The organism is Streptomyces sp. NPDC050997 (assembly GCF_040660135.1).
Lineage (GTDB): Bacteria > Actinomycetota > Actinomycetes > Streptomycetales > Streptomycetaceae > Streptomyces.
Window position 1 is genome coordinate 1 of the sequence record NZ_JBFAGK010000003.1, and the last position, 226,575, is coordinate 226,575.

Consider the following 226,575-nt stretch of genomic DNA (forward strand, 5'->3'; position numbering starts at 1 on the left):
CGCGCGGTCTGCTCCGCAGACACGACGCGCCGCCGCTACGCGGCGGGAAAGCAGGATGCTCCGCATCCTGTCGGCCACTCCGTGGCCGGTGTGCTCCACTCCGTGGAGCATGAGGTGGGTACGGTGCATGGGAACCCGATCACTCCGCGATCAGCTTCCCATGCACCTTGCCTGCTGACTTTCCTTCAGCTGGTTGCGTGGTGAAGGAAGTTGGGAAGGCGCCCCGCTCCGCGGTGCGCCTTCGGGCTGGCTGCGTAGCGGGGTTCTTCCGGGCTAAGGAGGGTGGGACGGTCGAGCTTTCTCTTCGTCTAAGGAAGCAGAAAACTCCCCATATTTTTGAAACATGGGGCTCCCCCTGTTCGGGCCAGCTTCCCACCGCGATTCGTTCTCGCGACGCCGGGTGGTTGGCGAAAGACTGCGACTTGGAGCAGAGATCGGTCGCGTCGTTCACCCTCTGGATCAGCGCTACTTGATCGCCTCTCAGAACTACTGCTGCGAGGCTGTGTTCGGTGCCGGGGTGAGCTGGTGGCTGGCTACGGCAGCTTCTGTAGGGGCTTTTGACTACCGCTCACCGGCGATGCGTGGGGCGTTTCTGGATGTACGCGCAAGGGTCCAGTGCAGGTCTCCGGAGTACGGGGATGCCTGCCATGTCTCGAGCAGTGCTGTGGCTGTCGGTGGATCGAGGGTGCGGGCCAGCTCTGCAGGCCTGATATCGCAGGAGCGTGCCATCTGGTCGAGTTCTTCCAGGCCGTTGCCGGTTTCAGGGTCGGTGTGTGCCGCGAGGTACACGCTCGCCAGTTGGGCTTGTGGTCCGAGTGTCCGCGCTTCAGGGGCGGTGCTGGCGAGCAGCGCCCGATGCGCGGCGTGCATTCGGTCGGGGCGGGCTGGGGCCCGTCCGAGCAGGGTGGGATCGCCCTCGGGCAGAAGGAGACGCTCGATCGGGCTGCTGTGCGGGCCGAGGAACGTGCGCTCCACCAGGCGGTACTGACACACGCGGTTGGAGCCGTAGGGCAGCTCCGGAACGAACACGGCGTCCGGGTCCGCGGGCGGCTCCTTCGTCGCGTCGTCGAGGATCACGTCCGCGAGGTTCTCCTCGGCCGGGATCGCTTCAACGGGCGAGACGTAGCCCGGATCGAGCGGGACTTCCGGCGCTTCCGGAGCTGGCCGGGGGCTCCAGCGGCGCGGCGTTGAACAACGAGCGGGGCGGACCGTAAAGTCCGCCCCGCTCTTACGTCGCCTGCCCGTCAGAACCGTCCTCGCCGCCCTCGTTCTCCACCACATGCCGCGCGAACTCAGCGAACCGCTGCCGTTCCTCAGTCGACCCATACAGCGCCAGCAGGCCCCGCGCGTAATCCAGCTTCGGACCGATCTCCTGACCGCGCGGATGCGCGTGCGACCACAACTCGAGGTTCCCCGAACGCAGTCGGCCCCGCTCATCCAGGATGAGCGGGCCGTCGGTGCTGTTGTCATGGCGTATGCCGTTGACGTGGTGCACCGTCTCCGTCGGCAACAGCGGGCGGCCGAGCGCCTCCTCAACAGCTACACGGTGCTCGAACACGCTGCGCCGCACGCCATCGACGGTCACTGACAAGACCCTGTAGCCGTTCTTGTTGGTATGTCCGCTTCCTGCCGGGGCGAAGGACAACTTAGGGACCAGCTCTTGACCCTCGCGCCATTGCCGGTAGTGGGCCGAGCAGTACCCCTTAGCGCGAACCGGCGAGTCGCACTCCGGCCCCTGGCACTTGTCGGGGCGAGGAGTCTTCTCCTGAAAGTCCAGGCCCCCAGGATCTCCCTTGTGCTGCATCCGGCTGTAGTGCAGATCGCAGTACCCGCGGGCAACGTGCGTTCTGCTGCAGCCGTCCAGGGTGCAAGTCTTCTTCGTCTGAGTACTGATGGGGGTTGCGAGCGCATCCTTCTCCCCACGGAACAGTCGCACGTAGTGGGCCTGGCAGCACCCTTTGCGCTGAGCCGGACGGTCGCACCCCTCCGCCCGGCAGGTACCGGTCTGTGCCGTGTATTCACGCACCCTTGCATCGGGGGTGCCGTACTTCCTCGCCCTGGCGTAGTGCATCCCGCACCAGCCGCTCGCCTTGTACCTCTGCGGCTTCTCGCAGCCTTCTATGGAGCACTTAGGCTCTGCCATTGGTGACTCGCTCCCATCGAGTTCGCCAGAGAAGACGGCCCGGCAAGGTGCGGTAACACCTTGCCGGGCCGCCCATCTCGCAACCAAGATCGTATCAGGGCTGGCGAGATCCAAAGCGGGTTGAACCTCATGGAGTCAACTCGATCCATTTACCGATAACAAACCTTTCGGGTCGGGGAATCTCGAGCGCTACGCGCACGGAGACGGACTCGCGGTCGTGGAGTTGGGCGCCCATGCCGAACGAGCCGAGCATGAAGTCGGTGTCCGCCATGGCCGCTGGAGCGTCGATCGGCAGGATCAGCGTGAGCTCGGGCTCGTGGACGACGAAGTTCGCCGGAGCCGCCGATCGTCTTGCCCGTTGGTACTGGGACGGCGGCGCCCTCGTCGAGGACGGCTTCTTCGACATACAGGACCAGCAGATGAGGCACTCCGCGTACGACGAATCGCCCGCCTTCGAGGTCGGCTTCAGCTTCGGCGTCACCGAGGGGCCAGAACAGTGACCGCGTAGCCTTTCGAGCCTGGTGCGTTACTCCGGTACTGGGGCGGTCCAGGCTTCCTGGAGGATCCGGGCCATCAAGTCATCCTGCTCTTTTGCGAGTTGACCAGCGTCGCGTCTGGTTCGGGCTTTGCACAGCCATGGGCCGATCATGATGCGTTCTCCGTCGATCTCGATCCATTCCCGTGCACCGGGCGGGCGGTTCCAGTGCTCGACGAAGAGCTGGAGGATCTGCGCGTTCTGCTCGAAGGAACGACGTCGCCGCTTCGCTGTGGGCGGGCTCGCCGGCCTGGCAGGGGTCAGGGGGTTTGCGGGGGTCAGCTGCAGGCGGGTGAGGAGAGCTTGCTGGGCGGGGGCGAGGCGGTCCCAGGTGGAGAGCTGGCGGTGCAGCCAGCTTCCCGCCTTCACCTCGTCGATCACTGTGTCGCGGTACAGGGCAGCCGGGCTGTTGCCGGCCTCGATGTGGCGGCGCAGGAGGTGGTACTTGCGATGCCAGTCGGGGCCGTGCGGGAGGGTCCAGTCGGGGTCGAGGGCGGCGAGCTGGGCGTGGCGGTCGGGGTCGAGGCGGTTGTCGCGGGCGAGGGTGCGCTGGATGCCGAGGAAGCGGCCGCCGGGCTGGTGGTCGGGGATGGCGAGGTGGCCATACTCGGTGTGGAAGGCGGTGACGGTGGTGAGGTTGCCCTGCCAGGCGGCTTCGTGGTCGTCCCAGATCATGGCGAGTGCGTCGAGTTCGGCGATCCAGTCCTCGGTGAGGATGCCTTGTCTGCGGGCGGTGCGCTGGCTGGTGATGAAGGCGCCGAGCCGGTAGCCGTAGGCGTCTTCGTAGTCGGAGGGCACGCGCAGGTGGCGGTGTTCGGCGTGGAAGCGGGTCGCGGCCGCCAAGCCTGCCCGGCGGGGGGCGGAAAGGGCGGCGGCGTCGGCGGGCCAGGCGATCAGGTCCATGGCACGGGCGATGCTGTCGGGGTCGAGGGTGAAGTCGAAGCGGAAGCGGCGGGCCAGGAGCGTGCGGGTGCCCTGTTCCAGGCGGCGTTTTGCGGTGGTGCGGGGGGCGCGGGCGGCGATGGTCTGGTCGTGGTGGCGCAGGGCTGCTGTGACGAGCCAGAGGGCTTCGTAGGGGGTGCCGAGGAGGTCGGTGGGGTCGGCGCCGTGAGGGATGTAGGCGGGAACGACGAGGCTGGCGGTCTTTGCGGTCTGGGTGGGGGGTTTGCGCAGGGCGCGGCCGAGGGCCTGGACGATGCGGCGGACGCTGGCGGTGCGGTCAGCGAAGACGACGGCGTCGACGGCCGGCAGGTCGACGCCCTCCCCCAGTACTTGGGCGTTGGTCAGCACGGCGCGGTCGGCGGTAGCGAAGTCGGTGAGGATGTCGTGGCGCTGGCCGGGACTGTGGGTGCCGTTGATCGACTGGACTACCAGGTCGCTGGTCCAGGCGGGACGTTGGTCGTCGGTGAGGGTGCGCAGGGTGTGGGGGAACTGGCAGGCGAAGTCGGTGGCGTCGGCGACCTGCTGGAAGTACACGATCACGTGGTGGAGGTCGTGTTCGGTCATCGCTTTGAGGACTGCCAGGTGCAGGGCGGTGGTGCGGCGTGCGGTCGGGCCGAAGCCGGAGTAGGTGTCGGGGGTGGTGAGGACGGTGCGCAGGTGGGTGTCGGTGATCGTGGGGACGACCAGTTGGTAGTCGGCGAGGACTCCATCGTCGATGGCATCGGCGTGGCTGTAGGTGTGCAGGCGGGGGCCGAAGGTCTTGGGGTCCGCCATGGAGGCGACGAGGGCGGGGGTGTCCCAGGCGGGGGCGGTGGCTGCGGTGCGTTTGGGCTGGGGGCGGGTGGTGGGTGCTTCGGTCAGGCGGGGTGGGTCCCATTCGTAGGGGGTGGCGGTCAGGTAGAGGCGGCGGTCGGCTCGGATGCGGGTGTGGTCGTGCAGGACGGTCCAGTCCTTGTCCCAGCTTCCCGCGGTGCGGTGTGCCTCGTCGACGATCAGGAGGTCGAAGGTCGGCACGGGGGCACGGGTGTGCTGGGTCTGTTCGATTCTCGGGAGGGAGTCAAGCGTGACGAAGACGGTGGCGTGCTCGTGCCGGGCTAGCCACGTTGCCAGGAACTCTGGGGTGTTGGTGCTGTGGACGGCTGCTCCGGCCAGGACCGGGTGCTTGGCTGCGGCCAGGGATGAGACGGCCATCATCGGTTCTGGGCGTCCGTCGTTGCGGGCTGTGCTGGCCCACTGCGAGATGAGGTCCAGGCTCGGCACGGCGATCAGCAGGTGTCGGGCGTCGAGGGCTTCGGCGGTCCGCAGCGCGGTGAGCGTTTTGCCTGTGCCGCAGGCCGAGACCATGTGTCCGCGGGTGTGTTCGCGTGCCAGGTGACGTGCCGCGCTGTCGACCGCCCGCTGCTGGTCCGGGCGTAGTGAGAGCCTGGCGGGGCGGGTGCGGGAGGCGGTGACGGCGGAGATCTCGGCGATGGGCTCCTCAGAGGGCATTGAAACAAGATCCTCAGTGCGCGATGGAGCGGTGGCCGGCGGGATCCATCGTGTCGGGTGTCCTTCGCTGAGTGGTGTTGTGAGAGGAGCGGGCCGGGTCGGTGGGTGCGGGTTGTGTCTGTGCAACGTTAGGGGATGGCGTGGGGCTGGTCTGCGGTTAGGCGAACAGGGCTTCTACCAGGACTGCTTGGAGCCTTCCTTCTTTTAGGGCGGTCGTGATTTCGGCTGCGGAGGGGTCTCCGGTGAGGCCGGTGCACAGGACCGCGCAGGGCGGCTCGTTCTGGGTCATCTTCCACATCGCGTCGGACAGAACGGTGGCCGGGACGCGGAAGGTCTGCGTCTCTTCAAGGGTGGGGCCCTCGTAGTAGATGCCCCTGAAGGTGCGGTCCTGGGTAGCAAAGACGGCCTTCCACTTCTGGTGGGCCTCGGGGATGGTCTCTCCCTGCCAGGTCGGCCAGATGAAGCGGCTTGGATCGACGTCGGTCTCGGCCAGGTGGGTGGCGGGGCTCACCACGATCACGATCACGTCGGTGCCCAGAGTGACTTCGTTGATGAGTTCGGTCAGGCGGTTGACCTGTACCTGTGAGGTGGGGAGTGTGACGTGGGTGAGGCCGATGCTGAAGGCAGGCAGCCGGCCGGGCGAGTGGGGCGGTGTCGTCATGATGCCGTGCTCCTGGTTGAGGTCGTTCGGTTCTTTCGTGCTTTTGGGCTGCGGTACGTCTGGTGATGTCTGCCGGGCTCGGGTTCCGGGTCTGTTGGGCGGGTGCGGCGGGCGCTGCCGGGAGGATCCGGTGCAGCTGTTCGTTCGGGGGGCGGAGCGCAGGGGCGCGCCCGTGGTCTGCCGGTTGGTCGGCGGTTCAGGGTGTGCGGTGCCGGTGGCGTGAGATCCAGCGCATGTCGAGGGCTTCCAGGGCGTCCAGTTGTTCTCGCGAGAGGGCCTGCGGAAAACGCCGCTTCTCGGCGAGCCACCTTCCCAAGGCGAAGCCGTCTTCGCAGGTGTAGTTGTAGGGAACGTCCAGGTGTTGGTGGCGGCAGCGGTAGGCGTAGGCGGCCTTCAATCCTCGGGCGAAGGCCCGTTGGGAAGAGCCTCGCGGGCGGCGCAGCAGGAGGGCCAAGGGGTGCTCGATGGGGAGATCGCCCATGAGGTGGCGCTGGTAGTCCTCGAGCCCGGCGAGGTTGTCGATCTGCTCGGCCAGCCATTGGGTCAGCACAGGGGCGGCGCCGGTGAGTTGGTGCGGGCCGGGGAAGATCAGGGTCTTGTCGCGTGCGGCGGCGTGGGCGCGGGCGTAGGTGCGTTTCCATTCGGCTCTGCCTTTGGTGTTCCACCAGGGGTAGATCTCGTTCAGGGCCCGCTGGTAGCAGTGGGGCAGGCGGCGGGTGTTGGCTTCCTTTCGGCTGTCGGCGAGCCAGCGGCCCAGGTGCAGGCCTTGGTGGTGTTCGACCCACCGGGGGGCGAGGTGTCCGTGGCGGGTGACGTAGTCGCGGGCGATGAGGAGTTTGCGCTCGATGCTGTGCGGGGGGTGCTCCCAGATCATGCCGAGGGTGTCCAGTGCTGCGATGCGTTCGGGTAGGAGCAGGCCGTTCTTGCGCATGGAGCGCTGTGCGCCGATCCACCAGCCGAGGTAGAAGCGGCCGTCGTGGAGGTAGCGGCTGGGGACGTCGAGGTGGCCGTTTTGGAGGTAGAAGTCTGTGGCGGCCTCGAAGGCGGCCTCCCATACGCGGTTGGGGGCCATGACATCGTTCAGGTCGAGAACGGGGATGATCTCGTCGGCGCGTTCCGGGCGCGGGGCGATCTGGGGGGTGGCGGTGGGGTCGCTCGGGTACCGGAAGTGGTCGACGAGGTGGAAGGTGTGCTCGTCGTAGACGTCGAGGTCGATGAGAACCCGGTAGATCAGGTGGAAGGCGGTTTTCTTGACGGCCTCCTCGAGGGTTTCGCCGGGTGCCATGTAGATGGGGATGACGATGGTGGAGATCTTGTTGTCGCCTGGGGTCTGGCGCAGTGCGCGTCCGATGGACTGGATGATGTCGATGCTGCTGGTCTTGGGGTGGGCGAAGAGCAGGGAGTCGATGGCGGGGATGTCGACGCCTTCGGCGCAGCAGCGGCAGTTGGTGAGGACGGCCCGGCGGGGCGGCTGCTGTGAGGCGGGGGTGTTGAGGGGCGCGGAGGCGAAGTCGGTGTAATTCTTGTGGCGTTCGAAGGGACTCTGCCGGGAGCTGACGGTGCCGACCTGCAGGGGCGCGTGGTAGGCCGGGGGCATCAGGGCCGCGGTCTCGTGGAGTGTTTCGGCGAAGACGTCCGCCGCGGCGATGCAGGGGTGGAAGGTCAGCGTGCGGCGCAGGTCATAGCGGTGCTGCGCGACCAGCAGGGCCACTTGAGCGGCTGCGGCACGCAAGGCTTCGCCGGTCCAGGTGTTCGCGGGAAGCCGGTTCAGGAGGCCCCGCAGGTCTTCGTCTCTGATCACGACGCCGGCGATGCGGTAGTCGGCGAGGAGCCCCTCATCGATCGCCTCTCTCAGGGAGATGCGGTAGACGACGGGCCCGTAGATGCTCACGTCGTCCATGGAGGCGATGACAGTGTCCGCGTTGATGCCCTTTTCGCGGGCTTTCTTCTCGTCGAAGACACGGGGCGTCGCGGTCATGTAGAGACGGTGGCGGGCGGGCAGCTTGTCGTCGTGGTGGATGCGGGCCCAGGGCTTGTCGTAGTCACCGGCGGTGCGGTGGGCTTCGTCGGCGACCACGATGTCCCAGCGGGGCAGATGGAAGTCGCGGTGGGCTTCGACGACCTTGTCCAGGGAGTCGTAGGTGCAGAACACGTTGAGCGGTCCTGGGGTGTCGGCTGCCTGCCAGGCCAGGTCATCGGCGGTGCCCACCATGGTGAGGATGTCGGCCAGGTACGGGTCTGCCGGGTGGCTTGAGGAACAGACACCGAGGTAGCGGCCGGGACGTCCTTCGCTGTGCCATTTCGCGGCGGTCTGCTCAAGCAGTCGCAGGGAGGGGACTGCCACCAGGGAGGCGCCTTCGGGTGCGGTTTCCTGGACGACGTGCAGGGCCACCAGGGTCTTTCCGGTGCCGGTGGCCATGTAGACGCTGACACGGCGGTAGCCCTCGATGAAGCTGCTCGCGGAGGTGTCGACGGCGATTTGCTGGCCTCCGCGCAGGCGGGTCTTCAGGCGCGAGGCAGTCGCGGGGGCGGGGACGGTCGTGTCCGGGCGGATGCGTGTCGTCGTGGCCATGGTCCTCCCGGGTGACGGTGTGCACAGGCACCTGGTTCACAGGGTGGAAGGAGTGTGCGAGGCCGTGCCTGGGCGTTCGCCTGGGTTCACCTGAACGAGTGTCGGTGCTCTTGACCGCCTGCTGGCGGGCCGGTCACGGTGACCCGTGGTGACGGCTTCGGCGGGAAGGGCAGCGGTGCTGGACGATCCCGGTCTGTACGGGCCTCGCCGGCCGCTGCCGCTGCGTGTGCGGCCGGTGCTGGGTGAGTCGACGGGGTCGTTCGTGAACCGGCTCGCGCACGCCAACGGCCTGAGCCTGGCGGCGTTCCTCGACCGCGTCGGACAGGGCGAGGCATCCGCGTACACCGAACGGGTGGAGAAGTACCCGCAGTCCACCGAGATGTACATGAACGAGGCGGGGCTGCGCTATCTGGCTGTCCTTGCTGACCGTGCGGCTGGTCTTCTGCAGCAGGATCTGCCCAGCCTGGGCGCGGAGCACCTGCTGCCAGGCGAAGAGGCGGCGCAGTGGTGGTGGCGCTGGGAGCCCGTGGCGGGGCACCTCGTGCGGTACTGCCCGCTGTGTGCCGATGCCCTGGGTGTCGGCCAGACGGTGTGGCTGATGTCGCCGGACAGCTGGCAGGTCTGTCTGCGGCACGGTTACTGGTCGGACGACTCCCGCGGCCGCGGTCCGGACTTCGTGCAGCTGGCCGAGCTGCCCGAGACGGTGACCGCGCAGCGCGTACGGCAGCAGCTGGCCGAACGGTGGGGGCCGGTCGGCGAGGAGTTGTTCGCCGATGCCTTCCAGGTGGCGGTGTACTGGTGGACGCGGATGCCGGACACCGTATGTTGGGTGCGGCGGGCCTGGACGGCTGGGTTGGACGCGCGGGAGATGCGGGCGGCCCCACTGGTGATCTACTCGGAGGCCGCGGAACTTGCGCACGCCATGGTGGACTTCGAACGGGCGGGGCGGCGGGATACGGCGGACCGGTCCCGATGGCTTGCGGGCGTGGAGCAGTTGATGGCCGGGTGGGGGGTGGACGTGACTGAAGGGCGTCAGGCGCTGCTGATGTGGCTGGGGCGCCACCGTAGGGGGGTGCCCGCGCCGTCCGGTCCGGCGGGCCGAAGCGGGCTGGTGCTCGGGGCGGGGCACAGCCGGATCGCGTCCCGGACCGGTCCGGTGAGCCAACGCTCTTGCCTGACCTGGCAGTTGGGCATGGCAGCCGCCGACATGTAGGCCACATCCGAGCGGGGGGCTCCGAACCGTATGGTTCTGAGATTATCCGGGCAGGTTGATGTCCATGCGCACCGCCGCAGCAATGGGGGCACCTCGCTGACTGAAGACGCGTCGCAGTCCCTCATTGTCCGTTGCGTCGTCGACTACGTAGCCATCGAGACAAGATAGCACTCTGCCAACCACGAATTCGGGAAGGCCATAGCCCACTTGTCCGTGCCCATCTCGCAGCTCCCCATAAGAAGGGGCATAATTCCGTGAAAATTCACGAGTAAGTAGCCGAAGGGCCTCTCCTGAGAGTACGCGCGCCCCCACATCTGGCGGAGCAATTGGACGCTCCAGCGGGATAGCTACCGGGATAGATGCTTGCGTCGGTATCGAGTGAGGGTGATACAGCAGATAATGAACGGGGAGATTGTACTCTTTTTCATAGTGTGAAATCGCTTGCCACTGGGTGTCGCCCACCTGAAGGGCTTTGTATCGGCAAGCCTCGTCAAACCGAAACGTACGTGACCCCAGAGAGGCGGGGAGCGAGGGGCGCATCAGCGATCCGAAACCGCCAGGGCGAGTGATCCCTTCATCCTCGATAAATTCAGATTCCCTGGGATAGAGGCGCTTGCTCTGCAGTAGCACCACCTTGGTACGTAGGAGAGTGTTATCGAGTCGGAAAGTGACGATGAAGCCGATATCGGCAACTTCCCACCGATCCCAATGTCGGCCACCGCCAACAAAGTGAACATCAATATCGACGAGGGTGCCGGATGGCAACAGATGAGGGCCCTGCGCTTCGGCGACTGCGTCTACGAATGCGAAGTCGAGGGTCTCCTCATGCACGGTCGGCATACGGTCGAGCCTCGCCGTTACGCGTTCGTTCACGTCGAAAAAGACACCCCGTACGTATTCGATGACGTCGGGCGATAGCGGAATGGGTGTTGCCGTTGGCATGGCCCTCCAGAAGCGGCGAGCGCCGAGGTGGCCTCGGCCGGTCCTGGAACCAAGGGTAGATCCAGAAGCGGCCGCAAGCAGCGCTTCTCGCTGCTTCGAGCGGTAGTTCGGAGAAGATCTCTGGGCTATGAGCCCGGCGAGCTACCGAGTTGCTCCACCCCGCGCCAGTGAGCACCACCGGACGTCAGGGCGGCGGGCGCTGGAGACCCCTTTTCTTGCCGGGCGCAGGCTGCTACGCGGCGAAGCCGATGTTTTTGACGTACTCGTACTGGCCCCACTGGGAGCCCAGGTCGGGCAGGACATCGGCGGTCCAGGCGTCGTCCAGGCCCTGATGGTCGCCGGCCGCCCAGGACGCGACGATCTTGTCCCAGCGGCGCACGTTCATCGTCCGATGTGCCACGACCCGCTGGAGCTGGCGCGCCACGCCGGACTGGTCGAGGGGGTGGATCTCCACGCGAGTGCCGCGGCCCTCGCGGTTGAGGCGGGCGGTGAGGTGGCGGGCGACGTTGCGGCGTCGCACCGCCCGGTAGGCGGCGTCGATGCGTTCCAGGTTGGCCTTCGAGGGACGGCGGGTGCCCTCCAGCCATGCCTTCAGCGTCCGGTCGCTCACGGTCAGTCCGGCGTCCTTGGCCGCCTGCCAGGCCCTGTCCGATGTCGTCAGGTAGTGCAGGCGTGCCATCAGGCCACGCCTGGCGGTCACCGGGGTGGCGATGTGAGCGGCGAGCCAGTCGAGCTGGCGGGCGACGGCTTCGCTGCCCTTGATCCCGCTCGCACCGAACTTCCCGAAGTCGATGTTCTTCTCCGGCATCTACTGCTTCTCCCCCGTGCTGGCTTCGGCATCGGTTCCGGCGGTGTACGTGTCCTTGACCTTGACCTCGGTAACACCGCGGCCTTCAGGGAAGACACGGCGCCAGTCTCCGATGACGTGGAGTTCGTCGGTGCCCATCGCCCGTACGACCGTCAGTGACGCGTCGTGAGCCTTGAGCGCCTTCATCCAGAGGTTGGCGAAGGCCTGGGAGCGGATGATGTGCATCCAGTCCGGACGGTAGAGCTCCCGGTTGTAGTTCGACTCCCCCATCGTGGACACGAACTTGGAGTACATCGCCTTCACGTACTCAAACGTCAGCCCGTCGCCGTCCGCGATCGCGGTGTCACGGGCGTCCTTGAGGGCGATCCGGAACTTCTCCAGGAGGTTCTCGGTGGCTCCCGAGGTGTACGACTCGTGGACCTCGGGCGGCTCGCACAGGCGGTGCTTCGGGCCGGACAGGCGCAGCAGCAGGCGCAGGGTCGGTTCGGTGACCCACAGGGGGCCTGGTTCGTCGCGCTGGCCGACCGGGTTGGGCAGCACCGCGTCGTGCTCCCAGGCGGGCGGGGTGATCAGGTGGACTCCGGCGCGGCGCCGGTCGTGGGCAAAGCCCGTGGAGTGTTCCAGCTGGCCGAGCGGGAGGTGGGTCTTGAGTGCCGAAAGGTAGGCGCCGTTGATGTCGAGCGCGGTCACCTCGTGCCGACCGGGCGGGAGGGCGGTGCGGGTCCATTTGGGGCGCGCCTCCCAGATCTGGTCGGCGCCCTTGGAGGTCTGCTTCTTGAGGATGTCGGGGATCCAGGGGTGGGCGATCACGTCGTAGCGGGCGCCCTTGCGGGTCTCGTCCAGCAGGCGCATCGCGTCCGGAATGGCCCGCTTCAGCAGTACGGCGCTCGCGGCCTCGACGTTGCCCTGGTGCTCGGCGAGCATGGCGTGCACCGCTTCGTGGATCAAGTCGGTCGGCCCGGACGGCTCCTGGAACGCCCGCCCGCGCCGGACCGTGTCTTTACCGTCGGCCGGACGGGGCGGGCGGGCCGTACGCGGCACTTGGGCGCGGGCAGATGGCGCGGTGGGCGAGGGCTTCGGGGTTTGTGCAGGGGCTGCCTGGCAGCCGGAGGGATCCAGATGCTGAGCGAACCCCGCCACACGCTGCTGGGCCGGACGCCCGCACAGCACACACGGCTCGGGCACGGCGAGCGACTCCACCTCGTCCTCGTCCTGGCCGGGTTCCGTCGACGGCGTAGAGGCGACGGCCGCCGCAGCAGTGCCTGATGCCGCGGACCGCTCCTCAGCCGGCTCCGCCATGGTGGTTTCGGTCTCGGTGGTGAGCTTGGCGTTCAGCCCGTCCAGCAGATACGCGTACTTGGTGCGGACCTCACCGGCCGGGTCCCGGCCGTTCTCCCATCCGCTGAGGGTGGACGGGCTCACCCCGAGCGCACGGGCCACCTGCGCCTTGGACAGCCGGGCTCGCTCCCGCAGCTCGCGGCGTACCTGGCAGGGCGGGAGTTCGGCCTGCGGGCCGACGGCGTCGAGGAGCGAGTCGATCGCGTCGAAGTCACTCACCGGCTCGCCCCCTTCGTCTCGGCCCGGACGGAACGGCGCCGGTCGGCGGGCAGCGCCTCGCATGCTCTGGTCGGACCCGCAAGCAAGTCCAGGGCGCCGATGCCGTAATGCTCGGCCAGGACATCCACGTCGCGCAGACTCCACGAAACGGCACCCGACTGCCGGCGCGACACCTGCGTCTGCGTCAGCCCCAGCACTGCCGCAACCGACCGCTGCGAGTCACCCGTCACCTGCATCAACGCGGCCACCGTCAGCCGCAACGACTCTTCCAAGGTCAATCCCACACCCCCATTGTATCCGAGTCGATGCAAATTACGCATGAATATCAGCAAATTGCTTTCAGTTATGCACAGAAGCTTCACCACCCTGCTCGCGCGGGCCCTTGCTACGGGTCTCTCCTCAGGCCCTGCAGGTCAGCGATGGGGACGGTCTTGTTCACCCGGAATCCGGCGGCCCGCGCGCCGGGCGTCCCGCTTCGCCTGGCGTGCCTCTTCGACCGCCCGGTCGGACAGACACCGCGGGCACACGAGGTCCAGGACACGGCGGCGCAGGGCCCGCTGCAGCCGGGGCCCGGGAGGCAGCGACCACCCGCGGCAGTGACGGTGCACCGTGCGCGCGCGGGTGCCCAAGAGCGCGGCGACCACGGAGGCGTTGCGGGTGTAGGCGGCCAGGAGGAATGCCATCTGCGCCTGGTGGCCGGCCGGGAACCGCGCGGCCAACTCGGCCTGCTCCTCCGGATGGAGGAAGGCATCGTGACGCTCGCAGCGCGGCGCCTTCCTGCTGTTCCGGGCGGGGCCCGGCGAGCTGGTGTCATGGCTCCAAGAGCCTGCCCGGGTCCGTCTGTGGACAGCGGGCGGCCTGGATGCCTTGGCCGTTCTCGGCAGACCGCGCCACGCAAGCCCACACCCTCCCGTCGGCCGTCGTCCTGCGCGGGCAGCGCGTCGGGCCTGTCCGCCGTACCGCTTGAGGCGGCGCCCCGGTTGCGGAGGACGCCGCGTAGGCCAGGCTCTGCCGCGTTCCGCCAACGGGTGGGAAGGAAAGCGGCTTCCAGGGGGATGTCAGCCCACGTACCAGCTGAGGTCCTGCCGCGCCCGTGCTTCGGTTCGCCCGCGCCGACGGTTGCCGTTGTGCCGCAGGGCGGTCAGCGTGCCGGCGGGTTTCCGTCGGGGTGCTCGTGGATCCAGGAGAGGCCGCCGAGGTCGAGGCGCCGGCGGGTGCGGGTGACGGCGACATAGGCGAGACGGGCTTCGCTGTCGCTGATCGGTCCGGGGACGGGGCGGCCGGTGTCGTCGTGCTTGTCGGTGTCCTTCGGCGGGGTGAAGTCGTCGGCGATCTTCACGCAGGGCCATTCACGGCCTTTGGCCTTGTGGGCCGTTGACACGGTCACCTCGGCCTGTTGCTCCGGAGTGAGGTGAGCGAGGGCGGCCAGGATGGCGTCGGTGCCGTGGGTGTCGACGAGGTCGACCAGCGGCTGCAGGTCACGTCCGGCCGGGTCGTGGGCTGCGTAGTCCTGCAGTTCGCCCCAGGAGGGGAACAGCACCAGCTCGGGGTGGGAGGTGCGGCGGCCCTCCTTGAGGTCACGGGCGGCCAGGGCCAGGGCGCGCAGGCTGTCCCCTCCCCCGGCCAGTCCCACGCGGTATCCGGCTGCCAGCAGGTCCATGACGTGGGCCATGGCGCCGACGTTGGTGCGGCACAGCACGGCGTCGGGCCGGACGAGGTGCCCGAGTTCGGTAGGCACGGCGGGGGTGCCGGTCAGGCGAATCGGTGCCTCCGCGATGGAAAGCCAGCGGTTGGCCTCCTGGGCCAGATGGGGGCCGAAGCGGAAGGACTGCGACAGGACGAGCTGAGTGCCCTCGAAGCCTGTCATGACGTCTTTGGCGCCGCGCCACTGGTAGATGGCCTGGGCGGAGTCGCCGACCATCACCAGCTGAGCGTGGCCGCGCTGATCGAGAAAGATCTGTTCGACGACGGGGTTGGTGTCCTGGGCCTCGTCCAGCAGCAGGAAGTCGGCGTCGATCTTCGGCTGGCTGAGAGCCCAGATCTTCAGGTAGTGGTCGTGGTCGAAGCGCACGGCCCCGTCGTCGGGGTGCTGCAGGTCGGCCCAGGCTTTGCGGGCGAACGGCACGATGTGGGCGGCGAGTTGGGTGTGCAGGTCCTTGTCTTCCAGGCCGCGCAGGCGGGGGACGTGATGGCGGGTGATCGTCTCGTCGGCGGTGTGGCAGAAGCCGGCCACGGTGCGCAGCGTGGCGTTGGAGAGGGTCTTTTGTGAGATGTCGCGGTCGCCGATGCGGATCGGCTTGGTGATGCCGAGGGCCTGTCCGGTCTGCCAGGCCGGGCGGCGGGGGGCGTTCAGGCGGCGGGTGTAGCGGTGGCCGACGGCGGCGTAGGCCAGGGCGTGGGCGGTCTTGCACTGCACGGTGTCGGGGAAGCGGGTGCGTGCGTCCTGGGCGATGGCCCGGTTGTAGGCGAGGTAGCGGCCGCGGCGTTTGGTGGTGCGGGCGAGCAGGGTCAGGGTGGTGGTCTTGCCGGTACCCGCGCCGGCCTGCAGGGCGAGGTGGTGGTCGGCGTGGAAGGCGTCGGCTGCGGCCGTCTGTTCGTCGGTCGGGTTCATGCGGGGGCTGCTCCGGGGGTGCGGGTCAGGGCGTGGCCGACGGCTGCCAGGAGGTGTGCGGCCGTGGTGCCGGCGAGCAGGTGCTGCACGGCCCGGTCGAGCCGGTCGGCCTCGTCGCTGGCGTGCTGGGCCAGTGCGCGGTGCAGGGCCAGCTTCACGAAGAGTTCCGGGCTCTGCCCCGTTTCATGGGCTGCGTGGCGGATCGTGGCGTGGACGGTGGGCGGGAAGGCGAGGTTGAGCAGGACCTGCCCTGCGGCGTCCGGGTAGTGGGTGGTGATCACGTCCACGGGGAGCCGAGTGGCGAGGTGCTGGCGCAGCCGGTGTGCGGCGCGGCCGGGGGTTTTGGCGCGTACGAGGGTCATGAGGCGGGTGGTGTCGTGGTTGGTCGCGAGCGGCAGCACGCGGGCGGCGTCACGGAGCTCCGCCGGGACCAGCGGGCGCGTCAGGAGGATTTCCAGGGCGTGGTGCGGCATTGTCACCTCTCTTTGCTGCCGGGTGCCGGTGGGTATGGCAGACCGGTACGCAGGTGCTGGGCGTGCAGGAGGGGATCGAAGACCTGCCATCCGGCCAGGGCCAGGTCGGCGGCGCCGTGGGTGGTGGCGTGCGCGGGGCAGCGCTGGATACGCCATCGCCGTTGTTCGGCATGGGGCAGCTGGCTGAGGTCGTAGACGGCCGTCACCTGTTCGGACAGGGCGAGTTGGCCGCGTTGGGTGCCGACAGGCAGCAGTCTCCAGGATCCGGGCGGGGCGTCCGGGGCCAGGACGGGACGGGGGCAGCGGGTTCGGTGGCTCGTCTGGGATACGCAGCGGATGGCCTCCACGGGGCCGTCGGCGAGGTAGTAGCCCAGCAGCATCCGTACGAGAGGGCGGTCGGGGCCGTCAGGCGCTGCGCTGGTGGGGGCAGCCGTGGGGATGAAGACACCGGTGTCGATCAGGCGACGGGTTCGTACGGCGAGTTGGCGGCGCACCGACGTGAGGGACGGGCTGATCCGGCAGATGGGAGTGCGCTGCGGGCAGAGCACGGCGTGCGGAACGCGGCACCATGCGCTGCCGTCGCCGTGCGGGTGGGCGATGCCGGAGCTCAGGTGCCAGTGGCAGGAGGCGGGGACGTGGGTGGTGGCCAGTTCGGCGGGATGCAGGGCGATGGGACGCCCGTCGGCACGCGGGTAGAGGTCGATGCGGTTGCCGCACCGGGGGCAGCGGCCGCACTGGCCGGCGCGCAGCAGGCGGCTGGGGCTGGTGGCGGCCACCCGCAGCGGACGGCGCGCCGGGATGGTGCGGGGGCTGCTGTCCCGGTGGCAGCCGGGGGTGGAGTGGGGGCGCATGGCGAGGACCGTGCCAGGTGACACGCCCCGAGGGCGGAGCCGGCGGGCGGGCAGTCCCCCAGGCGGCCCAGCCCTGTCGAACGGCAATGCGAGTCGGCGGGTGTGCGTTCTATGCATGCTCGCCGGTTCGGGTGATTTGCGCGGCGCGCCAGGCCTGACGCGGCCGGAGTCAGGCGCCCTTGGATCCGGGCGGGGTGTGGTCGCCGCAGAGCGAGCCGAGCAGCTGCTCGATGGGGACATCGAAGGCGTGCGCGAGGGCATGCCAGGTGGTGACGGTGCCTGCGGCCCGGCCGTGTTCGAGGTCGATCAGCGTGCGCCGGGCCAGGCCGCTGCGGCCGGCGAGTTCGTCGAAGGTCCACTCGCGCGCGTTCCTCAGCCGCGCCAGCGTCACACGCAGGGCGTCGCGGTCCGGGTCGGGCGGCAAGATCGTCACCCCACCATCCGACGGTGCAGACACCTGCCCTGTCAGTGCGGATTTCTGCACTATCAGTGCAGGTGGGCGCGCCGGATGCCCACTCTGCGCAAGTGCAGGAATCTGCACTACGGTGCGGGCGGCTCCCGCGCACGTCCGGGAGCCACCGCGCGAGGCCGATGCGGACCGGAACGGAGGAACAACGAGCTGATGCGGCTTGCCAGCACACACGCCACGGTGCAGCGCATCTGGACGGTGCACCTGCGCCCGCAGACGGGCGGGCCGGCCCTGACCTGTCCCCGCTGCGCACACAGCCCCGTCCTGCCGGCCGCCTCCGCCCGCTCGGCCGCCCTTACTCATCTGGCCCGCCATGCCCGCGCCGACGCGCTGCCCGGGCATCTGCGCACCTGCCAGTGCCGGACGAGAGGCTGCCACTGGCACCCCCGCCACCGCGGCTGCGCGGGACCCGTCCTGCTCGCCCTGACCTGCGACCGCAGCGGGCGCGCATGGCGGCTGGCCGATGCCTGCGCCGCCTGCGCGGCGGCGATGAGCCACACCGCCGTCGTGCCGCCCACGCTGCTCGCCGGCGGCCGCGCCCAGTCGGCCGCCGGCAGGGCGCGCCCTGCGCGCACTGCGCCTGTGTTCGGCCCGGCAGAGCAGCAGCGCGTACGCGAAATGCTCACCTACCTCGCCACAGCGCTGCCCCGCTTCTCCTCTCCCGCCGCCCGGCTGCTCGCCCTGCAGTGCGCACTGCGCGCCGACCGCCACGGGCAGATCCGCCTGCCCCACGGCTTCCTGCGCGGCATGCGGCTGCACGGCCACGCTGAGCTGTGGCTCGAACTGGAGCGCGCCGGCTGGCTGCACCGCCCCAGCCGCAGATGCTCCCCCGTCCAGGCACAGCTGCTCGACGCCGCCGTCCTCCACCAGGCCCCCGGACGCACGGGGCGCGTCCGCGCCGCCCAATGGGCCCTGCACCCCACCCCGCTGGCCCTTCCGCCCGCCCTGCCCTCCGCTCTGCGGCTGACCGCGCTCGCCCTGGCCGCCCACAGCGCTTCCGGGGCGGGCGGGGGCGAGCTCGACGTCCTCACCCGCCAGTGCGGACAGCCGCCCCAGCAACTGGAGGACCTCCTCGACCAACTGGTCCGCGCCCGCCTCGTGACCGCCTGGCACCACCACGACAGCGGCGAGGTCCGGTGGGAGCTGCCGGCGCACTCTCCGGCCGGCGAAGACTCCGCACGATCCGAAGCCTTCTCACGGCAGCCGAGAAGCAGTCCGTGACGGCCCCGGGCCGCTGCTGGGGCAGTGCGCCCCAGCAGCGGCCCGGCCGGCCCTCTCCTCCCGCCCCAGGGCGGGAGTGCTCAGCGGCGGGGAAGAGCCAGGAGGTTGTTGGTCAACCGGCCGTCGGCGCGGGTCTGCAGGTACTTCTCGCCGCGCGGCGGGGTCACCACGACGACCTCCGCCCGGTGCCCGCCCGCGTCGCTCGTGTAGGCCTGGCCCTTCTTGTCTTCGATCCAGGTGACGATCTGCGCCCGGGTGTTGTCGCCGGTCTTGCCGTCCGCCGGGTCGGTCCACCACAGGTGGGTGATGTGCTCGTGCAGGGTGCCGCCGGACAGGCGTACCGCGGTGATCTGGATGGCCATGGTTCTCTTCTGCCGGCCTTGCCCGACGGAGTTCCGGAGCCGGCGCCGGGACCCGTCACCCCGGTGCGGGGTGCTTCGCCTGGGACGGACGACGTAACTCGCGGGTAGCGCAACGGGAGTGTCTTGGAGGGGCTGGCGGGGTGTCAGGAGCAGTCAAGGCAGCGGTCGCTGCCGTCGGCGAACATCGCGGGCGGATGCTTGATGAAGCATCCCGGGCACAGGCGTTCGTTCACGCGCGGTGTGCATGCGCAGCGGCCGCACTCGGGGCAGTGGGGGACGCGGCAGGCGGAGCAGGCGGGATCGAAGGAGCGGTACTCCTCGTCGCAGTGTGCGCAGAGGTAGTCGCCTGCCTGGGGTCCGGTGTCCTTGGTGGGGGGCGTGAAGCGGCGCCAGGGGGCGGAGTCGGTGACGAGGACGGCGACCAGGTAGCCGCCCATCGGCGCGGTCTGCGCGTGCAGTTCCCGTCCCAGGATGCCGTCGCGGTAGCGGACTTGGGTGCGCCCTTGCGCGCGTCCGCGGCCGGAGGCGCGGGCCCGGTCGATGACCGGGATGTCGCCCTGGAAGCTTCCTCGGCGCAGGGGCGGCAGGCCGTGGGAGGCGGCGAAGGCTATTCGGCCGCCGTCATCGAGCAGGAGGATGTGCCCGGGGGCGGGCAGATGCTGGACGGCGCGCACGCATACGGCCATGCGGGAGGCGGCTCCCGCCCGCCACAGGTCGGCGACCGTGTCAGCGGTGGGGCCGGCGGCATCCAGGTGGTGGTCGACGAGCGGGGTGGGCAGCAGGATCTCGGCGGCGAAGGCGTCGCAGGCCGCGTCCTCCAGCTGCAGGCCGCCGTCGGACTGGCTCTCGAAGGCCGTCATCAGGTCGAAGCTGTTCTTCTGGAGGTGGTGGCCCAGCTCGTGCAGGGCGGTGAAGTCCCGGCGGGCGGGACTGGCCGCCTCGGCGACGGAGATCCGCGCAGGCGGTCCGACGTCGTAGGCGCCTGCCACACTGCAGCGGGAACCGGCCTGGCTTTCGGGGACGAGGTCGACGGTCAGCTCCGGCCAGGTCTGCAGTTCGGTGAAGGCCGAGCGCGCCAGGCGCTGCGCTGCGCCCGGGGTGTGCGTCTCCAGTTCCGCCAGCATCGCGGTGGCCTGCTGACGTGCAGTGGCTGCGAGTAAGTAGTTGACCACAGCTGACCTCGCTAGTGCAGATGGAGTTCGAAGTAGCGGTCCGTTCTCGCACTCCAGTCGGTGGTGCTGCCTTCCTGGCGTGCCGCCAGGGCGTAGATGCCGAAGGCGGCACGGCGGCGGGCGTCGGGTTCGCTCGTCGCGGTGCGGGTGGCGAGGGCGCGTACCTGGGGGCGGCGCGAGGGACGGCTGAGCTCGTGGATCACGGGGGCGGGCAGGGCCGGATTGGCCGCCAGGACTTCGTCGGCGCCGAGGCCGAGCGCTGTGGCGAGGTCTTCTGCCTGCTCGGGTGTGAGGGGCGCCTGTCCCCGCCACACCTCCAGGGCGTGGGGGGGCTGCAGATTCAGTTGTGAGGCCAGCTGTTTGATGGTGATGCCCCGCCGCTGCAGCAGTTCGGGCAGGGCTCCCGATCCCTGTGGCACCCATTGCGCACCGCTCAGTTCGGCGAGGCTGTCGGCCAGGACGCCCCGGTACTCCGCCGCCGCGGCCGTGGGGTGCGGCGCGGTGCTCCCCCATGTCGCGCCCGGCGGCACTTCGTGCGGGAGTGCCGGGCCCGTGGAGGCGGGCAGCGGCACGGTCAACTGGCTGACCTGACGGTCCAGCACGTACCAGGGCAGGGACAGTTGCAGTCCCCACCACAGGGCCAGCGGCTGCTCCAGTGTGGAGGCACCGGCGGGCAGCAGCAGCGTGTCCGTGTCGGCGTAGCGTTCGAAGGAGACCGGAACAGCCTGCACCGCGTCGTCTGCGACCGCTGTGATCACCAGCAGCTGGATGGTGTCCTCCCAGACCGCTCTCCAGATCTGGCTGGGCTCAGGATCTCGAGGCGGCGCAGTGGCGACCTCCCGGACGGCGTCGGGCACTTTCAGTGCCGCCGCAGCAGCTAGCAGCCGCTCGTAGGCGCTGCTCTGGGCAGGGTTCATCCTGTCTCCCCCTCTCCTCGACTGCGGTCCATCTGCGCATTCTCTTCTCACTGGATACGGACGACGTCACAGGGGCGGCTCAGGAAGTGGATCCTCACAGCGTCGTAGCAGCGCTCGCATGACTGCTTCCCGGTCACTGTCCTCGGACAGGGCAAGCCGGAGCTTTGCCTTCAGCCCTGCCAGAACAGCCCCGGCCTGGGCCTGTCCAATCTCCAGCAGCTGGGCTGCATGATGGGCGTCTTCGTCCAGGTAGGGCAGCAGCAGGCGCTCGTTGGCCGTCAGCCGCTGCCAGATGTCTTCGGCGTCGCCGCTGGCGCCCATGGAGTCGGCAGGGGCCGCCGCCGTGCCGGTTTCGGCCGGATCGACGAGCGTCCCGTCGTCGGCGAAGAGCGTGGTGAAGCGGGCCGGGGCCAACAACTCGAACCGTGACTCGAGGACCTTGGCGAGGTCTTCCTCCCGCACCGCCCCTTGGGCGTGCTCAAGGACCCGCGTGAGAACGGTCATAAGGGCCTGGACCATTTTACGGGGTGTGGGCCCGGAATGATTCCAGCGGGTGATCCCGACCCCGTCCACGCGCGAGGCCTCGGCGATGAGATCGTCGAGGTCGCCCTGCCACACCGCGTCCTCGGGCAGGCCGCTCAGTGCCCACCGCGGCGGGGAGCCGGGCCTGCGGCGGAAGGACGTGTCCTCGCTCATCAGCCGGGCGATGCGGCGGCGCAGTTTGCCCCGCGGGGTCTTCTTCGCCTCGTCGATGAGGAAGTTCTTGATCGACGCGAGGAACAGCCGCTCCAGCGTGGCATCGCTGATGGCCAGCGCGAAGCAGGCGGTGACGAACTTCTGGCCTGCGCCCTGGCGGGTCAGCATGGCCGTGATCACGTCGTAGGCCGCGTCGTCGCTCCACTGCGTGTATCCCTCGGGCGGGGGAAACCCCGACGCACGGCGCACCTGGTGGACCATGCGCAGCAGCAGTTCCAGCGTCTTCGGCCCGGGCTCGCCCGTCTGCGACAGCTCTTCGTACGCTCCACCCGTCACCGGTTCACCCCCCGACCCGCCTGGACCGCGTGAACCAGGCTGCCTGCCTGCATACACCTGCCTTCTCAGTCACACCAGGCAACACGCCCTGGACCGGAACCACAGGTGCGTTCGTTCGTAGCTTCTTCGCTCTTTCCCCCGGAGCGATCGGCGCAGGAGACCTCCTGGAGAGCGAAGCCGGCTTCCTGGCAAGCGAGTTCAACGGCCAGACCGGCACGCAGGACGCGGGCGGCCAGTACCCGACGTCCTGCCTTATCGCCAGCTTGTTCACCCTTTCAGGTGGATCCGGCGGGCGGTGAAGTTCTCGTAGCGCGGAAGCAGCACAGCATGGGATGCCGGGCTGCTGCGGCAGCGGTCATCGCCCGGAAGGGGCCAGGGGACGGGTGAACAGGTGGCGGAAGACTGGCGATCCGGCTCTTGTCGGCCGCTGCCGGTACGGAGGCCGACGGCGGCAGGCGGATTCGGGTGCCGGCTGGCGCACAGTCAGGGACTGGAACTGGCGGCCGGGCAGGTGTGCGAGACCGTGCTGCGGCGCGACAAGAGGTGCCCGGGGTGAGAACGGTGCGCGCCCCCGGCGACCTGCCGGACAGCGAGGCGGTACCAGGAACCGGGCAGGGTGTCGTGGCTCTGTACCGCGAGCCGTACGGGCCGGTGCACTCGTGCGACGCGTCCGGGCTTCGGGGAGTGGCCCTGGAGGAGTTCGGGCCGGTGAGCGAGCCGGTGCCCTACCGGGGCCGCAAGGGCATCATCACCTACTGGCCGGTGGCGACCCGGGAGCAGACCGTGGTGTGCGGAAGTCTGCGGCAGTGGCGGCTGGCGGTGGAGCTGGACTTCGAGCCTGCCTGGGCGGCGTTCAGTGCCGGACCGGTGGAACTGCGGTGGCGGGCGGGGGGCCGTCTTCGCCGGTGGCGCCCGGATTTCCTCGCCCGCACGACCGGTGGCGTGCGCGAGGTGCTGGTGCTGAAGCCGTCCGGCCGAGAGAGCCTGCCCTCAGTGAGGCTTCAGGTGATCGAGGAGGTGGCCCGGGCGGCCGGGTGGCGGGTGCGGCAGGTGCGTGAGCCGGCGGGAGTGCGCGGACGCAATCTGGGATGGCTGGCCGGCTACCGGTTCCCCGAAGGCGACGAGGACGGCCAGGGGCGGGCGTTGCTGGAGGCGTTCAGGGAGCCGATGGGGCTGCGGGCGGGGGTGGCGGCAAGCGGGCTGGACGAGCTGACGGGTCTGGACCTCGCCTACCGGATGCTGTGGCAGCGGCGGCTGCTGTTCGATATCGCGCGGCCGCTGCTGCCCGACGCTGTGGCCTGGACGGCCTGAAGGACCGGAAGGGGGGCGCATGGCGGGATCGGGTGGGGGCCGGCTTGCGGGGTCGCTGTCCATCGGGGCGGGGGTGCGCTGGCAGGGGCGCGAGTGGGAGGTGGTGGCGTGGCAGGGGGCGCAGGTCACGCTGGTGCCGCAGGACGGCGGGCAGGAGGTGCCCCGGGCGGTGTCGTACCGGTGGCTGGTGGGCGCGGAGGACTTCGCCGTCGTCAGCGGCGGTGGGGCACCGGCCGCGGACGGTGCGGCCCTTGGCGGGTGGGGGCGGCAGGAGGGCCGGGAGGAGGAGGCCGCGCTGTGGCAGGCGCGCATGGTGGAGATCGACACTGGTCTGGCGCCGGGCAGGAATGAGCATGCGCGGGGATTCGGGCCGGGCACGACGCTGGCCCAGCGGTGCGCCGCGATGTCGGCGCGGCTGGCCGCCGACGGCGTCCGCTGCTCCGCCCACACCCTCGCCGACAAGCGGCGCAAGTGGAAGGCGGCCGGGGAGAACCCGGTCGTCCTGCTGCCCGGGCCGCGGGACAAACGCCCGGGGGGCTTCACCGACCCGCGGTGTCTGACCGCCATGCAGGAGGTGGTGGCCCGGCGCGCACACGCGTCGGACGTGACCATCGACGTGATCCGCGAGGAAGTCGAGGACCTGCTGCACTCGCGGTACGCCAAGGAACTCGGCTCGGCTGCCGTGGCGGCTCTGCTGCCCTCCCGTTCCACCTTCTACCTGCGGATGAAGGAGTCCGGCCTGGCCGATGCCCTGGGCCAGCCGACACGGGCCCGGGCCGCTCTGGCCTCCACGCCGCCGCTGCCCCATGGCGGGCGCGAAGTCGTGCTGCGGCCGGGACAGGTGACCCAGGCAGACACCACGCCGCTGCGGATTCTGGCCCGCGGCGACGACGGCCGGCCCACCGCCACGGAGCTGACCACGCTCATCGATGTGGCCAACCACAGCGCGTGCGCGCTGATGATCACGCCCAGCCGTCCCCGGGACGCCGAGAGCGGGCAGGCGGGCCAGGCGACCCGGGCGATCGACTTGACCCTGATGCTGGCCCAGGCTCTCGCGCCCTGGCCAGTGATGCCCGGCTGGGACCCGCTGAGTGCGGCCGCCGCCTCCAGTCTGCCGTTCGGGGCGCTTAGGGCGGCGGACGAGCGGTTCACCGAGGCCACCGCCGCCCGCCCGGTCATCCGCCCCGAGCTGATCATCTACGACCAGGGCAGCCCCTATGTGAGCGAGCACTTCACTGAGGTCTGCGACCGGCTGCGCATCGCCCGCCGTCCGGCGCGCAAGAAGACCCCGACCGACAAGCCGCTCCCCGAGCACTTCTTCGTCACCCTCGCGCACCGCTTCAGTCAGCACGTCACGCACGGCTGGCAGGGCCGCAGCCACAAGAAACGCGGCCGCGGCATCGACCGAATGCCGCTGTACACGATCGCCGAGCTCCAGCAGATGGCCCAGGAGTGGGTGGCACTGGAGTACCAGCAGACCCCCGACGCGGGGCTGCGCGACCCGTTCCGGCCAGGCGTCGTGCTGTCGCCCAACGAGATGTACGCGGTCCAGGTGGCCCGCAGCGGCTACCGGGCGGTGCCGCTCTCCCCCGCCCAGAACCGCTTCTTCCTGCTGCGGCAGTGGGTCATCCCCGGCAAGGGCGGCTTCATGATCGACTATCGGACCTATCAGCCCACCGCGCAGGACGCCGGCCACTACCGGGAGATCCTCCTGCGCGGCGGCTCGAAGCTGCCCGGCCGGGAGAAGCAGTGGGAATGCCGCTTCAACCCCTACCGTCCCGAGCGGGTGTGGCTGTACGACCACACCGCCGGCACCTGGGTGACCTGCGACTTCCGGCTCCGGCACCTGCTGCACGATCCGTGGACCGCGGACATGTGGCAGGAGCACGCCGAGCGGCACCAGGCGGCCGGCGGCAGCAAGCAGGACGAGGAGGCGATCGCCCTGTCCCTGGCGCAGCGCGACCGGCGACGGCGCAGTCGCAGGCCGCCACCCAAGCGAACCGGGGCCGAACCGCCCTTCCAGGGGCTTGAGTTGGAGACCGAACAACCGGCCCAGGACCCATACGCGGATCTGGAGGAGTTCGACCTGTCGACCCTGCGGCCCTACCCGGCGCTGCCCATCTCCCCCATGGCACCCCCCTCTGCACCCGCCACGTCGTCGCTGCCCGCGGGCAGCGACGACGTGGGGCCGACTTCGGACAGCGGGCGGGCTCCGCATCCGCTCGCAGCACTCTTCCCCGACGACGGCGACGGCAGCGGGCCGCAGGCCCTCACGGCCGGAGCACCGGCATCTGTAGACGAGGTCGTCGACGCAGAGCTCCTCGACGACTCCGATCCGGACGATGACGAGGCCGAGAACGACGTATGGGATGTGTAGGCGCCCTGGGGCAGGGGCCGTGAACGACGCAGCCGCAGTCCGGCCCCCGTGCGGGCGGACGCGTCCTCCGGCCCGGTGCCGGTCTGCCGGCGTCGAGGCAGGAACCGTGACGAGGGAGAAGCGTGATGAAGGCATCCGTCGAACTGCGTGATAAGCGTGAAGCCCGCCTGCGCCAGCAGCTGAGGGACACCCCGATGCGGCCTCTGCCGCTGTTCCAGCTCACCGGCTGGACCCACTTCGTCGACGAGGAGGTGAACCCGCCCGTCCTGGCGCCAGGCGACAGTCCCGCCGAGGACAGGAAGACGGACGAACAGGCCATCGCCTACCACCGGCACCTGCGGATGGTCCCCACCGACGCGATGACGCACATGCAGAAGACGGTCGTCGAGGCGGTCCACCGCAACAGCGGGAGCCGTGAGGGCCTGATGGACCATGTCATCGACGGGCCCGCGGGCACCGGCAAGACCTGCCTGCTGCGAGCGATCGGACGCACCGCCCAGCAGGAGATCGAAGTCGCCACGAACGGCCGGCAGCCCAACACGATCCCGGTGGTGCACATCACCACCCCCGCGGACCCGGAGCTGAAGGTGAACTGGATCTGGGAGATCGGCTCCTACCTGGGTCTCAACCCCGAGCCGAAGAGCCTCACGGAAGTCCTGGAGATGCGCAGGCACCAGGACGTGACCCTGTCGGTCAACTACGTCCTGGAGACGGCGCAGACCCGTCTGCTGCTCGTCGACGACATCGACCGGGCCTCGCCGCAGCAACTGGCCAACGTGCTGCCCTACTTCGACTACCTGCGCGACAAGCTGGGCATCTCGCTCATCTTCTGCGGCACCGGCGCCAGCCACCTCCTGCACCAGGCCCGCATCCTGGCCCAGGACCTGACCCGGGTCAGCGCGGAGAACCGGGTACGGCTCGAACAGGCGGGCCGCCCCGCGGATCCCGCCTCGCCCTCCCCCACCGCGCTGCTGCCCGTGACCTGGCTGCACCCCCTGCCCCTGGGCCCCAAGGCCGAGGAACAGGAGATGTTCCGGCGCGTACTGGCTAGCTTCGAGGCCGACTTGAGGCTGTACCGGCTCGAGGAAAACGCCCTCAGTAAGCACGCCGCCCAACTGCACCAGCTCACCGGCGGCTACTTCAAAGCCCTCACCTACGTCATCTCCACCGCCGCCGTCATCGCGATCCACAGCGGCAGCGAGAACATCACCGAGAAAGAGCTCAAAGCAGCGACAGCCCAGCTCGGCCCCTGGCAACCAGCCGCAAACCAGCCGTGAAGCCGTGCCGGCCTCCACCGCCGCCACCGTCACCGCGATCCGAAAGCGCTGCAGCTGCTTACGGATCGCGCTGGAGGAGAGGGAGGCCGCAACGTCCCCGCTCGCCCCTGAAACATGGCGGGCAGCGGGCCGTTCGCCTCGTGTCATGAACTACCCGGTGGATCCGGTTTCGCCGTCGCCCGCACGAGCGCCGTCTGTCGGCACGTTGGCGTAATCGACCCCGGGAAAGAGCCGGATGCGGCTCTCATCAACGCGGACCCTGGCCGGCCGCGGAGCGTCGTCCGAGAGGCGGCACAGCACGTCCGCTTCACGGCGGCCGTCCCTGGTGGTGTGCCAGGATCGCAACTGGCCGAAGCGACGTTTCCCGTCGGCGGCCTCTACGAACACGGGCGGGTCCGGGGCGCGTCCCGGCCCCTCGGTGACCTGGGCGAAGAAGCCTTTCTGGCGCAGCCGTGTGCACAGGTCCACCAGTGAGGATGCCTGGGTGCTTCCCAGTTCCATGCCGATCTCGAAGTGCTCTTGAAGACCGAGGGAGGACAGGTTCGCGCTGCCGAAGTAGCCGGTGGCGCGGTCGGCGACCACGAACTTGGCGTGCATGATGCCGGGGTTGGCCCCGGTCCACCAGTACAAGGACGTTCTTCCGTAGTCGGCGCAGTCTTTGACGAGGTCGTTCAGGGGTTGGGCCCGGCTGCTCGGGTCGTGGGCGTAGAAGTGGACAGCGACTTGGCGCTCGGCGACGGCGGGCAGCAGGACCTCGCGCAGTAGGTCGCAGCCGTGGCGGTTCCAGAAGGGGCCGCCGATGTGGAGTTCGCTGTTGGCTCCGGCGATGACGTCCTGGACTAGGAGGTCCAGGCGTCGGACGGGGGGCGCTACGAGGTGGGCGGCGGCTCGGGGGGTGGTGAACACCAGGGGGCGCTCGGATGGTGGTGCTGCGGGCGGTGGGTCAAGGCCGTCCAGGATGTCCAGGAGGACCTGGAGCTGGGAGAGGCGGGCGGGGACGAGCCCTGAGTGTCGGCCTGAGCCCAGTAGGCCGCACTCGGCGGCGAGCTGGCGTACGGCGGTAGCGTGATCGTCTGCGACCCCGTGGACGCGGAGGGCGTCAAGGGTGTCGGCTCTGGCGATCTGCCGTGTCCATTCGGCGGCTGCCGCGTAGCTGCCCGCGAGGCGCTCCAGTAGCTGGGCGAGCGGGACCAGCGGTCGCAGGTCGTCGGTCATGTGTGGCTCGAGGCGGCGGTGTGGCGGAGGAATTCAGCGGCGAGGCCCCGGTCGAGGTCGTCGTTGAACAGCTGGCAGCCGAACGTGAGGTAGACGCAGCGTTCGCAGCATCGTGGTGAGGACTGATGGCACAGCGGGTCGTTCTCGCAGCTGAGCACGGAGTCGGCGGTGCTCTCCAGCCAGCTGAGCACGCGGTTGCTGAGCAGGGTCCACAGTGATCCGAGAGTGAACTCGCGGACGTTGTCGGCGTAGATGGCGACGGTGAGTGCCTTCGTGACGACCCATTCGGCGAGCGTGTTCTCGGCCAGTCCTACTTGGCCGTCGTCCAGGGACCGAAGCAGGAGGTGGCCGAGGGTGTGGATGACCGTGTGCACGGTTGCTGCCGCGCGGGCGGCTTCCGGGTCGTCCTGGTGTGTGAACAGTTGCAGCAGCTGCTGGCGGGCCGCCGATTCGTCTTCGGCCGTCCCGTCGGTGAGTCCTTTGGCGTTCAGGAACGATAGGACGGCACGTGCGGAGAAGGTGACCAGGAGGGCTTCGGTGTCCGATGCTGCGACGTAGACCGGGTACTTTCCGTCGTGGTGGTACTTGTTGTGGAAGCCGGTCAGGACGCCTCGCTCGGGCTCGTGCTCTTCTCTGGTGTAGCCGAAGGCGACTCGGGCTACGGGGAACTCCCAGGTGACGGCGATCTCTGCGATCCCCAGGGTGCGGGCCTGCTCGCGGGCGCGTTCCGTGGTCTGCTGGGCGAGGCGGTCCTGGAGCTCGGCGAAGCGTGCACACTGGTCGTCGAGGGTGATGCGCTGGATCTGGGCGGGGTCGAAGACGGCTGCGCGTTCCACGAAGGGGCGGTCCGCGCCGAGCAGTTCCCACCGCGCGTTGTCGGCGTCCGTACTGGGCAGAGCAGCCAGGCCGCTCTCCTCTGGGCCCATCATTCTGCGGAACTGCTCGATCGCCTCCTCCCCCATGTGGATCTGGCGCAGTTGCTGTTCCCTCTGCTGCCATTCCTGTGGGGACAGGCGCGGCACCGTGGCGCTCTGGGAGGCGTCGCCGAGGCCCTGGGCCAGGGAGTCGATCAGGTTCAGGTAGTGGGCGGCCGCGATCCGGCCGCGCTGGGGGTGGCGCTGGTACTGCCGGAACTCGGAGTTGTCGATGTTGACGAGCTGGAGGGCGTGGACCTGGTAGGCGCGGGTGTCGTTGAACGTCCTTGCCCGCATCATGGCGCGGCCGGCTGCGTCCTTCCATTCGCAGCCGCAGGGGGATTGCGAGGTGCCCTGGAGCTTCGCGCCGCCGCAGCCTGGGCCGACGCAGCGCCAGAGGGCAGTGACGAAGCTTCCCGTGTTCTCGAACACGATGTGGTCGTAGCCGTGCGCGGGGACGCGGCAACTGGGCACGTACATGGGGCGGATGCGTCCGCAGTTGTGCGCGCTGAAGTACGGGAGTTGCCGCAGTGTTGCACGGCAGGCGCGGCACCGGGGGTCGGCCGCGAGTTGCTGGGGCTTCACGTATGTGCGCACGCGACGGCAGGAGCGGCGGACGCATTCGAGGACGAGCGGGAACACCTCGAAGCGGACGAGGTCGGGGCTGACCAGGACGAAGTTCTGCCGCAGCCGGCCCTGTGGCACGGGCAGGGCGGCTCTGGCGTCTTCGCTCCAGCGCTCCAGGTAGCGGGAGATCTCGTCGTAGATGACGTCTTCGTTGAGTTTTTTGACCACGTCCCCGTCGACTGCCTGGACTCTGCCTCGCAGCCGCTGTTCGTGGCGGAAGACGGCACCGGGCAGGAAGGCGGTCATGGCCTGGCTACGGCTGCGGTTCATCCTCGCCCCCCTTGCTGTCGGCGGTGTTGGTGGCGAGCGCTTTGAAGGCGTCCTGGCTGCTGGTCAGTGACTGGAACGATGTGCTCTTGTCGATGTCGCGGAAGCTGGTGAGCGGCTGTTGGAGGAACAGGTAGGCGGTGCGCCTTTCCTCTGCGCCCTTGTTGAGGTTGGGCCGTTCCTCCTGCCGCCAGGTGTCCATGATTCGTTCCACGAGGTCGTTCTCCAGTCCGCGCCCGTTGACGCCCTCCACGCGCTCGCGGTAGCAGGCTGGGATGCGTCGTTCCAGCCAGGGGTCGAGGAGTGGTCGTTGAGCGCTCCACCAGCGCTTGAAGTCTTTGGAGTAGTCGGCTCCTTCCGGTGGTGGCTTCAGCGCGGCGTCGCGGGCGGCGTCGTGGAGCAGCGCCAGCACGATGCCGGGCAGGGTGCGTCGGGCTGCGAAGTAGGCGTACTTGTTGACGGGCACGGGGGTGACCATGCGGTCGAGCAGGCGGTGGTAGCTCAGGAAGTTGGAGAACATGGAGCGTTCGCGGCGCGAGATGGGGTCGTAGACGGTGACGACGAGGCCTGCGTGGGTTCGCCCGGCCCTGGCGGTGACCTGGATGTAGTCGGCGGCGGTCGGCGGCATGCCGGCCAGGACCAGGAGGTTGAGGCGCTCGAGGTCCACCCCGTGGCTGAGCACGCTGGTGCCGACCAGGGCGCGCAGCCGCTCTCCTCGCGGGGTGTCCAGGTGCTCGCGTTGGACGCGGGCGATGGCCGCGGCGAGGTCGGGGACCGGGACTTCGCCGGTGAGCACCGCGTGCTCGACGCGGTCGAGTCCGGCGTGCTGCAGGTCGTCGGAGAGCTGGCCGAGTTCCTCGTCGAGCTGGGTGCCGTGCTGCTTGCTGTTCACATAGGCCAAAGAGACCTCGTAGGGGAAGAGGAGCCGTGGGAGGTCCGAGTCGGGCAGCCCGTGCAGGGCGAGGCGCTCGCGCAGGGCCTTGGGCTCCTCCTGGAGCCGGGCGATCTCGGTGAGGAGCTCGCCCTGGACGATCGCGGCGACGTCGGCTTTGCGGCGCTTGTGCGGGAGTACTCCGATGTGAACGCGCCGGAAGTCGGGCCGGGTCGTGGTGTAGAAGCTCTCGCCGAGTGTCCATCCCGGTGCGGGGAAGGCGCGGGGACGGCGGCCGTAGAGCTGGCGAAGCTGGTCCTGGTACTGCTCGATGGTGGCGGAGGCGCCCAGTACTTTGCTGGGCAGGCCGCTGCCTGCTCCTGACTGGAGTTCGGCGATCAGGCCTTCGTAGTGCGCGTTGAACGCGCCGAGCTCCTCCTTGAGGAGGTGCATCTCGTCCTGCACCGTCAGCGCCGGTACCGGGTCCTTGATCGGGCGGGCCGCCGGGTAGCCGCCCTTCGGCGCGGTGCAGTGGTCCGGCCCGGCGGAGCACACTCCGAAACGCGGGAAGGAGAAGTAGCCGTGCTCGGCGCAGTGGTGCCTCGGCCCGTGCTGGAAGGCGGTGAACTCGGGGAACCAGCTGTGCCCGGTGAGCTTGTCGACGGTGGAGATGACGATCGCCGGCAGGGTGCGGTAGACCTCGACGTCGCTCACGTGCAGGGGCAGGATCCGCTGGCAGGCGGTGCACTCGTGATGCAGGCGGACCGCGTCGGTGTCCAGGCGCAGCCGTACGCTGTCGCGCTCGCAGTAGGGGCAGGTGATCACGAGCCGGTCGCGCAGGTGGTCTTCGGCGAAGGTCCCCGCCCGGGTGGCGGCGGCTTCGGTCTCCCAGCCGCGCCACCAGCCCCCATCCCAGTGGAGGTCGTTGGGGCTGCCCGTCCCGCCGGCGAGGTAGCCGAGCGCGAACGGGTCGTCGTGGGGGGATCCGATCCGGCGTTCGACGCGGAGTTCCTCGGCGGCGATCAGCATGCGCAGGGTGCGGTCGAGTTGTTGCACGCTGAGCATGCGCAGCGGGAAGCGCAGCCAGGCGGTGACCCCTGCGTGCTTGCCTCGCAGCCGGTCGTAGAACAGGGCCGTGAGGATCAGTCCCAGATACGCCTCGGTCTTCCCCCCACCCGCGGGGAACCACAGCACGTCGGTGTGGTCGAGTTCAGCGCGCAGGTCCGCCCGCTGCGGGTGTTCGCGCACGGCGAGAGCCGGCAAGTGGGAGACGATGTAGACCAGTTGGAAGAGCCGCCAACTGTCGTATGGACGACCGTCGTTGACGCGGGCGAAGACCTCGTTGGCGAGCCGGAAGGCGTGCTTGAGGTCCGGGTCCAGGTCCAGGCACTCGCGGCCTAGGCCGAACCGCCTGGCCTCGTCGTCGAACTGGGCGCGGTCGGCTTCGATGGCCCTGTAGTGCGGCAGCTGCTGGGCGGCACGGCAGGCGGCGGCGAACTCCCGGGCGTAGCGGGCCATCGCGACCTCGACGGAGTCCAGGATCGGGGTCGGGTCGTCGGCCAGCTCACGCCACCGCGGGTGTCGCACCCCGGCTTGGCGGGGCACGACGGTGCGTTGGACATGGATGGGCAGGGTCTCGGTCCGCAGGCCGCTGCCGTGGGGAACGGCTGCGCAGCCGGTGCCGCGACCGATCACCTCCGCCAGCTCCTCCAGCCGGTAGTCGCGGGGGGCGAGGTGGAAGCGCTGGGGCACGATGCTGATGCCGTCCCCGGGCAGGACCGCGACGCGGCAGTCGTAAACGGAGAGGTCCTGCCAGTCGCTCTGCGCCGTGTCGCTTTGGTTGTGCAGGGAGACGCGTATGAGGTGGTCGCCGCCGTCCAGGGCCTGGGCGTGCGCGGACAGCACCAGCTGGGGTGCGCAAGGAGCCGCGTCGCGGTCCAGCAGTGCCGCGACGTGGTGGTGGAATGCCTCCTCGTCGGCCATGGCCTCCGCGGGGAGCACATTGCGCCTGCGCCGCCCCTGGCGGCTCTGCGGCCCCGCGGTGAGCGGTCGACGGGCCTCGGGGCGGGCGAAGTGCGCGTCCACCGCGCGGCGGACCGCCCGGTCCAGCACCTGCTGGGCCTCGCTGAGCGCGTGCGGATCGAGGTCGCCTTCCCCGAGCGGCACTTCGATGACCAGGTCGGGCACGTGGACGTCGTGGCGGCGCCAGACACCCAGCAGCTCTCCCGGCCGGGCCTGTGTGCCGGAGGGGTCTTCGTCGCCGCGCAGGTACTCCATGTGCTCGGCGTAGCTGGCGATGTCCTCCAGGTACAGGGCGAATCGGCAGTGGACGGCGAGCTGTGCGGTCCTGCGGCCGGGGGCGGTGCGCACCCGGAAGTCGAGTGCCAGGACCGGGGGCGCCTGCGTGCCGCGCAGGGATTCGACGGGCCGGCGGCCCGGGTCGGCCGTCGCCTCGTCTGGTGCCGGGGGTTGCTGCGGCGGTACCGCGACGGCGGGCAGCACGCCGACGACGACGTGGTCGCGTGGTGTCCACGGGGGTTTGTGCGGGGCGCCGCTGCGGTCGGCGAGCCTGTCGGCGAGGACCTGCGTCAGGTGGTCGATCAGCACCGTCTCCCGCTGGTTGTCCGCAGCGCTGTCGGGGTGCGGCGCCAGCGGGTTGTTGCGGGCATCGTTCACGGCGCCTCCTGTGGTGAGCTGCTTGCGCTGCGGGGGCCTGGCACGCGGCCCAGGACGGTTGTGGACACGCTCTTCTGGCCGCCGACCCTGCGGACGACGACCAGGTCGAACTCCTCGAGGACCTCCGAGACGTCGATCCCGGAGCACAGTGTCTTCAGCTGGCGCAGCGCGGGGCCTTCCGTGCCCCGTGCGGCCTCGGTCATCGCCGCCGCCGCGGTGTGGCCCAGCGCCCGGTGTAAGCGGCGTAGTTCTTCCGCCATGCGGGCCAGGCGCTGCCAGGTGCCTCCTGCGGTCAGGCGGGTGTCTCGGGCCAGCAGGGCAACCCGGTGGATGTCTTGCGGGTCTTCCGGGGCGATGACGCTGCCGTCGGCCCATTTGCTCACCGCCTGCCATGACGAGACCTCGCTCCCGAGGTTCTTCAGGGCGGTGAGCACGTTTGGCCACGACCCTCGTTGCTCGTGCACGGTGGTGATGGCCTGGCGGAAGAAGCCGATCATCGTGTCCATGGCGGTCACTTCGGCGCTGTCGTGCATCACCATGACGAGCCGGTCGTGGAGTCTGGACTGCCCGTCGCCGCGTGCGCGCAGGAGCCGGCTGCCGGGGGTGAGTGCGGTCACGGGCACCCTGGCGTAGCGCTGGCCGATGAGGACGTCGACCTGCTCGTCGCTGCGCAGCCAGAGCACTGCCCCTTCGGGTTCGGTGAGCACGGCCGTGGCCGGCACTGGGTCGTCCGCGGCCGCCACCGCTGTGGCACCGCGGCCGGGGTCCGCCGGGGTGCCGATGGCCCTGGCCAGGGCGTCGTAGTCCTCGAAGAGCGCCGAGAGGTCGAGGGCGAGCCGGCTGTCGTGCTGGGGCGGCTCTTCTGGTGCGGTGGACGGTCTGGAGAGGTCGACGGGGCCGTACGCGACGGGCAGCGGGGGCGTCGCCGGCTCTGGTACCTCGCCCAGCCTCAGCACCGCGGCGGTCTGGCGTATCTGCTCGTGCCAGCCGTGCAGCGCGCGGTCGGCTGAACGCTCCAGCCAGGTGCACTCGCTCTGCTCTACAACGGCGAGGTGTTCATCGGCAGCACCGGAGAACAGCACGCCGGTGCGTGAGGCCGCGGGGACACCGAGGTGCAGCTCGAGCCTCGGCGAGGCATCCCAGGGCAGGCGTTCCGTATAGGGCATCACATGCAGCGTTCCGGCTCCCCTGCTGGCGGCGGACCCGGGCCGGGGAGCGAGCAGCAGGGAGTCGGCGTCACCGCCGAGCGTGTCGGCCAGCTCCTCGGCGACAGCGGCGGCGGCAGAGCGGGAGCGGGTGCGGACGAGAACGGGGACGCCTGCCCGGTCGGCCCGTGCCCAGGCGATCAGCGCAAGCAGCAGGTCCCGGCGGGGGTTGTCGTCGTAGAGCAGTTCATACAGGTCCAACACGCTGCGCCGGAGGTCGGGCCATTGGGTTTCGCGGAACAGCCCCCACGGCCCGGCCCGGCCCTCCAATGTCCCGCGGGACACCGACCGGGCCAGCGCCCGTGCGCCGCTGCCGCGCCCCATCAGCACCTGCCAGGCGTCTTGCTTTCCGATCGAACCCCAGCTGCACCACAGTAGGTTGAGCAGGCGCACGGCGTCGGCGATCGGCTGCGGCCAGGGCTCAGACGTGTGGATACGCCGTGCTGCAACCACACCCGCCACGACGGTCCGGTACAGCTCGGCGAGCTGCTCGTGGCGGTATACCGCCACGCTTGGTGCGGCTGCCGGGCGATGGGCGAGGAGGGCGTTGCTGGTCAGGGGGCCGTATGCGGGGCGGTGTCCGAGGGTGTGCCGCACGTCGGTGCGCAGCGCGGGAGTCCACGGCCATTGGGTCCAGGCCCGGCTGCTGCCCGGCTGGGTGCCCAGGTCGCCGACGCCTACGACGCGAGCGGCGTCGTGCTCGCTCGCCCAGGCCAACGCGCGCTCCCAGGACTGGTCGTTGGCCATGCTGGTGCGGTCGATGACGACGGTGCCGACGCTGCTCCCCAGCGAGGGCCTGCCGAGCGCGGTGTTGAGGTAAAACAGTCCCGAGGGCGAGTCGACAGCCTTGGTGATCCTTCCTTGGAGGTCAACAACCCGCCCGTCACCGCGGATTCTCTGCATGCGCAGGGCTCGCGAGAGGTTCTGTCGGCCGATCGCGAGCTGTGCCAGCCGTACGGTGACGTTGGTGCGCAATCCGACGACAACCACCGGCCCGTCAGGGACCGGACAGGGTGATCCGCCGGTCAGCTCTGCACCGCGCCGTATGAGCTGGAGGTAGATCCCGATCAGCACGGCCAGGTCGTGCCGCCCGCGCGGGAGTCCCAGGTACACGCTGTGTTGGTCGCTCGATAATGCGCGGGACAGCAGGGTCAGGGTGGCGCGGTCCAGTGGACCGAGATCGACGGTGCGGCCGCGGTCCGTCATGCGAAGAGCCTGCACGCGCTCGAAGAAGTCGGCCGGGTCTGCGTCGGGAGGGACGAGACAGTCCAGATACGTCACGCGTGCCATCACCCACCTGGTATCCCCCCACTACCTGCCGTTACAGTAACGCACGTTGACAGGCCGTCACCTGCTCCTGCCCAATCCGAGGGCGGTGGATCCGGGTTCGGACCACCGGGGGCGTACACATGAACGAGAAGCCAGGGGCGGGCCTCCCCCCGGTCTCACTCCTTGAGGCCGGGCCGGCGCCAGTGGAGTGGAGCCGGATCGCCGAGCACGAGTCGTGGCGCAAGGAGGTGCACCGGCCCGCGACCTACGTGCACAAGTGGTGGGCGAGGCGCCTGGGCAGCGTCGCACGCCACTTACTGTTGGCTGCCGTATCCGGACCGGACGACTCCGTTGCGGACGCCGCGGCCAGGCTGCGAGGGCTCGTCGTCTATGACCCCTTCGCCGGATCGGGCACCACCCTTGTCGAGGCGGCCAAACTCGGGGCCGCCGTCGTCGGCCGCGACATCAACCCCGTCGCGACGCTCACCCAGCGGCAGGCGCTGCAACCATGGGATTTAGAGGTGCTCGCGGACCTCTTCGGGCAGGTCGTCAGGAAGTGCGCCCGTCCCGTCCAGGAACTGCACCGCACCGCCTCCAACGAGCCGGTCCTGCACTACTTCTGGGTCGCCCTCGCGTACTGCCCGGAGTGCGGCGAGGACGTGGAGCTCTTCACCACCCGGGTCTTCGCCCGCCATGCGTACCCGCGCCGATTCCCACGCGCCCAGGCCGTATGCCCGGGCTGCCGGGGCATCTGCGTCACCGACCTGAGCAAGGACGAGAGGGGGCACTGCCCCGCCTGCGGCATGACCTTCCCCTTCCAAGGGGCCGCCCGCGGAAGGTTCATGACATGTCGTCACGGGCACCGCACCCCTGTCATTGCTGCGCTGAACGGCGCCGTCCCGGAGCGGCGCATGTACGCGAAGCTGGTGCTGCGCGCCGACGGCCAGCGTGAGTACCGGGCGATCGACGACTTCGACCTCTGTCTGTACGACAAGGCGGCGAAGTCTCTCGCCGACACATCGCCCGATGAGCTCGTCCGCCCGCTCGGCGCGCTGGAGGAAGGCGTCAGCACCATCCAGGCGCTGCGCTGGGGGTACGACTCCTGGGAGCGGTTCTTCAACGAGCGCCAGCGTTACAGCCTCGGACTGATCGGCGCGGCGCTGCGCGATCTGCCCGGGGCTTCCGCGGAACGCGAGGCGCTCATCGCATCGTTCGGCAGAACCGTCGAACACCATAACCTGTTCTGCTCCTACAAGGGGGAGGGTACCGGTCCGGTCCGCTCGGTCTTCCACAACCACGTACTGCGACCGGAGAGGTGCAGCGTCGAAGGAGACCCCTGGGGCGCCCAGGGAGGATCGGCCGGATTCTCCGGGGTGCTCACCCGGCTGCACAAAGCGGCCCAGTACAAGAGCACCCCGCTGGACTTCAAGGCCGAGGCCGACCGGATCCTCGCCGTCGACCAGTCCTCGCTGCCCGTCGCCCGCCCCCTGAGCACGACGTGGCAGCAGTTCGTGCGGAATCCCGCAACGGCATACACCACCACTGGTGACGCCTCGCGAACGGATCTCCCCGACAACAGCGTGGACCTCATCGTCACCGACCCCCCCTACGTCGACAACGTCCACTACTCGGAACTGGCCGACTTCTTCCACGCCTGGCTCAGCGCCATGCGCCCCTACCAGGGCTACCCGAACGTGCCCAGCACCCGGGCCGTCCAAGAAGTACAGAACGCCGCCCCTGATGGATTCCAAGCCACCGCAGCCCGCGTATGGCGCGAGTGCCGACGCGTCCTCAAGCCCGGCGGCTGCCTCCTGTTCAGCTTCCACCAGTCGCAGACCACGGGCTGGTGCGCTCTGATGCGGTCGCTGTCCGACGCCGGCTTCACCGTTACCACCACCCGCGCCGTGATCGCCGAAGTGGCGACCAGTCTCTCCAAGACCGCAGCGGCGGAGCCCAACCGCATCGACGTCATCGTGCTGTGCCGAGACGCTGCCGGCACGTCTGCCGGGGCAGCCCCCGACCTCGACCAGGCCGCCGCGCAGGCGCTGTCGGAAATCCAAAGCCTCAGGGGAGCCGGACTGCGGGTGGGCCCCGGCGATGTCCGCACCGCCGTACGCGCCGCGGTCCTCGCGGCAGGAACACGCCAGGCAGCCGCCGACTGGCAGACCCTGCAAGCAGAGGCAGACCAGCGAGCCACGGCGGCGGTAGCGGAATTCCACACCACCTGACTCCCCTGGTGCCGGTGCCTGCCACATCCCGGCCTGGCCCGGGCCAGCGAGGAGGACCGAGTACGGCCCCAGTACGCGGACCGCCCGCCGGCGACTGCCCTCGCACTGCTGCCAGTCGCCTACCGAGGAACAGCGGGCCGCGTCGCACTGCTCACGACCGGCACTGTGGTCCGGCTCAGAGCCCGAGGCGGTCCTGCGGCGGCGTCGCGCGGAAGAAGGCACGCAGGGGTTCGTCGATGGCGCGTTCGCGGCCGGTGCCGGCAGCAGCAGCGTCCAGGAGGGGTGCGAGGTCTTCAGTATCGCAGGGGGTGAGGACGAGCCAGCGCAGAACAACCTGCCGCACGATCAGCCTGAGGTCACGCAGGGCGGCCAGTTTCTCGCTCTCCTCCTGGTCCTTGAGGACGTCCCCGTGCACGTACTTGGAGCGCGCGCTGTACGCCTCCTGCACAATGGTCTCGACCTGCTGGCGCAGGGACGGGGTAAGGAACAGGGCGGCTGCACGGGACCGGATCCTTTCGCTGACGCCCTCGTGCTTGTCGTCGGGGCTAGCCATCAGGGCTTCCAGCGTGATGACGTAGTCCAGGTGCAGCTCGTCAGCCTCCTGCTCCCACACGCCGTAGTCGCTGTGGGTGCGCTGGTGGGCCTGCAGCAGGTGCCGGGCCGCGCGCTCCAGGCGCAGGGCGCGCCTCCTGGGCAGCCTTCGGCTGCTGGTGGCGCCGTCCATGACGGCGTCGATCTTTGCGGTCACGGCGGAGCAGAAGGCTTGCAGACGCGGGAGTTGCGCCTGGGTGACGTGGAAGGTGCCAGTCTCGCGGACCTCGACTTCCTCCTGCCTGCCGTCATGGTCCTCGTAGATCTGGAGGGTGGTGGGCACGTGGTTTGGGTGCAGCCCGAACTCGCGACCGCGCTCGACGTCGAACACCGCGTCGACATGCAGGAGTTCGGGGCTCCACAGGATCAGCGGCAGCAGCGCCCTCCAGTGCCGGGCCTCCGGCCGCGGGCCGGTGAAATCGAACCAGGGCGCGCCACTGCGGTCCGAGGCACGGTCCGGATCGGGGGCGTGGACGAACGGCGCACCAGCCAGGAGACGGAGGTCGAGACCGCCCGGCTGAAGGCCGTAAAGGGCGGGCATCGGGCCCATCTGTCTCAGTTCGTCGGCGGTGAAGGTCTGCAGGGTGTACCGGCCCAGCGGGATCCGTGCCCCCTCGGGGAGGTCGCCAGTCAGCAACAGCCAGTCCTCCACTGCTGGCGCGGGCGCCGTGCAGAAAGCGACGAAGCTGTCCGCAACCTCTTCCACCGGCACCGTCGCCCCCTGGGCAACCAGACGGGTTGCGTCCCCCAGCCCTGATCCGCTCAAGAGCGTGGACCATCGGGGCGCCCAGTCGTCCTCGGCCTTGCCGTACAGGTCGCGGTGTTCGGATTTCGGCGCGGCGCCCGCCACCGCGTTGATCACGGCATCGAACTCTGGCTGCGTCGACAGTGCTACATCGGTGATTGCCTGGGGTATCGAGGGCAGGTCCCGTGCCTGTTCGAGCCAGGCGAGGACGGCCTGACGCAGTGGGGAGGTGTCTTCCATGCGGTACGAAAATAGCGCACCCTCGCCGCCCGCCAGACCCAACACCAGGCCACAGCTCCCGGCCTGAGCGGCCGTTCCCACGTTGTTCTGCAACTCGGACCGCTGCGCTGATCGGTGGCTGGCCCGCTGCGATCAGTTGATCTTCTCGAATGGGTGACCTGCGGAGAACGGGTCTGGCACCGGGCGGGGCCGGCACCCGCTCGACCTTCCAACGGCATCGAGCTCCGGGGCACCCGTCCGCCAGTGGCACTACCCGCAGTACGCCCTCACTCAGCAGTCGTAGCTCTTGAGCGTCTTCGAGGCACCGGTGGCCGACTTCAGGTAGTCGTTCTCCGACTTCAGGCTCTCGTTCTCCGCCGTCGACTCCGCCAACTGCACGACCAGTCCCGCAGCCATGGACAAGAGCCCCTGGTGCTTCGTCTGGAGCTCCTCGTGCTCTTCTTGAAGCCCCTTGTACTTCCAGGTGAGGACCCCGATGGTGGTGGCGGCCAGAACGCTGGCGCCGACCTTAACCGCGACCCTGGCTTTGCCGGACTTACCTCCCGCTGGCCCGGCACTGTCCTTGCCGATGCAAAGGTGGCCCGTCTGGTGCGAGTGCTGTTGAGCCTCGCCGAGATGGTCGCTCTGATACGAGCACGATCCGCATTGGTAACGGGTCATCAGTCGTTCCTCTCCCCCAGGGAGATGAGCTTGCCACAGGTCACGTGCATCAGGCGGCCACTTGGTCATCCTCCGTACACCCCACCGACGCTGAGGGAAGGACGCGCACCTGCACGGGCGGCGCGCCCCTGGTTGTGGGCTATGCCGTCAACAGTCCCAGGAGGGCGCATGGCGCGCCACGGGTAGCTCGTTCAGGTCTCTGGCGAGCGGGATGCGTCGATTCCACAGCGTCGATGCTCCTCGCGGGCCGTCTGTGAAGTCAGAGCTAGGGGGTGTTGCGAAAGTCCCGCACAGCACCCACGGCGCCCGGCACGCACTCTCGCCGCACCGGCCAAAACCCCAAGTACGTCCAGTACGAGGGCTTTCGTCCGGCACGCCGAGAGCACGCACCGGACACCGCGGGCACCGCACAGGACTTTCGAAACACCCCCTAATCTTGTCATTTATGGTCCGGCGTCGAACGCGGCTCGAACTTGGTCGGCTTTTTCGCAGTTCAGCGGACACGTAAGCGGCCTTCGTCTGATCCTGTGCTCCGTCACAGAGTGGATCAGCGCGAAGGCCGTGGTCGTGAGTTTGGTGCATCAGGGCGTCCTGCGGGATGCGTTCGCGGAAGTGTCACACTTCCGGTCGGAGCTGTACGCGTGTCTGACCGCCCGGGGCGACGCGTTGTTCGAGTTATGCGACGCGCTGCTGTGCTCGGACGGGCCGGTGCGGACGCTGGTTGATCTCGCGCTCGCGCCCGAACACCGTCGTGGGCACGGGGCTCTGTACGGCGGACTCAACCAGGGCCGGATCGACGTCGCCCGGCTGCGTCGGGCCCTGGCCGGGGTGCCGTTGCCGAGGGCGGCGGACGGTCGGCTCGTGCTGGCGGTGGATGTCTCGCCGTGGCTGCGGCCGGACGCCAACACGTGTGCTGACCGGGCCTTTTGCCATACGTTCGGCCGGGGCGAGGGCAAGCATCAGATGGTGCCCGGCTGGCCGTACTCGGTGGTGGCCGCGCTGGAGACCGGCCGCACGTCCTGGACGGCGGTGCTGGACGCGGTCCGCCTGGAGCCCGGCGCCGACGTCGCCGCGGTGACCACCGTGCAGATCCGCGAGGTTGTCGAGCGGCTGGTGGCTGCCGGTCAGTGGCGGCCGGGTGACCCGGCGGTCCTGGTCGTGCTGGACGCCGGATACGACGCTCCACGCATCGCCCACCTGCTGGCCGGGTTGCCCGTCGAGATCCTCGGCCGGCTCCGTTCAGACCGGGTGATGCGAAGGCCGACACCCTCCCGCGAAGAGTTCTTCCTGGCCAACCCCAAGGGTGGCCGGCCGCCCAAGCACGGCAGCGAGTTCGTCTTCGGTGACACCGCAACCTGGGGCGCCGAGCAGGCCGTGACGGTCACGGACACCCGGCTCTACGGGAAGGCGACCGCGCAAGCGTGGGATCGGCTGCACCCGCGGCTGACCCAACGGGCTGCATGGCTCGACCATGACGGACCGCTGCCCGTCATCGAAGGCACCGTCATCCGCCTGGTCGTGGAGAAGCTCCCCAGCGGCGGGGTCAACAAGCCAGTATGGCTGTGGTGGTCGGGCACCGGCGCTGCTGAGGCAGACGTCGACCGCTGCTGGCAGTCCTTCCTCCGTCGCTTCGACATCGAGCACACGTTTCGCCTGTTCAAGCAGACCCTCGGCTGGACCAGGCCCCGGCTTCGCAGCTCGGAAGCGGCCGACCGGTGGACCTGGCTGGTGATCGCCGCCTATGCCCAGCTCCGGCTCGCCCGTCCGCTGGCTACCGACCTCCGACGCCCCTGGGAGAGACCGGCTCCGCCGAACAGGCTCACACCCGCCCGCGTCCGCAGAGGGTTCAGAAACCTCTACACAAAGACCGGCTCGCCGACCGGTGCACCGAAACCCTCTCGTCCCGGCCCAGGCCGACCGCTCGGCTCGAAGAACCGCTATCCGGCTATCCGTCATGACGTGGGACGCGTCCTCGCCACCGGCGAGGCATACAGCCGTCCCACCCACCACAAGGTCGGCACCAAACCCCGCAGAACAGGCTGACGAGCGACACAGAGGACCAGCACACTGAGCGCATGCGCTATGAGGAGAGAGCCAAGCTCACGGCCGTGAAAGCCCTGATCCCGCTGGCCATCCTTGTCGCCTCGCCAGTACTGCTGATAGCAGGAGCACCGATCCGCCGCCGCTATCTCCGCTACGTCTACCGCGATGAGGCCCCGCAGATCCTGGACAAGAAGCGAGGTTGGGTCAGCGCCCACTGCTTCGTGGTCACCGACCCACTCCTGCAGTGGCTCTGCTGGCCCACAGAATCACTCGCCCGTCTTATCGAGCGCCGAGGTTAAACGCCAAGCTAATAACAGGTGACGGTACGTCACTGTGCCTGCTTTGGATTAGTGTTGGATTGAACTCACTTTGTCTGTTTGTGGGGCGCAAGAGGCTTTGTGTATGCCTTCCTGACAGAGTGGATCTGCCTGGGTCCAAGGTCCGATGTGTCTCTGGGGAGGGCATGTGAGTGCCGGGGCGGGCGCTATGGCCCTGTTGTTCAGTGAAGCGGAAGGCCGCATCCGGGTATCGCTGGCTGAAGTGCCGGAGGGCACACATGCTCTGTCCGTGCCGGTACGTCGTGAGGGGATGAACCGCGCACCGCGTAATCGCCGGGGCTTGCTGCGCATTCGGGAAGTCGACCTGGTGACTGCGCGGGAGCAGCCAGTTTATGAACCTCCGGAGACTTTGGATAGTCGGCATCTGGTGTGGGCGCTCTCGGCGCAGCGGCGCTCTTGGGCCACGGTGGAGTCCCGTTTCGGAGACAGGGCGTGGGATGTAGCTCTGGCGCTGGTGCGGTGCGGAGGTGTGGTTCTGCGTTGCGCGGTTGATGACGATCTCGAGCTCGCCGGTCCGTTGGCATGGCGCCTGTCTCATTCCTGGGCATTGCAGGCGGATGAGCTGTTGCAGGAGCTGCGCGGATGGCGGGATCCCGATGAGGTACGCAAGGAACTGCTTGCGTTGATGGCGCCGGTACCGGAGTTGGAGCGGGAGCAGGTGCTGCTGGATGCCTGTCCGGCGGGTTCGCCGCTGAGGGTGCCGCAGGACAGTGCGGTCGCGACCGAGGCGTGGACTGCCTATGAGGCGGCGGTGCGCGCGGCGTCTGTGTGGTGGCCGGCGTACCGGGACGGGGAGCGGTTGTCCGCCAAGGAGTTGGCTGGCCTTGCGTTGAGCGGGTCGAAGAAGTGGACCCCTCCACGGCAGGCGGCTTTCGAGAACCTGGTCGGGATGAGCTTTGACCTGGCGCTCAATGAGGCTGACGTCGATATTCGGGTGCGGGGGCCTTTGCGGTGGCGGGTGGGGTCGGTGGCTGCCGACGCTGCGGTGGCCAAGCCGTGGATCGCTCTGCCTGCTGGCGCTCTGCGGCTGGTGGGGGAAGTCGAGCACGGCGGGCGGGGCGTCTTCTTGGTTGAGAACTCCGACACGTTCGAACGCGTGTGCGCGATACCGGAGGTCACGTCGCAGTGGCTGTGCATCTGGGGCAAGGGGTACGTCACCAACAAGCTGGTTGCCCTGCTGGAGTGGATGCGTCCGGAGCGGATGGCCATCTGGGGAGACCTGGATGCCGATGGGATTGCCATCATCGATGATCTGTCCCGGCGCTTGGACCGCAAGGTGCATCCGGTGGGGATGGAAGTGGAGATGTGGCGTGCCGGCCCCTACCGGGACCAGGAGCCGGAGCAGTATCCGAAAGCGCGCGCGCTGGCGGAGAGGATGGCGGCGGAGGGGCCGGTGGAACTGCGGGCCCTGGCGGCGGAGATCGCGGTCTCGGGCGAATCGTGTGAGCAGGAGCCGTTGCACCGGAAGGTGCTGCCTCGCTTGGTTGGGCTGTTGGAGGCGGTGCCGGCCGGTGGGTGAACAGCTCGCGTTCGGGGACGGCGATCGGGAGGATCTGGCGGCGGCTGTTCAGCTGGCCAACTGGCGGGCGTTCATGGCTCCCGTTGCTGAGGATGCTGGTGCTGTGGCGCAGCATCCGGAGGTGGCGCGGGTGGCGCTTGCGATCCTGAAAGTGTTTGCCGAGCATGCCGGGGCGCACGGGCTGTCGAAGGCTGAGGTCGTGCAGGCATTGAAGGGCAATCCTTCGGGGTGGCCGGAGGAGCTGATCGATCGCCGTTTGGCTGTCCTGATCCGGCTGGGGTTCCTTGAGCCCTATCTTCTGAAGTCCCATCAGGACCGGTATGTCGTGCGGCCTGCAGGGCTGGCGGGTGCTCTGGCGGCTGAACGGCTGGCGGAGCACGGGGGTGTTGATGAGTTGATCTTGCTGTTGGATCGGGCGAGGGCGGTGTTCGATCGCAGCAATCCCGACCCCGAGGCGGCTCTGGACTATCTGGTGTCGTGCCGGAACGCGCTGCGGGTTTTCGCTCTGGATTTGCAGCGGCAGATCGCTACCGGCACGACGGCCGAGTTGATGGAGTCCCATCGACAGCATGATCATCAGGGGTTCACGCGCCAGGTGAAGGAATTGAACAAGCTGGTCACGGACCGGTTCAGTGGTGACTGGGCGCTGGAGGAAGCTGGTTCGGCTCTGATCGAGGCGGAGCAGTTCTACCGTCTGCAGGTCATGGCCGCCGCGGACAAAGTGCTTGAGCAGGGCGGCGGCAGTCTGAACTTTGACGTGCTGACCGTGAAGGAGTACGACCACGCCGCGGTCCAGGGTGACGTCGGGCTGCTGTCGCAGGTGGGTACGGCACTGGTCGCCGACGTGCCGGCAGTGTGGATCGAGCCGGCTCAGCTTCTGGAGACAGTGGAGGGGTTCGCCCCGCGCTCGCGGGCACGCGTGCGGCCTCTCGTGGTCGAGGGCGACGACGAGGATGAGGACGATCCTTTGCAGTGGGCCGAGGATGCACACGCGCATCTACGGGAGCGGCGTCGGCTGCGGGCCGATGAGTTGTTGGCGGCAGACGAGGAAGTCGATCTCACTCAGGCGCTGTACGAAGCGGGATGGCCTGCGGCTGCGTCGATCATCACCGATGTGCTGGCGCTGAGTGCCGATCCTGACGAGCCCTATACGGTCGTGGTGGAGGACGGTTTGCTAGCCGATCCGGAGGCCTCCGTCACCTATCTGCATCCCCTGCGTCTTCGGCGTCAGAATGTGGCTCAGAGGTCCGATGGGGGTTTGGGTGGCTTCTGAACAGGACGCCATCCGTGAGGCGGATGAGGACAGAGCGTTTCAAGCAGCGTTGCTTCTGGGGCGGTTGCGGGCCGCTGGAGTGACGTCGGCCGAGACGACCGGTCCCGTGGCGGTTGCCGCTGCGGCCGCGGCCGCCCGAATCGGACGCCGGGTGATCCGCGTGCACGGGGTGGGCCAGCTGGCTGATGTGCTGGTCTTGGGGTGGGACGGTGAGACGGCACCGGCTGCTGGGCTGGCGCCGGCGCTCCGGATTGGTTTGTCGCCGGTGCCGACCCTGGTGTGGGCGGCCTGCCTGCGCGCGGCGTGGCCGCGGCCTGAGCGCGCGCCGTTTCCGGGCGGGCCGTTTAGGCGTGCCGCCATTGTGGCGTTGTGTTCTCAACTGGGCGCGGACCGCGAAGCGGTGGAGCGGGCACTTGAGCGGACCTTGCCAGAGGCCGGCCTGATCTCCATGGACGGGGACGAACTGCGGCTGGGGGCAGCCGTTGCGGCGTTTCCTGCTGTGGTGGTGGAAGGCCTGCGCCGCGGACACCATCTGCTGCCGGATCCCGGGGCGGATGAGCAGGCGAGCGGGGAGCCGGATTCGGCGGTGCCGCCGCATGAGGTCCAGGCCGATGCCGAAACGGCGCTTGAGATGTCCGATGGATATGTGGTGCGATCAGTGATCGCCACACTGGAGACGGCTCGTCGGCCGGTGCCCCGGGGTGAGCTGCCGATGCTGGCTGATCCGGCGATGCGGGCCGCGGTGGATCAGGCATTGCTGCCGTGCGGGCGGCAACTGCTGCAGACAGCGGAGGGCAACTGGGTCACCGGGTTTTGTGACCCGCTCGCCGACGCCCTGGTGGCCGAGGAGGTCGGGACCCTCGCCGCGGTGGACCGGGCCGTGCTGGCCCTGGTCCTGTTGCACACGGTGGCGATTCCGAGAGCTCGGGGGCGGCACCGGCACAACCGTTGGACGGGGGAAGCCCACACCGTCACCCTGGCGGAGCTCGCCTCCAACCGGCGGATCTCCAAGGCCGCGATGAGGACGGCGCTGCGCAGGCTGCGGGCGGCGGGCATGGTCGCGGAGACCACCACGGGCCGTTACCTGCCCGGTCCCGCCCTGGAGCGCATGAGCGAGGCCCGCAGCAACCTGCTCTGGGAGGACCTGATCCTGGTCGGTCGGCCCGGTGGGCAGCTGGCCGCCGCCATCCGTCGGCGGCGTGGCCTCGAAGTCCCCGCGTCTCGCGGCGAGTTATCTGAGATCCCGACAGAGACGGACCGCATGTGAGTCAGCAGATCCCTAGTGCACGTGGCAAGCGGGGAGTGATCGGTACCCGTCAGCTGGTCGCTGTCCAGACGTTCTCCATTGCCCGTTTGACCTCCCACCCGGTGGCGATCGTCCCCGGCACCTTCGTCGCGGTGACCGGGCGGGGGCCGAAGGACTCCAATGAGTCGGGAAAGACCAGCTTCCTGTCTGCCCTGGCCCTCTTGCTGGGAGACCCGGAATGGCGCATGACGGGCGGTGGCTCCGTGCACGCACCCAAGCTGCTGTTCGAGCCCGTCACCGCCGGCGCATCGCCAGAGGTGAACGAGGCCGCCTCGATCGGCTATGTGGTGGGCGTCTTCGCCGAACCCGAGGATCCGCTGGGCAGCGCGCACACCGTGTGGCTGCAGGTATCGGCCAAGTCACCGCACATCGAGGTACGACACAAGGAAGGGGTGCACCTTCTACTCGGCGGAGACGATCGCAGCCAGCACGAGCTGGCTCCAGGGTTCTTCCGCGCGCTCGGTGGTAAAGCCCTGGGGGCCACGGACTACGCGGAGGTCCTCTACGGCCGCGCCCCGCGTCTGCTGGCCTACATCATCAGCCGCGGCGGTATGCGGTCGCGGCCCTCTTTGCTGAAGCTGGATGCGGGCACCTTCACGTCCGTGCAGATCGGGGAGGCGCTGCTCGATCTCACCGGCAAGGCCGGCATGCTCGCCACGGACGTACAGGCCCGCAAGGATCTGGCTAGGACGCAGAAGAACCTGGCCGACAAACTGGCCGACGCCGAGAAGTCCTGGCACGAAGAGGAAATCATCCTTCACTCTGTCGAAACCCGGCAACGGGCCCGGGTGGAGGCCGGCCGGGCTCACCGCTTCTGGCGCCTGGGATCGGCACGCGCCACCCTTGATGCCGTTGTCTACGAGCGCCGGATCGGCAGCAGCCTCGCCCGTGTCGAGGATGATCTGGCAGCTCTGGCTGCGCGGCATGGTGCAGTGCAGGGCCAGCTCACCAAAGCCCGCGACATCGGCCAGCTCCGGCAATCGGCCCGTTCCGCACAGGTGCGCAGCGACGAGCATCAGCGGGAGGTGGAGGAGGCCAACGAGAAGGTGGGACTGCTTCGAGGCGACTTGAAGCGGGCGCAGCAGGATCACCGCCAGGCGCGGCAGCAGGCCGAGGACTACGCCGGCCCCTCCCCCACCGAGCTCGCCCAGCACGTCAGCGACCAGGAGGCACGTCAGCTCGAGGTGAAGGCGGAACTCCTGCTGGCCGAGGAACGTGTCAGGGCGCTGGAGGGAGAGCTCGCCGAGGCCCGGGAGGGGCGCACCGGCCAGGCGGGGGCGGCGTTGCGGGCCCTGGAGGGGGCAACGTCCCACCGGAGGGTGGGGCTGATGGCCACCACTCGCGTCCGTCCTGAGGCGCGGTCTCAGTGGGAGGCCCGCCTGGCGCCGTGGAGGGAGGCGGTGTGTGTCGCCTCCGATGCCCTGGAGGATGCCAGCCGTGCGGTGAGCACTCTGCCCGGGACCATCCTCATCTGCGGGCCGTCGAGCGAACCGGAAGCGGCAGGTTCCGGCGCCCCGGATGGCTTGCCCGAGGGCATCCTGGACGCCGATCCCCTGGCGGTGCCGTTCCTGCATGCCCTGGCCGATGCCACCGAGGTGACGGTTCCTCCGCATGCCTGGCTGTCTGGGCTGGGGGTCCGCATCATCGGAGGCTTCGAGAAGCCGATCGCTGGCCAAGAAGACATCTGCGCCCACCTTGAAGGGCGGCGGGACCAGGCCCGGGCCCAGTGCGCTGCGCTGGAGACCGCAGCCGACCTGCACCGTCGCCGGATCGCCGAACTGCGCCGGGACATCAAACGGGCCGAGGCCCAAGAGCTCGCACAGCGGCTCGTTCCCAAGATCCGCGACCTCGAGGACACCCACGCCCAGTGCGTTGCCGCGCTGCCCGGGCTGCGTACGTTGGCCAAAGAGGCAAGCGAGACAGCGCATGAGGCTCAGACGGCGTTCCTCACCGCGAAGGAGCGCGCTGACAAGCTCGAGGGCGAACTGCGGAAGCTGAAGGACGACAGGGCGCAGGCGACGCGGAGGAAGGAGAAGCTGGAGGAGCTCCGCAGAGGGTCAAGCACCGACCGGGCACGGATGATCTGGACGGGCTCTGAGGAGGAGGCTTTGGAGGAGCTCAACTGGAGCTGCCTGCCCGAGGATGAGCCCGGCGCGGAGCCGGCCGACGGCATCAACTCCTACGCCGTCGTACCGCGGGACACCGAGCGCCCGCCCGAGGTCCGCACCTGTGCGGACCTTCGCAGCGAGAGCCGGTCCCGGCTGACGGCGGCGCTGACGAGGCTCGCCGCAGACACGGCAACCACCGGTGTGGCCACCGTGGAGATCGCCGACGCCCTGCACCATCACGAGGCGCACACCCACGATCCGCACGACACCATCTTCCGTGGCTCGCTGACCGCGCTGAAGACGTGGCTGGATGAGTACGAGGAGCGGGACGCAGGAGCTCGGGAGCAGGTGGAGGTGAAAAGACGGGAGCGGGAGGACGAACAGAGCTACCTCCACGACCTCGTCGAGGAGTCACGCCAGGCCCTCGAAGAAACCCAGGAGTCCATCAAGGAACGCGTGCACAGTTCGCTGGAGCGCATCAGCAACCAGCTCAACCTGCTGCACAAAAAAGAGGGGTACGCAGCCGACCTGCTCTACAACGTAAGCGCGCCGGAGAGCGCCGAGGGCCAGTGGATCTGCCATGTCGTGCCCCGGTGGCAGCGCAACCCCGGCGGCTCCTTGCTGGCCTACGATGCGCCCACCAACACCGCCCAGGAGAAGCTGTTCTCCATCCATCTCGTCCTGGCCGCCTTGCTGGCCGCACCCGACGCGCGGGGCCGCGTCCTCATCCTGGACGAACTCGGTGACTCACTCGGCGCGGAGCACCGTCGCGAAGTGATCGCCGCACTGCGTGACGCCGCGCTAGAACACGGCATCACCGTGTTGGCCACCTGCCAGGACGGCCTGATGGCGGACGTGGGGCCGATGTGTGGCCAGGTACTGCAGTTCCGCTACTACTCGAAATCCGACCCCTTGAACCGGCCCACTGCCATGTACGGCTTCGACGCCAACCGGCGCCGCGTCAAGCTCACCTTGAATGATCTCGTGGTCAGCCGATCCTGAACGACGTGTTGCGCATCCGCCAACGGCCGTTGGCCCGACCTCGGCACCCGCAGCCGGAGCACGGCTCTCCTCGTCGTCTTCATCCTCCCTCCCCTCGTCACCCGTCATCAGTGTCCTCGAAGTCGTACGGCACCTCGGGATGCCCGTGACCGTAGGGCACTGCAACCGGGCTAGATCGACCGGGAGTTCACCGGCCGGGCGCGTGGGCCTCGCTGACGTGTCCACACCTTAGGAGCGCGCACTGACACCCACGGAAACGGTTCGACGGGCACCCGCCAGATCCTCCTCCTGATCACAGATACGCTGAGATCAACCTCCTTGCACCAGGCCAGCCAACCAGCTTGTCACCACCGACCGCGCCCGCAGCCACGCTCTATGACCAAGCGTGCCCGGGCTGTCCACCGCGCTTCCATGGCCGACTACCTCGCCCAGCGCGGTGACCTCGCCACCGAGGCCGGACAGCTGGCCCACCTCTTCTGTGAGCCCACGCTGCAGGAGCAGTTCGACCAGGCCGGACGCAACTACTGCTGGTCCTCGGCATGGAACTGGTCCACCACCCCACCCGCACGCGCTCGGACTCGGTCTGACGGCGGGCCCCGGAAGGGGTGTCCCCGCCCAGGGCCCGCAGCACGGGTCTTCGGTCAGCTCGTGGGCGGCCGGACTGCTCAGTCTGTGCGGTGTGACCGCGGGAGCCGCCAGGAGAGCGGCGGTCTGCCCAGCAAACGACCGACCTCCCCTTCGGCCTGTTCAGCATCGGCGTCGCGCTGTATGGGGAGCACGAGTACCCAGGTGACCTCGGCTTTGCGGGGGTCCCGGCGGTGCTCGTCGACGCGCGCCCGGACGGTGCCGGGACCGCGGCCCGTGGACCCCGTGTAGAGCAGGTCGAACGTTCCCGAACCGAGGAGGTAGACCGCCTTGTACTCGTCGCCTGCGTAGTCGGGTAGTGCCCACAGGGCGATCTTGGCCGGTTGCCGGCGCAGCAGCCGGTCTCCCAGGGCGTCTGCGGCCAGGTCGTAGAACCTACGCAGGAGTGTGCCTGGCAGCAGTGGGGCGATCCCTGGGGGAAGCGTCGTCACAGGGTGTCCCCTTCGCCCCGTTCCTCGGGTCGGCTGAGGTTGGCGTCCGCCTCCTTCTGCTCCCGTTCCTGCAAATTCATCTTCAGGCCCTTCAGTCGGAAGGCCACTGTGTCCGCCTGCTCGTGGAGCGCGGCCATCAGCTCCGCGGAGCATGTGATCTTGGAAAGGCTCGCCTTGTGCAGTGTCTGGACGGACGTCTCGGCGGCCCGCAGATGGCTGGGCAGGACCTCCAGCGCCTCGGCCACCGGGTTCGCCTGCTTGGCACGCTCCTGCAGCCTCTTCTGTTCCCGCTTCTCCGCCTGCCCCTTCTCGATGCTGGCCGCGAAGGTGCGGATGTACGCGCTGTCGGCCTCCAAGTCCTCCAGCGGGCTGTACGGGGCCTGTGGGGAGATCCGACGCGGATTGGCGCGTCGGCGTTCATCGAAGGAGGTCACGAACGCCGTGATGTTCTCTTCCAGCTGGGCGGGGCCCCACGGTGAGGCGTGCATCATCTCCAGGACGACCGACACCGGGGCCGTGGTGAAGGCGGCCGGGATGTCCTGCTCCAGCAGGTCCTCGGTCTGACGGCCGGACCCTGTGTCCGTGCGCAGTGCCCCCGTGAACGTCGTGGCGATGGCACCGACCACGAGGAGGAATGCGATGTGGTTGCCGAGCATCGCGTCGCCGGTCTCGATTCGCTTGTCGTCGTTCACGAGCCCCTGGGGCGCGGCGGCTGCTGCCTTGCTGACGGCCTCCGCGGATTCTTTCAGCTGCTCCTTCGTCACCCGGTAGTCCGGCAGGCGGTCCTTTCGGTTCCATACGTGCTTGGGGATAGCATCGCGGGTCCACGCGCGCTGTCCGATCTCAAGTCGGGACTGCTGGTGCTCGTTTCCCTTCCAGTGCTTGCGGTCGAGGGACTGCAGGGGGCGGCTGATGACGGCTCCGGCCAGCTCGCTGAACTGCTTGGCGTGGCACCGGCTGATCTTCAGTTCGCGGCGCAGGGTCGCGGCGATGTGCGGGCGCCATGTGGGATCGATCAGATCGGCGATGGCCTGGTAGGCCCAGTCGAGGTAGTCCCATCCGCTACGGAGCGGGCCGCGATCCTGCTGGCGCTGGCGCTCGATGAGGGACTGAGGTGCGGCCTGTGTCAAGTCGGACAGCACAGCCTCGTGGATGGTGCGGCGCTTGGAGGTGTGGGAGTGGGCCTGCTGCTGGTGGTGGATCAGGCTGACGACCTCCATCACGAAGCGGTGGACGTCCACATCAGGGGCCGGGCTCCAGAGCTCGACATCGCACTGCAGGGCGCGCCAGCGGGCAGCGGTCTCACCGACGCGCGTGGCGAAGCTGGCCTCGCCCTCACCGCGGGCTCCCTCGGGCTGAGCACGGAGACGGGTCGACTCTTCGCGCAGGTCGCGCAATTCCCCGTTGACTTCACGGGCTTTCTCGCGGATGAGGTCGCCGACACTGTCCTGGGTCATGACCGCGCATACGGCGGGATCCAGGCCCAGGATGGCGAAGGCGGCAGTGGTGCGCGAGATGCCATCCACGGTGAGGAAGCGTCGGGTCTCCTTGCCGTCATGCCGGATCACGAGGGGGACCATGATGATGCGGTCCGAGATGCCCTCGGTGGCGACCATAAAGCGTTTGTCGTTGCGCTCCTGGGTCTGGTCGGTGATGCGGCGGACGGCGACTTCGAGTCTGTCCTGACTGTCGACATTGAGGACGAGCCAGCCGTCCTCACTGCCGAACCTGCCGGCGCTGATGACGAGGTCGTCCAGGTCCGGCAGGGTGTCACCGCTCTGGATCGCCTCGATGAGCTGGTCGTAGAGCGGGTCGGCGGGGGATGCCTCGGCATCGGCCAAGCGCGGCTGCAGAACGAGAGCGCCAGCGAGGGGGCTCGACTGGAACATCCGCAGCTCGGCCCTGTCCCCGCTGGGCAGCGTCTTGGGGAACTTGGCGCGTATGTGCTTGGCCGCCTCGGGGCCGAGGGCGGTGGCGGCGACGAGCTCGCCGAGCGGGTCGCCCTTGAACTGCTTGACGAGCGCGGTACGAGCCTGGCCGGTAGGGGGCTGAATCGGCTGCAGGCGATCCAGGAGCCTGTACGGGTCGTCGGCGGGTGGCGGGCTGAAGGTCTGTGCCATCGAGGTCCTTCCAGCCGGCTCCGCAGCAAAGGCGGCGGGGGCGGCAGCGGGTACGGGAGTACGCGGCTGCGGCCCCAGGCCTGGATGGCAGGCAGGAGTCCGACAGGAACGACACGATGCCGGAGGCGGTCGGTCGTCTGTTCCCGCTCGGAGCACCGCACACCCGTTCCGGATGCCGGTCTGGCAGCGGAAACGGCTTCACACGCCGGCCGTGACCGAGGCGTGGGAGAGCGTGCGGCACTACCCGGGCGGGCAGTCGCATAACTATTGAACCGTCAGAAAGGACCGCCCGAGCCTCCATTCAGGATTTGCCCGGAAAAGTACCGCTGCTGTCTCGTCGCGGCCCCGGGGCCGACCGCGTAAGGGCCGGGACCCTGAGCCGGGTATACGGCGGGGCGCAGCGGCTGTCCGCAGAGGGCACATCGGTCGCGGTCACCGGTGCTGGTCCCTGGGAGCGGGCGGTAACGGGCAGGACAGCGCAGACGCGGGCGCGAGATCCTTGAGCGCATGACGCGGGCACCAGGCAGTCGGGTAAGGGATCGGGACTATGTGGCGCGGGTTCGCAGGCACCGGACCAGTGCCCTGCTGCCGCTGATCGCGGGAGCGTCGGCAGCCTATTCGTTGGGGTCGTCGTGGCTGGAGAGCTCGTACCGCAAGTACACGCCGTGGGCGCTGGCTGATGCCGCGCGGGTGTCGCTGGCGTGCGGGAACGAGTACCGCTAGGACGCGAGCGATGCGGATCTGCTGCAGATCTTGGACATGTACGTGCGGCTGGAGGACCACTTCCTGCGCGACACCGACGAGGATGCTCTGGGCCGGTGGCTGCTGCGCGCCTCCGGGAGCAGATGACCTATCAGGAGTCGGTGTTCCAGGGTCTGGCGCGTGCTCGCCGAGGCTCCGTTGTAAGTCCGGCCTCCGCGGCTGTCTGCCGTCCCCACGCAGCACCCGCCCGGCCCGGCGGTGGCTCACCCCCGAGATCCGTCGCGACGATCTGCGCGCCGTCCTGGAACAGCTCGCCGCTGTCCGTTCGGACCCGCCTGTTCCTGGTGCGGAAGCGACTGGCCGGCACTAAAACTTGGACGATGGCCCTTCCTTCTGCGCCCGTCGAGTGGCCCCGGTCGTTCACTCGCACTGATCACGAGTTCCAAGGTCCGCGTCGGAAGGACCCCTGCCCGTGTGGCAGCGGCAGGCAGACACGTCGCTGCCACTCCGATCGCAGCGACGGCCGGTGGCTGTGGCCAAGCGCCATGCCTCTGCTTGCCGGGGCGCGCACCGGATACATGCACCCCAAGTGTTACGCGGCCGCCAGCAGGGACTGCTCGGAAAAGATCTCACGGGAACACTGGCTGTCGGCGGACGTCCTTCGGGGCATGACGAACGGCAAGACCATCACCGTGCTGGGCATGCCCTGGCAGAAGGGCAGCACTCACCAGCTACCCGTATCTGCTCTGGCCGCGAACATCCTGTGCCAGCGGCACAACAGTGCTCTCTCGCCTCTCGACGTCAGTGCGTCTAGCGCGTTCCGTGTCCTGTGGCACTTTCAGGAAGACCAGCGGCGCGTTCCCGATCCTCATGGTGCCGAGTTCGCCCTCGTCAACGGCGATGAGCTGGAGCGATGGCTCCTCAAACTGCTGTGGGGGGCCGTGGCTGCCGGTGCCCTCAGCCACGAAGGAAATCCGGTGCGAGCGTTGCACAGCAGCGCGAGCAAGGAGGCACTGCTGGACTACCTGTTTCGGGACGGAACCTTGCCGGAAGGGTGGGGCCTGTATATGGCCGGGCGACCGGACCGCTTGTTCTCGGGTGAAGGGCAGGTCGCGATTCGACCGCTGGTACACCGGGGAGAATTGTGGGGTGCGGGAGTCGAGGCCGGAGCGGTCGGTGTGCGTTTCGCGTTCGGCACACCCGACGGCGATCCACGGTATGTCGTACGCCGCCCGCTGCAAATCGAACTCGCTCGCGCCGACGCTCCCGAACGGAAGATTCTCGCGCTGGCTTGGAAGGGCAGCTTCGGCCTGCCCGTGACCCAGACCCGCGTCGGCGACGGCACCACGACCGCCTACCCCACCAACTGACGGGCACCCAGCTGCTCCGCCCGGCTGACGTTCCCCTTCGAGCTGCCCGACTCGGTCCAGATTCGCGACCCCACCCTCGACCCGGCCGTATGCCGGGAGGCCGCCCGGTTACAGCCAGCCTTCGGGCGACTCATCAAGGACCCAGACCTCACACCGAAGGCCCGGCAGACGGGGCCTGAGCCAGAGCGACGAGGCGGCACGATGCCGCCCTCGTCGTCGGTCCCTGCCAGCGGACCGTCATTCGCTGGTCTTGCGCGGGTTGGGACGGGGCCCGGTGGCTCCCGGGGCGGGCCGGTTGCTCCGACGACCGGTGGGCGCTGTGTTCTGGCGGCGCTGCCGGTGATTCCAGCGGGCGCGCCACCAGGCCAGCCGGTGGGCGGAGTCCTGGGGGAAGACCGACTGGATGGCAGTGACGAGCAGGCCGAGGGCGAAGCAGGTGAAGGCCAGGGCGGTCAGCCACCACGGGGCGCCGATCAGGGCCAGGGCGATGCCGCTGATGCCGGTGGCAGCGGACGAGATCAGCGGTCGGTTCGGGTTGTGCATCGAAGGTCTCCCCCTTGAGCGGGCGTACGGGTGCGGTACGCGAGATGTCAGGAATCCGGGCGTTTTTGCTCGGCCTGCATCCAGTTCTACGAGGAGGGTTCTTCGGTGTTGTATCGGTGGGTGTCACACCTGGCGTCGGGCGCTGCGGGCTCTGGGGGCGTAGCGGTCGAACGCGTAGGTCCATGCCTGTTGCATCGACTGCTGTGTGATCAGGGCGCTGCGTGCGTGCGCGACGGTAGCCAGCCACTGCACCAGGTCGGTGGAGGTACCGGCGAGGAACTCGCCGGCCACCGACAGCCCGGGCCACCGCCACGTCGCCTTGTGCACCCGGAACCGTGCACCGGCCGACGGGTCGAGGCGGCTGGCCACGTGCGCGAACTGACGGACATTTCCACGCACTTGTCGTAGGTACTGCAGATCCCCCTCGTCGGAGCCGTCATCAGTGAGGAGGTCGATGACCTCATCCATGCTGTTCAGAGTTGCCGCGCGTGCCTCGGCCATGGCGCGTTGGCGTTCCTCGGCGCTGATGAGGCCGAAGTCGTACGCCGGGCCCACGGGGACGTCCAGGGCCAGGCGGAGGTCGGGGTCGTCGTCGGCGTCGGCGTCGGCGTCGGCGTCGGCGTCGGCGTCGGCGTCGGCGTCGGCGTCGGCGTCGAACTGGTGGTTCCAGTCGACGAGCAGGGCCTCGATGTAGCTGAGGACCTGCTCGGGCTTCAGGCCGGTCGCGGGGGCGAGGAGTGCCTCGGCGCCGGGCACGGGATCGAAGCCCGGCCGGTTGGGTTGGCGCTGGAGTGGCCACACGGCCTGTTTGTCGCGGTAGGGAAAGGCCAGGGCGCGGCCCTCGTCCGTCCATGTCGCGTACGGTTGCGGCAGCCGGCCGGTGTGTGGGGGGTCAGGCGCGACCGCGTGCCAGCCGGGCGGACGGGACAGCACCCAGCCGGGCGGACGGACCACGTAGTCGGCCGTGTCCGTCTGGATGTGGCTGGTGAGCCAGTCCCCGAAGTTGCCCAGACTGACCTGGCGCTCGGCCCGCCATACCGCGCCGCCGCCGCGCCCACTCCAGTCGTAGTTCGTGGTCCCCCGCTGCAGGTAGGCCCGACGGCCCTCGTCGGCGTAGAGGGTGTCCAGGTACAACTCGTTCCAGTCCTCGCCCTCCTCCTGCAGCAGCCGCTCGTTGGCGTCAGCCTGCGGGCCGGTGAGCAGTTCGCGGGCGATATTGGCAGCGACCTGGAAGCGGGCCGGGGAGTGCCAGGCCACGTCCTTCTCGAGGGCCTTCACAACCGCCAGCAGGTGCTGCGCGTCTGTGTCCAGCACGGTTTCGGTTGTCTCGGCTGTCGTTTCGCGCACCACCACGGCCGCCTCCAGGAGAGCGCGCTCCGGACCGGTGCAGAGCCCGGCGGTCGCCAGCCTCCACAGGTTGCGGGCAGCGCGGTGGTGCAGAAGGGGAAGCAGCCCGTCCAGGAACTCGTCCGTGAACCGTTCGGCCACCGCGATGGCCGTCACTACGGCGTCGGTCAGTGCACGGCTCTGGTAGTCGCGGAAGGCGCGCTGGTACTGCCCCGGCAGTACCAGCGATACCGCGCGCGCCCGCTCCAGCAGGTCGGCGCTAGCCCGAAGCCGCAGAGGCCGGTCCTGGCGGGGATCCTTTCGCCAGCGGGGCGGCGGCGGATAGCGCAGCACTGTGGAGATGTGCGTCAGCCTGTCGTCGGGATCCTCCTGCTCCTGCCGCTCGACGTGCTCGGTCATCAACCGGCGCACGGTCGCATCCCGCGAGGTGCCCTGCCTGGTCATGACAGCGGCCAGCGCACCGAAGGCGCAGGGCGGGAGCCGGACGTTGGTCTCTGCGGTCTTCGGGTGGACAGCCACAGCGTGATTATCAGCAGGTCGCCGGCCCCGGCGCGACACACCCGGCCTCTTCACTCCTGCCAGCGGGCCCGAGCCGGGCGCAGGGGAAGCGGTCCGAGGGCTGGGGCCGGGGGGACGCGGTCCGAGAAGGCTTCCTCCGGCGCCGGGATCGGCACCCTGGAGCTACTCGCCCTGGTCGCGCCGGACCTGCAGTTCGTTGACGCGTGTGCCTCCTCCCACGAGGGAGCAGGGCACACGCGTTCCACCAGGCTCCTGCGCATGAGCGGCGGGCACTCGCCTGAAGGCGCAGTGGGTTGGCGTCGTCCGCGGCCGCGACGTCGACGCCGAGGCTCGGCTCGGTACGGCACGGCGCCGGCTCCGGCTCCGGCCGGGGCGTGTGGGCCGGGCCGCCGCTCGGCTGGGCGTTGCGGGTCTGGCGGCAGCCGGTCGCTCCCCCTGGACCGGTCCGGGTCGCGTTCGGGGGCGGGGGCGTTGTGGTCGGTCGCCGTCCGGCCTGGGGTAGAGCTCAGTTACCCGCCACGCGCACAGGAGAGTTCACAGCGCGCGGACCGGACAACTTCTCCGGGTGACCTGCCTGTTGACAGAACAGGAAGGAACGGTCCGCTGTCCGCGCGGCACACGGCGTCGCGGGTGGTTGTCAGTGCCGGGTGGGACCATCGTCTGCGTGGACATCGCGGGGCGGGAGCGGTCGTGGCGGTTGAGTGGGAGCGGATCGGACAACCGGCATTCGACCGGATCGTCGAGGCCGTGGTGCACCGCGTGTACGACGCGGCCTCGCGGGTGGAGGCGGTCAACGGACGTGGCGGGGACGACGGGATCGACATCAAGGTCTCCCATGGTTCCCGAATACGGGTGTTCCAGCTGAAGTACTACCCGGACGGATTCCCGACCACGTCGCACAAGGGGCGGCGAGGGTCGATCAAGGCGTCGTTCACGCGGGCCATGAGGGGTGCGCCGCAGGAGTGGGTGCTGGTGGTGCCCTGTGTGCTGACGCCGACGGAGCAGGCGTTCGTGCGGTCGCTGGCGGACGGGCTGGCGGTCGAGGTGGAGGTGGAGGTGTGGGACCGGGCGACGCTGGATGATCTGCTGGCGGTCCACGCGGACCTGGAGGCGTCGTTCACCCGGGATCAGCTGTTCGAGGCAGCGAAGGTGTACGGGCAGGAGCGGGCGCTGCTCATGGGCGGTGTGGACGATGTGAGCGCCCGGGTGCGGGCGCTGGGCGGTCAGGCCGACGGACTGGACGACCACTGGACCATCGACTCCGCGCGGCAGGGCGACACGGTGGTGCACACGCTGCGGGGCAAGCACCCGCGGGCCCATGAGGTCTCGCCCGTCATGTTCACTCTGACCGGGATCGGCCCCCTGGCGCCGGAGCAGTCCGAGGCGGTGCGGCACAGCCTGGGGTACGGGCTGGACGAGAAGGTGGTGCTGCCGCGCGGGGCGGTGGAGAAGGTGACGGTCACCGGGCCGGAGTTCCTGGGCAGGGAACTGGAGAACGCCGAGGTGCGGTGGGGTCCGGCGAAAGCGGACCAGCCCGCCGGGGTGGAGGCCGACCTGGTGTTCCTGGACGGCGATCAGATCACCGCCTCCTATCCCGGCACGCTGAAGCACCTGGGGCTCGGCAGCGTCGGCCGGTCGGTGCGGATGGAGCTGGCGGGCGGCCGACTTCAGCTGCTGATGCCTGAGAATCCGCAGGCCGCGGCGTCGTTGACGTTCTCGTTCTCGCTGGAGGGGCTGGAGCCGGCGGCCGCCCTGCGGGTGCTGCGCCTGCACCAGCGTATGGCGGCCGGGGGAACCTTCGAGGTGCGTACGGGCGCGGGCGCCGTCGGCGGTGGCGAGATCCCGCCCTCGGCCGAGGCGGTGTACCGCGATTTCGCACAGCTGCAGCTGTTTCTCGAGGATCTGGAGGTGGTGCAGCGCCACAGCGAGCAGTACTTCCCTGTCCCCGACGAACTCACCCGCGAAGAGCGGATCATGGTGCGCGTCGCGCGTCTCCTCGCCGACGGGCACTGTGTGGTCTGCCCCTTCCTGCCGGAAGTGCGTCTCACCCTCAACGGCCGGGACACCCCCACCGCGCGCGCCCTGCTCGGTGGCGAGGTGCAGCCCCTGCATCTGCCGTGCGGGGCGTTCCCCGTGCAAATCGCCGGGCGGCGCCTGGAGCTCGGCCCGGTGTTCGTCTCCCACCCTGAGGTCGCCGTCGCAGCGGACAGCCGCGGGCAGACTCTGGCCGCGCTCACCGCCGGACGCGGTGACGGCGTGGAGGTCGGTGTGCGGCCCGTCGGCGGCGGGCGGTTCCGGCTGGTTCTGCAACGCTCCCCGAGCGGCTCCGGGATGACTCCCGTGCCGCTGGGACTGCCCGGCTTCCGTGAACCACACTGACCCGTACGGCAGACAGGGTGCTGCCTGCGCCCGTCCGCCGCGCTCCAGCCCTCGCCGGGCCGCCCTGCGGACGGCGGCGGGGTTCCTCACTCGGTGAAGGACCTCAGCCCTCCGGCTCGCGCGGGACGGTACGGGAGAAGAACTCGTTCGCGGTCTGGCCGTCGAGTTCCCCGTTCGTGGTTGCGGACCGCCGCAGCGCTTCGCCCGTCACCTGAGCGGGGATGCCGAGCTGCTTGTCTGCCTCGCCCATGATCTCGCCGACGTACCACTGGGCCGAGGTCGGGAAGTGCTGGATAAACCAGCTGAGCATCTTCGCCAGGGGAACCGACAGGATGAGGTCGAAGGCCTTGAGCTGGCCGCCCCGGCGCTCGCTGACGCGCAGCGAGGTGGCGAAGTCCTCCAGGACGGCGTGGCGGATGGTCGGCCCCAGGGCGTCGGTCGGGATGATGCGCCTGAGGCTGTCGGCGACCTCGAAGGCCAGTTGGTCGGCCACCTCCCGCACGCTCGGTTCGTTGCGATGGCGCAGGCCCCACCGCTTGCGGATGTCGGGCCGCTTCCACAGGAAGCTGAAGAAGGTCTCGCTGAAGCGGTCTCGGATCTGGGCCGCTCCCGGGGCGAGTCGGTGCCGGTCGCCGGCCAACATGGCGTCCTTCAGCCCGTCGGAGGAGCGGTGCCGGGCTTCCGCCCAGTCCTCAGCGACCGGGCGTGACCACTGGGCCCGTCCGCCGACGGTCGCCTGGGGAAGCGGCACGTCGTTCTCGCCCCGGGAGATGTAACCCCGCAGTGTGGAGGCCGTGATGCCGCCCAGTGCGGCCATCTCGGGCACGCCGAGCAGCCGGTCCCCGGTGAGTTCGGGACTGGCCAGGTCGACGACGCACTTCTCCAGCGGCAGGGGATCGTCCTGTTTCTGGTGGTGCTGCGCCCACCGGGTCAGGTGATCGAGCCAGTCCTTGGGCGCCGCGGTGGCCGGGTCGAACGTGGCGACCTTGTGCACGGGTGCGCGGTCCGGGTGGGCGCGGCCGTCGAGCATGTCGTTGGCGTGGACGGTGGCCGTGGCGCGTGCCGTGTGGCGTGCGTAGTCCTCGGTGACCGGGTCCCAGATCTGTCCGGGCCGGTACCAGGCGTCGCCGTCCCACCAGTAGCCGCCGGCCCGGAACAGCAGCGGCGCCCCCGACCAGTAGGTGTGCAGGCTGGCAGTGTCCTCGTCGCGCAGCAGGAGCACGGTGCGCCCGTGCTCGGGGTGGTAGCGGACGGCCCAGCCCAGGTGGTGGGCGATCGGGTCGGTGGTGAAGGCCAGCCAGCCCCCCTCGCGGGAGGTGTCGCACCGGCCCCACATGCCTTCGCCCTTGTTCCGGCCGACTGCCTCGATGGCGTCGGGGCCGTCATCGAGCGGCAGATGTGAGTCGTCGACGAACGGCAGACCGGGCACCGGGTGGTCCGTCCGCAGCCCGTTGGCGAGCGGACGAATGTCGTAGACCAAGGACTTCCCCTTCTCCACTTAGTGCTGTAGTCATCTACAACACTTTCGATGCCCATTGGTACACCACTTGCAAACACGTCGGCACAGCGATTTCAAGTCAACGTTGCGCAGAAGGCGTTGGGGCAGCCTCCGAGCCATGCCGGAGGATCAGAGCACTGCCGTGCAGCCGTTGCCCCATGACTCCCTCCCGCCTCCACCTGCTCCGCTCGGGGCGGGCGGGGCAGGCGCGCAGTATGGGTGGCGCCGGCCGGGACCGTGGACGGGGTGCCGGCATGTCAGTGCTTTCTGATGAACTGGCTGCTGTGGGGCCGAGGTCCTGTCTACGGGACGCAGGGGGTAGGTGCGTGGACGTTGAGGCGTTCTTCAGCAGCGGGGACGGTTGGGCCATGCCGTGGGTACTCAATGTCGAGCTGATCGAGTCGCTGCGGTTCGGGCCTGCGGCCAGCCGTACCGACCTGGAAGTCGCCATCGCGCTGACCCGGCTGCTGCACGGCGACTTCGTCTCCCACGGCACTGACGGCAAGGGCAGACACCTGGATGACGAAAACGTCCCCGTCGTGATCAAGGCCCACCGCGCCGTCCTGGAACGCCTCGCCCTGAAGCCGCCCACCTGGCCGTTTCGGACTTTCGACGGGCCGCGCGGCTTCGGCACCTACTGGCGCGACAACGACATGCAAGGGAGCTGGCAGGCCCGCCGGGACTGCATCGAGCAGATCCTCGGCCCGACCCGCAACGCGCTGGAGGACCTGCAAGAGCTGGAGTACGAACGTCGCTTCTCCAAGGGCCCGTCGGGCGCCTTCAAGAACCTGATCTTCGCCGCCGACGGCGCGAAACCTCAGATCGTGCTGCGCGACGCGGTGAACAACGACGTGGAGATCGTCCGCCACGCCGACACCTGCCTGGTGTTCACCGATCCCCTGCCGCCGCACGGTCTCACCTGGCGGCAGATGGTCGCCTGGTGGACGAACAACCACCACCCGGACGCCGACGAGAAGAGTGCCGCCGACGCCCTCTACCGGCGTCTGTACCGGTCACTGGATTCACCGCCCGAACAACTCCTCATGATCACGTACTGTGCTCGCTATGCCGAGGAAGGCGGCTTCGACCTGCCCGCGCTGATCCCCCAGGTCTACCTCCACTACGACCCCTACACACGGCGCAGCGGCAAGCAGTCCGGGGCGCTGTACCGGCAGAGGATGGACTTCCTGCTCCTGGCACCGGACCGCTCGCGCATCGTCATCGAGGTCGACGGGGTTCAACACTACGGCCGCCCCAACCCGCCCGACGAGCAAGGGCGGGTCACCCATACCGCCGCCCCGCAGCTGTATGCGGATATGGCCGCCGAGGACCGCCGGCTGAGGCTGTCCGGATACGAGATCTACCGCTTCGGCGGCTGGGAACTGACCAGCCCGGGCGGTGAACAAGTCCTGACGGACTTCTTCATCGAACTCCTCGCCCGGCATCAGAAGCCGACCCTGTGACCGTCGTCCCGAGACACGAAAGGCCGAGCCAGCGCCCGGCGAGTTCGCCGGGAGGGGTCGGGTGACGAGAGGACCTCGGCCGGAGGCGGCGCGGACTTTCGCTGGGGTGGGCCGGTGGCCGGGGCCGCGGGCAGGAGCTGGCGGGCTGGGCTTGAGCCGTGCAGGGCGCGGTGCCCTCAAGCGGCTCGGGGGGTCAGCCGCTTCCACGAACCGGTGTAGGCAGTGCCGCACCCGGTGCAGTGGGCAAGGTAGAGGGCGGAAGCGGGGGTGTGGGCGGGCGAGGGCACGACCGGGTGAGTGGTGCCCTCGATGACGGTGGCAGGGCGGGCCACGGGGGCAGACAGGTGCAGGTCGGCGGAGCGGTCTCGGGGCGGCCGGTCATGCGGACTCCGGGGCGGCCGGGGGGCGGGAGCGGCAGCCGTCGGGGGCGCGGCCGATCTGGCGGGCGACAGTCTGGATCTCGCTGCTCGCGTAGGCGGTGCGCATGCCGGAGGGGGTCATGCCGTCGGCCTGGGCGAGGAGTTCGAACTTGTAGGGGCGGTCTCCGTGGAACTCCCGTCCGTAGGCAAGAAGGTGGCGCATCTCGCGGTCGGCGGCCTCGCGGGCGGCGCGGGCGTTGCCGAGGGCGGAGGCAGAGGGTCTTCGCGCTGGTCGTCGTGCTGCGCTTCCAGGGCGAAAGCGTAGTCGGCGCGGGCCTGTTCGGCCTCCGCGAGAGCGTCGGGGTAGCACTCCTCCGGCGTGACGTCACCGGGCTGCGGCAGTCGTCATCACTGCCATCGCTGCGGTGACCGTCCTCGAGCGCCCGGTGGCCGCCGCGCTCGCCCTGGCCGCCTGTCTCCTCGTGGTGCCCGGCCGGGCCCCGCGGGCCGGCCCGTCGACCGGGATCCGCGAGCTGGCCGCACTGCGCGGCATGAAGAGCGACAAGACCTTCCCGCGCATCGCCCGCAAGGCGGGCCAGGAGGGACGGCCCGTCCGCGAGCGCACCCTGCGCTGGACGCTGGACGGCCAGCTGCCCACCCTCTACACCTTCCTCGCGTTCGCCCGGGGTGCCAGCGCCGGCGAAGAGGAGGCCGAGCGCATCTGGGCCGCAGCCGAACGCGCCGCCGCCCCCCCGCCCGGCCCCGGCCCGTGCCGGGCCGGATCAGCTCAGGCACGATCCTGCCAGCCCCGTGACCAGCACAAACCCGTCCACCCGAACCACGCACTACAAAGAAAATCCCACGCCGATCACTACATCCCGAGACGATCACTGAACTTGCACCTCAGAAGCCCTGCAGCATTCAAAGCCCTACGGAAGCCCCAGCTCAGAGGCACACCACACCACAGAAAGAAATCCTGAAACGATCACTAGAACCCCAGATCAACACGTCACGGCCTCTAGTGATCATTAACGGATTTGTCACTGTGGTCGCTGATCGAGCCGTTGCTGCCTGAGCCGGGTCCGAAGCTGGTGGAGGGCCGGCCGCGGATACCGGACCGTCAGGCGTTGTGCGGGATCCTGTTCGTCCTGCACACCGGCATCCAGTGGGAGTACCTGCCCCAAGAGCTGGGCTTCGGTTCGGGCATGACGTGCTGGCGGCGGCTGGCCGCGTGGAACGAGGCCGGCGTGTGGGACGAACTGCACCTGGTGCTGCTGAAGAAGCTGCGGGCCGCGAAGAAGCTGGACTGGTCGCGGGCGGTGATCGACTCCTCGCACGTGCGGGCCGCTCGGCGCGGCCCAAAAGCGGGCCCAGCCCGGTCGACCGCGCACGGCCGGGCAGCAAGCACCACATCCTCACCGACGCCCAGGGCATCCCGCTCGCGGTGTCCCTGACCGGCGGCAACCGCAACGACGTCACGCAGTTGCTGCCCCTGCTGGACAAGGTTCCGGCCGTGGCCGGCGTCGTCGGCCGCCCCAGACACCGACCCGACGCACTCCTCGCCGACCGCGGCTACGACCACGACAAATACCGCCGCCTGCTCTGGGCCCGCGGTATCCGCCCGGTCATCGCCGAACGAGGCCAACCGCACGGCTCCGGCCTGGGCATCTTCCGGTACGTCGTCGAGAGAACGATCGCCTGGCTGCACGGCTTCCGCCGCCTGCGCATCCGCTGGGAACGACGCGACGACATCCACGAAGCCTTCCTCGGCCTCGCCACCTGCCTCATCACCCACCGCCACGTCCAACGCCTTTGTTAGGACCTCTTAGTGGCGGGCCCGGTGATGCCGTGAGGCCCGGAACGGCTGCCGCTGCGGTCCAGGTCGTCTTCTTCGGCGGTAGGGCTGCCTCGGGCCCTGTGCTGCCTCTACGGCACCATGCCCCTCATGGACCCCGGCGGCAGCCTCACGAAGAGAACAGACGTCGTCAGCTGCGCCACCTGGATCTAGCACCACCAGCCGGATGCCATGCCGAGCGCGTCGGCGCTTGCGCGGGTACCCAGCCAGGCTCCTGCCCGCTCAGTGTGTCGGGTAGCCCTCGGCCCGGGCCGGGTCACTGCGTTGCAGGCCGGGCTCGTCTGGCAGGGCGTGCACTGCGGGGTGAGGGTGGCTCAGAACCGTTGGTGGTGGATGGGGCAGAAGTTGAGGCCGTGGCAGGTGCGGTATGGGCTCCTCCGGCTGCTGGGCCGGAGGCGCCCATACGCCTGTGTCAGATGGAGTCGATCTCCCAGGCGATCACGCCGGTCGATCCTTGGGTGGCGTCGACGTCGATGTGGATCTGCTTGCCCGCGGTGATCCGCTGCCGGACCACGGACTGATCACAAGGCACCTCAGCCGGTGTACCGGCACCGGTCGGCTTAAAACTCTGCCCTCGGCCGCCATCGCCTGCCCGATCGCCTCGGCCACCGCCCGCACGGACGACGTCCGCACCAGCTGTGCTCCCGCCGGCAACGTCACACCGGTCACCGCACCGCCCTCCCCGACGGCAGGACCGCGGACGCCGCCGCCGGCGCGGGGTGCGGCGGCCGTGCCGCAGCCGCCTTCGCCGCGCCGTCCTCACGCGGCCCGGCCAAGGCGAGGTCAGCCAGCGCCTGCCGTGTCCGCTGCTCCTCCCGCTTCCGCCGCACCGCCGCACGGTCCGGCAGGACTCTTCCGGCCTCCAGATCCCGGCGCACCACCCGATACGGCGACGCCAGCGAGGGCGCCTCGCCCCCGGCATCCTTCAGGTGCCGGTGCAGCACCGCCACGTTGCCGCCCGCCTGCAGCAAGTGCCTCCCACGCCTGCTCGGGCAACTCCGGCCGGGCCCGCGGCCTGCGCTCCACGCGGCCCTCCGTCCGCGCCGCCTCCAGCCAGCGCCACACCGTCCGCGCATTCACCCCACCGACCTGGGCGCCCGCCCGCACATGCGCCGTCGTCAGGGCCCCGCCGGCATCGAGCTCCAGCAGCCGCGCCACCAGTACCGGCCTGGCCACCCTCAACCCCACCGTGACCTCACCCCACCCGCCGGCTCCCCCACCCCCACACCCTTCCACCCGCGGACACCGACACCGACCACCGTGCCGCCGTACAGCCGCCGAAGGATCAGAAGTGCCGTTCCCATGACAGCGGAGCGGAGCGGGGTGTACCGCCCCATGACAGCCGCGACGGCACCAGACACCGCCCTATGGCAGTGACTCCCTCATGCTCAACACCCCAACAGCACCGAGAACACCCGGGCTTGACATGCCGTTACTGACACCAACCCACTGACACCAAAGCGGCACATCGCACCACGCTGAAGAGATCGCGGTCGACGGCGAGACGGAGCCTGTGGTCGTCAAACTGGGCGTATGGATATCGAACACCCGCGCGAGGCGGGACAAGCTCACTCAGGAACAGCTGGACGCGCTGAGGGAGCTCGGCATGGAATGGGCGTGAACAGCCTGTCCGGCATGGTCTTTCTCGCCGTACACACAGGGCCGGCCGCCCTACCCTTCGATGGCTTGATGAGGACATGATGGGAGGGGGTGGTCAGGTGATCGAGACCGTGTTGCGCAGTGAGGACTTACCGGTAGCCGATCGGTTCGCGTGGTGGCGGGAGATGACGTCACAGGCGCTCACGCCCACGGAGATCACCAGCGACCACGCCGGCGACTTCCGCGCCTGCTTCCGGCTGCTGGACCTTGGGGCTGCTCAGGTGTTGGTGCTGTCCTATCCGTCATTGCGCTCGCGTCGCACGTCGGCGCTGGTGCGTCGCTCCGATCCCGAGCTGTACCACCTGGCCCTGACGCTGAGAGGGCGGCAGAGCATTTCCCGTTGCCGGCGTGACACGTCAGTGGGGGTCGGGGATCTGCTGCTGTACGACAGCTCGCACCCGAGCGACGCCTCGGCCTTCCCCGACGACGGCGGTCAGGTCGAGGGGATCGTCGTGAGCGTGCCCCGTACGGCGGTTCCTCTGTCAACGGCGAAGGTGGACCGCCTCCTCGGGGCGCCGTTGCCGGGCGGCAGCGGTATGGGGGCCCTCCTTTCACAGTTCCTGATGCGCCTGGCACCTGAGTCCGGCTCCTGCCGGCCGCAGGACGCCGTACGTCTGGGCGGGCTCACCGTGGACCTGATCACCGCGTTCCTCGCGCACCACACGGACACCGAAGACGGCGTTCCACCCCAGAGCCGCCGGCAGGCGCTGCTGGCCGGTATCCACTCCTTCATCGAACGCAACCTGGGCGACCCCCAGTTGTCGCCCGGCGCAGTCGCGGCCTCCCACCACATCTCCGTGCGGTACCTGCACCGGCTGTTCCAGGCGCAGGGCGTCACCGTCAGCGCGTGGATCCGGCAGCGGCGCCTGGAGGGCTGCCGCCGGGACCTCGCCGATCTGCACCTGTCCGACAAACCCATCGGCTTCCTGGCCGCACGCTGGGGCTTTGTCCACGCTTCCGAATTCACCCGCGCATTCCGCAGGGCCTACGGCATCCCGCCGAGCACGTATCGGCAAGAGGTACTCCACGGCAAACAGTGCACCGCCCGCCGACTCCGGGCATCCAGGGGACCTGGCGATCTGATGCCCAGATAGCAGAAAATACCGCAGCCTGCAGGCCTGTGTGAATTCGACTGTCTGGTCACGCATTTGACAGTCGGTTGATTTGGGGTGATTGGGGCGCCTGCGGGCGTCCCTGAACGGGGCTGCGGAAACTGGGGCCCTCAGCAGAGAGGACTGCCGGGTCAATGATCTGGACGGCGTTTTCGACGGAACACCTGTCGGGAATCGAACGATTCAACCACTGGGAAGCAATGATCTCCCAGGCCCACTTTCGCACCACGATGGCCAGCGATCACCTGGATGACTTCCTCGCCAGCTCCCAGGCACTGAGCCTGGGCGACATCCAGACCTTCGCGCAAAGCTACCCGCCCATGCATGCGCGCCGGACCCCGGCGATGATCCGGCAAGGTGATCCGGAGGTGTTCCAGCTGTGGCTCACCGTCCGTGGGGAGGTCGGGCTCAGCCAATCGGGCCGGCACGTCGACGTCGGCGAGGGCGATCTGGTGCTCTACGACTCCTCCCGGCCCTGCCAGGCCCAAACCGCCGCCCATGACCGCCCCGACGTCTCCTCACTGATCGTGCAGATACCCCGGGACAGACTGCCCCTGCACTCCAACACCCTCGACCGGCTCACCCTGACCCGCATCCAGGGACAGACAGGCATCGGCGCACTGTTCCGCCACTACCTCACCGACCTGATGAACCACGCGCCACAGTACGAAGAATGTGACGCGCCCCGCCTGGCAGGCGTCACCCTGGACCTGCTCAGCGCCATGCTCGCCCAGGCCGCCCGGACCGAGAACCTCCTGCCACCCGAAACACAGCACACCGTCCTGCGCACACGGGTCAACGCTTTCATCCAGCAACACCTGGCCGATCCTGACCTCACACCGGCTGCCATCGCAGCCGCCCACCAGATCTCCGTCCGCTACCTCCACCGGCTCTACCAGGGCGAGGCGACGACGATCGCCGACGGCATACGCCGCAGCAGACTGAACCGCATCCACCGCGATCTGGCCGACCCCCGCCTCGACGCCCGGTCGATCAGCGCGATCGCCGCACGCTGGGGCTTCCCGGAGCCCACATCTTTCAGCCGCGCCTTCAAAACGCTGTACGGCACCACCCCCCGCGACCACCGCCACCAGACCCAGCACCGCAAGGCGCAGGACGTGCGCTGAGTGCCAACAGCCGTGCGCAGAATGCCAACAACACCACGAACACATCCAGCACAATCTCTATTCATACCGCCCCGTTCAATCGCGGGGAGACAGCCACGGATCTGAGAGGGAGGCAGTGACAGTTGCGCCGGCCTCAGTTCCGGCCGATACAGGCCACACCATCTGGCCGTCGGCACGATCGGCGCACTGAAAGCCGTCTGCACACCGTCCGCAACCGCTGACCATCACGCCCTTGCCGCCACGCCTGTGGCCCCTGGGCATCCCGCCCGAAGGGCGAGGACAGCATTGAGGGCTCATGGCCAGCCCGCTCCAGATTCTCACGTCCACGACCAAGGGGAATTCATGCGCAAAACGCTCCGAATTGTGACCGCAACGCTCGGCACTGCTGTCTCGACCGCGAGTTTGATGCTGATGCCGACCGAAGCGGTGGCGGCCCCACCATGCACACATCCGAGCCACACCAACAACAGTTCCTCGTACGGCTACGTGCTCGTCGACGCACTCGCCCGCCGCAGCGGCCCCTCCACATCCTGTGGCGCCTACGGCTACGCGAACAACAACGCGAAGATCTACTTCCACTGCTACGTCGTCGGCGAGTCGATCGACGGCGACCCCAACTGGATATGGGGACGGATCGAGGGCACCCAGCAGGAGGGCTGGTTCAGCATGAAGTACCTCAACAACCGGGGCGTCTTCATCAACCACTGCTAACGGGAACGTCGCCCTTTGCCGTGCACCCTGGGGACGAAACCAACTGCTGGGCGGCTTGGGCACGCTCCATCCATACACGGTGGAGCCCGGCTACGACGCCGCCCCGCTCAAGGCCCGGGTCCGCCGGGAAAAGGGCAGGTTCCGGGACAGGACACGGGAGCAGCAGTCGACGTGGGAGAGGCCGACCAGCCAGGATCCGGGCAGTGCCGGGTCGAAGACCGGGCTGGTCACGTGGTCCGGCTGCCGGGAGAGGCCGACTACGGCGCCGTCGGCGGCCGCGCCGACGGCGAGGCTGACGTCGATGCCGACCAGGTAGCGGTGCATGAACTCGGCATCGGACAGCGGACACCAACACCCACCACGGTGCAGCCGCGCAGCCACCGAAGGATCAGAAGTGCCGTTCCCATGACAGCGGAACAGGGCAGGGTGTACCGCCCCATGACAGCCACGCCCGCCGCACACACCACCCCATGTCAGTGACCCAATCCCCCAAACACGCAAGCCACCAGCACAAACACACCAACCTTACATGCCGTCACTGACGCCCACCCACTGACACCAAACCGGCACATCGCACCCTGCGGGCCGGGGAGCTGGAGCCGCGGCGCAAGGAACTGCTGGACGCCCCCGAGGCCGGAATGGTCTGGGAACCGGGCGAGGAAGCCTCAAAGACCAAGCTGGCAGCGCTTCGGTCGTACCGGCGGGCTACGGGGCACTTGGCCCCGCGTCAGGACACTGTCTGGGGCGAGGGCGAGGGCGAGGCGATGATGCCGGCCGGGCAGCATCTGTCCACTCTCCGGCGGAAGGGCGGTCCCGGGAAGGACGCCGAGCGGGCGGCGGAGCGCGCGGAGCAGCCGGCGGCGGTCGACCCGGACCGGGACTGCCCATGGCCGCCGGACCGGCAGCGCCACTACCGCGTACTCGCCGACCCTCGTCCGACGCCGACGGCATCTTGCCCGGCATCGCACCCGGCGTACTGATGGACGGCGATGACACCGGGCGGTGGCTGGAGCGGCAGAAGCAGCCGGGCACCTGGGCGCAGCTGCCCGCCGAGCAGCAGGAGCGGCTGTCCCAGCCGGGCGTACAGCCGCTTGAGGCGCCGCCTCCCGCCCCGGCGGCCACGCGTACGGCGAAGGGCCCGAGCAAGGCGGAACAGCCGTTCCGGCGGGGCCTGGCGGCTCTCGCGCAGTGGGTCGAACGGGAAGGCGCGGACCGGCCGGTGCCGCGCGGGCGCAGCGAGCAGACCGTGGCCGACGGCGAGGCGGAGCCGGTGGCCGTGAAGCCGGGCGCATGGAATTCAAACACCCGGGCGAGGCGGGACAAGCTCACCTCCGAACAGCAGGCCGCGCTGCGGGAGATGGGCATGCAGTGGGCGAAGGCAGCAGTGCCGGCCCCGCCCAGCCCGGCATCGGGACGTGGACGCCGCCGGAGCCGATGCCGGCCACCCCCGCGTCCGTGCCCGATCTGCGGCCCGGCAGTGCCGCGGAGCCGAAGCGGGACGGCTTCCGGGCGTCACTCTCCGTCCACGCGGGCCGGGTGATGCTGCGCTCGAGGCGCGGCACCGACATGGCGGCCTCATGTCCGGAGGTCGCGGCCGGGGCCGCACAGCTGCCGGACGCGACCGCGCTGGACGGGGTTATGTGACCTGTGGGGGTGTCTCAGCCCCAAGGTGTCTCAGGCGGCGCAGCTCCCGTAGACGAGACGTGACGGGCGTCGCGGCCGCGTGCCGCAGCGGCCGCTCAGAGGTGGCCGTCCAGGAACTTCCGTACCTCGGCGATGGTCATAGGCCCCGTGCCGTGCGCCACCGCCTCTCCCTCCTTCAGCAGGACGCAGGACGGGGCTGCGGTGATCCCGTATCGCACGGTCGCAGCCGGACAACGCGTGATGTCGGCGCGGACGGCCGTCAGACGGCCCGCGTAGTCGTCGGCGACGCCACCCACGACGAGGTCCATCACCCGGCAGGGCTCGATAGCCTTGGGCCACGTCCCGGTGAAGTATGCGAGGACCGGAACTCCGCTCATCCCGACGATAAAACTGAACTCCGCGTCCTCACGGGGCCGGTGAACCCGCTGCGCCATACAAGCTCCTGACCTCACATTCCGTCATTCCACCCCCACCATCCCCCGCACGGTATGCCAGACCGGCCGCCCGGTCGGCCCTCCGATAGACCCGCCGGAAAGGAACCACGGGCCCGCCGCAGAACCACAGTGACCCCCGACGCAAGCGGCCCAGCCCCCCAGCTGACGGCACCAAGAACGAGACACGATCCCTGGACCCCTCGCAGACACAGCCGCGGACGTCTCAGGCCGCGGCCGTCGGGTTCGCCGATTCGGCGGCGCGGCGGTATTCGGCGTTGATGCGCTGGGCTTCTTCGAGCTGGTCTTCGAGGATGATGATGCGGCAGGCGGCCTCGATGGGGGTGCCCTGGTCGACGAGTTCCCGGGCGCGGGCGGCGATGCGCAGCTGGTAGCGGGAGTAGCGGCGGTGGCCGCCCTCGGATCGGAGCGGGGTGATGAGGCGGGCTTCTCCGATGGCACGGAGGAAGCCCTGGGTGGTGCCGAGCATTTCGGCGGCCCGGCCCATCGTGTAGGCGGGGTAGTCGTCGTCGTCAAGACGGCCGAAGGTGTCGTCTGCTGCCACTTGCACCTCTCTGTTCAACGCGAACGTGTTGAGGGGCCCTGGTGCCGTATGGCACCAGGGCCCCGAAGGAACTGTTACACCATCTGCCGGCCCTGGTACTGCGCCGGCCTACTGTGTCCGCGCCAGCTCACGGGGGATGAGGGCGGGTGCGGGGATCGCGGTTGCTTGACCGGAGACCACCTCACTATCGATGTCCTGCGGTACCCGGGCTCAGGCTTCGGCCCGGGCGATCCTGATGGCGTCTGGCTCCTCCGTTCTTCCCTCTGGGATCAATCACTTGCCACGCGGGGACTGCGTCCTGCTGGTGATGCGAACTGCTCGGTGGCCTGTGACAGCGCCACTCTTCGGCAGCCAGCCCCGTCGCCCGTTCTGCGTCTGCTCTGGCTCAGAACCCCACTGCCGAACTTCCCGGTACGCGCGCCCGCAGCCGGCGCCTTCACCGAGGTGCTGCTCACTGACTTCACTGCTGGGTACTGCGAACTGCTCTGACAGGTACTGCCACCGCGTCAGCCGCGGTCCTGCTCGCGGCGGCCCCTGATCACTGCGGGCCACCCGGTCCGGCCGTCAGTCCCGTCGCCGTCCTGCAACAACCCTGGCTTCGCAACTCCACCACCGCACCGTCCTGCGCACTGCAACTACGTGTACTGCCGGCCGGCAGTTCGTCTCTGCCAGACCCCGTTGATCTCCGCTACGAGAGAAACCATAACCACGCCACAGACCGATGTCTACTCCGGCCAGAATAGATTTTCGCGCGTATGGCGGCACGGTAGTCGACCTCGAACGGCGATGGAAAACGAGGCCGTCACCGGCGGGTTAACGGACCGCAAGCGGGGCACAAGCCCCGGGCAGGCAGGACCGGGCATGACGATCCAGAGACCAGGGTGACCTGATGGACACGATGAGCTGCGACGTCGAAGCCGTCCGCTCCGCGACATCCGTCGCCGGTGCACGCGAGAGCGCCCGGGATTTCCTCGAAGGACTCGGGCGGCCGCCGATGACGGCCGAGGCCGCCGACACGGTGGTCCTGGTCGTCTCGGAGCTCGTCACCAACGCCGTGCGCCACGGCGGCGGCACCTGCACCCTGGACCTGACCGCACACCCGGACAGCATCGAGGTGGCCGTACATGACCGCAGTCCGCGGGCTCCGCGCATGCGCACCCCCGACCTGAACGACGGCACCGGAGGATTCGGCTGGCCCATGGTCAACCGCCTCGCGCACACCACATCGGTCACCCGCGAGGCGGCCGGCGGCAAGACCGTCAGCGCCCTCCTCACCCCCTAGCGCCAACACGCGGGCGCCGAACCGGGGCCGGATCCAGTGGACCGCCTGCTGTGACCGGGCCGGCCAGCCGTGTGCGCCTGTGAGGGCGCGGTGACAGTCAGGCCGACACGCGTCGAATGCTGCTTGCGGCGCCCGGTGCGCCCGTCGCATCAAGGGAGTGCCGGCAGGGCCGGAAACCGTGACATCGAACTCGGCCTGACGTGCGTCTCGTGTCATCGAACGGGTGCGGGAAGCGACCCAGTGGTGTGCCGTCACGGCCCCGAATCGGATGGAACGGTCAGAGTCGGGCAGAAGAATCAGATGGCTGATCTTTCACAGTTGCTGCAGCAGGGCATGCGCCGCCGTCACCTGAACGCGCAGGCACTCGCCGCGCGCACCGGTATCCGTGCCCCCCGCATCCGCGTCTTCGCCCAGGACGGCGCCCACGGCCCCGTCCATCCCACGCAAGCGGAGCTGACCGAACTCGCCGCTGCCCTGGACCTGCCCCTGCATGAGGTCCTCGATGCCGCCCATACCCCCCAGGCGGCACAGTCGGCCTGACCCCGTCCGGCGCGGGGCGCGTCAGACGTCGGCGCCGGTCCTGAGCGCCGGCAGCAGCGGTGTGAGCCAGCCCGGGGCGGGAAGCCGCTGGTCATGACAGTGAGGGCAGATCTACGCACCGCGGACCGCTCGCTGACCAGAACGGCGATCTCGTGGGACTCGCCCTGGGCCCGGCGGGTTCTGCCGGCCGTGGAGGAATCTGCCGAGCACACCAAGCTGTGGTGGTCAGCGGCCGTGGTCATGGCCGCCGCCGGGAGATGGCGCGGCCGGACGGCCGCCGCCGCGGGACTGGGCGCGATGGCGGTGGCACAGGTGCTGTCCAACGGGGTCGCCAAACAGCTGTACCAGCGGCGCCGCCCGCCACCGGAATGGGTCCCGGCACAGGACCTCGAGGACCGCCCGGACAGCTCCTCCTTTCCGTCCGGCCACACAGCCGCCGCGTTCGCCTTCACCGGTGCCGTCGCACCCGTGTGGCCGGCCGCAGGCGCCCTGTGCGCGGTGCCCGCGGTGATGGTGGCCGCGGAACGGGTGCACAGCGGTGCCCACTACCCCTCCGACGTGGCCGCCGGCGGCGTGATCGGCTTGGCCGCGGCCGCCCTGGCACGGGCCGCGCCGCGCCTGCTGTGGCGGCATGTAGCGTGACACGACACCGGGATTTCGTGGCGGCGCCACGGAGCCTACGTCGCGAGGATGCGAGGCGGACTTGGCAGCGACGGTCGTGGAAAGCCGGTAGGAGCGCTGGCTGTTACTGGGGGCGGCGTCCGGTGATGTCCCCGCCGGGGTCGTCGGGCAGGGCGATGCGGGCGGTGATGCGTTTGCCCACCGGCTCCCGCTGGACCTCGAAGCCCTGCGCGACAGCCATGACGATCTCCAAACCGTGCTGCCCCACCCTGCCCGCATCGGCGGCCCGGGCCACCGGCAGCACAGGGTCGCTGTCCCACACGACCACTTCCACCACGTCGCCGCAGACGCGCAGCTCCATCAGCACCGGCCCGGGAGCGTACTTGCGGGCGTTGGTGACCAGCTCGCTGACCACCAGCTGAGTCAGGTCAATCGCCCGTGCGGACACCGGCAGGCCGTACTCACGCTGGACGCGGGTGAGGAAGTCCCTCGCACGGTGGCGCGCCTCGGCGATGCAGGATCCGTCTCCGTCCAGAGCGACGGTGTCCTGTATCAGAGGGGCGCCAGGCATCACGCTGTCCTCACCATCGGAGACTGATTCCGCCGGGTCCACCCTGTTTCCCCCGTTCACCCGCCTGCGGTTACCCCGCACGCTTCCTCGCATGCCCCGTGAGCCCGGTTACGTAGAGGGCCGAACAGATGTTCACCGTAATATCGGGGCAGGCTGCCAACGCACGTCGTGCCGGGGCCTGAGTCCCCATCAGCGAGCGCAGTCGAGGAAACGTGACAGACACCCACGGAGCAGCCCGGCCCGGCCTGTCGATCGACCACACCACCGTCGACGACATCCGGGTGGTCATCCTGCGCGGCGAGATCGACCACGCCGTCACACACGAGCTCACCGAGGCCTTGCTGCCCAACTCCAGCGCCACACCGCCGGGAACCGTGGTGGACCTCAGCGGCGTGACCTTCATGGACTCCAGCGGCATCAACGCCCTCATCGCCACCCACCAGGCCATGAGCGACGCGCAGGGATGGCTGCGTATCGCCCGCGCCCAGAACCCGGTACTGCGGGTCCTTCAGCTCGTCGGCCTGGACCAGGTCATCCCCTGCCATCCCACCGTCGAACAGGCCCTGGCCCCCTGACCCACGCCGTGTCCGGTCACGGCGCCCTACGCCGGCCTGAGCACCGCTGCACGGCCGCGTCCAGCTCCCGACCCACCGGCTCGGGCAGCAGCTGCCCCAGCGCCCAGGCGATTACCGTCTCAGCCACGGTGTGCAGTTTGGTGTTGGTGTGCTGGGAGACCTCACGCAGCACCTCGAACCCGGCTGCCGGCGGGAGCTGGTAGATCGCGAGAAGGACACCGATGGCCTGGTCCACCGTCACGTGGGAGTCGACGGCGTGCCGCAGCTGCGCGTTCTCCTGCTCCAGTCGGGCCTTCGTGGCGTCGTCACGTGTGCCCTCGGGCGAAAGCCGCGGCGCGCGGGAGGTCGTCATGCTGGTCTCCATACAGGGGCAAGGCGTTCCGTACGCCTGCCCCCTACCGCGACAGCAAGACCACCCTCATTGCGCCGCGAAGATCACACAGGATGAGAGGCCCTTCGCCGGCCTGGCGACGGCGAAGAGCTCCAAGGGCTGTTTGCCCAACCCCTGTTCTGCCGGGTGGCCACCGCGTCCGCGCTCAGCCACAACGCCAGCAGTCCACACCCCGTCGTGGTGACGATCGACACGATGGTGACAACAACCGTTGCCGAGTCCACGCAGGTCTCCCTCTCCGTCGGGACGTACGCACAGCAGGCCCGTCATGAGCTAAGAGCCCACAGGCGCCTTCAGCGAGAGATTGAGGCAGGTCACCTCGCCCAGGACGACACGGCCCGACCCGGCCGGGCAGCTTGCCTGCCCGGCCGTCGCGCGCGGCCCGCCGTCGCGCGCGAGGAACACCAGCGGCGCCCGATCCCCTCGCCCGCTGCCCGGGGCCTGCCCCACCCACCCACTTCTCTTTTCTTCTTGCTGTGGGGCGTGGACTCGGGGGCGTAGAGGGGATGTCGGCCTCCCGACCACGGCAGGGTCAGCGTGGTGACCTGCGGATTCGCGGGCACGCGCGGCGGAGGGTGTGGCTGGTTGTCGGCGGGGATGTGGGCCTGGTCCACGGAGGCGTTGGCGCTTCGTGACCGTGGTCGGGCCTTCGTGGTCGGGGCTCTGGTCGTGGCCGGCTGCTGCTGTGACCGGTACGCGTGGTACCCGCTGGGTTGATCCACACCTGCGCGCCATTCACTCTGCGGGGCAGTGTGGCGTCGTCGATGGTGTTCCTCGAACCGCCGCATCAGCTGTTGCGGGTCTGCCCTTGCCACCGGTCTGCGACGGCGTCAGCCACTCCCCGACAACAGGATCGGCCGTGGGCTCGTGAACCGCGCTGGTCGAGACGCAGCAGTTCTAGCGCCGCGATGGGCGGCGCCAGAACTGTGAGCGAGTCCCGCGGCAACGGGTGCTGCGCTGTCTCCGGATGACTGGTTTGCCCGCAGTACTTCGGAGAAGAGCCCGCTGCGCCCTGAGACCTTGCAGCTAGGCACGCATAAAGATCAGGCATGTGTGGCTTCCAGGTCAAGAGTGAGACGCCAGTGCGGCAACGGCGAGCTTCGTTTCCGTCTTGACCTGCCGGGATGACTGTTCGGCTGTGTCCGAAAGCGGTAGGGGATCGTGAGACGCCGGCGCGGATTTTTACTCTCTGTCATCAATCGGGGTGATGAAAGGTGGGACACAACTGCGGAAATCAGCCGCCCAGATGGCACCTGAGCAGGGAAAATGCGATAGCCGCGACTGTAAGGGGGCAAGACCCACACAGGGACGAATCTGCGGATTGGTTCGATTCGGGGTTAGTGATGAGGGCCGGGATGCTGCAACATCACTAATCACCCAGGCGGCGGCAACCGCCTGACGCAGTGCAAGTGAGCCCGCAGTACATCCAGTTGAGCCCCCTACTCGTGCGAAAACAGTTAGGTAGAGAGTTGAACAATCTTTCGTGTGGCACGTCGCATCATCTGACCGTGCCGGAGGCCGGTGTCCTCGTCGTGATCATCATCGTCGCCGCCGCTCTGGCCGTTGCAGGTCTGCCGGCCCTCAGTGTGTTCGTTCTGATGGCTGAAGCTGTCTCGCTCGGCATCCGTTTGTTGGTGCGGCTGCGGCGCAGGGTCTCCGGGCACACCCGGGCCGCGGAGGCCTGACCGTCCGATGGCGCGCCGCGAGAACTCGATCCCACCGTGTAGCAGATCATTACTGGCCCTTGTGACCTGGCTGCGTTCCGGTCGGGATGAGGCCGCTCTGACTTACGAGGAGCTCGCCACACGCACCGAGTACAGCGCGGACACTCTCGCGCGCGCCGCCTCCGGACGCAGCGTGCCGCAGAAGCTTGCCGTGGTCCTTGCCTACGCCAAGGCCTGCGGACGGAACGCGAAGGAGGCCGAACGGCTGTGGAAGCAGGCCCGGCGGGATGAGGCCCGCGCCCAGGGCGTGTTCAGCGGCCATCGCAGCGGGGTGCACATCAGCGTTGTCAAGGACTTCGCTGATCTGCACTCCGCCATCGTCGACCTCTATCAGGACGACGGCAGTCCGCCCTTGCGTACTCTGGACGCCCGCCTGGGCGGTTTGGGACGCCTTCCGCACAGCACGGTCGGCCGGGTCCTCAAAGGAAGCTCGACGCCCAGCCGGTCGTTCGTGGCGGCCTTCGCCGAGGCCTGCAACGTCCGCAAGGCCGATTTGCCCGAATGGACAAAGGCATGGGACCGGGCCGACGCTGACCGCCGCAGCAGCCGGATACGGTCCCGCAAGCCCGGCCAGGCCCAGCGACGGCTGACGGTCCACGACCGCATCACACCACGTGACCTGCAGTTGCTGATGAGCGAACTGGAGTCGTCCGCACGCAAGGAGCCAGCGCTCAAGCTCCTGATCCACGTACCCGATCCGGCCAGCGGTGAGGTGCCCGCCTCAGCGCGGATGAGCCGGGAGCTCCTCGTCGACCAGGCGCAGCGCCGCGGAGAGCTCGCCTGTCCGCAGTGCCGCCGGCCATCGTTCGGATATCACGACGCGCGCGGATGGACATCGGAACTGTGCGCCAGCTGCGCGCACCCCTCCCTCGACCAGGGGGCGGCGCTGCGGGGCGCGGTACCGGCTGCCACCGACCGTCTTCCTGAGACGAGGCAGGTACTGCGCGGGCCCGCCATTGCCCCTTCGGACATGTCCGCCAAAGACACACCCACGCTGTCTCTGCGCATGCCCGCTCCGGCAAGGCGGCCTCCCCTGCCGAAACGCACCAGCCGGACGTGGCCTGCGCCCAATTCGCCCTCGTCGGCGCCACCGCTCGGCGCGGACTCCATGACCACCCTGAACGAAGCGCCGACTGCGCGCCCCAGTGCCACGGCTCACCCATCAGCCGCCTCGAGCCGCGCTGATCTCAGCCCGCTTCTGCGGCGGTCGCCGCCGCGCCCCGCCTCCTTTCCGGACGGCGGCCCCTCGGACTGGTTCGCTGGGCGAAAGACCGTTTCGGCCAGGCCCGAGACTGTGCTGACCACCCGTATCCGCATCAACATTCCCGCGGCGCGACCCATTCAGCCTGCTTCCGCGGGTACATCCACCCGGCTCACCACCGACCGGCCCGTCCCGGACACGCAACCCAAGGCCGCACCCACGAATGAAGACGTCCAGAGGGGAACCGAACCCCGCACCGGGGCCCCGGAAGGCAGCTTCTGACACCCCACCAGCTCGTAGGGAGCCGGTCGTGAAGACGTGGACCGCGACGCGGCAGAGCACCCGGGCACCCGGCTGTGCACGCTGTGCGGGCCGCCCAGAAGCTGACACCTCTGCTGCGCGGCTTCGACCACATCACCGACTCCGCCCCCAACAACTCCTGATCCTTGCCGTCGCATTGTTGCCTGGCCCTGGCGCGGCGGCCTCGCCCGACGCGCAACCGGCTGAGCGCGCCCCGATCCCCGGGGCCGCCGCGCCGCCCATCCCGCCCTCCCTCATCCTCAACTCCAACCAGGGCATGGGCGAAGGGGGTCGCAACGGGGATGTCAGCGGCCCGACCACGCCGTACGCCCGTGGTGACCTGGGCGGACTCCGGGGCGCTGTGGAGGCCGGCGCAACGCCTACCGCAACACTCAGCGCAACACGGCGCCTTAAGGGGTGAAGCGGCTGCCGGGCGGGTTGGTCACCGTGTCGCCCTGCGATCGGTGCCCAGGGTCTGGAGCTGGTCGCCGGTCGCGCGCACGACCAGGTCCAGGACGTCGTCCAGGGCGAGCCGCAGTTCGCGTCCGTCCTGCGACGCGGCACGGGTCGGGGAGTCCGGGATCGCGGCGCACCGCGCTGCGACCCGTGCGAGCCGCCCCTGGGAGACCTCGGGCCGGCCGCGCGCAGCCCGACGCGTACTGCGTGGGCGCTTGCTCCGCCTTCCGCGAGTCGTAGTAGTGGGTCATGGCAAAGCCGAGGACCAGGGCCACGGCGAAGCCGATGGCTTCATGATGTCGACAGCGCTGTGGCAGCGGTTGTGCGGTACGGCCGACCGGTGAGAGTCGGCAGGGGCCCCGTTCCTCCGACTCCGGTCAGTCCATGGTGCCTGCGATCCCCTCGCCGGTTCGACCGGATGTTCTGACGGATCGAACCTGCGGTGTCTGTTCGGCTACGTCCGTCACGGCCTGGTGACCGGCGCCGGCATCTGCCGCATAACGCCGGGCTGGGGGCGGATGATCGCGTCTCCGGTTCTACGAGAGGGGCTCTTGAATGCTGGCCAGGTTGAGGGGGCTGTGACGGCAGTCGTCGTCGCAGGGGCGCTGCTGGCACCGGTGGCGTTGGCATCGGAGGCAGCGGCGGCGACATGCGCCCGGCACACGACCGGGGTGTGCAAGGCCAACAGTCCGCATCCGCGCGGCGCGACGGCGAAGTGCAAGGACGGCACCTACTCCTACAGCGCCCACTTCCGCGGCACGTGCTCCGGCCACCGTGGCGTGAAGTACTGGTACCGGTAGGACCGGGGACTTCGCGTCCCGCTCCGGCCGGGGAGCCGGGGCGGGACGCACCTCATCCGGTCCGACGGTTTCCCGGAGCGGCGCCGCCCGGGTCTGCCGACTCACTACGGTCGGTGCATTGGGAAAGCGCCCGGCTAGGGGCGTCCTTCGAGATACGAGCACCTCCGGGCCGTGGAGCGGAACTCTGGCGGCGACAGCCCGTAGCGCGGGTGGCGGGCGCCGCTTCGCCTGTACGGCCAGCGCTCACACAAGAACTGTGGCGTGCAGCACTACGTGACGTTCAGTTCTGCGGTTGCTGAGACGGCCGGCGGCGGTGCCGCAGTAAATGCCGGATTTACTGCGGCAGAGCCCCTACCGTGATCACCGCGACCTGCGGCGGGTCATTCCAGCCGCCGGGGCGAGGTGTGCGCATTTACTGCGGCAGTGCCGGAAGGGCGGGGCGGGCATGGCGGTCGAACCAGTGACCGACATCGGGAGTGGGGGCGCGTTGCGGTTGCCGCACCCCGCTTCGTCCCCCTGTCCGCCCCGCCGGCTACGTACACCGGGGTGCCCTGGGGTGGCAGGCCGGAGTTGAGTGGACGCTGCCGTGGTCGGGCTCTTGGTCGGGGTGCGCCCATCAGGCCGACCACGCCCCGTAAGCAGGGGCCCCGGCGGTGGGACAGCTCAGGCGGCACTCCACTGGTGCGCGCGGCCGCCGCGCCACTCGATCCACCGGTCGTCGTCCAGGATGCTGTCGGGATCCCGGATGCCCGCGCCTTCGAGGAACACCACCAGATCGTGATCGCTGTAGGCGGTGCCGAGGATCTCGTCCCGGCCCTGGGAGTGCACGGTGACTCTCCGGCCGGCCGTGTGGGAGGGCGGGTGTACGACTATCGGCGCGCTGCTCACGCTTCCCAGCGTGCCCCTGGCAGGCCCGCCCGGCGAGGGCGCTGCGGCGGTCAGGGGCTGTCGCCGGAGTAGTAGAAGCGGCACATCACTCCGGGACCGGGCACGCGCGGTTCGCCGGGGCGCGGGTCGTACAGGGCGCGGCCGCCGGGGAACTGCGCGAGCTCGGTGGACAGGGCGGCGCCGTCGTCGACTTCCTCCGGCTGCCAGCCGGTGATGTCGAGCAGCAGTCCGTCCAGCGGCCCGCCTATCAGCGCGGCGTAGGTCTGCCAGGGCAGCGGGCCGGGGTTGGGGGCGTCGTAATCGTGGCCGTACACGCGTCCGCGCAGCAGCTGCTCATCGTCGCTGTTCATGCGCTCCAGCGTTCCAGCCGCCACCGACAACCGGCCCTGGACGGCGGCGTGCCCGGCCGGGGTGGAGGCCGGGCACGCCGTGCTCAGCGTGGCTTGGGCAGTGCGGCCAGCGAGCGGCGGTCCTCGGCTTCGCCGACGATCCTCCACACCGGCCGGTCGGGCCTGCGCCGGGTCAGCTGCGCCAGGGTCGTGGTCGCCACGGTGATCCGCCAGTTCGGGCGGGCGCGGTCGTGGAAGGCGGCCTCCCTTGTTGCCGGTGCCGCGCGGCGCGGGGCTGGAGCGAAGACGAACAGCAGCGGCGGGAAGGGCCGCTCCAGATGCGGTCCGGCGTAGGTCTCCTGCCAGTGGCTGCGCGGCGCCCGGGCAGCGTTCCCGCGTCCGCTCGCGGGTGCGTTGCGGTAGGCGTCGTAGCGCTCCAGCTTGGCGAGCAGGCGGGCGTAGGACATCGTTCGGTCGATCTCCACGAAGGCGTGGGAGCCATCGGCCAGGAGCACCACGCCGTCGGGCACCAGGTTCCCGGCCGGAGTGGGGTGTGCGACTTCCACCTGCCAGTCGGCGTGGTAGGCCGCCTCAGCCTGGTGGAAGGCGACGACGGTGTCGACCAGCGCGAGGCCGTGTTCCCGAAGCCCCGTCTTGCTGGCGGCGACGCGCTTCCCGGTGGTCCGGCCGGCCGTCGGTGCGAGTTCACCGGAGGCTGCGGCTTCGGCGAGGCCCGCAGGGGTGCAGTACCAGTAGCTCTGCTGGGCGCGGTTGGACCGGCCGACCAGGGCCGGGGATTCATCGCGAAGGTTGCGCAGCACGCGCCGGACGTGGTCGGTGTCCTGGTGGTGTGGCAGCAGCAGCGTCTTGAGCTGGCGGGGTGTGGCCAGGCGCAGCTGGGCGAGGGTGAGCAGGACCTCGCCGCGGATCTCCGCGCCGGCCTTCGCCGCCGCCTTCCGGCACCGGGACGCTTCTCCAGGCACATCAGTGCTGGGAGAAGAGGAGTTGCAACCGGCCGGGACGGGGCGACAAGGGGTCTGATCAGCAACAACCGTCAGCCGGCGGCTCGGAGTTGCGGGGCTGGGAGCGTGGCTTGCTACAGGACCCGCCGCGGGGCTCGCTGTCGCAGCGCCGTCCGACCCGGTCGGCGGCGTCGGCGGGACGGGCGGGAGGGGTGCGGTGGTCATCGCGTCCTCGGGATTCTCCGGCCGTACGCGGCCGGATCGGTGACAGGTCCGGCCCGCACGCGCGAGGCGTACGGGTCGGAGCCACCGTGAGAAAGCACCCCTTGTCCGCGACCTGTTGGAACCCACCCACCACTGTCCGGAATGTCGACGCAACACCCCTGGCGGAGTCTTTTGTCCGTGGCCGACGCCACACCGCCGAAGCTTCGGACGGCGGTGGCGGCAAAGCCACAGAGCTCAGGGGCTGCCCGACTGGGTAACGCCCTGCGCGAGTTGGCCGACGACGTCGAGGACGGTCTGGCCGAACCCGGTAGGGGCGATCAGTACGCCGAAGACCAACACGATCACGACGGTCAGCTTCTCGTCGTTCCGGCTCCGGGCGTGCGTACGCCGCCGCAGCCGCACGACGATGATGACCGCCAACAGAACGGCAACATTGATCGACAGAACCACCGGCCAGCCCTCCCCGTCACACGAACGTCCCAGCCCACAAGTAGCTCGAACCACTCCATGCGGTGGGTTGATTACTGATCGTTGGCGGCAAAACGCTTCTGCCCGGCTGGATTTCCGGCCTTGACCGGCCCAGACAGCCGCGCATCGCCCATACGCGGCACGGTGCGTACGGGGCGCACGGCGCGATGTGTTGTGCACAACGCAACGCACTTCCTGGCTTCGTAGGTGGGAGCGGCCACCACATGTCGACGAGTTTGGGCAGCACTTGTCGATCACCGAGCAGTGAAATGTCGATGAGAACTGACACCGCTCGGTGGCGGAGTCGACGTCTCTTCTCTGCTATTTGGTGATGCTGCGGTTGCTGTTCAGGATGTCTTCGGGGTTTGCTGCCCTCGCCGGTCCGCGTCCTGTCGGCGAAGGCCCTCGAGGATGACGTTCATCAGAGGCCGTGCTGTTGCTTCCCATTCATCTCGGTCCAGTCGGCCGAGGTAGGCGATGAGCAGGAGGACCCCGCGGGCGTCCACGTCCGTGCGGATGGAACCGGCTGCTTTCCCGGCGTTCAGCAGGTGGCCGAGGGCGCCTTCGATGGGGTTCTGGCTGTGGGCGACAAGGTCTTGCCACGCTGCCGGCTCGAGCGCTGCCAGGACGCCGTACTTGATCTCGGCGTAGTCGATCACTCGGTCGAGCCAGTGACGCAGGGCTTCCACGGGCTCGTGTGCCGCCAGTAGAGCGGAGGCGGCGGTCACGAGTTCTTCGACGTCGCGCCGGTAGACCTCGGCGAGGAGCGCTTCGCGGTTGGGAAAGTTCCGGTAGAGCGTTCCCTGTCCTACACCGGCGCGCTTGGCGATCTCGTTGAGGTGGACGTGGTGGGACTCGGCGAGGGCTGCGCGGGCAGCCTCAACGATGCGGGTCCGGTTCTGCACCGCATCCGGACGGCGTGCTGGCGCACTCATGGGCCTCTCCTGATGTTCCGCCTCTGACAAGTGGACACGTGTCCGGTAGGCTGGCAACGCAGCGGACACGTGTCCACTTTACTTGGAGGCAGTAGTGCTCTCTCTTCACGGCAAGATCGTCGCTATCACCGGAGCGAGTAGCGGCATCGGCGAAGCCACGGCCCGGCTACTCGCCCAGCGCGGCGCTACGGTCGTCCTCGCAGCGCGCCGCAGCGAGCGCATCGACGCCATAGCGCAGGAGGTCCGGGAGCAGGGCGGCCGTGCCGCCACGTGCGTCGTCGACGTCACCAAGGCCGAGGACCTGCAGCGCCTGGTCGCCACCACCATCGACCAGTACGGCCGTATCGACGTACTGGTAAACAACGCCGGCATCGCCCCGATCAGTCCGTTGGCCGACCTCGACACCGAGAGTTGGTCGGCCATGATCGATGTCAACCTTCGCGGCATGCTCAACGGCGTCGCCGCCGCGCTGCCCGCCTTCCGCGAGCAAGGCTCGGGCCACCTTGTGAGTATCGTCTCCGTGGCCGGCCTGTCCGGCGTGTCCCCCTCGATGGCTGTCTACGCCGCGACCAAGAACGCGGTGCGCACCGTCCACGAGGGACTGCGCAGGGAGTCCACCGACGGGGTGGTGCGCACGACAGCCATCTCGCCGGGATACATCCGCACCGATCTCGCCGACTCCATGGCAGACCCGAACATCCGCGAGCAGACGCGCAAGAACATGGACGCGGTGGGCATCCCTCCGGCGGCGGTCGCCCGCGCGGTGGCCTTCGCCATCGAGCAGCCCAGCGACGTCGAGATCGGCGAGATCAACGTTCGCCCCACCGTCCAGGCGTGACACTTGCCGTCACCGGTCAAGTGAGACGGCCGCCAGCCGCTTGCACAACGCCACTGTCTGGCCGGGCGTCCCGACGAGCAGAACACAACTCCGGACCTGGCTCCCGGTCTCAACGGGAGCGACGCCTCCCACCGCAAGCACCCCAGTGGTGTCAAAACTCAGCGATATCACTCTCCGCCAACACCGGGCGGTGTCGCCGTCGATCGACAACCGGTGTCAGAACTCACTGATAGAGCCACACTTCCCCGCCAGCGGTGCGCACCCGGTGCGGTGCACTCCCAACCAGGTGCGCACGTTGCGGTTCACTCCCGCGCGGCGGTGCGCATCGTCGTGCGGGAGTGCGCACCGCACCCGGCACCCGTTCACGCAGCGTGAAGGACTCAAGAGCGGGTGCGGGAGGGAGAGTTCTCCCCTCGGGCACAGCATCGCGCACGCATAAGGGGACGATGCGGACGGTAGCGAACGTGGTCTAGGAAAAACGTCCGAACCTTCGACCCCGACAAGGGCTGATTCCCAACTCGACAAGGGGTGCGCAGCCGGCGGCACCGGCCCCGCGCACCGTCACTTAGCGTATGCGCACTAGAGAGTGCCGGGAACTCTCGCGGACATCGCGGTGCGCACCGGTACGTCCGGGCGGAGTGCACGACATCGTCGACGCGCGGGCCGGTGCGCGCGGCGCGGCTGGCCATGCGCACCCGATGTGCGCGGCGCGGTGCACGGCGAGCGCACGACGTCGTCGGTGCGCGCACCGGATGCCGGGATGTCCCGCACTCACCGCTGGCGTCGGCGCAGGCGCGCCACCACGGGTTTGGTCGGCCACCGGGGTACTGCCGCGAGCGGCGTCGGACCGGCGGAGGCTCCGGAGACGGATACAGCGCCACGCGCAGCCGGGACGCGTCGGTGAGCTGCTGAAGGTGCTTCAGGCGCTCCGGCGAGAGGTACGGCGGGATCGGGTCAACCATGCGGGCCTCCATGCTTCGGCGAGTGGGTCCCCCGCGCCCTCGCCCGTCCCCGCCGTCTCCGGAGCGTGCGCTCCGGCAGCGTCCCGGCAGTTGGCCCGGCGACTTCGCCGTCCGTTCCGCCGGGCGGGCTCCGGTCTCCCTCAGCGGCCGCGGCCGCCCGCTCCGCTGCCTTGGTCCGGCTGCGCCGGGTGGTGCTGCTGCTGACTGTCCACGTCGGCGGCCGGGGCCTGCTCCGCCTGCCTGCCTGCCTCGTCTGCTCCGCCTGCTCTTCGACCGTACGGCCGCGGGCCTCTGCCGCGTAGGTGATCGCGGCGATACGGGCGAGGTTCTGCGGCGAGGTCATCCACGTCTCGGGGCCGTCGTCCGGCCCTCCAGGTACTCCTGCGGTTCATGTACCACTCCGTCGGCACCCCGGTGTCCGCATAGCGGCGGGCCACTGCCGCTACCTCGTCGACCGGCGTACCCCGACGCAGTACCCCGGCCGGAACCTCGACCCAGTCCACGTGCTCCCCCCCCCGCATGGCTCCTCCTCCGGCCGAACAACATCATGATCGCCTCGGTAGTCGGGACGGACATCGGCCGATGGACCTGTCTCGACAGCGACCTTGGGACCAGGACATCGGGTCACGGAACGGCTGCGCTACGGCATAACGAGCGGTGCACGTTCGCGTGTACCAGGCGGAGCATCTTCATGTGTACGCCGACACGGTGACCCTCGCGTCGATGAGGACACCGCAGACGGCTTCGATGACGTCGGTGATGTTGGCTCGGGTGGTGACGGGCAGGCCCAGGAAGCGGGCGAACTCCACGGCCAGCATGCGGGAGGTCGCGGCGGGCGGGACGGTGACGTAGACCACCGGGATCCGTCCGTCGACTCCGGGGTGCCGGCGTCGGTCGATGGCCTCGATGGTCTTGCCGAACTGGGTGAGTGCGGTGGTCTTGCCGGTGCCGGCCGGGCCGGACAGGATCAGGCCCCGGCGGGCGCTGATCGCATGCCGGTTGAGCAGGGTCAGGCGCCTGCCGGTGTGGACGACGGTGCGCAGGGTGGAGGTCTCGGCCACAGTCAGCCGAGTGTGGTAGTCGATGCGGCCGTCGTCGTAGTCCAGCCGCTCGTCGGCGTCCAGGCCGTCCAGGACGCGGTCGGGCAGAAGGTCGGGCGGGGCCGGATCCCGGACGGCGAACTCCCGCCAGCCTTCCAGGGTGGTGAGGTAGCGGTGCAGTTCCTCCCGGTCCAGAGCCCGTCGCCAGCCGTGCTGCCGACCCGGGTCCGGCTGCCCGCCGGGGGTGGGTCCGGTCGCGGTCACCATCGCTTGTCAGCCTCCTTGAAGGGGTCGAAAACGCCGAGGGGGATGACCTTCGCGACCGGTTCGTCCTGGGCGTCGCCGCCCTCCTCGTCGTCGTGGGGGCGGCGGGCCGTCTGTGCCGGCGGGTGCGGTCTCGGGCTGGGGCGGCCGAGGACCGGGGTTCTCGGCGGCGGCCCGGGTCCGGGCGGCGACCCGCCGGTCGCGACGGGAGGGGCGAGCCTTCCCGTCGCCGCTGGGGCCCTGGCTGGCTCTGGTCAGGAGTTCCGTGACCGCTTGGGCAATCTGTTCCTCGGTCGGGTCGCTCTCGCCCCGTTGGCGCAGGTCAGCCGCGGCGTGGTCCCAGGCCAGGTCGCCGAAGGGCTGCGGGACGGTGCCGAGGTGTTTCCAGGGAACCGGGATCCAGCCGCCCTCCCAGTGGTTGCGGACCCAGATCCAGTTGGCGTCGTAGGGGTCGCGGTGGACCTCCCACAGGTTCTTCTTGCGGGTGACCCCGGAGGGCTGACGCCGCAAGGGGCCCAACTCCCCGCAGTCGTAGATGCGATGGTTGATCTTGACGCCGTAGGAGTTGACGGCCCGCCAGGTCGCGGGCAGCAGCTCGACGTAGTCGTCCCCGGCGAACGCGAGGGGGACGTAGCCGGCGCTTTCGACGAGGCTGGCGTACTTCTCGTTCGGTGTGAAAGTCCGGCCGGGGCTGCCGGGGTCCCGGAGCCCGTCGTGGCGCCTGTTTTGCCACTTGGCGACAAGCCATTCGTCCAGAAATTCCTGGATCTCCAGCATCGACCACAAGGGTTCGTCCTCAACGCGCCGGCCGCGATGCTCGGCCGTGCGGCCCAGGTAACCGGGGAGGAACTGGCAGAACAGCGTGGCCACCGATTCGAGCGTCCGCTCGATATGGGGCTTCTCCGCAGGCGACCGGGGGTGGCAAGGCTGGAAAATGATCTCCAGGGTTCGGCAGGCGGAGCGGAAGTTCTCCGAGATGAACGTCTTGCCCCGGTCACAGACAATGGTCTCGGGGATGATCACCGGCCGGGCCGCTGCGTGCTCCAGGCACTCGTCCAACGACAGCAGTCTGCGGTGCGGCAGCACCGACCGGGACATGCTCAGCGCGTCCGACCAGCCCGGCCGCATCGGCTCCGGGGTCAGAGCGCGGGCCAGCAGCAGCGAGGCGTCAACCGACTTGGTGGTGGGCCGCACGACCGCGGCGGCGATGGTGCGGGTGGCGACATCGACCAGGCCGCAGAGCTCGACCCTGCCGGGAACCCCCTCATCGAGCCGCACCAGCACATCCAGCGGAGTGGAGTCGATCTGCATCAGCTCGCCCGGGGCCGCGACCTGCTCGTAACGGAACGGGCCCTCCGGTTGGTCGGCCAGGGACCGCCGGGTCCGAGCCGACCCGGTCACGTGGACACCGCCAGACAGCTTCCCGAAGAGCCGGTAAAACGTGGCCCGTGACGGCATCTCCACCACGTCCTCGCCGTGCTCGGCGGCCAGAATCCGCCCGGTCCGCCAACGCGCGTACTCGATCGTGCGGGTGGACGCCGGAACACTCTCCGCGATGGCCTGACGCATCGCCGCCACCACGCGAGGATCAGCACGGCCCAGCAGCGAAGCGTGCGGGGCAAGGCGGTGGTCCACCACCGCAGCGACGCCGCCGGCCTCGTAGCGCTGCCGCTTGCGCTTAACGGTCCGCGCGCTGATCTCCTCGCCCAGCGCGGCCAGTTCCGCCGCCTTGGCCCGCTCCCGCTCTGCCAGCGACCGGCAGCCAGGGTCGTATTCCGGCCGGGGCAGGGCACCCGCCGGAGCATCCGGCGACAGGCCGGTGAGGATCTCGATCAGGTGCTGCTGCCACCACAGCGCCCGCTCTGCGGCCTTCTCAGGCAGGTGATCGAGCAGCGCGGCCGAGCCCAGCGCGGCCCGCTCGCCGACGCCGAGGACAGCGAAGTCCTCGGCCGCCTGGAGGTGGACCTAGTCGATGAGCATGCCCGTGCCGTGGACATCGGCCAGGCGAACCCTCATCCCGGTCAGTCCGACGACCGTGTACGTACGTTCCTCGAACCTGACCCGGCCCCCCAGACACAGCCGCCCCGGACGCGCGGACCTCACGACCGCCCCCATGCCGCCAGGCTGACGACCGTCCCGCCACCGAGCGGACCCGAGACCAGGTCCGCCGTCAGCTCGTGCCGCCAGAGCAGGTGATAGAGCACCGGCAGCACCGCCATCCGGTCTCCGACCCGATCGGCCCCCGCGAACAGCAACTGCGGTTCGACAAACACCTCCCGCAACAGCGCTGCCAACGACGCCCGGTGGCAGCGTGGATGGCGGTAACGCGCCAGCCAGCGCAGATTCGCCCGGAACGGCTGACCCAAATAGTCCGGAGTGTGGTCACGATCCCGGTCGCCATCCACCCAGGCCAGGCGGAAGGGCTGAGAGGCCAGAGCGACGACGGCGGGATCGAAATCCAGAGCCATCGCGGCGTCCCGCTCCACCCACGACTCATAACCCACCAGGTCACGCGAGGTCACTGCCCAGTAATCACCCGTGAAGTTCTTCTGCCCCTTGAACGTGATGAACTTCCGGGCCGGGGAGGCAAGTTCGAAGGGCTCTCCCCAGTAGCGGGCCAGCGGACCGTCCCAACGGACACCGTCAAGACCGACAAACCCCACATGGACGTCCGACGCGTACTCCCAGGCAGGTACCGCCTCCGCAGGCTCGCCCACGAACACCTCCCACCGCCCCTGACCCTGCACTGCGAGGGTGGAACACCCCGCGGAGCTTCAAGACGCGGACGAGGAAGGCGTCACCCGAACGAGTGACGTCAGACGGTCGGCGAGGACGTTCCCACACCCTGAAGACACTTGACCTTGACCACAGGTAAAGGACGACAGTGTCAGTGGCGACCAAGCCGGCGAGCTGAACGCACATGGCTCTGACCGAACCCGGACGAGAGGAACTCGCATGCATGACGACGCTCTCCTGACAGAGCAAATGGCCTACTACAAGGCCGGCGCGGCCGAGTACGACCGACCCTACGCAGAGTACGAAGACCTGCGGAAATTACTGGCTGCCGTCGATAACCTCCCGATTACCGGGGACGTGCTGGAGCTGGCCTGCGGAACAGGCCAATGGACCCCGAGGCTCGCCGCGCGGGCGCAGTCCGTGACGGCTGTCGACGCGTCATGCGAAGTACTGGCTCTCGCCCGTGCGCGCACCGCGTCCCCCACTGCCCAGTTCCTTGAGGCCGACCTGTTCGAGTGGCAGCCACCACGACGCTACGACACCGTGTTCTTCGCCTTCTGGCTCTCCCACGTCCCGCCGACACGGTTGCCCGACTTCTGGAACACCGTCGCCACCGCGCTCGCGCCGGGCGGCAAAGCGATCTTCATCGACGACGGCCCCGCCGCAGCCGCCTACGAGGAAGTCCTCGCGAACCAGACGACCCCGACCGCGCTTCGCCGACTCGACGACGGCAGCCAGTACCGCATCGTCAAGGTATTCCACGATGCCCAGACGCTCACGGACGACCTCACAGCTCAGGGGTGGTCGATCCACACTCGGCCCATGGCCGGGAACTTCATCGGCATCGCAGAACCGCCGACCACCGCCGGCTGAGAAGCCGCGCTGCGACACCGGCCTGCACCGCGCGGTCGCGTAGGCGAACCAGGTCACTTGAGACCACGGGCGAATCGGACCAGATCACCTGAGACAGAGGCCAGATCGACAGAGACAGGACAGCGGGAGTGCTCGGCCGTCAGCAGTCTGCTGTCCTGTCTCAACGAAGTTGGTCGTCCACCCCTACGCTGACCTGCGTGGACTGGATTGGGTGAGACGCGGGGACTTGGTTCGTTGAGACAAATCTCGGGGGCCAGGGCCGAACAGCCTCAGGGCTGTCCGGTCTCAGGTCTGGTTGCCGCTGTTCTGGCCCGGCCGTCACGCCCTGGCACTGGCGACTCCCAGGCCGTCCATGTAGTCGCGGACTCGCATGATCAGGCCGTTGTGGACGTGGAGTATCAGGAGACCGGGGACGGTGAACGTGGTGGCCTTGGTCGGCAGCGTCCCCACCACGACATGCTCGGCGATGATCACTTCCGGATCGGCGGTCTCGTGGGCCGAGATCCTCCTGACCTCCTGCACCTGGGCGGGGCTGGCGCCCCAGGCCGCCCGGTATCCGGCGCGCACGGCCTCACGACCCTCGAAGCGTGGGGGGAAGCCGGGTGAGGTGAACGGGAACTCGTGCACCGCATCGATGGTGTAGAGATCGGCGAGATCGTCCGGGGACTTGTCGAGCATGGCCTGGTAGTAGCAGGTCAGCACCTCGTGAGGGGTGCGAACAGCAGGTGTAGCCAGATGGGACACGGGGATTATTCCATTCGCTCAACACTTGTTGACCCACTCACCGTAGGATCGGCCGGAAGTTCGGTCAACGGCTGTAGAGTGAATTGGTGTCCACTCCACGCCAATCCCGCGCCGACCGCCGCCGAACGACCGAGGCACGCATCCTCGACGGCGCCCGGGAACTGTTCGCCAAGAAGGGATTCGAGCGCACCACCATTCGCGCCGTGGCGGCCGCGGCGAGCGTCGACCCAGCTCTGGTCATGCAGTACTTCAGCTCGAAGCGGGAGCTGTTCAACCAAGCCATGCAGGCCTTCCCCGCCCCGCTGACGGCCACTGATACCGACACGCTCGTCGATCAGTTGCTGGCCTCGCTCGGCCTCAAGCTCGGCGGTCTCCCCGAAGGCACGCTGGCGATGATTCGGTCCATGCTCACCGACCAGGCGGCAGCCGATCACGTCCGTGTCGCCCTCGGCCGCCAGATCGACAGCGTCGGTGCCGCCCTGCCCGCAGCCGAGGATCCCGAACTGCGCGCCGCACTGGTTGTCACCACGTTGCTGGGCGTCACCATCGGCCACCAGTTCCTCGGCCTGGCCTCGCTTCGTGAGGCCCCTGTCGATCGCATCGCCACGTTGCTCCGCCCGGCCATCAAAGCCTTGGCAGGAGCGACGGAGTGAACGCGAAGCCGCCGATGCTCGGTGAGTGGAGCGCAGCTTCCGCGATCCGTAAGAGCGGGCAGGTCGTTACTGAGGCTCAGCAGCGGTATTAGGGGAAAACGAGCTCCACGGTGCTTCCGTGTCGGCTTCATCAGACTGGCGCGATGGCGGAATGGTTTCGCGAGGGAAGGACGCGTCGTAGATCCTCCGGCTTCGATGGAAGGCGACGAACTACAACTCGACGCACGGCCCCGCCTGATCCACTGTCGGCGACGGCTGAAAAGTGGACCAGGGGCGGCGCTTGGGTTCTAACGCTTGTCGCAACATTCCTTGATCATTGTGGAGTTTTGATGGCGAGGCGGGGACGCAAGCGCAGACTGGAGCTCGAGGCCGAGTACTGGCGCCTCTTGGCGGCTGGGGTGGGCAGCGTCGAGGCGTGCAGGCAACTCGGCATCGGGCGCAAGACGGGCTACCGTTGGCGGGCGGAGAATGGTGGCCTGCAACCCGACTACCTCCCGGAAGCCTCGCGTTCGGGCCGGTACTTGTCGCTGTTGGAGCGCCGAAGGATCGCCTCGTTGCGTGGCCGCGGCCTGGCCATCCGGGAGATAGCTGGCCTGCTCGGGCGGGCACCGTCGACGGTCAGCCGGGAGTTGCGGCGCAACAGCCGCCCGCACGACTACGGCAGATACGACGCCGACCTGGCCCACCACCGCGGCCGCGAACGAGCCGGACGTCCCAGACGCTCCAAGCTGTCCACGGACCCTGAGCTCAAAGCCGAGGTGCAGTCCAAGCTCGACCTGGAGTGGAGCCCGGAGCAGATCGCCGCCCATCTCAGGACCCGCTGGCCTGACCATCCCGAGCGACACCTCTGCCACGAGACCATCTACCGAGCCCTCTACCAAGGTGCCAAAGGCGGCTTGAGCAGGACCCTGACCAGGAAGCTTCGTACCGGCCGACCGCTGAGAAAGAAGCGTCGCCGCCCTGACCAGCGCATGCCCAGATTCGTTGCGCCGGCCGTCCTCATCGACCGTCGGCCATCGCTCATCGAGCTGCGCGAGCGTCTCGGCGACTGGGAAGGCGACCTCGTCGTGGGCGCCCGCAGCCAGTCCGCCGTCGCCACGCTCGTCGACCGACGAACCCGCTATCTCCTTCTGGTCCCGCTGCCGGAGGGGCACTCGGCCGGCCAGTTGCGTGATGCCCTCATCGCAGCCCTCGGCAAGCTGCCGGAACGGGCACGTCGGAGTCTCACGTGGGATCAGGGCTCCGAGATGTCACGCCATCATGAACTTGCGCCCTACTTCACCGACGGGATCTTCTTCGCGCGCCCCGGCAGTCCCTGGGAGCGAGGGACGAATGAGAACACCAACGGCTTGATCCGGCAGTACCTGCCCAAGCGTACGAACCTGTCCCTGCACACCGCTGACGACCTCCGTGTCATCGAGCAGCGGCTCAACAACCGACCCCGCAAGACACTGAGTTGGCAGACCCCGGCTCAGGCATTCACCGCGGCTCTGGCACTCTCAAGCCTGCAAACGTTGCGACGATCATGCGAATCCGCCCTGTCACCTGATCGGTGGCCAACTCGAAGAAGCTCAGTGGAAGAAGCGATACCACACCAGGGCCGGGGTGGAAGGCAGCATCTCGCAGGCGGTGCGGCGCACCGGCACCCGACGTACTCGCTGTCGCGGCCTCGCCAAGACCGCTTTGGCCCAGGTCCTGACCGCGGCCGCTCTCAACCTCTACCGTCTCGACGCCTGGTGGACCGGAACCCCCTGGGTACGACACGAGTCTCCCACTACGAACAACTTGTCCTCAGCCTCACGGCCTGATCGACAAAACCCACATAACATCGGCCAACAGAGTCCCACAGGGGCGGCAGAGCCTCCAGGAGTCGGCTGGATCGAGTCCCAGAATCAGGGCATTCCTCCGCAGACGCGGATCGGGCCCAGTGGCGCCGCGATGCCGGGATGTACCTGGGTCTGTCCCCGAGAGGACTGTGGTCAGTCCGCCGTCGGGGCCGCTTTCAGAGCTTCGGAGGTCAGTTCGCCGCGTGGGCCGATGGCGTCGGCCACGCTCAGGCAGGTGCTGTCGTGGAAGATACCGAGTTCGTAGTGCACGGAGTCGGTGTCGACGGAGCGGACCGTGAGCCCGATCTCGTAGTCGCCCGGGTAGGTCACCTCGCCGAGATACTGGATCTGGTATGACGAAGGGGGCAGATCTGGCACCGAGCCCGCACCACTTGTCCCAATCGAGTGCGAGGTGAAGGTGGCGACGGCCTCGTCGTACCAAGTGGTCAATGCGATGAAGTTGACGTGCTGGTTGGAGTCGACGTCACCGATCCGGGAACGCAGCGTGGCCCAGTGCGAGTAGTGGGCACGTTGCAGGCGCTCAGGGCGTGGACGGGCAGCTGCCGACGTTCCTGTCTCCGGTAGCTGCATCTCGTCGAGATCGGCGATCAGCTCGTCCGGAAGCTGGAGCGGCCCCGAGTTGTCGGCCAGCACGACGGTGGCGTCGCCCCTGCCCACATGCTTGCCGTCGACCATGATCACCTGTTCGAAGGTGAATGAGGAGCGCCCGATCCGGCAAACGCCGGTGTGCACTTGCACGTGGGTACCGGTCGGGCCGGCCGGAGCAAGCCGATTGACCCGTTGGCCGACGAGCAAGATCTGGTACGGCCCGAAACCACCCTTACCGATGAGGCGTTCGAAGCGGTGCAGCCGCAGCCGGATCCGGGCGTCTTCCAGCCAGCGGGCCATGCCGGTTGTGCTTGCCGAGCCGTTTCGACCAAGATCGGCCTGTCGTACCCGGACATCGATCTGGATACCGAGCCTCTGACCGTCAGGAGTGTTCATACATGATGATCTTAGAGCAGCGTCAACTTCGCCACCAGGTCGGACAGGGCATACCACGCGACCAGGTCCAGTTGCTCCAAGCCGCACCGCGACTGTGCGCAGCACCGACGACCTTGCCTTTGCCGACGCGCCACCAGCTGTTTGGAGGCACGCCAGCCGAGCTTGGCGGAAGTGGCAGCGGCGGGCTGCGGCTTGGTGTCGTCTGCGCCAGAGGGGCCAGTTCAGGGCGTGTGCAACGGGTCCGAGGCGGGGTGTGGGGCGGGGCAGCAGAGCGTCCAGGAGTCGGCGGACTTCTGCCACGGTGAAGTGGATGGTGCTGGTGGGGTCGTTTCTGCAGACCCCCCTTTCAGTGGTCTGGGCTGCGACAGCGGCCAGGAACGCGTGGGCGAGCATGGCCAGGGTGATGTGCCGGTACCAGCCCGGATAGCGGCGGACTTCGTACTCGCAGGGGCCGCTCTTGTTCTTCGCTGCCTGGAAGGCTTCTTCGATGGCCCATCGGGAGCCGGCCACGCGGACCAGTTCGGAGACGTTCGCGTCCGTGGGGGCGAAGGCCAGGTAGTAGGCGATCTCCTCGGGGCGGGCGAGGCTACGGCGGGCCAGCACCCAGCGGTGATGCGTGAGTGCACTGCCGTCCGTGTCGTCGGCGGCAGGGAGCCTGGCTGCGGCCCAGTCGTAGACCCGAGGGCCCTTCGCACCGTCCCCGCACGAGATTCGCTCCCAGGCGTCGTCCGGGGCACCGGCCAGAACGTGGTCGATGCGCCAACTCCCCGCAGTCGACTTGACCTGCTGCGACTTGGGAACCGCCAGGACATAGCCCACACCGGCCTCCTCCAGCATCCGCCGGAAGCCGCGCTCCTGGCCGTAGGCCGCATGCGGTCACCCAGGCGATCGGCAGCGCGGAGTCGAACGCCCTCAACACCATCGCCCGCGCCAGTTCGGGCTTCGTCGCAAAAGACCTATCCGCAGGGATTCTCGCCGTGCGGCACCGATCCGGGCCGTCGGTCCAGGACCTGGGCAGATACAGCTCCCGGTCCACCAGGGCCCGCCCCTTCGCGGAGGCGTAGGCGGCGAACACGCCGATCTGGCAGTTCTCGGTGCGGCCGGCCGTCCCCGAGTATTGGCGCTGCACCCCGGCTGAGACGGTGCCTTTCTTCAGGAAGCCGGTGTCGTCGACGATCAGCACACCGTCAGGCCGCCCGAGCCGCTCGGCCACGTAATCCTGCAGGTCATCACGGATCTCGTCTGGATCCCACTGACACCACGACAGCAGCCGCTGCAGGCCGTAGGGGGTGGCATGGCCGACATGCTCGGCGAGCTGCCAACTGTTCTTCCGGCCCACTGGGCCGAGCAGCCCGCGCACGTAGTCCTGCATCCGACGCCGCGGCTCGATGCGCCCGAACCGCTGGCCTACCCGCAGCAGCAGCGACTCCAACTCGGTGGCCCACAGCCCCGCTTCGATATCCGGCTCCATGACAGGCTCAACGCACCCCGATCGGGTGGGTCACGAACCACCACCGCCCTGATGCAGCGTCAGCTCACCAGACTCGAAGCAGGCACGCTGACCAGGACAAATGGAGAAGCACAACTGGAGTACTAATACTCCAGCAGCACTTTGACGTCTTCCCTGTTCAGGGGCGGTTTGGGCGAGTGTAGTGGGCTGGTTGTCGGACCGTGCTCTCTTTCCCGGGCAGCCTCTCGATCGTGTGCAGCCACCGCTGATAGTGGCAGCGGCCCGGGCAGCCTCCCGGCGTGATCGACGAGCGTGCAGTTGAGATCTGGAACGACGAGCTCGAGGAACTGTTCCTGCGCACCGGCCACCGCTTCAGGCGTGTCGAGCCGCGTCGCAGGATGCGCGACTACATCCGTGGACTACTGGGCCCGGTCGGCCGCAAAAACGGCTGGCAGCTGGCCGAATACGCCGGACACCGCACACCCGACCGCCTCCAGCGGCTCCTCAACGGCGCCCGCTGGAACGCCGATGACCTCCGCGACGACCTCCAGCACTACGTAGCCGAACGGCTCGGCGAGCCCGACGGCATCCTCGTCCTCGACGACACCGGCTTCCTCAAGAAGGGCACCACCTCGGCCGGCGTGCAGCGCCAGTACTCCGGCACCGCCGGCCGCACCGAAATGCTGCCTTCATACTGCCCCTCCTGAAGTGATGAGCGATGGCTTGGGCTTGATCTGCGGTGATGCCGCGATCAGAACTCGGCAGGCGGCCTCGGTCTGCGGGTCCCAGGGGACGCACAGGCGCCCGACGGGGGTGTGGCGGGCGGCGGGTTGGCCCCACCCTGAAAAGTTCAGTACCAGGCGTAGGCCCTCCACGAGTTTCTGTGTCCTGGGGCGGCACAGGACTTCTTCGGGGGCCTCTTCCTCTGCTCTGAGGAGCGTGGCGACCGCTTCGGTGCGCAGGCCGGCCTGCTTCTCGCTGATGGTCCGTGGTGAAGAGGTGGGCGCGGCGCTCGCGTGGGAGGCCGGCGAGGGCGGCGCCGGGGATGCCCTCCGCGACTCATGTCGAAAGCGGACTGCCCTATCGGCGCAGCGTCAGCTCGCCACGCTCGTAGATCCATCCCCACTGAGGAGGGTGCGCAGCCGGCGAGCTACGTCGGTGGTGCTGTGCCCGTCCCACACGGGCGCCGTCTCTACCTCGGGCACGTCACCGAACAACGACCAGTTATTGGCTCGGTAGTGATTGCTGACCTGCCCCGTGGGGAGCTGGGCCATGACTATGAACCAGCCGCCCCCGAAGCATGGTTCACCGTCGTGGTGCCTCCATGAGCGGACGACGGGATACCTGGCGGCCAGCCACGCCCGGACTGCGTGTGCGTGGTAGAGCAGCCTGAATTCGTACAGCTCGTCGAAGGTGTGGAACCCGTCGGAGATGCTGCCGGTGTCGGTCATTACTGGCTCCAGATTGTGTAGAGCCCGCGGCGCGGGCTTCGCCGCTCGGTGCCGGGCACCTCGACAGCCTGGCCGGGCTGAAATGGTCAGCCCGGCAACGTAACTCAGGCCAGACTTCATTGCAAGCGTTGTCTGCCGAGAGCCGCTCGAGTAAGGACCCGGGATAGCGGCGGCAGACTCAGGGACCGCTCGCAGATCGGGTTCTTGTGTACTGCACTCACAGGAGGGACGCCGACATCGTTAGCCCCGGCGCCGACAAAGTGTCCGCAGTGATGACGGAGGGGCAGCCGCTCATCCGAGGGGCCAACAGTCCTCTGGCCCGCCTCAGGAGCCTGTTGCTTCGCGCGCCGCAATCCATGCCGCTGAGCAAGGACAACTGTGCCTGGGCCGAACATGTCGCGCTGCACGTAGAATCGACCTTTTCCGGGTCGAGCAGGAACGTGTCGCCGCTCTCGGCGCGACGCAGGTCCCGATCCGCCGAGCCCGCGTGACGACGGCGAGGCTCGACGAAGCCGCCAACCGCAGCCCCGTCGATCGAGGTGGTGAACTGGCGCAAGACGTAAAGGATGTGTTGGTGATGAACAGCAGCAAGCCTCGTCGGCCGGACGTCACGACGGTCGAGATCATCGGTGGTCCAGAAGCGCTCGAGGTCGGCCTTGGCAGCTATGACGCCCGGTGGGCGGAGGTGTACCTGCATCACCGGCGTCGGATCCTTGACGCGTTGGCGGCAGTGGACGTCGATGTCGAGCACATTGGATCGACTTCGGTTCCAGGCCTTGCCGCCAAACCGATTGTTGACATCGTCGTCGCGGTGGCCGACATCACAGCAGAGGAGGACTACCTCGACGGGCTGTTGGCCGCAGGTTACGAACTGCGGGTTCGCGAGCCAGGACATCGGCTCGTGCGTACGCCGACTCGCGACGTTCACGTGCACGTATATGAACGAGGGGACGCAGCGGTGCACGAGTACCTTCTCTTCCGTGACCACTTGCGCACCAATGCAGACGATCGCGCCCTGTACGAGAGTGTAAAACGAGCTCTGCTCAGCCAGCAGTGGAACGACATGAACGACTACGCCGACGCCAAGAACGACGTCATCCTCGCGATCAAGACTCGAGCCAGGTCAGCTCGCCAATGACGCGGGATGGCGTCACGGGTTTGTGATCTGTGAATCTGTTCGACTGGCGACGCCTACGTCACCGGCGCAGAACAGTCATGAGTCACGAACTGCCACCGTCGCCGGGACCTACTTACTTCACCGGCTTCCAGGTCCCGCACCCTCGCGTGGTTAACTGACCGTCGGTTGGTGCGACCGTCACCGTAATCGTCTGCGCGGACGTTGCGAGTTCGCGTGTAATTGCCTCGATCGCGGCCAGCGCCGTCTCGCCCACTTTGGGCACGGCGAAGGCCAGGTATCTGTCGATGGCCGAGACGATCACGGCCCGGGACTCGTCGGCCGCCCGGTCGGGCTCCAGGGTCTTGCGCAGCCGCGAGACATAGGTGCGCAGCACGGGCACGGCCGCCGTCGGAAGGTCCTTACCCCATACGGCGTGGACGATGACACCGGCCGGCGACTACGCGAGGGCTATTCGACCGATAGTGATCATCTCTTCCGTACGACGACGAAGTCGGCCAGCGCCGTGAACCGCGCCCGGCCGCCCAGGCCATCCTGGTCGGCGACGCCCGCGGGAAGAACAGCACCGGCCGAAGTGCTCCTGGTCGGGTGCCTTCTCGTAGGCGTAGGCGGGCGAGATCATCATCTCGTCGACCTTGAGGTCGTCGTTGAGGAAGTTGAGCACCTCGATGATGGTCTGCGGGGTGTCCGTGTTGAAGAAGGTCGAGTTGGTGGTGACCCTGAAGCCGCGCCGCTTGGCCTCCTTGATCGCCTCCACGGCCTCGTCGAACACACCCTCCTTCGCCACCGACTCGTCGTGCCGCTCCCGCAGCCCGCCGATGTGCACGGCGAAGGCGAAGTAGGGAGAGGGCTTGAACTTGTCCATCTTCTTGCGCAGCAGCATGGCGTTGGTGCAGAGGAAGACGTACTTCTTCTTCGCCATTTCCCTCAGGCGCTCGCGCCTCGCGCTTCCCCGCCGCCGCTTCCCGCAACACCTCCGCAGCCGCTGGACAGAGCATCCGCTAATGGCGGCCGCGGAGAATGCGGCCTCCGGGCTGCGGGGCCTCACGGATGTCCTTACGCCGACCGCCCACCGCCACGGCCCGGACGACGGCTACGTAGCGGCCCGGCCGTGTCCGAGATGCCCGTCCAAGAAGCGCTCCACTGCGTGGTACACGGCGATCAAGTTCTCCGGGTTCTCGATGGAGTGCCCTTCGTCCGCCATGAGTATGTACTCGACGGGGACCCCACGTGCCCGGAGAGCCTGGACCATGTTGTCGGATTCTGCCTGCGCCACCCGGGCGTCGTTGGCGCCCTGGGCGATGAGCAGCGGTGTACGGACCTGGTCCACCCGGCTGATCGGTGAGCGGGCCAGCATGTCGGCCTCCTGCTGCGGATCCGCGGGGTCGCCGACCCAGCGGAACCAGTTGGCGGCAAGGGCCGGCCGGACGAATTCCGGCTGGTTGCGGAGGAAGTTGGCGAGGTCAGAGACCCCGAAGATGTCCACCGCAGCAGCGAAGACATCGGGCGTGAAGGTGACTCCGACCAGTGCCGCATAGCCACCGTAGGAGCCGCCCAAGATCGCCACCCGGCCCGGGTCCGCGTATCCCTGTTGGATGGCCCAGTTCACACCGTCGATCAGGTCGTCGTGCATTTTGCCGGCCAACTCCCCGATGCCGGCCTTCATGAACGACTTGCCGTACCCCGTGGAGCTGCGGAAGTTCACCTGAAGCACCGCGTAGCCCCGGTTGGCCAGCAGTTGGACGAGAGGGTTGAACCCCCAGCTGTCTCGGTCCCAGGGACCGCCGTGCACGAGCAGGACCAGCGGCAGCCGGTGCGGCTCTGTCCCGATTGGCAGTGTCAGGTGGGAGGGGAGCGCGAGACCGTCCCGAGCGGTGATCGTCACCGGTGTCATCGGTGCCAGCTGCTCGGGATCCAGGTGGCCAAGGGGCCGGAACAGTAGGCGACTCTCGCCCGAGGAGTGGTCGTAGAAGTATGTGGCCCCGGGATCGCGGTCGTGGGTGAAGCTGACGACCCACCGCTGCTCGCTCTCGTCGGACGAGATGTGGGCCAGGTCGCCATCGGACAGATTCCTCAGGTTCTCCAAGACCTCGGCGAAGTGCGGGTCCAGGGCGTTGATCACCAGTCGTTCCCCGAGGTAGCGAACTCCGATGAGCTCGCCTGTACGCCGGCTGAAGATGAGCGGCGAGGGCAGTGCGGGAAAGACACGGGCTCGTGTGTCCAGGTCGTACTGCGGGTGGGAGTCGACCTCCGTCTCCTCGCCGGTTTCTGCATCCAGCCGGGCCAGGCGGAGTCTGTCCGAGCCCCGGTTCGAACCGAAGAGAACGCCGGCGTCGGCGGTAACTTCCAGCGGATAGACGCCCAGCGGATAGTCCGCACCGTCGAACTGCGCGATGTGGCGCAACGTCTGCGTGGCCTCGTTCCAGCGCGAGAGGTTGAGGTCGCCCTGTTCGGTGACGTCGCTGGTGAAGGGGTCTCGGCTGCCGCCATAGAAAAGGGTGGTGGCAGCGCCTCCGGGGTTCTCCGCGAGGGTCCGCAGGTCACCGGTGGCGATGTCCAGCTCGAAGAGGTCGAACGCGGCGGGGTTCCGGCTGTTCGAGGAGAACACCGCCTTCCCCGGCCGCGCGGCGGGCAGCTTCAGATCCATGATGCGTGCGCCGGGGAAAGGGGTCAGGTCAGTAGCCCCTGCGTCCGGGTCTTCGAGATCGACGCGGTACAGGTGCCGGTTCTCGTCGCCCCCCTGGTCCCGGGTATAGAGCAGCCACCTCGGATCGTCGGTCCAGTGATAGCTCAGCAGGTTGCGGTCCTCGGAGGTGACCCGCCGCGCGTCCCCGGGCGCGTCGACACTCTCGATCCACAGGTTCAGGTGGTTCCCCCAAGGAGCCAGGTACGCGATCTTGGTGCCGTCCGGCGAGAGGGAGGCCCGCGAACGGACGGGAGGGGCAAAGAGCTCCTCGACGCTGATCGGCTTCGGCAGTGCCATGTGGGTCCTTCCTGTGGCTGTCCCCGGACAGCGAGTGATGAGGCCCTGATGATGGTCGGCAAGGGCTCTGAGTGGGTCCGCAGCCTGGAGCCGGTCACCGTTCAGCGATCGAAGGCTGTCACTTAATGACAGTGTCACTAAGTGACAGCATTGGCAAGTGCGCCGCATGTCCAGCCGCTGTGGGCCGTCGATTGCAGCCTCACCTCCCCTGGGTGACCGCTCGGCCGGTAGTGAACTCGTGACGCAGGTCACATGCGCGAGGGGTGGACAATGCCGTCACTAAGTGCCACTATGGCAGTTAGTGACACGATGGTGGGGTCGCACAAGATGGACTTCGGGAGAGTTGACGGCCATGAAGATCACGAGCTTCCTGCCGTGAGTCGGGTGATCGTGGTGCGGATTCATGGCGCCTTCGAGCGGCTGCAGTCCCGTCGAGTCAGGAAAAGCGCTACGCCGACAGGTCGACGGCCGAGGTCGGCGAACCCAATATGCCGTCAACGGCCCTTGTAGATCGCGCCATGTAGTAGGAACTGGTCCTGTTGCCACGTATTCAAGGAGTTCACATGGATCTCACGCTTCCGCAGCAGATCTACCTGTGTGCCTACACCTTCAAGAAGAACAAGTTTCCGGCTACTCTTCTGCAGTTCCGCGGGCAGCGGCTGCGCGCTGCTGCCCTGACCGAGCTAATCCTTGCGGGACAGGCTGAGACCGACGGGCGCCGGGTTCGCGTACTTGGGGACCAATCACCGACGGATCCGTTTCTTGCCTCTGTGTGGGAAGAGCTGCACGCGAGGCCGAAAAAGTGGATGGCACTGGTGCACAACACCGCGCACAAGGCGGAGAAACCGGTCGAAAACCAGCTGACGGCTGCTGGGATCATCGAAAAGAAGACCGGCCGCACCTTGAGTCTGCTGGGAGGGAGCAAGGTTGTCTTGCGGCGGGAAGAGGAGGCCCGAACTGTGCAGCAAGCGTTGCGCACGCGGGTCACCACCACTGCCGACCCGTCCACTCTGCCCCTGGCGCAAGTGGCACTGCCGGTGATCGCCCTGGAGAGCGACGCGACCATGGGGGTCGTACTGAACCGTTCCGAGCGCCGCAAACACAAGGATACGCTTGAGGAACTCGCCAAGAAATTCGATCGAGAAATACCGGGCCTGCGCAAAGCCCTGTCAAACTCGGTGCTTTCCAGTCGGTCTGTCGGCGGCGGATGGAGCTGAGCAGGACAAACCTAAAAATGCGCACGTCCGCAGAATGCGAGCCGAAGTAAAATCGAGCGACATCAAGGCCGGTGCTGGAGACTCTGGTTGCCGCGTTCGCCGCATGGTGGCTGATGGAGCCAAGTGTCGAGCTCACGTCCATCACTTGGGCTCCGGTTGATCATCGTCGGCGCCACAGTCGTTGTGACGAGTGGCGACGGAGAAAGAATCGCGCCACGGCAAGACAAACACCGCAAGGGAACACCGCCGTACCCGGACCGCGTCCCGTACACCCCACAAATACCGTCCGCGACCGGTGAATTCGCCACCGGAGAGCGGGAACCCATCACGCCGCAGCGAGCTTTCCTGGCCGTCTGGCCGACGTCACCGGAACCGCAACCGTCCATCTCGTACTCCCGGCGGGCCTTGCGCTGCACCCGGGACGGTCGGGGCGCCCTGGGGGCCGTCAAACGGCTTGGCAGTGCACGGCGGGAGCGGCGGTGGAGTGGCCCACTCGGTGTCGTCCAGCTCGGTCACGCGGAGGAATTCGGCGAACTTGCCCGGCGTATCGAGGGTGACGACTGCCCGTGGCAGATGTGGCCTGGTGGTCGGCCGCGCTGTGGTCGGGCATGAGGTCGACCACAGCGGTGCGCACGGCGCCACGGCTGATGCCGTGCTCGCGGGCCTGGGTAGCCGTGGCCGGCCTTCGAGGTGCGCGGCGCACGTCGGCGATGGCCCTGCCCGGACAGCCGATTGTGACCACCGCCGTTGCCCTTGGCCTCGGCGACCCGCAGCCCGTCGTAGGTCGCTTCCCACTGGAGACCGCCCTGCAGTTCGCAGGGGGCGGCGAGTCCCTGCACCATGGACTTCACGTTGGACAGACCCGCGCATCGAGCAGTCCTTGCTCACGGTGTTCAGCCGAGCGACCGGCTGGGGTGCCCCAGCCCCATCCGTTCAGGTGACGGCAGATCACCTACCAACCCTTACCGCCTTCTTGTGGCCCGTGGACTCTCTCGAGTGCGGTCAAGGTCTGCTGCCACGGCCTCAGCGTAGACACTCTGCTGTGACTCAGGTCACTCCACCGAGGATGGCCATAGAAGTCACTAAATGCCAAACTGGCGCTTAGTGCCATTCCGTGGGCGGCGTGTCGATCAAGACATGCTGCAAGCCGCAGAGGCACCACGCACGGATCCCGGGTGCTTTACCTAGGGACAGTGCAGCCAACAGAAGGAGAGCTCATGAAGTCGTGGCGTTCCCGCATTACCGTCGGCCTCGCCGTCGGCGCCGCAGCGATAGCAGTCCCGCTGACCGCCACCAGCGCAGTCGCCGTCCCCCCACCCGGCAGCGGCTGGCACGTGGCTGGCGGTATGACGTATGACTCGAAGAGGCAGTGCGAGGCTGAGGAGCTGCCGAACGCCCAGCACAACGGGTATGACGAGGTGTGGTGCGACGGTCCGGGTGGTCGCGCCGAGTACACCGTCTGGGTGCGCTGACCGCTTCGCAAGGCGCAGAAGAGGCGGCCACCCTGGCGCGCTGCGCAGGGTGGCCGCTCCCCGTTGTCTCACCAACAGCCCGGTCCGTCTGCTGCCGTTCGGGCCGCAGGCTCTGGGTGGGGCCCGTTCGCCCGCTGGCCAGCACGGTCGCAACCGCGTCGGGCGCGGGGTCCCCGACATCCTGCTTCCGGTAGAGCTGCCCAACGGCAAGAAAGCGTCGGTCAGCCTGTCGACGAGCTCGCACTCTCGTACTGGGGTACTCCGGGGAGCTCGGGCCCGAAGGCTGGGAGCGCACCGGTCCGTCCAAGCGCTTCCAGAACTTCATGAGAGGCACCGACCTGTTCGACAAGGGCAGGGCTACGCCTTCGTGATGGTTTATACGCGCGGGTTCGGCCGTTCCACCGGCTGTCCCGACTTCGGCGAACCCGGCGAGCAGGCCGATGTGAAGGCCGCGATCAACTGGAGCGCGAAGCAGTCGTGGTCCCACAGGCGCAGTGGACATGAACGGCAAGTCGTTCGACGCGTACAAACATCTTCGTACCTCCGGCAGTCGCCGGATGGCGACAAGCGCTGCCGGGCCAGGCCGACCAGGAGAAGCGGCACACGGAGTGCCCGGCGCTCACCTCGTGGAACTAGACGAGTAAGTCCGATGTATTCAGTGATCGAATGCGACCAGCGACCGCGTGCTCGGGGCGCCGGTCTTGTGGTTGCGCCAGATGGCGGCGGCCATGGCGAGGATGCGCTGGGCGACACGGACGGCGATGCCCTCGAAGGTCCGTCCGCCGTGCTGCTCCAGGTCCAACTGTCCCTTGAGGGTGTCGTTCACGGACTCGATCAGCTGCCGCACCGACTTGAGCAGGCCCTCGCCCTTGCGCTTCTTCTCCCGCTTGAACGAGGGCCGCAGCAGTTCGGGCCCACGCATGACCAGGTCATTCTCGAACTCCTTGGAGGCGAAGCCCTTGTCCGCGATGATCAGCAGTCCGGGCCGGTCGGCGACCAGGTCTTCATCGACGTCGAGCATGACCTGGAGCACTTCGCGTTCGTCGAGTTTCGGGTTCGCCAGCGCCCACAGGATCGCTCCCGAGCCCACGGAAGCTGACGTCGAGGTCGTCGACGTCCTGTCTGACGACGTCGACCCAGAGGAACGCAGCACTCTGGTCGAGCGAGAGCAGCAGGACTACTCGGCACCTGGGTCGTGCTGGACATCAAGCCCCGCGGCGGCCAGGCCGCATACGTGTCGGGGTTGCACCAGCAGCTGTCAGACATCGTCAACGGCTTCCCGCTAATACTCCCGGCTCGGGGTTAGCACCACCTCTTCCCCCAGGGACTTCCACCCCCAAGCAATCACCCATGCTGGGCGCGCACACGGAAGGGGTTTGACGACGGCCGTCGTCAAACCCCGTGTGCGCGCGGGCGGTCGGCAATTCCGGTCGCGCGGTGGCGTCGATGGGATACCCTGTACGAGATTTCGCGCGGCAGGTTCTCTGCCGCCCCGTTCGGCGCGCTCGGCGTCGACACGCACCGCGTGCCCTGCCCGGAAGGAGGCGAGAGACATGGACCGTGCTGAATGCGTTGCGGCCATAGTTGCCTCCGGCCGTGTGCCCTCCCTCCTCTACGGCGCGCGGTAACTCTTCCCCCTTCTTGTTTCTTGTCTTCGGCATCTTCCTGAGATGCCGCGTCACGAGATGTCCCGGCCTGCGCGGTTCGTCGCCGCGCGGGCCGCGGGGGCGCGCGCCCGAAGACGGGCCCTTCTTTTGCTGGTCACCGTGATCTCGGCCTCTCCGCCTCACGACCGGCAAGAGCGCCGGCGTGAGTGACACGCAACTGGTGAGGCAGGCCCCGGGTGCTGTCCGCGGTTCCCGCTGCCCCACCGCCATGCCGTGTCTCCGTGCTGCGTACACCGGCCCGTCGTCACCACTGCGACCGTCCCTGGCCGGCTGTCTCGACAGCACTTCGACACGAAACGTGCGTGATCGCCATGAGCAAGAAACGTCCCGGAGGGGAATCCCTCCCGTCCACCCCTTCCACGGCCACCGACCGTTCCCCGGACCGCGAGGTTCCCGCCGCGACTCAGGCACCGGAACCGGATCCGAAGCGCTGGTGGGCGCTGGCCGTCATCGCCCTCGCCCAGCTGATGGTGATCCTTGACGGCACCGTCGTGAACATCGCGCTGCCCTCCGCCCAGCGCGCTCTCGGCATGTCGGACGCCGACCGGCAGTGGGTGATCACCGCCTACACGCTGGCCTTCGGCGGGCTGCTGCTGCTCGGCGGCCGGATCGCCGATCTGGTGGGCCGCAAGCGCACCTTCGTCATCGGCCTGGCCGGGTTCGCCGCGGCCTCCGCGCTGGGCGGCGCGGCGGCCGGTCCCGGGACGCTGTTCGCGGCGCGGGCCCTGCAAGGTGCGTTCGCGGCGGTCCTGGCGCCCTCGGCCCTGTCGCTGCTGACGACGACGTTCACCGACCCCAAGGAGCGGGCAAAGGCGTTCGGGGTCTACGGTGCGCTGGCCGGCGGCGGCAGCGCGGTCGGGCTGATCGTGGGCGGTCTGCTGACCGAGTACCTGAACTGGCGCTGGTCCCTGTACGTCAACGTGCCCATCGCGCTGGCCGCCCTGCTCGGCACACCGGCCTTCCTGCGCGACCGCTCCGGCCGCCGGGGCGGGCACCTGGACGTGCCGGGCGCGCTGCTGGGCAGCGGCGGGCTCGTCGCCCTCGTGTACGGCTTCAGCGAGGCCGAACCTCGCGGCTGGACCAGCCCGTCGGTGCTCACGCTGCTCGTGGCCGGCGTGATCTTGCTCGCCGCCTTCGTGTGGTGGCAGAGCCGCGCGGCGAGCCCGCTGCTGCCGCTGCGCATCGTCAAGGACCGTGTCCGGGCCGGATCGCTCGCGACGATGGGCTTGGCCACCATCGGCATGTTCGGCGTCTTCCTGTTCCTGACGTACTACCTGCAGGTCGTCCTCGGCTACCCGCCGGTGCGGACGGGCCTGGCCTTCGTGCCGATTTCGGCCGGTATCGTCATCGGCGCGACCCAGATCGCGGCCCGCCTGCTGCCACGCACGGCGCCGCGCACCTTGATGTCGTCCGGCATGGTGCTGGCCGCCGCCGGCATGGTGCTGCTCAGCAGCCTGACCGTGCGTGCGCAGTACGTCCCGCACGTGCTGCCCGCCCTGCTGCTGCTCGGTCTGGGCATGGGCCTGACCTTCATGCCGGTCTACGCGACGGCCACCGCCGGCGTGCCCGCGCAGGACGCCGGTGTGGCCTCGGCTGTCCTCAACACCGTTCAGCAGATGGGCGCTTCGCTGGGCACCGTACTGCTCAACACCATCGCCACCGGCGCCACCAGCCGTTACGTCCACTCGCACGTGCACGATCCGGGCCACGGCGGCGCGACCCTCGACGAAGGCATGGTGCACGGCTTCTCCGTCGCCTACTGGTGCTCGGCGGGCGTCCTGCTGCTCGCCGCCCTGGTAGCGGGCCTCACCGTACGGCACAAGACGCCGAAGCACGCCGGAAACGACGCACCGGCCTAGCGAGCCGGGGTCGTGTCCCGCCACCGTCCACCTCACCCCTCGAAGGATCTTCCATGAAACCGCTGACCGAGCACGACATCCGTACCTCGTTCGTCAACTGCTCGAAGGGCGAGGCCAAACGCCTCCCCCTGCCCAAGAACCTGGCGGACCTCGACCACTGGGACGACCTGGACTTCCTGGGCTGGTTCGATCTGTCCGCGCCCGATCGCAGGTATCTCGTCGTCGAACGCGCCGATGAACTCGTCGGCCTGTCCCTGCGCTCCCCTTCCGGCAACCGCGGCTTCCTGCGGCGCAGCCTGTGCTCGCTGTGCCTGACCACGCATCCCGGCAGCGGCGTCTCCCTCATGACCGCCCCCAAGGCAGGCCCGGCCGGCCGCGGAGGCAACTCGGTGGGCCTCTACATCTGCGCCGACCTGGACTGCTCGTTGTACGTACGGGGCAGGAAGAAGGCGGCACCGGGCGGGCGCATGGAGGAGTCCCTCACTGTCGAGCAGCAGATCGAGCGCCTGCGCGGCAACCTCGACGCGTTCGTGGAGCGGGTCTTCCACTGAGACCGACAGGGGCTCGACGGCCATCGTCGCCGAGCCCCTGACCACTCCTTGAACCGCCGTCTCCTCGCGGCTCCTCCGGTCTTACGCGCCGGACGCACGACGACCGGGATGCCGATCCTGTGGGCGCTGGCGAACCCGAAACTCGACGAACGCGAAGTGCTCCAGGCCATGCTCGACGTCGATGAAGACCTGGTCGCCGACCGGCCCGGACTGCTGATCATCGCGGACAAGGGCTTCGCCTCCAAGGAGTTCGAGAATGACCTGGTCATGCGTGGGCCCGAACTGCTGCGGCCCTCGTTCAAGCGGGAGAAGAAGCGCAAGGGCGAGGGCCTGCTCAAGTCGGTGCGGCAGCTGATCGAGTCCGTGAACGACACCCTCAAGGGACAGTTGGACCTGGAGCAGCACGGCGGACGGACCTTCGAGGGCATCGCCGTCCGTGTCGCCCAGCGCATCCTCGCCATGGCCGCCGCCATCTGGCGCAACCAAAAGACCGGCGCCCCGAGCACGCGGTCGCTGGTCGCATTCGATCACTGAATACATCGGACTTATTCGTCCAGGGGGTGCCATCTCATGAGGTTGATGGCGTGGTGTCTGGTACCTGTACCTCCCGGCGCACCCGACTCCGGCGCAGCGCACAGCACTTGAGCTTGTCGGGGGTGCACCCGAGGCACCGGAGGAAGAGCCCTTCGCGCAGGGGCCTCTCACCGTGGGAGGGTGGTGGTGACCATGAGCCCGCCGCGTTCCCGGGGGGCCGCGGTCACATCGCCGTCGTGGGAGCGCGCGATGGCTCGTACGATCGCCAGGCCGAGGCCCGAGCCCCGCTCGGAGTCGATGCGGTCCGCTCCCAGGCGGCGGAAAGGCTGGAACAGCGCCTCGATGTCCTGGCGGGCGACCACGGGGCCGGTGTTCTCGACCGTGAGGGTTGCGGTGCCGTGCGGGGTGGTGCGGGTGGTGAGGCGGACCCAGCCGTTCGGTTCGTTGTAGCGGATGGCGTTCTCGAGCAGGTTGTGGATGATGCGCTCCAGCATCACGGCGTTGCCCGAGGTGGTGGCGGGCCTGGTGTCGAGCCGGAGGCCGATACCTGCTTCGGCTGCCTGTGACTGGTGCAACTCGGCGGTGTGACGGGCGAGTTCGGCGAGGTCGACGGGTGTCCGGTTGGCGACCTCTGTCTCGCCCTTGGCCAGCGCGAGGAGGCCGTTGATCAGTCTTTCGTTGCGTTCGTTGACGACGAGTAGTGAGGTGCCGAGGCGTTTGGTGTCTTCGGTTGCGGTCTTGCGGCGCAGGGCCACCTCGATCAGGGTCCGGTTGATGGCGAGGGGCGTGCGCAGTTCGTGGGAGGCGTCCGCGATGAAGCGCTGCTGGTCCTGGAAGGACTTCTCCAGGCGTCCCATCATCGAGTCGAAGGTGTCGGCGAGCTCGGTGACCTCGTCGCGGGGGCCGGTGAAGGCCAGCCGCTCACTGAGGTCGCCGCGGGAGGTGATGCGGCGCGCGGTCTGGGAGATGCGGTTGAGGGGACGCAGCACGCGGCCGGCCATCAGGTAGCCGAACAGCGTGGCGACGACGGTGAGCACGCCCAGGGCGAGGGCGCCTTGGCGGAGCAGGGACTGCAGGGTCGCGGCCCGGTAGCGGTCCTGGAGTTCGCGTAGCTCGGGACTGCCGGCCAGTCCGGCGGCGGGCTCCGACGGGAGGTTGTGGGTGGACGCTTCGGGTACCGGGGCGATCCCGCCCTCCTTGGTGATCTGCAGGGCCACGCCGTCGAACCGGTCGGTCAGTCCCGCGTCGAGCAGCAGATAGGTCACGCCGAGCAGGATCACGCCGCAGGCCATGAACAGGGCGCCGTACAGGAGCGTGAGCCGGACGCGGATGGGGAGACGCGGCAGCCGCGAGGTGATCCTCATGGGATCTGGTACCCCGAGCCCGGGACGGTCTGGATGACCGGCGGCTGCCCGAGTTTCTTGCGCAGTTTCATCACGGTCACGCGGACGACGTTGGTGAACGGATCGATGTGCTCGTCCCAGGCCCGCTCCAGGAGTTCCTCGGCCGAGACGACCGCGCCGTCCGCCCGCAGTAGTTCCAGCAGGACGGCGAATTCCTTGCGTGCGAGGGATACGTAGTGGCCGTCGCGGTAGACCTCGCGGCGGGCCGTCTCCACCCGCAGGCCGGCCCGTTCGTAGGCGGGCGGGCCCGCGGGCTGGGCGCGGCGGGCCAGGGCGTGGACGCGGGCGACGAGCTCCTCGAAGGCGAAGGGTTTGGTGAGGTAGTCGTCGGCTCCGATGGCGAGGCCCTCGATGCGGGAGGGCACATCGGAGGCGGCGGTGACCATGAGGATGCGGGTGCGGCCGCCGGATTCGACGACGGCCCGGCACACCTCGTCGCCGTGTACGACGGGCAGATCGCGGTCCAGGAGGAGCACGTCGTAGTCGTTCACGGAAAGGCGTTCCAGAGCGGAATCCCCGTCGTGCACGACGTCGACGGCGAACGCCTCCTCACGCAGCCCCTCGGCGACGGCGTCGGCCAGCATCCGCTCGTCCTCGGCGATCAGCACTCTCATGATCCCCAGAGTGCCAGAGGCCGGGATAACCAGGACGTAACCGCCTGCGGTTACGGAGGGGATACCGGGCCCCGCCTCTACTGGTCCCCGACGCCGGGAGGGACCCGGCACAGAAGGGACTGCCGAGCGCATGCGTACCATTTCGCGCACCAACTGGGGGCTGCTGGCAGCCATACCGCTGCTGAGCCTGAGCCTGGCCGCCTGCGGGGGCGGCACCGGCGGGAACGACGACGTCGCGTCGGCAGGCGGCGACAAGAAGGGGAGCGGGCAGCAGCTCACGCCCGCGGAGAAGACCAAGAAGTACAACGCCTGCCTGGCCGAGCGGGGCGTGGCGCCGGGGAGCGGGAAGGCCGGCGAGGACGCGCCCGAGCAGACCGCGTCGCCCGAGGAGGTGCAGGCCGCGCTCGCGGCGTGCAAGGAGTTCGCGCCCACCGCGCAGGACATGCAGAACGCACCGAAACCTGACGCAAAGCAGCTCGAGCAGGCGCGCAAATACGTCAAGTGCCTGCGGGCCAACGGCTATGACGCCCCGGATCCCGACCCGGAGACAGGCGGCATGCCGCTCGAGGACGCGAACATGGACAAGCTGCAGGCGGCCGCCGAGAAGTGCAAGGCCGTCAACCCCGCAGCCCAGCGGTGACGGGCGAGACCGACATGACGCACACACCCGAATCCACCGACGACGAGACGACCCGGATGCACCAGTTTCCCTCTCAAACGGACCCGGTAAAGGATCCGTCAGGGACCTCGGCGGGCAGGTCACCAGACGGCCCGCAGTACGCCCCACCGCGTCGCCGCCGTGCCCGCACCACCGCCGCACTGATCGCCCTCGCGGTCGTCCTCAGCGGGGCCGGCGTGGCGGCGTACGGCTTCGGCGGCGGCAACGGCGAGAAGTCCGAAAAGGGCAGCGGCCTGCCGCCGGCGACCGCACTGGTGACCCGCTCCGACCTCGCCCAGCAGGACACCGTCACCGGCAGCCTCGGCTACGGCGACAAGCAGCCCCTGACCAGCGGCGCGTCGGGCACCGTGACCTGGCTGCCGAAGCTCGGTGCCACCATCAAGCAGGGCCAGAACGTGCTCAAGGCCGACGGGCGGCCCATCCCCCTCATCTACGGCGACACACCTCTCTACCGCGAACTGCGCGCCGGCACGAAAGGCCCCGACGTCGCCGAGGCGGAACGGGCCCTGGCGGCCCTCGGCTACACCGGCTTCACCGCCGACGAGGAGTACTCCGACCAGACCGCGGCGGCCGTCAAGCGCTGGCAGAAGCACCTCGGAGTGCCACAGACGGGCACGGTCAAGCCCGCGGACCTGGTCGTTGCCGACGGTGAGATACGCGTCACCGGCCAGGAGGTGAAGAAGGGCCAGAAACTCCAGCCCGGCTCACCCGTGCTGACATACACCGGCACCAGCCAGCTTGTCGCCATCGACCTCGACGCGAAGAAGCAGAAACTCGTCCGCCGTGGCGACAAGGTCACCGTCGTCCTGCCCGACGGTGCACACGCGGCCGGGACAATCACCTCCGTCGGCAAGGTCGCCAGCACTGAAGGCGGGGACGGCGCTCCGGGAGAGGGCGACGGCAAGACCGTCATCAAGGTCACCGTCCAGATCGACAAGAAGGACAGGGGCAAGCTCGGCAGCTACGACGGCGCGCCCGTCGATGTGGAGATCACCTCCGCGGAGAAGAGGAACGTGCTGACCGTGCCCATCTCCGCGCTCCTCGCGCTGTCGGAGGGCGGCTACGGCGTCCAGGTCGTCAAGGGCTCCGTCAGCAGCACGGTCGCGGTGGAGACCGGCATGTTCGCGAACGGCCGGGTCGAGATCACCGGCGCCGGCCTGAAGGCGGGCGACAAGGTCGGGGTGCCGCGATGAACCACAACGTCGTACGCCTCGACCACATCACCCGCTCGTACGCCGGCGGCGTCACCGCCCTCGACGGCGTCTCGCTCGACATCCGCCGCGGCGAGCTGGTCGCCATCGTCGGGCCCTCCGGGTCGGGCAAGTCGACCCTGCTCAACATGATCGGCAGCCTGGACCGGCCCAGCAGCGGCACCGTCACCGTCGACGGCCACGACATCGCCGGCCTGGGCGACCGGGAGCTGTCCGCGCTGCGCGCGCTCAGCATCGGCTTCATCTTCCAGCACTTCCACCTCACCGCGGGCGTACGGGCCCTCGACAACGTCGCCGAGGGCCTGCTGTACGCGGGCATCCCGCTCGCGGAACGCCGCCGCGTGGCCCGCACCGCCCTGGAGCGGGTCGGCCTGGGCCACCGGGTGTACCACCGGCCGCACGAACTGTCCGGCGGGGAGAAGCAGCGCGTCGCGATCGCCCGCGCCCTGGTCGGCGGGCCGAGCCTGCTCCTCGCAGACGAGCCGACCGGCGCCCTGGACTCCCACTCCGGCACCACCGTGATGAACCTGCTGCGCGCCCTGAACGCCGACGGCACCACCGTCGTGATCATCACCCATGACCGGGAGATCGCGGCCTCGCTGCCCCGCCAGGTCCACGTTCGCGACGGGCGCATCGTGCACGACTCCGCCCAGAACGCCCAGGGCGACGTTCAGGCGGTGTCCGCGTGCTGAAGGTCTCCCGCATGAGCACCCGCGACGTCGTACGCGTCGGCGCCTCCGGGCTGCGCGCCCGCCCGCTGCGGGTCTTCCTCTCCGCGCTCGGCATCGCCATCGGCATCGCGGCGATGATCGGCGTGGTGGGCATCTCCACCTCCAGCCACGCCGAACTGCAGCGCACTCTCGACCGCCTGGGCACCAACCTCCTCACCGCGTCCCCCGGCCGGACCTTCACCGGCGGCGAGGCCAAACTCCCCGAGCGTTCCATCGACATGGCGGGCCGGATCGCCCCGGTCGAGTCCGCAACCGGCACCGGCAAGGTGACGGCGTACGTCTATCGCAACGACCACATCCCGGCCGCCGAGACCGGCAGCATCAACGTCAAGGCCGCCCGCCTCGACCTCCTGGACACCGTCGGCGGCTCTCTCGCCCGCGGCAACTGGCTCAACGCCGCCACCGCCAAGTACCCGGCCGTCGTACTCGGCAGCGGCGCCGCCGACCGCCTGGGTATCGGGGAAGTCGGCCCGGACACCCGGGTCTGGCTCGGCGGTCAGTGGTTCAGCGTGGTCGGCATCCTCGACGAGGCGCTCCTGGCACCCGAGCTGAACGACAGCGCGCTCGTCGGCTGGGACGCCGCCAAGCGGTACCTGGGCTTCGACGGACACCCCACGACAATCTACGTCCGCACCGCAGACAGCGCGGTCACGTCCGTACGCGACGTCCTCGCCGCCACCGTCAACCCCGAGGCTCCCACCGAAGTGACCATCAGCCGCCCCTCGGACGCCCTCGCCGCCAAGGGCGCCACCGACAAAGCCTTCACGGGCCTGATGCTCGGCCTCGGCGGCGTTGCGCTCCTTGTCGGCGGGGTCGGCGTGGCCAACACCATGGTCATCTCCGTCCTGGAACGGCGCGCCGAGATCGGCCTGCGCCGCGCCCTCGGCGCACGGCGAGGCGACATCCGCACCCAATTCCTCGCGGAATCCCAGCTGTTGGCAGGACTCGGCGGGATCGCCGGAGTCGTCATCGGGGTGGGCGTCACCACCGCGTACGCCGTCGCGCAGGGCTGGCCGGCAGTCGTCCCGGCCTGGGCGATGGCGGGCGGCCTGCTCGCCACCCTCGCCATCGGGGCCCTGGCCGGCCTGTACCCCGCCGTACGGGCGTCCCGGCTGCCCCCGACGGAGGCGCTGTCCGGGGCCTGATCCCAGGCGGGCACGTCCAAGGTCCGGATGCCCGATCGCGTCCTGCCCGTCCCACTCCGGGGCTGCTCGATGATCCTGCTCGATACGAACGGAGGCCCGCGTTCCGCAGCACGAGCTGCGGCACGCGGTGGGTCTTGACTGTGCACGCGAACGCGCCCCTCACCCCGGAAGGGCGGCTCCGGTTGTGCCTACGCGTCGACGCTGGACGCCCCATCGCGCACATCGCGGCGGAAGCCGGGATCTCGCGTCGCTGCCTGGCGAAGTGGTATGCCCGATGGCGGACACACGGCGAGGACGGCCTGCTCGACCTTCCTCCCGACCGTCTGCCTGCCCTACGCGCACCGGCGAGGGCATCGCCGACCTGGTGGAAGCGCTGCGGCGCCAGACCAGGTACGGGCCTGCCCGGCTCGCCGCAGAACTTGAGCGGCTGCACGTCGTCACCGTGGCGCCGGCCACCGCATCCTCGTGCGTCGCGGCCTAAACGGACTGCGTGACCTCGACCTGCGGGGCGCACCCTTCTCGTCGAGGGCGTCGAGGGCGTCGCGGGCGTCGAGGGCGTCGCGGGAGGCGTGGGGAGCGCGGGAGGCGTGGGGAGCGCGGCAGTCGAGATCGCTGTAGCACAAGGTGCCACCGTGATCGGGACAGCCAGTGAACGCAACCACTCCCCACCTCTCTCGGCGCCGTTCCCACCACCTACGGCCCCGGCCTCGCACAGCGCCTCACCGCTCTCGCTCCGCACTGCGTCGACCTGACACTCGACACTGCGGCTCCGGCTCGCTGGTCGACCTCGTCGCGATCACGGGCGAGCCGACGCGCGTCGCGACGGTCGCCGACCAAGCAGGCGGGTGGCGCCTGGGCACCCTCCACTGCCTCTGGTCGACGCCTCGGCGAGGTCGGCACGGGGAGTGTCGGCGGGGGTCGGGAGGGCGCGGCCGCCGGCGGCGAGGGCGCTCTCCTCGGCGAGTCGCTCCGTGCTGGTGGTCGTCTTGAGCGGCTTCTCTTCGATGAACAGGACGGCGATCAGCGCCAGCAGGGCGAACGGGGTGGCCCAGAAGAAGAGTTCTGCGGTGGCGATGCCGTAGGCGTTCTCCACGAGCGAGCGCAAGGGCGCGGGCAGGGTGATCACGTCGGGGACACCGTGCCCGGCTCCACCTCCCGGCGTGTCACCTCCCGCCGTGCGGCCGGCGGCCAGTTCGGTGGCGACGCGGTGGGCGAGGACCGCCCCGAGGACGCTGGTGCCCACGGTCCCGCCCATGCTGCGCGAGAAGGACAGGACGGAGGTCGCGCTGCCCAGAGTGTCGGCGGGCACGTCGTTCTGCGCGGCGAGGACCAGGTTCTGCGTCAGCATGCCGACGCCGGTCCCCAGGACGGCCATGTAGACGCTCAGCAGAACGAAGGGCGTGTGGGATCCGATGGTGGACAGCAGGGCGAGGCCGGCGGTCATGAGGACGGTGCCTGCCACGAGGTACCGCTTCCACCTGCCGGTCGCGCTGATCCGGTGTCCGGCGAACGTGGAGGCGGCGAGCGATCCCAGGATCAGCGGCAGACTCATCAGACCGGCGGTCGTGGGCGACTTGCCCATGGCCACCTGGAAGAACTGCGAGAGGAAGACGGTGCCGCCGAAGAGGCCGACACCGACCAGCAGGGAGGCCAGGCTGGTCAGCGCCACGGTGCGGTTACGGAAGATGCTCAGCGGGATGATCGGCTCGGCGGCCCGGGACTCGACCCGGACGGCCGCCGCCAGCAGCAGCGTTCCGCCACCGACCAGGGCGGCCGTCTGCCAGGAGAACCAGTCGAACGTGCTGCCCGCCATCGAGACCCAGATGAGCAGCGCGCTGACACCGGCGACGATCAGGAGGGCACCGAGCCAGTCGATCTTCACCTCGCGGCGGACGTGCGGAAGGTGCAGTGTGCGCTGCAGCAGCGCGATGGCAAGGAGTGCGAAGGGCACACCGATGAAGAAGCACCACCGCCAGCCGAGCCAGGAGGTGTCCACCAGGAGGCCGCCGATCAGCGGGCCGGCCACGGTGGCGCCGGAGAAGACGGCGCCGAAGACGCCGGAGTACCTGCCCAGCTTCCGCGGGGGAATGACGGCCGCCATCACGACCTGCGTCAGTGCCGTGAGTCCGCCGGCCCCCACGCCCTGCACCACCCGGCTGAAGATCAGCATGCCGACACCTTGGGAGAACCCGGCCACGAGCGAGCCGACCACGAACAGGCCCAGCGACATCTGGAGGAGCAGCTTTTTGCTGTAGAGGTCGGACAGCTTGCCCCACAACGGAACGGTGGCCGTCATGGCCAGCAGCTCCGCGATGATCACCCAGGTGTACGAGGATTGGCTCGCCCCCAACTCGGCGGTGATCCGGGGCAGCGCGTTGGCCACTACGGTTCCGGCGAGGATGGCGACGAACAAGCCGGCCACCAGCCCGGAAACCGTCTGAAGCACCTGCCGGGGCGGCATCGTCACCGCTTCCGGCTTCGTCGCAGGGGAATAGTCGGTAGTCACGGAGTCTTCCAATCAAGGACAGCAGGTGGCGTACACACTGGGTACCGAGCGCCACCTGACGGGAATGCTTCGAGGGATCGGGAACGGGCGGTATCCGATCCGGCGCCGGTGGATCGACCTGCCACCCGGCCTGTGTCACACACGGCGAACAGCGCGGGCAGCCCGCTCAGGCGCATGCCGAACGGGACACTCAATGCCGGTGTTTGTGCGACCTGACGGGGTCGTCGCGTACGGATCTCAGGTCGTAGCCGCGTCCCCCACGGCGCCTCCCGTGGCACTGCGGATCGCCTGGGCCAGGAGCTGGTGCGCATGTGCGAACTGGCGCACGTCGGCACCGCCGAGCAGGGCATCGCCGATCTCCTCGTTGACGACCCGTAGGGCGCCCGAGGCGGCCGCCGCGTGCACCTGCACCCTGATGTCGTCGGCCGGCAGGTCAAGTCGGCCGGCGATGCTCCCGGCCAGCTCGCGTTCTACCTGGTCACAGGCCATCAGCCAGGCCGTGCGGAGCGCGGGCTCCCTGCTGCTGAGCGCGATCATCTTCATCGCGAGCGCGTCGTCGGCGCGCTCCGCCCTGTCGGCGTCGCGGCCATGCCTGCTCATCTCATCGGCGAGATGGTCATCGAGGGAGAGTTCGGGTTTCCAGCGGCGCAGGGCGGCCATCTCCCACGCGACGCCATGCAAGATGATCGGTTCGGCGCAGCTCTCCTTGCTCCGGAAGTGCCGCCAGATGGTACGCGTCGACAGGCCCACTGCTTCGCCGATCTGGTCGCCGCTGGTCGCGGCAACGCCCTGCTCCCAGAAGAGACGCGACGCCTCCCGAGAGATCTCCAACCGGATCCGGCAGCGCCGCTGCTCGCTCATCCCAGGTCCGACGCGATTGCTCACCTGCATGGGGTCACCTCGTCATTCAGCCGTGGGACAAAGACGTCGTTCGGCTGCGGCTATGCCGGCGAAGGGCCAGGAAGTGCCCGGCCGTGTGCTCGCAGCGGCGGTGCGGAGGTCGGCAACCCCACAAGAGACGACGCCCAGATCGGCCGTGGTCGCTCCGCGGTGCGGACGCGTGTGCCGGACGGGCCGTGGGGGCCCGTCCGGCACGGACGGGGAGCGGGGAGGGCGTCGGTTAGCTGCGCTGGGCGGGCAGCAGGCCGACGGCCTTCAGTCGCTTGTCGGAAGCCCGGGCGGCCCAGGCGACGGCCAGGAAGCCGACGGCGAGGAGCGGGTAGCCCATGGCGATCTTGGCGAAGCCCAGCGAGCCGACCTCGTCGGCCTGGTAGAGGTACTGCTGGACGGCGAACCGGGCGCCGAAGATGGCGGCCAGCACCAGGGTGGCGATGTCGTAGTAGATCCGCGAGCGCTTGTCCGCCCGCCAGACGGTGCCCTTGCCGGTCGCCGAGTTCCAGATCAGGCCGGCCAGGGGCCAGCGCAGCACCACGGAGAGGACGAAGGCGACGGCGCCGGCCAGGCTCAGCCAGATGCCGACGAGGAAGAAGTCCTTGGCGGATCCGGTGTACCAGGAGATGCCGGCGGCGATCGCCACGCCGAACATGCCGCCGAGCGCGGGCTGGATCGACTCCTTGCGCATCAGCCGCTGCACCGCGATGCCCAAGGCGACGAGTAGAGCGGCGAGGATGCCCACCTTGAGTCCACCGGCGTTGTTGGCGACGACGAACACCAGGGCGGGCAGCGCCGAGTAGATGACCCCCTTGGTGCCGCCCGCCTGTTCGAGCGCCGACTTCTTCGTCCGTTGGTCTGCCGCCTGCATGTCGGTCGCCGCCTCGTGGGGACTGGTGGTCTGCATGGTGATCAGCTCTTCCGGGTTCGTCTTGGGGGCGAAATTCTGCGTCACTAAGTGACATCTTGACATCTAGTGACGAACGAAGCCACCTCGCGCGACGTGACCTGAGTCACGCCTCGGCGAAACCCCCGCTCAGCGAGTCGCCCGTCATCACGTGGCGATCAGGGTCCGTACGACGGTGCGGCGATCGCTGTCGCGCGGCTGGCGGAGAAGGGCGCGGGCGGCACCTGTCCCGCGCCCGCTGGCGCGCCGACAGCTCCGCCATCAGCACCTCTGGGTGCTTCAAAAGGGGCCTCGCAAAAATCAGTTCACATGCGCGCGCACATTCGCCTACGCCTATTCCTGGCAGAGGCGGAACGGCAGGCGAAGCTCTCGGCCGCTCCCGCGGCGGACTGACCACGAAGATCTACCTGAGTGCGGACGGTAGATGCCGCCCGCTCTCCCTGGTCGTCGCGCCCGGCCAGCGGGCGGACTGCACGCAGTTCGAGCCCGTCATGGACAAGATCCGCGTTCCCCGGCTCGGCGTGGGCCGGCCACGGTGCCTTCCAGACAGCGTCGGCGCCGACAAGGCATACAGCAACAGCCTCATCCGCTCCTACCTGCGTCGCCGCGGCATCCGACACGTGATCCCCGAGAAGAACGACTCCAAGGCCGCTCGCTGGCACAGGGGTTCAGACGGTGGCCGACCGCCCGGCTTTGACAAGACCCGATACAAAGCCAGGAACACCGTCGAGCGAGCGATCAACAAGATCAAACAGTTCCGAGCCGTCGCCACCCGCTATGACAAGCGCGGATACGTCTTCCTCGGCACCGTGACGGTCGCCGCGCTCCTCATCTGACTCCGCTCATGACCAACAACCGTTACTACACCAGGTCGTTGCGTGTCCGAGCAATCTTGTTGATCAGGCGGCGGGCCTCCTTGACTGGCGCAGCGATGCCCGCCTCACCGTGAGCAGCGGCTTCGCTGCCTGAAGGGAACAGGGGCACCGGCGACACGTACTCGACCACAGTCCTGTACGTGGCGGCGTCGATGCAACCGTCGAGCACCGCCAGCCGCAGGGCGAGTAGTTCCTCACCCTCGTGGCATCCAGCCCAGCCAGCACAAACACGCCGGACAGCACTGTCGGCATCGGCCTGATGGCACTGGAACAGCCCTGCGGGCTGGTCTGGAGTTTCGGCGTCGTAGCGCCGGAGCTTCGCGTATTCCTCACTGACCCAGATCCCTGCGGGTACGTCGCGTCGATAGGGACAGCTCTTGCAGGGGCGCTGCGCAGGGGCCTCCCCCTGCCCCCGGTGCCGCGGGCGTCTTCCGGAGCCCCGGCCCGGCCCGGACGGGGCTCCGGGGGCCGCCGGGCGTCGCGAACCGTCGTCCGGCCTCGGCTCCCCGCACTCGGTCTCCCGCTTCGTCTACTTCGTCACCTTGATCCCCTCGTACGCGGTGGACTTCGGCGCCAGGCAGACGAACCAGTCGTAGGGCGAGTGCTTGGGGCTGTGGATGACCGGAACGGCGGCGTTCGCCTCGGTGGCCGCGGACGCACGGCCGACCTTGGTAGACGTGCCGTCCTTCCAGGTGCAGGTGACCTCCCGGGCGGTCTTGGCGACCTGGCCAATCACCAGGCGCGGGGCCGTGCCGTTCCCGGGGAGCAGCGGGAGCGAGACGGTCCCGGACTCGCCGCCGGACAGGACGTCGCCCTCAGGTAGCGCCATGTCCGCGATCTGAGTGGTCCTCGCCTCTTCACCGGTGACCCGGTGCACGAAGTGCGCGACCTTGCCCACCAGTTCGGAGGCCGTGGAGACGTCCTCCGGGTGCTCGCCGAACTCCGCCATCGCCGCCAGGGTGGCCTGGGCCTCCGCCGTGTCCGCCGGAGCCTTCCACACGTCGATGTACACCCTCCACGGCACTCCCGCGTCGGTGCCGCTCGCCAGGGTCGTCCGCATGTGCGGCTCGGACGCCTCCGTGCTGGCGACCGGCCGGCTCGCCGGCGACACCCCCCGGTCCCCGTCACCGGACAGCCCCGTCAGCGCCAGAGCCCCCGTGGAGCCGGCCACGACCAGGGTGGTGGTCGCCACGACCGCCCAGCGACGGGCCTTGCGGCGGCGGCCGCCGCGAATCAGCGCCTGGGCGGGGGCTATGCCGATCTTCACCTCGTCGGCCGCGTCGGCCAGCAGGAGTGCGATGTCGTGCTGTGTCATGTTGTGGCTCGTCTCCCAGTCCGCGCTTTTCACTTTCGTCCTCCCTGCGTCACTGTCTCCGCCAGTCCCGATATGGCGCGCAGCTTCGCGATCCCCTTGGCTGCGTTGCTCTTCACCGTGCCGACCGAACAGTCCATCGCCTCGGCCGTCTGTGTCTCGGTGAGGTCCTCCCAGTAGCGCAGGACCACTGCTTCCCGCTGCCGTGTCGGCAGTTCGGCCAGCGCCTTCAGCAGCGTGTGGCGGTCGTCGGCCTGGGCGATCCGGTCACCGGTGTCGGCCACCTCGTGTGTCAGGCCCGCGTCCTCGCTCCTGGGCACCAGGAACTCCCGCAGTTTCCTGCGGTATCTGCGGGCATGCGCGTTGATCATCACTCGTCGTACATACGCCTCTGGGTCGTCGGCCGAGGCGACCCTGTGCCAGGCCACATAGACCTGTTCCAGCGTCGACTGGACCAGATCCTCCGCGGCGTGCTGCTCCCCCGTGAGCAGGAATGCCGTGCGCATCAGCCGCGGCCAGCGGCCGACGACGAAGGCCTGGAACTCTCTGTCCCCGGCCTGTTTTCGAACCCCCATGAGCACCTCCTAGATGTTCAAAAGAGGCCATGAGAGGCCGAGACCGTTGCCTCACCGCGGAATCATTTTCCGCGTTCTAGTCGGAGCGGGGGGTGCCTGTTGAGTCGGCACGGAGCGCGGTGCCGGTGTTGCCACCGGTCCGTTCCTCCGTGCCGCTCGCCGAACGCGGCGTACCCGTCTCCGAGTACCGGGCTCTCCACGGACTCTGCCGTTCGCGCGGGGGGTCCAGGGGTTGGAGGTCGTGTTGCCTCTGTAGCGGTAGCGGGTGACCGTCACCGCTTGGAGGTCGAACAGTTCGATCCCGTCTGCCGAGGGCTTTTGCCACCGACCGGTGTGGTCGGTGAACCGTCGGCGGACGTCCTTCCACTTCCAGCGGCGCAGTGCCATCCACCAGCTGATCACCCGATGCCGCGTGAAACTGGCCAGGGAGCTCAGGGCGGCTTTGCAGACCGCGTGCTTGAAGTAGTTGAGTCGGCGGCGGCAATCTCACGCACCGCCGCTCGCAGAACCGTGCGGGAGTCCATCGGCTCACACGGCTCCCATCATCCAGCCATCAGGCTTGAGACCGAACCACCAATGGGCGAAGAGATTCGGGTACCGGCGGGCAGTTCCCGCCAGTAGTTCCCGCGCCTTCTTCTCCCGGCGGTAAATCCGTTACTTCCGGCAGGCCCAACGCACCAGATAGCCGCCTCGCGCGACATGACCTGAGTCACATCGCGGCGAACCCCCCGCCCAGCGAGTCGCTCGTCATCAGGTCACGGTCCGTACGGCGGTTCGGCGATCGCTGTCGACCTGTCCCGCGCCAGCCGTCTCGCTCAGTTCGCCGCCGACTTTCCGTAGAGGTCGCGGCCGTCGAGGTGGCGCGGGTGCGGGTCGTCGGACGCCGATGTCCGAGGACCTGCGCGAGTACGTCGCGGACGACGTGAGGGTCAGACGCCAGGTCGGGGCCGGGAAGGCCAGACCGCGCGAAATGGCGCGCGTCAGCCGCAGCCCACTGACGACGTCAACTTGCATGGCAAGAAGGCGGACGGGCCTACGCCGGCCCGGCAGCCGGACACCCCTTCTGCCTCCGGTCAGCCCGACCGTCACCGCGTGCCCGCCTCCGGTGCTGCGCCCAGAACTCGGCGTGTGGGGTGATCCCGCCATCCATCCATGAGCTTGAGTGTGCCGTCGCGGCACAGTGTTGACTCAGGCCATGGCTGATCAACATCGCTACGCAGTGTCTGACGCGGTCGTGACCGGCCGACCGAGACCTGCGCGAGGTCGTAGCCGGGACGCCGATGGCCGAGGCGTCGTGACGTTGGACATGCCTCGGACCGGGCCCCTTATCGCTCTGATGGGAGCACTCGTATGGGTATCACTTGGGATGAGTACCGGGAGCACGATGCCGTCGGGCTGGCCGAGCTGGTGAAGTCCGGGGCGGTGAGCCCGGTTGAACTGCTCGAGGCGGCGATTGCCCGTGCCGACGCCGTCGAGCCGACGATCAACGCGATCCGCCACCGACTCGACAACGATGCCCGTACCCGCGCTCGCAGTCCACTGGCAGGCCCGTTCGCCGGCGTCCCGTTCCTGATCAAAGACTTGGATCAGCACCTCGCCGGGGTTCCGACCGGCAGTGGGAATCGATCGCTGGCGCGCTTCCCGCGCCCGGAGACGTCCACGGTGGTACAGCGTTGGCTCGACGCCGGTCTGGTCGTGTTCGGCCGGACCGCGACCCCCGAGTTCGGTGCTCGCGCGATAACCGAGCCGGTCGCGGGGGGCCCGACCCGCAACCCCTGGGATCCGTCGCGGACGCCCGGTGGCAGCTCCGGCGGGTCCGCGGCGGCCGTCGCGGCCGGAGTCGTGCCGGTCGCGGGCGGGAACGACGGCGGGGGCTCCATCCGGATTCCGGCTGCGGCCTGCGGGCTGTTCGGGCTCAAGCCGGGGCGGGGCGTCGTCCCGTCCGGGCCGGAGGTCGACGAGGTCTTCCATGGCGCCGCGGTGCAGGGCGTGCTGTCGCGCACGGTCCGTGACTCCGCCGCGATGCTCGACGTGCTGGCCGGCTCCGCACCGGAGGGCCCGTACCGGGCGGCTCCGGCGGAGCGTCCGTACGCCGAGGCCGTCGTCGACGACCCACGCCCGCTGCGGATCGGGCTGAGCACGGTGTCCCCGCTTGGCGGACCGGTTGATCCGCAGGCCGCCGCCTTGGTTCGGGATGCGGGGGAGTTGCTCACCGGACTCGGACACGTCGTGGAGGAGTCCGCCCCGGCCATCGACGGGCAGCGCCTGGCCACCGACTTCCTCACGGCCTGGTTCGCGATGGTCGCCGCCGAGGTCACGGCCGCACGGGAGTTCACCGGCTGTGCCGAGGGCGACTTCGAGATCGAGACCCGGATGATGGCTGCGATCGGCCGGAGCCTTTCGGCGCCGGAGTATCTGGCCACGCAGTCCCGCTGGCACCAGCACACCCGGGCGCTGGCCCGGTTCCACGAGCGCTACGACATGCTGCTCACCCCGACCATGGCCCGGCCGGCGTGGCCGATCGGCGAGTTCGATCTCGCCTTGCCGGTCCGGCTCGCCGCACGGGGGCTGCTGGCTGCCCGGATCGGCGGTGTGCTGGGGCGGATGAACCTCGTCGAGAAACTGGCCGTCGCGAACCTTGAGCCCGCGCCCTTCACCCAGCTGGCGAACGTGACCGGGCGCCCGGCGTCGTCGGTGCCGCTCTACCGGACGTCGAGTGGGCTGCCGCTCGGTATCCAGTTCGTCGGGCGCCCGGGGTCGGAGCCCGAGCTGCTGGCACTGGCCGCGCAATTGGAGCGGGCGCAGCCATGGTCGCATCTCTGGCCGTCGTTGCCCGATTCGCCGTCCGCGCCCTGACGCCTCTGAGGACAATTTCACGTATGACTACTGTATTCTCACGCATTATCGTCGGCGAGCTGCCCGGACGCTTCGTCTGGCAGGATCCGGACATCGTCGCTTTTCTGTCCATCGCTCCGTTGCGGCCTGGTCACACTCTTGTTGTGCCGCGGCGTGAGGTCGACCGGTGGACGGACGCTGACGGGACCCTTCTGACGCGTTGCTTCGAGGTAGCCCAGGCCGTGGGGCAAGGGGTGCAGCGGGCTTGGAACGCTCCGCGTGCCGGCCTCGTCATCGCAGGCTTTGAGGTACCGCATTTGCATATACATGTCGCGCCGGTCTGGGACATGTCCGACTTTGATTTCAGCAAGGCCAAGCAGGAGGAGGATCAGTCAGCTTTGGCTGAAGCAGCAGCAAAGCTCCGTGCCGCCCTGCTGGAACTCGGTTATGAACAGGCACGGGACTTTGACCCCGGAGTGTGAACCGGAACTCGTGCGACCGCGCACTGCCCAGCTGCCGCGAGCCGGAAGCCGAACAGCACCAGCCCGGTCCCGATCGCGATGCCGATCGTGAGCGGCAGAGGCGGGACTTGACTGTGCCGTAGCGGCACCGTGTTGGCTGAGGGCCATGAGTTGGAGTACCCGGGAGATCGCCGAGCTGGCCGGCACCAGTCTGCGGGCGGTACGGCACTACCACGAGGTCGGGCTGCTGGCGGAGCCCGAGCGCCGCGCCAACGGCTACAAGCAGTACGGCGTGCCGCACCTGGTCCGCCTGCTGCGGATCAAGCGTCTGGTCGATCTCGGGTTCTCGCTGAACCAGATCGCGGAGACGGTGGACGAGGGTGAGCACCCCGGGCAGGCACTGCGCACGCTCGACGCGGAGCTGGCCGCGACCATCGAACGGCTGCAGCGGGCCCGGCTCGAACTCGCGGCACTGATCGACCTGCGTGCCCCGGCCGACCTGCCTACGGAACTCACGCCCGGCGAAGCAACGGCCCTGTCCGAGACCGACCGCTCGCTCCTGCTGGTCATGACCCGGTTGATGAACGGGGAGCAGCTGCAAGCCTACGGTGCACTGGTGCGCAATCTGCCTGCTCACCCGATCAACCGGGAGTTCGACGAACTGCCCGCTGACGCAGGCGAGCTCATCCGCCAAGACCTCGTGGAGCGGATGGTGCCCTACCTGCGTCGGCTGCGGCAGGACCACCCGGACCTGCCCGACCTGTACACGGACGCCCCGAGGGGGGAGAAATTCGTTCGAGAGACCATGGAGACGGTCCTGCGTGAGCTGTACAACCCGGCGCAGCTCGACGTTTTGCACCGGACCCACGTGATCGTGGACGAGTCCACCCAGCCTCGACCGAGGCGGAACGCTACCGAACTTCGTTGACCGCGCCGGTTTCCGGCTCCATGCCGTCGCCGTCGACGGCCGCACCCGTAAGCGACACGCAGGAGTGACAATGCAGTCCCATGCCCATGCAGATGCCCGCGACGCAGTCAGCACTGCCTTGCTGGCTGAGCTGCGGTCCAGAATCCCTGCGGGCCGTGTGCTCACCAACGGGCCGGAGTACGCAAAAGCAGTGGCGTTGTTCAACGCAGCGGTCGATGTCCGTCCTGCTGTCGTCGTGCGGTGCGCGACCACCGCTGACGTGCAGGCCGCGATACGCGCGTCTCGCAACCACGGGGTGCCGATCTCGGTACGCGGCGGGGGTCATGACTTCTGGGGACGGGCGTTCCGTCCCGGCGGACTGGTTCTCGATCTGACTGACATGCGGGGAGTTCAGGTCGACATCGGCCGCCGTTTCGCGACGGTAGGTGGCGGGGCACTCTCGTCCGACGTCGTATCCGCTGCCGAGCGGGCGGGCCTGACGGCGGTCACCGGAACGGCGGGCGCCGTCGGCATGGTCGGCCTCACGCTCGGCGGCGGATACGGCCCCCTGATCGGGCAGTTCGGGCTCGCGGCCGACAACCTGCTCGGCGCCGAAGTCGTCCTGGCCGACGGTTCACGAGTGCACACCGACGCCGACCATCATCCGGACCTCTTCTGGGCGCTGCGCGGCGGCGGAGGCAATTTCGGTGTCGTGACCTCGGCGCGGATCCGTCTGCACCCCGTGCCGACAGTCGTGTCGGGCACCATCTTGTACCCGATCATCCAGAGCGCCGACATTCTCGCCGACCTCGGTGGGATCCTTCAGGACTGTCCGGATGAGCTGACGGTGGACGTGGGGTTCCTTCCCGGCCCGGACGGGAAGCCGACGGTGTACGTCGCGCCGACCTGGTCGGGGGACATCGAGGTGGGGAACGCCGAGAACGGGCCGGTGCGTGCCCTGGCCAGACTCGGTACACCCGTGCTGGCCGAGATTGGACCGGTCGCCCGTTCCGCGGCGTTGGCCGCGACGGACACCATGTTCCCACCCGGGCGGATGGGCGCGATTCGCACGCGCACCGTCCAGAGCATCTCCGGCTCCATCGCGACCGTCCTGGACCGGGCTGCCCAGGAGTTCACCTCACCGTTCTCCGCGATCGTGTGGCATCAGTTCCATGGTGCCGCCGCCCGGCTGCCCCTCGGCTCGACGGCTTTCGGCCGACGCGAACCGCACCTGATGGTCGAGCTGATCTCATTGTGGGAGGGCGAAAGCAAGAGCAACGCAGGAGCCGGCGATGGCAGGTCCCCGCACCTTCGCTGGCTGGAAGCGTTGCACGCGGCGCTTGAGCCGTTCTCGTTGCCGGGTGGCTACGTGAACTTCCTGGGGCCGGAGACTCCCGACCAGGTCGCGGAGTCCTACGGGCCGAACACCGAGCGTTTGCTAGCCGTGAAGTCTGCGGTCGACCCGGACTCCGTCTTCGCCGCCACGCCGCTCCCCAGCGGGAGTGCCGACGCCGGTTCCAGGCCCGTGTCAGGCGTGGAGCCGGAGCATCCGAGGGGGCCGGCGGTCCCGCCGGAGAACGGCATCGGGTCGTCGGACACTGGCCACGTTGGCCTCGGGCTTTCACCAAGGGGGCCGTCCGACGGGTGATCAGATAGCCGGGGAGCGCCTCTGAACTGGGACGGTAGGGCTTGTCGAAGGTCCTGTTCGTCGCCCGGGAAGAAGCCCTCCCCGGGTCCAGGGCGCCGGGCAGGGTCAGGCGCCACCGGCCGCTGTATCCGGGATGGAGAGCCGGGGTCTTCGTCGGACTGGCCGAAATAGCGCCCTGGGCCACAGAGTTCATATGGGCGCTACGGCGTTGTCGTGCCCTGGGAGATCCGCGGTTGAGCGGCGTACACAGTACGTGCAGCAGCGGCCGTGTCCCCTCCCGCCTCCGTGGCTGAGCCCATCGGAGTGTGCCGCTCAGGGGGCACCGCTTACTCCTGTCGATCGGCGGCGCCCTCGTCCGGCGCGGCGGGCGCCTCGTCGACCTGGACCGGGTCGCCCACGGCGCCCCCGGTGGCCGTGCGGACAGCGTCCGCAATGAAAGCGAAACTCTCGTCACCGAGCTTCCGCGGATCGGTGCCGTCCAGAAGGCCGGCTCCGACGTACTCATTGATGACTCGCAGGGCGGCCGCGGCGGCCGCGGCGTGCAGACGTACCTGTAGGTCGTCGGGCTTGAGTCCGAGGCGAGTCGCGATGACCGCTGCCAGTTCGTGTTCCACCTGGTCGCAGGCCATCAGCCAGGCCGTGCGCAGGGCCGGTTCGGTCTCGGCCAATCGAATCATCTTGACGCCCAGCCCGGCATCGGCCTGCCCCGAAGGGCTGATCTCGCTGACCAACCGCTTCGCCTCCGTGGCGAAGTGCTCCTCCAAAGAGCGGTTCAGCGGCCAACTGCGCAGAGTGGCCAGTTCCCACTCCACGCTCTGCGCAACGATCGGCTCCGCGCAGCTCTCCTTGCTTCGGAAATGACGCCAGATGGTGCGGGTCGACAGGCCCACCGCCTCGGCGATCTGGTCACCGCTCGTGCCGTCGACGCCCTGCGCCCAGAACAGGCGTGCCGCCTCCCGCGAGATCTCCAGACGTACACGACGGCGGCGCTGCTCACTCATCCCGCCACGGCTGCGTTCGGTCGATACCACGTCGTCGGCCATCTTTTCGCCACCCTTTCACCATCGCGCTCACTCAGTGCCATATTGACATTAAGTGACGCTGCACGCCAGCTAGTGCGCGCGCCTCGATCCGGACTCAAGTGCATCCACTTGCAATATCTGTCACTTAGTGACACTGTCACTAAGTGACAAGGGATCCCGCCGCGCGGTGGCCTTTGCCACTCGCTGTGCAAGGCCGACCTGCGCAGCGAGTGATCCCCTTCCGAGCCCACCCCTACCCGAGCTCCGGAGTACCGCATGAGGAAACGACCAGCCGCCACCGCCGCAGCCCTGCTCACGGCCTGCGCTCTGACCTGCGGCCTCATAGGGGCAGCCGTCGCCGCGCCGGACCAGGCAACCGACGGCGGCCGAACCGGGAGGACGACCGTCGCCACTGCTACCGATTCGGTCACGCACGAGGAGAACGAGCGGGTGCCGGAGGGGGCGCGCTGGACCCAGCACTACTTCCCCTCCTCGGACGGCTCCAAGACCGAGCTGCACGCCGACGTTCTGCTTCCTGAGAAGCTCCCCGAGGGTGCGAAGGTGCCCGTCATCATGTCGGCCGGCGCGTACTTCGGTCACTCGGGGGAGATGGAGGTCGAGGAGGAGCACGCCGGCCCCTCGGAGCGCTTTCAGGACCTCCTGGAGGGGACCGACCTGTTCGACAAGGGGTACGCCTTCGTCATGGTGGACACGCGCGGCTTCGGCGGCTCCACCGGATGTCTCGACCTCGGCGGGCCCGGAGACCAGGCCGACGTCAAGGCCGCGATCGACTGGAGCGCGAAACAGCCCTGGTCCACAGGCGCGGTGGGAATGTACGGAAAATCCTTCGACGCCTACACCGGTCTCCTCGGCAACAACGTCAAACACGACGCACTGAAAGCCGTCGTCGCCCAGGAGCCCATCTGGGATCTGTATCAGCAGCTCCACTCCAACGGCGTGCCCCGCCCGAACAGCGTCCAGTTGCCCACCAGCTACAACCGCATTGCCGGCCTGGCCCAGTTGCCGGACGAGGACAAGCGGTACCGGACCAACGCCGCGTACGAGAAGAAGCACCCCGAGTGCCTGGTGCTCAACTCCTTCGGCCCCTCCATCGGTGACCCGGACGACCCGTACTGGAAGGACCGCAGCCCGGCCAGGAACGCGAAGGACACCCCCACTCCCCTTCTCTTCACCCAAGGCACCGCCGAGACCAACACCCTGCCCGTGGGGATGGAGGAGTTCCTCGACAATCACCGCGGCCCCCAGCGGGCCTGGATCGGCCCCTGGGGCCACGTGCGCGGCAATGAGCGCACACAGGACGGGAAGCTCGCGATGGGCCGCGCGAACTGGTTCAAGGAGACATTGTCCTTCTTCGACGAACACCTCAAGGGCATCGACCCGAAGATCCAGTACCCGAACTACGCCGTCCAGGACAACCTGGGCAACTGGCGCGCGGAGAAGTCCTGGCCCACAGCGAAGCGCTCCGCGAACCTCCGTCTCGGCAACGGCTCGTACGTGGACAGCGGAGCGGGTTCGCAGCCGACGTCCCCAGAAGAGGAATCCGGTCGTGACGCTGGAAGCTTCCTCGTCTGGTCCGGGCCTCTCGAGACGGCCACCCGGGTCACCGGCACGCCCCGAATCACCATGACGGCCAAGGGTGAGGGGAACGTCATGGTCAAGCTGTACGACGTGGACGAGGACGGCAACGCTGTCGCATTCGACGAGCGAGTCTCCCGGCTGGACCGGGACAGGCTGGACATCGGCCTGAAGTCGACCGACTGGACCCTGCGGGCCGGCCACCGCCTCGCCGTGGAGATCGGCTCGGTGCGGACCGGCGATTGGCTCGACACCCCCTCCAAGCAAAAGATCCGGATCAGTAACGCCCGTCTCCAGCTGCCCCTGGACAACCCGGCTGAAGACATCGCGACTGGTGGCGACCGGGCGCCGTGGCTCGACACCTTCACGCAGATCAACGCGGCGCAGCTGAAGCCCGGCCCAGCCACGTTCACGCTGCCCCCGGCCCGTGCGCGGCGCTGAGGAACGCCACACCGCTGGACATCCTCGTCGCGTTGGCTCACGGGGCGGAGCACCGCCACCGACAACCCACCGACCAGCGCGAACGACAGGTCGGAAACAGCTCAGTTCATCGAACCGAGGGGATACCCGTGCCCATCAGCCTTCCGCCTCTCTTTCACGTCGGCATCATCGTGGAAGACTTCGACCGCGCCGTCGCCGATTACGAGAAACGGTGGGGGGCCAACACAGAGCAGATAACGGATCTGAAATTCTCCAAAGCCGAACTTCACGGGGAAAAGGTCTGCCCGTTACGGCTTCATCAGGACGGGATCTTCGGAGATCGAACTGATCCAGCCGCTCGATGGCCGCTCGCCGTACACTCAGTTCCTCGACCTCCACGGTGAAGGCGTCCACCACCTCGCCTACGTGGTGGGAAGCATCGACCAGTGCCTCGAATCGCTGCGAGCGACGGGAGAGGCAGGTCGTGTCACCTTCGAGGCAACCATCGCAGGGCAGACACGCTTCGTGTACCTGGACGGTCTGGCCCATGGGCCGGCCATCGAGCTGATCGAAACCACCGGCGAAGACGCCTGACCGCGACACGGTTCCGGACGGACGCGACACCGCAGCGGGCTCTCACACCTTGCGGTCGCGTTCGCCAATGTTCACGAACAGTCGCCATCTTCCCCGCTCGGGCGCGCGTGCCAACGGTCCGTGCGCCGAGCGGCGACCGGCGACCGGCGACCGGCGACCGGCGGGCATCCGATAAGCCCGCCGTGCTCCGAAGCGCCTTCGCGTCCACATCAAGGAGGACTGCATGACGAGCGGCACGATGCAGCCTCCGACCCAACGTCCGAGTTCGAGCCCAGCCCGCGCCCAGAGCCCCGGTCGTCAGAGGCTGGGTGCGATGCCGGCCCGGAGGATGTCGAGGTAGTTGTCGATCGCGTCCCCCTGCCGCTCCGCCGGGTGCTCGCTGACGGCGTGGATCAGGCCGCACAGGAGCTTGAGCAGGTTTTCGCCGGTGAGGGCAGGGGCAGGGCGGATGCGTGCGAGCAGGTGGGAGGTGACTTCGACCAGCTCTCCCTTGGCCCGGTGCAGAGAGTCCGTCTCGTCGGACCCGGTGATCAGAACGTCGGTGAGGCCCGGTTGCGCCAGGGCCGTCAGGAGCGCCGTGCGGAGGAAGTCAACGAGCGCCTTGGCGGGATCGGGGTGTCCGCCAGCTGCGGCCGCCGCATCGATGAGCTCTCGGACCGCCTCTTCCAGGACGGACTCCAGCATGGCCCGCTGCGTGGGGAAGACCCGGTAGACCGTCCCGACCCCCACGCCCGCCCTGCGCGCAAGCTCGTTGAGGGTAAGCGCTATCTCCCCGCCGATGACGGCGCCGCGGGCCTCATCGAAGATCCTCTGCCTGTTGCGTGCGGCATCCGACCTCATGATCCCTCCTTCGCATACCTATGTGGATAACCTATCAGGTTGGTGCTACGGTTAAGTCGATAACCAATCCACTTCACTTCGTCAGGAGCGGTCATGACCGTTGTGTTCATCCATGGAGTACCGGAGACGCCCTCCGTCTGGAACGACCTCCGGGGGCGGATCGACCGCCCCACCACGGCCCTGCGGCTGCCCGGATTCGGCAGCCCTCGCCCGGCTCACCTGGACGGCAAGGAGGCGTACGCCGACTGGCTGGCGAACGAACTGCGCGCCTTCGGCGAGCCCGTCGACCTCGTGGGCCACGACTGGGGTGCACACCTGGTGATGCGGATCGTCTCCGCCTACGACGTTCCGGTACGCAGCTGGGTGTCCGACGTCGCACACGGCTGGCACCCCGACTATCAGTGGCACGAGGCGGCCACCCTCTTCCAGAAGACCCCGGAGGGCGAGGAGCTGCTCGCGTCGCTGCGCGCCCAGACCCCCGGCAGCCCCAGCTTCGGCGACTTCCTCCGCCCCCGGGGGATGAGCGCCGAACTGGCGGCAGAAGTCGACACCGCCCACGACGAGGAGATGAGCAAGGCCATCCTGACGCTCTACCGCTCGGCCTGGCCCAACTTCCACACCGACTGGGGCAAGGACTTCGACCGCCCCTCTCCCGCGCCGGGACTCGTCCTGATCCCGACCGGCGATCCTATGGCACAGCCCGCGATGGACCTGGACATGGCCACGCGAACCGGAGCACAGGCAGTGGAACTGGACCACCTCACCCACTACTGGATGCTCCAGGACCCTGACCGGGGCGCGGAGGTACTCAACCGATTCTGGGACTCCCTGCCCGCATGACATCCGATCGCCGGTTACCGAAAGTCATATTCGGTGCGGTCCGGCTCCGTCCTGCCAGCGGTAGAGGTCGCGCAGCAGGGAGATCTCGGCGCCGTGATGGATCAGCTCCCTGTTGACGTGCAGGACCCTGTTCTCCATGGGAAACCGCTCGGGACCCACCGTGGGCGGATTGTCCAGGTCAGCGTCCGATAGCTCGCGGACCCCCGCGTTCCATCCCCCATACATCTCATCGAGCTGTTCCAGCGCCTCGTCAGCGGTCCCCGCGTAGGCGAATGTCTGGGAGTCGACGTCCTGGCCGCCGAAGTACCATCCGACCCGATAGCCCAGGCACGAGACGATGATGTGCGCCAGCCGCCAGGCAATCGTGGTCACCGGTGCCGGCACCGGGGCAGGGGACGCGGAGTCCATCGTCCATTCCCCCGAGCCTTCCAACATCGGTGCGGCCGACGTGTCACGTGGGCGGATGCTCCAGCAGCCGCGCACCGGCTCCCAGAAGTACTCCTCGTCAGTAAGACCGTCCAGCCGTGGCCGCAGGTTCTTGCGCCAGTACCAGTCCAACTGCTCCGCGAGCCGCTCGCTTCTTGTCATTGCCGCACACTACAGACCCGTCGAGCAGAGTGATCGTCGCCGTCTGCGGTCATCCTCCACTATCACAAACCCCGCAGACGGTCATCCCTAAATGGCACAGAAGTCAATCGATCGGCCTTCGCTGGCAATCGATTGCAGGACCTTCAGCAGCCCCGGCGCACGTTCGGCGAGCAGGTGGATGACCGCGCTGGCATAGGCGTGGGCGGTGGACTCTCTGATACCGAACCCGGCAGCGATCCTCGCCAGAGTGGTGTGTTCGCGCAGGTACACCAGTGCCACCATCGCACGCTGGGGCGGGCGCAGCTTGCAGCGCCGGTCGTCCTCACGGGTGACGACGAGCATCGTCACCCACTCCACGAGCGCATGCGGCAGGTCGAGTGCGGCAGGATAGATGACCAACGAGGCCCCCGAGCAGCGTGGTTGAGACGTCAGACATCTCGATCACCAGCTCGGGGGCCTCGCTCGTTGCGCTCCGGAACCGTCACCTGATCGGTGGCCGGCTCGCAGAAGCTCAGTGGGCGGTTCATCCGAGTACGCCTCTTCCGGGGCCGCTCAGCCCATGTGCACGGGAACGCTGTCCCCGCCGTTGTGCTGCTTTTTGGCGTTGACGGCGAGGATCGTGACAGCCGCCCCGGCTACGAACATGACGGCTGCGGCGGCGAACGCCACGGTTAGCCGTGGGTGAGAGCCCCGCCTGCCTGGTCGTCCTTCCTGTGCCAGAAGCGAGACCAGACCCGTCGGCTCGCCAGGGTCGCGCCGGTCGACCTCGGCATACCCGGCATCGCGCCGCGTTCAGCGGCCAGGTGATCGGTTGACGACACCCCAGCTGAGCGTCGGCGTGCTCGCGGTGGGCGCGGACGGGTACCAGGCGCTGGTCTCCTACGGCGCGATCGCCCCGGGCTCCGGCAACCGGGCGATCCTGGCCGTCGAGCAGGACGGGGCACCGCTGGCCCGACCCCGGCTGGTCGTGACCGGCGAGGTCACCGGTGGGCGCGACGTCAACGACGTCGTCGAGCTGGACGTCGTGCGCGTCGAGCCCACCGGCTAACCCCGAGCGACCTCAGCGGTGTGCGCGGGGGTGTAGCGCTCGCCCATCACCTGGTCGCTCAGCGGGTCCAGCGCGGCCAGCGCCTCGGCGTCCAGGGTGAGCTCCAGCGCGGCCGCGTTCTGCTCCAGCCGGGCCGGGCTGCGGGTGCCCGGAATGGTCGCCACCGCCACCCCGAGCCGCTCGGCCTGGGCGTACACCCAGGCCAGCGCCACCTGGGCCGGGGTGGCACCCAGCCGGTCGGCCACCTCGCGCACGGTCTGCGCGATCTTCTCGTTGGCCTCGCCCGCCTCGCCGGCGAAGCGGGGGTTGGTGCGCCGGAAGTCCTTCTCGCCCAGCGTGGAGCGGTCCAGGCTGCCGGTCAGGAACCCCCGCCCCAGCGGCGAGTACGGCACCAACCCGACCCCCAGCTCGGCCATCACCGGGGTGACCGCCTCGACGTCGCGGGTCCACAGCGAGTACTCGCTCTGCACCGCGGTGATCGGGTGCACCGCGTGCGCCCGGCGCAGCAACTCGCCGTCGACCTCGGACAGGCCCAGATGGCGGACCTTGCCCGCCTCGACCAGCTAGGCCATCGCCCCGACGGTCTCCTCGATCTCCACGTCCTGGGGCGGGCGGTGGGCGTAGTACAGGTCGATCACCTCGACGCCCAGCCGCAGCAGCGAGGCGTCGCAGGAGCGCAGCACGTAGTCCCGGGCACCGCGGATGCGGCGTGCCCGGTCGCCGGCGCTGCGGTCGATGCCGAACTTGGTGGCTAGCTGCACCTGGTCCCGGCGGCCGTGGATGGCCCGGCCCACCAGCACCTCGTTGTGCCCGGTGCCGTAGGCGTCGGCGGTGTCCAGGAACGTGATGCCCAGCTCCAGGGCCCGGTTGATGGTGGCCAGGCCGCCGTCCCAGTCGGCGGCGCCGTAGCTCTCGCTCATCCCCATGCACCCCAGGCCCATCGCGCTGACGGTGAGACCGGGCGAGCCGAGCGTGGTTCGGGTGATCATGCGCGGATACTCCTCCTGCCCGGCGGACCGGGCGGTACCTCGAGGGCTGGCGAACGCCTCCGACGCTAGGACCTGGAGCGTGCTCGAAGTCAAGCCGGAGGACCGGCCCCCGCCGGCGGGTCAGGCGCGGCGGTGGCGGGGGCGGGTGAAACGGTCCACCGGCAACAGGTCGCCATAGGGCTGTCCTCCGGGGCACTACACATCGCGGTGGACCTCGCGCCGGCCCAGTTCGCCTTTCACGCCACCGCATGCCTCTGGCTCACCGTCACCCCGGCCGATCTCGATGCGACCGGCACCGCACTATCGCTGCATCCCGAGACCACGTTCACGGCCGCTGTCACCGGCGCGGCCAATCTGCTGGTCACTGTCACCTGCAGGGACACCGAGGACCTGTACACCTTCATCACTACCAAGGTCGGCGTGCTCCCCGCCGTGCGCCAAGTCGGCCTCCGACCTGCTGCCTTCGATGGGCTCCATCGGGAACTGCGAGGACAACGCGAAGATGGAGTCCTTCTGGGCACGCGTCCAGGTCGAACTGCTCAACCGCCGGCGCAGACACTCCGCACTGGGCATGCTCAGCCCGGTGGAGTACGAACTCCGCACCCCACCGGTAGCGTGAAACCAAGCAACTCGACTCCACCCAACTCGGTACAGGCCCGAGCCTCCATCAGACCCGGAGCGGTTCATACCGCCACCTCTCGATCAACATCGCGCCTCGTGGCGCACAGCTGGGCCGCGAAAAAAGCCGACGCCGTCCGCAGGACCTCGTTCGCCCGTCACAGTTCCCGCGCCTCGCGCCGCAGCTGAGCCAGCTCGTTCTTCTCTTCGGTGGTGAGCAGGTCGTTCCGTTCGCCGGCGTCGGCCTCGGCCTGGCGGATCCAGTTATGTAGAGCCTCATGGTGCACACCGAGTTCCTCGGCCATGCGGCGGATCACGGGCTTCGGCTCGGCGGCCCGGTACATCCGGACCGCGCACTCACGCAACTCCAGCGGTACTTCCTCGGTGCAGGCATCGTCTGGACTCCTCTCATGAGACCCCTCTGACCCTCTGTCACTACGCCCCGCATGTCGGGGGAACCTCGGCATACCAATGATCACTGAAACTGAACATTGCGCAGCACAGATGACACGACCTGATCATCCAACCAGCCAACTGACAAAGCCGCAGATCAGAACCCCACTCCGGACAACGCCCACAGCCGCACTCCAAACTGATCAGTCCAGGCCAGACCACCATCTACTGATCACAAATACCGCTCATGGACAACGGCGGACCGAAAAACTCCTTCTACTTCTCACATCTTGTGTGTTGGTCTGATGTCCATGGGACCTGGGGAAAAGATGATGACCACGGCCATGGCCGGCGCGCTCGTCGCCGCCGCCCTTGCTGCGGGAGCTCCGTCGGCCGCGGCGCGCGTCGACCCCGGCTGCGCCGAGCTCGACGTCTGCTTCTATAAAACGGCGGACGACTGGGCGCACGGGCAGCCGACCGGTTCGTACCGGGGCGTGACGGGCTTCCCCCAGGAGCTGGGACCGGACGCGTACGGTGCCTACGCCGTCTACAGCGCCCTCAACGAGGAGAGGGCGCTCCTGCACATGACCGCCGCAGGCGACGGCCACGTGTACGGCATCTGCCTGGCACCCTACGAGCAGCGGGTACTTTGGCCGGACACCGTGAGGACGGTCTACATCGACGGCAAGGCGGGCTGCTGAGGGCGGGCTCGGGTGCGTCCGCACGGCGGGCCGGGTTATGTGTGCCCGATAGTGCCCGGTGTCGGACGTGACGCTGCGAAGGCCTGCGTCCGAGGACCTTCGGAACGCGTTACCGGCGGATGTTGGACGCGTTGCGGCACCTGAAGGACCGCCACGCGGCTGGACCTTCGCCCAGCTCGCCCGGAAGACGGGCTACAGCACGGCCTCGTGGCACCGTTGTCTGTCCGGCCGGACGATGCCGCCGTGGGAGGCCGTGGACACCCTCGGACGTCTCGCTTCGCAGGAGGACGGCCGGCTGCGGCCGCTGTGGGAGGCGGCCGCGACCGGCGTCGCCCGGCAGTCGGCGCCGGGAGGGACAGGGCCCCTGGCCCGGGACGGGGAGGCAGCCCCGTACCTGCGGCGTTTGGTGCGACCCTCCGTCCGAGGTACCGGATGACCGTGCTCGGCCCTGCTGGGGACGGCACTGCTGCCGGCCTCATCGCTGGCCCTGCTGAGCCCCGAAGACGCGCGCACCAGCGTGCGGCTGCCCGGCCGTCAGCTCGGTGCCGGCGCCCGCGCATCCTCGGGCGTGGATCAGTGAGCGTCCCGGCAGACGTGCACAGCGGCCGCGTCGGTGCGTAGCGGGACGAAGCGCTCTTCGTCGTACACCGCGTAGACGCCCGCGCTGGTGCGGCGCATTGGCAGGGCGTATCACTCGCCGTCGTAGACCGTCCGGGACGGCCGGGAGATCACTCTGCCGCCCGCGAAGCCGGAGGTCTGGGCTCCCGTGACCCCGTCGGCGACCAGGCCTTGGTTGCCCTGGCAGACGCGGGTGACCGCACGAGTGTGGGCGTCATAGCGGCAGGTGACGAAGACCCGGGGGGAGGAAACCGTCCGCCCACAGCACGCACTGCCACAGGCCGACAAGGTTACTGCGCGGATGCCTGCGGGGCGTCGAGCAGGTTCTCGTCCCCCCAGTCGTCGCTGAGGACGCCGCGGCCGGTGACGTACGACGCCGCCGGCCTGTTGGCGGCGCTCGCCGGTGCGGACGCCAGGACGCCTCGCGGCAGCCAGGACGAGTGCCACGCGGAGCGGATGCAGTCCCCCGGCGCGCCCCCATGTCCCGTCTCTGCCCGGCGGCGGGACATGGCAAGCAGTGCACCTTCCGCGGCAAGGCCGGTGATCTTACAGCCGGTTGGGCGTGTCGTCCGTGGGGACGGGGCCGGGGGAGGCAATGAGGCAGTGGCGGGCGTCACCAAAAGAGCTTTTTAGATGGAAACGAGGTTCTGGCGCAGATCTTGAGGAGTCGTCACAGAACGTTATCTCGATGTTCGATTGCCAGGAGACGAGGTCGCGTGAGACCGCGTACGCCTTGTCGTCCGATCAGAATTGACGTCCCATCACGTGTCTGACGGCCGCTGCTGCGGTTGGTCGTGGACGGTGATGGTGCTGGTCATGCAGACCGATGCACCGTTCTGGGACTCGCTGGTGTTCGACGGGATAGACAACGTGGATGTCGAGGCGGCTACGTCCGCGTTCGGCACGGTCGGAGTGGTGGCGAGAGGCCGCGCTGCCGGGGCTGCATGTCCGGAGTGCGGCCGCTTCTCGGACCAAGTCCAGGCCGTTACCTGCGCAGGCCGGCGCGGGGCGAGTCCTTCTCGTAGGCCGTCCTTGCGGTGCAGGAGGATGACGAGATCGGCGTTGTCCTCCAGGGTTCCTGAGTCCCGGAGTTGAGGGTGGAGACGCCGACGGGGCTTGCGCGGGGCACGGGCCGGTGTCTCTTGTTGACCCGCCGCCAACGTGCGATCGACGAAGGCTGGCGCGGTGAGGTCGAAGGACTCGACCTCACCCTGAGGTTCCCGCGCAGCGAGCGCGACCGAGCCCACCGGGCCGCCTCGACCGGCAGGGTGGACCCGGCCATGCCCACACGGTCCCGGCACCGCCCCGGCCACGGCACGTGACCTCCGCGCTTTCAGTGGCTGCTCCCAGCCCCGGATCTGGAGCCGGTACTCCACGGCAGTGCGATGCGGTAGAGCCGCGTCCAGCCGCCAAGGAACCGAGTGCCGTAGCCGGCCGCTTCGGCGTTCAGTGACACATGTTCAGTCGAGGACCGCCGTGGCTTCGATCTCGACCAGATGCTCGGGGACGTCCAGCGCCGCGACGCCGATCAGTGTGGCCGGCGGCACCGGAGTGACTCCCAGCTTCGCGGCCGCCCGGGAGATTCCCTCCAGGAGCGGGGGCATCTTGTCGGCAGTCCAGTCGACAACGTAGAAGGTCAGTTTCGCTACCTCGCCGAAGGAACCACCGGCCTCCCCCAGTGCGGTGGCGATGTTGAGATAACACTGCTCCACCTGCGCAGCAAGGTCGCCCTCGCCGACCGTGACCCCGTCGGCATCCCAGGCGACCTGCCCGGCGATGAAGACCAGCCTCGAACCGGAGGCGATCGCCACCTGCCGGTAGACATCGATTTTCGGCAGTCCGTCGGGGTTCTTCAGAGTGATGGCCATACTGTCCGCCTCCTTGTCCGGGCTCCTGTAAGCCCGTGTTCGTCAAACCAGACCCTTTACGGTCTCTTGTGGTTACTCAGGAACCGTAGGAGAGTGTGCGTTGACATGGAAGAACGCACTTTTCAGTGACTGGGGAACCTGATGGTGACCAAGCAGCTCAGCAGCTCGGCCGAGGAAGCCGACCTCCGGCGCGCCGACTCCCTGGCGCGGGAGATCTTCTCCGACGTTGCCAACAAGTGGGCACTGTTGATCATCGAAGCCCTGGGCGAGGGCACCCTGCGCTTCAGCGAGCTGCGCAGCCGGGTCGAGGGCATCAGCCACAAGATGCTCACCCAGAACCTGCGCATGTTGGAGCGCAACGGCCTGGCCGAGCGGACCGTCCACCCCACCGTCCCGCCCCGCGTCGAGTACACCCTCACCGAGGCGGGCCACGGACTGCGGGCGACGGTCGACGGAATGTGCGATTGGACCCACCGCTACTTCCGGCACATCGAGTCCGCCCGGCGAAGCTTCGAGGCCTGAGGCCGACGACTGTTACCGGTGGCCATCCGCCCGTGCCGCATCCCCACAGGACGGCAGCCATGATGAGCAGCAACTTCTCCACCGGACGGAGCTCAGGGTCAGCAACGCTCAGTCCACTGCGCCCGGACCGGGATCAGGGATTCCAGGTACGCAGGAAAACGGCGACCCGAGGGGCGGTGCAGCGCGGGCTGTTCAGCTCATGGGCGAGCGCGGTCAGCTGTTCACGAGTGGGGCTGACAGGGATGTTGCCGGCCTCGAGATACATGACGGCGACCGCGCACGCAACGGTCAAGTTGGGCCGCTCCAGCCAGCGGCAGCGGCCCAGAGTGTGCACCAGGGCGGCGGCACGGGCGTAGACCCCGTCGTAGACGGGTGTGTCGAAAAGTACGCCACGGTGGCGGGCGACTGCTGCGATGGGGACGCCGTGCTGGCCGGCCGGGCCGGCACCCGGTTGGCGAGCGTCCTCGATGCCGCTGCCAGCCTCTTCACGCTCCTGCGGCTGATCCGGTCCACCCAGACCCGCCTCAGCGAGCGGGCGTGGACCGCACGGCCCGGGTGGTCCACAGCAGGACGAGCGCGGCGGCCTGGATGCCGGCGACGACGACGATCAGAGCGGGGATGGAGATGTCATACAGGGCCCCGGCCAAGGCGCCGCCGGCCAGCGCGGCCGCTCCCATGATCCCGGCGAAAATGCCGTACGCGGTGGCCCGGCGGCCAGTGGGTACGAAGTCGGCGACGGTGGCACGCAGCGTGGACTCCTGCACCCCGACCGCGGCGCCCCACACCAGCGCACCCGTGACGGCGACCCCGACCGTATCGGTGAAGGCGAGGGCCGGAACGGCGGCGGACAGCAGCGGCAGGACGACCAGGACCTGGGCGCCGAACCGGTCGTACAGCCAGCCCGTGGCCAGCGCCGCCACCGCGTCCGCGGCCATGGCCGCCGCATACAGCACCGGCACCATCGCGGTCGGCATCAAGTGGCGGACGACCATGTGGTAGGAGAGCACACCGAAAGTGGCGAAACCGGTCAGGGTCGCGGCGGTGAAGACCGCATAGGCCCAGAAGGCCCTCGGCAGCTTCCCGTCCCGGGACCCGGCAGGGCGTGGCTCGTCACGCACCGTCGGGTCGGTGGTCACCTCATAGCCGACCGGGTCGGGAACCCTGGCACGCAACCAGACCAGCAGCGCGATGGCGGCCACGCCGGGCAGCGCGAGCACTCCGTAGCAACGGGGCATAGTCGTCGCCCGTGAGGGCGAGGACTCCGGCCACCGTGAGCGGGCCAAGGAGCGCGCCGACCTGGTCCATCGCCTCGTGCACCGCGAAGCCTCGGCCCCGTCCGGTGACGGCGGTGGCGTGCGAGAGCAGCGTGTCCTTGGCCGGGGAGCGCACCGCCTTGCCGACCCGTTCCGCGATCACCAGCGCGCAGGCCGCCCACAGCACACCGGTCAGACCGAGGACCGGGACGCTGGCCGCGGTCAGCACGTATCCGGCGATCGTCCATGCCCAGAAGCGGCGGCTGCGGTCGGCCAGCGGACCCGATGCCAGACGCAGTCCCAGCGCGGCGGCCTCGCCCGCACCCGTGACCACGCCGACCACGGCCGCGGAGGCGCCCAGATGGGCGAGCAGCGGGCCGGTGACGGAACGAGCGCTTTCGTAGACGAAATCCATCAGCAGACTGACGCCCCCGAAAACCAACACGAACCGCCACGCCGAGAGCACCTGGGCAGGTCCGCCCGACGGTGCGGGCGTGGTGGGCGTGAGGCCGGCGGGCTTCACAAGGTCCTCCCCGGTGGTGTCGCGTGCCTGGCCGGGCCGGACACGTTGTCGCTGCCCCTCGGCCAGTAGTGGCCCCTACCGCAAACATGCCGTAGGTGCGACGGCCTCCTGCAACGCCGGACCACTTTCTTGTGACGCTCTCACCTTTATTAGACGAACATGGCGCGCATCCTCCCTCTACATGATGTAGTAGCCAAGCATGGAGAAGGCGGACATGGCCGCCATACCGTCTATACCGAAGTGCGGCAGCCTGACGCGCCTCCGTCCGCCGCCGCCCAGCCCCGGGCCAGCGCCAACGCCGAGGCCCCTCGGCAGTGGCACCGAGGCATGACGTTGATAGCCACGATCAGCCTGTCTCATCGGCGCCTGCTCGGCCTGGACCCAGGCGATGACCACCCATCCGCCCGCCGCCGCGGTCATCTCGGTCTGCTACGCCTGGATCCTCGTGTGCGGTGTGCTCATATCGCTGGCGGTGGTCGAGATGGATGAGATTGAGAACGTCAGGAAGGGCGCGGAGAGGGCCGACGCCCGCCAGGGTGAGGCGGATGAGTTCGGTGCCTTCCCATGCGGCGCGGTCGCCATGGGTGAGAGAAGCGATGCGCCGGGCGGCATCCATCGTGGGCGACTGGCGGGCACCCGCAAAGTAGACCGCGGATGTCGATGCCCGCATCAATGAGCCGTTGCCGGCTGCTCGCTGGTTGACCTGGAAATGAATTGCGGCGGCCAGATCCCACGGCATGCCGTTTGTCAGCACGTCCTCAGGCTGCAGGCCGATGTCTTTGGGGTCAGCTGCGGCCCACCGTTGGAAGCGGGCGAAGATGTCCGGCAAGTCCAGTCCGCTCCGCTGCGGTAGCGACTCCGCGACAAGAACGGCCATCTGCGTGTCATCCGTGGCTTCGCCCGGTTCCAAACCGCCGCCTCCCGCACATCTCGCCACCGCCCCCTGAGTCCGGGAACCGGGCAGAGAACGCACCTGGGGGACCGAACTCGAAAGGGGCTCCCAGCGCGTCACCCACCGCTGAGCCAACGACGGTCGCGATAGCTCGCTCCCTACGTTTCATCCGCGCAGGCTATCGGCGTCACACGGCAGCAGCCCCAGCCATTTCTGTCCCAGCTGCGGGAGAGCGGCCGCTGTCGCCGGAAGGCGACTTGACGGTGCGTTGAATGGCTCGCGGTGTGGTGGTTGCTGCCGCCCCGGCAGCAACCACCAATAGAGCAGGACTGCCTGATCAGGCGTTGGCGCAGATCGCGTACACGCTGATGCCGACGGTGGAGTAGCCGTCCTGTCGGCCGAGTGCGATCCAGCCGGTGCCGTCGGGGGCGGGGAAGCTGCCGACCAGTACCGCGCCGTTGCCCTGGGCCTCGGCGCCGCCGCCGATGACCCTCTTGCCCGCCGGGCAGTGGAGGGTTCGGCGCTGGAAGTTGGGCACGTTGGCGTTGGGGAGCTGGACGATCTGGTAGCCGTCCACGCCCGCGGCCCGTACCGGCGCCTTGGCCACAGCAGCCTGGCTGGCAGCGGTCTCGCTGGTGGTCGCCTGGGCGGCCCAGCCGACTCCGGATACCAGGGCCAGGGCAAGAACGCCCGCGCCGATCGCCTGCTTGCCTCGCATACGTATGTCCTTCCGTCCAGGAGGCTCCAGGGAAGCGGAGTCCTCTCGGTGGCCATCGTTACGGCACCGCTCAGCAAATAGGTAAGAAATCCCCCTAAACGCCACGATGGTGTGGACGCAGGGCATAGAGGGCGCTCACCGTCAGCCGGTGCTCCGGCCAGGCAGCCAGCACGCTCCGCCGGCATCGGTGGGGCGCAGGGTGGGTGCCTCGGCAGCCGGTCAGTCTGTCTGGTCCTTGCCCCCCAATTCCCTCTTCGTGGATCTGCGACGGGGCCTCCGGCCTCGCGGGCCTACTACGACAAGAAATTCGAACCGGCGATTCGTCGTCAATCTCTAGATGATCGATTCCAAGGCGTTTAGTGGTCGTTGGCGGTCACTGCGTGCATGACCGGCTGGCCCCGCATGAGCCTGGCTCCACTGATCAGGCCCCCTTGGAATCGATCTTCTGGGGATTCGGGAGGCGCTCTACCGGCGGACCGCCGAGATCAGTCCGCCGGGCCGCTCCTCCTGCTGCGGCGGGGTGCTGATCGGGCGGCCGTAGGCGGCAGCGCGTTCACGCAGGGTGTGGCTGCCGGCCTCCCAGCCGTGCCCGGCCAGCCAGCCCACCGGGTCGTCGGGCATCTCCGAGACCCACACGGACGCCGCCGAGCCCGGCTCGGCGTCCGCGCCGAAGCGCTCGATCACGCCGCGCGAGCCCAACGTCAGCCCCATCCGACTGCCTGGCGCCGACTGCGCGCTGATCCGGGCCAGCAGCAACTCCACCGCGTCCTCGGGCAGATAGATCAGCAGTCCTTCGGCGATCCACACGGTCGGCACCGCCGGGTCGTGCCCTGCGGCGGCCAGCGCGCCTGGCCAGTCCTCACGCAGATCCACCGCGACGGTGATCCGCTCGCAGCGTGCGACGGCCCGCTCCCGGCGCAGCACCGAAGCCTTGAAGTCCAGTGGCGCGGCGGTGTCGACCTCGAACAGCCGGGTGCCCTCGGGCCAGTCGATCCGGAAGGCCCGGCTGTCCATGCCGGCGCCGAGCAGCACGACCTGCCGGACCCCGGACGCGCAGGCCTGCTGCAACAGGTCGTCGAGGAACTTCGTCCTGATGACGATGGAGAACGACACGGCCAGCCGGCGGCGGCGCGCGGCCTCGTCATCGGGCAGCGGCGGCGAGGTGGGCCACAGGCCGCCGGCGGTGGCGAAGGCCTGTGCCAGTGGGTCGCGGAACAGCGCGTTCTCCCGCTCGGTCTCCAGCGCCCGCACCCTGGCCGCCCCCACCGCCGTGGCCCACACTCCCGACGGCCGCACCCGCTCCTGCTCATCAGTCACCGCGCCAGCCTAGATGATCGATTCCAAGGGGCCTGATGAGTGGAGCCAGGTTCATGCGCGGCCAGCCGGTCATGCGCGCACTGACCGCCTACGACCACTAAACCCCTTGGAATCGATCATCTAGACCCGTCACACCATCGATCATGTCGGCTCAATGAGTCGTCCACCAGCTCGTCACCGGTCCCAGGTCAGAAACAGGTCCTCACCCAGGGTCCACCGCGCTGCTAGCGGCCCCGTCGGCGCGCAACCTGGCAAAGCGCGCCCCGATCCCCGGCTGCGTCCACGCCGCCCATCCTGCCCCTCCCCCACCCTCACTCCAGCCAGGGATATGGGCGAAAGCGGCCTCAACGGGGATGGCAGCGCCCCGACGACGCCGAGATGGCTCTGACGTTGTTCAGCGGCTCCAGCATGTCGGCTTCCAGCGGCTGCAGTTGGTGCGGCGTCAGGCCTCGGGCTTTCACGAGGTGGTCTGTCCGAGGCTTGATCACAAACCCGAGAAGTGCTTTTGACCTGGAACGATAGCGCGTCTCGAGGGAGTCTGGCGCCGTGGAAATTCCGTTGCCGGAACAGCAGCATCTTCGATCGAATGCCTCCATGACTCATGACGGCCCGGCGGACCATGTGGAGCAGAACCGACGCTTTTGGGATGACGAGGCGGCTGCGTGGCACGGTCCCCTCGCCCGTGATCACTGGGCGCAGGTGGAACCGTCCTGGGGATTGTGGGCCACCCCTGAGTCGCAGGTCTCCGTGCTTCCCGACGGAATCGACGGGATGCGCACCATTGAGCTGGGCTGCGGTACTGCCTACGTTTCCGCTTGGCTGGCCAGAGCAGGAGCCCACCCGGTCGGGATCGACCTCTCGGAGAAGCAACTCGCCACTGCTCGCGCGATGCAGGCGGAGTTCGGCATCGACTTCCCCCTTGTCCTGGGCAATGCCGAGAAGGTGCCCTACGAGGACAACACGTTCGACCTGGCGATCAGTGAGTACGGCGCCTCGCTGTGGTGCGACCCCTACCAGTGGATCCCGGAGGCAGCCCAGCTTCTCGTTCCCGGAGGCCGGCTGGTGTTCTCGCGCTACTCACCGCTGTTCGCGCTGTGTGTACCGCCCGAGGGACCGGCATCCACCACGCTGTCCCGCGGCCAATTCGGCCTGACACGGCTGGACTGGGGGAATCACGTGGAGTTCATCCTGCCGCACGGTGAGATGTTCCGTCTGCTGCGGTCCTGCGACTTCGTCGTTGAAGATCTGATTGAGATTCAGGCACCCCAGCCTGCACGGGACTACGAAGAAGTTTCCGCCGACTGGGCCCAGCAATGGCCCAGCGAGGAGATCTGGAAAGCTCGGCTGGCAGGCTGACAGCTCCGCAGGCACCGTGTATCGCCTTACTCATCCCGCGGAGCACCTTGCTGCTCCCCCGCAAGCCTTTACTGGCTGTTCTCTATCCGTACGTGTGGTCGGGGAGAGAGTGGGTGGGGATGTTCGCGCAGGCCGGCTCAGCCGGAAGACGAGCGGCGCGGCAGGGACCAGAGCGGCGACAGCGGTACCCAAGGTGCTGAGCAGCAGGGGCCAGCCAGTCCTGCGTGCCGTACAAGCACGGCTCCGCCCAGCGCGCCCGCCAGCACCGCCAGCACGGAAGCCAGACGACGGCCCAGACGCGGATTGGTGCCGCCGGCCCATGTCGAGTCGGATGCCAGCCCGGTCAGGGTGAGCGTGAGTACCGTCGTGGTCACACATCCGGCACGGCGAGCTTGCGCACCGTCCCGTTGCGCAGGCCCATGGCCAACGCGGTCAGGGCGATCAGAGGGTGGGGTTGGAGTCCACCATCGTTTCCTTGGTCACAGCCCGCACCGGTCGCTGTGTGTGCTCGGGCCTGGCCCGGCCCACCTTTGACGAGGCGTCGCCCGTCTGGAGGCGGGTGCCGGCCCGGGCTCTTCGTCCCGGACCGGCACCGGACCGACACCAGGCCGATGGGTCAGGCTGCGGCGTGGGTACCGGAAAGGGACTGGGCATAGACCAGACCGAGGCCGTAGGCGCCGCCGTGCTCCTTGACGATCTCCGTGACAGGGCCGTACGTCTCCCCGCGCGCCCAGTCACGCTGCAGCTCGAGCAGGACCTGGAGCCAGGTCACCGGCACCGCGCCGGCGCTGATCATGCGCTGGATGGCGTGCTCATGGGCCTGCGGAGTGACACCGGCTGAGGCGTCAGCCACCACGTAGACCTCGTAGCCCTGTCCGAGAGCGGACAGCGGGCACACCCGACCGAGCGGGCGGGTGCGCGTCCAGAACAGTCTGCGTCGAGTCGGCCCCGCAGCCCGGGGGCGGAGGTGTTAGCCCACGACGCCCGAGGCAGTGATGACGATCTTTGCCCGGGTGGCGCCGGAGTGCGAGCCCAGGGACTCGACCTTCGCTACCAGTTCCTGGCCCTCGATGACTTCGCCAAAGACCACATGCTTTCCGTCCAGCCACGGTGTGAGCACCGTGGTGATGAAGAACTGCGAGCCATTGCTGTTGGGGCCGGAGTTTGCCATGGACAGCAGGAACGGCCTGTCGTGCTTGAGCTTGAAGTTCTCGTCGTCGAACTTCTTGCCGTAGATGCTCTTGCCGCCGGTGCCATCGCCGCGGGTGAAGTCGCCGCCCTGGAGCATGAAGTCCGGGATGACGCGGTGGAAGCCGGAGCCCTCGTAGCCGAAGCCGTGCTGGCCGGTGGCCAGCTCACGGAAATTCTGCGCCGTCTTGGGGACGACGTCGTCGTACAGCTTGAAGACGATCCGGCCTGCGGCGTCGCCGTCGATGGTGATGTCGAAGAAAACGTTGGTAGACATAGGGCGATCTTGTCACGGCCCTGGAGCCGTTCCCCCCGAGACCGCTGCCGATGGGCGCTCGATGCTGGTCCTGCTGTACCGCATCGCTGAGGCACCGAACCAGCGCAACCCGGACCCTGAGAGACCACCGATCGAATGTCAGCATCGGCAACTCCTGCTTTGCCGAAATCGACCGCGCTGGACGGAGTTATGTGACCTGTGGGGGTGTCTCAGCCCCAAGGTGTCTCAGGCGTCGCAGCCCCCATAGACGAGACGTGACGGGCGTCGCGGCCACGTGCCGCAGCGGCCGCTCAGAGGTGGCCGTCCAGGAACTTCCGTACCTCGGCGATGGTCATAGGCCCCGTGCCGTGCGCCACCGCCTCTCCCTCCTTCAGCAGGACGCAGGACGGGGCTGCGGTGATCCCGTATCGCACGGTCGCAGCCGGACAACGCGTGATGTCGGCGCGGACGGCCGTCAGACGGCCCGCGTAGTCGTCGGCGACGCCACCCACGACGAGGTCCATCACCCGGCACGGCTCGATAGCCTTGGGCCACGTCCCGGTAAAATACGCGAGGACCGGAACTCCGCTCATCCCGAGAATGAAATTGAACTCCGCGTCCTCACGGGGCCGGTGAACCCGCTGCGCCATACAAGCTCCTGACCTCACATTCCGTCATTCCACCCCCATCATCCCCCGCACGGTATGCCAGACCGGCCGCCCGGTCGGCCCTCCGATAGACCCGCCGGAAAGGAGCCACGGGCCCGCCGCAGAACCACAGTGGCCCCGGGCGGGAGCGGCCCAGCCCCCGCCCCAGCTGACGGCACCGAGAACGAGACACGATCACTGGACCGCTCGCAGACGCAGTCGTGGACGGTCGAAGTACGCGTCAGCTGACCCGAAGACCGACCGCCAGCGTCAGTTCAAGGACCCGGTGTGGCGATGCGAGATCCGGAAACAGCTCCCGCAGCTGCGACATCCGGTACCGGACTGTCTGGGGATGGACGAACAACGCCGCCGCCACCTCGTCCCGTCTGCCCTGGTGCAGCAGCCACTCCCGCAACGTCTCCTCCAGCCGCCGTGCGGTCGCGACAGGCAAGGTCCGCAACGGTGCGAGGGCTCGGGCACGGAGGTCTGCGAACGCGTCCACGTCGGCGCTCAGCACCAGCTCGGGCAGGTGGTCCTCGGTGTCGCGGATATCAGAGGAGAGGGAGCGCGCGCGTAGGGCTCGTGCGTACGAGGCGGACGCACGGGTCCATGGCCGGGCCGGGCCGACCACGGCGGTGCGGTCGGTCAGCTGTCGCAAGAGATGTGATCGGTCGGCATCGGGGACGAGCAGCACACCGGTGGCGTCCGGCAGATCGTCCAGGACGAGGGTGCTCGGGTCGAGCGTGCGGTAGGCAGGCCGGGCCTGGGCGGCGGGCAGCAGGACCGCGGTCAGTGAAACCGGAGGCTGCCACCCGGCCCGTTGAGCGGAGGCCAGCAGCACGTCCGGGCTCGCGCCGGCGAGGAGGTCGCGGGCCAGGTGTTCCAGGTGGCGCTCGTGGTCCCTGCCCCAGGCGGCCAGTTCGTCGGCGTGGCCTGCGGCGCTCGCGGCGGAGAGCTCGTCGATGTAGGCGAAGGTCAGCTCGGCGAACTTGGCGACCTCGGCGGCGGGCAGACCCGCGGGTACGGCACCCGCCGCCAGGCATCGCCAGGCCACGCGGGCGCCGACGCGGTAGGCGCTGAGCAGGGCGTCCATCGAACGGCCGTCGCGCACCTCGCCGCGGCCCAGCTCGTAGGCCGCGTCACCGGCGTCGCCGCCCGTGGCGTTCCCGCTCGCGAGGTCCAGGTAGTGCCCCAGGGCGGTGCGGACGGCTCTGCGGATGGTGGCGCCCATGCGGCCCGAAAGGGCGTTGGCGTAGGGAGGGACCTCGTCGATGATCGCCTGGACGACCTCGTCGGCGGTGCTCTTCAGCGCGGCCCGCAGTGCGGTGACCGTCGTCTCATCCAGGGCCAGTTCGCTGGCCCTTTGGATTGCATGGCTCATTTTTTGTTCCCTGCGAACAATTCAGCCGATCAGATTCACATCCTGCGGTCAGGACTTTACGCCTTGAGGCCAGCAAGCTGGAGTCATGACGAGTGCAGCCCTCCGCAGCAGGGCGTGGAAACTGCTGGAGATGGTCACGACGCCGCTGCTGCCGTCGGACTACCTCGACCTGGTCAGCCCGCTGCGTGCGGGCGCTGACCTGCGTGGGCGCATCGAGGCCGTGCACCCCGAGACGGGTGACGCCGCGACCATCGTGATCAGGCCGGGACGGGGCTGGCGCGGCCACACAGCCGGTCAGTACGTGCGGATCGGGGTCGACGTCGACGGGGTGCGCCTGTGGCGTGCCTACTCCCTCACCTCGCCGACAAACCGCCAGGACGGCCGCGTCACGATCACCGTGAAGGCGATCGAGGACGGCAAGGTCAGCAACCACCTGGTCCACAGGGCGAAACCGGGCACGCTGATCCAGCTCGACCAGGCGACCGGTGACTTCGTACTGCCGCAGGCCAAGCCCGCCAAGGTGCTCTACCTGACGGCCGGCAGCGGCATCACGCCCGTGATGGGCATGCTGCGCGACACCGAGTTCGACGACGTCGTCATGGTCCACTGCGCGCCACAGCCGCAGGACGTGATCTTCCGCAACGAACTGCACGACATGGTCGCGGACAAGAAGCTGCGGCTCACCGAGGTGCACACCGACACAGACGGCATGCTCGACATCGCCCGACTCGACGAACTCGTGCCCGACTGGGCCGAGCGCGAGACCTGGGCCTGCGGGCCCGCGGGCCTGCTCGACGCCGCCGAAAAGCACTGGACCGAACACGCCGTACAAGAGCGCCTGCACACCGAACGCTTCCGCCCCGGCATCGTCGTCGCCGGCGACGGCGGCGAGGTCACGTTCAGCACCACCGGCAAGACCGTCGACGCGGACGGCGCCACGCCGTTGCTGGACATCGGCGAGGAAGCCGGCGTGCTCATGCCCTCCGGGTGCCGCATGGGCATCTGCTTCGGCTGCATCACGCCGCTCAAGGCGGGCGCCGTCCGCGACCTGCGCACCGGCGAGATCACCGAGGCCGAGCCGGGCGTCCTCATCCAGACCTGCGTGTCCGCCGCGGCGGGCCCCTGCGACATCGAACGGTAGGAGCACCTTGACCGCCACCGACCCCACCGCCCACCTGACCGCGGAGCAGATCGAGGAGCTCGGCCGCGAGCTGGACGCGATCCGCGACGAGGTGATCGCCGACCGCGGCGAGAAAGACGCCGCCTACATCCGCAAGGTCATCTCGGCGCAGCGCAAGCTCGAGCTGGTCAGCAGGGGCGTACTGCTGTTCTCGATCTTCCCGCCCGCGTGGCTGCTCGGCACCGCCGGTCTGTCCGTGGCGAAGATCATGGACAACATGGAGATCGGCCACAACATCCTGCACGGCCAGTGGGACTGGATGCGGGACCCGAAGATCCACTCCACCACCTGGGAGTGGGATCACGTCTCGCCGTCCGACCAGTGGAAGCACTCGCACAACGAGCTGCACCACACGTACACCAACGTGATCGGCAAGGACAACGACCTCGGCTACGGCATCATGCGCGTCGACGAGGACCAGAGGTGGCACCCGTTCCACCTCGGCCAGCCGCTGTGGAACTTCATCAACGCCTGCTTCTTCGAGTACGGCATCGCAGCGTACGACCTGGAGCTCGGCAAGAACCTGCACAAACGCCGCCGCAAGAACCCGGAGTTCCGCGCGCGGGCCAAGGCCGTGGGCCGCAAGATCCGCAAGCAGGTGCTCAAGGACTACGTGATCCATCCGCTGCTGTCGGGCCCGTCGTTCCTCACCACGCTCGCCGCCACGTTCACCGCGAACCTGGTCCGCAACATCTGGACCCACTCGGTGATCATGTGCGGGCACTTCCCCGAGGGCGTGCAGGTCTTCGAGCGCCGGTCGATCAGGGGCGAGACGCGCGGCCAGTGGTACCTGCGCCAGATGATGGGCTCGGCGAACATCAGCGGCAGCAAGGCCATGCACTTCATGACCGGCAACCTGTCGCACCAGATCGAGCACCACCTGTTCCCGGACCTGCCGAGCAACCGGTACGCCGAGGTCGCGGTGAAGGTGCGCGCGCTGTTCGAGAAGTACGAGCTGGAGTACGTCACCGGGCCGCTGCCCAAGCAGGTGTTCTCCGCCTGGCGCAAGGTCTTCCGGCTCTCGCTGCCGAACAAAAAGCCCAAGGTCAAAACGCCGGACCGCGAGCAGGAGCTCGTCGCGGCCTGATTCCCGGTATTGGTTCACATCTCTCGGCCGTACCGGCGGCACCGCCGGGTTCGGTGAGATCCGTTGCGGACGGTGGGCGACCGCGACATCAGACCGTACGACACGGGATCCGGGCAGCCCGGTGTCCGGCTGCGCTGCCTGGACGTGCGCCAGGAGCTCAGCACACAGCCCCCGGCGAGGTGTTGTAGTGCGCTGACCTGCCGTGGCCGGGCCGGTAGTCGGGTGCGTACGCGCACTCGGTCTGCCGACGGGCGGGCTGGGTGGAAGGCATGGACTGTGAGTGGACACTGCCGGAACCGATGCTCGCGGCCCCTGTGTCCGACCCTGCACTGCTGCCAGGGTCGGCAGGTGAGCCGAAGTTATGGCGGGGGTTGGCAGTTGTCCGTTTGTCCGCAGTGCCGCGAGCTGGAGTGCAACGTCACCCCAGCGGTCTCGCGTAGACGGCTGTGCCGTTCCTGCCCTTGATGTATCGGTAGCGGATGCTGCCGCTACTCCGCAAAAGATGCCGCAGATCGACTCGCGTGGCTCGTCGGTCAGTCGGGTGTCTCGGATGAGTCGGCCGGCTCGGAGTCGTTGGCCTGCGCGGACCGCTCGATGCCGTCGTCGGTCGCGGCCCAGCTGGCCAGCAGGTTCAGGGCGTCCTGCGAGGGTGAGTGGGGCTCGGCGGTGTAGGTGAGGAGGAACTGGCTGGGGCCGTCGGGGAGCGGGAAGGTTTCGAAGGGCAGATCGAGGTCGCCGACTACCGGGTGGTGGAGGAGCTTCACGCCGGTGGTGTGCATGCGGACGTTGTGGGCGGCCCAGCGGTGACGGAATTCCTCGCTGCGGGTGGACAGTTCGCCGATCAGGTCCGTCAGCCGTCGGTCGTAGAGGTCGCGGCCTGCTTCGGCGCGGAGCATGGCTACCGTGTCGCCTGCGACTTCGTCCCAGTGGCGGAAGAACTCGGTCGCGTGCGGGCTGAGGAAGACGAACCGGGCGTTGTTCGGCGGCCGTACCGGGTCGGCGTAGACGGGGGCAAACAGTGCGCGCCCGAGGTGGTTGGCGGCCAGTATGTCTCCGCGTCCGCTGAGGATGAACGCGGGTGTGCCTCTCATGGAGTCGAGGACGCGCTGCACCGCGGGCCGCACACGCTGCTGAGCGGGCCGACGACGTGGCGGGCGGGTTGTGCCGGCGCCGCGCAGGAGGTCGAGCAGGTGGATGCGTTCGGCCTCGTCGAGCTGCAGTGCTTGCGCGATGCCTTCGATGACGCTTTCAGAGACTCCGGTGGCGTTGCCGCGTTCCAGCCGGGTGTAGTACTCGCTGGAGATGCCCGCGAGGAGGGCGACCTCCTCGCGGCGCAGCCCGGTGACCCGTCGGCGTTCTCCGCCGTATAGGGGCAGTCCGGCCTGTTCGGGGGTGACCCTGGCCCGTCGTGTGCCGAGGAATTCCCGGATCTCCGCACGGAAATCATCACGGATGTCACGGTTTGTTCCATTTGGGTCGTTTCTGCCAGCCATGCGCTTCACTCTACGAGCGCATCCGCCGGATTGGGGGTCCCTGTCAGTGACCCCCTCAAGAGGCACTCCCACCCTCGCGTGACAGCCGGTTTTGTTGGTGGTGCACCGCCCCGCGGTGTGAACGGCCCGGACAGGGCGGCGCTTGCGCCACCGGTCCCAGCCCCCTCTGCGGCGCTGTCCGCGCTGCAGACATCACCCCCGCACACAGCGGGTGCCGGAGCACGGCGCCTGAAAGGAAATCCCCTCATGAGCAAGGTCATTCTCGTCACCGGTGCCGGACGCGGTCTGGGCACGGACATCGCCCGCGAAGCCCTCACCGCCGGCCACCAGGTCGTCGCCACCGGCCGCCGCCCCGAAGAAGTCGAGAAGACCCTCGGCGGGCCGCAGGACAACCTGCTGGTCACCAAGCTGGACGTCACCAGCATCGAGGACGCCGAGGCCGCCGCGCAGGCCGCCGTCGACCGCTTCGGCCGCATCGACGTCCTGATCAACAACGCCGGTAACCTCTTCACCGGCTACTTCGAGGAGATCTCGCCCGCGCAGATGCGCCGGCAGTTCGAGACCAACCTCTTCGGCCCGATGAACGTCACCCGAGCCGTCCTGCCGATCATGCGCAAGCAGCGCGCCGGCCACGTCATCACCATCACCTCGACCGCCGGGCTGGTCGGCATGGAGTTCACCTCCGCCTACGTCGCCTCCAAGTTCGCGGAAGAGGGCTGGATGGAGTCCCTGCGTTACGACGTCGAGCCGTACAACATCCACACCACGATCGTGGAGCCCGGCTACTTCCGCACCGAACTCCTCGCGGACGGCTCCACCAACTGGCCCGAGCTGTCCATCGACGACTACGCCCCGCGCACCACCCCGCGGATCGAGGGCATGAAGAGCATGAACGGCAAGCAGCCCGGCGACCCGGCCAAGCTCGCCCGCGCCCTGCTCACCATCGCCCGGCAGGAGAAGCCCCTACAGCGTTTCGTCGCCGGTGCGGACGCCATAGAGGCCGCCGAGGCCAAGGCGAAAGAACTCCTCGCCCAGGCCGAGGCATCCCGCGAGCTGGGCGCCGGCCTGGCCTACGACGACGCCCACGCCTGAGCACCACGCCCCGCACCCCGGCCGGGACGGAGGACGGCTGCCGGGTGCCTTTTCGACAGCACGGAGAGAGCCAGCATGCCCCTCAAAGGCGAGTACGAGCCGAGCAAGGCGCAGTTTGTACAGGACCAGGTGGAGCTGTACGAAAGCTCCGGAGGTACGCAGGGACGACGCTGAGTGTCCTGGTCACACGGGAGGAAGACGAGAGGCTCCGGGACCTGCCCGTCGTCATCCTGACCACCCTGGGCGCGAAGAGCGGCAAGATCCGCAAGACCCCGGTCATGCGGGTGGAGCACGACGGCTCCTACGCCGTTATCGCCTCCATGGCAGGAGCCCCCAAGCACCCGGTCTGGTATCACAACGCGGTGGCCGACCCCCGAGTCGAGCTTCAGGACGGCCCGGTGCGCCAGGACATGCTGGCACGCGAGGTGACCAGGGACGAGAAGGCCCTGTGGTGGGCCCGAGCCGTCGAGGCGTTCCCCGACTACGCCGAGTACCAGAAGAACACGGACCGTGAGATCCCTGTCCTCGTTCTGGAGCCGGCGGCCCACGAGCACTGACCCGGCGCAGCCGGTTTAGCCCGCGGATCCCCCGCAGCCTGGCCCTGGCAACACCAGCGTCGGACCCCACCTGACAGCGGCCAGCTCGAATCCCCCATGGTCGGCCCGCCCTGCCGCCTGGACGAAGCACATCACCGGCGACCCCGGCATCGATGTCCTCGGCAGCCTGGCCTACGACGACACCCACGCCTGAGCACCATGCCCGGCCGAGGCCGGAGGCCCGGGGTGCACCTACGGCGCTGACCCGCTACCCGGCAACGGCGCCCGCGCCAGCAGCGCGCGGACCACCGAAGCACGGTCCGCCAGCTGGTGCCGCACCCCATTGATCAGACCGGCCTGACGGCCGTCACGAAAAGGAGTACCTGATGAAGCACGTATCACTGGGCGGGCTCGATGTCTCCCGCATCGGCCTGGGAGCCATGACCATGGCCGGCATGTACACCACGGGCGGGGAGCTCGATGACGCCGAGTCGATCCGCACCATCCACCGGGCACTAGACCTCGGGGTCACCCACATCGACACCGCCGAGATCTACGGCCCCTTCCACAGCGAGGAAATCGTCGGCAAGGCGATCAAGGGCCGTCGGGACGACGTCGTGGTGGCGACGAAGTTCGGTCTCGTCTCGCACGCCGGCGACGGACCCGGCGTCATCGACAGCAGCGCCGGCAACGTGAAGGCCGCGGTCGAAGGCTCTCTCCTGCGGCTCGGTACCGACCACATCGACCTGTACTACCAGCACCGCGTCGACCCGAACACGCCCATCGAGGAGACCGTCGGCGCGCTGGCCGAGCTGGTCGCCGAAGGCAAGGTGCGCCACATCGGCCTCTCGGAAGCCGGCCCCGAAACGATCCGCCGGGCGCACGCCGTGCATCCGGTGTCCGCGCTGCAGACCGAATACTCCCTGTGGACCCGCGACGTCGAGGCCGAGATCCTCCCGCTGCTGCGCGAACTCGGCATCGGATTCGTGCCCTACTCGCCGCTCGGCCATGGCCTGCTGACCGGTCAGATCCGTACCGTCGACGACTTCGCCGACGACGACTGGCGCAAGACCAACCCGCGCTTCACCGGCGAGAACTTCCAGCGCAACCTGCGCATCGTCGACGAAGTACAGGCCATCGGCGCCGAGATCGGAGCCACCCCGGCACAGACCGCGCTGGCCTGGCTACTGACCCGCGGCAACGACATCGCCCCCATCCCCGGAACCCGCCGGGTCGCACGCGTCGAAGAGAACACAGCCGCCGACGCCATCGAACTCACCCCCGCTCAGCTCGACCGCCTGAACAACCTCACACCGGCCGCAGGCGAGCGCCACGACGAGGCGAACATGGCCACCATCGACCGGTGATCTGACGCCCCGGCAACATGCTGCCCCGTCGCACCCGACCAACCCGCATCCGTTCACCCATTTCACTGATCACTGAAGAGGCTTTCTCACCATGTCCAAGGTTCTCCTTGTCGTAGGCCACCCCGACCTGTCCCAGTCGAAGGCCAACAAAGCCCTGGTGGACGCCGTCCGCGAGCTGGCCCATGTCACCGTGCACGACCTCTACGCCACCTACCCCGACTTCCAGATCGACGTCGACGCCGAGCAGGCACTGCTTGCCGACCACGACGTGATCGTCTTCCAGCACCCGGTGTTCTGGTACAACACCACCCCTCTGCTCAAGCAGTGGCAGGACAAGGTCTTCACCCTCGGCTGGGCCTTCACCATGGACGGCTCTCCCTCCAAGCTGGTCGGCAAGAAGGCCGTCGTCGCCGTCACCGCCGGCGTCCCCGCCGACCACTACACGCCCGAAGGCGCGAACAAGACCACCCTGGAGACCCTCCTCAGCAACTGGCACGCGACCCTGCGGCTGTGCCAGTTCGACATCCAGCCCATGGTCAAGCTGTACGGCACTGCCTTCGGCCTCTCCGACCAGGACCTGACCACCGCCGCCAAGCAGTACAACGAACTGTTCGCCTCCTTCGCCGCGTGACGCGCTCTCCCGCGGACAGTTCAACAGCGCATAACCGAAATGGGACGGATTTCGGGCTCTCGTCTCCGTCGACGCGGGCGAGGTGGTGCTGCGCTCCAGGCGCGGCACCGAGATGGGGCCGTCGTTTCCGGAGGTCGCGGCCGGGGCCGTGCAGCTGCCGGACGCGACCGCGCTGGACGGCGAGCTGGTCGTATGGCACGCCGCGGGCCGCCTCGCGTTCGAGCGGCTGCAGAACCGGCTTGCCCGGCGTGGTGCCGGGGCGGCCCGGGCGGCACAGCAGTGGCCGGCCCACTTCGTCGCGTTCGATCTGCTGCGGCTGTCCGGGACGGACACAATCGGGTGGCCGTATCGGCGGCGCAGGGCCGCGCTGGAGTCCGTGTTCACCACCCGCCGGCTGTCGGCGCCGTGGGCGCTGGGTCCGTCGACCACCGAGGCCGACGTCGTGCGCGAGTGGCCGTGGGCGTCGGTCGGGATGGAGGGCGTGGTCTTCAAGAGGCTGGACGGCGCCTACCGGCCGTCGGTGAGGGGTTGGCAGAAATACAAGGTCCGCGAGACGAGCGAGGCGATCGTCGGCGCAGTCACCGGTCCTCTGGCCGCGCCCCGCACGCTGCTGCTCGGCAGGTACGACACCGAAGGACGCCTTCAGCACGTCGGCCGCACCACCACCCTCGCCCAAGCGGCAGGCGCGGCGTTCGCCGGTCTGCTCGCTGCAGGGCGGGGCGGTCAATCCATGGACAGGCTGGTCGTCCTCCGCCGCGTGGGGCAGCCAGCAACGGCTGAACGTCACGCTGATGGAACCCGAGCCGGTGGCGGAAGCCGGCGTCGACGTCGTCCGGGACGCTGCTGGCCGGTGGCGGCATCCCGCACGCTGGCATCGTGCGCGCCCCGACCTCTCCCCCGCCGACGTCCCCCGCCTGACGTCACCGCCGCGCTGACGGCGGCCGGGCGCGGAGGCCCCGCCGACGCGCAACCGGCTGAGCGCGCCCAACGGGGATGCCAGCAGCCCGACCACGCCAAAACCGCTTACTGACCTGCACAGATGCGAGAGGGGATCTACAGGTCCCGCAACACCCAGCGCAACCTGACGCGGTTCCGGGCAGCCGAGGTGCGGGTGCCACCGCAGGCGTACGGACAGGAGCAGCAGGCGGCGGCGCAGGGCCTTGGTGTCACGGGGCCGGCGCGGAGAGCGCTTCGTATTCCAGGCGTGCTGCCGTCTTTACGCTGAGTGCTTCTCTGACGACTGCTGGATCTGGTCGATGAGGTGGTGCTGCCGTACGGCGTCCGCGAAGGTGGTCGCTTCGGTGGTGCCGTTGGCCTTGTCCCGTGCGAACGCGGCGTACAGGTGGGCCAGGTCCTGCACGCTCTCGTCGAGAGAGGTGTCCGGGAGGGAACGGTATTCCTGCGGTACGGGCAGCACCGTAAGTGCCGACCTGCCGCTGTCCGCGTTGACGCCGTGGATGGTGTTGTCCTCGGTGTTCTCGAAGGCGCGGTCATTGGTGAGCCGCAGGACGCCCTCGGTGCCGGTGATGTCGATCTGTAGGCCCGTCGGGAACTTCTGGGCGCCCTCCAGCTGGACGGAGAACAGGCCGCCGTTCTCGAGGGTGCCGATGGCCATGACCTCGTCGGGCTTGGCGGAGGGGACGGTCTTGCCGGTCTCCTCGACGGTGAGTTCTGGGAACTGGGTCTCGATGAGTGCGGTGAGGTCCTTGGGGGGTCCGGCGATCTGGAAGAGCACGTCGAGGAAGTGGCCGCCGTAGATGGAGAGCACGTGGGTGAAGGCGTTGACGTCGAAGGTCCAGGCGACCTTCTCCGGCATGACGGGCGGGAACGCGTTCACGCCGACCGAGATGCGGGCGGCCCGCACGTCGCCCACGTAGCCGCGGGCCACGAGGTCCCGTGCGTAGCGGGCGGCGGGCCCCTGGCGGCGCTGGAGGCCGACGACGTGCCGGACGCCCTTGGCTTCGGCCAGGGCCAGCAGTTCCTGGGAGTCCGAGGTGCGGGTGGTGAGCGGCCACTCGCTGTAGACGTCCTTGCCGGCTTCGATGGCGGCCTTCACCAGCGGCACGCGCTGTGAAGTCGGTGTCAGTACCGCCACGAGGTCGACGTCGGGGTCCTTGATCAGTTCGTGGGCGTCATCGTAGGCGCGGGGGATGTCGAACTTCTCGGCCGCGTTCTGCGCCGACTCCTTCCGGCGCGCCGACACGGCGACCACCTCGAACTCGAGGAGGGTCCGCAATGCCGGGATGTGCCCGTAACTGGCCCAGCCGCCGGCCCCGATGATCCCGACCCGGATTGCCTGCTTGCTCATGCTCTGCTCCTTCACGTGTGCGGGCTTGGCTCTCCAGCCCTGTGCTACCTGATGGTCTGTGTGTTCCCGGGCGACGTTCCTGGCGTGGCCCGGTGGCGGCTCACCCGGCCATGCGGTCGCGGCGCCTGGTGGCGTCGGGGAAGCCTTGCTGGCGTGCGGCGACGGCCACGGCGAGAGCGAGGAGGAGGATGACGAGGGCCCCCAGGCCAGGGACGGCGAACCAGTCCCGCTGAGGAGGATGCCGCGCAGCATGGCGCCTGCGGCGATGCCGGTGTTCCATACCGTCACGACCAGGGACTGGAGGCCGTCGACGGCTTCGTCCCGCCCCTGCTGCCTCGGCGGCGGTCTGGCGCAGCGGCCCCGCACCGCCGAAGGCCAGTCCCCAGATCGCGGCGGAGGCGTAGACCAGCCACGGGATCGCGCATCCCGCAGAGCAGCTGGTCCACGGGGTGCCGGGGTGCCTCGGCAGGAGCAGCCCAGCGAGATGGTCACGGAAGCCGGGACGCTGCGGCGGCGTCGAGAAAGGGGCACCGAGCTTGGTCGTCACGACCCCCAGGCGGTGGGCGAAGCGCACACTGTCCGGTTTTTTGCCACCCCGGCCCCGCAGCAAACGCACCACCGGTGGCAGGACTGCCGCACACTCCGCCCGGTCGCCCAGATGCCGGTCATTCGGAGGGAAGGTTGCCAAGGCGCTCGGCCATGTTCAACTCGAACTCCTTGTCCGTGCTGAAGCCTGCGGCGTTCAGCCTCGGCATCATCGCCTGTGCTTCGGGCCAGGTGTCTACCCCGGCGAGCACGTGGTTCGAGACCCAGAGATCCCCTTCCGAGGGGACGCCGGCGCGCGCGTTGACCAGCTTCTTGCCGGTCTCCAGCGCGCGCTTCTCGAAACGGCTCACGCGCTCGGCGAAGGCGTCGACGAACGCGTCGAGTTCACCGTCGGGAACGGATCGGTTGACCCAGCCATAGCGTTCGGCGATGTCCGCGTCGAAGTCGTCCGCGCCCAGGACGACCTCGAGGGTTCGCGATCGTCCTATCAGGGCGGCGAGCCATTCGACGCCGCCGCCGCCCGGGACAGAGGAGCCGGCGACCTCAATCAAGGAGAACACCGCCCGCTCCCTCGATGCGAAGCGCATGTCCATGGCAAGGGCGAATTCGAACCCTTGCGCCCGGGCGCGGCCGCGCATCTTTGCCACGCTGATCACGGAAGACTGTGCGAGTCGGGTCACGAAGGTCGGCCAGTGGTCGAACGACGCACCGCCCGGCTGGTCGGCCGCCCCATGACCGCGCGCAACATCGTGGTGATTGACGAAGAAGTCCTCGTCCCCGCTCTCGAAAACGACGATCTTGAGATCGGAGTCGTGCTCGATCTCGTCCATCAGGACGTTCAGTTCCGCGAACATCTCCGGGTCGAACAGGTTGAACGGGGGATTGTCGATGACGATCCGCCAATAGGCGGGCGACTGGCGGATGACATTGAGACGGCTGGTGACGGCCATGATGTGTACTCCGTTCAGAGGACCATCGCGGCTGGACACCTGTGATGCCGCCGCGAGGTCGTGTCGTACGTGCGTCACCCCAGGGTCAAACATTGACACCAGTGTCAAGGTCAAACGGGAGGCCGCCCATCCCGCAGAGAGGCTGGCCCGGCACCGCGGCGCAGTACCGGTGCCGGTACTGGCGGACTCCCGCCGGGCCAATGCAGGCGTGAGTGAGATGTCCCATGACTCGGCGGTGTGCCGTCGGCTTGGATCTGCGCGGCGCTGGTGGTGCTGCGTTAGGTGGTCGCTTCGTCGACGGCATTCATGTAGCCGTCGATGGCGTCGCGGTTCTGGGTGAGGCAGTGAATGCGGGCCGTCATCCGGTCACGCTCGCGTGCGAGGAGTACCAGCAGTTCCGGGTCGGCATCTTCGACCACGATCTCGCGGGGTTTGTCGAGGCACGGCAGGATCTGCTTGATGATCCGGGTGGGGATTCCGCTGTCGATCAGGCCGCGGATCTGAATGACCCGGTCGACCAGGTAGTCGTCGTAGTCGCGGTATCCGTTGGGCAGCCGCTGCGGGACGATCAGTCCTTGCGCCTCGTAGTACCGCAGTGACCGCGCAGGCGTGTCCGTCAGCTTCTCCAGCTCTCCGATGCGCATATGACCATCCTCACTTCCGGCCTCCGGGTTGACCTTGACACTTATGTCAACCATGCATCGTAGGGCAGGCCCCGCCCCTCAGATCCCCCAGCTGTCGAAGACGTCTTCCCTGAGTCGCCCGGCGGGACGGAGGACGCACCCGTCGACTTTCGAACGATCTTGGCTCGGTCATCCGGCCGATGTCTATCGGAGGAGCAGATGCACAGCGCACGAGCACATCCGTGGCAGGACCGGCGGCTCACCCCGGACGAACGCGCCCATCTCGTCGTCGCGGAGATGACCGAGGACGAGAAGTTCTCCTGGCTGTCCGCGCCGATCGCCCTGCCGGTCCCGGGCCGGCCGGAGATCCCGGACGGGGCGCTGGGGTCGGCGGGCGTACTACCCGGCTATCCCGCGTCTGGGCCTTCCGGGGATCCAGCAGGCTGACGCCAGCCTCGGTGTCGTCAACCCCGCCGGCATCCGGCCGGGCGACGTCGCGACCGCGCTGCCTTCGTCCCTGCTGCTCGGGGCGACCTTTGACGTCGCGACCGCGCGGGAGACCGGCGCGCTCGTCGGCCGTCAGGCCCGGGCCAAGGGGTTCGCCGTTCAGCTTGCCGGCGGCGCCAACCTCGTGCGTGAGGCCACGGGCGGCCGCAACTTCGAGTACATCAGCGAGGACCCGCTGCTCACCGGCCGCCTGGCCGGCGCCTCCGTCGACGCCATCCAGGCCCAAGGCCTGGTGTCCACCGTGAAGCACTTCACCCTCAACGCCCAGGAGACCTGCCGCGTCATGGCCGACTCCCGCATCGAGGAGGCGGCCCACCGCGAATCGGATCTCCTCGCCTTCCAGATCGCCATGGAGGACGGCCGTCCGGGTGCGGTCATGCCCGGCTACAACCTGGTCAACGGCCACTACGCGTCCGAGAACGCCCACCTGCTCACCACCATCCTCAAGGGCGAGTGGGGCTTCGACGGCTGGGTCATGGCCGACTGGGGCGCCAGCCACTCCACCGAGAAGGCAGCCCTCGCCGGCCTCGACGTCCAGTCGGGCGCGAACTTCGACCCCCAGCCCTACTTCGGTACACCACTGCGAGAGGCCGTACGCGAGGGCCGGGTCCCGCAACAGCGGATCGACGACATGGTGCACCGCCAGCTCCGCACGCTGTTCCGTCTCGGCGTGATCGACAACCCGCCCGTACCCGGTGGTGCGGTCGACTACAGCGCCGACGATCTGATCGCGCAGCGGGCCGCGGAGCGCGGACTGGTCCTGCTCAAGAACACCGGCGGCCTGCTGCCCGCGCCGCAGGGCCTTCAGCGCATCCTGGTCATCGGGCGGCACGCGGATGTCGGGGTTCTGTCCGGCGGCGGGTCCTCCACGGTGACGCCGCACGGCAGCACGGTCGAGAAGTCCGGGATCGACCTGGTTTGGGCCGACCGGGTCCACCATCCGTCCTCGCCGCTGCACGCGATCCGCGCCGAAGCGCAAGCTGCCCGCGTCGACTTCCACGACGGCCTCGAAGTCGATGCGGCCGTCGAGGCCGCGCGGGGCGCCGACCTCGTTGTCGTCATCGCCGAACAATGGCGTGCCGAGGGCCTCGACACGCAGGGCCTGGGACTGCCCGACGGGCAGGAACGGCTGATCGAGGCTGTGGCCGAAGCCAATGCGCGCACGGTCGTCGTCGTGCAGTCCGCAGGCGCCGTCAACGTTCCCTGGGCCGCGAAGGTCCCGGCCGTCATCGCCGCGTTCTACCCCGGAGGGCGTGGTGCACAGGCCATCGCAGGAGTCCTGTTCGGCCGCGTGAACCCCTCCGGTCACCTGCCGGTGACCTTCCCGGAGTCGATGGAACAGCTTCCCCGGCCCGAGCAGGGGGACCCGGCCACGACCACGTCGAATCCCAACATGGAGCGCATCGGGGAGATCTTCGAGGTCTCCTACGACATCGAGGGCAGCGACGTCGGCTACCGCTGGTTCGAGCGAGAGCAACTCATGCCCGCCTACCCGTTCGGCTGGGGACTGCCCTACACCACGTTCGCCTTCAGCGGCTTGACCGTCACCGCCCACGGCCCGGACGTCCGCGTTGCGGGCACCGTCACCAACACCGGCGCCCGCGCCGGAGCGTTCCTGGCCCAGGTGTATGTCAGCCGCAGCATGCCCGCCGGCGGCGACACCGACGATTTCGGCCCTCGGCTCGCCGCGTTCGACAAGGTCCATCTGGAACCGGGCGAGAGCCTCCCAGTGGTGCTGCACCTCGAACCACGCCTGCTCGCCCGCTGGGACGCCGATGCCGGGGCATTCGGTATCGCGGGCGGCACCTACCAGGTCCGCATCGGCGCGCACGCCCACGACGAGGACGGACCCGCACAGACCATCCGCCTCCGGCTCAACCTGCTGCGCTGACACACCATCCGTCCGACCAGACCCCACGGCACCAGCCGGTGCCGTCCATCACCAACCACCTTGAGGGATCACACGAGATGACCACCACCGACACCGCCCGCCCCGCAGAGGCTTCGGGCACCTTCCGCCTCGGCGGCGACCTCGAGATCAACCGCCTCGGCTACGGCACGATGCAACTGACCGGCAAGGGCGTCTGGGGCGAGCCCAAGGACCACGACGAAGCCGTCCGCGTGCTCAAGCGGGCCGTCGAGCTCGGCGTGAACTTCTTCGACACCGCCGACAGCTACGGCCCCGACGTCACCGAACCCCTCCTGCGCGAGGCACTGCACCCCTACGGCGACGACATCGTCATCGCGACGAAGGCCGGCCTCACCCGCCAGGGCCCCGACCTCTGGACACCCGTCGGCCGCCCCGCCTACCTCCGCCAGCAGGCCGAGATGAGCCTCCGCCGCCTCGGCGTCGACCGGATCGACCTGTTCCAGCTCCACCGCATCGACCCCGACACCCCATTCGAGGACCAGATCGGCGAACTGAAGAAGCTCCAGGACGAGGGCAAGATCCGCCACATCGGCCTCAGCGAGGTCACCGTCGCGGAGGTCAAGGCGGCGCAGGAAATCGCGCCGATCGTCTCCGTACAGAACCTCTACAACCTCACCAACCGCTCCTCGGAAGACCTGCTCGACTGGTCCACCGAGCAGGGCATCGGCTTCATCCCCTGGTTCCCCCTCGCCACCGGACAGCTCACCGGCGAAGGCAGCCCGCTCACCGAACTCGCCAAGCAGCACAACGCCTCACCGTCGCAACTCGCCCTCGCCTGGCTCCTCAAGCGCTCCCCGGTCATGCTCCCCATCCCGGGGACGTCGAGCGTCGCGCACCTGGAGGACAACCTCGCCGGCGCGAACATCGAGCTCACCGACGACGAGTTCGAGGCACTGGCGAAGGTGACCGCCTGACCCACGCCACCCGCTCCTCGCTCTGTCCCTTGCAGCGGGCGGTCACCCGGAAGGTGGCCGCCCACGCGCGCTGTCACAAGCTGAGGTAGAAGCGCACAGTCGTGCCGTCATCGCCGGTGTGCAGCCGCACCAGGTCGGCCACGTAGTGGACCAGCATCAGGCCCCGGCCGCCCAGCTGGCCGCGATCCGGCGGGCGGCGGCCGGCGAGCGGATCGGTCAGCCGGCCCGCATCGCGGACCTCACACACCAGCTGCCCCTGCTCGGCCCAGATGGCGAGTGTCCCGCGGCCTCCGCCGTGGACCACGCTGTTGGTCGTCAGCTCCGCGACCGCCAGCTCCACATCCATCAACCGTTCCCCGGCCAGGCCCAGCCGCATCGCCCGAGCGAGAGCGAACTGGCGGACCGCCGGAAGGTCCTCACCACCGTAGGAAAGGGCCGCGGCGTCCGGTGCAGGCGCAAGCACCTGGTTGTACCGATCGACGACCGCCTGCCAGTCGTAGGCGTCGCTGACTGACTCACGTCCATCCCCGCTGATGACGGACGGGTGCGTGACCCGCGCATCGGCGATCACCTCCGGGTCCAGCCGCACCTCGTCGTAGGGGCACAGGATCGTCACCGCCCGGCCCTCGAACGCGGCGTTGATCAGCGCCTCGTGCTGCGCGCACGCCGGGTACTCCACCGCGCTGCGCCCCGCCCAGATCGGCTCACCGATGATCCGCACACGCCCCTTCGGGTGGGCGTCGGCGAATCCGCGCAGCACCTTGGGGATGATCCGTCCCGGGTTGCGGCCGGCCTCAGTCATGTCCAGGAACAGGATGCCCTCGGCGTCCCCGCCCAGACCTGCCTTGATCAGTTCCAGGTTGGGGCCGGGCACCGCTACGGCCATCGGCTCGCCGTTGGTCAGGCCTTCGCGCAGGAAGGCCACCGTCTGCTGCGTGTACTCCTGCTCGGTGCGGTAGAAGAGGGCAGGGTGCACGAACGCCTCGTGGGTGGTCACCGTGCTCATCACAGAGCCACCTCGATCCGGTCCAGGCCCGGCCAGAACATCTCCAGAACCCGTGGCAGCTGCGGCGGGGGGTTCTCGACCACAACCCTTCCGTCGGGCAGGTTCATGGCGGTGATGGCCAGCGCGGTTACCCCGGCCACATCGACGAACGCCACATCCGACAGCTCCACGTATGACACGTCCGCGTGCCGCCGGGCCAGCTCGGACAGGGCCTGCTCCCAAGACGGGCGAGTGAGGGCGCTGATCTCACCGCGGGCACGTATCCCGGAACGACCGGGCAACGGGTTCACCTCCAACGCGGCTCTCTCGGGCGCCGGGGCGGGCCCGCCCGCCACATGTGGGGCATCCACGCTCGGACTCCTTCACATCAAGCCGCCTGCCGACCGTCCCGGCATGGGCAGAGGAAAAGCTCCTCCAGCGGGGCAGTGTATCCAGGCTGCAGAACGCCTGATTCTGTAAGTAGGAGCGAGCAACGTGCATCGACGGTTCCGGATGGCGCTCGGAGATCGCGGAGCCCGAAAAGGTCGATGAGGACCAGCAACGTTCCCAGGGGACCGGACGCTGACGTCGGCCGCAACCGGCCCGGGGTGTGAGCGTCACGGGTGAGGGGTCGCGCAGTCGGTCGTTTCCTCAGGCGAGTGCGGGTCGATGCCTTGCTGGTGGGGTGCTGGCAGGCCGGGCACAGTTCGTGGTGGCCCGCGGGGGTGACGACGGTTCCCCACTCATGGCAGTCCTTGCAGTCCTGGGCCAGGGTGAGGTCGGGGCGACGGGCCCGGACTGGAGGAATGGGTGTTGTTTCGTGAGCCATGCGGTGGGTCCTCAGCGTGGTGAGCGACGGACACAGGCTGCCAGCATTTCGGACGATATGTCTGCATGCGTCTCATGTCGGGGCAGGAGTGCCTCTCGCCCAAGACTCGCGCAACACTCAGGCGCAACTTGGCGCGGTTCGGGCTCGAGGGCTGGAAGGCCGCGCGACGGCACGGTCATAGATGCCGTGCCGCCGCGTCGCTCACCCCAGCGCCACCCGTCGCGTGCCCGGCATAGAGCTGATCTACGCGCTCCCAAGGCTCATCGTCTGCGCGGGAATGCCCCGCAAGCAGGTGCTGACTCGTCCCCGGTGGGGTTGGGAAGCGAGCCCTTCGCGGGTGTCCTCCGGAAGCTACTGCCGCGCCCGGGGACTCACGCGTAGTGACGCGCTGGAACGGATGGATGCTGACGGGGAACCGGGGCAGGCGTGTGAGGGTGCCCCTGTCCGCTGTCTTTCCCGGTGATTGCCTTGACCTCATCCGTCCGTCCCCGTCCGCAGTCCACATCGGCGTCGGCCGATGAGCTGGCGGCAGAGCTGGAACGGTGCCGGCGCAAGACGTTACCGAGGCGCTGCCGTCGATCCCACCGCGGTCGCGGTTGACGTCGCGGCTGCGTACCTCGGTCGGGGAAGCGGTCGCCGACCGCGGACGGACGGTGGTGCAGGCCGCGCGCGACTTCGAGGTGTCGTGGCCGGTGGCGAACACCGCGTTCACGGCCGCGGCTGCGCTGCCGAAGGACACGCCGCCGGGTGACGCACCTGGGGATCGACGAGACCCGACGCGGGAAGGTCGAAGTTCCGCCTGGTCGAGGCGCCCGACGGCGGTGAGATCTGGGAAGTCGTCGCCGACCGGTGGCATGTCGGGCTGGTTGACCTGGTCGGCGGTGCCGGGCGGCTGGGGCAGGTCGAGGGCCGCACCGCGGCGAGTGTGTCGGCGTGGATCGGCGCCCAGCCTCGCCAGTGGCGGGCCGGGGGCCAGGTGGTCGCGATCGACATGTGCACCGTGTTCAAAGCCGCGGTGCGCGACTCGCTGCCGCACGTCAGCACGTGGTGGCCGCAGATCCTCGCCGCGATCACGACCGGCGTCACCAACGCCGCCTCCGAAGGGGTCAACAGGGCAATCAAAACCGACGCCGTTCATCTTTACGCGAACGCGTTGTAAGTCAAGTATCGCCGAACCCTGATCGAGATGCATAAAGGATTCATATAAAGTTGCTATGCTTCAGGCATGAGTCGCCGAGACGCCGCGCACGGCGCTTCCGATGCCATCGGGTCAGTCCTCTACGGTCTGGCCACCAGGGCCGTGAGACGCCTTCCCCGCGACATGAGCCTGACGTCCGCCGCCACCTTGGCCACCCTGGACAAGACCGGCCCGCGACGGATCACCGATCTGGCGGTGGCCGAGGGCGTCACCCAGCCCGCGATGACCGTCCTGGTCCGGGTGATGGAGGAATCCGGGCTGGTCGAGCGGAAGGGCGATCCGTCCGACAAGCGGGTCACGCTGGTGTGCCTGACCGAGGCCGGCGCGTCGTACGTCCGGACGCGACGCCAGGCGGGCGTCGACGCGTACGCGCGGTTGATCGACGAACTCACCGGTGACGAGGTCGGGGCCTTGGCAGCAGCCCTTCCGGCGCTGCTGCATCTGGCGGAGCTCGAAAGCCACGCCCGAGAGGAGTCGGACCGGTGACCGCGGCCCAGGCTCATGACCAGCCCATGAGCAATGCCCTGATACGTTCCGAGGCACGTCTGCTGGTCCCCGCCCTGATGTTCATCGCCCTGGTCGTGGCGGCGGTCGCCAGCCTCGGGACGCCGCTCATCACCAGCGTGGCGACCACGTTCCACGTCTCCCTCGACAGCGCGCAGTGGACGCTGACCATCGCCCTGCTCAGCGGCGCCGTCGCCACACCCGTCCTCGGCCGCCTCGGAGCCGGCCCACACCGACGAGCCACGATTCTCGCCACGCTGGCGATCGTCGTCGTCGGCAGCGCGCTCACCGTGCTGCCGCTGCCGTTCGCCTGGCTGCTCGTGGGCAGAGCGGCCCAAGGCGTCGGACTCGGTCTCACGGCGCTGATGATGGGCGTGGCCCGCGACCATCTTCCCGAGGAGCGCAGCGCGGCCACGATCGCCCTGATCTCAGTGGTCTCCATCATCGGAGCCGGCGTCGGCTACCCGCTGGCCGCGCTGCTCGCCGAGTTCGGCGGACTGCGGGCCGCCTACGGCCTCGGCCTGCTCGTCACCGCCATCGCCTTCGTGACCGCGTGGCGCTCCATGCCCGCAGCTCCCGAAGGCCGCTCCGCTCACGTGAACGTGGCCGGTGCGCTCGTCCTGGCGGGTGGACTGCTCCTCGTCCTGTTCCTGGCCGGCGAGAGGAGCCTGTGGAGCCGACACCTCGCCGTGGCGGTGACCCTTGCCGTCGCCGCCGTACTCCTGCTCTGCGTCTGGACCGTTTCCGAACTGCGAACCAAGACGCCCCTGGTCGACGTCCGGGCGGTACGGCACCCGGCGGTCGCCGGGGCGAACATCGCCATGTTCGTCGGTGGGAGCGGCATGTACCTCCTGCTCACGCTCATCACCCGCTACGCGCAGACGCCGCACAGCGCCGGCTACGGCTTCGGACTGACCACCTTCGTGGCGGGGCTGGTCCTCATCCCGTTCTCCGTGCTGGGGTTCGTCGCCGGCAAGCTCACGCCGCGGGTCCGCGAACGGATCGACGGCCCCCTGCTCCTGGCCGGCAGCGCCACCATCGTCGGCGGCGGGTTCGTCCTGTTCGCCACCGCCCGGTCCAACCTGGCCGAACTGCTCGCGGCCATGGGCGTGCTGGGCTTCGGCGTCGGCAGCTTCTCGGCCGCCATGCCCGGCGTCATCCTGGCCGTCACCCCCAAGAGCGAGACGTCGAGCGCCATGAGCTTCAACTACGTCGTCCGCAGCGTCGGGTACTCCCTGGGCAGCGCCATAGGCGGCCTGGTCCTGGCCGCCGGCACCGACACGGGCCGCCTCTTCCCGAACGACGACGCCTACACGACCGCGGCGCTGGTCGGCGTCGCCGCGATGGCGATCACGACGATGGCCAGCCTCACCCTCGCCCGCCGACGCTCACCCGAGACCAATCCGATCACAGCCCCAGTCGGTGTGCCGGGCCTGGGCCGGTCGAGTCGAACCGGAAGCTGAGGATCGAAGCCGTCCGACTTCGACGCCGTCTCCGTCGGCTCGCTGACCCACAGCGCGCCGGCCATGGATCTGAGCATGCTTCTGAGCATCAATTCCGAACACAGGAGGTACCGTGGTCAAGGGCTATTGGGTCAGCGCCTACCGCACAATTGCGGACCCCGAGAAGCTGGCTGCCTACAACAAGCTGGCTGGTCCAGCCGTCGAGGCCGCGGGCGGGCGGCTGCTCGCCCGCGGCAGCCGGGTCGTCGCACACGACGCCGGAATCGCCGAGCGCACCGTCCTGATCGAGTTCGACAGCTTCGAACAGGCGGTCGCCGCACATGCGAGTGCGGCCTACCAGGAGGCGCTGGCCGCACTTGCTGACGGCGTCGAGCGCGACTTCCGCATCATCGAAGGCCTCGACTGACGATCGAGGCTGCGTCGGCGACGAACACGAAGCCGACTGCGGGGATCACCCCGGCTCGTCAGCGCGCCGCACCGTCGCGAACAGCGTCAGGCCAGTGGCATCGGCGGTGATGTCCAGTCCGGCAACGGTTGTATGAGGGCTCGACGTTGGTGACGCCCTCGCGGAGGCGTGCTGCTGGCGGCTTTCCGGCGGCAGCACTATGCGGCCGGTGGTAGTTGTAGTGGATGTTCCACACTGCGATCGCGGCTGACCGGGCGTCCTCGCTGGTGAACTCGCGGGCGTAGAGGACTTCCTCGGCCATGATGCGCTGGTAGCGCTCCACCTTCCCGTTGTGCCGAGGTGTGTATGGTTTGGTTCTCTGATGCCGGGTGCCTTGCCCGACGATGCGGGCGAAGTCGCCGGAGCGGTAGCAAGCGCCATTGTCGGTGACGACCCGGTGGATGTGGTTGATGCCGTGGGCGGCGAACCAGACCTTCGCCCGGGCGAGGAAAAGCAGCAGCCGTCGCGCCCTTCTCATCGCCCAGCGGTTCTGTGTAGGCGAGCCGTGAGACACCATCGACGACGGAGTGCAGGTAGACGTAGCCACGCTTCGCCCCGGCCGACTTCGCCCGACTAGCGACCTTGGCCTGATCGCTGTCCCGGCCGTGGATCCGGCACCCGCTGCCATCAGGGCGTCCTTCGCCGTCCGTGACCACCATGGACTTGACGGCGTTCTGCTTGTTCTTCCCGGAGATGAACTTGTCCCGGTCCTTGCGCCCTTGGGCCGGCCGCCGGACCCGGATCTCGGTGCCGTCGATGATGCCGGTCCTTCCTGTCCCGCCGAGATTGTCGATGACTTCGGCCAGAGTCCGCAGCCGTACGTCGGGGCTGATGGTGCACCCTCGCTCGGCGAGCAGGGGCCGCACCTCGTTGATGGCCCGGGTGATGGTCGAGCGGTCCACGCCAAACCAGCAGGCCAGCACGTCGTGGGTGGCTCCGTGACGGAGATGGACGAGAGTGGCCAGCAGTCGGTCGACGAACACCAGCCGGTGCTTCGCGCCGGCGCCTATGGCCCGCTTCCGCTGCCGGGACGCAAGCCTGGCCTGGTGGCGTTGATGCCACAACGGGCCGATTTCGGCGACGAGTTCAGCGATCACATCGGCCGTCAGGCCCGTGATCCGCCGGTTGCTGATGACCAGTGCACGAGTCGAGTTCCCCACCACGCAACCATGATCAACGATCAAGAGCTCGACGTCTCAGCGCCAACCAGGCACGAGCTCGTAGCCTGGACGCAGCACCGACAGAGGGAGCGCCAGGCCTGATGAACTTCTTGGAGCCGGATCCCTCTCCCGCGTCTGCGACATTTCCCACCGCGCCTGCGACGAATCCCGACGGCGGCTGGGGCGCGCGGCGGACTCCGCTGCCCGCGCCACCGCTCGATCTCGGCCCCGCGCAGCGCGACGGAGGCTTCGGCTACGTCGCACTGCGCACGTTCGTGATGTCCACGCTGCCGCCCGAAGAGCGTCGAGGCCTGCGCGAAGGGCTTGCCCCCGACGAACGGGCCCGCCTCACCGCGGAGACGGCGGGCCCGGAAGGAGAGCGCCTCCTCACAGTCCGCGCGGGGCTGAGGCTGCTCCTCGGACAGCTGCTGGACGCCGACCCAGGGGCCGTCGTCATGGACGACGGCCCCTGTCCGCACTGCGGTCGGCTCCATGACCGCAGTGCGTGCTCCCCGGCCGGCCGTCGACTGCACTTCGCCACTGTCGGGCGAGGGGATCTCGTCGTGTACGCGGTCAGTCGCTTCCCCGTCGGGCTCGGGCTCGCCGTGACCGACGGACCCGACCGCGAAGCATGGCTGCTACGCCGCAAGCCGGCCCGGCTCGCCGCGTACCACGAGGGGGTGGCTCGGGGACGGTGTTGCCGCCCGCGGGACGGTTCGGTGGAGTACATCGTGCGCTACGTCGATACGGCGCCGGAGTACTGCTGCGTCGTATCGCTGGTGTATGAGGTGCCTTTCCACGAGGACGCCCCCATTTCCCTGGACCCGTCGACCGACTAACGACCTCGTGCACGGCCAACCGTGCACGAGGTCGTAAGCGCTGTCCCGCAATCAGATCTACGACGTGTTCATTGACCCTCTGTCTCTTCGTCACCCGGCGAGCGCGCGCGCACGCCCGGCGGTGTCGTCGCCCGCGTCATGGAGCGCATCCTCGCGCTGACCGCAGCGATCTGGCACAACGACCACACCGGACAGCCTGTCTCGCGTTCACTGACCGCCTATGACCACTGACCCCTTGGGGCCGATCATCCTGGCGGTTTAGTTTGGATCTCCAGGTGAACGAACGAGAGACGGCCGTGATGCGCCAGTTCTATGGCTGGCGTGCGGCTTCGGGACGCGTCGGTGGGGATGCCGGCTGTGCCGGGGTGACGGTGTAGCGCCAGAACGGTCGGACAAGCAGTGCGCCGGCGATGACGACGATCATGCAGAGCAGCGAACTGCCTGTCCACGCGACACCGAGACCGGTGGCGGAGGCCATGGCGCCAGCACGTAGGTCTCCGAGGCGCGGACCGCCGGCGACGACGACGGTGAAGACGCCTTGCAGCCGGCCACGCATGGCGTCTGGTGCGTAGGTCTGCAGAATCGTCTCGCGGTAGACCGCGCTGACGAGGTCGGCCGCTCCGGCAGCGGCCAGCAGGGCCGCGGCCGCGAGGAGGTGGTGGACGGTGCCCGCGAGGGCGATGGCCGCCGCCCAGGTGGTGACGGCGATCGCCAGCGCCCGGCCTTGGCGGCGCACTCGTCCGATCCATCCGCTGAACAGCCCCGCTGCGACCGACCCGATGGCGATGGCCGAGTACAACAGTCCCACTCCTCCGCCGAAGCGCAGCTGTGCCGCTTCCGGGAACAGGGCGGTCGGCATGGCCATCGTCATCGCCGCGATGTCGACCGCGAAGGACATCCAGAGCACGGGGGCGGCGGCGATGAACCGCAGCCCGTCGAAGACCGAGCGCAGCCCGCCGGTGCGGGCCCCCGAGCCGGTCGGCAGGATCGGGGGCAGGTTAACGGCCGAGTACAGCAGGACGGAGAACAGCACGGCGTCGGCGCCGTAGGCCCAGCAGTAGCCGTTCGGCAGCGAGATCAGGAGGCCCGCCACAAGGGGCCCGGCGACCTGCCCGACATTGCCGGCGGTGAAGTACAGCGTGTTCGCGGCGGGTACCAACGGGGTGGGAACGATGCGGGGAATGATCGCGCCCCGGGCGGCGGACGACACGGCGAAGGCGCCGGCCTGGACAGCGACGAGGGCGAGGATGAGGGGCACCGAGCGCAGATCGGCGAGCACCTGGAACAGCAGGGCGAGTGTGATCGCCCAGGTGAGGCAGGCCGATGCCAGGTAGAGCGTACGGCGGTCGAACCGGTCGGCGATGGCGCCGCCGTACAGGCCGAAGACCACGAGCGGTACGAGGCCGGCCAACCCCGCCAGCCCCACGATTAGCGACGACCGCGTCAGCTCGTACACCTGTACCGGGATAGTGACGCCGGTGACCATGGTCCCGATGTATGCCGCGCCCTGCCCGATCAGCAGGCGACGGAAGACAGGGTGCGCCAGCGGGCGGGTGTCGAGGGCGATGCCGCGCAGACCGGAGACCAGCCGGGCCTTCAGTGCGGGCGGGGCCGTGGCAGGAAGATCGCGCGGGGTGTGGGATGTCGTGGGCATGGTCACCACGCTGGCAGGACCGCGGGGTGCAGCGCTTCCGTTATTCTGCCGTCGTATGTCGGAAAACAGTCAGGCGGAGGAGGCGGCGGAGCCCAGGGACAGCACGCACGCCCACCTCGCGGGTGACGTCATCGACCGCCACCAGCATGGCTATCACCAGCTTCTCTACGTCAGCGCCGGTGTGGTGGCGGTACGGACGGGCGAGGCATCCTGGGTGGCGTCCAGGGCGCGCGCCGTGTGGATTCCAGCGGGCATCTGGCATCAGCACCGGGTGCACGGGCACAGTTCCGTGCACACGCTCGGCTTCGCCGCCCACGACGTCCTGCTGAGGTCCCGGGCGCCGGTCGTTGTGGCCGTGGACAACCTGGTGCGCGAACTGATCATCGCGTGCAGTGAACCGTCTCTCCCGCAGCAGGAGGCACGCCACCTGCGCGCCGTCCTGCGGGACCGGCTGCGGCGAGCCCTCGTGGAGCCATTGACCCTGCCCACCCCCAACAACTCCCTGCTGCGGCAGGCGTGTGCGCTGGTGGCCGGCGATCTGCGGCAGCCGCGGACTGCCGCCTGGCTCGCGCGGAGCATCGGCGTGAGCGAGCGCACCCTGGCCCGGCTGTTCAGGAGCGAGTTCGGCATGACCTATCCACAATGGAGGACCAACGTCCGGGTGTTTCACGCCATGGTGCTGCTGGCGGAAGGAGCAAGCGTCAGTGAAACGGGACGCCAGTGCGGATGGGCCACGACCAGTGCGTTCATCGACACGTTCAGCCGCACCATGGGCCAGACACCGGGAACCTATCGCATCGCACCCGGTGGGTGAATTCCCAAGCCAGGCTTCGTGAGCCAAAGGCCAACTCGACCTCGAACAGCACCGAGGACGCACCCCCGGCGGTGTCATCGCCCGCGTCATGCAGCGAATCCTCGCAATATCCGCCGTGATCTGGCACAACGATCACACCGGACAGCCTGTCCTGCGCTCACTGACCGCCTATGACCACTGATCCCTTGGAATCGATCATCTAGATGGCGACGGTGGCAAACCACCGGTCAGCGGCGTGCTGGAACCCTGCGTGGTCGGGATCGAGGCCGTCTGCCCAAGCGACGACGCCGTCGGGGCGGATGAGGAGGGCGCCGCAGCCCAGTTCGTTCCTCGCCGAGCCCGACACGTACCGGATCAGGTCCTCGTGGCCGGCTGTCGCACCGGCAAGCCGCCCACCGGTGGTGAAGTCGATGGCGATGCCGTGCCCGTCCCGCATGAGATCGCTCAGGCGCGTTCCGTCCGTGAAGTGGAAATCGGGGGCGTTGCGGCCGACCAGGGGATGTGCGCTGCCGAGGTCGTAGCGGTGGGAGGAGGCCGAGGTCCGGTTGTAGACGTAGGTCGTTCCGTCCCGGGTGCCCAGCACGTCGCGGACCAGGGCTTGGATGGCCTGGGCGTGCGGGTCGGGCTTCATGACCGCGCTCTGGGCGCGCGTCCAGTCGAGGATCTGGGCGCCGACCGGATGGCGCTCCTGCGTGTAGGAGTCGAGCAGGTCGTCGGGGGCGTTTCCATGGACGGTCGCGGCGAGCTTCCATCCCAGGTTGATTGCATCACCGATGCCGGTGTTGAGCCCCTGTGCGCCGAGAGGCGAGTGGATGTGTGCAGCGTCTCCAGCCAGCAGGACGCGCCCTTGGCGGTAGGAGGTGGTCTGCATCGCCCGGTCGGTGAAGGTGGAGACGAGCTGGACGTCGCTGAGCGTGACGTCGGTGCCGGACACGCGGCGCAGCACCGTCTGCAGGTGTTCGAGGGTGGGCTGCTGTGATCGGTCGAAGGCGCCGCCGTCGCAGTCCAGCATGCCGATGTGCCCGGGGGTGGGCATCCGCAGGTACATGCCGGTCGGCGTCAGGGTGAACCCGGGCTGCAGCTTGTCGGGGTCGGCGACGGTGGCGAGCATGGTGTAGCCGGTGAACAGCGGCTCAGTGCCGGTGAACTCGAAGCCCGCGAGGCCGCGCACCGTGCTGCGTCCGCCGTCGCAGCCGACGAGCCAGCGCGCCGCGTACTCGTCCTTCCCGGCTTGTACGAGGACACCCTCCGCGTCCTGTCGCAGTCCCGTGACCCGCGTTCCGCGGCGGATCTCCACCCCGGCCTTGGCTGTCTGCTCGGCCAGCACCGTCTCGACCGCTTCGAGGCTGGTCATCACGCCCTCCAGCACGGGGCTGGGCAGGCGGTACGGCAGGGCGCCGGTGTCGATGTCGGCGGGGTCGAGCATCATGCCGGCGAAGTGGCTCACGCTGCGCGGCGCCGGCGCCACCTGTGCCTCGAGGTCCGCACTGCCATAGCCGTGGGCGCCCGACGCGGTCAGCAGCGGCTGCAGCATCCCGCGGCGGTGGAACACCTCGACCGAGGCGGCGGACAGGCCACGCATTCCGAGCGGAAGCGCCTTCCAGGGGGTGCCTGTCTCCGCCTTCTGCTCCAGGACCAGGACGTCGCAGCCCGCGAGACCGAGCTCGCAGGCCAGAAGCAGTCCGACGGGGCCTGCGCCCGCGATCACTACGTCATGCATAGGGCTTTCCGTTCTTCTCCATGGTCACTGGGTGGGCGGGCGTCACTGGAACAGGGTCAGGTCGATGGAGTCGCCCAGGGCCCGGCAGCCTGCGTCGCTGCCGTGCAGGTGATCGCCCGCATGGAATCCGTCCTGGATACGGGTGGGGTGGGCCGGGTCGCGCCAGACAGCGTCGAAGTCCAGGACCGCGTCGAAGGCGCCGCTGGTGCGGATCCACTCGTTGACCGCCTGGCGTACGCGGTCGCCTTCCGGCGTGAAGATCTCATCGCCCTCATACGGGGTGAGGGTGGCGCCGTAGACGCGCACGCCGCAGGCGCGGGCCCGGGTGATCAGCTGCTCGTAGCCCGCGATGAGGTCATCGGTCGTCACCGGCGCGCCGGTGAACATGGCGAGGAAGTCATCCGCGGGGCCGCTGCCGTCATGGGGTGCGTAGGAGACGCCGATGTCGCCGAGGCCGATGGCGATGACCACGTGGCCGAGACCCGGCGTGGCCAGCACGTCACGGTCGAAGCGGGCCAGCACCGCCTCGCCCAGGCCCTCGTTGAGCATCCGGTTCCCGCTGATGCCCTGGTTGGAGACGCAGACGGTACGTCCGTTCCGCCCGGCCAGACGCTCGGCCAGGCGGTCCGTCCAGCGGCGGTTGGCATCCGGGGTGGTACCGGAGCAGTCGGTGTTGGAGTCGCCGATGACCGCGATGGTGGCGGCCGGGCCGTCGGGGAGCACGTCGATCGCCGAGATGAGGGCCTGCAGCGGCAGGGACGTGGCCTGCGCAGGCAGGGTGAGGGCGTCGACGGCGTTGCCCGGGATGCTCCAGGCGGTCTGGACGCCCATGGCGTGGCAGGTGGCGCTCTTGACCGCCTCGGGCAGGTAGAGGCTGATGGAGAGCTCGGACAGGGCAGGCAGGGGCAGCGCGATCGGGTCGCTGAGCATCGGCGCGCCGACCGGGACGGTGACCCCCGTCTGACCGGCGAAGGTCAGCTCCCGGTCGCTGCCCGGCCGGACACCACCGTCAGGCGCGGCGAGGGCGATCCGGGCTGCGCCGATGGTCAGGGGCTCGGTGCCGTACTCGTTGGTGAGCCTGAGGCGCACCCGGTTCCCGCCCCCGCTGATGCGCACCACCTGGCGCAGGGTCGTGTCGGCGAACGAGGGCAGGGGCCCGAATTCCTCGATCGGTGCGTGCGGGGCAGTTCCCCACGTCCGTACCCAGGCGTCGTTCGTTGTAGGGGCCTTGCCTGCGGTCGTGGTGCTGGTGCTGGTGCTTCCAGTCATCGCGTCTCTCCGTCTTCAGGTGCGAGCAGTCCTGGCGTCAGCTGCGCGAACGTGATGTCCGCCGCAACACCCACACACTCGCCCGGGCCGCTCACACGGGGCGCACACGGCGCTGACACCACGCCTCACGTGGATCGACCTGCGTGTGCACGGCCATGTCAGCGCCGTGCACGCGAACGCTGCCCGGCCTTGTGGCGGCTGTCACGGCTGGGACGGCACGGTGGCGGTGCCCGAATTTGGCCATCCGGCTGCGCTCGCGCAAAGATCGGCCCATGGATGGGGATGCGCGGCTTCGCATCACGTTGCTCGGTACGTTCCAAGCATCTCGTGGTGGCAGTGCCCTGCCTGTGCCCGGGCCCCGCCTCCAGGGGCTGGTCGTACGTCTCGCGCTCGCCGGTGGGCGCGCCGTCACGCAGAGCACCCTCATCGACGCGATCTGGCCGGAGAACCCTCCAGCCAATCCCACACATGCCCTGCAGGCCCTCGTGTCACGACTTCGCCGTGCAATCGGCTCCTCCACCGCCGTCACACAGGCCGCAGGCGGCTACCGGCTGGACGTGTCCGCAGGCGACGTGGATGCGCTGCGCTTCGAGCAGCTCGCCGCAGCCGGCCGGGAGCGTCTGCGCGCCGGCGACGCGCAGCACGCGGCTGCTCTGCTCGGTGAAGCCGTCGCCCTGTGGATCGAGCAGCCCGGCGCTGAGCCTGCCACCGTCGTTGCGGTGGAACCCGCGGCCGCGACCCGCTTGGCCCACTCCTCGGTCGAGGCCACCGCCGACCTCGCCGAAGCCGAGCTGGCCTTGGACAACGCTGGGCAGGCAGCTGTCCGCCTGACCGGCTTGCTGTCCCAGCACCCCGTATTTGAGCGCGCCGTCGCGCTGCTCATGGACGCACTCGCCTCCCAGGGCCGTCAGGCCGAGGCTCTGGCCCGCTACGAAGAGTTCCGCGAGACGCTGGCTGATGAGTTCGGCACCGATCCGGGCGTCGCGCTACGCGAACGGCACCTGCATCTGCTGCGGGCCGAGCAGCCCGCACCCGCCGCCACTGCGCCCAAGGGAGCAGGTGAGACGCCGAGTAATCTGCCCATCCCGCTGACCAGCTTCATCGGCCGTGATGACAACCTGGCCCGGATCGACACCCTGCTCGCTGCGGGGCGGCTGGTCACCGTGCTCGGCCCCGGCGGCGCCGGCAAGACACGCCTGGCCGTCGAGGCCGCCCGCCGCCACCGCGACGCATACCGTGACGGCGCCTGGCTGATCGACCTTGCCTCGGTCACCGACCCCAGCAAGGTCGGCGGCGTTCTGCTGGCCGCGATCGGCCTGCGCGGCTCCGCGCTGTTCGACGCCTCCGCCAGGCTGCGCAGCGACCCCGCCGACGAACTCGATGTGCTGACCGACCAGTTGGACGGCCGCGAGATTCTGCTCGTCGTCGACAACTGCGAGCACGTGATCGACGCGGCAGCACACCTTCTCTCAGCGCTGCTGGCCCGCTGCGCCGGACTGCGCGTCCTGGCCACCAGCCGAGAACCGCTGGCGATCGACGGTGAGGCACTGGTCCCGCTCGGCCCATTGGCTCTGCCCGACCCGAACGCGGACATCCAACAGGCCCGCCGCGCGGCATCGGTACGTCTGTTCACCGATCGGGCAGCCGCGGTGCGCCCCGGATTCGACATCGCCGAGCACAACCTGGCGGATGTACTGCGCATCGTGCGCAGCCTGGACGGTCTGCCGCTCGCCCTGGAACTGGCCGCCGCCCGCCTGCGCACACTGACGCTGACCGATCTGGCCGACGGGCTGTCCGACCGGTTCCGGCTGCTCACCACCGGCAGCCGCACTGCCTTTCCACGCCACCGCACACTGCGAGGAGTCATCGCGTGGAGCTGGGACCTGCTCCCCGCGGGCGCACGGACCGTCGCAGAGCGGATCGCGGTCCTGCCCGGTGGCATCACGCCGGCTTCGGCTGCCGCGGTATGCATGGGAACCACCGTGCCGGTCCGCGACATCCCAGAGCTCCTCGCGGACCTGGTGGACCGGTCGTTGCTGCAGCTGTCACCCGACACCGGTCGGCACCGGATGCTGGAGACGATCCGGGAATACGGCCTGGAGAGGCTGGCCGAGCAGAACACCCTGACCAGTGTGCGGAGCCTGGCTGCCCACTACTGCGCTGACCTGGTGGCCCACTACGACCCGCTGACCCGTGGGCCCGAGCAGCTCCACGCCCTCCACATCCTGCGTGCCGAGCACGACAACGTGCTTGCCGCGCTGCGACACCTCTGCGACACCGGCAACGCTGACGGAGCGATCGCGCTTGCCCTCAACCTGACCTGGTACTGGCAGATGCTCAGCCGCCGAGACGACGCCGCCTACTGGCTCGGGCAGGCAGTCGCGCTCCCGACCGGCAGGCCCGGTGTCGAGCACGAGATCGCCGAAGGACTGCTGCTGCTCAACTCCCAAGCCGGTCAGAGCGCACTGTTCAGTGGCTCCTTCAAGGAAGGAAGCACACAGCTGCGGACCCTCACCGACCGTCTGCTGAGCCACCGCGAACTGCCCGGCTTCACCGGCGCGCTGGCCACCATCAAACTCGCTCTCCCGCACAGGACACAGGAAGGTGAGGCGATCATCCAACGCCTGGCTGACGGGCCGGATGCGTGGCTGGCCGGGTACGCCCGCATCTCGCGCGCCCACGCCGCCGAAAACGAAGGCGACCTCGACCAGGCGCGCGCCGACGCAACCGCAGCCCTGGAATGCTTCACTCAGTCCGGCGACCACTGGGCACTGGCCACAGCACTGCCGCTGCGCTCCCTGCTTCGTCAGTACGACGGCGAACTCAAAGGCGCACTCAGCGACTTGAAGGAGGCCAAGCAGCTGGCCGGCGAGTTCGGAGCGCTCAGTCTCAACGATGAGATCTACATCGACCTGCGCCAGTTCGATCTCCTGGTGCGGCTCGATCAGACCGCGCAGGCGACCGAGATGATCGCCACAACGCGGGAACGCGCGCTCCGTTCCACGTCGCCCGCGATGGCCGTCCTGCTCGACGCCCGCGAAGCCCGGCTGATGGTGCAAACGGGCAACCTGGACCGCGCACGCCAGCTGATCGAGTCGGCCGAGTCCGGACTCTCCACCCAGCTTCCGCTCGACGACGACCACGGCCGAGCCCTGATCGCGACCGTGCGGGCCGAACTCTGCCTCCGACTCGCCGACGGGCCTGGTGCCGCGCACGCACTGACCCGGGCATACACGGCAGCGGTCAACAGCCAGGACCTGCCGATCGTGGCGACCGTGGCAGTGACCGTCGCCGGACTCGCCGAACTGCACGAGCGACACCGCGACGCAGCCGTCATACTCGGCGCAGCCGCCCGCCTCCGTGGCGCCCACGACCGTACCGACCCGCACATCCGGACGCTGAGCACGCGCATCAGCTCGGCGCTCGGTGACAAGGATTTCGCCGAGGCGTACACAGCAGGATGGCAACTGAACGTGACAGCCGCCCTCGCCCGCGCTGACCCAGCTCTTGTCACGCCCCCGCTGCCATAGAGGACAACGCAGAGCCAGATGCGACCGGGCTTGGACGCCGCGCTCGCTGTGAGCTGCCCTCCGGCGCGACGGGCGCAGTCATGTTCGCGCCGGCCAGGACAGACAGCAGGCGTAGCTTGCTGGCCGCCTCGCTGTCGGGGTCTGCGGTGACGACGACGATGCACACGTCCGGAGCCGTGCGCCGAGAGCACGTCCTCGCCGCGTACGGCCAACGAGCACGGGGGAAGGCGGTCGTCGGCGAAGGCGACGCAAGGAGCTTCCACGTAGTTCAGCACAGTGTTGCGAGCGGGCGCCGGGTCTGGGCCAGGCCGTGTAACCACCTTGAGTCGGGCGTCTAGGGTGATCGCTGCCGGTATGCGATCGGCATCAGCCTGAGGACCGTTCAGTGCGACGATCCACGCCCAGGTCATGTCCTCCTGGGCGAGAAGGCTCTCGTAAAGGTCCCTGAGGAAGAGGAGCCGGTTGGGCCGTAGACCGGTCGGAGTAATCACGGCGACGTCAGGTTGGTCGAGGTTGCGCATCAGGGTGAGGCTCCAGGAGAGGGAGGCGGAGTTGGAGGCTCAACACGCCGAACTTGACAGGGAACAGACCCGGTCGGTGTACAGCTTCGTCGTCAGCTGGAGGCCGCAGCCTCCGAGCAGCAGCCCGCACCAGAACGTGTCGTGCTCGTGATGGCGGCGAACGGCATCCAGCTCGATCGCCTCCAACGGCAGCATCAGCGGATCTTCCGAGTCCGCACCGCCCAGGACCGCCGTCTGAATCTGCCGCCTGTCACCCTGCACGAACCCCCACCTTTCGTCCCAACTCATCGTGCCGCCAGCGGTGTTGGCCCTCCAGACGATCGACGACTGCGGGCCGCGAGATCCAGGGCGAAGACAAGCCCGATGACCCCGACAGCTACTGGAAGGACTCCAGGTAGCTAACAGCGGCCCGAAGGTGGTTCACAGAATCCTTGAATCGGCCGAGCCCGTTGTTGCAGCTGTTGCATAGGAGCCCTCGCACACACTCTCCACACGACTTCTTTCCGGGACAACAGGAGTGGTCGTGGTCAACCTGGGATCGATTGTCATCGGCGAACCCCACCCCGCATACAGCACAACAGTTGCCCTGGTCCTCCAGCATCCGAAGAAAGTCTTCGGGCTCCGTGCCGTACATAGCCCGCCGTCGGCTGTCGTTATTGCACGTCTTGCATCCGCGCGCGCCATCCGGCTTAGAAGTACGTCGTCTCGTGATCGCTCTTCCGGACCTCGGACCCTGGACACGGCCCAGGACCCGTTCGCCGGCGTGCTGGACCAGGACGCTCTCCCCGCCGTACAGCAACGTGACCAACTCGTCCCGGTCGGCCGGCTCCGCCCAGTCCAGCAGGTCCCACCGCGGCGGCGCCTCACCCGGCAGGTCGCGCCGCACGTACGCCTGGGGCATCAGTACCTCGCGCCGAATGGAGAGCAGGGCATCGCGCACCGGGCCGGGTCGTAGAACGCCCGTCTCCTCCAGCCGGGCGACCATGGCCTCCCGGGCCGCGACCGTGTCCTGGGCGATGCCCATCGGCGTGTGCGCCGGGGCCGCTTCGGGTGTGGCGGGATCAGCCGGTTCGGTCTCCTGTGCTGGTGCGCTGTCCTGTGCCGAGGCCAACGCGTCCTCCAGTCTCTGTCGCGCCATAGTTCGAGTACGTCTGGTTCAACGAGACGAGAGAGCTTTCGAACGCACGTTTTTCAGACGCGCTGAGATCTGCTTGAGGACGAGGGAGAGCCGAGGGGGACGGGACGTATGAGATGCAACGACCCTTGCCCGGACAGGCCCGAGGCGACAGAGATCTTGGCCGAAACGCCGAGTGCCCGGCAGGCTCCCGGGAGTGTGCCTGAGCCAATACAGAAGAGACCCCAGCCGGCCGGGCCGCCTTCCCACCGATCTTCTTGTGGCGGTTGGAGACGCACGGCTGGGATCTGCTCACCTTCGACTGGAACCGCATCTGCCGAAGCGCCGCGGGCAGGGCGGGCGTCGGCAGTGTCACCGCCATGTGATCAAGGGGTTTCTGTTCGGGCAGCGGACCAACCTGCCCAGGCGGGGGCTGGCGGCCCGCGACGCGATTCTGCACCAGCCTTGTGCGGGGCGGGCGGCCACTGCGGCGAGCTCCTTCTGTAGGCGGTCGAAGGCGTGGCGGCCCACGGCATCCGGATTACGTAGGATCCCTGCGCGGCTCCCTCCGTAGCCAGTCGCGGGCCCCGCCCTGAACTTGCTTGCGGGCGGCCGTCTACGCTCATTGACCGGCGCGGCATTGATCGCGCCGGACGGGTTCACCAGGGGGAGTGTGCGGTGCGCGCGGGGCTGATCAGGTTGTGGCGGTGGACGGCGTGGGGCGGGATCGGGCTGAGTCTCTATGCGGGCTGGCTGACGGCCGATGACATCCGGGACCGTGCTTCCAGTGAGCGGGACATCAGCGCGGCGTGCGACGGGCTCGTGTCGGGGGCCGCGGTGATGGATTTGCAGGGCGGGATGGTCCGGGCGAAGGCCGCCGACTACGACGAGTCCCGGCTCGATGCGCGCGAACTGTACAGTTCCTGCACGATCTACAAGGTGCCCGGCCCCGGGAACACCACGAGTCTGTTCACGCTGGCGGTGGGGCGCAGCGACGCCTCCCAGCCGATGAACTGGATCGGTGACAACGGCGGACTCGAGCCGTTCTCTGCCATTGGCCGCGGCGAGCAGACCGATGCCACGGCGGTTGCCGACCAGCGCTCCGAATCGTGGCCGATGGGTGACGGCACGCTGGGCCGGTACGGGAACCGGTACACGACCGTCCGCGCCGAGTGCGGCTCGGGTAGCCGTGCGACGGCCCCGAAGCTGCTGAACGTCACCGCCCGCGCCGACTACGACGACGTCTCTGCAGCGGACCGTGAACGCCTCGCCCGCCTCGCCCGCTCCGCCGCCGAGGCGGCAGCCGACCGGATCGGCTGCCAGACCCGACTGGCCGCCCTGCCCGGCCGACACCTTCCGGCCGTGCCGATCACCCTCCGCCCCGCGAAGACGGCGGACGGCTCCTGCCGTTGGTTCGCCGGACACATCAAGCAGCACGGACAGGGCCGGCTGCCCGACCGTGCCCTCGTCGTACCTGTCCGGGACGCGAACCCCCTCGAAGGCTGTCTTCTGGCGGTCAGCCCCGTCCAGGTGGGCCGGATCGCCGACGGCCTGAACGGCGACGAGCGCGACTACGCACGCAGTGCGCTCACCCACTCGCCGTGGTGGCTGCGGACCGTCCCCACCGTGCGCGGAGGCGCGCACGGTGGGATACGAGGGCATCGGCGCAGAGGACAGGATCATCGAACCGGGAACGGCCGGACACACAAGCGGAGCATGGTGTGCCTCCTCCGTCTGCGACGGCAAACCAGCCTTGCACACCCTCAGTTCCAGCTACACCTACGACAACATCCTCGGCTCCCAGAGGCTGAACTCCTTGTTCCGCGCATACGTCGACCACATCACGAAGCGGCGCGGCTGCACCGACGTGACGTACCCGGTCGCTAAGGACTTCCGCATCCCCTAGTACGCGTTGCTGAACCCTGATCGGCCACCGGAACGATGCACATCGTCTTCGGCCCGGACTTGGTTCCGTCCGAATGGCCAGGGACCGAGACCGGGGGTGCATCAGCCTCAACGCGGCCGTGTCCCACTGTGTGGCTGTCGAGGTGTCGGCGGCAGCCGCCGAAGAGGACCGAAGGCGGCCGCCGAGCACCCCACCGTCCGCAAGAACCTCGGCGATTTCGCCACCGAGGTCGGTGAGCCCCCGGCGGTGAGTGGGGGCCGACCACGACGGGCGACTCGTCGCGCCGCCATGCACCGCGACAGGCTTCCAGGGTCACCTGAGCGCCGCCCGCGCCGGCCGGCTTGGGCGGCGCTCGAGTCGTCGAGGTCAGCTCTTCCCGAGCAACTGACGCACATGCTGGACGATCTCTTCGTTGGTGTAGGCATGGCCCGCGATGCCCCAGCCACCAGGAACCGCTTCGGTGAGGGCGACCCAGGTCCGCTCGGCGAGGGACGGGTCCCCCGCGGCCGATGCCACCAGTTCCGAGAGTTCCTTGACCAGGCCGAGCTGCTGCTCCCTGTTCAGCGCCCCGGCATTGGTCGTAACGGTCACACGTACGTGGTCGTTGCTTCCAGCGGCAGTGGAGAAGGTGTCCGCGTCCAGTTCGTGCACGAACGCCGCAGTGTTGTCCGAGAAGAACGGGATGACCGGAACCTTCTCCCAGCGCATGATCGCCTGTGCGAGATCCTGAGCCAGACCCTTACGGTCCTTGATGATCCCCTTGGCGGCGTAGACGTCGATCATGGGCATGAGATCGTTCCTCACTCTGTTGTGTCTTGTTTCTCAGATCGGGTGCGTGGCCATCCTGCCGTTCACACAGGTGCCACAGATCCCGAGGAGTGCGTAGTCCGCGCACATGGGCGCGTAGTGTCGCCGACACCTGTGCGCAGGTCGAAGCCCGTGTCGGCAGCTCAGGCACGGCACAGCTGCTTTTCTGGAGCTCGACGGTGGACCTGGCCGGCGGAGCGCGCGAGAACGAGGGTGCGCGGGCGTTATGCGTCGGGTAGCGCTGAGCGACGGCGGCCTGCGCCACATGCCCGTACACGTACACGTACCCCGTACACGTACTACGAACTGCACGGGATGCCGTACGGGGTCGGCACGCATGAGACTCGAAGCCGCGGTGCGAGCTTGGGCGCCACTTCCGAATGCCTCTCTCAGACCGCCGGGTGCCACGTACGAACCGGGAGGCGCAGTTGATGAAAGTAGTCGTCGTGGGAGGGCATGGCAGGGTTGGCCTGCTGCTCACACAGAGGCTGAGCCGTGCCGGCCAGGAGGTGATCGGCACTGTGCGCTCCCCCCGCCACTTCGCCGACGTGTTGTCGGCGGGCGGCAGACCTGCCCTGCTGGACATCGCTTCGTGTGACGTCGACACGCTGGGCGACGTGCTGATGGATGCTCAAGCAGTCGTTTTCGCCGCCGGTGCGGGCTACGGGAGCAGTACGGCGCAGAAGGAGTCCGTCGACCGGGATGGCGCCGTCCTCGTGGCGGACGCCGCCGAACGGGTGGGCGTGCGTCGCTACGTACTGGTTTCCTCCATGGGCGTCGACTACCAGTCCAAGGGCCATGACGCCGATTCTTTCCAGACCTATCTGCGTCTGAAGGGCCAGGCGGACGCCGACGTGCGAGGACGGAACCTGGACTGGACGATTGTGCGCCCCTCCGGGCTGGACGATGGTCCGGGCACTGGCCGGGTCAGGGTCGGAGAGCGGCTCGGTGGCGGCAGTATCCCCCGGGAAGACGTGGCCGCTCTGCTATATCGGGTGATTGTCGAGGATCTCGCGGTCAGGAAGCAGTTCGAGGTCACGTCGGGCGCGGACCGGATCGACGATCTTGTTTGGTGAATCACGCATGGCAAAGGAACGTGACATGGCCAGTGACAGTCCGTTGGGCATCAACGTCCACGTAGCCCCTATACGGCCGTTCGCGGGTGCGGGCGGGGCAGGCGCCCGAGGACCGGCCGATGTGGTCGCCGTTGAGCAGCACGCTCATCACCGGGGACCGAGGGTGGCATGGATCGCCGATCTGGACGCCATCGCCGCCCTGAGCCCGAGCATCGTCGTGTCGGGACACAAGCGGGTGGGGCGCCCGATTCTCCCGTCGGAACGAGAGGTGCCCGCATTCACCTCGGTGAGGTCTGCCCCAGGCGCCGATACGCGAGGCCGTCGTCCAGTCTGGTGGGTTTCATGATGAGACTCGCTATCGTGGGGGCATGAAACGGACGTCGTTCGCCAACTGGCCTTGCTCCATCGCGCGGGCCGTGGACCTGCTGGGCGACCACTGGACGCCTCTGGTGGTACGGGAAGCGTTCTACGGGATCCGTCGCTTCGACGAGTTCCAGAAGGAGTTGGGCATCGCCCGCAACACGCTGACCGACCGGCTGTGCCGCCTTGTGGACGAGGGGGTCCTGGAGAAGCGGCTCTACGAGAGGGAGCCGCCGCGCTACGACTACGTCCTCACGGAGAAAGGGCGTGACCTGTTCGCCGTGCTCGCCGCGATGTCCTCGTGGGGTGACCGGTGGCTGACCGGAGAACAGGGTGTTCCCGTGGTGTTCCATCACGACGCGTGCGATCACGACACCACGGTCGAGGTCGTCTGCTCCATGTGCCGTAAGCCACTTCGGTCGCAGGAGACCTCGATGCGGATGGGGCCCGGATATCCCGAACGCCTCAAACGGCGGCCGGATGTGCGACGTCGATTCGGCACCGCCTGACTGTCCTCGGGTGCCGTCCCCGAACGGGCGGGATCCCTTGACAGGTGAGTCTCATAAAGCAACTCTGGTGGTCGTAACCCCTTAGTGGCAAGGAGGCCGACGACCTTGGAGTGGACGGGCGCGCGCTACACGGACAAGCCTACGGTTGAGGTGCGAACCTGGATCGGGGCCGCACCGGACAGGGTGTGGGCCCTGGTCAGTGACATCGAGCTGATGCCGGGCATGAGTGAGGAGCTCCAGTCGGTCGAGTGGCTCGATGGTGCCACCGGCCCAGCCGAGGGGGCCAGGTTCGTCGGCCGCAGCCGGCACGAAGCGTTGGGCACGTGGGAGACCACGTCCCATGTCATCGAGTGCGAACCGGAGTTGGTCCTCGCCTGGGCGGTGGAGGATCCGTCCCACCCCTCCGCAGTCTGGCGATTCCGGCTTCGGCCCGAGGATGGTGGGACCGAACTCTCGCAATGGATGCAGCTGGGGCCGGGGCGTTCCGGCTTGTCCGTGGCGATCGACCGGATGCCGGAGAAGGAACAGAAGATCGTGTTCGTGCGGATGAGGGAGTTCGAGCGCTGCATCACCTCCACGCTTGCGCAGATCAAGCAGCGGGCGGAGGCATGATGCGCACAGCCACCACGATCGAGGCCTCCGGCGGTGAACGCTGGTCCGAGCAGGCGGACTTCGTCGTCGAGGCCGAGAAGCTGGGCCTGGACGTCTGCTGGGTCGCTGAGGCCTGGGGCTCTGACGCGCCTTCCGCCCTCGGGTACTACGCGGCGCTGACCGACCGAATGCTGCTGGGCTCCGGTGTCATGCAGCTGGGCACACGGACCCCGGCGGCCGTTGCGCAAACGGCGATCACCCTCTCCAACCTGTCGGGCGGGCGCTTTCTGCTCGGCCTCGGTGCCTCCGGTCCGCAGGTGATCGAGGGGCTGCACGGCGTTCCCTTCGACCGGCCTCTGCGGCGCATGCGTGAGACCGTGGAGATCGTGCGCCGGGTGCTCGACGGTGGCCGACTCTCCTACTCCGGCACGGAGTTCACGATCCCGCTGCCCGGCGGCGACGCCGTCCCGATGCGGCTGTCGATGCGTGCCGAACACGGGGTACCCATCTACCTGGCCGCGTTGTCACCAGCCATGCTCCGGCTGACCGGCGAGCTCGCCGACGGCTGGCTGGGCACCAGTTTCGTCCCTGAGGGCGCGGCCGACGCCTACTTCGCCCACCTCGAAGACGGCCTGGCTCGCGGTGACCGGACGCGCGCGGACCTGGATGTCTGCCAAGGGGCCGAAGTCGCATTCGCGCCTGACGAGGAGGCGCTGGGAGCGATGATCGCCGGGCGCAAGAAGGAACTGGCTTTCAGTCTTGGGGGCATGGGCTCGGCATCCGCCAACTTCTACAACAACGCATACAGCCGCCAGGGTTGGGCCGAAGTCGCTGCCGAGGTGCGCGAACGATGGCAGGCCGGCGACCGGGACGGCACGGCCCGTCTGGTGACCGACGAGATGGTGCTGAGCACGACGCTGATCGGCACGGAGGCCATGGTCCGCGAGCGGCTGACAGTCTGGCGCGACGCCGGCGTCGACACCGTCCGCCTCTATCCGGCCGGGGAGACACTGGAGGACCGACTCGCCACGCTGGGCAGGGCGATCGAGCTGGTTCGCGAGACCGGTAGCGCCTCCTGAGAATGCCCGCGTCTCGATCTTCAGTAGCTCGGGACGGGGAGCCGGTGGACCTGGTGATTGATCACGCCGATGCCTTGTAGGAACGTCCACCGGCTCGTGGCACCGTCTCGTGGCACCGGCTCGTGGGTCCGACGAATCCGTAGCCCTGAGGCCTCAGTTGTTCACGAGGCCAGACTTCGAATGGTGCACCGGGCTGCGGTACCCGCCGCCCACGCCGTGAGCCCGCTAGGCCCGGGACGATCGAGAAGCTCATCCCGTGTGGCAACGACCGTTGGCCGGACTGTCTCGCACCGCTAGCCCGAAGTGGTGCCGTCGGGCCGGTTGGCCAGGTCGCGCCGGGAACGAACGTCGAGTTTCCGGAAAACCTTGCGCAGGTGGTAGTCGACGGTGTGCACACTGAGATAGAGCTGGGCCGCGATCTCCGCGTTCGTGGCCCCGCCGGCCGCCAGCCGTGCCACCCGCGCCTCCTGGGCGGTCAGCGTCTCGCCACCGCTGGGCGCGGGCCTGCCCGGCGGCAGTCGTTCGCCGGCCGCGGACAGTTCCTGCGCCGTCCTGGCCGCGTGACCTTGAGCGCCCATCGCCTCGAACAGCTCATGAGCGATGCGCAGTTCGCGCCGGGCGTCCTTGGTTCTGCGTTCGCGGCGCAGCCACTCGCCGTAGAGCTGGCGGCTGCGTGCCCGCCGCAGCGGGCCCCGGGCGTCCTCGTGGTGCGCGATGGCGCGCAGGTACAGTCGCTCTGCCTCCGAGGGATCCGCGGTGGTCAGCGCCCGGGCCCGGGCAAGGTCACCGAGCAGACCCGGGACGGGTGTCCTGCCCGCCAACCGGGACAGGCGCTCCGACAACTCCAGCGCCTCGTGATCCTTGCCGCAACGTGACGCGGCCTCGACCATGTCGACGAGGGCGAACTTCAGTTGGGATGTGTCCCCGATCTGGCCGTCCAGGCTTACGAACGCTTCCTCGTAGCGGCCCCGGCTCAGCTCCACCACGCAGCGGGCGTAGTCGAGGAAGAGCAGTTGGTAGCCCTGCCCCGTGCGGGCGGCATGCTCCCGTACGGCCTCCGTCAGGAGGCGAGCCTCCTCGAACTGGCCGCGCCACGCGGCGATCAGGAGCGCGCCGAGATGCAGCTCGGCGCCGCGTGCCTCCTCCAGCGCCGTCCGCTGATCGAACAGGCGCTGGGACTCGGTGAGGCGGCCCGCGATCAGCTCCGACAGAGCCGTGTGGCTGAGGGCCAAGGCCATTGGAATGACCGCGCCCTGACGCCTGGCTTCGGCGTGCAGCCGCCAGGCGAGGTCGTGCAGGGCAACGTCGTCGCCGAGGATGGTCGCGTATGAGCAGGCCGCAGCCAGCCACTGGAACAACTCCGGAGCCGTCGACTCCTCGTGCCGTACTGTCTCGATGGCCTGTCGTAGTCCCGGGGCCGCCCTGTCCAGTCCTTCGAGATGGACCTCCGTGTCAGCCTCCAACAGCACGTCCGCCGTTGTGGCCGCTGCCCCGGCCGGCAGTGGCAGCGAGCGAGCGGTCTCGGCGACGCTGAGGCGCGACGCGCCCCGCGGTGAAAGGGAGCCGCTGATCTGTGCCTGTACGAGGGCTTCCACAACGATGTCGCGGGCGAGCCGGATATCGACCGGACCCAGCTCTCGGGCCGCGGCCAACAGGGCGTGCGTCGCTGCCGCCGGCGCGCCGGTCAACCGGTGGATGCGTGCCTGAACGCGCTGTACCAGACCGTTGTAGCGTCGATCTTGGCGATAGGCGGCCGCTTCGTTCAGCAGTGCCTGCGCCCGTCTCGGCGAGCCGGCCACGGCACTGGCCTCCGCCGCGCCCAGGAGACGGCGGGCGCGCGCGAGTGGGTCCGACGTCAGGGACGCGGCACGTGCCAGGAGGGACGAGCTGCTGGCCCAGCCGCCTCGGTCACGGGTGCGTTGCGCAGTGCGCTCGAGTTCCGCCGCCACGTCGTCGTCCGGGTCTGTGGCCGCTGCCGCCAGGTGCCAGGCGCGCAGGTCGAGCTCGCCGAGTTCCGCGGCTACCTCGGCCAGCGCGGCATGGACTCTCGAGCGCTGAGCCAGGGGAGCTCCGTAGTAGATGGCCGAACGGATCAGCGGATGACGGAATCTGACGGTCTCCCGGATCGAGAGGAGGTTGCGCTCCTCCGCCTCGGCCGCCGCGTCGGCATCGAACCCCAGCTCCGGCCCGGCTCGCCACAGCACGTTCGGATCACCGGTGGGATCGGCCGCGGAGGCCAGTAGCAGCGTTCGCGTCTGCGGGGGCAGCGTGCGTGCTTCGCTCAGGTAGACCCGTTCCAGGGTCTCGCCGAGGGGCACGGGGTCCGGCAGCGGTGCCTGACCACTGAGTTGGTCGGAGCTCAGTTCCCTCGCTGCCTCGACCAGAGCGAGGGGATTGCCTCCCGTGGCGGCGACGATCCGGCGGGCGACGTCCGGATCGAGGCTTCCGGAGGCGACTGCTTCCAGCAGTTGCCTGGAGGCTTCCGCGTCCAGGCCGGTCACGGCCAGTTCGGGAAGCCCCGCCAGGTGGTCGACCTGGTCGGTCTGATCCCGGGCGGTGAAGACCATCGCGGCAGCGTCGGCGTGCAGCCGGCGGGCCGCGAAGGAAAGCACCGCGGCGGACTCCTCATCGAGCCAGTGCGCGTCGTCCACGAGACAGAGCAAGGGCCTGTCGTCGGCGCGCACGGACAGCAGTCCGAGGGAGGCGAGTGCGACAAGGAACCGGTCGGGCGGGCTGGTCTGCTCCTGAAGCCCGAAGACCTGGCACAGCGCATCGCGCTGCGGATCGGGCAGCTTGGGCAGCTGAGCCAGATGCGGCCTGAGCAGGTGGTACAGCCCCGCGAAGCCCAGCTCGGCCTCGGACTGCACGGCGTCGAATCGAATGACCTCAAAACTTGCGGCGGCCATGGACTGCACATGATCGAGCAGTGCTGTCTTGCCCGTCCCGGGGGCGCCCCGCAGCACAAGGGCACCGCTCATACCCCGGCGGGCGCCTTCGAGCGTGGCCGCCAGCCGACCGCGTTCCTCGTCCCGCCCGAACAACTCGACCACAATGCCACCTCTTGCCGGTACGGGCCATGTGCTTGCTTATGGGCCCGCATGGCTGACCACGGTAGTCGCTCCTTGCCTCGCAAGCCGATCAAGCCTGCGGACGGAAGCGTCAGTCGCCGGTGGCGGCCGGTGTCACCTCCTGCTGTGGTACCAGTTCCCGCACTACGACGCCGGGTCGGGTGAGCAGGTAGGGGGCCGTGAGGTAGTTCCACATCGCGTAACCGGCGAAGTACAGCACGTGGAACTGGTCCCACGGGGTGTCCGGGTCGTGGTCGGCGAAGGACTCGCGGGGAGCGGTTCGTTCGGCTACGACCTCGCCGTCCTGCTTCTCGATCGTGACACCAAAGAGGCACTTGCCCAGTGCGAAGGCCGTAAAGGTGAGTCTGCTGCCTGATGCTGTTCCGGCGGAGGCGTTCGCGAACGCCTCACGCTTTCGGGACGACCTATTCGGCTGTCTGACCGCGCGCGGGGACGAACTGTTCGAGCTCATCGACGCGTTGCTGTGCGCGGACGGTCCGGTGACGTCGCCGGTAGACCTGACGCTGGTGGCCGAGCACCGGCGCGGGCACGGCGCCGGACCGCTCACGGCGGACCGGCGCAAGCCCTGGGAGAAGACCACTCGCCCTGGCACGGCCCTGACACCGACTCGCGTCCGGCGCGGGTTCCGGCACCTCCGCCCGCACCTCCCCTGCCCGGCCCGTGCACCGAAACTCAGCCGCCCCGGCCCCGGGCGCCCGCCCGGCTCCAGGAACCGACCCCGCCACCCGCCACGACATCGGCAAGACCCTCAAACGCCCCGCGAGCATCACCGAACGTGACGAACGAGGCTAAGGAACAAGCTGAACCACTGTTGATGCTGTGGCGCGGTGCTTGGGAGACTTCGGGCCGCCAAGTTCAGGGGCAAGACTGTGCAACGACAACTGCCTCCCGCGAGCGGGCCATTACCGGTCCGGCCGCCACTGCCGCGAAGGGCACGGCTGTTCCGCCCAGGTGGACCGGACCCGGTGCAGCCGCAGATGCTGTTCCTCGCACCGTCACCCGTTCACTTCACTCCTGAGCGGCTTCCGAGTCGCCCAGCTCGGCGTCGGGATCGTATGCGTAGATCCAGCCGTTGGCGACGAGCGGGTCCTGCCGGGCGTAGGCCTTGTCGCGGGCCTGCTGTTCGGTGCCGTCCGGGAGATGGTTGCTGTGCGCGCGGTCGCGGCTGGCGTTCTGCAGCCGGGTGGTGCGTGGCAGGCGCAGCTGCTCGTATCTGCGCAGTGCCGCGGGCGGGTCGTCGATGCCGGCGGCCAGGCACCGGGCCAGCACCGCCGCGTCCTCGATCGCCTGGGCGGCGCCTTGGGCGAGGAAGGGCAACATCGGGTGCGCGGCGTCACCGAGCAGTGTCACTCCTGCCTCGGACCACCCGGACAGGGGCGCCCGGTCCAGCAGCGCCCAGCGGCCGGGCGTACCGGCGGCGCTGATGAGGTCGGTCAGCCGCTGGTCCCAGCCCTCGAACTCGGCAGGGAACTCCGCGACAGTGGCGGTCGCCGCCCAGGACTCGCCGGTGAAGTCGCCCGCGGGCGCGACAGCAACCAGGTTGACCAGCGTACCTGCTGAGACCGGGTAGTGGACCAGGTGGTGGTCGGGACCGATCCACAGCGTCTGGGCCGGGCGGCGGGCGAAGCGCGGGGCCCGCTCGGCAGGCACCAGGGCCCTGAAGGCACAGAGACCCGAGTAGGTCGCCGGCGAGGTGCCGAAAAGCGTGCCGCGCACGACGGAGTGAACCCCGTCGGCGCCGATCACGACGTCGGCCTCGGCCTGTCTCCCATGGGTGAAGTGGAGCCGCAGCGCGTCGCCCTCGTGGTCCAGGCCGATACATTCGTGACCGTGCCGGACGCTTCCGTCCGGCACGGATGACATGAGGGCGCTCAGCAGGTCCGCCCGGTGCGCGGTGTAGGTGCGCTCACCGTAGAGCCGTCCACAGGCGGCTGACAGGTCCTCCGAGGACAGGACCGTCCCGTCCTGCCAGCGCCTGAACTCCCAGCCGGTGTCGAGCCGCACTGCCCGCTCGCGGAACACGTCGAGCACCTTCAGTCTGTGGAGCTGACGGGCGGCGTTCGGCGCCACCAGTACCCCCGCACCCACCTCCATGAGACGGGGCGCCTGCTCGTACACCGTGCTGGGCAGCCCGGCACGGCGCAGGAACCCCGCCGTGGCGAGGCCACCGACACCGCCGCCCAGCACGGCGATCCTCGGCGGTGCGGTAGTGGACGCTGTCATCCTCACGGCTCCTCGGTTCGGGCGCTCGGCACACGGCCGGCATACGGGGAACGGGTTCGGCAGACCTGAGCGGGACCCCGCCGCCCATGGTGAGCCTCGGGGCAGACCTCGAAAACACCACGTCCACCGAAGCAGCGGGGCTACCTGATGAAGAGTTCGTCCACATCGACGTCGTTCTTGATGACCTTCAGGTCTTTCATCGTCGTGAGGTACGTCTGGAAGTTCTCTCGGTCCGTCGTGGCAGAGAAGTGCGGCATCAGGAGCTGTTTGCTCTGCTGCTCGGATGTCTTCGTGTACGTGGTGATGGCCTGTCGGACTTCGGTGTCGTGGGTGGCGGCGTATTCGTTGGACTTCTTCAGCGCCCGTGTGAACTTGTCGACCGTGGCCTTGTTCCCTGCCAGGTACGAGGCGGAGGTGATCCACATGGTCTGCACGGTTTCCGGTTCGAAACCGGAGCCGTTGGACAGGACGCTGCGGTCTGACTTCTGCAGTGCTGCCGACAGGAAGGGTTCCGCCAGGTCGGCGGCGTCGACCTGGCCCTTGGCGAGCGCGTCGGCCATGGCCGAGAACGGCGTCTCCACGAACTTGATCGTGTCCGTGTCCACGCCGGTCTTCCGCGCCGAGACGATGAAGCTCAGGTGAGGCAGCTGGTAGAGGGTGTCCACCGCGACTTTCTTGCCCTCCAAGTCCTTGGCGGAGCGGATCGAGGAGTCCTTTGGTACGACGACCTGGATGTGCACCTTGTCGTTGTCGCGGGCGAACTTGCCGGCCGGGCCCACGATCCGCACCGGAAGGCCGTTGGAGGCGCCGACGAGGATGGCCGGCACATTGGTGAAGCCGAACTGCGCGTCGCCGCTGACGACGGCTGCCTGTGTCGAGGCGGGCGGAGTGTCCTTGAGCTTCACGTCCAGGCCCTCGGAGCGGAAGAAACCCTTCTCGACGCCCAGTACCAAGGAGGCGGAGGTGGTCACCGCCGGGTTGGCGACAGTGATCTTCGTGAGGCCTCCGGAGGACGAGGAGGAGGTGGGCGAGTCGTCACCGCAAGCGGTGGCGAGCAGCAGGGGAAGTGCGAGTAACACGGGCAGGAACCGTTTCACGAGTGCCTCCTATGTACCCGGGCTGTTCAGCCGGGACAGAAGTGGGAGCGCGGGTGGACGTTCATCCCGCCGTGCCGATGAGTCCGAAGATCTCTTTGCGGTACTGCTGGAACTCCGGGAGGGCCCGTGTCTCCACCTGATCGCGGGGCCGATCGAGGTCCACCGTCACGGTGCGCAGCACACGGCTGGGACGACGCGACAGGACCAGCACCCGATCCGCCATGAAGATCGCCTCGTCGATGTCGTGGGTGACGAGCAGGACGGTCCAGCCGAACTCACGCCACAACTCCAGCACCATGGACTCCAGTTGGGCACGGGTCTGGGCGTCCACGGAGGCGAAGGGCTCGTCCATCAGCAGATAGGACGGCCGGGAGGCGATGGCCCGGGCGATCGCCACGCGCTGCTGCATGCCCCCGGACAACTGCCACGGATAGTGGTCCGCGAACTCGGTGAGCCCGACATGCCCCAGAGAGTCGGCCACCCGGGCGGCGCGCTCCCGGCGGGGCAGGGCATGCAGCCCGAACTCGACGTTGCGGCGCACGGAGAGCCAGGGGAACAGGCTTCGCGTGTACTCCTGGAAGACCACGGCGAGGGAATGCTGTACGTCTTGCACGGCCCGCCCGTCCAGCCGGATCGCACCGGAGGACGGCCTGTCGAGTCCGGCGAGACAGCGCAGCAGTGTCGTCTTGCCGCATCCGGAGGGGCCGACCAGCACCACGAACTCACCCCGGGCGGCGCTGAACGTCAGGTCGGCGATCGCCTCGGTGCCGGTGGCGGACGAGCGGGACGCGGCGTACACCTTCGCCAGCCGGTCCACCTCCAGCACACTGCGCCCGGACGCCGCCCCGGTGTCCCGGGCGAGATCCCCCTCAGCCACGGCCGATTCCCTTCTGTCCCTCGTACCAGGCCAGCACGTGGTACTCGACAACGGTGAGAAACAGGGTGAACAGGCCACCGAGCAGGCCCAGGACGAGGACGCCGGCGTACATGTCCTGGAAGGCGTACGCCCGTTGGGCCTGCAGTACGAAGAAGCCCAGACCACTCGTCGAGGCGACCATCTCACTGATCACCATCATGATCAGTGAGATGCCGAGGGCGATCCGCAGACCCGCGAAGACCTGCGGCAGACAGGCCGGCCAGATCACCCGGCTCACCACCCGCCACCGTCCGACGTGCGCCGCACGCGCCGCGTCCACGAAACCCGCGTCGACCGTCCGAGCCCCGTCCATGGTGTTGAGCAGCACAGGCCACACGGCTCCGAGCGCGATCAGGCCCACCCGCGTACCGGAGTTCGGGCCGAAGGCGAGCACCGCCACGGGGAGCACGGCGGGCAGAGGCACGGCCCTGAGGAACTCGAGGACCGGGCGTACCCACGGGTCGAGTGCACGGAAGTGACCGAGCAGGAGGCCGGCGGCGACGCCGAGCGACGATCCGACGAAGAAGCCGACCACGGTACGAGTGGCCGACGGCAGCACGTCCCGGCGCAGACCGGGGCCGGAGACGAGGTCCCAGGCTCCGCGGGCGGCGACGGAGAACGGCTCCAGGAACATGACGGAGCCCGATCGCCCCACCGCCTCCCACATCCCCAGTACCGCGAGGGTGGTCAGTACGCCGACGGCCCGGCGAGCCCGGCGAGCCTGGCGGACTCGGCGGGACCGGCCCTGGACGCGGCTCACTGGTCGCCTCCCACCGTCATGGCGCGCCAGCGGACGGTCAGGCGGTCGGCCGCGAGAACGGCGGCGTTGACGAGATACCCGATCGTCCCGGCGGCGACGATCCCCGCGTACGCCTCGGGCATGTCGCCGACCTGCTGATGCAGGTCGACATAGTGCCCCAGGCCGGTGCCGGAGGCGACCAGTTCGCTCACTACGGTGACGACCACCGCGATGGAGGCGGCCAGCCGCAGTCCTGTGAAGACGGCCGGCAATGCGCCGGGCAGGACGACCCGCCGGACGAGAGCGAGTCGGCGCAGTCCCAGGATCCGCCCGCTGTCGAGATGGAGAGGATCCACGTTCCGCACGCCGTAACGTGTGTTGAACACCACCGGCCACACCGAGGCGAAGCTGATGAGAAAGGTCTGCATGCGCAGCCCGAGTCCCAGCAGCACGATGGCCACCGGTACCAGCGCCACCGCCGGAATCGGCCGAAGGAAGTTGAAGAGCGGCCCGGTGGCCGCATCCGCCCACTGCGAGAGTCCCACCAGCGTGCCGAGCAGTACGCCGATCGACGCCGCGGTGGCGAAGCCGACGGCCCACGCGTACGCGGTCTGCGCCGCGGCCGTGGCAAGCGGACCCTCGCCGATCTCATTGAGCAGCGCGGACGAGATCGCGCCTACGGACGGAGCGTTGGTCTCCGGCAGGACCGAGGTGGCGCGCAGGATCTCCCAGACGCAGACGGCCCCGACAACACCCCCGATCCCCTTGGCGGCCCGCACCGGCCTGTGCCGCGCACCGGCGTCACGCGCGGCACCTGTGGTGTCTTCGGCACTCCGAATCGGCCGGCTCGCGGAGTCGGAGCCGCGCACCGCAGTCATGTCCGCCTCCACCGCCCCCCCTACCGATGTACCTGCGACGGTAGTGTCTAGCCGTGTCCATGCTCAATCCCATGGACGGAGATCAATTCCCCTGCCCGGTAGGGAAGTTGGGGAAGTTTCCCTACCGCAGTGATGTGTCCGATGCCCGCTGGGAATGCCGGCTCCACCACCCCCGGGGCTCCGGGCGCCACGCGGCCTTCTCCAGCAACCGGGTCAGCGCTCCGCGCAATCCAGCCGCTCATACCTCGGCATGTCGGCCTCAGCAGCAGGTTCTTGCAGAAGACGGCGACAGCCCGGCTGACAACTGCCGGCGCCCAACAATGCCGAACGTGGAAGGCGGTCAGTGCCCAATTTCTGCCTGATGCCACCGAGCGTCGGGCCGGGTGGCTGGCGTCTCTGCGACGAGTGGAATCCCGTAGGCCGGCCGGCCCGCACCGTGGGGTACGGGGGCCGAGGTAGCGGTGGCCGGTCATGTGACACCAGGCGGGCAGGTCGAGCGGCGCGGCTGGTCGCGGCGACCATCAGGCCGGAGGTGATGCCGCCGATGGCGCCTGCGATGGCGATGGCGACGTCGACCAGACCCTGGGTCTTGGCGCGGGTGGCGAGCGGAACGGTGTCAGTGATGATCGCGGTGCCGGCCACGAGGCAACGAATACCGGCAACCGCATGGCACGTTGTCAGTAGCACGTGCGGAGGGACAGCCTGCTCCCCACGGCGATGGGGACCGCGGAGCCGGCCCTGCGGTACGCGGGTGCCTCAACCGGGTCAGCCCAGGATGATCTTCCACACCCGGGTCGCGACCTGCAGATTGAGGCGGTCCTCCACGTTCGTGAGGTCATGGCCGCTGATCTCGCGGATGCGCTGGAGCCGGTAGCGGAGCGTGCTGCGGTGGATCGCGAGGGATTCGGCGGTCTCGGCGTAGTTGCCGCCGCAGTCGAAGTACCGGGAAAGGGTCTCCACGAGCGCCGTCCGGTGCCGGCCGTCGTAGTCGATGAGCTGTCCGAGCCATTCCCGAACGTACGCCTCCAGCTCCCGGTATTCGTTTCCGGGCCCCAGGATGCGGTAGAGGCCCAGATCGTCGAAGAACGTCGTGCCGTATCGCCTTCGGGACCGTCGGCGGACCTCCAGGGCACGTAGTGCCTCTTGGTAGCGGCCGGGGATACCGCCCGGGGTGTCGCAGCGGGCGCTCACCCCGATCGTCCCGTCCGGTGTTCCGGTCTCCCGGGCGAGCGTCTCGTACAAAGCCGAAGCGTGGTCGTGGGGCCTGCCGTCGGCGACCAGGACCACATGGTCGGAGCGCCGCGTCACCAGCGACGGCATGCCCACGCCGGACGCCGCCCGGTCCACGGTCAGCGCGAAAGCGTCGTCCGCCGCCCGGCTCGGCCACTGCACGACGACCACGTTGTGGATGCGGTGCAGGTCGTGTCCGAACGCCTCGGACCGGGCGTAGGCGCTCGCCTCGTCCGTGCCCGCCAGAAGATCGTCGACCAGTTCGCGGCGCAGTCGCAGCTCCACCTCCGCCAGATGGCGCAGGTGCGACAGTTCCAGGGCGAGTGACGTGGCGGCGTGCTCCAGTGCGAACACGGTGTACTCGTCGGCGGCGTGCCGGGGATCGACCAGGGCCAGCACGCCGAGGACCTCACCGCGGGGGCGTACCAGGGAGATCAGCCGCTCCTTGATCCGCACGGGTCCGTCTCTCCGGGCGACCGCCTGGAGCATCTCCTCATGGCGGGCGGGGTCCGGTTCCGGATATGAGTCGGGCCGGCCGGGACCGGTCCAGGACCGCAGTCGGCCGAAGCGGTCCTCCACCAGCACGGGGAGTCCGGTGAGCTCATGCAGTGCGCTGGTGATGGCCTCCTCGCCGCCGCCCGAGGCCGCGACCTCGGCGAGGGCCTCGTGCACGGCCCGCTGGTATCCCAGCTCGACCACGACGGAGATCAGCCGCCGCTGGAGGTTTGCCCGTTCCCGTCGCAGTCGGTGCAGCTCCAGGGCGTCTTCCCGCTGGCGGCGGTGCGCGACGGCGACCGACAGGGCCGCGGCGGTGAGGCGTACGAGCGTGGCGAGCAGGAGGTGCTGGGCCTCGGTGGGCCGGGAGCGAGAGGTCACCACGAGGTAGCCGTGCAGTCCACCGGGTCCGCGCAGGGCCAGGGCCCGGCCCCAGGACCAGCCGGGAACGGTTACGGGGCCGTCCCGCCCCGTCAGCTCTCGCACCGTCCGGTCGACGGCTGAGGCATGGCCCGGCCCGGCCTGCGGACTGGGGACCAGATGGCCGTCCACCCTGAGGTATCCGACCTCGGCTCTGTACGGCCCGACGGCGGACACGTGGTCCATGGCCAGGCGCAGGATCTCGCCTTCGTTCCGGGTGTCGGACAGGGCGCGGGAGACTGCCAGCAGTTCGTGGGGGGCCAGGTCGGCCGGGCTGGGAAGGTGCGGGTGGGACCCTCTCCGCGAGGCGGTGGGGTGCCGCCCGGGACGGCCCCGTGGAAGGCTGCGTTCCTGGTCGGGACGGCCTCGGTACACATTCCGGGCCCGGCGGCCGATCATGGGATCACTCCCTTCCCCGAGCCCTCAGAGAGGTGAGCGGTCTTCGCGTACCCCTCTGTGACCGGCTCACCCGAGATGTTCGGAGTTTTCGTCTCGTGCTCGCGGGGCGACCGGTTCCGTTGTTCTTTGACCTGCCGGGTGCAGGCGTAGCGCTGCTCAGTTCGCGAGCCTGGGGCGTGCCGGGGGCCGCCATGCGTACCGGTAGGAAGGACTGGGCGATGACCGAGCAGCCTCGTAGGCCCATTGCCACGTACGAGACGTACCAGGAAGCCGAACGCGCCGTCGACCACCTATCGGACCAGGGGTTTCCAGTAGAGAGGGTGGCCATCATCGGCCAGGACGTCCGCCTCGTCGAGCAGGTCGTCGGCCGTATGGACTACGGCAGGGCGGCCCTGCACGGAGCGGCGAGCGGGGCCCTTCCCGGAGCGCTGATCGGCTGGCTCTTCGGCCTGGTCGACTGGGTGGACCCGCTCGTCTCCGCCCTGCTCGTCGCCCTCTACGGCCTGATCTTCGGAGCGATCGTGGGCGCGCTGTTCGGCCTGCTGCTGTACGCCCTGCAGGGCGGCCGCCGGGACTTCGCCTCCGTCCGCTCGATGCAGCCCAGCCGGTACGACGTCGTCGTGGACGAAGCGGTCGCCGACGAGGCCGTACGGCTGCTCGGCGGGCTGCAGACCACCGGCGCCGGCCACCGTCCCGCCCCGACCTGAACGATCGGATCCGCAGTGCCGGCGCATGCCGCCGCACCGGGAGGAGTTCCTCATGGCCAAGGCAGTGGGCATCGACCTGGGCACCACGAACTCGGTGATCGCCGTGTGGGAGGGCGGCGAACCTTCCGTCGTGCCCAACAGCGAGGGCAACCGTACGACACCGTCCGTGGTGGCATTCACCGACACCGGGGAACGTCTGGTGGGCCAGCTGGCCCGGCGCCAGGCGATCCTCAATCCCAAGGGCACCATCTACTCGGCCAAGCGGTTCATCGGCCGGCACTTCGACGAGATCCCGGACGAGGCCAGAGCGGTGGCGTACGACGTCGTCGAGGGCCCGGGCGGCGTCGCCCGCTTCAAGGTGCGCGACAAGCTCTACGCCCCCGAGGAGATCAGTGCCCAGGTGCTGCGCAAACTCGCCGACGACGCCTCCAAGCAGCTCGGGGAACGGGTCACGGAGGCGGTCGTCACCGTGCCCGCCTACTTCAACGACGCCCAGCGCACCGCCACCAAGGACGCCGGGCGGATCGCGGGACTGGAGGTGCTGCGGATCATCAACGAGCCGACCGCGGCCGCCCTCGCGTACGGCATGGACAAGAAGCAGCACGAGACGGTGCTGGTCTTCGACCTCGGCGGCGGCACGTTCGATGTGAGCATCCTCGACGTGGGCGACGGCGTGGTGGAGGTGCGTTCCACGGCGGGCGACAGTCACCTGGGCGGTGACGACTTCGACCGGCGTCTGGTGGATTACCTCGCGGACGACTTCCAGAAGGAGAACGGCATCGATCTGCGCAAGGATCCGCAGGCCCTGCAACGCCTGTTCGAGGCGGCGGAGAAGGCCAAGACCGAGCTCAGTTCGGTGACGCAGACGCAGGTCAGCCTGCCGTTCATCACCGCCGATGCCTCGGGCCCCAAGCACCTCACCGACTCGGTCATGCGGTCCACGTTCGATCAGATCACCAGCGACCTGGTAGAGCGGTGCCTGGGACCCGTCCAGCAGGCCATGGCCGACGCCAAGGTCGGCGAGAACGACATCGACGAGGTCATCCTCGTCGGCGGTTCCACCCGCATCCCTGCCGTCCAGGCCCTCGTGCGCCGGCTGACCGGCGGCAAGGAACCCAACATGAGCGTCAACCCCGACGAGGTCGTGGCCCTGGGCGCCGCGATCCAGGCCGGGGTGCTCAAGGGCGAGGTCAAGGACGTCCTGCTGCTCGATGTCACGCCCCTGTCGCTGGGTGTCGAGACACGAGGCGGCGTGATGACGAAGATCATCGAGCGGAACACCACCATCCCCGTGCGCCGCACCGAGACCTTCTCCACCGCGGAGGACAACCAGCCCGCCGTCGACATCGTCGTCCTCCAGGGCGAGCGCGAACGGGCCGCCGACAACCGGGTGCTCGGCCGCTTCCAGCTCACCGACATCCGCCCGGCGCCGCGTGGCGAACCGCAGGTCGAGGTCACCTTCGACATCGACGCCAACGGCATTCTCAACGTCAAGGCCCGAGACCGGGACACCGGCAAGGAACAGGGCATCACCATCACCGAGAGCTCCAACCTCGACCGCGGCGAGGTCGAACGCATGGTCCAGGAGGCCGAGCGCAACCAGGGCCAGGATCAGGCCCTGCGCGAGGCCGTCGACGCCCGCAACGAGCTCGACGCCGTCGCATACCAGGTCGACAAGCGCCTCACCGAGCTGGGCGACGCCGCACCCGCGCACGAGAAGGCACGCGCCGAGATGCTGGTGTCGGATGCCCGGGCGGCGGTCAAGGAGGAGGCAGGCGTGGAGCGGGTGCGGCCCCTGACCTCCGAACTCCAGCAGGTGCTGGCAGGGCTGTCGGCGCATCAGGGCGGCGCCACCACGGGCGCTCCCGGCCCGGACACCACCGGGGGCGGCGCGACCGGCGGCGGCCCGAGCGGCGGTGGCGGTGACGACGACGTCATCGATGCCGAGTTCGACAAGGACTGAGGAATCGCCATGCCGATCCACCCCAGGGAATCCGACCCGGCCGTGCCGGACCCGGCCGACCCGGCTCCGGAGGGCGCCGTACGCCCTCCCCGAGGGGATCTTCCGCGCTCGGGCCCGCCGACCGGGCGGGGGCCTGACGCGGACGAGGAACCCGGCCCCGACGCGGCCGGCGGCCCCGCACCGTCCGAGGACGAGCACACGGCCGAGCTCAAGGAACTCGAGGACCGCTGGCGGCGCGCGCTCGCCGACCTCGACAACCTCCGCAAGCGCCACGCCAGGGAACTGGAGCGGGAGGGGACGGTCGAGCGTTCCCGTACGGCCGCCGCCTTCCTGCCCGTCCTGGACAACCTCGAACTCGCCCTGAACCATGCCGGATCCGACCCCGGCGCGATCGTCGAGGGCGTCCGGGCGGTCCGCGACCAGGCCGTGAACGTCCTCGAACTGCTCGGCTACCCGCGGCACGCGGAGACCGGCGTCGCCTTCGACCCGGCCCGGCACGAGGTGGTCGGCGTCGTCCAGGACCCCGACGCCCCACCGGGCACGGTCGTCGAGGTGCTGCGCCCGGGCTACGGCGACGGCGAACGGCAGCTCAGGCCCGCCGCCGTGACTGTCGCGAAGCGGGAGTGACCGGTCATGGCACGGGACTTCTACGAGGTGCTGGGCGTGTCGCGGACCGCGAGCCAGGACGAGATCCAGCAGGCATATCGCAAACTCGCCCGCACGTACCACCCCGACGTCAACAAGGACCCGGGGGCGGAGGAACGCTTCAAGGACCTCAACGAGGCATACAGCGTCCTGTCGGACCCGGAGATGCGGGCCCGTTACGACCGCTTCGGCGAGGACTTCCGCAAGATCCCCGAGGACTTCGACGAACGGGTCGCGGCCGGAGCGGGCGGCGGCTTCCGCGCTCGCGGGACCGCTGGTGCGGGCGGCCCCCGTGTCCGGTACACCGGCTTCGGCGACGACTTCGCCGCGGAGGGCGTCGACATCGAGGACCTGCTCGGCTCGCTCTTCGGAGCAGGCGCCGCCCCCGGCGGTGTACCGGGAGCCGACCAGGAGGCCGAGCTGCCGCTCACCGTCGAGGAGGCGTACAGGGGCGGCCGCCGCACCGTCACGCTCGCCGGCCCCACCGGGCAGCCGCGACGGTACGAGGTCGACGTACCGCCCGGCGTCACCGATGGGCAGCGCATCCGGCTGGCGGGCGAGGGCGGCCGGGGCAGTGGTGACGCCCCCGCGGGCGACCTGTACCTGCGGGTGCGTATCCAGCCCCACCCCCGGTTCCGGCTGGACGGCCGCGACGTCCACATACAGGTCCCCGTCACCCCCTGGGAGGCCGCGCTGGGCGCGACCGTGCCGGTGCCCACCCCCGGTGGCGGCACGGCCAAGGTCACGGTGCCCGCGGGCTCCTCCAGCGGCCGGCGACTGCGGCTGCGCGGCGAGGGCATGCCGAACCCGCGCGGTGCCGACGGCAACCTCTACGCCGAACTCCGCGTCATGGTGCCGCCCAAGCTCAGCGACCGGGAGCGCGAGCTGTTCGAGGAGCTCGCCGCCACCTCTTCGTACGACCCCAGGAGGACGTGATGAGCGACCGACCCTCATGGGCGGCGACCGGCGGTCGGACCGCCCGGGCCGACGCGGGCGGGCGTCCCGTACGGACGAGCGCCGGCTCCACGGCCGTGCGGTACGCGCTCGTCCCCGTGCCCAGGCTTTCCCTGGACACCGTGGCCCGCCGCGCCGGCCTCCACCCCGACCTGGTCCGCAGGTTCGTCGCCCTCGGCCTGGTCGACGCCGAACGCGACGCCGCGGGGGACCTCGTGTTCGACCCCGCGGCCCCGGCGGTCCTCGCCCGCGTCCAGCGGCTGCGCACCGGACTCTGCCTCAACTACGCATCCATCGGCCTGGTGCTCGACCTGCTCGACCGCATCAGCCTGCTCGAAGCCGCACTGCGCCGCGCCGGTACGAGGAGTGACATACCGCCATGGACATGAACCGTCTCACCCAGAAGTCACAGGAAGCCCTCCAGCAGGCACAGACCGCCGCCGTCCGCATGGGCCAGACCGAGGTCGACGGTGAGCACCTGCTGCTCGCGCTCCTCGACCAGGAGGACGGCCTGATCCCCCGGCTGCTGCAACAGGCGGGCAGGGAGCCCGAGGAGCTCCGGGCAGCCGTGCGCGAAGAGCTGTCGCGCCGCCCCAGTGTCACCGGACCCGGCGCGGCCCCAGGTCAGGTGTTCGTCACCCAGCGGCTCGCGCGCCTGCTGGACACGGCCGAGCGGGAGGCCAAACGCCTCAAGGACGAGTACGTTTCCGTGGAGCACCTCCTGCTCGCCCTGGCCGAGGAGGGCTCGTCCACCGCCGCCGGACGGCTGCTCAAGGAGCACGGCATCACCCGGGACTCGTTCCTGAGCGCGCTGACCCAGATCCGCGGCAACCAGCGCGTGACCTCGGCCAACCCCGAAGTGGCGTACGAGGCGCTGGAGAAGTACGGCCGCGACCTGGTCGCCGAGGCCAGGGACGGCAAACTCGACCCGGTCATCGGCCGGGACGCCGAGATCCGCCGCGTCACCCAGATCCTCAGCCGCAAGTCCAAGAACAACCCGGTCCTCATCGGCGACCCCGGCGTCGGCAAGACCGCCATCGTCGAGGGCCTCGCCCAGCGCATCGTCCGCGGCGATGTGCCAGAAGGACTGCGCGACAAGACCGTGTTCGCACTCGACATGGGCTCCCTGGTGGCCGGGGCAAAGTACCGGGGCGAGTTCGAGGAACGCCTCAAGGCCGTGCTGTCCGAGGTGAAGGCCGCCCAGGGGCACATCCTGCTCTTCGTCGACGAACTCCACACCGTCGTAGGCGCGGGCGCCGCCGAAGGAGCCATGGACGCGGGCAACATGCTCAAGCCGATGCTCGCCCGCGGCGAACTCCACATGATCGGTGCCACCACCCTCGACGAGTACCGCAAGCACATCGAGAAGGACGCCGCCCTCGAACGCCGCTTCCAGCAGGTCCTGGTCGAAGAGCCGAGCGTGGAGGACACCATCTCCATCCTGCGCGGACTGCGCGAACGCCTGGAAATCTTCCACGGCGTGAAGATCCAGGACACCGCGCTGGTATCCGCGGCCACCCTCAGCCACCGCTACATCACCGATCGGTTCCTGCCCGACAAGGCCATCGACCTCGTCGACGAGGCGTGCGCCCGGTTGCGTACCGAGATCGACTCGATGCCCGCCGAACTCGACGAGATCACCCGCCGCGTCACCCGACTGGAGATCGAGGAGGCCGCCCTCTCCAAGGAGACCGACCCCGCGAGCAAGAGCCGCCTCGAGGAACTGCGCAGGGAACTCGCCGACTTGCGCGGCGAGGCCGACGCCAAGCACGCCCAGTGGGAGGCCGAACGGCAGGCCATCCGCCGCGTGCAGGAGCTGCGACAGGAACTGGAGCAGGTCCGCCACGAGGCGGAGGAGGCAGAACGCGCCTACGACCTCAACCGCGCCGCCGAACTCCGCTACGGCCGCCTCCAGGACCTGGAGCGCCGGCTCGCCGCGGAGGAGGAGCAACTTGCCGCCAAACAAGGCCAGAACCGGCTGCTGCGCGAGGTCGTCACCGAGGAGGAGATCGCCGAGATCGTCGCCGCCTGGACCGGCGTTCCCGTCGCCCGCCTCCAGGAGGGCGAACGCGAGAAGCTGCTGCGCCTCGACGAGATCCTGCGCGAGCGCGTCATCGGCCAGGACGAGGCCGTCAAGCTCGTCGCCGACGCCATCATCCGCGCCCGCTCCGGCATCCGCGACCCTCGCCGCCCCATCGGCTCGTTCATCTTCCTCGGCCCCACCGGCGTCGGGAAGACCGAGCTGGCCAAGACCCTCGCTCGGGCCCTGTTCGACTCCGAGGAGAACATGGTCCGCCTCGACATGAGTGAGTACCAGGAGCGGCACACCGTCAGCCGGCTCATGGGCGCGCCGCCCGGATACGTCGGCTACGAGGAAGGCGGCCAGCTCACCGAGGCCGTACGCCGCAAGCCGTACTCCGTTGTGCTGTTCGACGAGATCGAGAAGGCGCACACCGACGTCTTCAACACCCTGCTGCAGATCCTCGACGACGGCCGCATCACCGATGCCCAGGGCCACACCGTCGACTTCCGCAACACCGTGATCATCATGACGTCCAACATCGGCTCCGAGCACCTCCTCGACGGCGCCACCGCCGAGGGTGAGATCAAGCCGGACGCCCGCGCCCTGGTGATGAGCGAACTGCGCGGCCACTTCCGCCCGGAGTTCCTCAACCGCGTCGACGACATCGTGCTGTTCCAACCGCTCGGCGAGCGGCAGATCGAGCGGATCGTGGAGCTGCAGTTCGACGAACTGCGCCGCCGCCTCGCCGAACGCCGCATCACCGTCGAACTCACTGACAAGGCCCGTGAGTTGATCGCCCACCAGGGCTACGACCCGGTGTACGGTGCACGGCCGCTGCGGCGCTACATATCCCACGAGGTCGAGACACTCGTCGGGCGCGCCCTGCTGCGCGGCGACGTCCAGGACGGCGCGAAGGTCCGCGTCGACGCCGAGCACGGAGAACTGGTGGTCACCTACGACCAGCCCGAGGACGTGAAGGGAGCGAGGGCGGCATGAGCACCGTGCAAGCCACCAACGTCACCTGCCCGCACTGCGGGCGCACCAACCGGGTACCCGTGGCCGCCGAGGGCCGCCCCAGGTGCGCCAACTGCAAGCAGCCTCTGCCGTGGATGACCGACGCGGGCGACGACGACTTCACCGAGGTCGTCGATCAGGCCACCGTGCCCGTTGTCGTGGACCTGTGGGCCCCCTGGTGCGGCCCCTGCCGCATGGTGAGTCCCGCGCTGGAGAAGGTCGCCGCCGATCTCGCGGGAACGATCAAGCTGGTCAAGGTCGACATCGACAAGAACCCTCGCCTGGCGCGGCGGTTCGAGGTCCAGGCGGTACCGACGCTGCTGGTCCTCGACAAAGGACAGACCATCGCCCGGCAGGCGGGTGCCGCACCTGCCCCTGCCCTGCGGCGGTGGGTGGAGCAGTCGATCGCCGGCCGCGAACCGGCCGGGAAAGGGTGATCGGCCATGACCGTACGGACCGACCCCCACCTCGCCCTCGTACGCCCCGTCACCCCGCGCGCCCCAGGATGCGAGGAATGCCTGGCCACGCGTTCCCCCTGGGTCCACCTCAGGCTCTGCCTGACCTGCGGACACGTCGGCTGCTGCGATTCCTCGCCGAACCGGCACGCCCGCCGTCACGCCGCCGCCGACGGCCATCCGATCGTGGCGTCGCTGGAGCCCGGCGAGGACTGGCAGTGGTGCTTCGTCCACGAGGCGTTCGTGTGATGCCCCGCGACGAGACGCGGCCCGGCGCAGCGCCTGTACCGGACGAGGCGGAGGAGAGCGTCCCCTTCGAGACCCCCGACATCTACGGCGCCTATCCCCGCCTGCCGGACGACCAGATGGCCCGCCTGGCGCAGCACGGCCGCAGGCGCCCGGTTGACGCCGGTGACGTGCTGATCCGAGAGGGAGAGCGGTGCGAGACGTTCTACGTCGTCCTCAGTGGCTCGGTCGCCATCGTCGAGGGCTACGGCACACCCGGCGAACGCCTGCTGCGTGTGCACGGCCCTGGCCGCTTCATCGGCGAACTCGGCCTCCTGAACGGACGGGTGGCCTTCTACACCGCCGTGGTCAGGGACCCCGGCGAAATCCTCACCCTGTCCATGGATCAGCTGCGTGACCTGGTGACCCGGGACTCCACCCTTGGTGATGTGGTGCTGCGCGCCTGCCTGGGCCGCCGTGCCCTGCTCGTCGGGCAGGGCGCCGGTTTCCGCATCATCGGCTCGCGCTACTCCCCCGACACCCGGCGGCTGCGCGAGTTCGCCGCCCGCAACCGGCTGCCGCACCGCTGGATCGATCTGGAGACGGACGAGGAGGCCGAGGCGCTGCTGCGTCGCTTCGCGGTCGGTCCGGAGCAGACGCCGCTGGTGATCTGGCGGGACACGACCCTGCTGCGCAATCCGAGCAACGCCGAACTGGCCCGGTTCATCGGCCTGCCGCCCCTGCGATCGGGCAACGGCCGCGGCGATCTCCTGATCGTCGGCTCCGGTCCGGCGGGTCTCGCTGCCGCGGTGAACGCCGCCTCGGAGGGCCTCGTCACGACCGTGGTCGAGGCGCTGGCCACCGGCGGCCAGGCCGGGACGTCCTCCCGCATCGACAACTGCTTCGGCTTCCCCTCCGGCATCTCCGGCGCCGAACTCACCGAGCGCGCTGTGCTGCAGGCGGACAAGTTCGGCGCCCGGATCAGCGTCCCGGCGGAGGCGGCCCGGCTCGAACGGCGGGACGGCCACTACGCCGTCGGGTTCGCCGACGGCAGCGAGATCACCGCCCGTACCGTCGTCCTGGCGACCGGCGCCCGCTACCGCAGCCTCCATGTGCCCGGCATCGAGCCGTTGGAGGGCGCGAGCGTCCACTACTCGGCGACCGTCTACGAGGCCCAGCAGTGCCGTACCGACCAGGTGGCGGTGGTCGGCGGCGGCAACTCCGCGGGCCAGGCCGTGCTCTTCCTGGCCGAGTACGCACCGCAGGTGTATCTGCTCGTCCGTGGGCCGAGCCTCGAGACGCACATGTCCCGCTACCTGGTCGATCAGATCGAGCGCCACTCGCGGGTGCGCGTACTGCTGCACACCGAGATGACCGAGGCACTCGGCGATCAGGCGCTGGAGGCGGTCACCGTGGTCGACCACCGTACGGGCGAGCATCGCCACCTCGCGGTGCGGGCCCTGTTCGTCTTCACCGGCGCCGACCCTCACACCGAGTGGCTGTCCGGCGCGCTCGCCCTCGACGCGCGCGGCTACGTGCTCACCGGCGCGGAGGCGCAGGCGTGCTCCGTTCCGGAACTGTGGCAGAGCCAGGGCCGCGACTGCCTGACGTTGGAGACCAGCCTGCCTGGCGTCTTCGCCGCCGGCGACGTCCGCAGCGGCTCGGTGAAGCGCGTGGCCTCCGCGGTCGGCGAAGGCGCGATGAGCATCCACTTCGTGCACCGCTACCTGGGCCACACGGCCGCGCCCGGCGGCACCGACAGCTCCCCGCGCACCCGTCCGAAGGAGTCCGCTTGGCTCGCATGACGCCCAGCGGGCGACGAGATCACGAGAAGGAGAAGGAGGCGATGGGAATGACCACGCCCGTCCGGCGCCACCGCGGTGGCCCCATGCAGGACAGGCCCCTGGGCTGGGCACGCAATCCGCTGACGGAGTTCGACCAACTGCTCAGCGAGATGAGCGGACTGATCGAATCCACGATGGGAGGCGCGGCGCCCGCAGTCGCGTGGACACCCCTGGCGGATGTCACGGAGTCCGACGACACCTTCCACGTCGAGATCGAACTCCCCGGCGTCAAGAGCAAGGACATCAACGTCGAAGCGAACGGCCAGGAGCTGGTGGTCACCGGAGAGATCAAGGGAAAGGAACGCAAAGGCGTCCTGCGCCGAAGCACCCGCCGCACCGGAGCCTTCGAGTACCGGCTGCGGCTGCCCGGAGAGGTCGACACCGAAAAGATCAATGCGCAGATGTCGGACGGGGTGCTCACCGTCACCGTCCCCAAGGCCGAGGTCGCAAAGCCCCGGCACATCGAGATCAGCAAGACGAGTGAAAGCACCGAGAGCAGCAGCTGAGACGCGAACGCCGTGGTTCCGGACACACGTCCGGAACCACGGTCGGCCGACGAGGCTCGGCACCCGGGGTGACTCATGAACGACGTCCCTTGTCACAACCCTCACGGCGGCCGAGGCGCGGCACGTGGCTCCCCACCGGCTTCCTTCCGGCGCCGCGGACGCCAGGTGCGCAGCAGCCGAAGGGGGAGCAGACCCAGCGGTGCTCGCCGGCCCATGTCCGCCTGGTCCTCGCGGTCGAATGCCCGTGCGTAGCGCTCGGCGTCCTGACCCTCCTACAGGAGTTCCTACCGGCCCTGTTCCAACGCTTCGAAGTGAACGGCCACGCCAGCTGACACCGGAGGGTCCGGAGCACGGCCCGGATGAACGCGGGTACCCCTCTGGCCTCAGGCACGAAGGCTGAACCCGCACGACCGCCCCCGGATACAGGGAACTGGCGTCCGGGTTCGACGTACTTCGGATCCGGGATTCCGGGAACCCGCGCGCTTCTGACCGCGCGATGTCCAAGGTCCGCAACGACGAGCGCGGCCGCGGCGGGGGCGAGCGGCGCCTGGTCACACTCGGCGCTCGCCCCCGTCCCTACCGCCTCAGAGTGGTGCCAGCGATGGAACGGCCTACGGCACTCCTTTAGCCACGGTAGTGAGGGCGGGTTCGATGCCCGGCGGCGCGCGGTCGAGATGCTGCCAGAGAAGGCGGCGAACGCCGTGATCGTGCTGGAAATCCTGACCAAGATGATCCTGTCCGCCCTCGCCGAGAAGATCGCCGAGGGCGGACAGGATGCTTTGCCGGCCGAACACGCCAACCTCGACGATCTGCTGATCGTTCAGCGGCTGCTCGGACACGCCAGCTCCACGATGCGGTCTCTGCGCTACATCCGGCGGACGAACCTGCTGGTTGCGAGGACGATCGCGGAGTGAAACGACCAGAACAAGACCTACGCCGACTACGCGAGCCGTCTGGCAGAACGGCAGGCGGTCTGATGCCCAGACGAGGAGAACGCAGGTCCTGGTAGGCGGCGAAGCCGCGTGAGCGGGGCAGGCAGGTGTCCCGGACCGGGACGGGTGAGCTGATCTACATCAGTCCCAAGGGTGCAGCCATACGGCGCGTGACCTGCCCGGAAAACTATCGGTGCACCTGACGGAGTGATCTTCGCCTTCGAGAAGGACGTGCAGGACGGCTACCCCGCCGACTCGCCACGGCCTCACTCGGCGAGTCCTTTCGGCGATCCGTCAACCGTCAACTCAGACGGGAAGTTCGGTGACGCTGAGGGCGAAGTCCAAGTTGCCCACCCCGTGGTTGGCGAGGCCCACCGTGACCACGCCCGCTCCTTCCAGCCAGTGCGCCATTTTCAGGCCGCCGACGTCCAGCGGGCGCAGCCCGAGGCTCTCGACGAACGCCTCCACACTTGCCTTGGCCTGCGCATTATCGCCAGCGATGAAGACGTCGGGCCGACCCTCCTCCAGGACATGACGGAAGACGGTGTTGAACGCCTTCACCACGCTGGCGCCGGCCGGGGCGACCTTGGCGACTTCCTGCGCGATCGAGGTCTCCTCGCGGTGGGCCAGCCCGTCGAACGTGGAGTTGAAGGGATTGCTGATGTCGACGATGACCTTGCCCGCGAGAGCGTCTCCGTACTGGGCGACGACCGGCACGACGCCGTCGTACAGCAGGGCCACGATGACGATGTCCCCGGCCGGGGCGGTGCCCCATTCTCCCGTCGTGGCGCCGCCACCGAGAGCCTTGGCCAGGTCAGCGGCCTTGGAATGATCGCGGCCCATGACCTCGACGGTGTTGCCGCCCGCTATCGCCCGCCCGCCGATGGTGCGGGCCATGTTCCCGGTGCCGATGATGCTGATGTTGCTCATGAGATGTCCTGCCCTGGTTGTGGTTGTTCGGTTCAGATGGCGGTGGTGCCGCCGTCGGCGACGAGTTCCATGCCGTTGACGTAGCTGGAGTCGTCGGAGGCGAGGAAGAGGGCGGCGGTAGCGATTTCGTCGGGGCGGCCCATCTGGCCGCGGGGGATGAGGGACTCGAACTGGCGCCTGGTGGCCTCGTCGAACAGTTCTTCCTGCTTGGCCGTGGCGACCTGGCCGGGGGTCAGGACGTTGACGCGGATGCCGCGGTCCTTGAGTTCGTTGAGCCAGATTCGGGCCCAGGCCTGCTGGACGGCCTTGCTGCCGGCGTAGACGCTCCAGCCGGGGAAGGCGCCGAGGGAGGCGTTGGAGCCGGTCATGAGGATGGAGCCGCCGTTATTGAAGAGCGGGAGGGCCTTCTGGACGGTGAACAGGGTGCCGCGGGCGTTGAGCCCGAACCAGGTGTCGAACTGGGCCTCGGTGATCTCGCCGAGCGGGGCGGGCTCGCCCCCTCCGGCGCTGGCCCACAGCACGTCGAGGCTTCCCTTCTCCCGCTTGACGGTGTCGTACAGGCGGTCCAGGTCGTCCAGGTCGGCGGCGTCGCCCTGGACGCCGGTGACGTTGCGGCCGATCTGCTTCACGGCCTCGTCCAGGGCGTCCTGGCGGCGGCCGGTGATGAAAACGTGCGCTCCCTCGTCGACGAACAGCTTCGCGCCGGCCAGCGCCATGCCGGTGGTGCCGCCGGTGATGACCGCGACCTTGCCGTCAAGCTTTCCCATAGTCGTTCCCTTGAGTCGGTGGTGCCGTGTGTACCTGGGGCGATGGCGTTATGTACACCGCCCTGTGTGCTTACGGTACGGGGCGGGCGGCTGGGACGCAAACTATGTACACCGGTCGTTACCTAGCCGCGGTACGATGGAGCCATGACGGAGTTGGAGAAGGGCCCCACGGGCCGCCGCCGCGGCCGGGGCGCCCGCGAGCGCATCATCAGCGCGTCCCAGCAGCTGTTCCGCGAGCAGGGCATCAACCGCACCGGCATGGACCAGCTTTGCGCGGCGGCCCAGGTGTCCAAGCGCACGGCCTACCAGCACTTCACCGGCAAGGACGAACTCGTCGCCGAGTACCTGCGCCGGTTCGACCCCTCCGTTCTGTCCGGCGTGTTCGACCGCACCGACCTCACGCCCCGCGAACGGCTCCTCGCCGCCTTCGACATCCCCCCCACCACTCCCCTGTGCCCCTACATCGCCGCCGCCGTCGAACTTCACGACCCCCAGCACCCCGCATCCCAGTACGCGCGCGACTACAAGGCAGCCGTCGCCGCACGGCTCGCCGAAACCGCCCGCGAAGCCGGCGCCGCCGACCCTGAACAGCTCGGCGAGCAGCTCGCGCTGCTCATCGACGGCGCCGCGGCCCGCACCCGGGTCCTCAACTCCGACGCCTTCCCCACCGCCGCCGCCATCGCCGCCGTCCTCATCGACAACGCCATCCCCGCCACAGACGGCGATGACCGACGACGGCAGGAAGTGTCGAGTTGACGTGGCACATCGCGGCCGGGCTGGACGCGCTACCGGTCACGCGGCTGCACCGGCCGGCACGCGATACCAGCCGCCCGGCACCTGGCATTGCGGGCTTCTACGGAACTGGCCGCCCCGCCCCGCCTGTTGAAGGCCGCAGCAGAAGCCGCCGGGGAGAATGGCGACCCTCGAAGGTCGCAGGAGTTCGAGGCCGTCGTCTCGGCCCAGGGCGCTGACGCGCCGCCGGTTCGAACAGACGGCTGATCACATACGTCCGTACGCGGTGGCGCATGAAGAACTCGTACGCGGCTGGCAGAGGTTCTGAAGATGCGGGTGGCCCATCTCGGCCACGCCGGTCCGAAACGAAGGCCAACAGGCGGGCAGCCAACACGTCCGGTTGGAACCCGCCGTCGGGTTCTGGATCCCGGGGACCGACTCCCGACGCTACGAACAAATGGCCTGACGGAGTGGTGCTGTTGCGGCTGACCTCTGAGACGGTTCCGTTCTTCGGCCAGCAGTTCAGCGCATGATGAACGGGGTCAGTCGAAAGTCGAACTGCTCAAGCGTGGCTTGTGACGGCGTCGCCTCCAAGTTGCCACATCTCATAGTTCCCGCATTCTGCCGTGATCTCGGCCGTCGACTGAGCCGCAGTGACGAAGTCATCCACTACCGGCGAGGTGTGCGATGCCGCCACCGCGAGGCACACCTGGTCGGGCGCCAGTTCCGGGATGGGCACATAGACGATGTCTGGATGCGAGTAGAACACGGACGCCGAACGGGCCAGGAAGGAGATGCCCCGTCCGGCCGCGACATGCTCGAGCGTCTCGTCCACCCCGCGCACCGGGTACCCGGCATCAGGGTGCGGGCGCTTGGTGGGCTGCGTGCTCGGGTCACCGTGCCAGACCAGCGGTTCGCCGGCCAGGTCGGCCTCGGTGACCTCCTCCTTGCCGGCAAGCCGGTGTCCGGCGGGCAGTACCGCTACCCGCGGCTCGGTGTACAGCGGGGTGACGCGCAGGCCGGCCTCGTCGATGGGCAGCCGCACATAGCCGACGTCGATGCGGCCGTCGAGCAGCATCGCAGCCTGGTCGTCCCCTTCGATCCGCTGCACGTCCACGACCACGTCCGGGTGCCGGTCCTCGAACGCCCGCGCCGCCGGGATGACCGGGATGCCGGCCCGGAAACCGACCATCAGCCGCCGGTTGCCGCGGGCGGCCGCGGACACCCGGCGGCGGACCGCGTGGGTTGAGGCGAGCAACGGACCGGCGTCGGCCAGGAGTTGCCGGCCCGCGTCTGTCAGCTCTACTCCGTGGCGATCCCTGGTGAACAGCGAGGCGCCGAGATCCTGCTCAAGCGCGCGGATCTGCCGGCTGAGCACCGGCTGCGCGATATGGAGCTCATCGGCGGCGCGGCCGAAATGCAGCCGGTCGGCCACGGCGACGAAGTAACGCAGTTTCCGCAGATCCAGATCCAGATCCATGGCACCTCCCGGCCCGGTGATGCCTTCAGGGTATCACCACAGCTTAAAAAGGTCTTGGACACCCACTCAGACCCGATGGCAGCCTGAAAGCAGGCACTTAAGGGCGCCGAAGTGAATTCGACCCAAGAATTCGACACTGGAATTTGACAGCAGGGTCCAAGCCCGGAAAGCAGGAACACCGATGAGCAGCATCAGCATTATCGGACTGGGAAACATGGCCCGTGCTTTGGCCGGCCGGGCGCTCGCCGGCGGCAACGCCGTCGAGATCATCGGCCGCGACCCGGCCAAGGCCAAGGAGTTGGCCGCCACGCTCGGCGGCGCCACGGTCGGGACGGCCGGGTTCGCCCCCGCCGGGGACATCGTTGTCCTCGCCGCGCCGTACGCCGGCGCGGCGGCGGTGGTGAGGGAGTACGGGGACGCACTGCGCGGCAAGGTCATCGTCGACATCACCAACCCCGTAGCCCCCGACCTGCAGGGCTTCGTCGTCCCCGACGGCAGTTCCGGCGCACAGGAGATCGCCAAGGCGGCTCCCGACGACGCGCATGTCGTCAAGGCGTTCAACACTGTGTTCTCCCACGTTCTGGCGGCCGGGCCGGCCGAGGGCCGCCCTCTGGACGTGTTCATCGCCGGCGACGACGCGCAGGCGAAGGCACGCGTGTCGGCGTTCGTCGAGAGCTTGGGGCTGCGCCCCTGGGACACCGGGGAGCTGTCCATGGCGCGGGCACTGGAGAACGTCGGCCTGCTGGAGTTGGGCCTCATGAACCACTCCGTCAAGCACACCAATTTCTCCCTCGGCATCACCCTTCTCGGCTGAGCGCACCCCTATCACTACCTCTCGTGCCGCATTACGCCAGTTCACTTACGGCACGAAAAGACCCTGCACCTACCCTCACAAGGACAGCCAGATGCGCGTTTTCGTCGCTGGGGGGACCGGCCATTCCGGTTCGTACATCATCCCCGAGCTCATCGCCGCCGGGCACGAGGTCACCGGCCTGGCCCGGTCGGACGCGGCCGCGGCGGCCGTGTCCGCGCTCGGCGCGAAGGTGCGTCGCGGCGACCTCCAGGATCTCGACGGGCTCAAGGAGGCAGCCGCGGACTCCGACGGCGTCATCCACGTCGCGCACAGGCAGGATCTGCTGCCCTCCGGCGGGCTCGACGCCGTGGCCGCCGCGGAACTCCCGATCATGCTCGCGTACGGCGAGGCACTCGCGGGAACCGGAAAGCCGCTGGTCACGGCGGGAAGCATCGGCTCGCCCGGGAACCTGGAGCGGCCGGCCACCGAGGAGGACCCGGCCCTCCCCGCCGGCGAGGAGCACAAGGGCACCCTGCGGGTCCGCAACATCGTGGAAAGGGCCGTTGTGGACCTCGCCGAGCAGGGGGTGCGGTCTTCGGTCGTGCGGATCGCCAACATCGCGCACAGCACGACCGATCGTGCCGGCTTCCTCCCCACGCTGATCGCGCTCGCGAAGGAAAAGGGGTTCGTCGGCTACCACGGCGACGGCGCGAACCTGTGGAACGCCGTGCACATCCGCGATGCCGCCACCTTGTTCCGCCTGGCGCTGGAGAAGGGGCCGGCCGGCACATACTGGCACGCGGTCGAGGACGGGGGCATCCCGTTCCGCGACATCGCCGAGGCCATCGCCAACCGCCTGGGCCTGCCCGCCATGAGCGTTCCCAACGATGCCCTGATGACGCCGGGGTACTTCGGGTTCCTCACGAATATCGTCACGCAGAGCTACCCGGCGTCCAACCTCATCACCCGCCGGACCCTCGGCTGGGAACCCGCCCGGCCCGGCCTGCTCGCCGATCTGGACAACGGCCATTATTTCCCCGCCGGCTGACGGCGGGAACCCGGATCGTAACGAGCCCGGCAACCGGCAACTTCGGCTCTTCTGAAGGACGTTGAGATTATGACGACTGTGGGATTCATCGGAAGCGGAAGCATCGGCAGGACCCTCGCGCGACTCGCTGTCGGGGCCGGGCACCAGGTGGTGCTCAGCAACTCGCGCGGTCCCGAAACGCTCGTGGACACGGCCGCGGAACTGGGGCCGCGGGCGTCCGCGGCGACGAGCGAAGAGGCCGCGGCGGCCGGTGGCATTGTCGTGGTCACGGTGCCGGTCAGCGCCTTCCCCCACGTGGCCGCCGCGCCGCTGGCCGGGAAGACGGTCATCGACACCTGCAACTACGGCCCCGAGCGTGACGGGCACATCCCCGAGCTCGACGACAAGTCCCTCACCTCGAGCGAGCTGCTTCTGCGGTACGTCCCGGACGCCCTGCTCGTAAAGGCGTTCAACAACATCTTCTTCAAGCACCTGCTGTCACTCGCACGCCCGGCTGGGGCGGCCGACCGCTCCTACCTGCCGATCGCCGGTGACTCCGCACCGGCGAAGGCGGCGGTGACCGAATTCATCGACTCCATCGGCTACAGCGTGGTGGACGCGGGAACGCTGGCCGACAGCTGGCGGCAGGCGACGGGCACGCCGGTGTGGGGAACACCGTACGGGCCGTACTCGAACGAGAAGGGCCAGCCGGTCGACGAGGACGCCATCCGCGCGGCACTGGCCACCGCAACGCGGTAACCGTCAATTATCGCGGACCGTGATGTGGCGCGGCGGCTGCGCGATGGTCCGGCCGTGCCATGCCCCCGCCGGTGGATACCGGGCGGGGGCACATTTCGCACGCGAAGGCGTCGAATCCAGCGACGGGTTGCCCCTGCGTCTCGTCGCGCGGAGTCAGGTTCGACGTCGCCGGGTCAGGTCGCGGACTGCTCCCTGGGCGGCCACCTGCCCGCGCAGATTCGTGTTGGCCGCGAGGTCGGTCGGTGTCCCGTTGCAGGGGGCGCGGCCGGCTTCGATGCGCGGCATGGCAACGCTGTTGTCGGCGACCTGCTCCTCGTCGACCCAGCAGTCGCGGGCGCGCGGGACACCAGGCTTCCTCCGCGCTTGTGCGTGGTGGGGACCTGGCAAGCGGCAAGACTGGGCGGGTCAGTCGTTGAACGCGGTGGCCACGGCATCTCCGAGCTGAGCCAAGACGTCCCGTGAGAGCTGCACCGACCCGGTGAACGAGAAGAACGCGTGGGTGGCACCCTTGATCGGGAGGTGCTTGACCGGCACGTAGGCGTCGGCGAGCTTTTGCGCGTAGCGGTCGCCCTGGTCCCGCAGTGGATCGTGTTCGGCGGTGACGATGACGGCGGGAGGAAGCCCGGCCAGGTCGTTGGAGCGGGCCGGCGAGACGCGCGGGTCGGCGCCTTCGTCGGGCGTGTTGAGGTAGAGGCCCCAGAACCACTCGAGCCAGCTGCGGCTCAGCAGCGGTCCGGCCATGCCCTCGTACATGGAGGGGCTGTCGTCGAACCGGTCGACCGCCGGGTACGCCAGTACCTGCAGTGCGATCCGAGGTCCCCCGCGCCACTGGGCTTCCTGCACGAGGACCGCAGCGAGGTTGCCGCCGGCGCTCTCGCCGAACACCGCGATGTTCTGCCCGTCGCCTCCGAAGCTTCCGGCGTTGGCCGCGACCCATGTCAAGGCGGCGTAGGCGTCTTCGATCCCCGCCGGGAAGCGGTGTTCGGGCGCGAGCCGGTAGTCGATGGAGACCACGATCGTGCCGGAGCGGTTGGCCATGATGCGGGCGATGTGGTCCTGGCTGTCCAGGTCTCCGAGAACCCATCCGCCACCGGGGAAGAAGACCGTCACGGGCAGCGGCCCGGAGCGCGGGACGGTGGCGAGGGTGTAGATGCGGATGGGGATCTCAAGGCCTTCGGCGGCGGCCACGGCGTCGTGCACGCTGCCGACCGGCTCGACGTCGCCCGCGAGGGTGGCGAGGCTGCTCGCGAGGGCGCGGTTCTCCCTGACCGTTCGGCTCTCCGGTGCCGGTTCGCCTCCTTCGGCCAACTTCTGGAGCAGGGCATCGATCTGAGGGTCGAGGGACATGCTGAGAACCTTCCTGGAACCGCCGGAACGGGACAGACTGGAACCACGGCTGCCGCCTTCCTTCTGACCGCCACCGCCCTCATCTCCCCGGTCCGCTCCGGCCCGCATGCCACCTGTTCCGTGCGCTGGTCCCTTGATGTGAACGAGAAGTTCGTCTACTGGTGCTACATCAGCAATGAGTCCGGCAACACCTGGTCATTCGGCTATGCGCCCGAAGGCGAAAAGTTCGGCTGGGTCTGGGATGGCAATCTGTACGCCAACGGTGCTCGAGAACACTGCTGATCCAGGCCACACCGCGACCGCGATCCATCGGTCGAACCTGAGCGTCCCAAGGTGACCACGCGGCTGGGTGCGATGCCCAAGAAGACGGGCATCGAGAACCCGTACGGCCACGACCCCGAGAGGCCCGGCGAGGGAGAACGTGCTGCGCGACTCCTCCAGCCCCGCCGCCCACTCCTGCTCGAAGGCCGGCATCCCCCGTTTCGCAAACCGGTCGGCGCGCAGCTGGGCGAGCACTTCGGCTGGAGCTTGCGAGGCATTGCGGTCAGTTCGAGGGGCGCGGGTACGCAGAGAACTTGTACCTGGTCGACCCTCTTGTGCCGTCGTCAAGTTCGACGTCGACTTCCAGGTAATAAGTGCCGGGGTACATCGGTTTACGCCCAAGGTAGATCGTGTCTGTGCCGCAGTACTGAATGGCGCCCTGTTCGAACAGCTCACGGCCGGCATAGAGCCGCCATGACAGGTGGCAGCCACTTCTTTGCTCGATGCCTTCCAGCGTGTACACCGAGTTCTCTACCGGGACGCAGAAGACTTGGATCTCTTCGCAGGCGTACACCTTGTCCTTGCCTGGCCGGTAAGTCGCATCAACAGACAGATTGATCACCAAGCCAGCGGATCGAGAAGGACTTGGGCTCTTCGACGGCGAAGATGAGGCAGGATTCGGCGCATTGGAACTGGCCACCTCACTAGTGCTCGGTGTCGGCGTCGCCGACGAGGCGCCATCCTGATCGTCATTCCCACCGAACAGCGCCAACAGCGACGGCACGCCAATCAATGCCAAAATGCCGCCGATAGTTGCAATGCGCCCAGCCATAGACCAAAACGGTGTTTCGTCCCCCTGATTTCCCATGTCCCAGTGTCCCACTGGCGCAGCGGCGGCACGCTACTGAACCTGATTGAGTGATGTCGGGACGGTTTGCCTGACAGCGGCCTGCCGGCTCCGGTAGCTCCTGGGTGGTGAGATACACGCAGGGTGGTGGGCTGACCGACGCCGAGAGGGCCGCGCGGGGGCAGATCCGATTGCAGGCTGTCGTCCGCATCGAGGGCGGGGAGACGAACCGTGGGGTCGCTGCAGCTCTGCGGGTGAGCGAGCGGTCGGTGGAGCGATGGCGCCGGGCTTGGCGCGAGCGCGGCGAGGCCGGGGTTTTGTCGCAGGGTCAGCCCGGCTTGACCGCCAGCGTCGCAAAATAGTTCGACATGTATTGAGCGGATGCGTTGGACTGGTGCGGCGCTTCCGCGAAGCCGGTGAGGACGAACCCCGCGGCGAGTTGCCCGCCGATCTGGTCGGTGAGGGTGTGGCTGTATTCAAGAGGGGCATCCGCGCCGAACTTCGTGGCGCGTTCCTCGGCGGAGTACTGCGTGACATCGCTGTAGGGCAGCTTGTGCACGACGATCAGCTCGCCGCGCTCGTCGAGCGCCTCGTGGTCGAACAAGTACACATCAGGGTTGAGGAAGCCCACGAGCAGGGTTCCGCCCGGTCGCAGGACGCGGAAGCACTCACGCCACACCGGTGCCAAGTCTGGTACGAATAGGTTAGAGACCGGATGGAATACGACGTCGAATGTTGCGTCGCCGAAGGCGCTGAGGTCGCGCATGTCGCCTAGGACGGTGCACAGCTCGAGTCCGTCGCGCGCCGCCACCATCTGGTCCTGGCCGAGCTGAAGAGGTGAGTTGTCGAATACGGTGACCCGCGCCCCTGCGGCGGCGAGGATCGGACCCTGCTGGCCACCGCCGGAGGCCAGGCACAACACGTCCTTGCCGGTCAGGTCCGTCGGCAGCCAGGAGCGGTCGACTGGCTCACGCCCGATGAGAACAATCGACCAGTCGCCCATGCGGGCGCGCTCGACATCCTCAGCGCTCACCGGCCTCGACCACTCGTTGCCCTCTTGGACACACTTGTCCCAGGCTGCCCGATTGTGGGCAACGGGGTCGACAACAATGTCCTGCACGTTCAACTCCCTGCTACAGCCAAGCGGACACCTGCGGTACTGACAGTTCGGTGCCGCTAGCCAACACGATTGCAGGGTGCGGGCTCAACGAAATTAGCGGGCATCGAGGTGTCCACGGGCTCGACGGGTGGTCGCGCAGCGGGTGCGTAAGCGCTGGTTGCCGGGGTTGCGGAGCCGTAGGCGTCGCGGGCGATGGTCTTGATGACCCGGTTGGTGCCTTCGGAGCCGGCGTTGGTGATCCCAGTGTGCAGGAACGCAAGGATCTCTGGCCACCATGTCTCGACGGTTCGGCGGTAGAGCCGGTACAGCAGATCGCGGACCTGTTCCCGGTCTGGGCGGGTCCGGGCGGTGGCAAGCAGGTCCAGGAGGTCTTTCTTGGCGTTCCACGCAACGGTGATCGGCGCGCCGATCATCCTGGGCAGGTTGGACAGCTCGTCGAGGCACTCGCGGTTGCCCTTGCGGCCGCGCCGGCCGCGGTGGGTCACGGTGACCCGGCGGCGGACCTCGGTGAGGGTCTGGTTCGCCAGCTGCACCAGGTGGAAGTGGTCCACGCCCAGGGTGGCCTGCGGCAGGACCCGGCGGATCGCCGACTTGAAGATCGTGCACATGTCGATCGCGACGTACTGGACTGCGTCGCGCCAGGCTTGGTCGCGGTCGGCCAGCCAGTCGATGACCGCCTAGGACCTGTCCGGCCGATCATGCCGCAGACGCGGGGTGTGGCACGCACCGCCGATTTCCTGCGACTTGATCGGCCGGACAGGTCCTAGGCGGTGCGGCCTTCGACCTGCCCGAGCAGGTCCTGCTTGCCGGACAGGTCGACGAAGCCGACGTGCCGACGGTCCACAGCGGTCTGCCAGATCCCGGTGGCCTCGTCGGGGATCCATCTCGGCCGGCCTCGGCGGATCGCGTCGATACCGAGCGCCTGCACCGGATCGGGCTGGGCCGGCAGCACCGCCCGGGCGTGACTGGTGAACGCCGCCGCAACGACCGGCCAGGAGAGCACATAGTCGCGGGCCGCCTGGACGACCTTGCGGTCCTGATCGGCCACCGCCGCCCCGGCCGCAGTCCGTAATCATGTGGTTAGCCGCTTACGTGGCGGTACTGGCGGGACCGACTCGGTGAACGAGCGACGCCCGGCACGCCAGCTCGTCGCAGCGCCAGCGGCGCTTGGCCCACACCAGCTGCGGTCGGCGGCCATCGACCGCCGCGCCCGGGGGCCGCAGTTGTCAGGGTCCACAGTGGAACCCCGTCCGGCGCTCAAACCCCACCAATTTCGAAGAGCCATCATGCGTCCCAGTCGACGTAGTCCCCGATCGCCACGTCGTCGCAGAAGGTCTCCCAGAACCCGTTGTGCACGAGAGCGGTCTCGTCGATACCTAGGACGAGATCGCGCAGCTCTTCCGCGACCTCCTCGCACCTCTCCTCGTCGCCCTCTGCATAGAACGGGAAGCGTGCGATCACGGCCGCGACGCATCGGTTGAAGGAGTTGAGGTCTCTGTTCACGTGACTTGCCGTCGTTGACTCGATCTTGGGAATCTGCACCACGTGACCACTGGCCACGTCGACGGCGATACGTCCGAACAGGCCACTCGTCGCGATGGCGACCAGCCCCGCTCACCGATTCCCCCGAAGTACACCGGCTGGCTCAGCGGCCGGTACTCGTATCCGATCAACCCGCCTGGGATGCCGGTCTCCCCGAGATCGACAGCGATCTGAGTGGGCACCTCGGGCGGGGCCTCGACGGCAATCAGGACGAACTCGGGCTTCGGCAACTGCGGCAGGGACTGGCTCACGGGAGGATCCTCTCCCGACGGACTGCCCGGCAACACCCACAGGCCCGCGAGACGGGCGACTCATGCTGGGCGGCAGGTCCCGACATCACCCAATCAAGTTCAGTACTGATCCACCCATCGCCTTCGTGCCCGCCTCCGCGGCCGCAGCGGCCGCAGACAGCGTGGCCCTGTGCAGCAACCAGCTGTACCCGCAGTGCCGCTGTCCTCTGACAGGTGATATTGACCATTTGCCAGGCGAGTTCGACCGGTCGGGTTCGTGTCGGCGCTGCCGGTTGATTCGGCAGATCATTGACCGTATGTCCTGGGTGGTAGGTATGGGTTGTGGATACTAATGACTCCCGCCTGCCATCCGTCGATCACCCTGCCGAGATCGCTTTCAGACGCGGTTGCCAGGCCCTGGACTCGGGGGACTGGGATCGCGCACGCAGCCTGTTCGAGGAGGCGGTTGGCGGTTCCGGCCCGCTGATGCTTTGGCACGTGGCCGAGGCATGCCTGGAAACCGACCAAAGCGCATTCTGGATGCGTCGGGCCGTGGTCTCGGAGAGCGAGCCGGGCGGCATCACGGTAGACCCGGGCGCGCTGCGTATCTTGGGGGGCAACGGCGATATGTTTCAACAACACTGGGAGATCGCCGTCGAGTCGAACGACCCGGCCCGTGCGGTCGCGGCGCTCACCGCCGCGGAACGCCGCCTGGGGTGCGTGCTCGAGGACGGCCGCGAACTCTCGCCGGAGGAGGCCGACGATGTCATGGCCGACACCGACCTCTACAGCCCCAACTACGTCGCCGTCGACGACACGGTCCCCCGCGTATGGATGGACTGCAAGGGCGGGATGTTTCCGCACATGGCCCGCACCGCGCTGCGCATCGTGGCAGACGAACTACGCAAGGCCGGGGTACAGCACGCACACCTGTTCACCCGTCCCGCATTGCACCCCTCAGGCAGCTAGCGACGACCGCCGGCGGGGCCGGACGCCGCTGAACAACCATCGCCGGTGGCAGAAACCTACTGGCCGTCAAGATCACTTGGCACGCGGTCAAGATCTCGTGTCAGAGGTCAACACGTCCCCAGGATGGCAGGCAGCCGGGACCCGCCCACAATCGAACACAGATCCGACCTGCCGCCTGCTGAGCGCCTCTCCAAACTCCGCACCCTGGAGCAATGGCTCGACTGGCAACTGCTCGACACCCGCCGCTAGATCGAAGCAGTCGAGCAGCAGGCGCGGACGACCGGCGGCTACGTCACCGAGCAGGAGCGCAAGGCCGGGCCGGCCGTCGGAGTCACCATCCACGCTGCCGACTGCCCCAAGATCAGCCGGCCGGTTACCACTCTCGACGCGACCAAAGCCCAGTACGCGCTCATCAAAGACCGCGGTTTCCACCACCCCTGCCAGCACTGCCGACCCGACAAGACCCTCGGGATCGTGAAGGGCTAGAGCGTGTCTCTTTGATCGGTTGGTCAGTTGATCGGATGTGTCTGTCCGGTTAGTGATCACTGATGCG

199 protein-coding genes and 27 pseudogenes are annotated in these 226,575 nt (G+C 68.8%); 112 read left to right on the forward strand and 114 right to left on the reverse strand.

Annotation, left to right across the window (positions count from 1 at the left end; translation table 11 throughout):
* Positions 1–561 precede the first annotated feature (561 nt).
* On the reverse strand, positions 562–1,077 hold the full coding sequence (locus tag AB0H86_RS06465; protein ID WP_362433745.1) for a hypothetical protein: 516 nt from the start codon (positions 1,075–1,077) through the stop codon (positions 562–564).
* Positions 1,078–1,228: 151 nt separating this feature from the next.
* On the reverse strand, positions 1,229–1,585 hold the full coding sequence (locus AB0H86_RS06470; protein WP_143041108.1) for an HNH endonuclease: 357 nt from the start codon (positions 1,583–1,585) through the stop codon (positions 1,229–1,231).
* A 791-nt stretch (positions 1,586–2,376) separates the two neighbouring features.
* Here AB0H86_RS06470 and AB0H86_RS06475 point away from each other — a divergent pair.
* Positions 2,377–2,643: a hypothetical protein gene (locus tag AB0H86_RS06475; RefSeq protein WP_362433748.1), complete on the forward strand. Its 267-nt coding sequence runs from the start codon at positions 2,377–2,379 to the stop codon at positions 2,641–2,643.
* Between the two features lie 26 nt (positions 2,644–2,669).
* On the opposite strand, the gene AB0H86_RS06480 is transcribed toward AB0H86_RS06475, so the two are convergent.
* The 3 genes from AB0H86_RS06480 to AB0H86_RS06490 all read right to left on the reverse strand — a co-directional run bounded on the left by AB0H86_RS06480 (position 2,670) and on the right by AB0H86_RS06490 (position 8,341).
* Complete coding sequence (locus AB0H86_RS06480; protein WP_362433750.1) at positions 2,670–5,108, reverse strand: Helicase associated domain protein; 2,439 nt, start codon at positions 5,106–5,108, stop codon at positions 2,670–2,672.
* Positions 5,109–5,265: 157 nt separating this feature from the next.
* A complete protein-coding gene (locus AB0H86_RS06485) occupies positions 5,266–5,769 on the reverse strand; it encodes a hypothetical protein (RefSeq protein ID WP_362433753.1) in 504 nt (167 codons plus the stop codon).
* Between the two features lie 196 nt (positions 5,770–5,965).
* Positions 5,966–8,341: a Helicase associated domain protein gene (locus AB0H86_RS06490; RefSeq protein ID WP_362433755.1), complete on the reverse strand. Its 2,376-nt coding sequence runs from the start codon at positions 8,339–8,341 to the stop codon at positions 5,966–5,968.
* Positions 8,342–8,516: 175 nt separating this feature from the next.
* Between AB0H86_RS06490 and AB0H86_RS06495 the strand changes: the two genes are divergently transcribed.
* Complete coding sequence (locus AB0H86_RS06495) at positions 8,517–9,554, forward strand: TniQ family protein (RefSeq protein WP_362433758.1); 1,038 nt, start codon at positions 8,517–8,519, stop codon at positions 9,552–9,554.
* Between the two features lie 42 nt (positions 9,555–9,596).
* Here AB0H86_RS06495 and AB0H86_RS06500 read toward each other — a convergent pair whose 3' ends face one another.
* From AB0H86_RS06500 to AB0H86_RS06540, 9 genes are all read right to left on the reverse strand, one after another.
* Positions 9,597–10,496: a hypothetical protein gene (locus AB0H86_RS06500; protein WP_266469239.1), complete on the reverse strand. Its 900-nt coding sequence runs from the start codon at positions 10,494–10,496 to the stop codon at positions 9,597–9,599.
* 232 nt (positions 10,497–10,728) lie between these two features.
* Positions 10,729–11,304 (reverse strand): transcriptional regulator, encoded by a 576-nt coding sequence (locus AB0H86_RS06505; RefSeq protein ID WP_266469242.1) that lies wholly within the window; start codon positions 11,302–11,304, stop codon positions 10,729–10,731.
* Entirely contained in the window at positions 11,305–12,861 is a 1,557-nt protein-coding gene (locus tag AB0H86_RS06510) for a helix-turn-helix transcriptional regulator (protein WP_362433760.1), read from the reverse strand.
* Entirely contained in the window at positions 12,858–13,145 is a 288-nt protein-coding gene (locus AB0H86_RS06515) for a helix-turn-helix domain-containing protein (protein ID WP_210918367.1), read from the reverse strand. Before AB0H86_RS06515 ends, AB0H86_RS06510 begins: the two co-directional genes overlap by 4 nt.
* A 129-nt stretch (positions 13,146–13,274) precedes the next feature.
* A complete protein-coding gene (locus tag AB0H86_RS06520; protein WP_362433763.1) occupies positions 13,275–13,580 on the reverse strand; it encodes a hypothetical protein in 306 nt (101 codons plus the stop codon).
* 422 nt (positions 13,581–14,002) lie between these two features.
* Positions 14,003–15,472 (reverse strand): UvrD-helicase domain-containing protein, encoded by a 1,470-nt coding sequence (locus AB0H86_RS06525; protein WP_362433766.1) that lies wholly within the window; start codon positions 15,470–15,472, stop codon positions 14,003–14,005.
* Positions 15,469–15,951: a hypothetical protein gene (locus AB0H86_RS06530; RefSeq protein WP_266469253.1), complete on the reverse strand. Its 483-nt coding sequence runs from the start codon at positions 15,949–15,951 to the stop codon at positions 15,469–15,471. Before AB0H86_RS06530 ends, AB0H86_RS06525 begins: the two co-directional genes overlap by 4 nt.
* Positions 15,948–16,796 carry a DUF6083 domain-containing protein gene (locus tag AB0H86_RS06535; RefSeq protein WP_362433769.1) on the reverse strand — a complete coding sequence of 283 codons (849 nt, stop codon included), beginning with the start codon at positions 16,794–16,796 and terminating at the stop codon, positions 15,948–15,950. Before AB0H86_RS06535 ends, AB0H86_RS06530 begins: the two co-directional genes overlap by 4 nt.
* Before the next feature lie 169 nt (positions 16,797–16,965).
* Positions 16,966–17,229, reverse strand: a complete 264-nt coding sequence (locus AB0H86_RS06540; protein ID WP_266469259.1) for a helix-turn-helix transcriptional regulator — start codon at positions 17,227–17,229, stop codon at positions 16,966–16,968.
* A gap of 189 nt (positions 17,230–17,418) precedes the next feature.
* Between AB0H86_RS06540 and AB0H86_RS06545 the strand changes: the two genes are divergently transcribed.
* Complete coding sequence (locus AB0H86_RS06545) at positions 17,419–18,486, forward strand: hypothetical protein (protein WP_362433772.1); 1,068 nt, start codon at positions 17,419–17,421, stop codon at positions 18,484–18,486.
* A gap of 80 nt (positions 18,487–18,566) precedes the next feature.
* Here the strand turns inward: AB0H86_RS06545 and AB0H86_RS06550 are convergent, their stop codons facing one another.
* The 4 genes from AB0H86_RS06550 to AB0H86_RS06565 all read right to left on the reverse strand — a co-directional run bounded on the left by AB0H86_RS06550 (position 18,567) and on the right by AB0H86_RS06565 (position 21,969).
* Positions 18,567–18,848: a DUF3892 domain-containing protein gene (locus AB0H86_RS06550; RefSeq protein WP_067425141.1), complete on the reverse strand. Its 282-nt coding sequence runs from the start codon at positions 18,846–18,848 to the stop codon at positions 18,567–18,569.
* Positions 18,849–18,991: 143 nt separating this feature from the next.
* Positions 18,992–20,020, reverse strand: coding sequence for an ImmA/IrrE family metallo-endopeptidase (locus AB0H86_RS06555; protein ID WP_362433775.1), 1,029 nt, complete (start codon positions 20,018–20,020; stop codon positions 18,992–18,994).
* Between the two features lie 11 nt (positions 20,021–20,031).
* Complete coding sequence (locus AB0H86_RS06560) at positions 20,032–20,937, reverse strand: hypothetical protein (RefSeq protein ID WP_362433777.1); 906 nt, start codon at positions 20,935–20,937, stop codon at positions 20,032–20,034.
* A gap of 66 nt (positions 20,938–21,003) precedes the next feature.
* Positions 21,004–21,969 (reverse strand): hypothetical protein, encoded by a 966-nt coding sequence (locus AB0H86_RS06565; protein ID WP_362433779.1) that lies wholly within the window; start codon positions 21,967–21,969, stop codon positions 21,004–21,006.
* 29 nt (positions 21,970–21,998) lie between these two features.
* On the opposite strand from AB0H86_RS06565, the gene AB0H86_RS06570 reads away from it, so the two are divergent.
* The 4 genes from AB0H86_RS06570 to AB0H86_RS06585 all read left to right on the forward strand — a co-directional run bounded on the left by AB0H86_RS06570 (position 21,999) and on the right by AB0H86_RS06585 (position 26,934).
* Entirely contained in the window at positions 21,999–22,268 is a 270-nt protein-coding gene (locus tag AB0H86_RS06570; RefSeq protein WP_362433782.1) for a hypothetical protein, read from the forward strand.
* A gap of 253 nt (positions 22,269–22,521) precedes the next feature.
* Positions 22,522–23,280 (forward strand): TnsA-like heteromeric transposase endonuclease subunit, encoded by a 759-nt coding sequence (locus tag AB0H86_RS06575; protein WP_362433784.1) that lies wholly within the window; start codon positions 22,522–22,524, stop codon positions 23,278–23,280.
* A 19-nt stretch (positions 23,281–23,299) separates the two neighbouring features.
* Positions 23,300–25,657 (forward strand): transposase, encoded by a 2,358-nt coding sequence (locus tag AB0H86_RS06580; RefSeq protein WP_362433786.1) that lies wholly within the window; start codon positions 23,300–23,302, stop codon positions 25,655–25,657.
* A gap of 125 nt (positions 25,658–25,782) precedes the next feature.
* Complete coding sequence (locus AB0H86_RS06585; protein WP_362433788.1) at positions 25,783–26,934, forward strand: ATP-binding protein; 1,152 nt, start codon at positions 25,783–25,785, stop codon at positions 26,932–26,934.
* Positions 26,935–27,084: 150 nt separating this feature from the next.
* Here AB0H86_RS06585 and AB0H86_RS06590 read toward each other — a convergent pair whose 3' ends face one another.
* The 4 genes from AB0H86_RS06590 to AB0H86_RS06605 are packed head-to-tail and all read right to left on the reverse strand — an operon-like array spanning position 27,085 to position 35,999.
* Positions 27,085–28,149 (reverse strand): phospholipase D-like domain-containing protein, encoded by a 1,065-nt coding sequence (locus AB0H86_RS06590; protein WP_362433790.1) that lies wholly within the window; start codon positions 28,147–28,149, stop codon positions 27,085–27,087.
* The gene (locus tag AB0H86_RS06595; protein ID WP_362433792.1) at positions 28,146–29,960 is read right to left on the reverse strand and encodes a hypothetical protein; all 1,815 of its coding nucleotides are present in this window, start codon (positions 29,958–29,960) and stop codon (positions 28,146–28,148) included. Before AB0H86_RS06595 ends, AB0H86_RS06590 begins: the two co-directional genes overlap by 4 nt.
* On the reverse strand, positions 29,944–33,504 hold the full coding sequence (locus AB0H86_RS06600; protein WP_362433794.1) for a helicase-related protein: 3,561 nt from the start codon (positions 33,502–33,504) through the stop codon (positions 29,944–29,946). Before AB0H86_RS06600 ends, AB0H86_RS06595 begins: the two co-directional genes overlap by 17 nt.
* Positions 33,501–35,999 carry a hypothetical protein gene (locus AB0H86_RS06605; RefSeq protein ID WP_362433796.1) on the reverse strand — a complete coding sequence of 833 codons (2,499 nt, stop codon included), beginning with the start codon at positions 35,997–35,999 and terminating at the stop codon, positions 33,501–33,503. Before AB0H86_RS06605 ends, AB0H86_RS06600 begins: the two co-directional genes overlap by 4 nt.
* Positions 36,000–36,118: 119 nt before the next feature.
* Between AB0H86_RS06605 and AB0H86_RS06610 the strand changes: the two genes are divergently transcribed.
* Positions 36,119–38,206, forward strand: a complete 2,088-nt coding sequence (locus tag AB0H86_RS06610; protein ID WP_362433798.1) for a DNA methyltransferase — start codon at positions 36,119–36,121, stop codon at positions 38,204–38,206.
* Positions 38,207–38,381: 175 nt separating this feature from the next.
* Here AB0H86_RS06610 and AB0H86_RS06615 read toward each other — a convergent pair whose 3' ends face one another.
* A complete protein-coding gene (locus tag AB0H86_RS06615; protein ID WP_362433801.1) occupies positions 38,382–39,875 on the reverse strand; it encodes a hypothetical protein in 1,494 nt (497 codons plus the stop codon).
* A gap of 177 nt (positions 39,876–40,052) precedes the next feature.
* A complete protein-coding gene (locus tag AB0H86_RS06620) occupies positions 40,053–40,442 on the reverse strand; it encodes a hypothetical protein (RefSeq protein ID WP_362433804.1) in 390 nt (129 codons plus the stop codon).
* 567 nt (positions 40,443–41,009) lie between these two features.
* Between AB0H86_RS06620 and AB0H86_RS06625 the strand changes: the two genes are divergently transcribed.
* The 6 genes from AB0H86_RS06625 (at position 41,010) to AB0H86_RS06650 (ending at position 50,031) form a co-directional block, all read left to right on the forward strand.
* Positions 41,010–42,485 (forward strand): NF041680 family putative transposase, encoded by a 1,476-nt coding sequence (locus AB0H86_RS06625; protein WP_362433806.1) that lies wholly within the window; start codon positions 41,010–41,012, stop codon positions 42,483–42,485.
* Positions 42,486–42,517: 32 nt separating this feature from the next.
* Positions 42,518–42,784 carry a hypothetical protein gene (locus AB0H86_RS06630; protein WP_362433808.1) on the forward strand — a complete coding sequence of 89 codons (267 nt, stop codon included), beginning with the start codon at positions 42,518–42,520 and terminating at the stop codon, positions 42,782–42,784.
* Between the two features lie 187 nt (positions 42,785–42,971).
* Positions 42,972–44,342, forward strand: coding sequence for a Wadjet anti-phage system protein JetD domain-containing protein (locus AB0H86_RS06635; RefSeq protein ID WP_362433810.1), 1,371 nt, complete (start codon positions 42,972–42,974; stop codon positions 44,340–44,342).
* Positions 44,335–45,615, forward strand: coding sequence for a hypothetical protein (locus AB0H86_RS06640; RefSeq protein WP_362433813.1), 1,281 nt, complete (start codon positions 44,335–44,337; stop codon positions 45,613–45,615). Before AB0H86_RS06635 ends, AB0H86_RS06640 begins: the two co-directional genes overlap by 8 nt.
* Positions 45,605–46,882: a hypothetical protein gene (locus AB0H86_RS06645; protein ID WP_362433815.1), complete on the forward strand. Its 1,278-nt coding sequence runs from the start codon at positions 45,605–45,607 to the stop codon at positions 46,880–46,882. The genes AB0H86_RS06640 and AB0H86_RS06645 overlap by 11 nt, the downstream gene beginning before the upstream one ends.
* Positions 46,879–50,031, forward strand: coding sequence for a hypothetical protein (locus tag AB0H86_RS06650; protein WP_362433818.1), 3,153 nt, complete (start codon positions 46,879–46,881; stop codon positions 50,029–50,031). The genes AB0H86_RS06645 and AB0H86_RS06650 overlap by 4 nt, the downstream gene beginning before the upstream one ends.
* A gap of 665 nt (positions 50,032–50,696) precedes the next feature.
* Here the strand turns inward: AB0H86_RS06650 and AB0H86_RS06655 are convergent.
* Both AB0H86_RS06655 and AB0H86_RS06660 read right to left on the reverse strand, forming a co-directional pair.
* Entirely contained in the window at positions 50,697–51,107 is a 411-nt protein-coding gene (locus AB0H86_RS06655; protein WP_362433820.1) for a hypothetical protein, read from the reverse strand.
* Positions 51,104–53,227, reverse strand: coding sequence for a hypothetical protein (locus AB0H86_RS06660; protein ID WP_362433823.1), 2,124 nt, complete (start codon positions 53,225–53,227; stop codon positions 51,104–51,106). Before AB0H86_RS06660 ends, AB0H86_RS06655 begins: the two co-directional genes overlap by 4 nt.
* 507 nt (positions 53,228–53,734) lie before the next feature.
* Between AB0H86_RS06660 and AB0H86_RS06665 the strand changes: the two genes are divergently transcribed.
* On the forward strand, positions 53,735–53,950 hold the full coding sequence (locus AB0H86_RS06665; RefSeq protein WP_362433825.1) for a hypothetical protein: 216 nt from the start codon (positions 53,735–53,737) through the stop codon (positions 53,948–53,950).
* Positions 53,951–54,597: 647 nt separating this feature from the next.
* Positions 54,598–55,299, forward strand: a complete 702-nt coding sequence (locus tag AB0H86_RS06670; RefSeq protein WP_362433827.1) for a hypothetical protein — start codon at positions 54,598–54,600, stop codon at positions 55,297–55,299.
* Positions 55,300–55,536: 237 nt separating this feature from the next.
* Here the strand turns inward: AB0H86_RS06670 and AB0H86_RS06675 are convergent, their stop codons facing one another.
* Positions 55,537–55,842 (reverse strand): hypothetical protein, encoded by a 306-nt coding sequence (locus tag AB0H86_RS06675; protein WP_362433829.1) that lies wholly within the window; start codon positions 55,840–55,842, stop codon positions 55,537–55,539.
* 123 nt (positions 55,843–55,965) lie between these two features.
* Positions 55,966–57,708: a hypothetical protein gene (locus tag AB0H86_RS06680; RefSeq protein WP_362433831.1), complete on the reverse strand. Its 1,743-nt coding sequence runs from the start codon at positions 57,706–57,708 to the stop codon at positions 55,966–55,968.
* 690 nt (positions 57,709–58,398) lie between these two features.
* Here AB0H86_RS06680 and AB0H86_RS06685 point away from each other — a divergent pair.
* Positions 58,399–60,087, forward strand: a complete 1,689-nt coding sequence (locus AB0H86_RS06685) for a hypothetical protein (protein ID WP_362433833.1) — start codon at positions 58,399–58,401, stop codon at positions 60,085–60,087.
* Positions 60,088–60,190: 103 nt separating this feature from the next.
* On the opposite strand, the gene AB0H86_RS06690 is transcribed toward AB0H86_RS06685, so the two are convergent.
* Positions 60,191–61,567, reverse strand: coding sequence for a hypothetical protein (locus AB0H86_RS06690; protein ID WP_362433835.1), 1,377 nt, complete (start codon positions 61,565–61,567; stop codon positions 60,191–60,193).
* Positions 61,568–61,953: 386 nt separating this feature from the next.
* Between AB0H86_RS06690 and AB0H86_RS06695 the strand changes: the two genes are divergently transcribed.
* On the forward strand, positions 61,954–63,048 hold the full coding sequence (locus AB0H86_RS06695) for a hypothetical protein (RefSeq protein ID WP_362433838.1): 1,095 nt from the start codon (positions 61,954–61,956) through the stop codon (positions 63,046–63,048).
* Between the two features lie 378 nt (positions 63,049–63,426).
* Here the strand turns inward: AB0H86_RS06695 and AB0H86_RS06700 are convergent, their stop codons facing one another.
* The gene (locus AB0H86_RS06700; protein ID WP_362433840.1) at positions 63,427–63,630 is read right to left on the reverse strand and encodes a hypothetical protein; all 204 of its coding nucleotides are present in this window, start codon (positions 63,628–63,630) and stop codon (positions 63,427–63,429) included.
* Between the two features lie 202 nt (positions 63,631–63,832).
* On the opposite strand from AB0H86_RS06700, the gene AB0H86_RS06705 reads away from it, so the two are divergent.
* Positions 63,833–64,387: a hypothetical protein gene (locus AB0H86_RS06705; protein ID WP_362433842.1), complete on the forward strand. Its 555-nt coding sequence runs from the start codon at positions 63,833–63,835 to the stop codon at positions 64,385–64,387.
* Positions 64,388–64,444: 57 nt separating this feature from the next.
* Positions 64,445–65,226 (forward strand): IS5 family transposase gene (locus AB0H86_RS06710; RefSeq protein WP_362433845.1). Its coding sequence is split into 2 segments (ribosomal slippage): positions 64,445–64,769 and positions 64,769–65,226, totalling 783 coding nucleotides; the frame shifts between segments, so codons are not numbered across the junction.
* Between the two features lie 701 nt (positions 65,227–65,927).
* Here the strand turns inward: AB0H86_RS06710 and AB0H86_RS06715 are convergent.
* A complete protein-coding gene (locus AB0H86_RS06715) occupies positions 65,928–66,233 on the reverse strand; it encodes a hypothetical protein (RefSeq protein WP_362433847.1) in 306 nt (101 codons plus the stop codon).
* 503 nt (positions 66,234–66,736) lie between these two features.
* On the opposite strand from AB0H86_RS06715, the pseudogene AB0H86_RS06720 reads away from it, so the two are divergent.
* The 4 genes and pseudogenes from AB0H86_RS06720 to AB0H86_RS06735 all read left to right on the forward strand — a co-directional run.
* Positions 66,737–66,883, forward strand: a pseudogene (locus AB0H86_RS06720) (helicase associated domain-containing protein); the annotation flags it as partial.
* 163 nt (positions 66,884–67,046) lie between these two features.
* Positions 67,047–68,015, forward strand: a complete 969-nt coding sequence (locus tag AB0H86_RS06725) for a helix-turn-helix domain-containing protein (RefSeq protein ID WP_362433849.1) — start codon at positions 67,047–67,049, stop codon at positions 68,013–68,015.
* A gap of 152 nt (positions 68,016–68,167) precedes the next feature.
* A complete protein-coding gene (locus AB0H86_RS06730) occupies positions 68,168–69,160 on the forward strand; it encodes a helix-turn-helix domain-containing protein (RefSeq protein WP_362433851.1) in 993 nt (330 codons plus the stop codon).
* 411 nt (positions 69,161–69,571) lie between these two features.
* Positions 69,572–69,871: a hypothetical protein gene (locus tag AB0H86_RS06735; protein ID WP_362433853.1), complete on the forward strand. Its 300-nt coding sequence runs from the start codon at positions 69,572–69,574 to the stop codon at positions 69,869–69,871.
* Between the two features lie 165 nt (positions 69,872–70,036).
* Here AB0H86_RS06735 and AB0H86_RS06740 read toward each other — a convergent pair.
* Positions 70,037–70,216: pseudogene (locus tag AB0H86_RS06740) on the reverse strand (hypothetical protein); the annotation flags it as partial.
* A 233-nt stretch (positions 70,217–70,449) separates the two neighbouring features.
* Between AB0H86_RS06740 and AB0H86_RS06745 the strand changes: the two are divergent.
* Positions 70,450–71,411, forward strand: a pseudogene (locus AB0H86_RS06745) (helicase associated domain-containing protein); the annotation flags it as partial.
* 199 nt (positions 71,412–71,610) lie between these two features.
* On the opposite strand, the gene AB0H86_RS06750 reads toward AB0H86_RS06745, so the two are convergent.
* Positions 71,611–71,949, reverse strand: coding sequence for a thioredoxin domain-containing protein (locus AB0H86_RS06750; protein ID WP_362433856.1), 339 nt, complete (start codon positions 71,947–71,949; stop codon positions 71,611–71,613).
* Positions 71,950–72,172: 223 nt separating this feature from the next.
* The gene (locus AB0H86_RS06755; RefSeq protein WP_362433857.1) at positions 72,173–72,511 is read right to left on the reverse strand and encodes a MerR family transcriptional regulator; all 339 of its coding nucleotides are present in this window, start codon (positions 72,509–72,511) and stop codon (positions 72,173–72,175) included.
* Between the two features lie 889 nt (positions 72,512–73,400).
* Here AB0H86_RS06755 and AB0H86_RS06760 point away from each other — a divergent pair.
* The 3 genes from AB0H86_RS06760 to AB0H86_RS06770 all read left to right on the forward strand — a co-directional run bounded on the left by AB0H86_RS06760 (position 73,401) and on the right by AB0H86_RS06770 (position 74,975).
* Positions 73,401–73,793 carry an ATP-binding protein gene (locus AB0H86_RS06760; protein WP_362433860.1) on the forward strand — a complete coding sequence of 131 codons (393 nt, stop codon included), beginning with the start codon at positions 73,401–73,403 and terminating at the stop codon, positions 73,791–73,793.
* Positions 73,794–74,093: 300 nt separating this feature from the next.
* Positions 74,094–74,333 (forward strand): XRE family transcriptional regulator, encoded by a 240-nt coding sequence (locus AB0H86_RS06765; RefSeq protein WP_362433862.1) that lies wholly within the window; start codon positions 74,094–74,096, stop codon positions 74,331–74,333.
* A 93-nt stretch (positions 74,334–74,426) separates the two neighbouring features.
* Positions 74,427–74,975 carry a phosphatase PAP2 family protein gene (locus AB0H86_RS06770; protein WP_362433864.1) on the forward strand — a complete coding sequence of 183 codons (549 nt, stop codon included), beginning with the start codon at positions 74,427–74,429 and terminating at the stop codon, positions 74,973–74,975.
* Positions 74,976–75,078: 103 nt separating this feature from the next.
* Here the strand turns inward: AB0H86_RS06770 and AB0H86_RS06775 are convergent, their stop codons facing one another.
* The gene (locus AB0H86_RS06775; protein WP_362433866.1) at positions 75,079–75,525 is read right to left on the reverse strand and encodes an ATP-binding protein; all 447 of its coding nucleotides are present in this window, start codon (positions 75,523–75,525) and stop codon (positions 75,079–75,081) included.
* A 212-nt stretch (positions 75,526–75,737) separates the two neighbouring features.
* Here AB0H86_RS06775 and AB0H86_RS06780 point away from each other — a divergent pair, with 212 nt between their 5' ends.
* Positions 75,738–76,100: an STAS domain-containing protein gene (locus AB0H86_RS06780; RefSeq protein ID WP_362433868.1), complete on the forward strand. Its 363-nt coding sequence runs from the start codon at positions 75,738–75,740 to the stop codon at positions 76,098–76,100.
* Positions 76,101–76,116: 16 nt separating this feature from the next.
* Here AB0H86_RS06780 and AB0H86_RS06785 read toward each other — a convergent pair whose 3' ends face one another.
* Positions 76,117–76,452 carry an ANTAR domain-containing protein gene (locus AB0H86_RS06785; protein WP_362433871.1) on the reverse strand — a complete coding sequence of 112 codons (336 nt, stop codon included), beginning with the start codon at positions 76,450–76,452 and terminating at the stop codon, positions 76,117–76,119.
* A gap of 1,547 nt (positions 76,453–77,999) precedes the next feature.
* On the opposite strand from AB0H86_RS06785, the gene AB0H86_RS06790 reads away from it, so the two are divergent.
* The 3 genes from AB0H86_RS06790 to AB0H86_RS06800 all read left to right on the forward strand — a co-directional run bounded on the left by AB0H86_RS06790 (position 78,000) and on the right by AB0H86_RS06800 (position 80,972).
* Complete coding sequence (locus tag AB0H86_RS06790; RefSeq protein ID WP_362433873.1) at positions 78,000–78,176, forward strand: hypothetical protein; 177 nt, start codon at positions 78,000–78,002, stop codon at positions 78,174–78,176.
* A gap of 61 nt (positions 78,177–78,237) precedes the next feature.
* The gene (locus AB0H86_RS06795; protein ID WP_362433875.1) at positions 78,238–79,698 is read left to right on the forward strand and encodes a helix-turn-helix transcriptional regulator; all 1,461 of its coding nucleotides are present in this window, start codon (positions 78,238–78,240) and stop codon (positions 79,696–79,698) included.
* Positions 79,699–80,750: 1,052 nt separating this feature from the next.
* Positions 80,751–80,972: a DUF3761 domain-containing protein gene (locus AB0H86_RS06800; RefSeq protein ID WP_362433877.1), complete on the forward strand. Its 222-nt coding sequence runs from the start codon at positions 80,751–80,753 to the stop codon at positions 80,970–80,972.
* Between the two features lie 663 nt (positions 80,973–81,635).
* On the opposite strand, the gene AB0H86_RS06805 is transcribed toward AB0H86_RS06800, so the two are convergent.
* From AB0H86_RS06805 to AB0H86_RS06825, 5 genes are all read right to left on the reverse strand, one after another.
* Positions 81,636–81,860, reverse strand: a complete 225-nt coding sequence (locus AB0H86_RS06805; RefSeq protein WP_362433879.1) for a hypothetical protein — start codon at positions 81,858–81,860, stop codon at positions 81,636–81,638.
* A gap of 50 nt (positions 81,861–81,910) precedes the next feature.
* A complete protein-coding gene (locus AB0H86_RS06810; protein WP_362433882.1) occupies positions 81,911–82,210 on the reverse strand; it encodes a hypothetical protein in 300 nt (99 codons plus the stop codon).
* Between the two features lie 83 nt (positions 82,211–82,293).
* Positions 82,294–83,172 carry a replication-relaxation family protein gene (locus tag AB0H86_RS06815; RefSeq protein WP_362433884.1) on the reverse strand — a complete coding sequence of 293 codons (879 nt, stop codon included), beginning with the start codon at positions 83,170–83,172 and terminating at the stop codon, positions 82,294–82,296.
* Between the two features lie 438 nt (positions 83,173–83,610).
* On the reverse strand, positions 83,611–83,826 hold the full coding sequence (locus AB0H86_RS06820) for a hypothetical protein (RefSeq protein WP_362433887.1): 216 nt from the start codon (positions 83,824–83,826) through the stop codon (positions 83,611–83,613).
* A gap of 365 nt (positions 83,827–84,191) precedes the next feature.
* Positions 84,192–84,779: a TetR/AcrR family transcriptional regulator gene (locus AB0H86_RS06825; protein ID WP_362433889.1), complete on the reverse strand. Its 588-nt coding sequence runs from the start codon at positions 84,777–84,779 to the stop codon at positions 84,192–84,194.
* 94 nt (positions 84,780–84,873) lie between these two features.
* Here AB0H86_RS06825 and AB0H86_RS06830 point away from each other — a divergent pair, with 94 nt between their 5' ends.
* A complete protein-coding gene (locus AB0H86_RS06830; protein WP_362433892.1) occupies positions 84,874–85,617 on the forward strand; it encodes an SDR family oxidoreductase in 744 nt (247 codons plus the stop codon).
* 1,351 nt (positions 85,618–86,968) lie between these two features.
* On the opposite strand, the pseudogene AB0H86_RS06835 reads toward AB0H86_RS06830, so the two are convergent.
* The 5 genes and pseudogenes from AB0H86_RS06835 to AB0H86_RS06855 form a co-directional block, all read right to left on the reverse strand.
* Positions 86,969–87,100, reverse strand: a pseudogene (locus AB0H86_RS06835) (formylglycine-generating enzyme family protein); the annotation flags it as partial.
* A 168-nt stretch (positions 87,101–87,268) separates the two neighbouring features.
* On the reverse strand, positions 87,269–87,886 hold the full coding sequence (locus tag AB0H86_RS06840; RefSeq protein ID WP_362433894.1) for an AAA family ATPase: 618 nt from the start codon (positions 87,884–87,886) through the stop codon (positions 87,269–87,271).
* Between the two features lie 6 nt (positions 87,887–87,892).
* Positions 87,893–89,452: an integrase gene (locus AB0H86_RS06845; RefSeq protein WP_362433896.1), complete on the reverse strand. Its 1,560-nt coding sequence runs from the start codon at positions 89,450–89,452 to the stop codon at positions 87,893–87,895.
* Positions 89,453–89,848: 396 nt separating this feature from the next.
* Positions 89,849–89,986 (reverse strand): hypothetical protein, encoded by a 138-nt coding sequence (locus tag AB0H86_RS06850; RefSeq protein WP_362433898.1) that lies wholly within the window; start codon positions 89,984–89,986, stop codon positions 89,849–89,851.
* The gene (locus tag AB0H86_RS06855; RefSeq protein WP_362433900.1) at positions 89,983–90,600 is read right to left on the reverse strand and encodes a TnsA-like heteromeric transposase endonuclease subunit; all 618 of its coding nucleotides are present in this window, start codon (positions 90,598–90,600) and stop codon (positions 89,983–89,985) included. The genes AB0H86_RS06850 and AB0H86_RS06855 overlap by 4 nt, the downstream gene beginning before the upstream one ends.
* 238 nt (positions 90,601–90,838) lie before the next feature.
* On the opposite strand from AB0H86_RS06855, the gene AB0H86_RS06860 reads away from it, so the two are divergent.
* Positions 90,839–91,492: a class I SAM-dependent methyltransferase gene (locus AB0H86_RS06860; RefSeq protein ID WP_362433902.1), complete on the forward strand. Its 654-nt coding sequence runs from the start codon at positions 90,839–90,841 to the stop codon at positions 91,490–91,492.
* A 318-nt stretch (positions 91,493–91,810) separates the two neighbouring features.
* Here AB0H86_RS06860 and AB0H86_RS06865 read toward each other — a convergent pair whose 3' ends face one another.
* On the reverse strand, positions 91,811–92,236 hold the full coding sequence (locus tag AB0H86_RS06865; protein WP_362433904.1) for a nuclear transport factor 2 family protein: 426 nt from the start codon (positions 92,234–92,236) through the stop codon (positions 91,811–91,813).
* A gap of 86 nt (positions 92,237–92,322) precedes the next feature.
* Here AB0H86_RS06865 and AB0H86_RS06870 point away from each other — a divergent pair, with 86 nt between their 5' ends.
* The 3 genes and pseudogenes from AB0H86_RS06870 to AB0H86_RS06880 all read left to right on the forward strand — a co-directional run.
* Positions 92,323–92,889, forward strand: a complete 567-nt coding sequence (locus tag AB0H86_RS06870) for a TetR family transcriptional regulator (RefSeq protein WP_362433906.1) — start codon at positions 92,323–92,325, stop codon at positions 92,887–92,889.
* 329 nt (positions 92,890–93,218) lie between these two features.
* Positions 93,219–94,325: pseudogene (locus tag AB0H86_RS06875) on the forward strand (IS30 family transposase); the annotation flags it as partial.
* A 160-nt stretch (positions 94,326–94,485) separates the two neighbouring features.
* Positions 94,486–94,629 (forward strand): annotated as a pseudogene (locus tag AB0H86_RS06880) (transposase); the annotation flags it as partial.
* 239 nt (positions 94,630–94,868) lie between these two features.
* Here the strand turns inward: AB0H86_RS06880 and AB0H86_RS06885 are convergent.
* The gene (locus tag AB0H86_RS06885; protein ID WP_362433908.1) at positions 94,869–95,720 is read right to left on the reverse strand and encodes a thioesterase family protein; all 852 of its coding nucleotides are present in this window, start codon (positions 95,718–95,720) and stop codon (positions 94,869–94,871) included.
* Positions 95,721–95,941: 221 nt separating this feature from the next.
* A pseudogene (locus tag AB0H86_RS06890) lies at positions 95,942–97,143 on the reverse strand (IS701 family transposase).
* Positions 97,144–97,493: 350 nt separating this feature from the next.
* Here AB0H86_RS06890 and AB0H86_RS06895 point away from each other — a divergent pair.
* Positions 97,494–97,850: pseudogene (locus AB0H86_RS06895) on the forward strand (transposase); the annotation flags it as partial.
* A 414-nt stretch (positions 97,851–98,264) separates the two neighbouring features.
* Here AB0H86_RS06895 and AB0H86_RS06900 read toward each other — a convergent pair.
* Positions 98,265–98,621: a hypothetical protein gene (locus AB0H86_RS06900; protein WP_362433910.1), complete on the reverse strand. Its 357-nt coding sequence runs from the start codon at positions 98,619–98,621 to the stop codon at positions 98,265–98,267.
* Between the two features lie 574 nt (positions 98,622–99,195).
* Here AB0H86_RS06900 and AB0H86_RS06905 point away from each other — a divergent pair.
* Entirely contained in the window at positions 99,196–99,759 is a 564-nt protein-coding gene (locus AB0H86_RS06905; RefSeq protein WP_359841180.1) for a GrpB family protein, read from the forward strand.
* A 112-nt stretch (positions 99,760–99,871) separates the two neighbouring features.
* Here AB0H86_RS06905 and AB0H86_RS06910 read toward each other — a convergent pair whose 3' ends face one another.
* The 3 genes and pseudogenes from AB0H86_RS06910 to AB0H86_RS06920 form a co-directional block, all read right to left on the reverse strand.
* The gene (locus tag AB0H86_RS06910) at positions 99,872–100,132 is read right to left on the reverse strand and encodes a hypothetical protein (RefSeq protein WP_362433912.1); all 261 of its coding nucleotides are present in this window, start codon (positions 100,130–100,132) and stop codon (positions 99,872–99,874) included.
* Positions 100,133–100,327: 195 nt separating this feature from the next.
* Positions 100,328–100,687: pseudogene (locus tag AB0H86_RS06915) on the reverse strand (radical SAM protein); the annotation flags it as partial.
* A gap of 162 nt (positions 100,688–100,849) precedes the next feature.
* Entirely contained in the window at positions 100,850–102,739 is a 1,890-nt protein-coding gene (locus tag AB0H86_RS06920) for a S9 family peptidase (protein WP_362433915.1), read from the reverse strand.
* A 563-nt stretch (positions 102,740–103,302) separates the two neighbouring features.
* Here AB0H86_RS06920 and AB0H86_RS06925 point away from each other — a divergent pair.
* The 3 genes and pseudogenes from AB0H86_RS06925 to AB0H86_RS06935 all read left to right on the forward strand — a co-directional run.
* Positions 103,303–103,956, forward strand: coding sequence for a GPP34 family phosphoprotein (locus AB0H86_RS06925; protein ID WP_362433917.1), 654 nt, complete (start codon positions 103,303–103,305; stop codon positions 103,954–103,956).
* Positions 103,957–105,173: 1,217 nt separating this feature from the next.
* Positions 105,174–105,428 (forward strand): hypothetical protein, encoded by a 255-nt coding sequence (locus AB0H86_RS06930; protein WP_143638266.1) that lies wholly within the window; start codon positions 105,174–105,176, stop codon positions 105,426–105,428.
* A gap of 175 nt (positions 105,429–105,603) precedes the next feature.
* Positions 105,604–105,952: pseudogene (locus tag AB0H86_RS06935) on the forward strand (CocE/NonD family hydrolase); the annotation flags it as partial.
* Positions 105,953–106,083: 131 nt separating this feature from the next.
* Here the strand turns inward: AB0H86_RS06935 and AB0H86_RS06940 are convergent.
* Positions 106,084–106,518: a hypothetical protein gene (locus AB0H86_RS06940; RefSeq protein WP_362433920.1), complete on the reverse strand. Its 435-nt coding sequence runs from the start codon at positions 106,516–106,518 to the stop codon at positions 106,084–106,086.
* Between the two features lie 888 nt (positions 106,519–107,406).
* Between AB0H86_RS06940 and AB0H86_RS06945 the strand changes: the two genes are divergently transcribed.
* The 3 genes from AB0H86_RS06945 (at position 107,407) to AB0H86_RS06955 (ending at position 110,039) form a co-directional block, all read left to right on the forward strand.
* Positions 107,407–108,954: an MFS transporter gene (locus AB0H86_RS06945; RefSeq protein ID WP_362433922.1), complete on the forward strand. Its 1,548-nt coding sequence runs from the start codon at positions 107,407–107,409 to the stop codon at positions 108,952–108,954.
* Positions 108,955–109,007: 53 nt separating this feature from the next.
* Complete coding sequence (locus AB0H86_RS06950; RefSeq protein WP_362433923.1) at positions 109,008–109,505, forward strand: FBP domain-containing protein; 498 nt, start codon at positions 109,008–109,010, stop codon at positions 109,503–109,505.
* A 108-nt stretch (positions 109,506–109,613) separates the two neighbouring features.
* Entirely contained in the window at positions 109,614–110,039 is a 426-nt protein-coding gene (locus tag AB0H86_RS06955) for a hypothetical protein (protein WP_362433925.1), read from the forward strand.
* 167 nt (positions 110,040–110,206) lie between these two features.
* Here the strand turns inward: AB0H86_RS06955 and AB0H86_RS06960 are convergent, their stop codons facing one another.
* Complete coding sequence (locus AB0H86_RS06960) at positions 110,207–111,403, reverse strand: ATP-binding protein (RefSeq protein ID WP_362433927.1); 1,197 nt, start codon at positions 111,401–111,403, stop codon at positions 110,207–110,209.
* Entirely contained in the window at positions 111,400–112,056 is a 657-nt protein-coding gene (locus AB0H86_RS06965) for a response regulator transcription factor (protein WP_362433930.1), read from the reverse strand. Before AB0H86_RS06965 ends, AB0H86_RS06960 begins: the two co-directional genes overlap by 4 nt.
* A gap of 130 nt (positions 112,057–112,186) precedes the next feature.
* Here AB0H86_RS06965 and AB0H86_RS06970 point away from each other — a divergent pair, with 130 nt between their 5' ends.
* From AB0H86_RS06970 to AB0H86_RS06995, 6 genes and pseudogenes are all read left to right on the forward strand, one after another.
* Positions 112,187–112,696 (forward strand): hypothetical protein, encoded by a 510-nt coding sequence (locus tag AB0H86_RS06970; RefSeq protein WP_362433932.1) that lies wholly within the window; start codon positions 112,187–112,189, stop codon positions 112,694–112,696.
* Positions 112,697–112,710: 14 nt separating this feature from the next.
* A complete protein-coding gene (locus tag AB0H86_RS06975; protein ID WP_362433935.1) occupies positions 112,711–113,928 on the forward strand; it encodes a peptidoglycan-binding protein in 1,218 nt (405 codons plus the stop codon).
* Positions 113,925–114,638, forward strand: coding sequence for an ABC transporter ATP-binding protein (locus tag AB0H86_RS06980; protein WP_362433938.1), 714 nt, complete (start codon positions 113,925–113,927; stop codon positions 114,636–114,638). Before AB0H86_RS06975 ends, AB0H86_RS06980 begins: the two co-directional genes overlap by 4 nt.
* 11 nt (positions 114,639–114,649) lie before the next feature.
* Positions 114,650–115,822, forward strand: coding sequence for an ABC transporter permease (locus AB0H86_RS06985; protein ID WP_362433940.1), 1,173 nt, complete (start codon positions 114,650–114,652; stop codon positions 115,820–115,822).
* A 140-nt stretch (positions 115,823–115,962) separates the two neighbouring features.
* Positions 115,963–116,316, forward strand: a complete 354-nt coding sequence (locus tag AB0H86_RS06990) for a leucine zipper domain-containing protein (protein WP_362435189.1) — start codon at positions 115,963–115,965, stop codon at positions 116,314–116,316.
* A 78-nt stretch (positions 116,317–116,394) separates the two neighbouring features.
* Positions 116,395–116,680, forward strand: a pseudogene (locus AB0H86_RS06995) (NADP-dependent oxidoreductase); the annotation flags it as partial.
* Here AB0H86_RS06995 and AB0H86_RS07000 read toward each other — a convergent pair.
* The 3 genes from AB0H86_RS07000 to AB0H86_RS07010 all read right to left on the reverse strand — a co-directional run bounded on the left by AB0H86_RS07000 (position 116,619) and on the right by AB0H86_RS07010 (position 120,126).
* Positions 116,619–118,283 carry an MDR family MFS transporter gene (locus AB0H86_RS07000; protein WP_362435193.1) on the reverse strand — a complete coding sequence of 555 codons (1,665 nt, stop codon included), beginning with the start codon at positions 118,281–118,283 and terminating at the stop codon, positions 116,619–116,621. The pseudogene AB0H86_RS06995 and the gene AB0H86_RS07000 overlap by 62 nt on opposite strands.
* 282 nt (positions 118,284–118,565) lie before the next feature.
* Positions 118,566–119,219 (reverse strand): TetR family transcriptional regulator, encoded by a 654-nt coding sequence (locus AB0H86_RS07005; RefSeq protein WP_362433943.1) that lies wholly within the window; start codon positions 119,217–119,219, stop codon positions 118,566–118,568.
* Between the two features lie 229 nt (positions 119,220–119,448).
* The gene (locus AB0H86_RS07010; protein WP_362435196.1) at positions 119,449–120,126 is read right to left on the reverse strand and encodes a DUF3159 domain-containing protein; all 678 of its coding nucleotides are present in this window, start codon (positions 120,124–120,126) and stop codon (positions 119,449–119,451) included.
* Between the two features lie 299 nt (positions 120,127–120,425).
* Here AB0H86_RS07010 and AB0H86_RS07015 point away from each other — a divergent pair, with 299 nt between their 5' ends.
* A complete protein-coding gene (locus AB0H86_RS07015) occupies positions 120,426–120,962 on the forward strand; it encodes an IS5 family transposase (protein ID WP_362435199.1) in 537 nt (178 codons plus the stop codon).
* A gap of 25 nt (positions 120,963–120,987) precedes the next feature.
* Here the strand turns inward: AB0H86_RS07015 and AB0H86_RS07020 are convergent.
* From AB0H86_RS07020 to AB0H86_RS07030, 3 genes and pseudogenes are all read right to left on the reverse strand, one after another.
* A pseudogene (locus AB0H86_RS07020) lies at positions 120,988–121,386 on the reverse strand (DUF6283 family protein); the annotation flags it as partial.
* 144 nt (positions 121,387–121,530) lie between these two features.
* Positions 121,531–122,316 carry a hypothetical protein gene (locus tag AB0H86_RS07025; protein WP_362433946.1) on the reverse strand — a complete coding sequence of 262 codons (786 nt, stop codon included), beginning with the start codon at positions 122,314–122,316 and terminating at the stop codon, positions 121,531–121,533.
* Positions 122,317–122,345: 29 nt separating this feature from the next.
* The gene (locus AB0H86_RS07030) at positions 122,346–122,888 is read right to left on the reverse strand and encodes a SigE family RNA polymerase sigma factor (RefSeq protein ID WP_362433949.1); all 543 of its coding nucleotides are present in this window, start codon (positions 122,886–122,888) and stop codon (positions 122,346–122,348) included.
* A 1,350-nt stretch (positions 122,889–124,238) separates the two neighbouring features.
* On the opposite strand from AB0H86_RS07030, the gene AB0H86_RS07035 reads away from it, so the two are divergent.
* The 4 genes from AB0H86_RS07035 to AB0H86_RS07050 all read left to right on the forward strand — a co-directional run bounded on the left by AB0H86_RS07035 (position 124,239) and on the right by AB0H86_RS07050 (position 128,739).
* Positions 124,239–125,744, forward strand: coding sequence for an amidase (locus AB0H86_RS07035; RefSeq protein ID WP_362433952.1), 1,506 nt, complete (start codon positions 124,239–124,241; stop codon positions 125,742–125,744).
* A gap of 23 nt (positions 125,745–125,767) precedes the next feature.
* A complete protein-coding gene (locus tag AB0H86_RS07040; protein ID WP_362433954.1) occupies positions 125,768–126,205 on the forward strand; it encodes an HIT family protein in 438 nt (145 codons plus the stop codon).
* A gap of 145 nt (positions 126,206–126,350) precedes the next feature.
* Positions 126,351–127,112, forward strand: a complete 762-nt coding sequence (locus AB0H86_RS07045) for a MerR family transcriptional regulator (protein ID WP_362433956.1) — start codon at positions 126,351–126,353, stop codon at positions 127,110–127,112.
* Between the two features lie 70 nt (positions 127,113–127,182).
* Positions 127,183–128,739: an FAD-binding oxidoreductase gene (locus AB0H86_RS07050; protein ID WP_362433959.1), complete on the forward strand. Its 1,557-nt coding sequence runs from the start codon at positions 127,183–127,185 to the stop codon at positions 128,737–128,739.
* 326 nt (positions 128,740–129,065) lie between these two features.
* Here the strand turns inward: AB0H86_RS07050 and AB0H86_RS07055 are convergent, their stop codons facing one another.
* Positions 129,066–129,782, reverse strand: a complete 717-nt coding sequence (locus AB0H86_RS07055; protein ID WP_362433962.1) for a helix-turn-helix domain-containing protein — start codon at positions 129,780–129,782, stop codon at positions 129,066–129,068.
* Positions 129,783–130,037: 255 nt separating this feature from the next.
* Between AB0H86_RS07055 and AB0H86_RS07060 the strand changes: the two genes are divergently transcribed.
* The gene (locus AB0H86_RS07060) at positions 130,038–131,798 is read left to right on the forward strand and encodes a CocE/NonD family hydrolase (protein ID WP_362433965.1); all 1,761 of its coding nucleotides are present in this window, start codon (positions 130,038–130,040) and stop codon (positions 131,796–131,798) included.
* Positions 131,799–132,095: 297 nt separating this feature from the next.
* Entirely contained in the window at positions 132,096–132,371 is a 276-nt protein-coding gene (locus tag AB0H86_RS07065; protein ID WP_362435202.1) for a VOC family protein, read from the forward strand.
* A 297-nt stretch (positions 132,372–132,668) separates the two neighbouring features.
* On the opposite strand, the gene AB0H86_RS07070 is transcribed toward AB0H86_RS07065, so the two are convergent.
* Positions 132,669–133,211, reverse strand: coding sequence for a TetR/AcrR family transcriptional regulator (locus AB0H86_RS07070; protein ID WP_362433968.1), 543 nt, complete (start codon positions 133,209–133,211; stop codon positions 132,669–132,671).
* 93 nt (positions 133,212–133,304) lie between these two features.
* On the opposite strand from AB0H86_RS07070, the gene AB0H86_RS07075 reads away from it, so the two are divergent.
* Positions 133,305–134,051, forward strand: a complete 747-nt coding sequence (locus AB0H86_RS07075; RefSeq protein WP_362433971.1) for an alpha/beta hydrolase — start codon at positions 133,305–133,307, stop codon at positions 134,049–134,051.
* A 24-nt stretch (positions 134,052–134,075) separates the two neighbouring features.
* Here the strand turns inward: AB0H86_RS07075 and AB0H86_RS07080 are convergent, their stop codons facing one another.
* Complete coding sequence (locus AB0H86_RS07080) at positions 134,076–134,639, reverse strand: DinB family protein (protein ID WP_362433974.1); 564 nt, start codon at positions 134,637–134,639, stop codon at positions 134,076–134,078.
* A 132-nt stretch (positions 134,640–134,771) separates the two neighbouring features.
* Positions 134,772–135,038, reverse strand: a pseudogene (locus tag AB0H86_RS07085) (transposase family protein); the annotation flags it as partial.
* Between the two features lie 412 nt (positions 135,039–135,450).
* Between AB0H86_RS07085 and AB0H86_RS07090 the strand changes: the two are divergent.
* The gene (locus AB0H86_RS07090; protein ID WP_362433977.1) at positions 135,451–135,687 is read left to right on the forward strand and encodes a hypothetical protein; all 237 of its coding nucleotides are present in this window, start codon (positions 135,451–135,453) and stop codon (positions 135,685–135,687) included.
* Here the strand turns inward: AB0H86_RS07090 and AB0H86_RS07095 are convergent.
* Positions 135,684–136,676, reverse strand: a pseudogene (locus AB0H86_RS07095) (aldo/keto reductase). The gene AB0H86_RS07090 and the pseudogene AB0H86_RS07095 overlap by 4 nt on opposite strands.
* 207 nt (positions 136,677–136,883) lie before the next feature.
* Between AB0H86_RS07095 and AB0H86_RS07100 the strand changes: the two are divergent.
* Positions 136,884–137,108 (forward strand): annotated as a pseudogene (locus tag AB0H86_RS07100) (Lrp/AsnC ligand binding domain-containing protein); the annotation flags it as partial.
* A 34-nt stretch (positions 137,109–137,142) separates the two neighbouring features.
* Positions 137,143–137,295, forward strand: coding sequence for a hypothetical protein (locus AB0H86_RS07105; RefSeq protein WP_362435295.1), 153 nt, complete (start codon positions 137,143–137,145; stop codon positions 137,293–137,295).
* A gap of 160 nt (positions 137,296–137,455) precedes the next feature.
* Here the strand turns inward: AB0H86_RS07105 and AB0H86_RS07110 are convergent.
* Positions 137,456–137,761 (reverse strand): annotated as a pseudogene (locus AB0H86_RS07110) (transposase); the annotation flags it as partial.
* Between the two features lie 237 nt (positions 137,762–137,998).
* On the opposite strand from AB0H86_RS07110, the gene AB0H86_RS07115 reads away from it, so the two are divergent.
* Complete coding sequence (locus AB0H86_RS07115) at positions 137,999–138,388, forward strand: hypothetical protein (protein WP_362433980.1); 390 nt, start codon at positions 137,999–138,001, stop codon at positions 138,386–138,388.
* Between the two features lie 67 nt (positions 138,389–138,455).
* The gene (locus AB0H86_RS07120; protein WP_362433983.1) at positions 138,456–138,824 is read left to right on the forward strand and encodes a helix-turn-helix transcriptional regulator; all 369 of its coding nucleotides are present in this window, start codon (positions 138,456–138,458) and stop codon (positions 138,822–138,824) included.
* A gap of 472 nt (positions 138,825–139,296) precedes the next feature.
* On the opposite strand, the gene AB0H86_RS07125 is transcribed toward AB0H86_RS07120, so the two are convergent.
* Positions 139,297–139,515, reverse strand: coding sequence for a hypothetical protein (locus tag AB0H86_RS07125; RefSeq protein ID WP_362433986.1), 219 nt, complete (start codon positions 139,513–139,515; stop codon positions 139,297–139,299).
* A gap of 951 nt (positions 139,516–140,466) precedes the next feature.
* On the reverse strand, positions 140,467–140,874 hold the full coding sequence (locus tag AB0H86_RS07130; RefSeq protein WP_362433989.1) for a RidA family protein: 408 nt from the start codon (positions 140,872–140,874) through the stop codon (positions 140,467–140,469).
* Positions 140,875–141,015: 141 nt separating this feature from the next.
* Here AB0H86_RS07130 and AB0H86_RS07135 point away from each other — a divergent pair, with 141 nt between their 5' ends.
* The gene (locus AB0H86_RS07135) at positions 141,016–141,396 is read left to right on the forward strand and encodes a helix-turn-helix domain-containing protein (RefSeq protein ID WP_362433992.1); all 381 of its coding nucleotides are present in this window, start codon (positions 141,016–141,018) and stop codon (positions 141,394–141,396) included.
* Positions 141,397–141,529: 133 nt separating this feature from the next.
* Here AB0H86_RS07135 and AB0H86_RS07140 read toward each other — a convergent pair whose 3' ends face one another.
* The 6 genes and pseudogenes from AB0H86_RS07140 to AB0H86_RS07165 form a co-directional block, all read right to left on the reverse strand.
* Positions 141,530–141,865, reverse strand: a complete 336-nt coding sequence (locus AB0H86_RS07140; protein WP_362435204.1) for a fic family toxin-antitoxin system, toxin component — start codon at positions 141,863–141,865, stop codon at positions 141,530–141,532.
* A 55-nt stretch (positions 141,866–141,920) separates the two neighbouring features.
* Positions 141,921–142,595, reverse strand: a complete 675-nt coding sequence (locus AB0H86_RS07145; protein ID WP_362433995.1) for an MFS transporter — start codon at positions 142,593–142,595, stop codon at positions 141,921–141,923.
* On the reverse strand, positions 142,534–143,172 hold the full coding sequence (locus tag AB0H86_RS07150; RefSeq protein ID WP_362433998.1) for an MFS transporter: 639 nt from the start codon (positions 143,170–143,172) through the stop codon (positions 142,534–142,536). The genes AB0H86_RS07145 and AB0H86_RS07150 overlap by 62 nt, the downstream gene beginning before the upstream one ends.
* 460 nt (positions 143,173–143,632) lie before the next feature.
* Positions 143,633–144,233: pseudogene (locus tag AB0H86_RS07155) on the reverse strand (ADP-ribosylglycohydrolase family protein); the annotation flags it as partial.
* Between the two features lie 168 nt (positions 144,234–144,401).
* Positions 144,402–144,782 carry a hypothetical protein gene (locus AB0H86_RS07160; protein ID WP_362434001.1) on the reverse strand — a complete coding sequence of 127 codons (381 nt, stop codon included), beginning with the start codon at positions 144,780–144,782 and terminating at the stop codon, positions 144,402–144,404.
* 465 nt (positions 144,783–145,247) lie between these two features.
* Positions 145,248–146,063, reverse strand: a complete 816-nt coding sequence (locus AB0H86_RS07165) for a class I SAM-dependent methyltransferase (RefSeq protein ID WP_362435206.1) — start codon at positions 146,061–146,063, stop codon at positions 145,248–145,250.
* A 582-nt stretch (positions 146,064–146,645) separates the two neighbouring features.
* Here AB0H86_RS07165 and AB0H86_RS07170 point away from each other — a divergent pair.
* A complete protein-coding gene (locus tag AB0H86_RS07170; RefSeq protein ID WP_362434004.1) occupies positions 146,646–147,455 on the forward strand; it encodes a class I SAM-dependent methyltransferase in 810 nt (269 codons plus the stop codon).
* 215 nt (positions 147,456–147,670) lie between these two features.
* Here the strand turns inward: AB0H86_RS07170 and AB0H86_RS07175 are convergent.
* From AB0H86_RS07175 to AB0H86_RS07195, 5 genes and pseudogenes are all read right to left on the reverse strand, one after another.
* Positions 147,671–147,906, reverse strand: a pseudogene (locus AB0H86_RS07175) (DUF1275 family protein); the annotation flags it as partial.
* Between the two features lie 165 nt (positions 147,907–148,071).
* Positions 148,072–148,344 (reverse strand): annotated as a pseudogene (locus AB0H86_RS07180) (isochorismatase family protein); the annotation flags it as partial.
* An 81-nt stretch (positions 148,345–148,425) separates the two neighbouring features.
* Positions 148,426–148,920 carry a peptidylprolyl isomerase gene (locus tag AB0H86_RS07185; protein WP_362434007.1) on the reverse strand — a complete coding sequence of 165 codons (495 nt, stop codon included), beginning with the start codon at positions 148,918–148,920 and terminating at the stop codon, positions 148,426–148,428.
* 290 nt (positions 148,921–149,210) lie between these two features.
* Entirely contained in the window at positions 149,211–149,549 is a 339-nt protein-coding gene (locus AB0H86_RS07190) for a thioredoxin domain-containing protein (RefSeq protein ID WP_362434010.1), read from the reverse strand.
* Positions 149,550–149,787: 238 nt separating this feature from the next.
* Positions 149,788–150,927: a helix-turn-helix domain-containing protein gene (locus tag AB0H86_RS07195; protein WP_362434013.1), complete on the reverse strand. Its 1,140-nt coding sequence runs from the start codon at positions 150,925–150,927 to the stop codon at positions 149,788–149,790.
* An 85-nt stretch (positions 150,928–151,012) separates the two neighbouring features.
* On the opposite strand from AB0H86_RS07195, the gene AB0H86_RS07200 reads away from it, so the two are divergent.
* Both AB0H86_RS07200 and AB0H86_RS07205 read left to right on the forward strand, forming a co-directional pair.
* Positions 151,013–152,068, forward strand: coding sequence for a ferredoxin reductase (locus AB0H86_RS07200; RefSeq protein WP_362434016.1), 1,056 nt, complete (start codon positions 151,013–151,015; stop codon positions 152,066–152,068).
* 7 nt (positions 152,069–152,075) lie between these two features.
* The gene (locus AB0H86_RS07205) at positions 152,076–153,194 is read left to right on the forward strand and encodes an acyl-CoA desaturase (RefSeq protein ID WP_362434019.1); all 1,119 of its coding nucleotides are present in this window, start codon (positions 152,076–152,078) and stop codon (positions 153,192–153,194) included.
* 533 nt (positions 153,195–153,727) lie between these two features.
* On the opposite strand, the gene AB0H86_RS07210 is transcribed toward AB0H86_RS07205, so the two are convergent.
* Complete coding sequence (locus AB0H86_RS07210) at positions 153,728–154,687, reverse strand: helix-turn-helix transcriptional regulator (protein ID WP_362434022.1); 960 nt, start codon at positions 154,685–154,687, stop codon at positions 153,728–153,730.
* A gap of 246 nt (positions 154,688–154,933) precedes the next feature.
* On the opposite strand from AB0H86_RS07210, the gene AB0H86_RS07215 reads away from it, so the two are divergent.
* The 5 genes and pseudogenes from AB0H86_RS07215 to AB0H86_RS07235 all read left to right on the forward strand — a co-directional run bounded on the left by AB0H86_RS07215 (position 154,934) and on the right by AB0H86_RS07235 (position 159,343).
* Positions 154,934–155,779: an SDR family oxidoreductase gene (locus AB0H86_RS07215; protein ID WP_362434025.1), complete on the forward strand. Its 846-nt coding sequence runs from the start codon at positions 154,934–154,936 to the stop codon at positions 155,777–155,779.
* Positions 155,780–155,854: 75 nt separating this feature from the next.
* A pseudogene (locus AB0H86_RS07220) lies at positions 155,855–156,336 on the forward strand (nitroreductase family deazaflavin-dependent oxidoreductase).
* A 365-nt stretch (positions 156,337–156,701) separates the two neighbouring features.
* Positions 156,702–157,682 carry an aldo/keto reductase gene (locus tag AB0H86_RS07225; protein ID WP_362434028.1) on the forward strand — a complete coding sequence of 327 codons (981 nt, stop codon included), beginning with the start codon at positions 156,702–156,704 and terminating at the stop codon, positions 157,680–157,682.
* A 91-nt stretch (positions 157,683–157,773) separates the two neighbouring features.
* Complete coding sequence (locus AB0H86_RS07230) at positions 157,774–158,313, forward strand: NAD(P)H-dependent oxidoreductase (protein WP_362434031.1); 540 nt, start codon at positions 157,774–157,776, stop codon at positions 158,311–158,313.
* A gap of 85 nt (positions 158,314–158,398) precedes the next feature.
* Positions 158,399–159,343, forward strand: a complete 945-nt coding sequence (locus tag AB0H86_RS07235; protein WP_362434034.1) for an ATP-dependent DNA ligase — start codon at positions 158,399–158,401, stop codon at positions 159,341–159,343.
* A 186-nt stretch (positions 159,344–159,529) separates the two neighbouring features.
* Here AB0H86_RS07235 and AB0H86_RS07240 read toward each other — a convergent pair whose 3' ends face one another.
* The 4 genes from AB0H86_RS07240 to AB0H86_RS07255 all read right to left on the reverse strand — a co-directional run bounded on the left by AB0H86_RS07240 (position 159,530) and on the right by AB0H86_RS07255 (position 162,761).
* A complete protein-coding gene (locus AB0H86_RS07240; RefSeq protein ID WP_362434037.1) occupies positions 159,530–160,621 on the reverse strand; it encodes a Gfo/Idh/MocA family oxidoreductase in 1,092 nt (363 codons plus the stop codon).
* A gap of 100 nt (positions 160,622–160,721) precedes the next feature.
* Entirely contained in the window at positions 160,722–161,168 is a 447-nt protein-coding gene (locus AB0H86_RS07245; protein WP_362434040.1) for a hypothetical protein, read from the reverse strand.
* 118 nt (positions 161,169–161,286) lie between these two features.
* Entirely contained in the window at positions 161,287–162,117 is an 831-nt protein-coding gene (locus AB0H86_RS07250) for an enoyl-CoA hydratase/isomerase family protein (protein ID WP_362434043.1), read from the reverse strand.
* 278 nt (positions 162,118–162,395) lie between these two features.
* Positions 162,396–162,761 carry a MerR family transcriptional regulator gene (locus AB0H86_RS07255; protein ID WP_362434046.1) on the reverse strand — a complete coding sequence of 122 codons (366 nt, stop codon included), beginning with the start codon at positions 162,759–162,761 and terminating at the stop codon, positions 162,396–162,398.
* A 198-nt stretch (positions 162,762–162,959) separates the two neighbouring features.
* Between AB0H86_RS07255 and AB0H86_RS07260 the strand changes: the two genes are divergently transcribed.
* The 3 genes from AB0H86_RS07260 to AB0H86_RS07270 all read left to right on the forward strand — a co-directional run bounded on the left by AB0H86_RS07260 (position 162,960) and on the right by AB0H86_RS07270 (position 166,091).
* Positions 162,960–163,187: a hypothetical protein gene (locus AB0H86_RS07260; RefSeq protein ID WP_362434048.1), complete on the forward strand. Its 228-nt coding sequence runs from the start codon at positions 162,960–162,962 to the stop codon at positions 163,185–163,187.
* Positions 163,174–165,138, forward strand: coding sequence for a glycoside hydrolase family 3 C-terminal domain-containing protein (locus tag AB0H86_RS07265; RefSeq protein WP_362435209.1), 1,965 nt, complete (start codon positions 163,174–163,176; stop codon positions 165,136–165,138). Before AB0H86_RS07260 ends, AB0H86_RS07265 begins: the two co-directional genes overlap by 14 nt.
* A gap of 77 nt (positions 165,139–165,215) precedes the next feature.
* Positions 165,216–166,091, forward strand: a complete 876-nt coding sequence (locus tag AB0H86_RS07270; protein ID WP_362434050.1) for an aldo/keto reductase — start codon at positions 165,216–165,218, stop codon at positions 166,089–166,091.
* Between the two features lie 73 nt (positions 166,092–166,164).
* Here the strand turns inward: AB0H86_RS07270 and AB0H86_RS07275 are convergent, their stop codons facing one another.
* Both AB0H86_RS07275 and AB0H86_RS07280 read right to left on the reverse strand, forming a co-directional pair.
* Positions 166,165–167,097: an anti-sigma factor RsbA family regulatory protein gene (locus AB0H86_RS07275; RefSeq protein ID WP_362434053.1), complete on the reverse strand. Its 933-nt coding sequence runs from the start codon at positions 167,095–167,097 to the stop codon at positions 166,165–166,167.
* Positions 167,097–167,447: an STAS domain-containing protein gene (locus AB0H86_RS07280; protein ID WP_362434055.1), complete on the reverse strand. Its 351-nt coding sequence runs from the start codon at positions 167,445–167,447 to the stop codon at positions 167,097–167,099. The genes AB0H86_RS07275 and AB0H86_RS07280 overlap by 1 nt, the downstream gene beginning before the upstream one ends.
* Positions 167,448–168,447: 1,000 nt before the next feature.
* On the opposite strand from AB0H86_RS07280, the pseudogene AB0H86_RS07285 reads away from it, so the two are divergent.
* The 5 genes and pseudogenes from AB0H86_RS07285 to AB0H86_RS07305 form a co-directional block, all read left to right on the forward strand.
* Positions 168,448–168,603, forward strand: a pseudogene (locus tag AB0H86_RS07285) (transposase family protein); the annotation flags it as partial.
* A 227-nt stretch (positions 168,604–168,830) separates the two neighbouring features.
* On the forward strand, positions 168,831–169,064 hold the full coding sequence (locus tag AB0H86_RS07290) for a hypothetical protein (RefSeq protein WP_362435297.1): 234 nt from the start codon (positions 168,831–168,833) through the stop codon (positions 169,062–169,064).
* A gap of 66 nt (positions 169,065–169,130) precedes the next feature.
* A complete protein-coding gene (locus AB0H86_RS07295; protein WP_362434058.1) occupies positions 169,131–169,589 on the forward strand; it encodes a MarR family transcriptional regulator in 459 nt (152 codons plus the stop codon).
* Positions 169,590–169,615: 26 nt separating this feature from the next.
* On the forward strand, positions 169,616–171,070 hold the full coding sequence (locus AB0H86_RS07300; protein ID WP_362434061.1) for an MFS transporter: 1,455 nt from the start codon (positions 169,616–169,618) through the stop codon (positions 171,068–171,070).
* 112 nt (positions 171,071–171,182) lie between these two features.
* Positions 171,183–171,476 (forward strand): DUF1330 domain-containing protein, encoded by a 294-nt coding sequence (locus AB0H86_RS07305; RefSeq protein WP_248966384.1) that lies wholly within the window; start codon positions 171,183–171,185, stop codon positions 171,474–171,476.
* A 127-nt stretch (positions 171,477–171,603) separates the two neighbouring features.
* Here the strand turns inward: AB0H86_RS07305 and AB0H86_RS07310 are convergent.
* Positions 171,604–172,678 (reverse strand): annotated as a pseudogene (locus AB0H86_RS07310) (transposase family protein); the annotation flags it as partial.
* Between the two features lie 98 nt (positions 172,679–172,776).
* On the opposite strand from AB0H86_RS07310, the gene AB0H86_RS07315 reads away from it, so the two are divergent.
* Together AB0H86_RS07315 and AB0H86_RS07320 are read left to right on the forward strand one after the other, a co-directional pair.
* A complete protein-coding gene (locus tag AB0H86_RS07315) occupies positions 172,777–173,514 on the forward strand; it encodes a hypothetical protein (RefSeq protein WP_362434064.1) in 738 nt (245 codons plus the stop codon).
* A gap of 102 nt (positions 173,515–173,616) precedes the next feature.
* Positions 173,617–173,745: pseudogene (locus AB0H86_RS07320) on the forward strand (IS982 family transposase); the annotation flags it as partial.
* Positions 173,746–173,824: 79 nt separating this feature from the next.
* Here the strand turns inward: AB0H86_RS07320 and AB0H86_RS07325 are convergent.
* Positions 173,825–175,168, reverse strand: coding sequence for an MFS transporter (locus AB0H86_RS07325; protein WP_362434067.1), 1,344 nt, complete (start codon positions 175,166–175,168; stop codon positions 173,825–173,827).
* Positions 175,169–175,223: 55 nt separating this feature from the next.
* Between AB0H86_RS07325 and AB0H86_RS07330 the strand changes: the two genes are divergently transcribed.
* Both AB0H86_RS07330 and AB0H86_RS07335 read left to right on the forward strand, forming a co-directional pair.
* Entirely contained in the window at positions 175,224–175,982 is a 759-nt protein-coding gene (locus tag AB0H86_RS07330) for a helix-turn-helix transcriptional regulator (protein WP_362434070.1), read from the forward strand.
* Positions 175,983–176,007: 25 nt separating this feature from the next.
* Positions 176,008–176,163: pseudogene (locus AB0H86_RS07335) on the forward strand (IS982 family transposase); the annotation flags it as partial.
* A gap of 18 nt (positions 176,164–176,181) precedes the next feature.
* Here AB0H86_RS07335 and AB0H86_RS07340 read toward each other — a convergent pair.
* Together AB0H86_RS07340 and AB0H86_RS07345 are read right to left on the reverse strand one after the other, a co-directional pair.
* On the reverse strand, positions 176,182–177,702 hold the full coding sequence (locus AB0H86_RS07340; protein ID WP_362434072.1) for an FAD-dependent monooxygenase: 1,521 nt from the start codon (positions 177,700–177,702) through the stop codon (positions 176,182–176,184).
* A gap of 42 nt (positions 177,703–177,744) precedes the next feature.
* A complete protein-coding gene (locus AB0H86_RS07345) occupies positions 177,745–178,971 on the reverse strand; it encodes an SGNH/GDSL hydrolase family protein (protein WP_362434075.1) in 1,227 nt (408 codons plus the stop codon).
* Positions 178,972–179,318: 347 nt separating this feature from the next.
* Here AB0H86_RS07345 and AB0H86_RS07350 point away from each other — a divergent pair, with 347 nt between their 5' ends.
* The gene (locus AB0H86_RS07350) at positions 179,319–182,501 is read left to right on the forward strand and encodes a BTAD domain-containing putative transcriptional regulator (protein WP_362434078.1); all 3,183 of its coding nucleotides are present in this window, start codon (positions 179,319–179,321) and stop codon (positions 182,499–182,501) included.
* Positions 182,502–183,061: 560 nt separating this feature from the next.
* Here the strand turns inward: AB0H86_RS07350 and AB0H86_RS07355 are convergent.
* Positions 183,062–183,283 carry a hypothetical protein gene (locus tag AB0H86_RS07355; protein WP_362434081.1) on the reverse strand — a complete coding sequence of 74 codons (222 nt, stop codon included), beginning with the start codon at positions 183,281–183,283 and terminating at the stop codon, positions 183,062–183,064.
* Positions 183,284–183,398: 115 nt separating this feature from the next.
* Positions 183,399–184,160, reverse strand: coding sequence for an endonuclease VII domain-containing protein (locus AB0H86_RS07360; protein ID WP_362434084.1), 762 nt, complete (start codon positions 184,158–184,160; stop codon positions 183,399–183,401).
* A gap of 654 nt (positions 184,161–184,814) precedes the next feature.
* Here AB0H86_RS07360 and AB0H86_RS07365 point away from each other — a divergent pair.
* The gene (locus tag AB0H86_RS07365) at positions 184,815–186,023 is read left to right on the forward strand and encodes a hypothetical protein (protein WP_362434086.1); all 1,209 of its coding nucleotides are present in this window, start codon (positions 184,815–184,817) and stop codon (positions 186,021–186,023) included.
* Positions 186,024–186,408: 385 nt separating this feature from the next.
* On the opposite strand, the gene AB0H86_RS07370 is transcribed toward AB0H86_RS07365, so the two are convergent.
* A complete protein-coding gene (locus AB0H86_RS07370; RefSeq protein WP_362434089.1) occupies positions 186,409–186,831 on the reverse strand; it encodes a hypothetical protein in 423 nt (140 codons plus the stop codon).
* Between the two features lie 449 nt (positions 186,832–187,280).
* On the opposite strand from AB0H86_RS07370, the gene AB0H86_RS07375 reads away from it, so the two are divergent.
* The 4 genes from AB0H86_RS07375 (at position 187,281) to AB0H86_RS07390 (ending at position 190,464) form a co-directional block, all read left to right on the forward strand.
* Positions 187,281–187,925 carry an NAD(P)-binding oxidoreductase gene (locus AB0H86_RS07375; RefSeq protein WP_362434092.1) on the forward strand — a complete coding sequence of 215 codons (645 nt, stop codon included), beginning with the start codon at positions 187,281–187,283 and terminating at the stop codon, positions 187,923–187,925.
* Between the two features lie 368 nt (positions 187,926–188,293).
* On the forward strand, positions 188,294–188,794 hold the full coding sequence (locus AB0H86_RS07380; RefSeq protein ID WP_362434095.1) for a helix-turn-helix domain-containing protein: 501 nt from the start codon (positions 188,294–188,296) through the stop codon (positions 188,792–188,794).
* A gap of 105 nt (positions 188,795–188,899) precedes the next feature.
* A complete protein-coding gene (locus AB0H86_RS07385) occupies positions 188,900–189,406 on the forward strand; it encodes an SRPBCC family protein (protein ID WP_362434097.1) in 507 nt (168 codons plus the stop codon).
* A complete protein-coding gene (locus AB0H86_RS07390) occupies positions 189,406–190,464 on the forward strand; it encodes an LLM class flavin-dependent oxidoreductase (protein WP_362435212.1) in 1,059 nt (352 codons plus the stop codon). Before AB0H86_RS07385 ends, AB0H86_RS07390 begins: the two co-directional genes overlap by 1 nt.
* A gap of 293 nt (positions 190,465–190,757) precedes the next feature.
* Here AB0H86_RS07390 and AB0H86_RS07395 read toward each other — a convergent pair whose 3' ends face one another.
* Both AB0H86_RS07395 and AB0H86_RS07400 read right to left on the reverse strand, forming a co-directional pair.
* Complete coding sequence (locus tag AB0H86_RS07395) at positions 190,758–193,514, reverse strand: AAA family ATPase (protein WP_362434101.1); 2,757 nt, start codon at positions 193,512–193,514, stop codon at positions 190,758–190,760.
* A 109-nt stretch (positions 193,515–193,623) separates the two neighbouring features.
* A complete protein-coding gene (locus AB0H86_RS07400; RefSeq protein ID WP_362434103.1) occupies positions 193,624–193,752 on the reverse strand; it encodes a hypothetical protein in 129 nt (42 codons plus the stop codon).
* 139 nt (positions 193,753–193,891) lie between these two features.
* Here AB0H86_RS07400 and AB0H86_RS07405 point away from each other — a divergent pair.
* Together AB0H86_RS07405 and AB0H86_RS07410 are read left to right on the forward strand one after the other, a co-directional pair.
* Positions 193,892–194,089, forward strand: a pseudogene (locus tag AB0H86_RS07405) (transposase); the annotation flags it as partial.
* Positions 194,087–194,345 (forward strand): annotated as a pseudogene (locus AB0H86_RS07410) (transposase); the annotation flags it as partial. The pseudogenes AB0H86_RS07405 and AB0H86_RS07410, both read left to right, overlap by 3 nt.
* A 216-nt stretch (positions 194,346–194,561) precedes the next feature.
* Here the strand turns inward: AB0H86_RS07410 and AB0H86_RS07415 are convergent.
* The 7 genes and pseudogenes from AB0H86_RS07415 to AB0H86_RS07445 all read right to left on the reverse strand — a co-directional run bounded on the left by AB0H86_RS07415 (position 194,562) and on the right by AB0H86_RS07445 (position 201,950).
* Positions 194,562–195,776 carry an FAD-dependent monooxygenase gene (locus AB0H86_RS07415; protein ID WP_362434105.1) on the reverse strand — a complete coding sequence of 405 codons (1,215 nt, stop codon included), beginning with the start codon at positions 195,774–195,776 and terminating at the stop codon, positions 194,562–194,564.
* Positions 195,777–195,916: 140 nt separating this feature from the next.
* Positions 195,917–196,873: an ABC transporter substrate-binding protein gene (locus AB0H86_RS07420; protein ID WP_362434107.1), complete on the reverse strand. Its 957-nt coding sequence runs from the start codon at positions 196,871–196,873 to the stop codon at positions 195,917–195,919.
* A 61-nt stretch (positions 196,874–196,934) separates the two neighbouring features.
* Entirely contained in the window at positions 196,935–197,750 is an 816-nt protein-coding gene (locus AB0H86_RS07425) for an ABC transporter ATP-binding protein (RefSeq protein WP_362087989.1), read from the reverse strand.
* Positions 197,743–198,549, reverse strand: coding sequence for an ABC transporter permease (locus AB0H86_RS07430; RefSeq protein ID WP_362434110.1), 807 nt, complete (start codon positions 198,547–198,549; stop codon positions 197,743–197,745). The genes AB0H86_RS07425 and AB0H86_RS07430 overlap by 8 nt, the downstream gene beginning before the upstream one ends.
* Positions 198,546–199,406 (reverse strand): ABC transporter permease, encoded by an 861-nt coding sequence (locus AB0H86_RS07435; protein ID WP_362434112.1) that lies wholly within the window; start codon positions 199,404–199,406, stop codon positions 198,546–198,548. The genes AB0H86_RS07430 and AB0H86_RS07435 overlap by 4 nt, the downstream gene beginning before the upstream one ends.
* A 504-nt stretch (positions 199,407–199,910) precedes the next feature.
* Positions 199,911–200,051: pseudogene (locus tag AB0H86_RS07440) on the reverse strand (MFS transporter); the annotation flags it as partial.
* Positions 200,052–200,171: 120 nt separating this feature from the next.
* On the reverse strand, positions 200,172–201,950 hold the full coding sequence (locus tag AB0H86_RS07445) for a helix-turn-helix domain-containing protein (RefSeq protein WP_362434114.1): 1,779 nt from the start codon (positions 201,948–201,950) through the stop codon (positions 200,172–200,174).
* Between the two features lie 218 nt (positions 201,951–202,168).
* Here AB0H86_RS07445 and AB0H86_RS07450 point away from each other — a divergent pair, with 218 nt between their 5' ends.
* The 11 genes from AB0H86_RS07450 to AB0H86_RS07500 all read left to right on the forward strand — a co-directional run bounded on the left by AB0H86_RS07450 (position 202,169) and on the right by AB0H86_RS07500 (position 213,200).
* On the forward strand, positions 202,169–202,657 hold the full coding sequence (locus tag AB0H86_RS07450; RefSeq protein WP_362434116.1) for a general stress protein: 489 nt from the start codon (positions 202,169–202,171) through the stop codon (positions 202,655–202,657).
* A 52-nt stretch (positions 202,658–202,709) separates the two neighbouring features.
* Positions 202,710–204,620, forward strand: a complete 1,911-nt coding sequence (gene dnaK / locus AB0H86_RS07455; RefSeq protein ID WP_362434119.1) for a molecular chaperone DnaK — start codon at positions 202,710–202,712, stop codon at positions 204,618–204,620.
* Positions 204,621–204,629: 9 nt separating this feature from the next.
* The gene (gene grpE, locus AB0H86_RS07460; protein ID WP_362434122.1) at positions 204,630–205,247 is read left to right on the forward strand and encodes a nucleotide exchange factor GrpE; all 618 of its coding nucleotides are present in this window, start codon (positions 204,630–204,632) and stop codon (positions 205,245–205,247) included.
* A gap of 6 nt (positions 205,248–205,253) precedes the next feature.
* Positions 205,254–206,201, forward strand: a complete 948-nt coding sequence (locus tag AB0H86_RS07465; protein ID WP_362434124.1) for a J domain-containing protein — start codon at positions 205,254–205,256, stop codon at positions 206,199–206,201.
* Positions 206,201–206,608, forward strand: a complete 408-nt coding sequence (locus tag AB0H86_RS07470; protein ID WP_362434126.1) for a chaperone modulator CbpM — start codon at positions 206,201–206,203, stop codon at positions 206,606–206,608. Before AB0H86_RS07465 ends, AB0H86_RS07470 begins: the two co-directional genes overlap by 1 nt.
* On the forward strand, positions 206,599–209,238 hold the full coding sequence (gene clpB, locus AB0H86_RS07475; RefSeq protein WP_362434128.1) for an ATP-dependent chaperone ClpB: 2,640 nt from the start codon (positions 206,599–206,601) through the stop codon (positions 209,236–209,238). The genes AB0H86_RS07470 and clpB overlap by 10 nt, the downstream gene beginning before the upstream one ends.
* Positions 209,235–209,693 (forward strand): thioredoxin, encoded by a 459-nt coding sequence (trxA, locus tag AB0H86_RS07480; RefSeq protein ID WP_362434130.1) that lies wholly within the window; start codon positions 209,235–209,237, stop codon positions 209,691–209,693. Before clpB ends, trxA begins: the two co-directional genes overlap by 4 nt.
* 6 nt (positions 209,694–209,699) lie before the next feature.
* Entirely contained in the window at positions 209,700–209,960 is a 261-nt protein-coding gene (locus AB0H86_RS07485) for a UBP-type zinc finger domain-containing protein (protein ID WP_362434133.1), read from the forward strand.
* Positions 209,960–211,741: an FAD-dependent oxidoreductase gene (locus AB0H86_RS07490; protein WP_362434135.1), complete on the forward strand. Its 1,782-nt coding sequence runs from the start codon at positions 209,960–209,962 to the stop codon at positions 211,739–211,741. The genes AB0H86_RS07485 and AB0H86_RS07490 overlap by 1 nt, the downstream gene beginning before the upstream one ends.
* 47 nt (positions 211,742–211,788) lie before the next feature.
* Complete coding sequence (locus AB0H86_RS07495) at positions 211,789–212,286, forward strand: Hsp20/alpha crystallin family protein (RefSeq protein WP_362434138.1); 498 nt, start codon at positions 211,789–211,791, stop codon at positions 212,284–212,286.
* Positions 212,287–212,960: 674 nt separating this feature from the next.
* Positions 212,961–213,200 carry a hypothetical protein gene (locus AB0H86_RS07500; RefSeq protein WP_362434140.1) on the forward strand — a complete coding sequence of 80 codons (240 nt, stop codon included), beginning with the start codon at positions 212,961–212,963 and terminating at the stop codon, positions 213,198–213,200.
* 324 nt (positions 213,201–213,524) lie between these two features.
* Here AB0H86_RS07500 and AB0H86_RS07505 read toward each other — a convergent pair whose 3' ends face one another.
* Both AB0H86_RS07505 and AB0H86_RS07510 read right to left on the reverse strand, forming a co-directional pair.
* Positions 213,525–214,148 (reverse strand): NAD(P)-binding domain-containing protein, encoded by a 624-nt coding sequence (locus AB0H86_RS07505; protein WP_362434143.1) that lies wholly within the window; start codon positions 214,146–214,148, stop codon positions 213,525–213,527.
* A gap of 32 nt (positions 214,149–214,180) precedes the next feature.
* Positions 214,181–214,915, reverse strand: coding sequence for an SDR family oxidoreductase (locus tag AB0H86_RS07510; protein WP_362434145.1), 735 nt, complete (start codon positions 214,913–214,915; stop codon positions 214,181–214,183).
* A gap of 144 nt (positions 214,916–215,059) precedes the next feature.
* Here AB0H86_RS07510 and AB0H86_RS07515 point away from each other — a divergent pair, with 144 nt between their 5' ends.
* A complete protein-coding gene (locus AB0H86_RS07515) occupies positions 215,060–215,671 on the forward strand; it encodes a helix-turn-helix domain-containing protein (RefSeq protein ID WP_362434148.1) in 612 nt (203 codons plus the stop codon).
* A gap of 538 nt (positions 215,672–216,209) precedes the next feature.
* On the opposite strand, the gene AB0H86_RS07520 is transcribed toward AB0H86_RS07515, so the two are convergent.
* Complete coding sequence (locus tag AB0H86_RS07520) at positions 216,210–217,121, reverse strand: LysR substrate-binding domain-containing protein (RefSeq protein WP_362435215.1); 912 nt, start codon at positions 217,119–217,121, stop codon at positions 216,210–216,212.
* Positions 217,122–217,308: 187 nt separating this feature from the next.
* Here AB0H86_RS07520 and AB0H86_RS07525 point away from each other — a divergent pair, with 187 nt between their 5' ends.
* From AB0H86_RS07525 to AB0H86_RS07535, 3 genes are all read left to right on the forward strand, one after another.
* Complete coding sequence (locus AB0H86_RS07525; RefSeq protein WP_362434151.1) at positions 217,309–217,941, forward strand: NAD(P)-binding domain-containing protein; 633 nt, start codon at positions 217,309–217,311, stop codon at positions 217,939–217,941.
* 91 nt (positions 217,942–218,032) lie between these two features.
* On the forward strand, positions 218,033–218,968 hold the full coding sequence (locus AB0H86_RS07530; RefSeq protein WP_362434154.1) for an SDR family oxidoreductase: 936 nt from the start codon (positions 218,033–218,035) through the stop codon (positions 218,966–218,968).
* 78 nt (positions 218,969–219,046) lie between these two features.
* Positions 219,047–219,706 carry an NAD(P)-binding domain-containing protein gene (locus tag AB0H86_RS07535; protein ID WP_362435218.1) on the forward strand — a complete coding sequence of 220 codons (660 nt, stop codon included), beginning with the start codon at positions 219,047–219,049 and terminating at the stop codon, positions 219,704–219,706.
* A gap of 153 nt (positions 219,707–219,859) precedes the next feature.
* On the opposite strand, the gene AB0H86_RS07540 is transcribed toward AB0H86_RS07535, so the two are convergent.
* Both AB0H86_RS07540 and AB0H86_RS07545 read right to left on the reverse strand, forming a co-directional pair.
* Positions 219,860–220,093 carry a hypothetical protein gene (locus AB0H86_RS07540; RefSeq protein ID WP_362434156.1) on the reverse strand — a complete coding sequence of 78 codons (234 nt, stop codon included), beginning with the start codon at positions 220,091–220,093 and terminating at the stop codon, positions 219,860–219,862.
* 18 nt (positions 220,094–220,111) lie between these two features.
* Complete coding sequence (locus tag AB0H86_RS07545; RefSeq protein WP_362434158.1) at positions 220,112–221,053, reverse strand: alpha/beta hydrolase; 942 nt, start codon at positions 221,051–221,053, stop codon at positions 220,112–220,114.
* Between the two features lie 138 nt (positions 221,054–221,191).
* On the opposite strand from AB0H86_RS07545, the gene AB0H86_RS07550 reads away from it, so the two are divergent.
* On the forward strand, positions 221,192–221,335 hold the full coding sequence (locus AB0H86_RS07550; protein ID WP_362434161.1) for a hypothetical protein: 144 nt from the start codon (positions 221,192–221,194) through the stop codon (positions 221,333–221,335).
* A 262-nt stretch (positions 221,336–221,597) separates the two neighbouring features.
* Here the strand turns inward: AB0H86_RS07550 and AB0H86_RS07555 are convergent, their stop codons facing one another.
* Positions 221,598–222,146 carry a hypothetical protein gene (locus AB0H86_RS07555; protein ID WP_362434163.1) on the reverse strand — a complete coding sequence of 183 codons (549 nt, stop codon included), beginning with the start codon at positions 222,144–222,146 and terminating at the stop codon, positions 221,598–221,600.
* Between the two features lie 143 nt (positions 222,147–222,289).
* On the opposite strand from AB0H86_RS07555, the gene AB0H86_RS07560 reads away from it, so the two are divergent.
* Positions 222,290–222,523, forward strand: coding sequence for a helix-turn-helix domain-containing protein (locus AB0H86_RS07560; RefSeq protein WP_362434165.1), 234 nt, complete (start codon positions 222,290–222,292; stop codon positions 222,521–222,523).
* Here the strand turns inward: AB0H86_RS07560 and AB0H86_RS07565 are convergent.
* The 4 genes from AB0H86_RS07565 to AB0H86_RS07580 form a co-directional block, all read right to left on the reverse strand.
* Complete coding sequence (locus tag AB0H86_RS07565; RefSeq protein ID WP_362434167.1) at positions 222,490–223,281, reverse strand: class I SAM-dependent methyltransferase; 792 nt, start codon at positions 223,279–223,281, stop codon at positions 222,490–222,492. The two genes, AB0H86_RS07560 and AB0H86_RS07565, sit on opposite strands and share 34 nt — an antisense overlap.
* 56 nt (positions 223,282–223,337) lie before the next feature.
* Positions 223,338–223,952 carry a transposase gene (locus AB0H86_RS07570; protein WP_362435220.1) on the reverse strand — a complete coding sequence of 205 codons (615 nt, stop codon included), beginning with the start codon at positions 223,950–223,952 and terminating at the stop codon, positions 223,338–223,340.
* A gap of 92 nt (positions 223,953–224,044) precedes the next feature.
* Complete coding sequence (locus AB0H86_RS07575) at positions 224,045–224,329, reverse strand: hypothetical protein (RefSeq protein ID WP_362434169.1); 285 nt, start codon at positions 224,327–224,329, stop codon at positions 224,045–224,047.
* A gap of 236 nt (positions 224,330–224,565) precedes the next feature.
* Positions 224,566–224,841, reverse strand: a complete 276-nt coding sequence (locus AB0H86_RS07580; protein ID WP_362434172.1) for an SUKH-4 family immunity protein — start codon at positions 224,839–224,841, stop codon at positions 224,566–224,568.
* Between the two features lie 554 nt (positions 224,842–225,395).
* Here AB0H86_RS07580 and AB0H86_RS07585 point away from each other — a divergent pair.
* Together AB0H86_RS07585 and AB0H86_RS07590 are read left to right on the forward strand one after the other, a co-directional pair.
* A complete protein-coding gene (locus tag AB0H86_RS07585; RefSeq protein WP_362434175.1) occupies positions 225,396–226,022 on the forward strand; it encodes a hypothetical protein in 627 nt (208 codons plus the stop codon).
* Between the two features lie 249 nt (positions 226,023–226,271).
* Entirely contained in the window at positions 226,272–226,508 is a 237-nt protein-coding gene (locus tag AB0H86_RS07590; RefSeq protein ID WP_362435223.1) for a DUF6233 domain-containing protein, read from the forward strand.
* Positions 226,509–226,575: the final 67 nt, after the last annotated feature.

Excerpts from the sequence above, each read along its gene's own strand:
- AB0H86_RS07195 (WP_362434013.1), bottom strand. The coding sequence starts at position 150,927 with ATGAGCCATGCAATCCAAAGGGCCAGCGAACTGGCCCTGGATGAGACG.
- AB0H86_RS07070 (WP_362433968.1), bottom strand. The coding sequence starts at position 133,211 with ATGAGGTCGGATGCCGCACGCAACAGGCAGAGGATCTTCGATGAGGCC.
- AB0H86_RS06730 (WP_362433851.1), top strand. The coding sequence starts at position 68,168 with ATGATCTGGACGGCGTTTTCGACGGAACACCTGTCGGGAATCGAACGA.
- AB0H86_RS07105 (WP_362435295.1), top strand. The coding sequence starts at position 137,143 with ATGGGCTCCATCGGGAACTGCGAGGACAACGCGAAGATGGAGTCCTTC.
- AB0H86_RS06560 (WP_362433777.1), bottom strand. The coding sequence starts at position 20,937 with ATGAACCCTGCCCAGAGCAGCGCCTACGAGCGGCTGCTAGCTGCTGCG.
- AB0H86_RS06635 (WP_362433810.1), top strand. The coding sequence starts at position 42,972 with ATGGCCCTGTTGTTCAGTGAAGCGGAAGGCCGCATCCGGGTATCGCTG.
- AB0H86_RS07495 (WP_362434138.1), top strand. The coding sequence starts at position 211,789 with ATGACCACGCCCGTCCGGCGCCACCGCGGTGGCCCCATGCAGGACAGG.
- AB0H86_RS07025 (WP_362433946.1), bottom strand. The coding sequence starts at position 122,316 with ATGACACAGCACGACATCGCACTCCTGCTGGCCGACGCGGCCGACGAG.
- AB0H86_RS07505 (WP_362434143.1), bottom strand. The coding sequence starts at position 214,148 with ATGAGCAACATCAGCATCATCGGCACCGGGAACATGGCCCGCACCATC.
- AB0H86_RS07200 (WP_362434016.1), top strand. The coding sequence starts at position 151,013 with ATGACGAGTGCAGCCCTCCGCAGCAGGGCGTGGAAACTGCTGGAGATG.
- AB0H86_RS07040 (WP_362433954.1), top strand. The coding sequence starts at position 125,768 with ATGACTACTGTATTCTCACGCATTATCGTCGGCGAGCTGCCCGGACGC.
- AB0H86_RS07370 (WP_362434089.1), bottom strand. The coding sequence starts at position 186,831 with ATGCCCATGATCGACGTCTACGCCGCCAAGGGGATCATCAAGGACCGT.
- AB0H86_RS06660 (WP_362433823.1), bottom strand. The coding sequence starts at position 53,227 with ATGGCACAGACCTTCAGCCCGCCACCCGCCGACGACCCGTACAGGCTC.
- AB0H86_RS07295 (WP_362434058.1), top strand. The coding sequence starts at position 169,131 with ATGAGTCGCCGAGACGCCGCGCACGGCGCTTCCGATGCCATCGGGTCA.
- AB0H86_RS06885 (WP_362433908.1), bottom strand. The coding sequence starts at position 95,720 with ATGAACACTCCTGACGGTCAGAGGCTCGGTATCCAGATCGATGTCCGG.
- AB0H86_RS07055 (WP_362433962.1), bottom strand. The coding sequence starts at position 129,782 with ATGGCCGACGACGTGGTATCGACCGAACGCAGCCGTGGCGGGATGAGT.
- AB0H86_RS06925 (WP_362433917.1), top strand. The coding sequence starts at position 103,303 with ATGGATCTCACGCTTCCGCAGCAGATCTACCTGTGTGCCTACACCTTC.
- AB0H86_RS06485 (WP_362433753.1), bottom strand. The coding sequence starts at position 5,769 with ATGACGACACCGCCCCACTCGCCCGGCCGGCTGCCTGCCTTCAGCATC.
- AB0H86_RS07380 (WP_362434095.1), top strand. The coding sequence starts at position 188,294 with ATGAAACGGACGTCGTTCGCCAACTGGCCTTGCTCCATCGCGCGGGCC.
- AB0H86_RS06700 (WP_362433840.1), bottom strand. The coding sequence starts at position 63,630 with ATGCGCCACCTTCTTGCCTACGGACGGGAGTTCCACGGAGACCGCCCC.
- AB0H86_RS07300 (WP_362434061.1), top strand. The coding sequence starts at position 169,616 with ATGAGCAATGCCCTGATACGTTCCGAGGCACGTCTGCTGGTCCCCGCC.
- AB0H86_RS06525 (WP_362433766.1), bottom strand. The coding sequence starts at position 15,472 with ATGAACCCGACCGACGAACAGACGGCCGCAGCCGACGCCTTCCACGCC.
- AB0H86_RS06750 (WP_362433856.1), bottom strand. The coding sequence starts at position 71,949 with ATGGCGCAGCGGGTTCACCGGCCCCGTGAGGACGCGGAGTTCAGTTTT.
- AB0H86_RS06775 (WP_362433866.1), bottom strand. The coding sequence starts at position 75,525 with ATGCCTGGCGCCCCTCTGATACAGGACACCGTCGCTCTGGACGGAGAC.
- AB0H86_RS06965 (WP_362433930.1), bottom strand. The coding sequence starts at position 112,056 with ATGAGAGTGCTGATCGCCGAGGACGAGCGGATGCTGGCCGACGCCGTC.
- AB0H86_RS07360 (WP_362434084.1), bottom strand. The coding sequence starts at position 184,160 with ATGGCGCGACAGAGACTGGAGGACGCGTTGGCCTCGGCACAGGACAGC.
- AB0H86_RS07075 (WP_362433971.1), top strand. The coding sequence starts at position 133,305 with ATGACCGTTGTGTTCATCCATGGAGTACCGGAGACGCCCTCCGTCTGG.
- AB0H86_RS07315 (WP_362434064.1), top strand. The coding sequence starts at position 172,777 with ATGAACTTCTTGGAGCCGGATCCCTCTCCCGCGTCTGCGACATTTCCC.
- AB0H86_RS07225 (WP_362434028.1), top strand. The coding sequence starts at position 156,702 with ATGAAGCACGTATCACTGGGCGGGCTCGATGTCTCCCGCATCGGCCTG.
- AB0H86_RS07325 (WP_362434067.1), bottom strand. The coding sequence starts at position 175,168 with ATGCCCACGACATCCCACACCCCGCGCGATCTTCCTGCCACGGCCCCG.
- AB0H86_RS07530 (WP_362434154.1), top strand. The coding sequence starts at position 218,033 with ATGCGCGTTTTCGTCGCTGGGGGGACCGGCCATTCCGGTTCGTACATC.
- AB0H86_RS06860 (WP_362433902.1), top strand. The coding sequence starts at position 90,839 with ATGCATGACGACGCTCTCCTGACAGAGCAAATGGCCTACTACAAGGCC.
- AB0H86_RS07485 (WP_362434133.1), top strand. The coding sequence starts at position 209,700 with ATGACCGTACGGACCGACCCCCACCTCGCCCTCGTACGCCCCGTCACC.
- AB0H86_RS06980 (WP_362433938.1), top strand. The coding sequence starts at position 113,925 with ATGAACCACAACGTCGTACGCCTCGACCACATCACCCGCTCGTACGCC.
- AB0H86_RS06785 (WP_362433871.1), bottom strand. The coding sequence starts at position 76,452 with ATGACGACCTCCCGCGCGCCGCGGCTTTCGCCCGAGGGCACACGTGAC.
- AB0H86_RS06665 (WP_362433825.1), top strand. The coding sequence starts at position 53,735 with ATGACGCGGGCACCAGGCAGTCGGGTAAGGGATCGGGACTATGTGGCG.
- AB0H86_RS06535 (WP_362433769.1), bottom strand. The coding sequence starts at position 16,796 with ATGCGCCCCCACTCCACCCCCGGCTGCCACCGGGACAGCAGCCCCCGC.
- AB0H86_RS07275 (WP_362434053.1), bottom strand. The coding sequence starts at position 167,097 with ATGAGCACGGTGACCACCCACGAGGCGTTCGTGCACCCTGCCCTCTTC.
- AB0H86_RS07270 (WP_362434050.1), top strand. The coding sequence starts at position 165,216 with ATGACCACCACCGACACCGCCCGCCCCGCAGAGGCTTCGGGCACCTTC.
- AB0H86_RS06765 (WP_362433862.1), top strand. The coding sequence starts at position 74,094 with ATGGCTGATCTTTCACAGTTGCTGCAGCAGGGCATGCGCCGCCGTCAC.
- AB0H86_RS06475 (WP_362433748.1), top strand. The coding sequence starts at position 2,377 with ATGCCGAACGAGCCGAGCATGAAGTCGGTGTCCGCCATGGCCGCTGGA.
- AB0H86_RS06900 (WP_362433910.1), bottom strand. The coding sequence starts at position 98,621 with ATGACCGACACCGGCAGCATCTCCGACGGGTTCCACACCTTCGACGAG.
- AB0H86_RS06490 (WP_362433755.1), bottom strand. The coding sequence starts at position 8,341 with ATGGCCACGACGACACGCATCCGCCCGGACACGACCGTCCCCGCCCCC.
- AB0H86_RS07115 (WP_362433980.1), top strand. The coding sequence starts at position 137,999 with ATGGGACCTGGGGAAAAGATGATGACCACGGCCATGGCCGGCGCGCTC.
- AB0H86_RS07190 (WP_362434010.1), bottom strand. The coding sequence starts at position 149,549 with ATGGCGCAGCGGGTTCACCGGCCCCGTGAGGACGCGGAGTTCAATTTC.
- dnaK (WP_362434119.1), top strand. The coding sequence starts at position 202,710 with ATGGCCAAGGCAGTGGGCATCGACCTGGGCACCACGAACTCGGTGATC.
- AB0H86_RS07135 (WP_362433992.1), top strand. The coding sequence starts at position 141,016 with ATGGTGACCAAGCAGCTCAGCAGCTCGGCCGAGGAAGCCGACCTCCGG.
- AB0H86_RS06670 (WP_362433827.1), top strand. The coding sequence starts at position 54,598 with ATGACGAACGGCAAGACCATCACCGTGCTGGGCATGCCCTGGCAGAAG.
- AB0H86_RS07125 (WP_362433986.1), bottom strand. The coding sequence starts at position 139,515 with ATGTCCCGCCGCCGGGCAGAGACGGGACATGGGGGCGCGCCGGGGGAC.
- AB0H86_RS07390 (WP_362435212.1), top strand. The coding sequence starts at position 189,406 with ATGCGCACAGCCACCACGATCGAGGCCTCCGGCGGTGAACGCTGGTCC.
- AB0H86_RS07260 (WP_362434048.1), top strand. The coding sequence starts at position 162,960 with ATGCACAGCGCACGAGCACATCCGTGGCAGGACCGGCGGCTCACCCCG.
- AB0H86_RS07005 (WP_362433943.1), bottom strand. The coding sequence starts at position 119,219 with ATGCAGGTGAGCAATCGCGTCGGACCTGGGATGAGCGAGCAGCGGCGC.
- AB0H86_RS07545 (WP_362434158.1), bottom strand. The coding sequence starts at position 221,053 with ATGTCCCTCGACCCTCAGATCGATGCCCTGCTCCAGAAGTTGGCCGAA.
- AB0H86_RS07435 (WP_362434112.1), bottom strand. The coding sequence starts at position 199,406 with ATGACTGCGGTGCGCGGCTCCGACTCCGCGAGCCGGCCGATTCGGAGT.
- AB0H86_RS06810 (WP_362433882.1), bottom strand. The coding sequence starts at position 82,210 with ATGAACAGCGACGATGAGCAGCTGCTGCGCGGACGCGTGTACGGCCAC.
- trxA (WP_362434130.1), top strand. The coding sequence starts at position 209,235 with ATGAGCACCGTGCAAGCCACCAACGTCACCTGCCCGCACTGCGGGCGC.
- AB0H86_RS06840 (WP_362433894.1), bottom strand. The coding sequence starts at position 87,886 with ATGGTGACCGCGACCGGACCCACCCCCGGCGGGCAGCCGGACCCGGGT.
- AB0H86_RS06630 (WP_362433808.1), top strand. The coding sequence starts at position 42,518 with ATGCGCTATGAGGAGAGAGCCAAGCTCACGGCCGTGAAAGCCCTGATC.
- AB0H86_RS06585 (WP_362433788.1), top strand. The coding sequence starts at position 25,783 with ATGAAGGCATCCGTCGAACTGCGTGATAAGCGTGAAGCCCGCCTGCGC.
- AB0H86_RS07255 (WP_362434046.1), bottom strand. The coding sequence starts at position 162,761 with ATGCGCATCGGAGAGCTGGAGAAGCTGACGGACACGCCTGCGCGGTCA.
- AB0H86_RS06735 (WP_362433853.1), top strand. The coding sequence starts at position 69,572 with ATGCCGACCGAAGCGGTGGCGGCCCCACCATGCACACATCCGAGCCAC.
- AB0H86_RS07130 (WP_362433989.1), bottom strand. The coding sequence starts at position 140,874 with ATGGCCATCACTCTGAAGAACCCCGACGGACTGCCGAAAATCGATGTC.
- AB0H86_RS06595 (WP_362433792.1), bottom strand. The coding sequence starts at position 29,960 with ATGAACCGCAGCCGTAGCCAGGCCATGACCGCCTTCCTGCCCGGTGCC.
- AB0H86_RS06675 (WP_362433829.1), bottom strand. The coding sequence starts at position 55,842 with ATGCACAACCCGAACCGACCGCTGATCTCGTCCGCTGCCACCGGCATC.
- AB0H86_RS07450 (WP_362434116.1), top strand. The coding sequence starts at position 202,169 with ATGACCGAGCAGCCTCGTAGGCCCATTGCCACGTACGAGACGTACCAG.
- AB0H86_RS06845 (WP_362433896.1), bottom strand. The coding sequence starts at position 89,452 with ATGCGTCAGGCCATCGCGGAGAGTGTTCCGGCGTCCACCCGCACGATC.
- AB0H86_RS06950 (WP_362433923.1), top strand. The coding sequence starts at position 109,008 with ATGAAACCGCTGACCGAGCACGACATCCGTACCTCGTTCGTCAACTGC.
- AB0H86_RS07445 (WP_362434114.1), bottom strand. The coding sequence starts at position 201,950 with ATGATCGGCCGCCGGGCCCGGAATGTGTACCGAGGCCGTCCCGACCAG.
- AB0H86_RS06930 (WP_143638266.1), top strand. The coding sequence starts at position 105,174 with ATGAAGTCGTGGCGTTCCCGCATTACCGTCGGCCTCGCCGTCGGCGCC.
- AB0H86_RS07240 (WP_362434037.1), bottom strand. The coding sequence starts at position 160,621 with ATGAGCAAGCAGGCAATCCGGGTCGGGATCATCGGGGCCGGCGGCTGG.
- AB0H86_RS07160 (WP_362434001.1), bottom strand. The coding sequence starts at position 144,782 with ATGCGAGGCAAGCAGGCGATCGGCGCGGGCGTTCTTGCCCTGGCCCTG.
- AB0H86_RS07525 (WP_362434151.1), top strand. The coding sequence starts at position 217,309 with ATGAGCAGCATCAGCATTATCGGACTGGGAAACATGGCCCGTGCTTTG.
- AB0H86_RS07010 (WP_362435196.1), bottom strand. The coding sequence starts at position 120,126 with ATGCAGACCACCAGTCCCCACGAGGCGGCGACCGACATGCAGGCGGCA.
- AB0H86_RS07470 (WP_362434126.1), top strand. The coding sequence starts at position 206,201 with ATGAGCGACCGACCCTCATGGGCGGCGACCGGCGGTCGGACCGCCCGG.
- AB0H86_RS07250 (WP_362434043.1), bottom strand. The coding sequence starts at position 162,117 with ATGGCCGTCACCAGCCGTCTCAATGTCATCCGCCAGTCGCCCGCCTAT.
- AB0H86_RS07330 (WP_362434070.1), top strand. The coding sequence starts at position 175,224 with ATGTCGGAAAACAGTCAGGCGGAGGAGGCGGCGGAGCCCAGGGACAGC.
- AB0H86_RS06480 (WP_362433750.1), bottom strand. The coding sequence starts at position 5,108 with ATGCCCTCTGAGGAGCCCATCGCCGAGATCTCCGCCGTCACCGCCTCC.
- AB0H86_RS07185 (WP_362434007.1), bottom strand. The coding sequence starts at position 148,920 with ATGTCTACCAACGTTTTCTTCGACATCACCATCGACGGCGACGCCGCA.
- AB0H86_RS06975 (WP_362433935.1), top strand. The coding sequence starts at position 112,711 with ATGACGCACACACCCGAATCCACCGACGACGAGACGACCCGGATGCAC.
- grpE (WP_362434122.1), top strand. The coding sequence starts at position 204,630 with ATGCCGATCCACCCCAGGGAATCCGACCCGGCCGTGCCGGACCCGGCC.
- AB0H86_RS07030 (WP_362433949.1), bottom strand. The coding sequence starts at position 122,888 with ATGGGGGTTCGAAAACAGGCCGGGGACAGAGAGTTCCAGGCCTTCGTC.
- AB0H86_RS07210 (WP_362434022.1), bottom strand. The coding sequence starts at position 154,687 with ATGGCTGGCAGAAACGACCCAAATGGAACAAACCGTGACATCCGTGAT.
- clpB (WP_362434128.1), top strand. The coding sequence starts at position 206,599 with ATGGACATGAACCGTCTCACCCAGAAGTCACAGGAAGCCCTCCAGCAG.
- AB0H86_RS06760 (WP_362433860.1), top strand. The coding sequence starts at position 73,401 with ATGGACACGATGAGCTGCGACGTCGAAGCCGTCCGCTCCGCGACATCC.
- AB0H86_RS06970 (WP_362433932.1), top strand. The coding sequence starts at position 112,187 with ATGCGTACCATTTCGCGCACCAACTGGGGGCTGCTGGCAGCCATACCG.
- AB0H86_RS06960 (WP_362433927.1), bottom strand. The coding sequence starts at position 111,403 with ATGAGGATCACCTCGCGGCTGCCGCGTCTCCCCATCCGCGTCCGGCTC.
- AB0H86_RS06920 (WP_362433915.1), bottom strand. The coding sequence starts at position 102,739 with ATGGCACTGCCGAAGCCGATCAGCGTCGAGGAGCTCTTTGCCCCTCCC.
- AB0H86_RS06550 (WP_067425141.1), bottom strand. The coding sequence starts at position 18,848 with ATGGCCATCCAGATCACCGCGGTACGCCTGTCCGGCGGCACCCTGCAC.
- AB0H86_RS07510 (WP_362434145.1), bottom strand. The coding sequence starts at position 214,915 with ATGGGAAAGCTTGACGGCAAGGTCGCGGTCATCACCGGCGGCACCACC.
- AB0H86_RS07490 (WP_362434135.1), top strand. The coding sequence starts at position 209,960 with ATGCCCCGCGACGAGACGCGGCCCGGCGCAGCGCCTGTACCGGACGAG.
- AB0H86_RS06610 (WP_362433798.1), top strand. The coding sequence starts at position 36,119 with ATGAACGAGAAGCCAGGGGCGGGCCTCCCCCCGGTCTCACTCCTTGAG.
- AB0H86_RS06825 (WP_362433889.1), bottom strand. The coding sequence starts at position 84,779 with ATGAGTGCGCCAGCACGCCGTCCGGATGCGGTGCAGAACCGGACCCGC.
- AB0H86_RS07345 (WP_362434075.1), bottom strand. The coding sequence starts at position 178,971 with ATGACTGGAAGCACCAGCACCAGCACCACGACCGCAGGCAAGGCCCCT.
- AB0H86_RS06695 (WP_362433838.1), top strand. The coding sequence starts at position 61,954 with ATGCCGTGGGTACTCAATGTCGAGCTGATCGAGTCGCTGCGGTTCGGG.
- AB0H86_RS06945 (WP_362433922.1), top strand. The coding sequence starts at position 107,407 with ATGAGCAAGAAACGTCCCGGAGGGGAATCCCTCCCGTCCACCCCTTCC.
- AB0H86_RS07050 (WP_362433959.1), top strand. The coding sequence starts at position 127,183 with ATGCAGTCCCATGCCCATGCAGATGCCCGCGACGCAGTCAGCACTGCC.
- AB0H86_RS07555 (WP_362434163.1), bottom strand. The coding sequence starts at position 222,146 with ATGGCTGGGCGCATTGCAACTATCGGCGGCATTTTGGCATTGATTGGC.
- AB0H86_RS06620 (WP_362433804.1), bottom strand. The coding sequence starts at position 40,442 with ATGACCCGTTACCAATGCGGATCGTGCTCGTATCAGAGCGACCATCTC.
- AB0H86_RS06545 (WP_362433772.1), top strand. The coding sequence starts at position 17,419 with ATGCGGCTTGCCAGCACACACGCCACGGTGCAGCGCATCTGGACGGTG.
- AB0H86_RS07230 (WP_362434031.1), top strand. The coding sequence starts at position 157,774 with ATGTCCAAGGTTCTCCTTGTCGTAGGCCACCCCGACCTGTCCCAGTCG.
- AB0H86_RS06770 (WP_362433864.1), top strand. The coding sequence starts at position 74,427 with ATGACAGTGAGGGCAGATCTACGCACCGCGGACCGCTCGCTGACCAGA.
- AB0H86_RS07500 (WP_362434140.1), top strand. The coding sequence starts at position 212,961 with ATGCTGCCAGAGAAGGCGGCGAACGCCGTGATCGTGCTGGAAATCCTG.
- AB0H86_RS07080 (WP_362433974.1), bottom strand. The coding sequence starts at position 134,639 with ATGACAAGAAGCGAGCGGCTCGCGGAGCAGTTGGACTGGTACTGGCGC.
- AB0H86_RS06500 (WP_266469239.1), bottom strand. The coding sequence starts at position 10,496 with ATGCCAACGGCAACACCCATTCCGCTATCGCCCGACGTCATCGAATAC.
- AB0H86_RS06505 (WP_266469242.1), bottom strand. The coding sequence starts at position 11,304 with ATGCCGGAGAAGAACATCGACTTCGGGAAGTTCGGTGCGAGCGGGATC.
- AB0H86_RS07035 (WP_362433952.1), top strand. The coding sequence starts at position 124,239 with ATGGGTATCACTTGGGATGAGTACCGGGAGCACGATGCCGTCGGGCTG.
- AB0H86_RS07000 (WP_362435193.1), bottom strand. The coding sequence starts at position 118,283 with ATGCCGCCCCGGCAGGTGCTTCAGACGGTTTCCGGGCTGGTGGCCGGC.
- AB0H86_RS07215 (WP_362434025.1), top strand. The coding sequence starts at position 154,934 with ATGAGCAAGGTCATTCTCGTCACCGGTGCCGGACGCGGTCTGGGCACG.
- AB0H86_RS06955 (WP_362433925.1), top strand. The coding sequence starts at position 109,614 with ATGCCGATCCTGTGGGCGCTGGCGAACCCGAAACTCGACGAACGCGAA.
- AB0H86_RS07515 (WP_362434148.1), top strand. The coding sequence starts at position 215,060 with ATGACGGAGTTGGAGAAGGGCCCCACGGGCCGCCGCCGCGGCCGGGGC.
- AB0H86_RS07465 (WP_362434124.1), top strand. The coding sequence starts at position 205,254 with ATGGCACGGGACTTCTACGAGGTGCTGGGCGTGTCGCGGACCGCGAGC.
- AB0H86_RS07340 (WP_362434072.1), bottom strand. The coding sequence starts at position 177,702 with ATGCATGACGTAGTGATCGCGGGCGCAGGCCCCGTCGGACTGCTTCTG.
- AB0H86_RS07415 (WP_362434105.1), bottom strand. The coding sequence starts at position 195,776 with ATGACAGCGTCCACTACCGCACCGCCGAGGATCGCCGTGCTGGGCGGC.
- AB0H86_RS07375 (WP_362434092.1), top strand. The coding sequence starts at position 187,281 with ATGAAAGTAGTCGTCGTGGGAGGGCATGGCAGGGTTGGCCTGCTGCTC.
- AB0H86_RS07045 (WP_362433956.1), top strand. The coding sequence starts at position 126,351 with ATGAGTTGGAGTACCCGGGAGATCGCCGAGCTGGCCGGCACCAGTCTG.
- AB0H86_RS06605 (WP_362433796.1), bottom strand. The coding sequence starts at position 35,999 with ATGGCACGCGTGACGTATCTGGACTGTCTCGTCCCTCCCGACGCAGAC.
- AB0H86_RS06725 (WP_362433849.1), top strand. The coding sequence starts at position 67,047 with ATGACGTCACAGGCGCTCACGCCCACGGAGATCACCAGCGACCACGCC.
- AB0H86_RS07060 (WP_362433965.1), top strand. The coding sequence starts at position 130,038 with ATGAGGAAACGACCAGCCGCCACCGCCGCAGCCCTGCTCACGGCCTGC.
- AB0H86_RS06985 (WP_362433940.1), top strand. The coding sequence starts at position 114,650 with ATGAGCACCCGCGACGTCGTACGCGTCGGCGCCTCCGGGCTGCGCGCC.
- AB0H86_RS06580 (WP_362433786.1), top strand. The coding sequence starts at position 23,300 with ATGGCGGGATCGGGTGGGGGCCGGCTTGCGGGGTCGCTGTCCATCGGG.
- AB0H86_RS06590 (WP_362433790.1), bottom strand. The coding sequence starts at position 28,149 with ATGACCGACGACCTGCGACCGCTGGTCCCGCTCGCCCAGCTACTGGAG.